This window comes from Entomobacter blattae, assembly GCF_014672835.1.
Taxonomy (GTDB): Bacteria; Pseudomonadota; Alphaproteobacteria; order Acetobacterales; family Acetobacteraceae; genus Entomobacter; species Entomobacter blattae.
The window spans coordinates 2225001-2452038 of the sequence record NZ_CP060244.1 but is presented as its reverse complement, the minus strand read 5'-3'; the positions used below and the strand labels follow the sequence as shown (position 1 = coordinate 2452038).

The 227038-nt window shown below is 44.4% G+C and carries 223 protein-coding genes, 5 tRNA genes, 5 pseudogenes and 1 riboswitch (1 of these 234 running past the window's edge); of the genes and pseudogenes, 134 read left to right on the top strand and 99 right to left on the bottom strand.

Going from position 1 to position 227038, the window contains the following annotated elements:
• Positions 1-131 precede the first annotated feature (131 nt).
• Positions 132-221: transfer RNA gene (locus tag JGUZn3_RS11040), tRNA-Ser, on the bottom strand.
• 155 nt (positions 222-376) lie between these two features.
• Positions 377-1345, bottom strand: coding sequence for a bile acid:sodium symporter family protein (locus JGUZn3_RS11035; RefSeq protein WP_203413560.1), 969 nt, complete (start codon positions 1343-1345; stop codon positions 377-379).
• A gap of 491 nt (positions 1346-1836) precedes the next feature.
• On the opposite strand from JGUZn3_RS11035, the gene JGUZn3_RS11030 reads away from it, so the two are divergent.
• The 6 genes from JGUZn3_RS11030 (at position 1837) to JGUZn3_RS11005 (ending at position 11423) form a co-directional block, all read left to right on the top strand.
• On the top strand, positions 1837-2754 hold the full coding sequence (locus tag JGUZn3_RS11030; RefSeq protein WP_203413559.1) for a hypothetical protein: 918 nt from the start codon (positions 1837-1839) through the stop codon (positions 2752-2754).
• A gap of 51 nt (positions 2755-2805) precedes the next feature.
• Positions 2806-3600, top strand: coding sequence for an SDR family NAD(P)-dependent oxidoreductase (locus tag JGUZn3_RS11025; RefSeq protein WP_203413558.1), 795 nt, complete (start codon positions 2806-2808; stop codon positions 3598-3600).
• 172 nt (positions 3601-3772) lie between these two features.
• Positions 3773-5131 carry a hypothetical protein gene (locus tag JGUZn3_RS11020; RefSeq protein WP_203413557.1) on the top strand — a complete coding sequence of 453 codons (1359 nt, stop codon included), beginning with the start codon at positions 3773-3775 and terminating at the stop codon, positions 5129-5131.
• A 55-nt stretch (positions 5132-5186) separates the two neighbouring features.
• Positions 5187-7277: a S46 family peptidase gene (locus JGUZn3_RS11015; RefSeq protein WP_203413556.1), complete on the top strand. Its 2091-nt coding sequence runs from the start codon at positions 5187-5189 to the stop codon at positions 7275-7277.
• Positions 7278-7608: 331 nt separating this feature from the next.
• Complete coding sequence (locus tag JGUZn3_RS11010) at positions 7609-10389, top strand: ribonucleoside-diphosphate reductase subunit alpha (RefSeq protein WP_203413555.1); 2781 nt, start codon at positions 7609-7611, stop codon at positions 10387-10389.
• On the top strand, positions 10380-11423 hold the full coding sequence (locus JGUZn3_RS11005) for a ribonucleotide-diphosphate reductase subunit beta (protein ID WP_203413554.1): 1044 nt from the start codon (positions 10380-10382) through the stop codon (positions 11421-11423). The genes JGUZn3_RS11010 and JGUZn3_RS11005 overlap by 10 nt, the downstream gene beginning before the upstream one ends.
• 89 nt (positions 11424-11512) lie before the next feature.
• Here JGUZn3_RS11005 and JGUZn3_RS11000 read toward each other — a convergent pair whose 3' ends face one another.
• Both JGUZn3_RS11000 and JGUZn3_RS10995 read right to left on the bottom strand, forming a co-directional pair.
• On the bottom strand, positions 11513-12112 hold the full coding sequence (locus JGUZn3_RS11000) for a histidine phosphatase family protein (RefSeq protein WP_203413553.1): 600 nt from the start codon (positions 12110-12112) through the stop codon (positions 11513-11515).
• 106 nt (positions 12113-12218) lie between these two features.
• Complete coding sequence (locus tag JGUZn3_RS10995) at positions 12219-12533, bottom strand: hypothetical protein (RefSeq protein WP_203413552.1); 315 nt, start codon at positions 12531-12533, stop codon at positions 12219-12221.
• Positions 12534-12734: 201 nt separating this feature from the next.
• Between JGUZn3_RS10995 and JGUZn3_RS10990 the strand changes: the two genes are divergently transcribed.
• Both JGUZn3_RS10990 and JGUZn3_RS10985 read left to right on the top strand, forming a co-directional pair.
• Positions 12735-13880, top strand: coding sequence for an alkene reductase (locus JGUZn3_RS10990; RefSeq protein WP_203413551.1), 1146 nt, complete (start codon positions 12735-12737; stop codon positions 13878-13880).
• Positions 13881-14074: 194 nt separating this feature from the next.
• The gene (locus JGUZn3_RS10985; RefSeq protein WP_203413550.1) at positions 14075-14389 is read left to right on the top strand and encodes an ArsR/SmtB family transcription factor; all 315 of its coding nucleotides are present in this window, start codon (positions 14075-14077) and stop codon (positions 14387-14389) included.
• Positions 14390-14626: 237 nt separating this feature from the next.
• Here the strand turns inward: JGUZn3_RS10985 and JGUZn3_RS10980 are convergent, their stop codons facing one another.
• From JGUZn3_RS10980 to JGUZn3_RS10970, 3 genes are all read right to left on the bottom strand, one after another.
• A complete protein-coding gene (locus tag JGUZn3_RS10980) occupies positions 14627-15088 on the bottom strand; it encodes a CBS domain-containing protein (RefSeq protein ID WP_203413549.1) in 462 nt (153 codons plus the stop codon).
• Between the two features lie 819 nt (positions 15089-15907).
• Positions 15908-16714 carry an exodeoxyribonuclease III gene (gene xth / locus JGUZn3_RS10975; protein ID WP_203413548.1) on the bottom strand — a complete coding sequence of 269 codons (807 nt, stop codon included), beginning with the start codon at positions 16712-16714 and terminating at the stop codon, positions 15908-15910.
• A gap of 159 nt (positions 16715-16873) precedes the next feature.
• The gene (locus tag JGUZn3_RS10970) at positions 16874-17242 is read right to left on the bottom strand and encodes a HesB/IscA family protein (protein WP_203413547.1); all 369 of its coding nucleotides are present in this window, start codon (positions 17240-17242) and stop codon (positions 16874-16876) included.
• A 111-nt stretch (positions 17243-17353) separates the two neighbouring features.
• On the opposite strand from JGUZn3_RS10970, the gene JGUZn3_RS10965 reads away from it, so the two are divergent.
• The 5 genes from JGUZn3_RS10965 to scpB all read left to right on the top strand — a co-directional run bounded on the left by JGUZn3_RS10965 (position 17354) and on the right by scpB (position 23368).
• Positions 17354-18541, top strand: a complete 1188-nt coding sequence (locus tag JGUZn3_RS10965) for a deoxyguanosinetriphosphate triphosphohydrolase (protein WP_203413546.1) — start codon at positions 17354-17356, stop codon at positions 18539-18541.
• A gap of 172 nt (positions 18542-18713) precedes the next feature.
• A complete protein-coding gene (gene argS / locus JGUZn3_RS10960) occupies positions 18714-20507 on the top strand; it encodes an arginine--tRNA ligase (protein ID WP_203413545.1) in 1794 nt (597 codons plus the stop codon).
• Positions 20508-20510: 3 nt separating this feature from the next.
• Positions 20511-21668 carry an SPOR domain-containing protein gene (locus tag JGUZn3_RS10955; RefSeq protein ID WP_203413544.1) on the top strand — a complete coding sequence of 386 codons (1158 nt, stop codon included), beginning with the start codon at positions 20511-20513 and terminating at the stop codon, positions 21666-21668.
• A 56-nt stretch (positions 21669-21724) separates the two neighbouring features.
• Positions 21725-22543, top strand: a complete 819-nt coding sequence (locus JGUZn3_RS10950; RefSeq protein WP_203413543.1) for a segregation and condensation protein A — start codon at positions 21725-21727, stop codon at positions 22541-22543.
• A 144-nt stretch (positions 22544-22687) separates the two neighbouring features.
• Complete coding sequence (gene scpB, locus JGUZn3_RS10945; protein WP_203413542.1) at positions 22688-23368, top strand: SMC-Scp complex subunit ScpB; 681 nt, start codon at positions 22688-22690, stop codon at positions 23366-23368.
• A 553-nt stretch (positions 23369-23921) separates the two neighbouring features.
• Here scpB and JGUZn3_RS10940 read toward each other — a convergent pair.
• Positions 23922-24248, bottom strand: a complete 327-nt coding sequence (locus JGUZn3_RS10940) for a uracil-DNA glycosylase family protein (RefSeq protein WP_203413541.1) — start codon at positions 24246-24248, stop codon at positions 23922-23924.
• A 42-nt stretch (positions 24249-24290) separates the two neighbouring features.
• Here JGUZn3_RS10940 and tatB point away from each other — a divergent pair, with 42 nt between their 5' ends.
• From tatB to JGUZn3_RS10920, 4 genes are read left to right on the top strand one after another with little or no spacing between them, the layout of a single operon-like run.
• Positions 24291-25109 carry a Sec-independent protein translocase protein TatB gene (gene tatB / locus JGUZn3_RS10935; protein ID WP_203413540.1) on the top strand — a complete coding sequence of 273 codons (819 nt, stop codon included), beginning with the start codon at positions 24291-24293 and terminating at the stop codon, positions 25107-25109.
• Between the two features lie 3 nt (positions 25110-25112).
• Positions 25113-25913, top strand: coding sequence for a twin-arginine translocase subunit TatC (gene tatC, locus JGUZn3_RS10930; RefSeq protein ID WP_203413539.1), 801 nt, complete (start codon positions 25113-25115; stop codon positions 25911-25913).
• Positions 25914-25945: 32 nt separating this feature from the next.
• Positions 25946-27217: a serine--tRNA ligase gene (serS, locus tag JGUZn3_RS10925; RefSeq protein WP_203413538.1), complete on the top strand. Its 1272-nt coding sequence runs from the start codon at positions 25946-25948 to the stop codon at positions 27215-27217.
• A 50-nt stretch (positions 27218-27267) separates the two neighbouring features.
• Positions 27268-27420 carry a 50S ribosomal protein L23 gene (locus JGUZn3_RS10920; protein WP_203413537.1) on the top strand — a complete coding sequence of 51 codons (153 nt, stop codon included), beginning with the start codon at positions 27268-27270 and terminating at the stop codon, positions 27418-27420.
• Between the two features lie 62 nt (positions 27421-27482).
• Here the strand turns inward: JGUZn3_RS10920 and JGUZn3_RS12705 are convergent, their stop codons facing one another.
• Together JGUZn3_RS12705 and JGUZn3_RS10915 are read right to left on the bottom strand one after the other, a co-directional pair.
• Positions 27483-27611: a hypothetical protein gene (locus JGUZn3_RS12705; protein ID WP_275402843.1), complete on the bottom strand. Its 129-nt coding sequence runs from the start codon at positions 27609-27611 to the stop codon at positions 27483-27485.
• 683 nt (positions 27612-28294) lie between these two features.
• Positions 28295-29170: an ATP-binding protein gene (locus tag JGUZn3_RS10915; RefSeq protein WP_203413536.1), complete on the bottom strand. Its 876-nt coding sequence runs from the start codon at positions 29168-29170 to the stop codon at positions 28295-28297.
• A 99-nt stretch (positions 29171-29269) separates the two neighbouring features.
• Between JGUZn3_RS10915 and yajC the strand changes: the two genes are divergently transcribed.
• Positions 29270-29647 (top strand): preprotein translocase subunit YajC, encoded by a 378-nt coding sequence (yajC, locus tag JGUZn3_RS10910; protein WP_238996815.1) that lies wholly within the window; start codon positions 29270-29272, stop codon positions 29645-29647.
• A gap of 88 nt (positions 29648-29735) precedes the next feature.
• On the opposite strand, the gene JGUZn3_RS10905 is transcribed toward yajC, so the two are convergent.
• On the bottom strand, positions 29736-31118 hold the full coding sequence (locus tag JGUZn3_RS10905) for an MFS transporter (RefSeq protein ID WP_203413534.1): 1383 nt from the start codon (positions 31116-31118) through the stop codon (positions 29736-29738).
• A 536-nt stretch (positions 31119-31654) separates the two neighbouring features.
• On the opposite strand from JGUZn3_RS10905, the gene JGUZn3_RS10900 reads away from it, so the two are divergent.
• The 3 genes from JGUZn3_RS10900 (at position 31655) to JGUZn3_RS10890 (ending at position 34484) form a co-directional block, all read left to right on the top strand.
• Complete coding sequence (locus tag JGUZn3_RS10900; protein ID WP_203413533.1) at positions 31655-32686, top strand: LacI family DNA-binding transcriptional regulator; 1032 nt, start codon at positions 31655-31657, stop codon at positions 32684-32686.
• Between the two features lie 25 nt (positions 32687-32711).
• Entirely contained in the window at positions 32712-33485 is a 774-nt protein-coding gene (locus JGUZn3_RS10895; RefSeq protein WP_203413532.1) for a 2-keto-4-pentenoate hydratase, read from the top strand.
• A 72-nt stretch (positions 33486-33557) separates the two neighbouring features.
• A complete protein-coding gene (locus tag JGUZn3_RS10890) occupies positions 33558-34484 on the top strand; it encodes a 2-hydroxyacid dehydrogenase (protein ID WP_203413531.1) in 927 nt (308 codons plus the stop codon).
• Between the two features lie 110 nt (positions 34485-34594).
• Here JGUZn3_RS10890 and pabB read toward each other — a convergent pair whose 3' ends face one another.
• From pabB to JGUZn3_RS10875, 3 genes are all read right to left on the bottom strand, one after another.
• Positions 34595-36475: an aminodeoxychorismate synthase component I gene (gene pabB / locus JGUZn3_RS10885; RefSeq protein ID WP_203413530.1), complete on the bottom strand. Its 1881-nt coding sequence runs from the start codon at positions 36473-36475 to the stop codon at positions 34595-34597.
• 30 nt (positions 36476-36505) lie between these two features.
• Complete coding sequence (gene rbsK, locus JGUZn3_RS10880) at positions 36506-37390, bottom strand: ribokinase (protein WP_203413529.1); 885 nt, start codon at positions 37388-37390, stop codon at positions 36506-36508.
• An 81-nt stretch (positions 37391-37471) separates the two neighbouring features.
• Positions 37472-38080: a superoxide dismutase gene (locus JGUZn3_RS10875; RefSeq protein WP_203413528.1), complete on the bottom strand. Its 609-nt coding sequence runs from the start codon at positions 38078-38080 to the stop codon at positions 37472-37474.
• A 157-nt stretch (positions 38081-38237) separates the two neighbouring features.
• Here JGUZn3_RS10875 and JGUZn3_RS12525 point away from each other — a divergent pair, with 157 nt between their 5' ends.
• Positions 38238-39131 carry a squalene/phytoene synthase family protein gene (locus JGUZn3_RS12525; protein ID WP_238996814.1) on the top strand — a complete coding sequence of 298 codons (894 nt, stop codon included), beginning with the start codon at positions 38238-38240 and terminating at the stop codon, positions 39129-39131.
• A 66-nt stretch (positions 39132-39197) separates the two neighbouring features.
• Here the strand turns inward: JGUZn3_RS12525 and JGUZn3_RS12520 are convergent.
• From JGUZn3_RS12520 to uvrA, 3 genes and pseudogenes are all read right to left on the bottom strand, one after another.
• Positions 39198-39341: pseudogene (locus tag JGUZn3_RS12520) on the bottom strand (sensor N-terminal transmembrane domain-containing protein); the annotation flags it as partial.
• A gap of 314 nt (positions 39342-39655) precedes the next feature.
• Positions 39656-40522, bottom strand: coding sequence for an NAD(P)-dependent oxidoreductase (locus JGUZn3_RS10865; RefSeq protein ID WP_203413527.1), 867 nt, complete (start codon positions 40520-40522; stop codon positions 39656-39658).
• A gap of 212 nt (positions 40523-40734) precedes the next feature.
• Positions 40735-43599: an excinuclease ABC subunit UvrA gene (gene uvrA / locus JGUZn3_RS10860; RefSeq protein ID WP_203413526.1), complete on the bottom strand. Its 2865-nt coding sequence runs from the start codon at positions 43597-43599 to the stop codon at positions 40735-40737.
• Between the two features lie 224 nt (positions 43600-43823).
• On the opposite strand from uvrA, the gene ssb reads away from it, so the two are divergent.
• From ssb to JGUZn3_RS10835, 5 genes are all read left to right on the top strand, one after another.
• Entirely contained in the window at positions 43824-44318 is a 495-nt protein-coding gene (ssb, locus tag JGUZn3_RS10855) for a single-stranded DNA-binding protein (RefSeq protein WP_203413525.1), read from the top strand.
• Between the two features lie 326 nt (positions 44319-44644).
• Positions 44645-47392: a DNA gyrase subunit A gene (gene gyrA / locus JGUZn3_RS10850; RefSeq protein WP_203414917.1), complete on the top strand. Its 2748-nt coding sequence runs from the start codon at positions 44645-44647 to the stop codon at positions 47390-47392.
• A 3-nt stretch (positions 47393-47395) separates the two neighbouring features.
• Positions 47396-47947, top strand: coding sequence for a pantetheine-phosphate adenylyltransferase (gene coaD / locus JGUZn3_RS10845; protein ID WP_238996813.1), 552 nt, complete (start codon positions 47396-47398; stop codon positions 47945-47947).
• Positions 47948-48053: 106 nt separating this feature from the next.
• The gene (locus JGUZn3_RS10840; protein ID WP_203413524.1) at positions 48054-48539 is read left to right on the top strand and encodes a peptidylprolyl isomerase; all 486 of its coding nucleotides are present in this window, start codon (positions 48054-48056) and stop codon (positions 48537-48539) included.
• 103 nt (positions 48540-48642) lie between these two features.
• Positions 48643-48718 (top strand) — tRNA-Lys (locus tag JGUZn3_RS10835).
• A gap of 996 nt (positions 48719-49714) precedes the next feature.
• On the opposite strand, the gene JGUZn3_RS10830 is transcribed toward JGUZn3_RS10835, so the two are convergent.
• From JGUZn3_RS10830 to JGUZn3_RS10820, 3 genes are all read right to left on the bottom strand, one after another.
• Positions 49715-50062 carry a hypothetical protein gene (locus tag JGUZn3_RS10830; protein WP_203413523.1) on the bottom strand — a complete coding sequence of 116 codons (348 nt, stop codon included), beginning with the start codon at positions 50060-50062 and terminating at the stop codon, positions 49715-49717.
• An 822-nt stretch (positions 50063-50884) separates the two neighbouring features.
• Positions 50885-51655, bottom strand: a complete 771-nt coding sequence (locus JGUZn3_RS10825) for a DUF1460 domain-containing protein (RefSeq protein WP_203413522.1) — start codon at positions 51653-51655, stop codon at positions 50885-50887.
• Between the two features lie 658 nt (positions 51656-52313).
• On the bottom strand, positions 52314-52520 hold the full coding sequence (locus tag JGUZn3_RS10820; RefSeq protein ID WP_203413521.1) for a helix-turn-helix domain-containing protein: 207 nt from the start codon (positions 52518-52520) through the stop codon (positions 52314-52316).
• Between the two features lie 1814 nt (positions 52521-54334).
• On the opposite strand from JGUZn3_RS10820, the gene JGUZn3_RS10815 reads away from it, so the two are divergent.
• Positions 54335-56953, top strand: coding sequence for a beta-glucosidase (locus JGUZn3_RS10815; RefSeq protein WP_203413520.1), 2619 nt, complete (start codon positions 54335-54337; stop codon positions 56951-56953).
• A 448-nt stretch (positions 56954-57401) separates the two neighbouring features.
• On the opposite strand, the gene JGUZn3_RS10810 is transcribed toward JGUZn3_RS10815, so the two are convergent.
• Positions 57402-58310 carry a LysR family transcriptional regulator gene (locus tag JGUZn3_RS10810; RefSeq protein WP_203413519.1) on the bottom strand — a complete coding sequence of 303 codons (909 nt, stop codon included), beginning with the start codon at positions 58308-58310 and terminating at the stop codon, positions 57402-57404.
• A gap of 189 nt (positions 58311-58499) precedes the next feature.
• On the opposite strand from JGUZn3_RS10810, the gene JGUZn3_RS10805 reads away from it, so the two are divergent.
• The 5 genes from JGUZn3_RS10805 to JGUZn3_RS10785 are packed head-to-tail and all read left to right on the top strand — an operon-like array spanning position 58500 to position 64794.
• On the top strand, positions 58500-59999 hold the full coding sequence (locus JGUZn3_RS10805; RefSeq protein ID WP_203413518.1) for a carbohydrate porin: 1500 nt from the start codon (positions 58500-58502) through the stop codon (positions 59997-59999).
• Positions 60000-60048: 49 nt separating this feature from the next.
• On the top strand, positions 60049-61137 hold the full coding sequence (locus tag JGUZn3_RS10800; protein ID WP_238996812.1) for a BMP family ABC transporter substrate-binding protein: 1089 nt from the start codon (positions 60049-60051) through the stop codon (positions 61135-61137).
• A gap of 17 nt (positions 61138-61154) precedes the next feature.
• Positions 61155-62771 (top strand): ABC transporter ATP-binding protein, encoded by a 1617-nt coding sequence (locus JGUZn3_RS10795; RefSeq protein WP_203413516.1) that lies wholly within the window; start codon positions 61155-61157, stop codon positions 62769-62771.
• Positions 62768-63859 carry an ABC transporter permease gene (locus JGUZn3_RS10790; protein WP_203413515.1) on the top strand — a complete coding sequence of 364 codons (1092 nt, stop codon included), beginning with the start codon at positions 62768-62770 and terminating at the stop codon, positions 63857-63859. The genes JGUZn3_RS10795 and JGUZn3_RS10790 overlap by 4 nt, the downstream gene beginning before the upstream one ends.
• Complete coding sequence (locus tag JGUZn3_RS10785; RefSeq protein ID WP_203413514.1) at positions 63856-64794, top strand: ABC transporter permease; 939 nt, start codon at positions 63856-63858, stop codon at positions 64792-64794. The genes JGUZn3_RS10790 and JGUZn3_RS10785 overlap by 4 nt, the downstream gene beginning before the upstream one ends.
• Positions 64795-64896: 102 nt before the next feature.
• On the opposite strand, the gene uraD is transcribed toward JGUZn3_RS10785, so the two are convergent.
• The 7 genes from uraD to JGUZn3_RS10750 are packed head-to-tail and all read right to left on the bottom strand — an operon-like array spanning position 64897 to position 72433.
• Positions 64897-65850, bottom strand: coding sequence for a 2-oxo-4-hydroxy-4-carboxy-5-ureidoimidazoline decarboxylase (gene uraD / locus JGUZn3_RS12760; protein ID WP_203413513.1), 954 nt, complete (start codon positions 65848-65850; stop codon positions 64897-64899).
• Positions 65775-66695: an allantoinase PuuE gene (gene puuE / locus JGUZn3_RS10775; protein WP_203413512.1), complete on the bottom strand. Its 921-nt coding sequence runs from the start codon at positions 66693-66695 to the stop codon at positions 65775-65777. Before puuE ends, uraD begins: the two co-directional genes overlap by 76 nt.
• A complete protein-coding gene (locus JGUZn3_RS10770; protein ID WP_203413511.1) occupies positions 66692-67930 on the bottom strand; it encodes a pyridoxal-phosphate-dependent aminotransferase family protein in 1239 nt (412 codons plus the stop codon). Before JGUZn3_RS10770 ends, puuE begins: the two co-directional genes overlap by 4 nt.
• 1 nt (position 67931) lies before the next feature.
• Positions 67932-69212, bottom strand: a complete 1281-nt coding sequence (locus tag JGUZn3_RS10765; protein WP_203413510.1) for an allantoate amidohydrolase — start codon at positions 69210-69212, stop codon at positions 67932-67934.
• A gap of 43 nt (positions 69213-69255) precedes the next feature.
• Positions 69256-70662 (bottom strand): AtzE family amidohydrolase, encoded by a 1407-nt coding sequence (locus JGUZn3_RS10760; RefSeq protein ID WP_203413509.1) that lies wholly within the window; start codon positions 70660-70662, stop codon positions 69256-69258.
• The gene (locus JGUZn3_RS10755; protein WP_203413508.1) at positions 70662-70919 is read right to left on the bottom strand and encodes a hypothetical protein; all 258 of its coding nucleotides are present in this window, start codon (positions 70917-70919) and stop codon (positions 70662-70664) included. The genes JGUZn3_RS10760 and JGUZn3_RS10755 overlap by 1 nt, the downstream gene beginning before the upstream one ends.
• Positions 70920-70948: 29 nt before the next feature.
• Complete coding sequence (locus tag JGUZn3_RS10750) at positions 70949-72433, bottom strand: NAD(P)-binding domain-containing protein (RefSeq protein WP_203413507.1); 1485 nt, start codon at positions 72431-72433, stop codon at positions 70949-70951.
• Between the two features lie 366 nt (positions 72434-72799).
• Here JGUZn3_RS10750 and xdhA point away from each other — a divergent pair, with 366 nt between their 5' ends.
• The 3 genes from xdhA to xdhC all read left to right on the top strand — a co-directional run bounded on the left by xdhA (position 72800) and on the right by xdhC (position 77545).
• Positions 72800-74254, top strand: coding sequence for a xanthine dehydrogenase small subunit (gene xdhA, locus JGUZn3_RS10745; protein WP_203413506.1), 1455 nt, complete (start codon positions 72800-72802; stop codon positions 74252-74254).
• A 94-nt stretch (positions 74255-74348) separates the two neighbouring features.
• The gene (gene xdhB, locus JGUZn3_RS10740) at positions 74349-76700 is read left to right on the top strand and encodes a xanthine dehydrogenase molybdopterin binding subunit (RefSeq protein ID WP_203413505.1); all 2352 of its coding nucleotides are present in this window, start codon (positions 74349-74351) and stop codon (positions 76698-76700) included.
• A gap of 5 nt (positions 76701-76705) precedes the next feature.
• Positions 76706-77545 (top strand): xanthine dehydrogenase accessory protein XdhC, encoded by an 840-nt coding sequence (gene xdhC, locus JGUZn3_RS10735; protein WP_203413504.1) that lies wholly within the window; start codon positions 76706-76708, stop codon positions 77543-77545.
• A gap of 1894 nt (positions 77546-79439) precedes the next feature.
• Here xdhC and JGUZn3_RS10730 read toward each other — a convergent pair.
• The 3 genes from JGUZn3_RS10730 to JGUZn3_RS10720 form a co-directional block, all read right to left on the bottom strand.
• A complete protein-coding gene (locus tag JGUZn3_RS10730) occupies positions 79440-79802 on the bottom strand; it encodes a hypothetical protein (RefSeq protein ID WP_203413503.1) in 363 nt (120 codons plus the stop codon).
• A gap of 180 nt (positions 79803-79982) precedes the next feature.
• Positions 79983-80291, bottom strand: a complete 309-nt coding sequence (locus JGUZn3_RS12505) for a hypothetical protein (protein ID WP_238996811.1) — start codon at positions 80289-80291, stop codon at positions 79983-79985.
• Positions 80292-81023: 732 nt separating this feature from the next.
• On the bottom strand, positions 81024-81212 hold the full coding sequence (locus tag JGUZn3_RS10720; protein ID WP_203413502.1) for a hypothetical protein: 189 nt from the start codon (positions 81210-81212) through the stop codon (positions 81024-81026).
• Between the two features lie 1291 nt (positions 81213-82503).
• Between JGUZn3_RS10720 and cas3 the strand changes: the two genes are divergently transcribed.
• The 8 genes from cas3 (at position 82504) to cas2e (ending at position 91681) form a co-directional block, all read left to right on the top strand.
• Positions 82504-85266, top strand: a complete 2763-nt coding sequence (gene cas3 / locus JGUZn3_RS10715) for a CRISPR-associated helicase Cas3' (RefSeq protein WP_203413501.1) — start codon at positions 82504-82506, stop codon at positions 85264-85266.
• A 139-nt stretch (positions 85267-85405) separates the two neighbouring features.
• Positions 85406-87061, top strand: a complete 1656-nt coding sequence (gene casA, locus JGUZn3_RS10710) for a type I-E CRISPR-associated protein Cse1/CasA (protein WP_203413500.1) — start codon at positions 85406-85408, stop codon at positions 87059-87061.
• Positions 87062-87067: 6 nt separating this feature from the next.
• Positions 87068-87724 carry a type I-E CRISPR-associated protein Cse2/CasB gene (casB, locus tag JGUZn3_RS10705; protein ID WP_203413499.1) on the top strand — a complete coding sequence of 219 codons (657 nt, stop codon included), beginning with the start codon at positions 87068-87070 and terminating at the stop codon, positions 87722-87724.
• Positions 87725-87728: 4 nt separating this feature from the next.
• On the top strand, positions 87729-88793 hold the full coding sequence (gene cas7e, locus JGUZn3_RS10700; RefSeq protein WP_203413498.1) for a type I-E CRISPR-associated protein Cas7/Cse4/CasC: 1065 nt from the start codon (positions 87729-87731) through the stop codon (positions 88791-88793).
• Positions 88794-88801: 8 nt separating this feature from the next.
• Positions 88802-89686 (top strand): type I-E CRISPR-associated protein Cas5/CasD, encoded by an 885-nt coding sequence (gene cas5e, locus JGUZn3_RS10695; protein ID WP_203413497.1) that lies wholly within the window; start codon positions 88802-88804, stop codon positions 89684-89686.
• Complete coding sequence (gene cas6e / locus JGUZn3_RS10690) at positions 89683-90366, top strand: type I-E CRISPR-associated protein Cas6/Cse3/CasE (protein ID WP_203413496.1); 684 nt, start codon at positions 89683-89685, stop codon at positions 90364-90366. The genes cas5e and cas6e overlap by 4 nt, the downstream gene beginning before the upstream one ends.
• Before the next feature lie 9 nt (positions 90367-90375).
• The gene (cas1e, locus tag JGUZn3_RS10685; RefSeq protein ID WP_203413495.1) at positions 90376-91335 is read left to right on the top strand and encodes a type I-E CRISPR-associated endonuclease Cas1e; all 960 of its coding nucleotides are present in this window, start codon (positions 90376-90378) and stop codon (positions 91333-91335) included.
• Positions 91316-91681 carry a type I-E CRISPR-associated endoribonuclease Cas2e gene (gene cas2e, locus JGUZn3_RS10680; RefSeq protein ID WP_203413494.1) on the top strand — a complete coding sequence of 122 codons (366 nt, stop codon included), beginning with the start codon at positions 91316-91318 and terminating at the stop codon, positions 91679-91681. Before cas1e ends, cas2e begins: the two co-directional genes overlap by 20 nt.
• A gap of 682 nt (positions 91682-92363) precedes the next feature.
• On the opposite strand, the gene JGUZn3_RS10675 is transcribed toward cas2e, so the two are convergent.
• The 3 genes from JGUZn3_RS10675 to JGUZn3_RS10665 form a co-directional block, all read right to left on the bottom strand.
• Positions 92364-92666, bottom strand: coding sequence for a hypothetical protein (locus JGUZn3_RS10675; protein ID WP_203413493.1), 303 nt, complete (start codon positions 92664-92666; stop codon positions 92364-92366).
• 140 nt (positions 92667-92806) lie between these two features.
• On the bottom strand, positions 92807-93643 hold the full coding sequence (locus JGUZn3_RS10670) for a sulfite exporter TauE/SafE family protein (RefSeq protein ID WP_203413492.1): 837 nt from the start codon (positions 93641-93643) through the stop codon (positions 92807-92809).
• Positions 93644-94154: 511 nt separating this feature from the next.
• Positions 94155-95666, bottom strand: a complete 1512-nt coding sequence (locus JGUZn3_RS10665) for an amidase (protein WP_203413491.1) — start codon at positions 95664-95666, stop codon at positions 94155-94157.
• A gap of 162 nt (positions 95667-95828) precedes the next feature.
• On the opposite strand from JGUZn3_RS10665, the gene JGUZn3_RS12700 reads away from it, so the two are divergent.
• The 5 genes from JGUZn3_RS12700 to JGUZn3_RS10645 all read left to right on the top strand — a co-directional run bounded on the left by JGUZn3_RS12700 (position 95829) and on the right by JGUZn3_RS10645 (position 98392).
• Positions 95829-95963: a hypothetical protein gene (locus tag JGUZn3_RS12700; RefSeq protein ID WP_275402841.1), complete on the top strand. Its 135-nt coding sequence runs from the start codon at positions 95829-95831 to the stop codon at positions 95961-95963.
• A 543-nt stretch (positions 95964-96506) separates the two neighbouring features.
• On the top strand, positions 96507-96962 hold the full coding sequence (locus JGUZn3_RS10660) for a DUF4054 domain-containing protein (RefSeq protein WP_203413490.1): 456 nt from the start codon (positions 96507-96509) through the stop codon (positions 96960-96962).
• Positions 96959-97486 (top strand): hypothetical protein, encoded by a 528-nt coding sequence (locus JGUZn3_RS10655; protein ID WP_203413489.1) that lies wholly within the window; start codon positions 96959-96961, stop codon positions 97484-97486. Before JGUZn3_RS10660 ends, JGUZn3_RS10655 begins: the two co-directional genes overlap by 4 nt.
• Positions 97476-97904, top strand: coding sequence for a phage collar protein (locus JGUZn3_RS10650; protein WP_203413488.1), 429 nt, complete (start codon positions 97476-97478; stop codon positions 97902-97904). The genes JGUZn3_RS10655 and JGUZn3_RS10650 overlap by 11 nt, the downstream gene beginning before the upstream one ends.
• Positions 97811-98392 (top strand): phage neck terminator protein, encoded by a 582-nt coding sequence (locus JGUZn3_RS10645; protein ID WP_203413487.1) that lies wholly within the window; start codon positions 97811-97813, stop codon positions 98390-98392. The genes JGUZn3_RS10650 and JGUZn3_RS10645 overlap by 94 nt, the downstream gene beginning before the upstream one ends.
• Positions 98393-98431: 39 nt before the next feature.
• Here the strand turns inward: JGUZn3_RS10645 and JGUZn3_RS10640 are convergent, their stop codons facing one another.
• Positions 98432-98818, bottom strand: a complete 387-nt coding sequence (locus JGUZn3_RS10640; protein ID WP_203413486.1) for an Arc family DNA-binding protein — start codon at positions 98816-98818, stop codon at positions 98432-98434.
• A gap of 102 nt (positions 98819-98920) precedes the next feature.
• Between JGUZn3_RS10640 and JGUZn3_RS12970 the strand changes: the two genes are divergently transcribed.
• From JGUZn3_RS12970 to JGUZn3_RS10555, 17 genes are all read left to right on the top strand, one after another.
• Complete coding sequence (locus tag JGUZn3_RS12970; protein WP_203413485.1) at positions 98921-99121, top strand: Arc family DNA-binding protein; 201 nt, start codon at positions 98921-98923, stop codon at positions 99119-99121.
• A gap of 12 nt (positions 99122-99133) precedes the next feature.
• Positions 99134-99994: an antA/AntB antirepressor family protein gene (locus JGUZn3_RS10630; protein WP_203413484.1), complete on the top strand. Its 861-nt coding sequence runs from the start codon at positions 99134-99136 to the stop codon at positions 99992-99994.
• A gap of 42 nt (positions 99995-100036) precedes the next feature.
• Positions 100037-101533 carry a DUF3383 family protein gene (locus JGUZn3_RS10625; protein ID WP_203413483.1) on the top strand — a complete coding sequence of 499 codons (1497 nt, stop codon included), beginning with the start codon at positions 100037-100039 and terminating at the stop codon, positions 101531-101533.
• A 1-nt stretch (position 101534) separates the two neighbouring features.
• Positions 101535-102032, top strand: coding sequence for a phage tail fiber protein (locus JGUZn3_RS10620; protein ID WP_203413482.1), 498 nt, complete (start codon positions 101535-101537; stop codon positions 102030-102032).
• 7 nt (positions 102033-102039) lie between these two features.
• Positions 102040-102648, top strand: coding sequence for a hypothetical protein (locus JGUZn3_RS10615; protein ID WP_203413481.1), 609 nt, complete (start codon positions 102040-102042; stop codon positions 102646-102648).
• 11 nt (positions 102649-102659) lie between these two features.
• Positions 102660-102806: a hypothetical protein gene (locus tag JGUZn3_RS10610; RefSeq protein ID WP_203413480.1), complete on the top strand. Its 147-nt coding sequence runs from the start codon at positions 102660-102662 to the stop codon at positions 102804-102806.
• A complete protein-coding gene (locus tag JGUZn3_RS10605; RefSeq protein WP_203413479.1) occupies positions 102796-105036 on the top strand; it encodes a phage tail tip lysozyme in 2241 nt (746 codons plus the stop codon). Before JGUZn3_RS10610 ends, JGUZn3_RS10605 begins: the two co-directional genes overlap by 11 nt.
• A complete protein-coding gene (locus tag JGUZn3_RS10600) occupies positions 105036-105764 on the top strand; it encodes a phage baseplate protein (RefSeq protein WP_203413478.1) in 729 nt (242 codons plus the stop codon). Before JGUZn3_RS10605 ends, JGUZn3_RS10600 begins: the two co-directional genes overlap by 1 nt.
• Entirely contained in the window at positions 105757-106068 is a 312-nt protein-coding gene (locus tag JGUZn3_RS10595; RefSeq protein WP_203413477.1) for a phage baseplate plug family protein, read from the top strand. The genes JGUZn3_RS10600 and JGUZn3_RS10595 overlap by 8 nt, the downstream gene beginning before the upstream one ends.
• Positions 106065-107195 carry a hypothetical protein gene (locus JGUZn3_RS10590; RefSeq protein ID WP_203413476.1) on the top strand — a complete coding sequence of 377 codons (1131 nt, stop codon included), beginning with the start codon at positions 106065-106067 and terminating at the stop codon, positions 107193-107195. Before JGUZn3_RS10595 ends, JGUZn3_RS10590 begins: the two co-directional genes overlap by 4 nt.
• Before the next feature lie 3 nt (positions 107196-107198).
• Positions 107199-107822, top strand: a complete 624-nt coding sequence (locus tag JGUZn3_RS10585) for a Gp138 family membrane-puncturing spike protein (RefSeq protein ID WP_203413475.1) — start codon at positions 107199-107201, stop codon at positions 107820-107822.
• A gap of 116 nt (positions 107823-107938) precedes the next feature.
• Positions 107939-108835, top strand: a complete 897-nt coding sequence (locus tag JGUZn3_RS10580) for a hypothetical protein (protein ID WP_203413474.1) — start codon at positions 107939-107941, stop codon at positions 108833-108835.
• 9 nt (positions 108836-108844) lie between these two features.
• Positions 108845-109153, top strand: a complete 309-nt coding sequence (locus JGUZn3_RS10575; RefSeq protein ID WP_203413473.1) for an STAS-like domain-containing protein — start codon at positions 108845-108847, stop codon at positions 109151-109153.
• Between the two features lie 74 nt (positions 109154-109227).
• Complete coding sequence (locus tag JGUZn3_RS10570; RefSeq protein ID WP_203413472.1) at positions 109228-109581, top strand: hypothetical protein; 354 nt, start codon at positions 109228-109230, stop codon at positions 109579-109581.
• A complete protein-coding gene (locus tag JGUZn3_RS10565; RefSeq protein WP_203413471.1) occupies positions 109568-110848 on the top strand; it encodes a baseplate J/gp47 family protein in 1281 nt (426 codons plus the stop codon). Before JGUZn3_RS10570 ends, JGUZn3_RS10565 begins: the two co-directional genes overlap by 14 nt.
• The gene (locus tag JGUZn3_RS10560) at positions 110845-111429 is read left to right on the top strand and encodes a DUF2612 domain-containing protein (RefSeq protein ID WP_203413470.1); all 585 of its coding nucleotides are present in this window, start codon (positions 110845-110847) and stop codon (positions 111427-111429) included. Before JGUZn3_RS10565 ends, JGUZn3_RS10560 begins: the two co-directional genes overlap by 4 nt.
• Before the next feature lie 11 nt (positions 111430-111440).
• Complete coding sequence (locus JGUZn3_RS10555; protein WP_203413469.1) at positions 111441-111722, top strand: hypothetical protein; 282 nt, start codon at positions 111441-111443, stop codon at positions 111720-111722.
• Here JGUZn3_RS10555 and JGUZn3_RS10550 read toward each other — a convergent pair.
• The 3 genes from JGUZn3_RS10550 to JGUZn3_RS10540 form a co-directional block, all read right to left on the bottom strand.
• Positions 111667-111978, bottom strand: a complete 312-nt coding sequence (locus JGUZn3_RS10550; RefSeq protein ID WP_203413468.1) for a hypothetical protein — start codon at positions 111976-111978, stop codon at positions 111667-111669. The genes JGUZn3_RS10555 and JGUZn3_RS10550 overlap by 56 nt on opposite strands.
• A gap of 58 nt (positions 111979-112036) precedes the next feature.
• Positions 112037-113710, bottom strand: coding sequence for a restriction endonuclease (locus JGUZn3_RS10545; protein WP_203413467.1), 1674 nt, complete (start codon positions 113708-113710; stop codon positions 112037-112039).
• A gap of 121 nt (positions 113711-113831) precedes the next feature.
• On the bottom strand, positions 113832-113993 hold the full coding sequence (locus tag JGUZn3_RS10540) for a hypothetical protein (protein ID WP_203413466.1): 162 nt from the start codon (positions 113991-113993) through the stop codon (positions 113832-113834).
• 134 nt (positions 113994-114127) lie between these two features.
• On the opposite strand from JGUZn3_RS10540, the gene JGUZn3_RS10535 reads away from it, so the two are divergent.
• From JGUZn3_RS10535 to JGUZn3_RS10510, 6 genes are all read left to right on the top strand, one after another.
• Positions 114128-115003, top strand: a complete 876-nt coding sequence (locus JGUZn3_RS10535; protein ID WP_203413465.1) for a phage antirepressor N-terminal domain-containing protein — start codon at positions 114128-114130, stop codon at positions 115001-115003.
• Positions 115004-115046: 43 nt separating this feature from the next.
• Positions 115047-116435 carry a hypothetical protein gene (locus tag JGUZn3_RS10530; protein WP_203413464.1) on the top strand — a complete coding sequence of 463 codons (1389 nt, stop codon included), beginning with the start codon at positions 115047-115049 and terminating at the stop codon, positions 116433-116435.
• 63 nt (positions 116436-116498) lie between these two features.
• Complete coding sequence (locus JGUZn3_RS10525; protein WP_203413463.1) at positions 116499-117428, top strand: phage fiber-tail adaptor protein; 930 nt, start codon at positions 116499-116501, stop codon at positions 117426-117428.
• Position 117429: 1 nt separating this feature from the next.
• On the top strand, positions 117430-119187 hold the full coding sequence (locus JGUZn3_RS10520) for a hypothetical protein (protein ID WP_203413462.1): 1758 nt from the start codon (positions 117430-117432) through the stop codon (positions 119185-119187).
• Positions 119188-119239: 52 nt separating this feature from the next.
• A complete protein-coding gene (locus JGUZn3_RS10515) occupies positions 119240-119647 on the top strand; it encodes a hypothetical protein (protein WP_203413461.1) in 408 nt (135 codons plus the stop codon).
• Positions 119648-119812, top strand: coding sequence for a hypothetical protein (locus JGUZn3_RS10510; protein ID WP_203413460.1), 165 nt, complete (start codon positions 119648-119650; stop codon positions 119810-119812).
• A 6-nt stretch (positions 119813-119818) separates the two neighbouring features.
• Here the strand turns inward: JGUZn3_RS10510 and JGUZn3_RS10505 are convergent, their stop codons facing one another.
• The gene (locus JGUZn3_RS10505; RefSeq protein ID WP_203413459.1) at positions 119819-120388 is read right to left on the bottom strand and encodes a DUF2335 domain-containing protein; all 570 of its coding nucleotides are present in this window, start codon (positions 120386-120388) and stop codon (positions 119819-119821) included.
• Positions 120389-120908: 520 nt separating this feature from the next.
• Between JGUZn3_RS10505 and JGUZn3_RS10500 the strand changes: the two genes are divergently transcribed.
• Complete coding sequence (locus JGUZn3_RS10500) at positions 120909-121391, top strand: hypothetical protein (protein WP_203413458.1); 483 nt, start codon at positions 120909-120911, stop codon at positions 121389-121391.
• A gap of 63 nt (positions 121392-121454) precedes the next feature.
• The gene (locus tag JGUZn3_RS10495) at positions 121455-121712 is read left to right on the top strand and encodes a hypothetical protein (RefSeq protein WP_203413457.1); all 258 of its coding nucleotides are present in this window, start codon (positions 121455-121457) and stop codon (positions 121710-121712) included.
• Positions 121713-121765: 53 nt separating this feature from the next.
• On the opposite strand, the gene JGUZn3_RS10490 is transcribed toward JGUZn3_RS10495, so the two are convergent.
• Positions 121766-121841 (bottom strand) — tRNA-Asn (locus JGUZn3_RS10490).
• 342 nt (positions 121842-122183) lie between these two features.
• Here JGUZn3_RS10490 and JGUZn3_RS10485 point away from each other — a divergent pair.
• A complete protein-coding gene (locus tag JGUZn3_RS10485; protein ID WP_203413456.1) occupies positions 122184-123206 on the top strand; it encodes an ABC transporter substrate-binding protein in 1023 nt (340 codons plus the stop codon).
• Positions 123207-124613: 1407 nt separating this feature from the next.
• On the opposite strand, the pseudogene JGUZn3_RS12500 reads toward JGUZn3_RS10485, so the two are convergent.
• Together JGUZn3_RS12500 and JGUZn3_RS10475 are read right to left on the bottom strand one after the other, a co-directional pair.
• Positions 124614-125555: pseudogene (locus tag JGUZn3_RS12500) on the bottom strand (ferritin-like domain-containing protein); the annotation flags it as partial.
• A gap of 473 nt (positions 125556-126028) precedes the next feature.
• Positions 126029-126703, bottom strand: coding sequence for an ATP-dependent Clp protease proteolytic subunit (locus JGUZn3_RS10475; RefSeq protein ID WP_203413455.1), 675 nt, complete (start codon positions 126701-126703; stop codon positions 126029-126031).
• Positions 126704-127180: 477 nt separating this feature from the next.
• Between JGUZn3_RS10475 and JGUZn3_RS10470 the strand changes: the two genes are divergently transcribed.
• The 5 genes from JGUZn3_RS10470 (at position 127181) to JGUZn3_RS10450 (ending at position 133328) form a co-directional block, all read left to right on the top strand.
• Complete coding sequence (locus JGUZn3_RS10470) at positions 127181-128323, top strand: OmpA family protein (RefSeq protein WP_203413454.1); 1143 nt, start codon at positions 127181-127183, stop codon at positions 128321-128323.
• Positions 128324-128574: 251 nt separating this feature from the next.
• A complete protein-coding gene (locus JGUZn3_RS10465; protein ID WP_203413453.1) occupies positions 128575-129825 on the top strand; it encodes an LL-diaminopimelate aminotransferase in 1251 nt (416 codons plus the stop codon).
• 110 nt (positions 129826-129935) lie between these two features.
• Positions 129936-131297, top strand: coding sequence for a homoserine dehydrogenase (locus JGUZn3_RS10460; protein ID WP_238996810.1), 1362 nt, complete (start codon positions 129936-129938; stop codon positions 131295-131297).
• Between the two features lie 38 nt (positions 131298-131335).
• Entirely contained in the window at positions 131336-133201 is a 1866-nt protein-coding gene (gene recJ / locus JGUZn3_RS10455; RefSeq protein WP_338030746.1) for a single-stranded-DNA-specific exonuclease RecJ, read from the top strand.
• A 51-nt stretch (positions 133202-133252) separates the two neighbouring features.
• Positions 133253-133328, top strand: a tRNA-Glu gene (locus JGUZn3_RS10450).
• Between the two features lie 62 nt (positions 133329-133390).
• Here JGUZn3_RS10450 and JGUZn3_RS10445 read toward each other — a convergent pair.
• From JGUZn3_RS10445 to JGUZn3_RS10400, 11 genes and pseudogenes are all read right to left on the bottom strand, one after another.
• Positions 133391-134425: a tyrosine-type recombinase/integrase gene (locus JGUZn3_RS10445; protein ID WP_203413452.1), complete on the bottom strand. Its 1035-nt coding sequence runs from the start codon at positions 134423-134425 to the stop codon at positions 133391-133393.
• 17 nt (positions 134426-134442) lie between these two features.
• Positions 134443-134601: pseudogene (locus JGUZn3_RS12965) on the bottom strand (helix-turn-helix transcriptional regulator); the annotation flags it as partial.
• Positions 134594-134827, bottom strand: a complete 234-nt coding sequence (locus JGUZn3_RS10440; RefSeq protein WP_203413451.1) for a hypothetical protein — start codon at positions 134825-134827, stop codon at positions 134594-134596. The gene JGUZn3_RS10440 and the pseudogene JGUZn3_RS12965, both read right to left, overlap by 8 nt.
• Positions 134817-135041 (bottom strand): hypothetical protein, encoded by a 225-nt coding sequence (locus tag JGUZn3_RS10435; protein ID WP_203413450.1) that lies wholly within the window; start codon positions 135039-135041, stop codon positions 134817-134819. The genes JGUZn3_RS10440 and JGUZn3_RS10435 overlap by 11 nt, the downstream gene beginning before the upstream one ends.
• Positions 135016-135570, bottom strand: a complete 555-nt coding sequence (dut, locus tag JGUZn3_RS10430; RefSeq protein ID WP_203413449.1) for a dUTP diphosphatase — start codon at positions 135568-135570, stop codon at positions 135016-135018. Before dut (JGUZn3_RS10430) ends, JGUZn3_RS10435 begins: the two co-directional genes overlap by 26 nt.
• Positions 135563-135799 (bottom strand): hypothetical protein, encoded by a 237-nt coding sequence (locus JGUZn3_RS10425; RefSeq protein ID WP_203413448.1) that lies wholly within the window; start codon positions 135797-135799, stop codon positions 135563-135565. The genes dut (JGUZn3_RS10430) and JGUZn3_RS10425 overlap by 8 nt, the downstream gene beginning before the upstream one ends.
• 2 nt (positions 135800-135801) lie before the next feature.
• Positions 135802-136014, bottom strand: coding sequence for a hypothetical protein (locus tag JGUZn3_RS10420; protein ID WP_203413447.1), 213 nt, complete (start codon positions 136012-136014; stop codon positions 135802-135804).
• On the bottom strand, positions 136011-136874 hold the full coding sequence (locus JGUZn3_RS10415) for a DNA cytosine methyltransferase (RefSeq protein ID WP_203413446.1): 864 nt from the start codon (positions 136872-136874) through the stop codon (positions 136011-136013). The genes JGUZn3_RS10420 and JGUZn3_RS10415 overlap by 4 nt, the downstream gene beginning before the upstream one ends.
• A 121-nt stretch (positions 136875-136995) precedes the next feature.
• Positions 136996-137463, bottom strand: coding sequence for a hypothetical protein (locus tag JGUZn3_RS10410; protein WP_203413445.1), 468 nt, complete (start codon positions 137461-137463; stop codon positions 136996-136998).
• Positions 137464-137685: 222 nt separating this feature from the next.
• Positions 137686-138717, bottom strand: coding sequence for an AAA family ATPase (locus tag JGUZn3_RS10405; protein ID WP_203413444.1), 1032 nt, complete (start codon positions 138715-138717; stop codon positions 137686-137688).
• Entirely contained in the window at positions 138714-139268 is a 555-nt protein-coding gene (locus tag JGUZn3_RS10400; protein ID WP_275402877.1) for a PD-(D/E)XK nuclease-like domain-containing protein, read from the bottom strand. The genes JGUZn3_RS10405 and JGUZn3_RS10400 overlap by 4 nt, the downstream gene beginning before the upstream one ends.
• A gap of 240 nt (positions 139269-139508) precedes the next feature.
• Here JGUZn3_RS10400 and JGUZn3_RS10395 point away from each other — a divergent pair, with 240 nt between their 5' ends.
• Genes JGUZn3_RS10395 through JGUZn3_RS10375 form a run of 5 tightly spaced genes read left to right on the top strand, consistent with a single transcriptional unit; the run spans position 139509 to position 143187 of the window.
• Positions 139509-141056 carry a DUF2213 domain-containing protein gene (locus tag JGUZn3_RS10395; protein ID WP_203413443.1) on the top strand — a complete coding sequence of 516 codons (1548 nt, stop codon included), beginning with the start codon at positions 139509-139511 and terminating at the stop codon, positions 141054-141056.
• Positions 141056-141574: a structural cement protein Gp24 gene (locus tag JGUZn3_RS10390; protein ID WP_203413442.1), complete on the top strand. Its 519-nt coding sequence runs from the start codon at positions 141056-141058 to the stop codon at positions 141572-141574. Before JGUZn3_RS10395 ends, JGUZn3_RS10390 begins: the two co-directional genes overlap by 1 nt.
• Positions 141575-141588: 14 nt before the next feature.
• Entirely contained in the window at positions 141589-142635 is a 1047-nt protein-coding gene (locus JGUZn3_RS10385) for a DUF2184 domain-containing protein (protein ID WP_203413441.1), read from the top strand.
• Position 142636: 1 nt separating this feature from the next.
• On the top strand, positions 142637-142969 hold the full coding sequence (locus JGUZn3_RS10380) for a hypothetical protein (protein WP_203413440.1): 333 nt from the start codon (positions 142637-142639) through the stop codon (positions 142967-142969).
• Positions 142966-143187, top strand: a complete 222-nt coding sequence (locus JGUZn3_RS10375; protein WP_203413439.1) for a hypothetical protein — start codon at positions 142966-142968, stop codon at positions 143185-143187. The genes JGUZn3_RS10380 and JGUZn3_RS10375 overlap by 4 nt, the downstream gene beginning before the upstream one ends.
• An 18-nt stretch (positions 143188-143205) precedes the next feature.
• Here JGUZn3_RS10375 and mazF read toward each other — a convergent pair whose 3' ends face one another.
• Positions 143206-143532 carry an endoribonuclease MazF gene (mazF, locus tag JGUZn3_RS10370; protein ID WP_203413438.1) on the bottom strand — a complete coding sequence of 109 codons (327 nt, stop codon included), beginning with the start codon at positions 143530-143532 and terminating at the stop codon, positions 143206-143208.
• Positions 143526-143768 carry an AbrB/MazE/SpoVT family DNA-binding domain-containing protein gene (locus JGUZn3_RS10365; RefSeq protein ID WP_203413437.1) on the bottom strand — a complete coding sequence of 81 codons (243 nt, stop codon included), beginning with the start codon at positions 143766-143768 and terminating at the stop codon, positions 143526-143528. The genes mazF and JGUZn3_RS10365 overlap by 7 nt, the downstream gene beginning before the upstream one ends.
• Positions 143769-143840: 72 nt before the next feature.
• Between JGUZn3_RS10365 and JGUZn3_RS10360 the strand changes: the two genes are divergently transcribed.
• Complete coding sequence (locus JGUZn3_RS10360) at positions 143841-144275, top strand: DUF4054 domain-containing protein (RefSeq protein ID WP_203413436.1); 435 nt, start codon at positions 143841-143843, stop codon at positions 144273-144275.
• 32 nt (positions 144276-144307) lie between these two features.
• On the opposite strand, the gene JGUZn3_RS10355 is transcribed toward JGUZn3_RS10360, so the two are convergent.
• On the bottom strand, positions 144308-144640 hold the full coding sequence (locus JGUZn3_RS10355; RefSeq protein WP_203413435.1) for a HigA family addiction module antitoxin: 333 nt from the start codon (positions 144638-144640) through the stop codon (positions 144308-144310).
• A 10-nt stretch (positions 144641-144650) separates the two neighbouring features.
• On the bottom strand, positions 144651-144932 hold the full coding sequence (locus JGUZn3_RS10350; RefSeq protein WP_203413434.1) for a type II toxin-antitoxin system RelE/ParE family toxin: 282 nt from the start codon (positions 144930-144932) through the stop codon (positions 144651-144653).
• Positions 144933-145025: 93 nt separating this feature from the next.
• On the opposite strand from JGUZn3_RS10350, the gene JGUZn3_RS10345 reads away from it, so the two are divergent.
• The gene (locus JGUZn3_RS10345; RefSeq protein ID WP_203413433.1) at positions 145026-145580 is read left to right on the top strand and encodes a hypothetical protein; all 555 of its coding nucleotides are present in this window, start codon (positions 145026-145028) and stop codon (positions 145578-145580) included.
• Between the two features lies 1 nt (position 145581).
• Here JGUZn3_RS10345 and JGUZn3_RS10340 read toward each other — a convergent pair whose 3' ends face one another.
• Together JGUZn3_RS10340 and JGUZn3_RS10335 are read right to left on the bottom strand one after the other, a co-directional pair.
• Positions 145582-145908 (bottom strand): HigA family addiction module antitoxin, encoded by a 327-nt coding sequence (locus JGUZn3_RS10340; protein WP_203413432.1) that lies wholly within the window; start codon positions 145906-145908, stop codon positions 145582-145584.
• On the bottom strand, positions 145898-146182 hold the full coding sequence (locus tag JGUZn3_RS10335; RefSeq protein WP_203413431.1) for a type II toxin-antitoxin system RelE/ParE family toxin: 285 nt from the start codon (positions 146180-146182) through the stop codon (positions 145898-145900). Before JGUZn3_RS10335 ends, JGUZn3_RS10340 begins: the two co-directional genes overlap by 11 nt.
• Before the next feature lie 65 nt (positions 146183-146247).
• Here JGUZn3_RS10335 and JGUZn3_RS10330 point away from each other — a divergent pair, with 65 nt between their 5' ends.
• The 4 genes from JGUZn3_RS10330 to JGUZn3_RS10315 are packed head-to-tail and all read left to right on the top strand — an operon-like array spanning position 146248 to position 147766.
• Entirely contained in the window at positions 146248-146676 is a 429-nt protein-coding gene (locus tag JGUZn3_RS10330) for a hypothetical protein (RefSeq protein ID WP_203413430.1), read from the top strand.
• Positions 146660-147322 (top strand): phage neck terminator protein, encoded by a 663-nt coding sequence (locus JGUZn3_RS10325; protein ID WP_203413429.1) that lies wholly within the window; start codon positions 146660-146662, stop codon positions 147320-147322. Before JGUZn3_RS10330 ends, JGUZn3_RS10325 begins: the two co-directional genes overlap by 17 nt.
• Entirely contained in the window at positions 147273-147587 is a 315-nt protein-coding gene (locus tag JGUZn3_RS10320) for a DUF3383 family protein (RefSeq protein WP_203413428.1), read from the top strand. Before JGUZn3_RS10325 ends, JGUZn3_RS10320 begins: the two co-directional genes overlap by 50 nt.
• Positions 147588-147595: 8 nt before the next feature.
• A complete protein-coding gene (locus JGUZn3_RS10315; protein ID WP_203413427.1) occupies positions 147596-147766 on the top strand; it encodes a hypothetical protein in 171 nt (56 codons plus the stop codon).
• Positions 147767-149175: 1409 nt separating this feature from the next.
• On the opposite strand, the gene JGUZn3_RS10310 is transcribed toward JGUZn3_RS10315, so the two are convergent.
• Entirely contained in the window at positions 149176-150096 is a 921-nt protein-coding gene (locus JGUZn3_RS10310; RefSeq protein WP_203414911.1) for a LysR family transcriptional regulator, read from the bottom strand.
• Positions 150097-150197: 101 nt separating this feature from the next.
• Here JGUZn3_RS10310 and metE point away from each other — a divergent pair, with 101 nt between their 5' ends.
• Positions 150198-152486, top strand: coding sequence for a 5-methyltetrahydropteroyltriglutamate--homocysteine S-methyltransferase (gene metE / locus JGUZn3_RS10305; RefSeq protein WP_203413426.1), 2289 nt, complete (start codon positions 150198-150200; stop codon positions 152484-152486).
• A gap of 670 nt (positions 152487-153156) precedes the next feature.
• Positions 153157-153342 (top strand): hypothetical protein, encoded by a 186-nt coding sequence (locus JGUZn3_RS10300; protein WP_203413425.1) that lies wholly within the window; start codon positions 153157-153159, stop codon positions 153340-153342.
• Positions 153343-153781: 439 nt separating this feature from the next.
• Here the strand turns inward: JGUZn3_RS10300 and JGUZn3_RS10295 are convergent, their stop codons facing one another.
• A complete protein-coding gene (locus JGUZn3_RS10295) occupies positions 153782-155980 on the bottom strand; it encodes a TonB-dependent receptor family protein (protein ID WP_203413424.1) in 2199 nt (732 codons plus the stop codon).
• Positions 155981-156301: 321 nt separating this feature from the next.
• On the opposite strand from JGUZn3_RS10295, the gene JGUZn3_RS10290 reads away from it, so the two are divergent.
• The 7 genes from JGUZn3_RS10290 to JGUZn3_RS10260 all read left to right on the top strand — a co-directional run bounded on the left by JGUZn3_RS10290 (position 156302) and on the right by JGUZn3_RS10260 (position 164859).
• Positions 156302-157561 carry an ATP-grasp domain-containing protein gene (locus JGUZn3_RS10290; RefSeq protein ID WP_203413423.1) on the top strand — a complete coding sequence of 420 codons (1260 nt, stop codon included), beginning with the start codon at positions 156302-156304 and terminating at the stop codon, positions 157559-157561.
• On the top strand, positions 157558-159354 hold the full coding sequence (locus JGUZn3_RS10285; protein ID WP_203413422.1) for an IucA/IucC family protein: 1797 nt from the start codon (positions 157558-157560) through the stop codon (positions 159352-159354). The genes JGUZn3_RS10290 and JGUZn3_RS10285 overlap by 4 nt, the downstream gene beginning before the upstream one ends.
• 41 nt (positions 159355-159395) lie before the next feature.
• Positions 159396-159680 (top strand): hypothetical protein, encoded by a 285-nt coding sequence (locus tag JGUZn3_RS10280; protein ID WP_203413421.1) that lies wholly within the window; start codon positions 159396-159398, stop codon positions 159678-159680.
• The gene (locus tag JGUZn3_RS10275; RefSeq protein WP_203413420.1) at positions 159677-160855 is read left to right on the top strand and encodes an MFS transporter; all 1179 of its coding nucleotides are present in this window, start codon (positions 159677-159679) and stop codon (positions 160853-160855) included. Before JGUZn3_RS10280 ends, JGUZn3_RS10275 begins: the two co-directional genes overlap by 4 nt.
• Positions 160852-162678 (top strand): IucA/IucC family protein, encoded by a 1827-nt coding sequence (locus JGUZn3_RS10270; protein ID WP_203413419.1) that lies wholly within the window; start codon positions 160852-160854, stop codon positions 162676-162678. The genes JGUZn3_RS10275 and JGUZn3_RS10270 overlap by 4 nt, the downstream gene beginning before the upstream one ends.
• Positions 162678-163994, top strand: coding sequence for a type III PLP-dependent enzyme (locus JGUZn3_RS10265; protein ID WP_203413418.1), 1317 nt, complete (start codon positions 162678-162680; stop codon positions 163992-163994). Before JGUZn3_RS10270 ends, JGUZn3_RS10265 begins: the two co-directional genes overlap by 1 nt.
• A 94-nt stretch (positions 163995-164088) precedes the next feature.
• The gene (locus JGUZn3_RS10260; protein WP_203413417.1) at positions 164089-164859 is read left to right on the top strand and encodes an HpcH/HpaI aldolase family protein; all 771 of its coding nucleotides are present in this window, start codon (positions 164089-164091) and stop codon (positions 164857-164859) included.
• Positions 164860-165285: 426 nt separating this feature from the next.
• Here the strand turns inward: JGUZn3_RS10260 and JGUZn3_RS10255 are convergent, their stop codons facing one another.
• On the bottom strand, positions 165286-167001 hold the full coding sequence (locus JGUZn3_RS10255; RefSeq protein WP_203413416.1) for an FGGY-family carbohydrate kinase: 1716 nt from the start codon (positions 166999-167001) through the stop codon (positions 165286-165288).
• 885 nt (positions 167002-167886) lie between these two features.
• Here JGUZn3_RS10255 and JGUZn3_RS10250 point away from each other — a divergent pair.
• From JGUZn3_RS10250 to JGUZn3_RS10235, 4 genes are all read left to right on the top strand, one after another.
• Positions 167887-168408: an RrF2 family transcriptional regulator gene (locus tag JGUZn3_RS10250; protein WP_203413415.1), complete on the top strand. Its 522-nt coding sequence runs from the start codon at positions 167887-167889 to the stop codon at positions 168406-168408.
• A 95-nt stretch (positions 168409-168503) separates the two neighbouring features.
• Positions 168504-169142, top strand: coding sequence for an FMN-dependent NADH-azoreductase (locus JGUZn3_RS10245; protein ID WP_203413414.1), 639 nt, complete (start codon positions 168504-168506; stop codon positions 169140-169142).
• 30 nt (positions 169143-169172) lie between these two features.
• On the top strand, positions 169173-169634 hold the full coding sequence (locus JGUZn3_RS10240) for a cupin domain-containing protein (protein ID WP_203413413.1): 462 nt from the start codon (positions 169173-169175) through the stop codon (positions 169632-169634).
• 163 nt (positions 169635-169797) lie between these two features.
• Positions 169798-170493: an isochorismatase family protein gene (locus JGUZn3_RS10235; RefSeq protein WP_203413412.1), complete on the top strand. Its 696-nt coding sequence runs from the start codon at positions 169798-169800 to the stop codon at positions 170491-170493.
• A gap of 320 nt (positions 170494-170813) precedes the next feature.
• On the opposite strand, the gene rpiB is transcribed toward JGUZn3_RS10235, so the two are convergent.
• Positions 170814-171287: a ribose 5-phosphate isomerase B gene (gene rpiB / locus JGUZn3_RS10230; protein WP_238996809.1), complete on the bottom strand. Its 474-nt coding sequence runs from the start codon at positions 171285-171287 to the stop codon at positions 170814-170816.
• Between the two features lie 338 nt (positions 171288-171625).
• On the opposite strand from rpiB, the gene JGUZn3_RS10225 reads away from it, so the two are divergent.
• From JGUZn3_RS10225 to JGUZn3_RS10195, 7 genes are all read left to right on the top strand, one after another.
• A complete protein-coding gene (locus tag JGUZn3_RS10225; protein ID WP_203413411.1) occupies positions 171626-172750 on the top strand; it encodes an MDR/zinc-dependent alcohol dehydrogenase-like family protein in 1125 nt (374 codons plus the stop codon).
• Between the two features lie 26 nt (positions 172751-172776).
• Positions 172777-174069: an MFS transporter gene (locus JGUZn3_RS10220; protein ID WP_238996808.1), complete on the top strand. Its 1293-nt coding sequence runs from the start codon at positions 172777-172779 to the stop codon at positions 174067-174069.
• A 1-nt stretch (position 174070) separates the two neighbouring features.
• On the top strand, positions 174071-174826 hold the full coding sequence (locus tag JGUZn3_RS10215) for an SDR family oxidoreductase (protein WP_203413410.1): 756 nt from the start codon (positions 174071-174073) through the stop codon (positions 174824-174826).
• A 35-nt stretch (positions 174827-174861) separates the two neighbouring features.
• Positions 174862-175860, top strand: a complete 999-nt coding sequence (locus tag JGUZn3_RS10210) for a dihydroxyacetone kinase subunit DhaK (RefSeq protein ID WP_203413409.1) — start codon at positions 174862-174864, stop codon at positions 175858-175860.
• Positions 175861-175900: 40 nt separating this feature from the next.
• Positions 175901-176548, top strand: coding sequence for a dihydroxyacetone kinase subunit DhaL (dhaL, locus tag JGUZn3_RS10205; protein WP_203413408.1), 648 nt, complete (start codon positions 175901-175903; stop codon positions 176546-176548).
• 126 nt (positions 176549-176674) lie between these two features.
• Positions 176675-177628 (top strand): sugar-binding transcriptional regulator, encoded by a 954-nt coding sequence (locus tag JGUZn3_RS10200; RefSeq protein ID WP_203413407.1) that lies wholly within the window; start codon positions 176675-176677, stop codon positions 177626-177628.
• 556 nt (positions 177629-178184) lie between these two features.
• Positions 178185-178862, top strand: a complete 678-nt coding sequence (locus tag JGUZn3_RS10195) for an isochorismatase family protein (protein WP_203413406.1) — start codon at positions 178185-178187, stop codon at positions 178860-178862.
• 1265 nt (positions 178863-180127) lie between these two features.
• On the opposite strand, the gene JGUZn3_RS10190 is transcribed toward JGUZn3_RS10195, so the two are convergent.
• From JGUZn3_RS10190 to JGUZn3_RS10120, 15 genes are all read right to left on the bottom strand, one after another.
• Positions 180128-181414 carry an autotransporter outer membrane beta-barrel domain-containing protein gene (locus JGUZn3_RS10190; protein ID WP_203413405.1) on the bottom strand — a complete coding sequence of 429 codons (1287 nt, stop codon included), beginning with the start codon at positions 181412-181414 and terminating at the stop codon, positions 180128-180130.
• A gap of 300 nt (positions 181415-181714) precedes the next feature.
• Positions 181715-182224, bottom strand: a complete 510-nt coding sequence (locus JGUZn3_RS10185) for a DUF934 domain-containing protein (RefSeq protein ID WP_203413404.1) — start codon at positions 182222-182224, stop codon at positions 181715-181717.
• Positions 182211-183932 (bottom strand): nitrite/sulfite reductase, encoded by a 1722-nt coding sequence (locus JGUZn3_RS10180; RefSeq protein ID WP_203413403.1) that lies wholly within the window; start codon positions 183930-183932, stop codon positions 182211-182213. Before JGUZn3_RS10180 ends, JGUZn3_RS10185 begins: the two co-directional genes overlap by 14 nt.
• 6 nt (positions 183933-183938) lie before the next feature.
• On the bottom strand, positions 183939-184268 hold the full coding sequence (locus JGUZn3_RS10175) for a DUF2849 domain-containing protein (RefSeq protein ID WP_203413402.1): 330 nt from the start codon (positions 184266-184268) through the stop codon (positions 183939-183941).
• Between the two features lie 50 nt (positions 184269-184318).
• Positions 184319-185401: a sulfate/molybdate ABC transporter ATP-binding protein gene (locus JGUZn3_RS10170; protein WP_203413401.1), complete on the bottom strand. Its 1083-nt coding sequence runs from the start codon at positions 185399-185401 to the stop codon at positions 184319-184321.
• Positions 185398-186273 (bottom strand): sulfate ABC transporter permease, encoded by an 876-nt coding sequence (locus JGUZn3_RS10165; protein ID WP_203413400.1) that lies wholly within the window; start codon positions 186271-186273, stop codon positions 185398-185400. Before JGUZn3_RS10165 ends, JGUZn3_RS10170 begins: the two co-directional genes overlap by 4 nt.
• Positions 186263-187186: a sulfate ABC transporter permease subunit CysT gene (gene cysT, locus JGUZn3_RS10160; protein ID WP_203413399.1), complete on the bottom strand. Its 924-nt coding sequence runs from the start codon at positions 187184-187186 to the stop codon at positions 186263-186265. Before cysT ends, JGUZn3_RS10165 begins: the two co-directional genes overlap by 11 nt.
• Complete coding sequence (locus JGUZn3_RS10155) at positions 187183-188214, bottom strand: sulfate ABC transporter substrate-binding protein (protein WP_203413398.1); 1032 nt, start codon at positions 188212-188214, stop codon at positions 187183-187185. Before JGUZn3_RS10155 ends, cysT begins: the two co-directional genes overlap by 4 nt.
• Positions 188215-188252: 38 nt before the next feature.
• Positions 188253-190139, bottom strand: coding sequence for an adenylyl-sulfate kinase (gene cysC, locus JGUZn3_RS10150; protein WP_203413397.1), 1887 nt, complete (start codon positions 190137-190139; stop codon positions 188253-188255).
• A gap of 115 nt (positions 190140-190254) precedes the next feature.
• Positions 190255-191049: a sulfate adenylyltransferase subunit CysD gene (gene cysD / locus JGUZn3_RS10145; RefSeq protein WP_203413396.1), complete on the bottom strand. Its 795-nt coding sequence runs from the start codon at positions 191047-191049 to the stop codon at positions 190255-190257.
• Positions 191050-191116: 67 nt separating this feature from the next.
• Positions 191117-191800 carry a phosphoadenylyl-sulfate reductase gene (locus JGUZn3_RS10140; RefSeq protein WP_203413395.1) on the bottom strand — a complete coding sequence of 228 codons (684 nt, stop codon included), beginning with the start codon at positions 191798-191800 and terminating at the stop codon, positions 191117-191119.
• Between the two features lie 290 nt (positions 191801-192090).
• The gene (locus tag JGUZn3_RS10135) at positions 192091-193290 is read right to left on the bottom strand and encodes a trans-sulfuration enzyme family protein (protein ID WP_203413394.1); all 1200 of its coding nucleotides are present in this window, start codon (positions 193288-193290) and stop codon (positions 192091-192093) included.
• A gap of 85 nt (positions 193291-193375) precedes the next feature.
• A riboswitch (SAM riboswitch) is annotated at positions 193376-193454 on the bottom strand.
• A 311-nt stretch (positions 193455-193765) separates the two neighbouring features.
• On the bottom strand, positions 193766-193909 hold the full coding sequence (locus JGUZn3_RS10130) for a hypothetical protein (RefSeq protein WP_203413393.1): 144 nt from the start codon (positions 193907-193909) through the stop codon (positions 193766-193768).
• Positions 193910-194331: 422 nt separating this feature from the next.
• Entirely contained in the window at positions 194332-194517 is a 186-nt protein-coding gene (locus JGUZn3_RS10125) for a YqaE/Pmp3 family membrane protein (protein ID WP_203413392.1), read from the bottom strand.
• A 237-nt stretch (positions 194518-194754) separates the two neighbouring features.
• Positions 194755-195762 carry a glycosyltransferase family 2 protein gene (locus JGUZn3_RS10120; RefSeq protein ID WP_203413391.1) on the bottom strand — a complete coding sequence of 336 codons (1008 nt, stop codon included), beginning with the start codon at positions 195760-195762 and terminating at the stop codon, positions 194755-194757.
• A gap of 909 nt (positions 195763-196671) precedes the next feature.
• Here JGUZn3_RS10120 and proA point away from each other — a divergent pair.
• Positions 196672-196806: pseudogene (gene proA, locus JGUZn3_RS12495) on the top strand (glutamate-5-semialdehyde dehydrogenase); the annotation flags it as partial.
• Between the two features lie 193 nt (positions 196807-196999).
• Here the strand turns inward: proA and JGUZn3_RS12695 are convergent.
• Complete coding sequence (locus JGUZn3_RS12695; RefSeq protein WP_203414908.1) at positions 197000-197257, bottom strand: cell division topological specificity factor MinE; 258 nt, start codon at positions 197255-197257, stop codon at positions 197000-197002.
• Between the two features lie 504 nt (positions 197258-197761).
• Positions 197762-197980, bottom strand: coding sequence for a hypothetical protein (locus JGUZn3_RS10105; protein ID WP_203413389.1), 219 nt, complete (start codon positions 197978-197980; stop codon positions 197762-197764).
• A gap of 370 nt (positions 197981-198350) precedes the next feature.
• Here JGUZn3_RS10105 and JGUZn3_RS10100 point away from each other — a divergent pair, with 370 nt between their 5' ends.
• Positions 198351-198533: a hypothetical protein gene (locus JGUZn3_RS10100; protein ID WP_203413388.1), complete on the top strand. Its 183-nt coding sequence runs from the start codon at positions 198351-198353 to the stop codon at positions 198531-198533.
• 231 nt (positions 198534-198764) lie between these two features.
• On the opposite strand, the gene JGUZn3_RS10095 is transcribed toward JGUZn3_RS10100, so the two are convergent.
• The 13 genes and pseudogenes from JGUZn3_RS10095 to JGUZn3_RS10035 form a co-directional block, all read right to left on the bottom strand.
• A complete protein-coding gene (locus tag JGUZn3_RS10095) occupies positions 198765-199790 on the bottom strand; it encodes a tyrosine-type recombinase/integrase (protein WP_238996806.1) in 1026 nt (341 codons plus the stop codon).
• Positions 199791-199822: 32 nt separating this feature from the next.
• Positions 199823-199951, bottom strand: a pseudogene (locus tag JGUZn3_RS12960) (excisionase family DNA-binding protein); the annotation flags it as partial.
• 35 nt (positions 199952-199986) lie between these two features.
• Positions 199987-200244, bottom strand: a complete 258-nt coding sequence (locus JGUZn3_RS10085) for a hypothetical protein (RefSeq protein ID WP_203413385.1) — start codon at positions 200242-200244, stop codon at positions 199987-199989.
• On the bottom strand, positions 200234-200563 hold the full coding sequence (locus JGUZn3_RS10080) for a hypothetical protein (protein ID WP_203413384.1): 330 nt from the start codon (positions 200561-200563) through the stop codon (positions 200234-200236). Before JGUZn3_RS10080 ends, JGUZn3_RS10085 begins: the two co-directional genes overlap by 11 nt.
• The gene (dut, locus tag JGUZn3_RS10075; RefSeq protein ID WP_203413383.1) at positions 200538-201113 is read right to left on the bottom strand and encodes a dUTP diphosphatase; all 576 of its coding nucleotides are present in this window, start codon (positions 201111-201113) and stop codon (positions 200538-200540) included. The genes JGUZn3_RS10080 and dut (JGUZn3_RS10075) overlap by 26 nt, the downstream gene beginning before the upstream one ends.
• Before the next feature lie 3 nt (positions 201114-201116).
• Positions 201117-201332: a hypothetical protein gene (locus JGUZn3_RS10070; RefSeq protein ID WP_203413382.1), complete on the bottom strand. Its 216-nt coding sequence runs from the start codon at positions 201330-201332 to the stop codon at positions 201117-201119.
• Complete coding sequence (locus JGUZn3_RS10065; RefSeq protein WP_203413381.1) at positions 201326-202192, bottom strand: DNA cytosine methyltransferase; 867 nt, start codon at positions 202190-202192, stop codon at positions 201326-201328. Before JGUZn3_RS10065 ends, JGUZn3_RS10070 begins: the two co-directional genes overlap by 7 nt.
• Positions 202189-202479, bottom strand: coding sequence for a DUF6874 family protein (locus JGUZn3_RS10060; protein WP_203413380.1), 291 nt, complete (start codon positions 202477-202479; stop codon positions 202189-202191). Before JGUZn3_RS10060 ends, JGUZn3_RS10065 begins: the two co-directional genes overlap by 4 nt.
• Positions 202480-202543: 64 nt before the next feature.
• Positions 202544-202945, bottom strand: a complete 402-nt coding sequence (locus JGUZn3_RS10055; protein WP_203413379.1) for a hypothetical protein — start codon at positions 202943-202945, stop codon at positions 202544-202546.
• A gap of 222 nt (positions 202946-203167) precedes the next feature.
• A complete protein-coding gene (locus JGUZn3_RS10050; protein ID WP_203413378.1) occupies positions 203168-204148 on the bottom strand; it encodes a recombinase RecT in 981 nt (326 codons plus the stop codon).
• A complete protein-coding gene (locus JGUZn3_RS10045) occupies positions 204145-204987 on the bottom strand; it encodes a YqaJ viral recombinase family nuclease (RefSeq protein WP_203413377.1) in 843 nt (280 codons plus the stop codon). The genes JGUZn3_RS10050 and JGUZn3_RS10045 overlap by 4 nt, the downstream gene beginning before the upstream one ends.
• A gap of 117 nt (positions 204988-205104) precedes the next feature.
• The gene (locus tag JGUZn3_RS10040) at positions 205105-205386 is read right to left on the bottom strand and encodes a type II toxin-antitoxin system YafQ family toxin (protein ID WP_203413376.1); all 282 of its coding nucleotides are present in this window, start codon (positions 205384-205386) and stop codon (positions 205105-205107) included.
• Positions 205373-205636 carry a type II toxin-antitoxin system RelB/DinJ family antitoxin gene (locus tag JGUZn3_RS10035; RefSeq protein ID WP_203413375.1) on the bottom strand — a complete coding sequence of 88 codons (264 nt, stop codon included), beginning with the start codon at positions 205634-205636 and terminating at the stop codon, positions 205373-205375. The genes JGUZn3_RS10040 and JGUZn3_RS10035 overlap by 14 nt, the downstream gene beginning before the upstream one ends.
• A 124-nt stretch (positions 205637-205760) precedes the next feature.
• On the opposite strand from JGUZn3_RS10035, the gene JGUZn3_RS10030 reads away from it, so the two are divergent.
• Positions 205761-208046 (top strand): phage tail tip lysozyme, encoded by a 2286-nt coding sequence (locus JGUZn3_RS10030; RefSeq protein WP_203413374.1) that lies wholly within the window; start codon positions 205761-205763, stop codon positions 208044-208046.
• On the opposite strand, the gene JGUZn3_RS10025 is transcribed toward JGUZn3_RS10030, so the two are convergent.
• Together JGUZn3_RS10025 and JGUZn3_RS10020 are read right to left on the bottom strand one after the other, a co-directional pair.
• Entirely contained in the window at positions 208043-208381 is a 339-nt protein-coding gene (locus JGUZn3_RS10025; RefSeq protein WP_203413373.1) for a type II toxin-antitoxin system HicB family antitoxin, read from the bottom strand. The two genes, JGUZn3_RS10030 and JGUZn3_RS10025, sit on opposite strands and share 4 nt — an antisense overlap.
• Positions 208378-208632: a type II toxin-antitoxin system HicA family toxin gene (locus JGUZn3_RS10020; RefSeq protein WP_203413372.1), complete on the bottom strand. Its 255-nt coding sequence runs from the start codon at positions 208630-208632 to the stop codon at positions 208378-208380. Before JGUZn3_RS10020 ends, JGUZn3_RS10025 begins: the two co-directional genes overlap by 4 nt.
• Positions 208633-208707: 75 nt before the next feature.
• Here JGUZn3_RS10020 and JGUZn3_RS10015 point away from each other — a divergent pair, with 75 nt between their 5' ends.
• From JGUZn3_RS10015 to JGUZn3_RS10005, 3 genes are read left to right on the top strand one after another with little or no spacing between them, the layout of a single operon-like run.
• Complete coding sequence (locus tag JGUZn3_RS10015; RefSeq protein ID WP_203413371.1) at positions 208708-209349, top strand: phage baseplate protein; 642 nt, start codon at positions 208708-208710, stop codon at positions 209347-209349.
• Between the two features lies 1 nt (position 209350).
• Positions 209351-209665, top strand: coding sequence for a phage baseplate plug family protein (locus JGUZn3_RS10010; protein ID WP_203413370.1), 315 nt, complete (start codon positions 209351-209353; stop codon positions 209663-209665).
• Positions 209658-210662, top strand: a complete 1005-nt coding sequence (locus JGUZn3_RS10005; RefSeq protein WP_203413369.1) for a hypothetical protein — start codon at positions 209658-209660, stop codon at positions 210660-210662. The genes JGUZn3_RS10010 and JGUZn3_RS10005 overlap by 8 nt, the downstream gene beginning before the upstream one ends.
• Here the strand turns inward: JGUZn3_RS10005 and JGUZn3_RS10000 are convergent.
• Entirely contained in the window at positions 210659-211075 is a 417-nt protein-coding gene (locus JGUZn3_RS10000; RefSeq protein ID WP_203413368.1) for a type II toxin-antitoxin system death-on-curing family toxin, read from the bottom strand. The two genes, JGUZn3_RS10005 and JGUZn3_RS10000, sit on opposite strands and share 4 nt — an antisense overlap.
• A complete protein-coding gene (locus JGUZn3_RS09995) occupies positions 211072-211299 on the bottom strand; it encodes an AbrB/MazE/SpoVT family DNA-binding domain-containing protein (protein ID WP_203413367.1) in 228 nt (75 codons plus the stop codon). Before JGUZn3_RS09995 ends, JGUZn3_RS10000 begins: the two co-directional genes overlap by 4 nt.
• A gap of 62 nt (positions 211300-211361) precedes the next feature.
• Between JGUZn3_RS09995 and JGUZn3_RS09990 the strand changes: the two genes are divergently transcribed.
• The 13 genes from JGUZn3_RS09990 (at position 211362) to JGUZn3_RS09930 (ending at position 224414) form a co-directional block, all read left to right on the top strand.
• Complete coding sequence (locus JGUZn3_RS09990) at positions 211362-212030, top strand: Gp138 family membrane-puncturing spike protein (RefSeq protein ID WP_203413366.1); 669 nt, start codon at positions 211362-211364, stop codon at positions 212028-212030.
• A gap of 303 nt (positions 212031-212333) precedes the next feature.
• Positions 212334-212705 carry a hypothetical protein gene (locus JGUZn3_RS09985; RefSeq protein ID WP_203413365.1) on the top strand — a complete coding sequence of 124 codons (372 nt, stop codon included), beginning with the start codon at positions 212334-212336 and terminating at the stop codon, positions 212703-212705.
• On the top strand, positions 212695-213924 hold the full coding sequence (locus JGUZn3_RS09980; RefSeq protein ID WP_203413364.1) for a baseplate J/gp47 family protein: 1230 nt from the start codon (positions 212695-212697) through the stop codon (positions 213922-213924). Before JGUZn3_RS09985 ends, JGUZn3_RS09980 begins: the two co-directional genes overlap by 11 nt.
• A 185-nt stretch (positions 213925-214109) precedes the next feature.
• Positions 214110-217604 carry a hypothetical protein gene (locus tag JGUZn3_RS09975; protein ID WP_203413363.1) on the top strand — a complete coding sequence of 1165 codons (3495 nt, stop codon included), beginning with the start codon at positions 214110-214112 and terminating at the stop codon, positions 217602-217604.
• A gap of 8 nt (positions 217605-217612) precedes the next feature.
• Positions 217613-218137, top strand: a complete 525-nt coding sequence (locus JGUZn3_RS09970; protein ID WP_203413362.1) for a hypothetical protein — start codon at positions 217613-217615, stop codon at positions 218135-218137.
• A 63-nt stretch (positions 218138-218200) separates the two neighbouring features.
• Positions 218201-218797: a DUF2612 domain-containing protein gene (locus tag JGUZn3_RS09965; protein WP_203413361.1), complete on the top strand. Its 597-nt coding sequence runs from the start codon at positions 218201-218203 to the stop codon at positions 218795-218797.
• 106 nt (positions 218798-218903) lie between these two features.
• Positions 218904-220214 carry a hypothetical protein gene (locus JGUZn3_RS09960; RefSeq protein ID WP_203413360.1) on the top strand — a complete coding sequence of 437 codons (1311 nt, stop codon included), beginning with the start codon at positions 218904-218906 and terminating at the stop codon, positions 220212-220214.
• Positions 220215-220273: 59 nt separating this feature from the next.
• Positions 220274-221194 carry a phage fiber-tail adaptor protein gene (locus JGUZn3_RS09955; RefSeq protein ID WP_203413359.1) on the top strand — a complete coding sequence of 307 codons (921 nt, stop codon included), beginning with the start codon at positions 220274-220276 and terminating at the stop codon, positions 221192-221194.
• A 16-nt stretch (positions 221195-221210) separates the two neighbouring features.
• The gene (locus tag JGUZn3_RS09950; protein WP_203413358.1) at positions 221211-222959 is read left to right on the top strand and encodes a hypothetical protein; all 1749 of its coding nucleotides are present in this window, start codon (positions 221211-221213) and stop codon (positions 222957-222959) included.
• Between the two features lie 214 nt (positions 222960-223173).
• Positions 223174-223395, top strand: a complete 222-nt coding sequence (locus JGUZn3_RS09945) for a hypothetical protein (RefSeq protein ID WP_203413357.1) — start codon at positions 223174-223176, stop codon at positions 223393-223395.
• A 55-nt stretch (positions 223396-223450) separates the two neighbouring features.
• Positions 223451-223693 (top strand): Blp family class II bacteriocin, encoded by a 243-nt coding sequence (locus tag JGUZn3_RS09940; RefSeq protein ID WP_203413356.1) that lies wholly within the window; start codon positions 223451-223453, stop codon positions 223691-223693.
• A 136-nt stretch (positions 223694-223829) separates the two neighbouring features.
• On the top strand, positions 223830-224249 hold the full coding sequence (locus JGUZn3_RS09935; protein ID WP_203413355.1) for a hypothetical protein: 420 nt from the start codon (positions 223830-223832) through the stop codon (positions 224247-224249).
• A complete protein-coding gene (locus JGUZn3_RS09930; RefSeq protein ID WP_203413354.1) occupies positions 224250-224414 on the top strand; it encodes a hypothetical protein in 165 nt (54 codons plus the stop codon).
• 315 nt (positions 224415-224729) lie between these two features.
• Here JGUZn3_RS09930 and JGUZn3_RS09925 read toward each other — a convergent pair whose 3' ends face one another.
• Positions 224730-225080 carry a hypothetical protein gene (locus JGUZn3_RS09925; RefSeq protein WP_203413353.1) on the bottom strand — a complete coding sequence of 117 codons (351 nt, stop codon included), beginning with the start codon at positions 225078-225080 and terminating at the stop codon, positions 224730-224732.
• Positions 225081-225338: 258 nt separating this feature from the next.
• Between JGUZn3_RS09925 and JGUZn3_RS09920 the strand changes: the two genes are divergently transcribed.
• The 3 genes from JGUZn3_RS09920 to JGUZn3_RS09915 all read left to right on the top strand — a co-directional run bounded on the left by JGUZn3_RS09920 (position 225339) and on the right by JGUZn3_RS09915 (position 226143).
• Positions 225339-225707: a hypothetical protein gene (locus JGUZn3_RS09920; RefSeq protein ID WP_338030742.1), complete on the top strand. Its 369-nt coding sequence runs from the start codon at positions 225339-225341 to the stop codon at positions 225705-225707.
• Positions 225637-225822 (top strand): hypothetical protein, encoded by a 186-nt coding sequence (locus tag JGUZn3_RS12755; protein WP_338030741.1) that lies wholly within the window; start codon positions 225637-225639, stop codon positions 225820-225822. Before JGUZn3_RS09920 ends, JGUZn3_RS12755 begins: the two co-directional genes overlap by 71 nt.
• Before the next feature lie 63 nt (positions 225823-225885).
• Entirely contained in the window at positions 225886-226143 is a 258-nt protein-coding gene (locus JGUZn3_RS09915; RefSeq protein ID WP_203413352.1) for a hypothetical protein, read from the top strand.
• Positions 226144-226209: 66 nt separating this feature from the next.
• Here JGUZn3_RS09915 and JGUZn3_RS09910 read toward each other — a convergent pair.
• Positions 226210-226284: transfer RNA gene (locus tag JGUZn3_RS09910), tRNA-Thr, on the bottom strand.
• A 357-nt stretch (positions 226285-226641) separates the two neighbouring features.
• Here JGUZn3_RS09910 and JGUZn3_RS09905 point away from each other — a divergent pair.
• Positions 226642-227038: the 5' end (the start) of an efflux transporter outer membrane subunit gene (locus JGUZn3_RS09905; protein WP_238996805.1), read on the top strand. 1073 nt of this gene lie beyond the right edge of the window; 397 of the gene's 1470 nt are visible here — the first part of the coding sequence; its start codon is at positions 226642-226644; the stop codon falls past the right edge of the window.

Here is a 227038-nt window from a genome sequence, read left to right as displayed (position 1 = left end):
TACCCGCTTTTTTACCCGCTTTTTCATGCCATTGTTTGCAACAAGCTGCAACAACATGAAACATAAACTTAAGTAAAACTAGCGTATTTTATGGGGGTTGTCACTGTTTGAAACGATCTGCATCAGGGGTTTGGCGGATGGGGTGGGATTCGAACCCACGGAACCCTTGCAGGTTCGCCGGTTTTCAAGACCGGTTCCTTAAACCACTCGGACACCCATCCATTAAGCCAGAATATAGGCCAGTATTAGGCTTTGCTTTTGCGTTGTTTTGCTCTATAGCAAAAATAAATAGAAGAGCTGCCTAAAGGTTTCCCCTAGATAGCGGTATTTCTTTCCCTTTGGCAAGGGGGAAAAAGAAATATTTTCTCAAGATGCGCTATGGTTTATGGCCATTTTTGTTTTCAGTAAAGCTTTTGGCAAAATGCTGGGCAATAAGAGTGCAGACAAAAAGTTGTATTTGATGGAAAACCATCAGTGGAAGAACAATCATGCCCACGTGAGCAGGGGGAAAAAGAACGTTCGCCATAGGAATACCCGAGGCAAGGGTTTTTTTTGAACCACAGAAAATAATGGCGATTTCGTCTTCTTTTTCAAATTTCAGGATACGGCTTATAAAAGTTGTTATAACAATAACGCAAAGAAGCAGCACAAAATCGAGCAAGCTCATTTTGGCGAGTTCTCCCAAGGGCAATTTATGCCATAACCCGCCGGTAACAGCGTGGCTAAAGGCGGTATAGACGACAATAAGGATGGAGCCTCTATCTGTAAAAGAAAGAAGTTTGCGGTTTCGTCGTGCCCAATTTCCTATCCACGGTTGAAGGATTTGCCCTGCCATGAAGGGAACAAGAAGCTGAAAGATAATTGAGAGTACCTGATGGCTTGAAATAGCACTGGCCTTATTAATAACAAGACCTGTTAAAAGGGGAGTAATAAAAATACCTAAGATATTGGACAAGGTTGCCGCACATACCGCTGCGGGAATATTGCCTTTAGCGATAGAGGTGAAGGCAATGGAAGATTGCACCGTGGAGGGAAGGCAGCAAAGAAACATGATCCCCGTCCACAGCATGGGGCTCAGTAAGCCTGGGAGCGCTTGATAGAAGGCTAATCCAAGGAGGGGAAAGAGAATAAAGGTGCATATTAGTATGAGCAGGTGAAGCCGCCAATGGAGCATGCCTTTCCATATTGCTCCCGGGGAAAGGCGTGCTCCTTGTAAGAAGAACATGGCCGCAATAACAACAATGGCCAGGTTTTCAAAGACAACGCTTCCCATGCCTTCGCAAGGGAGAAAAGTTGCCAAGACTATAGCGCCGATAAGCCCGAGAAGAAAAGGATCAGGTTTCATAATGTCAAACTTAGTGGAACTCAATGATAAGAAAGGAAAGGATTTATAAACAGCCTCTATGTACCTGCCTTTATGTGCTTAGCCTCTTGGGGGTACCAGTTTTGAGGGGGCAGTCTTTGGGAGGTTCAGCCTTAAAAGTGTCATTTATAAAGGGCAGCCTATGGTATAAAGATAGAGATATGAAGGAATAGGCCTTGCTTTTAAGGGATGGCAAATGAAATGTTAGGGCTCCCTTGGTTTGACCAGTGAGAAAGGGTAACAGGAGTGGGCAAGATTGTTTATGTGTCGTGAAATTATGGGTAAAAGTTATGGTAATGGCAAGTGGCATTCTCGGATAAAGAATTTTGGTGAAGAAAATTTTGTAAAAAATTTATAAATGTTTAAGTTTGTACGTTTCAGTTTAAGGTATTTTTTGGATGAAGCAAGATTTTAAAAGATCATTCGTGTCTGCGTTTTGGAGAGGTCTACACTCAGGGGCTATAGGAAGTATTTTGTTGATTTCCCCCTTTTTCTTCTGGGAGAATCAAGCGCAGGGGCAATCCCTTCCAGCAGAATGTGCTACGGTCAAGCAGAATGCCCAATCTGGTAAGGCAGGATTGTTTAATGCTCAGGATTTAGCCATTAATCTCAACTCAACCAATCCCAAACCTGCAACATTTGCTGCAAAAACCATAAATGTTAAAACAGAAGGGGGGACTTTATCAAAAGACGTTTCTTTGGAAGGTTTGGCGCATTCTGTTTCGGTTGTGTTGTTATCTGCTGTTACCGGCCAACATAGTATGGGATGTAGCCCAGAACATTTTACAGCCACTTTTGAGCCGGTTGTTTCTTATTTGGCCAGTGGTGGAAAAATTCACCTGACATGGGGTGATGTAGCAATTCATTATAATGGTAACCAAACCACATTTGCTACCACCACTATGGTTATTACAGGCAGCAGTAAGAAAGCTCCTTATACTGTTTCCGTAAAGGCAGAGGATATTGTAAAAACACCCGTCGATCAGACAGCAGCCCTTCTTCCTTCAAATATCAACCTTAAATTTACAATCCAACCCTCCTCATTTCCTGCTCTTATGACCCTCATCAGTGGACGACCTCTCTCACCATCCACGCAGGTTGCACTAGGGAATGTGGGGCTTGAAGCTTCAAAGAAGCAGATTTATATAAACGGCAAGGGTAATGTCGTGTTATCGGCTAGCCAAGAGGGAAGCAAAGCCTCAGGAGAGGTTTCAATCCAACATTTTGAAGATTTTATAGCTTTGTTACAGCAGCAACATCTCACTAAGGCGAGTACTATTGCTATTCTTGCTCGTTTTGTTGCTCATCATAATAAAGATAATTATGCGTGGGATTTAAATTGGGAGGATGGGGTTTTGGTTGTCAACCACGTGCCTCTTCCTATTCAGTAGTATTTTAGGAAAAAGAGGTGGAAACCATCTGCCTTTAGAAGGGTATTTTTAATGAAAATTAGTAATACAGGCAAGCTTGCCATTGTTTCTGGCTCTACCCTTGGAATTGGTTTTGCCATAGCCCAAAAGCTCGCTGAAACTGGGGCTGAAGTTGTTGTCAATGGAAGAACAGAAGCAAAAACCAAGGAAGCTTGCAGTAAACTTTCTACCCTTGTTCCTCATGGGCAATTTCTTCCCGTTGCCGGGGATCTGGGGAGTGGTGCAGGCGTTGCAGAATTTGTAAAAAAAATTCCCAGGGCTGATATTTTAGTGAATAATCTGGGAATATTCGAAGAAAAAAACTTTGAAGACGTAACGGATGAAGACTGGCAGCGTTTTTTTGAGATTAATGTTATGAGTGGGGTACGCTTAACCCGGCATTATTTGCCGGAAATGGTTAAAAAAAGGTGGGGGCGTGTTGCTTTTATAGCCAGTGAATCGGCCCTTAATATTCCACCGAATATGATCCATTACGGATTTACCAAAACAGCACAAGTTGCCATTGCAAGAGGGCTTGCAGAATCAGTAGCAGGCAGTGGGGTTACTGTGAATAGTATACTGCCTGGCCCAACCCGTACAGAAGGGGTGATGGAAATGTTCAGAGCTCAGGCCCAAAAAACAGGCAAATCGGTAGAAGAAGTCGAAAAAAATTTTATTCCTGAACACCGTTCTTCATCGCTTATTCAGCGTTTGATAGAGCCTGAAGAGGTTGGGAACATGGTAGCATTTGTCTGTTCAGATTTAGCATCGGCTACGTCGGGGGCCTCATTACGTGTAGAAGGTGGGTTGCTTCGCCATTTAGGATAGTGTAGCAAGTAATGAGATAAAATTACAAAACCTGTATAATAATTATACAGGTTTTTATTTTATAAAAAAGAGTATTATATAGTATTCTAGATAAGATAGAGTTTTTTATAATTGCTTATAAAATAAAAAATTAACAAAAAATAAATAAATAAATGCTAACGAGGCTAAGCCAGTGATAATTTTTGATTCCGATGATATTATCGTGCAGTATGAACCTGGTAATACAGATTATGTACTGATTACCTTTATGGGAGTTGGGCATGAAGAAGAGGCCCGCGAAAGTTTTTTTTTGAAAGGGTATTGTTTAAAACATAATATAAGCTGCGTGGGGTTTACGAGCCTAAAGCGGAGCTGGTACCTTTCGGAACACACTGAGCATGCCCTCCAAGCTTGCCTTAGTGTTACAAGGAACTATAGAAAAGCTATTGGAATTGGCTCTTCAGCGGGCGGGTTTGCCGTTATTAAACATGCGCAGCGATTAAACTGCGAATTTGTATTTTCCTTGGCCCCAACCTTTCATTTTGAAATAGAGCAATATGTCGAACAATTTGGTTTTTCGCCAGAGTTTGTCTTAGACTATAAAAATGTTGCTCGTGGAAGGTTTGATCACGATGAAAAAATTACGTCCACGGTTGTAACTTTTTTTGACCCGGCTTATCCCATTGATGTTCTCTATCACATAGCTTTGAAGGATCTTCTTAAAGAGGAGTCTACAAGGGAAGAAAAATTGCTCACGATACCTCTTTTTTATGCTGGTCATGTGGTTTCTCATTCGTTAAGGCAAAGTACAGTTTATACCGATATGGTAGAGTTTGCCTTCGGAAAAATAACATTTGATGAGCTCAAAGGGCGGGTTTCACGTGTTAGGCGGCGGAATAGTACAAATATTTATTACCGTATTTGTGCAGGTTTTAGAAAGCATCCGCTTTTGGTCTATCGGATGTTGAAAAATAATATTTGGAAAAGGAAAGAGGCCACTAAATACGAGGATATTTTAAGAGATGATACGCTTATGGGGAGCATTATTTTTTCCCTTTATAACAGGGGGTACAAGGAGGAGGGAACAGATTTATATTGGTACGTATTTCAGTATTGTTGGTTCAGTAAATTTGATGATACCAAGCCAATTGCTTTTAAGGCTCAGACCATCTTGGTTGTTGGTTATCATGGGAATTTAATGGGATATTCGCCTCAAGAAAAAAGGCTAGTGGATTATCGACTGAATAGTGTGGGCGAAATGGTATTGCCTGTGCAATTATTACTGACTGCTTATGGGTATATTCCTGCTGTAAGGTTTCATGATTATCTGTTTGGGATGGAAATTATTAATGGGGATGGAGAGATAGCCCTTACAGAGCGGCCTATTTTTGATAAAACTGCTCGGGGGCTATGCGTTCAGAAATTAACAGAAAGTACCGTCTGTTTTAAGACCTCCTATGGTTATCTCGCCTCTATTCCTCAAGGGGACTATGCTATGAATAGAGAAATGGTCTTGGGGTGGGAGACATTTGCGCCCGTAATGTGCCCCTGATCACCCGGCAGTATAAAAATGGCATGATACTATAGTGTGTTTGAGGGAAAGTAGGATGATGAAGACGACACGTAACTATTCATATGGAATGGCTGCTTTTGCCCTTATCATGGGTTGGCCCATATTTTCTGCATGGGCAGAAGAAGGGATGTGGACGATGGACCATCTTCCCTTAGCCGAGTTAAAAAAGCAGTATAATTTTGTACCCAGTGCGGAATGGATTAATCGGGTTACAAAGGCTTCTGCCCGTTTGGCACGGGGATGCTCTGCTTCCTTCGTCTCTGAGAATGGGCTGGTTATGACCAACCATCATTGTGCGAATGAATGTCTTCAACAACTTTCAACCAAACAGGAGAACTATTTTACAAAGGGATTTTCGGCCGAAAGTCTCTCTGAGGAAAAACAGTGCCCTGCCATGGAGCTTGATCGCCTTGATAAAATTACCGATGTCACTCCACAGGTTAAAGAGGCAACCTCAGGAAAGAAGGGGCGTGAGTATACACAAAGCCTTAATAAGATAAAAAGCACGCTTGAAAAGGAATGTGTAACTGGAGACCCCATACAATGGCGTTGTGATGTTGTGACGTTGTATCATGGAGGGAAATTTTCCCTCTATCGTTATAAACGTTATCAGGATGTAAGGCTGGTTATGGCACCCGACCAGAATATTGCCTTTTTTGGGGGGGATGAAGACAATTTTAATTTCCCCCGTTATGATCTGGATGTAACCTTTTTACGGGCTTATGAAAATGGCAAGCCTGCTAAAACAGAATATCTTCCTTTTAACGCCAATGGGCCAAAGGCTGGAGATCTTGTCTTTACTTCTGGAAATCCTGGGCATACGTCTAGGCAGAACTTGTTAAGTGAGCTGTTATTTTCACGAAATACCCTTATTCCGTTTGTGTTGGACTATTATGCAACACTGGATGGCGCTTTATGGCAATATGCCCGCCAAGGGCAACCCCAGAAAGAGGAAGCTCAAGAAAAGATTTTTCTGGTGCAGAATAGCCTAAAAGTTTACAGAAATTTTCTGCAAACCCTCAACGATCCTTCTTTTATAGCCCGTAAACAGAAGGAAGAAGCAACCCTTCAATCATGGGCCCAAAATAATAAGACTCCAGACCTTGATGGAGATACCCTTTGGGCTGTGATGGATCGTTCTCTAGCGACAGAGAAAAACATTATTTTCCCTTATTTAATGTTTGAAAAAAATTTGGGCTTTGCAGGAAATCTATATCAATATGCGAATCTCATTGTCAGAGGGAAGCAAGAGCGTTTTAAGCCAGATTCTGAAAGATTGGTCGAATGGCATGAGGCCCGGATCCCAGAGATTAAGGCTTTGCTAGCGGCCCAGGCTCCGGTCTATAAAGCCTTAGAGAAAATGGAGCTTGCCCTTTCCCTTACCAAAATGCGGCAAGTTTTAGGGGTGGATCATAAAATGGTTAAAGTCATCCTTAAGGGGAAAACTCCGTCAGAACTGGCTGACCAGCTGGTGGAGGGAACCCATTTGGAAGACCCACAATACCGCTTGCGCTTGTGGGAGCAAGGGGAGAAGGCCCTTTCTTCCTCCTCAGACCCCATGATAGCCTTAGCCCTAAAGATAGAGCCTTATGCCCGTTCCTTACGGAAAGAGATGGATGATCAGGTCATGGCTCCTCAGCAGCAGGTTCATCAGCAGCTTTCTGGCCTTATCTTTGCCAGGGAAGGAGAAAACATATACCCCGATGCAACTTTTACCCAGCGTCTGTCTTACGGAACAGTAAAGGGGTGGAAAGAAAATGGCGCGGAGATCTCGCCGTTTACAAATTTTGCAGGGCTTTACGAACGAGCAGAAGAGCGCCCACCCTTTGAGCTTACTGCAGCCTGGAAGGCTGCTCGCTCCCGTTTAAACCTTGCTGTCCCTTTTGATTTTGTTTCTACGAATGATATTATTGGAGGCAACTCAGGTTCTCCCGTTATCGATCGGGAGGGGCAAGTGGTAGGGTTAATTTTTGATGGTAATCTGCATTCTATTGGCGGGGACTATTATTTTGACCTTCAAAATAATCGGGCTATTGCTGTTGATACGGCGGCCATCATGCAATCTTTGCAAAAGGTTTATAACACTCCAAAACTTGTCGATGAGTTACAGAAAGGTAAACGATAGAAAAGAATTCTTTCTTGATATACTTTTGTATCAAAAATTGTATGGCTTTTTCTTATTGTGATGAGAAACTCAGAATGCTCACCCTTTAGAATGAGTGAGTTTTCTTACATTTCGAGGAAATGGGGCCATGAATCCTCATTGGAGGTTGATCTAAATATTGATTATTATTTATATTTTTATCCTATATATTGTTTTCGTATAGAACGTTCTATAAAATGCTCCGAATATATTTAGAGGATTTTTTACATTATCTGGGTATATTAAGATAATCCATAAAGTTATAAATATCCTATCAAGTAACCGTAGAGAGTAACGTAAAGGGGAATGACTCGTGAGTGGTCTTAAAATGGAAGAGAAAATCAATGTTCTTCATGTGATTAAGCGGAATGGTGATCGAGTCTCCTATAATGAAGACAAAATCAAAATCGCTATGGGTAAGGCGTTTTCTGCTACTAAAAATATTGATGTCTTTCGCTCAGCCCAATATAAAACCGTTTTAAACGAGCTGACCTCTCAGGTTTATCAAGAAGTTCAGGGGTTTATTGCCTCTCATAAAGATATTACGGTTGAGCAGATTCAGGATATTGTTGAACGAGTCCTGATGAAGGTTGGCCATTTTGATGTTGCCAAGAACTATATTATTTACCGTAATAATCGTGCTGAGCTTCGCAAGCCCGAGAAAGATCAGGATTCGGTATCGGCCTTTTTTAGCCAATTTACGGTACAGAACAGGAATAATGAGAGCATCCATATTGAACCCGATGTTTTCAACCGTTTTGTAAGTTTGGTGGCAAAGGGTTTTCCAGAAGTTGACTTGGGGTTGATTAAATCAGAATCCATCAAAACCTTTTATAATAACATTCCTGAAGATGATATTATTGAGGGGCTTATTTTAACGACACGGGCATTTATTGAAAAAGATCCGGCCTATAATTTTGTGGCAGCGGGGTTTTTGTTGAATGCTCTATATCAGGAAATTCTTGGGTTTTTTGATCGTCCAGCCTTGAGCGTGTTGGAAAAAGTGTCTTTTCCTTATCAGGATATTTTCCCGCTTTATTTGCAAGCAGGCGTTGAGGCAGAATTAATTAGCCCAAAACTTCTGGAGTTTGATATCGAAAAGCTCCAACAAAGCCTTCACCCCGAACGGGATGCCCTGTTTGGGTATCTGGGGTTACAAACCTTGTATGACCGCTATTTGCTGAATACGGATGACAAACGCTTTGAAGCCCCTCAGCTGTTTTTAATGCGGGTTGCTATGGGCCTGGCTATTAATGAAGGAGCAAGTAAGACAGAAAAAGCCATAGAGTTTTATAACCTTCTCTCTTCTTTTGACTATATGGCCTCAACACCGACCTTGTTTAATTCAGGCACTCTCCATCAACAACTCTCGAGCTGCTATCTTACCACCGTACCCGATGATCTTTATGAGATTTTTGATTCTATCCGTGATAATGCCATGTTATCCAAATTTGCAGGAGGGTTGGGAAATGACTGGACACCTGTTCGGGCTTTAGGGGCCTTCATTAAAGGAACCAATGGCAAGTCTCAAGGGGTTATCCCTTTTATGAAGGTGGCCAATGATACTGCAGTTGCCGTCAATCAGGGAGGGAAACGCAAGGGGGCTGTTTGTGCATATTTAGAGACGTGGCATCTCGATATTGAGGAATTTCTTGAATTAAGAAAGAATACGGGAGACGAACGTCGCCGTACGCATGATATGAATATCGCCAACTGGATTCCTGATTTATTTATGAAACGGGTGGTTGAAGAAGGCAGCTGGACATTATTCTCCCCTTCTGATGTGCCAGACTTGCATGATTTATATGGAAGAAAATTTGAAGAGCGCTATGCTTATTATGAGCAGCAGGCGGCCGAAGGAAAAATAAGAAACTTTCGGGTGGTAGAAGCTGTGGGTCTGTGGCGGAAAATGCTCTCCATGGTGTTTGAAACAGGCCATCCTTGGGTTGTCTTTAAAGATCCTTGTAATATCCGTAACCCTCAACAGCATGTGGGTGTCGTTCATAGTTCTAACTTGTGTACAGAAATTACCCTTAACACCAGTAAGGATGAAATTGCGGTTTGTAATCTGGGTTCTATTAACCTGGCTAATCATATTATTGGGGGTGTTCTCGACAGAGAAAAGCTCAAATCAACTATTCGTACCGCAGTACGAATGCTCGATAACGTTATTGATATTAATTTCTACCCTGTAGAAAAGGCGCGGAACTCCAATATGCGTCACAGGCCAGTAGGGCTGGGGATAATGGGGTTTCATGATGCTCTATATTTACAGAATATCCCTTATGATTCTCCTGAGGCTATTGAGTTTTCAGATATGCTTATGGAGCAGATTAGTTATTATGCGATTGAAGCCTCTGCTGATTTGGCTGTTGAAAAAGGAAAATACCAAACTTACGAGGGATCTTTATGGTCAAAAGGCATTTTACCGATCGACTCTCTTGCCTTTCTCGTTGAAGAGCGCTCAGAAGAGTTTGTAAGGGTTAATTACGATACGCGTCTGAATTGGGATTTGTTGCGTCAAAAAATTAAAAAAACAGGCATGCGTAATTCCAATATTATGGCCATTGCTCCTACGGCAACCATTGCCAATATTGTTGGTGTTACCCAATCAATAGAGCCGATTTATCAAAATATTTATGTTAAATCTAACCTCTCAGGGGAATTTTATCTTATTAACACACATTTGGTAAATGCTTTAAAGAAGCTTGGCCTTTGGGATGAAACCATGATAAGCGATCTGAAATATTATGATGGGTCGGTTCAAAAAATTGAAAGAGTTCCCGCTGAACTTAAGCGTTTATATAAAACCGCCTTTGAGATTGATCCTGAAAAAATTATTGACACGGCTGCAAGGCGGCAAAAATGGATAGATCAGGCCCAATCCTTGAACATTTATCTCGATCACCCTTCGGGGAAAAAGCTGGATGCCATTTATAAACAGGCATGGATGTCGGGGTTAAAAAGCACTTATTATTTGCGTACAGTTGGGGCTTCTTCTGCTGAGAAGATTACCTCAGTGGTTGAAGAGACAACTTACGAGGAAGCCATAGTATGTTCTATGGATAATGGAGCGTGTGAGGTATGCCAGTGAGCAGTCATGAGAACGAAACTCCACGGGCTTTAAAGCCTGTGAAGGCTTCGGATAAGCGTATAGTCAATGGCCTTGCTGATATTAACCAGTTAGCGCCATTTAAATATAAATGGGCTTGGGAGTATTTTCTTAAAGCCAATAAAAATCATTGGACCCCGCTAGAAATTGGGATGGGCCAAGATCTTAACGACTATAAAAACAAGCTGACCCCTGCAGAAAAACATGTTTTTGAGAATGTTTTGGCTTATTTAACCACCTCTGATATTTTGGCGATGCGAAATATTGGTCTGGCGGTTATGGAGAAAATGGCTGCACCTGAACTGCAGATCTACCAGGCGAGACAGGTGTATGAGGAAGCCTTACATACCTGGACTTATCAACACTGTATTGAAGTGATAGGGCTGGACCAAGAAGAGATTTATAATCGTTACCGAGTGGTTCCAGAAATTCATGGGAAGATCGCTTTAGCCAATAAACGCTTGAACCGCATCTTATCTTCTGAGTTTGATTTGACAGACCGCTACAATTTGCAGGAATTTGTACTATCTTATCTGTTTTTTGCCGTTATTTTTGAAGGGACATGGTTTTATAATGGGTTTTCGCCCATTTTTTCGCTTCAGCGCCGTGGTTTGATGAAGGGTACGGCCGAGCAGCTTCAATATATTATGCGTGATGAGGTTTTGCATTGTGGCTTTGGGATCAGGGTGATTCGGGAGCTGATGAAGGAAGAAAATATCCAGCTTGATCCTAAAGAAGTTGCCTTATTATGGGAAGAATCAGAAGCTGCCGAACAGCGGTACGCCAACTATATTCTGCAAGAGCCTATTTTAGGCTATAATGCAGACCTCCACATGCAGCAATATCGCTTTATTGCTTCTCGTAGGGCGCGTCAGGTCGGGTTGGAAAATCCTTATCCTGAGAGTCAGAATGTTCTTCCGTGGTTAGATGAACAAGCGAATATTAAAAAAGAGAAGAACTTTTTTGAGACCAGGGTTACGGAATATCAAACCGGTGGTGGGCTATCCTGGGATTAAGGGGCTTATGCAAGCCCCGCTTAAGAGCGGGGTAGCAGCCTAAAGCCTCTTTTTTTAAGAGGCTTTAGAAGGGGTATTTTTTGAAAATTCTAAATATTTTCCAAATGCGAAGTCAGGTTCCATGTGGAGATCACCTGATTTTCTCGCTCATACCCTAATTTACAGATCGAAGCGGTGCTCAGGGCAAGATGAGCCCCAAAAGAGGCCTTCTTGGCTGACCAATAAGCGCCCAGAATACGCAGGATGTGGCCATGGGCAAAAAGGGCAATCTTTCCTTTATGGTCAAGGCAGCGTTGGATAAGGGCCGCAGCACGTTTTTCTACCATATCAAGGCTTTCCCCTTCTTTTATGGGGGTGGTCCAAATACTCCAATCAGGAATTGTCTTGCGGATATCGGCAGTTTTTTTGCCTTCATATTCGCCGTAATCCCATTCGTAAAGGTTGGTGTCTTCCTGGGCTTTATCCCCTAGACCTGCTAATTGGCATGTTTCTTTTGCGCGGGAAAGAGGGCTTGTTAGAACCAAGTCAAAGCTTTGTTTAGCAACAATAGGGCGCAAGGCCATGGCCTGCTTACGGCCATTTTCCGTTAGGGGAATGTCGGTTCGGCCGGTATGGGCTCCCGAGAGAGACCACTCTGTTTCTCCATGACGGAAAAGCCAGATTTCTGTACTGGAAGGGCTATGTGGCATAAAGCATCCTTTTTTGAATGATAACTAGAGAGGCTATGACGTACTATACGGTATACAGTTTAATAAAAAACCGTAGTGATGACGAGCCTTATTAAGAAAATAAAACCTAAGTTTTAAAATACTGCTGTGGGTGATAAACGTTTAACCAGGTTAAAGCCTGATCAAGCGGGTTAACAAACCCATATTCATTATGGACGTTTCCGTTTGAGAAGGTGTGAATCACCTGGGAAATCCATAATTTGTCTTCTTTTCCGATTAGAAAACCAAAATGTCCCATCATAAAGTGGATGTCACCAGGATGTTGAACAAGCCATACGTTATTTTGGATTTGGCAGGCTGTAAATTTATTTTTAAGCTCTACCAAGACGGTATGCAATTTTTCTTTATCCTGGATTTCGTAGGCGATGACCCAGATATTCATATTAAGTCCATGTCCTAAAAAAGGGTATATCATTCTTATAATCAATGAGTTTACCTTAATATGAGATTTTTCATTATTCAAATATTCTTGTGAGGTGAGTTTGAAGGAAAATCAATTTAATTTATATATTGAAATATATAAATATCTATCTATATAAAGATTATAAATGACTGTTAGACAAATATTTTATTGAGGAATTTTATGCTGAACTCTCCTGAAAAAACCACTCTGGATCTCTTATTCCAACCCGTAAAGCTTGGGTCTCAAGTGCTAAAGAACCGTATCTTTCTTCCTGCACTTACCCGTTCGCGGAGTACGCAGCCGGGAGACATTCCCAACGAGATGATGGCCACCTATTACGCCCAACGCACGCAAGCAGGTCTTATGGTCACAGAAGGGATTGTGATAGAGCCACGGGGCAGGGGGTTTGTGGCCACTCCTGGTCTTTATACACCTGAACAGGTCGAAGGATGGAAAAAAGTTGTTAAGGCGGTTCATCAACATAAAGGGGTTATTTTTGCCCAATTATGGCATGTGGGCAGGGTCTCTCATACTTCTCTTCAACCCGGTGGGTTACCCCCAATTACCCCTTCAGCCCTCCAGGCGAATAATGTTAAAACCTCCGTTCTTTCTCCTGAGGGCAACATTGTTCTGGCAACGCCTTCTATGCCTAGGGCCTTATCAACACAAGAGGTAGAAGAGCTCGTTGGGCTTTATCGGCAGGCTGCTCTGAATGCAAAAGAAGCCGGTTTTGATGGGGTAGAGTTACACGCTGCGAACGGGTATCTGGTTAATCAGTTTCTCTCGGAACATACCAACCAAAGAACAGACCAGTATGGCGGAAGCGTGCAAAACAGGCTGCGTTTTATGATCGAAGTCGTCGAACAGCTTGTTGATGTATTGGGAAAGGACAAGGTAGGGGTAAGGTTCTCACCATTATTTACGACCACAAACCAACCACGAGCCTATTTGGGTTTTGTTGAAAAGAATCCCCATGAATTTTATGTAACCGCCATTGCTGCCTTGCAAAAATTAGGCATTGCCTATGTTTCCCTTGCAGAAGCCGATTGGGATGATGCTGAAGAGCTTCCCGTTTCCTTTAGAGAGGGGATCAGAAAAGTGTTTACGGGGAAAGTCTTGTGTGCTGGACGCTATACGGCGGAGAAAGCCGCAAAGGCCGTAGGGAGCGGGTTGGTGGATATGGTGGGGTTTGGTCGCCTTTTTATTGCTAACCCTGACCTGGTTTCCCGTATTGAGCATGGCTATCCTTATAATAAGATTGATGATGATACAAAATATTTTGGCCATGAAAAGGGATATATTGACTACCCTATTTATAAGGAATGAGCTCAGGAAAAATAGCTTTCTTAAGGGCCTTTATTCCCCTCTTTTTCAAAAGAGGGGAATAAAAGAGAGGAGATCTTGTCAATAGAAGGAGAGAGGCTATTCATAATAACGGTTGAATGAGTACTCTTTTCTGAAGCTATATTTCTTTTTCATTGTATGTTAAAGGGCAGGTATAATGGGTGAAGGTCAAGCTTATGGAAAAACAGGCAAAAGAAATATTTAAAGCACTTAATAATCCTGTTCGCATGGAAATCCTTCATTGGCTGAAGACTCCTTATGAGCATTTTGAGCTTAAAGACCACAAGGTGGATCCAGAAAAGATTGGTGTGTGTGTCAGCTGTATTCAGGAAAGAGCTGGGCTTTCTCAATCAACGGTTTCGCTTTATCTGGCTAATCTTCAACGAGCAGGTCTTGTGACCTCTCAACGTATTGGCCCATGGACATATTATAAAAGAGATGAGGAAACTATTCAGAAATTTTATTCCTTTCTGAAGGAAATCCTTTTATAGGTCTAAATTTTTTGGTAAAATAATACCGTTTTTACAGATGTAGAGGTTTTTCAATTTTTTAGTGTAGGCTCATCTTATCATTATACCGTTCTTCAATGCTTATGCTTTCTGTTAAAAAATAAAGAACGAGAGAAAAAAGGCAAGCCCGTTAAAAAGGATCAATAGTTTCCTTGTATAACGGGTTGTTTTCAATGGCGATTGGAGAATATTGTAAAATGAGAACGTTATTAAATCATGTTATGAATGGCCGTGAGCATAGGAGCGGATGAGATCAGCACGGCTAACAATCCCCACCATAAGGCCGTTTTCAACAATGGGAACCCGCTTAATGTGATGTTCTTGGAGAAGTTGGGCAATTTGTGCCAAGGTCATATCAGCTCGTCCTACGATAACATCTTTTTTCATAAGGTCTTGGGCGGTGAGATTGTAGGCGTCGATATATTCTAGAAAATCCTTCGCAAGGGTTGTTCCTTCCGCCAGAATTGAAAGCCACCAATCGCGTTGCAATTTTCTTTTTTCGGTAAAAGGTGCCATTAAATCCCCTTCACTGATAATCCCAACAATGTGGCCATTATCACATACTGGCACAGCACTAATACCAGCTTTTACCATAACTTTGGCAATTTGGGAGACATTGTCAAAGGGATGAACATATTGCACATTGGGGGTCATAACGTCGCGAGCGAGTGTTGTAGACATAAAACTGAGGTCCTATTTTCGAAAAGGGATATGCCATAATTTCCAGTTATTTCATATCTGTAAAGAGGGAAAGTATAGATAAAAAAATTAAATAAAAAACTGTGGGAATATGAACAAGACGCCATTCATTTTATTCTCAATTGTAAATGTTATGAGGCCTTTAAGGGGTAAAAATCTGTTTTTCATAAATACTAAGAAAATATTAAAAAAATCATTTAAAATATTAGAATTTTATAGGGTATAAAATCGTTATTATTATAAAAACATACCTATCGAAAAGAATTTAAAATTACCAATTAAAAGTGCCAAAAAGATAAAAGTAAGGCAGAAAGAGAGCTTTTGCCCGTTAGGATATATCCAGAGGGGTAAGGCAATATCCTTTAGTGTTCAGGGATGGGCTCTGGATGATGGAATGAGGCAGGAATAGCCGCTAAAGCCTCCAGGCATTTAGGGGAAGGCAGCTTGGTTATTCATTTTCAATTGGGCGTTTTCAATCGGGCAGAAAAGGCACTCTCTTTCCTCCAAAGGCTATCAGGGTTCTCGTAAACAGGGTGCTAGCAAAACACAAGCGTAAGAAGCCAATGGCAATGGTTGCACTTTTGTTAGGGCTTGGTTTAGCCTTTCTTCAAGAAAGGCCCTACAGAAAACCCAGATACTTATTTTTGGGAGGGCAAAGAGGAGGCTTTTTTAAGCAAAATACCCTTATGATTTGTTAAAGGGTGCCTACGGAAATTTAAAGCTTATGAGCATTGAGGAAATGTTGGTTTACGGGATGGGGTGGGTAAGGGCAGAGGGAAAGTCAAAGAGGAAATGGCCTTTTCAACTTTCTTGAATTTCTAACATAACCGGGACATGGTCGGAGGGTTTTTCTTTCTCACGTTCCTCTTTATTGATCCAAGAGAACAAGGTATTTTCAGCCAGAGTAGGAGAGAGAAGGAAATGATCAATGCGCATTCCTATATTTCGTTCCCATGAAAGCTTTTGATAATCCCAAAATGTATAAATCCGCTCAGAAGGGTGCTGGGCTCTTAGAATGTCGGTTAAGCCAGACCAAATAAGCTTTTTATAAGCCTCTTGCACCAGGGGATGTCTTAAGGCATCGTTTTCTGAAAGGGCTTGAGGGGCATAGTCCAAGGGTGTGGGGCAAATATTATAATCGCCAGCAAAGAGGAAATGGCCATTTTTATTCATGAGGCTCTTTGTATATTGATACAGGCTTTCAAAGAAAGAGAGTTTGTGGGTTAACCCTTCCTCACCACCAGAATTCCCATTTGGGGCATAGAGATTGCCTATTTTAAGGGGAAAGTTCTTGAAGGGGCCGCAAGAAAAATCTTTAAGGGTGATTTCTATATAACGGGTTTGTTGGTGAGGGTTCTCCCAGTGAGGAAGATCATAAAGGCTGGCCTGAGCAGGCAGGCGGCTGATGATAGCCACACCATTATAAGATTTTTGCCCTAAAACGTAGCACTGATACCCAAGGGATTCGAAAACAGAATCGGGAAACAGATGGGTTTCACATTTAATTTCCTGCATTAAGAGGATATCTGGCTTTTTGTCCTTAAGCCATTCTTCTACTCGGGTTATACGTTGACGTATGGAATTAACATTCCATGTGGCAATTTTCATGGTCAGTTCCAAAATTAGGGTAGCCAAAAGGAGCCACATCTTACCACAGGCTATGGCTATGCACCAGAATGGAACCTCTCTCCCCGCGTCTCATTAAGATTTGTTTTTTGAGGATGATATTTAAAGGAACAAAAGAGAGAAGCTCTTTTTAGAAAAGGTCTAATCGACTGAAAAACTGCTTCCACACCCACAGGAAGAGGACGCATTCGGATTTCGGATAGAGAAATGGGCTCCCATGAGTTTGTCAGAAAAATCCAATTCAGCGCCCTCAAGAAAGGTCATGCTGGTAGGATCCGTCACAACGAGAAAATTGCCCGCTTGAATGGTAATATCTTCTTCATGAAGGGTAGAATCTATCTTAAAAGTGTATTGAAAACCATTACAGCCCCCAGAAAGAACCTCTACCCGAAGAAAAGGAACGTTTTCCGTCTCAGCTTTTTTGCCAGAGATAATCTGCTCAATTCGTAAGGCGGCTTTTTCTGTCACTGAAAAATTCACAATAGGGATCCTCTTTTGTGGGGGGAACATAAAGGATAGAAGTTATTTGTCAAAATAAAGCCCTTAATTTTTTCATTTTCAAGGGATATAGGTGTATATATTACTCTTAACAGAAATTTTAAAGAACAGGTAAAGTAAAATATGGCCGAAGCGCCTTATGCATCTAAAAAGGCTAGTAGTAAGGGGCGCCTTTACCCAGAAGAGGAAAGTGCAGCCCGTTCTTTATGGCAGCGTGATAGGGATAGGGTTATTCATTCTTCTGGCTTTCGTACTCTTCAGTATAAAACGCAGGTTTTTATTAATCATGAAGGGGATTTTTTTAGAACACGGCTAACCCATTCTCTTGAAGTGGCCCAGATTGCGCGTTCGGTGGCCCGTTATCTGGGCCTTAACCAGGATCTGACTGAAACCATAGCCCTTGCTCACGATTTAGGCCATCCTCCCTTTGGGCATGCCGGCGAGGAAGCCTTGCGAGAGGCTATGAAAATGTGGGGCAGCTTTGACCACAACACACAATCTCTTCGGTTGGTTACCAAGCTTGAGCGGCGCTATATTTTTTTCGATGGGTTAAACCTCACCTGGGAATCCCTTGAAGGGCTTGTCAAACATAATGGCCCCATAAAGAAACCAAACCTCTATATTCAGGAGATCGATCAGCGTTATCACTTGCTTTTGCAATCCTATGCCTCATTAGAGGCCCAGATTGCCTCTATTGCAGATGATATTGCCTATCATTGTCATGATATTGATGATGGGCTGCGTGCTGGTCTATTGAGCTTTAAGGATATGCAAACCCTGCCCCTTATAGGCGATGTCTATGGAGAGGTTATTGATCTTTTAAAGCAGCAGAGGACGCCTGATCTTAGCCGTTATGATACCGACCAGCGAATACGTCATGAAATGATCCGGCGTGTCATTAATATCCTTGTGCTTGATCTGACCGAGCAGACGAAAAGAAATATTGAAGAGTGGAATATCCGCTCGGTGGAAGATGTCCGAACAGCGCAAAAGCCTGTTGTTGGCTTTAGTGATCCTATTGCCAGGGCTAGCCGTTTGATTCGCCAGTTTTTAAAAGCCCGTATGTATAGGCATTGGCGGGTAATGCGTATGACAGCAAAGGCCAAAAAGATTATTTATGAACTGTTTGAAGTGCTCTCCTCTGATCCCAATCTTCTCCCCGATGGATGGAACGAACGGGCCAAGGCTGCCAATGCCCTTATGGGCAGGAATGGCGTTTGCCGTGTGGTTGCTGATTATATCGCCAGCATGAGTGATCGCTCAGCCATGGATGAACATCGTCGGTTGACAGATATGACCGTAATAGCCTAGCTCTTTCCCAAGAATGGGCTACTGGAATGGTTGGGTAGAAAAGTGTAAAAGGGCAGTCTGGTCTTTTGGGTTTTCTTCTCTCCAAAGGGTCTGTTGAGAAGGGGTTTACCTTTTTTTTTAGATAGCGACTTTTAGGGTTGTCGGGTTTTAGGATAAAAGAAAAATAGCGGTTATGTCAGAAAATATCTATGCCAGTTTTCATGAACACGTTCTTGACGTGTTAAAAAAAATTATACCCGATCTGCCTGAAAATATCCTTAAAAGGGTAGAGCTCGTGCCAACACGAGAACTCGCCCATGGGGATATGGCTACCAATGCCGCCATGGTGGCAGCAAAAGCAGCTGGTCGTAAGCCTCAAGAAATTGCTGGTGAATTGGCAGCAGGCCTGTGCTCGGTTCCAGCAATCAAAAGCGCAGAAGTAGCCGGGCCAGGTTTTGTGAATATAACCCTTGAAGCTTCTGTTTTTCTGCAACTTATTCCCACAATTTTGGCCAGAAAAGAGCAATTTGGCCATGCAGAAACTCCTAAAAACCTTGTAGTGAATGTTGAATATGTTTCAGCTAATCCAACCGGGCCAATGCATGTAGGCCATTGTCGGGGGGCAGTGGTAGGTGATGTTTTGGCAAATATTCTGCATAAGGCTGGTTATAAGGTCACCAAGGAATATTACATTAACGATGCTGGAACTCAGGTAAACGCTTTGGCCTGGGCTGCTTATTGGCGTTATCTTCAGGCCATTGGTCTTTCTATTTCTGATGAGGTATTCGAAAAAGATGTTCCTGGCGGGCTTCAATATAAGGGGGACTATCTTATTGAGGTAGGAGAGGCCCTTAAACAGAAATATGATCAAAGCCTTGCTCCAGAAGGCAAGATAGCTCCGGTCGATCTATGGTTTGCCCCTGTTAAGGAAATGGCCTTGGATTATATGATGGCCCGTATTCGCCAGGACCTCTCAAGCCTTGGTGTTTACCATGAGGTTTTTACAAGTGAAGCAGCTGTTCTTGCTGGTGGTGCGGTGGAGATTGCCATTAACAAGCTCCAGGCCAAAGGCTTGCTGTATACAGGAATATTGCCGCCGCCCAAAGGTAAACAGCTTGAGGAATGGGAAGAGCGCCCCCAGCTCTTGTTTAAAGCTACCCAGTTTGGGGATGATGTTGACCGGGCCTTACGCAAGGCAGATGGTTCTAATACATATTTTGCCAATGATATTGGTTACCATAATACCAAGATCCAGCAAGGGGCTGATATCGTTATTGATGTGCTTGGCGCTGACCATGGTGGGTATGTTGCCCGTATGCGGGCAGCTGTTAAGGCGCTTTCCCACGACAGGCCCGCTGATAAGCCTGTTGATTTTGAAGCTGTGATTTGCCAGATTGTTCGTGTGGTCAGGAATGGCCAGCCGGTTAAAATGTCCAAGCGGGCGGGCACTTTTGTAACTTTACACGATTTAATTGATGAAGTTGGAAAAGATGCCGTGCGTTTTACCATGCTGACCCGTAAGGCCGATGCGCAAATGGATTTTGATCTGGACCAGGTGGTGGCTCATACGCGTGATAACCCTGTTTTTTATGTGCAATATGCCCATGCGAGGTGTTGTTCTATTCTCAGGAGTGCTCAGGACGTTTGGCCCGATATTCTCTTGGTTGAAGACGCATCTCCAGCCAATCTGCTCCTTTTAAATGATGAGGCAGAAATGAACCTGATTAAGCATATTGCCCAGTGGCCGCGTTTGGTAGAGGCGGCCGCTGCAACCCGTGAACCACATCGTGTTGCCTTTTATCTTATGGATTTGGCGGCGTTTTTCCATGGTCTGTGGAACCGTGGAAAAGATAATACCCAGTTGCGTTTTATTCAGAGCGATGATTATACAGCGAGTTTGCCGCGTATCATGCTTGTTATGGCAACGGCTATAGTTTTGCGCTCTGGCTTTGCTGTGCTTGGTGTTGACCCAGTAGAGGAAATGTAACAGATGGCTCCTTCAAACTCTCCCTACCAGGATCCTAATTTAAGACCTCCCTCAAAAGAGGAAGGCGAAAGAGAGCCCCCGCCCTACTCTGGAAATGGAGAAGGCAGGCCTCTTCATCTTCCCCCAGAATCTTCGGGTTTTTCCCGTGAACGTATGGGAATCTCTTACGACGATGAAGAGAATGAAGTGGAATATGATCGTAGGCCCAGGGGTGGGTTTCTCTCTGATCTCTTGCCCGAAGGGATTTCAGCCAGCAAGGTTATTTACGGTCTGTTAGGGGTAATGGGCGTTGTCGTTGTAGCCTTTGGGGTCAGTTCTATTTTTGTAAGGCATAAAGGGGGTGTTCCTATTTTTGCCCCGCCAGCAATGCCTGTGAAGGTTAAGCCTGCCAACCCAGGGGGAATGCAGCCTTCTGGGATGATCGCTATTGGAGATACCAGTAGTGATAAGGTTATCCTTGCGCCGCCGCCAGAAACACCCCACCCAGAGCAACTCTCAAGCCAGTATAATAAACTCACTGGGGCAGATCAGAAAAAAACGGGTTCTGATTCTCCTACGGAAGATATTCCCCCCTCTGAAGGCAAGGAGATAGGCGCATCTGATAAAAAGGAGCCTGAGGAGAACACGGGGCATCCAGGGCAATCTTCAGAAAAAGGGGCTGAAGAGTCTTCAAATATTTCCGAAAAAACGGACTCAAAAGAGAAAGAGTCCTTTCTCACAAAAGATACGCCAAAAGAGGCTAGTCATAAAAGTGACACTCTGAACAAACAGTCTTCTTTGGAGGAGAGTTCCCAGAGTAAGGAAAAAATACAGAGTAAAGAGGAAACCCAAGGGAAAGAAAAAACCTCTTCTTCCGAGGCAGAAAAGAAACAGGCTGCTTCTGCTGAAGAAAAAGCCGAAAAGCCTGTTCATAAAGGCAAATATGCTGTGCAGCTTGGGGCTTTAAATTCCGCAGAGACAGCCCAAAAAACATGGGAGCAGCTGAAAAGCAAAGCCCCGGACCTGATGGAGGGGCGCATTCCTGTGATCCAGAAGATCTCCAGTAATGGAAAAACTTTTTACCGCCTACGCACTAAAGGGTTTCTGACCTCTGCTCAGGCTGCAGAATTTTGTCGTCAAATAAGCACTAAAGGGGCTTTTTGTACGGTAGCGAATTTTTAAAGTTTTATAGGCTATAGAAGTGCGCTTTGTTGGGTGAACAAGGGTGAAGAGGGGAAATGGACGGCTTGAGTGTTCCTGAATTGGTTCTGCAGACTCAAGAAACATCAGACCCTTCTGAGTTTTGTGTACGGCTGGAAGGGTTTGAGGGGCCCTTAGACCTTTTGCTGGAGCTTGCCCGCCAGCAAAAGGTTGACTTACGCCATATTTCCATCTTGCAAATGGTTGAACAATATTTGGCTATTATTGCCAATATGCAGGTTATTCGCCTTGAACTGGCAGCCGACTGGCTAGTGATGGCCGCCTGGTTGGCTTGGCTAAAGTCTCGGCTTTTATTACCCTCTAACGAGGAGGAGCAGCTTGAAGGGGAAGAGGCAGCTTCTCTCCTACAGGCTCAGGTCATTGAATATTCCCATATCAGCAAGGTGGCAAACTGGTTAGGTCATCGCCCGCAGCTGGGTCAGGAGGTATTTGTGGCGGGCTCAACGGAAGAGCACGTGGCTTATGCCTATGCAGGTCTGGCTGTTTCACTACCGCAATTATTAAAAGCCTATCTTTCGGTGATGCGTAAACGAGTTGCAAAACGTCCCTATAAACCCCGTCAGCTTTCTTTCTGGACAGTGCAGGAAGCGCTAGAATATCTGCATGTGTTTTTTGCAGGTGAGGAGCCTGTTCTTACCTGGCACAAGCTTGAGGAGTTTGTACCCAACGAGCCCACCCAAGATACCAGGCAAGATACCACGCAACGCCAGAAATATCGGGCAGCAATGGCAGGAACACTGCTAGCAAGCTTGGAAATGGCACGAAGTGGTGTTTTGGAGATTCATCAGGAAGAAGAGTTTGGCATGATTTTACTTCGTTCATTTAAAAAGAATTAGGGAATGTCTATACGGAAGAAATGTCTATACAAAAGAAATGGATTGGAGTTCGGAAAAAAACAAAAGGCCTTGGCAGTTTTCCTATGGAAGGCGTTTCTATGAAGCATAGCGCGTGGAAGAAGAGAATAGGGGAAGAGACCGTTAATGGAAGATAACAGGCAAGACTCCATTTTTTCTGTTCCTTTGCCCGATGATGCTTTGGCCCTTCAAGGAATAAGGGTAATGGAAGCAGCCTTGTTTTCTGCCTCAGAACCCATGACCAAGGCGGCCTTACTGGCCGTGTTTGAGAGACATGGCCTGCTCCCTGCTGAGGGGGGTGATCCCATGAGTTATGTGGAGCAGTTGCTAGAGGTTTTAAAGCAGAAATATCGAGAAGGGGGTATCACCCTTGTCCCTGTTGGAAAAGGTTGGCAGTTTCGCACCGCTCCGGATCTTGCTTCTTACCTCACTAAAGTGGTTGAAAAACCTCGTAGGCTTACCAAGCCGGCTTTGGAAACATTGGCAATTATTGCCTATCATCAGCCTTGTACTCGGGCTGATATTGAAGCGATAAGGGGGGTAAGTCTTAATACCCAAATTATGGATCTTTTATTGGAACTGTCGTTAATTGTTTCAAAAGGGCGTAAAGAGGTTCCTGGTCGGCCAGTTTTGTGGGGGACAACAGAAATATTCTTACAGCATTTTGGGCTAACAAGCTTGCAGGACCTTCCAAAACGCGAAGAACTTTTGGTGGATCAACCCGGAGATGAGCACCCCCTTGAAAGCCATGAAAATGAAAATAATGAAAATGAAGACCACGAAAATGAAAATCATGAAAAGGGGTGATGGCTGTTGGGGTTTATGCCCTAGGCCTTTGCAATAGTCTCTTAACCGAATGGGAAGAAGAAAATAAGAAGTAATGATTAAGTCCATATGAAGTGTTCAAAACTTTACCAAAATTGAGGGAAGGTGCCTTTTAGATAGGTTATAAAGATGGGCTTCTTGGTGGAAAAGACAGGCCTTTGAGTGAAATAGGGCATGAAAAGAAAATAAAAATAATAATTGTGGCTGCATCGTTTATAGTTTTAAATGATCAGATGAATGAAGAGTGGTCTTATGTGCGGAGCCCATAGAGAGAAGAGTCCGTATTTGTATTTGGCTTGATGCAGTAAGGTTAGGAAGTTTTTTAAACCCCATGAGGGGGGTATTCTTCTATAGAGAGATGTGGTTCAAGGCATTGGTATGTTGTTCGATGGGTAGAAAGTTGCGCAGCCTTGCCTTAAATAGCCTTGATTATCGTGGAAGGTATTATGGGTAAGGTGGATAATAAATTATAGGGAGAGTTTCCCAGTAAAAATAGGATTCTGGCTTGGTTTGGCAGGATGCTTAGCCAGGATGTTTAGCGTGGAAAGCTCTTATTTTGAGGTGGCGCGCACCGAACGGCATTCACAATACGGCAGTTTGTTAAGGTCAGTTCATCATCGGGGGAAGCAAGGTAATGACCTTTGGCAAAACCAAACTTTATTAAAGTAGAGTAGAGCAGTTCCCCAGCGTAATCTCCTGTAAAGGGACGACCTGTTCGATTGGCTCCTTTTAAACCTGGGGCCAACCCAACAATAAGAAAAGTGCTTTTTTCGTCTCCCCAGGGTTGGATAGGAGCGTTATAGTAATCCAACACGGGTTTAAAACCAGAAGGGTCTAGTGGGGGGATGGAATAAGGTGGCAAAGGGTATTCTTACCAAAATATGGGTAGGGGACACAGGAAGAAATGTTTGATTTTGTTGGCTCTGAGCTTGTGCTTATAGGGATTGTCAGCCTGATTTTAATTGGCCCGAAAGATATGCCTATAGCTATTCGTACTGTTACAGGCTTGATAAAAAAGGTGCGAAGAATGATGGCTGAATTTCAAGGTCATTTTGATGAAATGGTAAAAGAGGCAGACCTTGAAGAAGCTCGTGATCAATGGCGGGAATTGAGAAATATGAACGTTAAAAACAAAATCCTTAAAACCCTTGATGAAGATGGGAGTATTGAACAGTCTCTCAAGGATATCCCTACCGCTCATACCGCTTTTCATTCTCCTAACCTTGCTGAAGACCTTTCCCAAAAACAGGTTGAAACACATGGTACAGCAGAAAATACGATAGATTATAAACCTAAAGTGATCTCGAAGCCTATGGCCATTGGTCTGGCTGCCCAAAACCCGTTACCCGATAGCCTTGTCCCAGATCAGGCCCCAGATCAGGCAGAGAATCACATTTCGCATCATGGGCATAATAAAGGGAGACCTTCCATGCTTCCAGAGGATAACAGGTTGGTCACAGGGTTTGATGTTGATGAATATGGTGTTCTCAATGAGGGGGAAGGAAAGGTGCAAAATATATATGCTTCTGCCTATGGCGTAGAGGGAGAGCTGAGTAAGGAAGATATACAGTGCTTGCAGGAAGAGGATCCTGCACCGGTTTTTATCCCTCCTGAAGTGGCACTGGGTCTTCAGCGCCATCGGAAGGCGCCACCACCGCCTGTATTCATTCCGCCATCCCAGGCTGCCTTTATTGAAGACATGCGGCATTCTGGACGGGTATAGAAGATGAGCTTTTCACAAAGTCAGGATGATGCCATCCATGATACCCCCATGCCATTACTTGAGCACCTTATGGAACTCCGGCGGAGGTTGATATGGGCTTTGGTGACTTTTGTTATCTGTTTTGGGCTATGTTATTATTACTCTCAACACCTGTATCTTTTTCTTGCCCGACCATTAGCTGAGGTCATGCGGGCACAAGGAGAGCAACCGCACCTTATCTATACAGCCCTTTATGAAGCCTTTTTTACCTATATTAAGGTGGCCTTTTTTGGGGCGGCTTTTCTCTCATTTCCAATGGTTGCCATTCAGTTATGGATGTTTGTAGCTCCAGGCTTATATAAAAGTGAGAAAAAGGCTTTTGCGCCTTTTCTTATTGCAACACCAGTGCTTTTTGTAGCAGGTGCAGCGCTGGCCTATTATTTTGTTTTTCCTTTTGCCTGGCGGTTTTTCCTTTCCTTTCAAACCATGGGTGGGTCCCAAGCGGGAATGCAAATAGAACTGCAAGCTAAAGTTTCGGAGTATCTCTCTCTTGTTATGCGGTTGATTATGGCTTTTGGGGTTGCTTTTGAACTTCCAGTGGCCTTAACCCTTATGGCTCGGGTGGGGATTGTGACAGCTGATATGCTGAAACGTTTTCGTCGATATGCCTATGTCGGGGCTTTTGTTATTGCTGCCATTTTAACACCGCCGGATGTTATTACACAAACAGGATTGGCACTTCCTTTGATTGTGCTATATGAAATTTCCATTATTAGCGCCCGCCTTGTTTCTGCCCCCACAGACAAGCCAGGGGAAAATGCCTAACCAAAAGATGTTGAGAAAGAAAGAGGCCTTCCATGCATGATCTTCGTCAACTCCGCCTGGATCCATCAGGGTTTGATAACGCCTTGGCCAGAAGGGGCATGCCACCTATAGCAGAAGCAATCCTGGCATTGGATTCCCAGAGGAAAAGTGCCGTTACAGCCGTACAGGAAAAACAAACACGTCGTAAAGCCCTGGCCAAGGAAATTGGTATTCTTAAACGAGGCAAGCTTGATAGTTCTACCTTAGAGACTGAGGCGGTGCAGTTGCGCAATGATATGGAGGCCTTGGAACAAAACGCAGCTGAGCTGGATGCCAAGATTCACACTATTCTTTCAGAACTGCCGAACCAGTTGGACCCTTCTGTGCCCGATGGGAAAGATGAGGCTGATAATCTGGAAATCCATCAGGTTGGTGAGCGGCGAGATTTTTCATTTATCCCCCTGCAACATTTTGAACTGGGTGAAGCACTCGATGAAATGGATTTTGCGGTAGCAGGAAAAATTTCCGGGGCTCGTTTTGTGGTATTAAGGAGTCACCTTGCTCGTATAGAAAGGGCTTTGGGCCAGTTTATGCTAGATCTTCATACCAGGGAGTTTGGCTATACGGAAGTTTCAGTTCCGGTATTGGTGAATGCCAACTCGATGTATGGAACTGATAAATTGCCTAAATTTGCAGACCAGTCCTTTAGAACGGAGCAAGGCATGTGGCTTATCCCTACGGCGGAGGTCTCTCTTACAGCTATGGCGGGCGGCGAGATTTTTGCGGTTGATAGGCTTCCCCAACGCCTTACGGCCCTTTCTGTTTGTTTTAGAAGTGAAGCTGGAGCGGCCGGTAAGGATACCCGTGGCATGCTGCGTCAACACCAGTTTCAAAAGGTTGAGTTGGTTTCCATAACAACGCCAGAGCATAGTGAAGAAGAGCATGAGCGAATGACCCGTTGCGCAGAAACAGTGCTGGAACGCTTGGGTATTCCTTACCGTAGGATGCTTCTCTGTTCGGGGGATACAGGGTTTGGTGCAGTCAAAACCTATGACCTTGAAGCCTGGTTACCGGGGCAAAAAGCGTGGCGGGAAATTTCATCCTGTTCCAATACCAGAGCTTTTCAGGCGCGCCGCATGAATGCCCGTTATCGTAAGGCAGATGGAAGTGTTGATTTTGTTCATACCCTTAATGGGTCTGGGCTAGCAGTGGGCCGTACCCTTATTGCTGTCATGGAAAATTACCAGAATAATGATGGGAGCATTACCATACCAGAGGTTTTGCGACCTTATATGGGCGATGAGAGTGTTATCGGGCGAGAATAGGCGCTCTTTACAATAAGGGATATATTCCTTTAAGGAACGATGAATAGCAGATGTTTGATATGATCCATGCATCTTTGATTACTGAAAAGGCTACTGTCTTTTCGGAAAAGAGCCAGGTTGTATTTCGTATTGCGCTCTATGCGGCCAAACCACACATTAACGTTGCTGTTAAGGCTTTGTTGACCGTCAAAAAAAGACCATGACCTATTCTGTTCTGCCTCGATCAGAGTTTTGGGGAATAGCGAGCTTAGCGGGAATCTCATTTTTACTGTTCTCTGGCCGAAAGCTCATGCGCGGTAGAAGAGGGGGCAATAAATTCGTGAAAAATAAAAATAGCCGAGGTTGGAAAATCAGGCAGTATAGCCCAAGCTGATGACCAGTAACAGCGACGCATAAAGGTTCATCGAGTTTTAAGGCAATCCCGTTTTAGGGCAACTTCATGGAAAACAATTCTGAGAAAACAATTCTGGGAAAATAATGCCGGGGTCTTTTTAAAAAGGTTCCACAATGATAGGCAATATCGCCTGCATTCTTAGTGCTTCGCCTGAAAAAGCTGATGATGAACGTCAATCCACAAGCTAAAGGGATCGGAAAGCAAGAGATTCTTCGCTCTTTGCAGAAGGAGGGTGTCGTAGAACGTTCATGATTCATTAGAACGCTCATTTCTAATCATATCACGCAGTATAAGGGACTTGTGGTTATTGATGGTATAAAACTATTTTTATAATTTTTTATGATTTTATCGGCGATTTCCTTACCCGATAAAGAGAAATAGCCTGTGTTTGGTTATAGGCTATTCACTTTTTACCATCTCAAGACCTTTTTTGATCAGGAGCGATACTGCTTTATTAAACGAGGATATTTTCTCCTATGAGGAATGATAGGTTTTGATTTCTGTCTTTAATTCTTTAGCTCGCACGGTATTAACCCTCTATTCGATTAACATAGGGTAGCACATTAGTTCATTGAGCCAAGTTAATATTCTTTCTGGTTAATAAAGGCTTGACCGTTTTCGTTTTATTGCTTCCTTTATCTTGCTATAAGCACGCGAGGAAAAGATCTTGATGAGAGGGAAATTTATAGGTGTTTTTCGTGGAGGCGTGCGGTGAGATCTTCTATAAACTGATAGGCGACCCGCCCAGAACGAGCCCCTCTGGTTACAGCCCAGCTATTGGCCTTTTGAAATAGAGTGGTCTGGTCTATATTAAGCGATCGAGCCTTAGCATAGGTGCTGACCATTTCCAGATATGTCTCTTGGCTGCAGTTATGAAAGCCAATCCATAAACCAAACCTGTCAGAGAGTGAGACCTTTTCTTCAATAGTTTCAGAAGGGGAAATAGCTGTAGAGCGCTCATTTTCAATCATATCACGTGGCATAAGGTGCCTGCGGTTACTGGTTGCATAAAAAAGCACATTGGCAGGTTTGCCGGCAATCCCTCCATCCAATACGGATTTAAGAGCTTTATAGTCAGCATCTTCCTTCTCAAAGGAGAGGTCATCACAAAAGAGGATAAAACGCCTTTGGCTTTGCCGTAGTAAGGAGAGGAGCAAGGGCAAGGTGGCCAGGTCATCGCGCTCAATTTCAATAAGTACAATCTGGTTGCTCTCTTCGTGAATTTGGCTATTGACCCAAGCATGGCAGGCTTTTACCAAGGATGATTTACCCATGCCACGGGCCCCCCATAGCATGGTGTTGTTAGCTGGAAGCCCTTGTGAGAAATGAAAGGTGTTTTCCATAACAAGCTGCTTTTGTTGGTCTATTCCTTGGAGTTTATCAAGCTCTACATAGGCAACATGCTCTATCCGCTGAAGCTGGGAAAGTTCTGGCTGCCAGAGAAAGGCTGTCCCTGTGTGGAGGGTTTCGGCTTGGGGGGGAGGGGGAGCAAGGCGTTCCAAGCTGCTGGCAATGCGTTGTAAAAATGGAATGATTGACGATAAAGTCTTATTGTCCATCGGTTTTTTCTTTTCCTTACTTGACGGAAGAATTTGGGCCATTATGGTTCAACTCACAAGAGATACTGTATTTTAGTAATGTTGGAGATGGATGCAATAATGGAACTATTGAATTTTTTTGTTTCACCAGCCTATGCCCAAAGCGCAGAAGGAGGCTTTAATAGCTCAACCCTTTTAGCCATTGTCCCATATTTGGGTGTTTTTGCTATTGTATATTTTATTATGATCCGCCCGCAGCAAAAAAAAGCCAGGGAACATAAGGAGCAGCTTAATAAAATTCGCAGGGGCGATAAAATCGTTACTGCCGGTGGAATTGTTGGGGTTGTACAAAAAAGTTTAGAAGATTCTGATGAAATTGAAGTTGAAATCTCTCCAGGGGTAAAAGTAAAGGTGATTAAAAGCACCATTACAACTGTGGTCAGTAGCGCCGCGGCCCCTGCCCCTGCAAATGATTCCGCTAGCCAAAAAAAGAAATAACCTGAATAAACCCTAAAAACAGTCTTAGGGTTATAAAAACTTAGAATTATAAAAAGCTCCCTTTTATGGGAGCTTTTTATATGAGTGTTTAGATTTTTATCAGGCTATCTGGTGCGTCGATCGCATCTCTGGGATCACTAAGATCCCTTTGGGCAACTTCTGGAATTTGAAATGTTGTGTAGATGGTAAAGGCGCCCAAGATCATGAGATAAAGGGCAATTGGAACCCAAGCCAATATTGGGTGGCCTGTCATTTGGCCTGTATAGTGGATAATAAGGCTTCCAACGAGGGGGGCTATCCCACCGGCGATAACGGCTGAAGCTTCTCGGGCAACTGAAACGCCAGTATACCGGGCGCGGCTTCCAAACATTTCTGGAATAAAGGCCCCTTGAGCGCCAAACATTCCCCATGTTGCACAGCCAAGCACAAAGCTTAGGGTCATAAAGGTAATAATATGGTTGTTAAGGGTAAATAGCCACCAAGCGGGCAGGGCAGTAATAAATTGCATGATCGCAAACGCCCGATAGACTTTTACACGCCCAAATTTATCTGTCAGTGTTCCAGCAATGGGAACGATACAGGCTCCCACGATAGCTGCTAGAACCAAGGATAGAGCCCCGGTATCTTTGGAAGTGTGGACTTGTTCCACAATGAAGGAAAGGGCAAGAACCTGATAGATAGAAGATCCACCATTTTCGGCAAGGCGCAACCCAATACCCCGGAGCAAGGTTCTTTTGGATGTAACCAGAAGCTGGCTTAGGGAAAGCGGTTCTTTTTTACTGATTTGGGCTTTCTCGAAGACAGGGGATTCTTTCATGGTGAGACGTAGGTAAAGTGCAACAACCAGGATAAGCAAGCTTCCTACAAAAGGGATACGCCAATAACCACCAGAAACCACAACTTCGGCAGAATAGTTATTAAAAAGAAAGTGAAATAGAAGAGAAGCTGCTACAGTACCAATCTGGATTCCCATAAAGGGAAGAGAAGCATAAAAGCCACGTTTTGATTTTGGTGAGAGCTCAGTCATCAAAATAGCAGCCCCTGCTTGATCTGCTCCTGCACCAAGACCATTCAGGATACGCAGGAAAATGAGTAAGGCAGGTGCCCATAATCCAATTTGTTGCGAGGTAGGAATTATGCCAATGCAAGCGGTAGAAAGCCCCATAAGGGTAATGGTAGAAACCAGAACCGTTTTTCGGCCCACTCTGTCTCCGATATAGCCGAAGATAATCCCACCAAGCGGGCGAACAACAAAGCCCAGGGCATAAGTTGCCATGGTAAAGACAATACCCCATTTTGGAAAATTAAAATAAAGAGGCTTAAAAACAAGGGCAGCTGCTAGGCTAAAAAGAGCAAAGTCGTAATATTCCAACGCACTGCCAAAGGAACTGCTTAAGGCAGTTTTCCTAATGGCAGATAAAGATACCTCGGCAGGTGCCTGTTGGTGAAGCTGTGGAGATGGGTCGTTCATCTAAAAACTCTTTAAGTTTTGAGAATTAAAACAATGCGGAACAAGATTTTGAATAAAGTAGTTAAGGAAAATACCTACTAAAATTAAAGGATCTTACTAATGGCGTGTTTTAGTTCTGGCTTTGTTAGATTCTCAGTTTGTGTAAAATTAATAATCGATTTCTTATTACTCAAATACGGATCGATCCAATATACAAGAAAAAAGTGCTCACATTTTAGCGAGTTTTGGAGAAAGCATCATTTTTCAACAGAGATAATAAAAAGAAACGAAGAATAACCATAATGGTAAAACCATTAGATATTTAAGGGTATTTTGTGCCTTATGGAAAAAGAGGTAAAGCCTAAAAACAAAAAAGAGTGTTTTTAATAAAAACTGTTGGATCGGTACAAAATTAGGAGTAAGAGCATTATAAGGGCCCTCTGCCGAGGGTGGAGGAATTTTTATCTCTATCTCTCCACGGCAGAAGGGAGAAAAGCGTAAAAGGCAGAGCTTAAGAAGGAGACAGCACCTATAATTAAAAGCTGTTTTTTTTATCAATGGATATAATCAATAATAACTCTTCTCGTAAAGGCAAAGTTAACCTTTTGCAGGTGGCCCAAAAAGCGGGCGTTTCGCGGTCAACAGCTTCTTTGGTGTTGCGTAAAAGCCCATTGGTTGCTTTTAACACCCGTAAAAAAGTTGAGGCAGCCATGGAAGAGTTAGGGTACGTCTATAACCGCAGTGCTGCCATATTGCGTGAGGGTAAAACCCAGATTATTGGTCTTTTGGTATGTGATATTGCCAATCCAAGCATCTCTGAGGTGATGGTAGGGTTGGATTGTTTCTTACAAAAACAGAATTATTTTTCGTTTCTGGCTAATAGCCAAGACTCTGTTGAGCGTCAGAGTTACCTTTTGCAGAGATTTAAAGAGCATAATATGGATGGTCTGATTTTTTGCCCCGCGATCAACACACCCTTAACCCTTTTATATGAGCTAGAACGGCTGAATATGCCCTATGTGCAGGTGCTACGCAGAATAAACGAGAAAAAAGGGGATTATGTGGGAGCAGATTATGCCCAAGGGATAGAACTGGCTATTTTGCATCTTATCCGCCTTAATCATCGCCATATCGCTTTTATAGGAGGGTCCTCGAAAACATCTGCAGGACAGGAGAGGTTGGAGAGTTTTATTCGGATCATGAAAAGAGAACATCTTTCTACGGACTATATTATTCCCACTGCTCTGAATGTTTATGAAGGTGCAAAAGGGCTGGATATGCTTTTAGAACGTGCCCCTTCTGTCACAGCGGCAATCTGCTTTAACGATCTTATTGCACTCGGTGTTATGAATGCCCTGCATGCAAAGGGATATATTCCAGGACAAGATTTTAGTGTGATCGGAGTGGACGATTTCCCTATTGCGGATTCTATCTGGCCAGCCTTGACGACAGTTTCTACCCGTTCCCAAGAGGTTGGAGAGGTCGCAGGAAGGCTCTTGTTGCGCCGTATTGCCAACCGGGCCTTACCCCTCGAACGTGTTACACTTCCTACCAGGTTAGTCATTCGGCAATCTTGTGGGGCAATATAACTATATTAAACAAGGTCATTTTACGATGTCATTTAACCCTGAAATTTCTATAAAAGCCTTATTGCAAGCTAGAAAAACCCATACCCAGTTGGCTTCTCTTCCTGAGGGGGGAATTCCTGAGAGCTGGGAAGAGATGTTTGCCATACAAAATGGGGTTGCCCATGCGTTGCTAGGTAGTGGGTATGGTCCGATTGTTGCCTGGAAGGTGGGTGCCCCCAAACCTGATGGCCAGCCTTTCGGGGCCGCCATATGGAATCAGACTTTTTTTGAAAATGTAGAAAGTGTGAATGTCCGGGATTATTATAAAGTGGGGGTTGAGGCCGAGATTGTCTACCGTTTTGGAAAAACCTTTCTCAGAAGGGAAAATCCTTACACTGCTGAAGATATTCTTGCAGCCATAGCCACTGTTCATCCCGCTATTGAGCTGGTTGATACCCGTTTTGTCGATATGGGAAAGCAGACCTTTTTTATAAACCAGGCCGATCAGGGAAGCCACGGGGCCTTGATTATTGGAAAGCCCATGGAGAATTGGAAAACGTTGGTTCCGGTAGAAGAGCCCATTACGTTGACTATTAACGGTGAGATTCGAGCCCAGCATAAGGGGGGAAATTCTGCAGGCGATACAATCAGGGGCCTCACTTGGATTGTTAATCATGCCTTGGAAAGTGAAGAGTGTGTTCCTGCAGGCACAGCCGTTACGACAGGCTCTACCACAGGGACGATTTTTGTGGAAAAAGGGTCAAAAATTACAGCGCAGTTTGAGCATGTCGGCACGTTGTCACTTTCTCTTCCAGGATAGGTGAAAGCGGTTAATTTTTTGGTTTTGTTATGGTATCTTTTAAACTAAGTATTACAAAAAAGGATTTTTAGAATGAAGCCTGTGATTCTTCAGATAGAACGTATGATGCCTGAAATTGAAAAGCGCTTGAATGAGGCTTTTGAGGTTCATCATTATACAGGTGATCTTCCTGATACAGCCCTGGCAGAACGGATAAAGGGCGTTGCGACTGGTGGTGGGAGTGGTTTGGCACCGAAAATTTTTGATGCCCTTCCCAATCTGGAAATTATTGCTATCAATGGCGTGGGAACAGATGCTGTTGATTTAGAGAAAGCAAAGGCCAGGGGGGTACGGGTCACCACAACACCAGGGGTATTAACCAATGATGTTGCAGATATGGCCATTGGCTTAATGATTTCGCTCTTAAGAAACCTTGCACTTGGTGATCGTTTTATACGGGCTGAAAAATGGGGAAAAGAGACCATGCCACTGGGGAGAACCGTCAGTGGGAAACCGTTCGGTATTATGGGATTAGGCCATATTGGGCGCAATATTGCCAAACGTCTGGTGCCTTTTGAAGGGAGTATCTATTATTTTGATCCCCGTTCGCATGATGACGTTCCTTATGTCTATGTTCCCAATCTGGTTGACCTTGCTAAAAAGGTTAAGGTTTTATTTATTGCTGCCAGTGGTGGCCCAAAATCCCTGCATACCATTAACCAGGAAGTATTGGAGGCCCTTGGCCCAGAGGGAGTGATTATTAACGTAGCCCGTGGAAGTGTGGTGGATGAAAAAGCCCTTGTGAAGGCTTTGCAGGAAAAAACCATAGCGGGTGCTGCACTTGATGTTTTTGAGCATGAACCCAATGTGCCAGCAGAGTTAAAATCTATGGACAATGTGGTGATTTCTCCCCATCAGGCTAGCGCAACCCGTGAAACACGCCTTGCCATGGGTGATTTGGTTTTTAGAAATCTGGAAGACCATTTTGCAGGTAAGCCATTATTAACAGCTGTCGTTTAAATGAACAGCTATTATTTAAGTCAGCTGGTTTATTCCTAAGCTTGTTAAAACCCCATAGGAGTCTTTTGAAAAAAAGCCTCTTTATGGGGTTAAAACTTGGGGTATTTGATTCAAGCTGTTACTTTTTTATAGCCCAGTTGAGTGAGCTCAAAAAGGGTTTGTGGGCATAGTTTTACCTTAACCATCCCTCTTACCGCATTGGTCAGATAAAGCTCATCTGCATTGAGGATATCCTGACAAGTAAGGTTTTTTTCCCGGTAAATATTTTGCTTCTGCTCGAGGAGAAGCCTTCTGGTGATACCATCCAGTAGGCCTGAGGAGAGAGGAGAGGTGTAAAAGATGTCCCCCTGTTTTATAAAAAAATTGTGCCGGGTTGATTCCGTAATGATATGATGCTGGTTTATAAACAGGCAATCATAAAGGCCTTGTTTTTGGCATAGGTCCCAATATTTTGTATAAAGTGGGCGGTGGGTGGTTTTATGGTAAAGGAAAATATCCGTAGATGAAACCTTTTCCTCCAGCTCTATACGAATGAGTTGAACACCTACGGGCTCTTCAGCAACCGAGGCTGTGAGGGTAAAATGCCCTGTTTGATCCAGTGTTAACCGAATTTTCTGAGCCGCAGAAGAAAGAGTTTGGCAGAAATCCAGAAGGGCATTTTTTATAGGCTCCTCTGGCATGGTAAAGCCAAAAACCTGGGCCGAATTTTTAAGACGTTCTAAATGCCGCAATAAGTGATTTGGCACTCTTTGAAAAGTGGATTTTGTAAAAGAAGGCAAGTAGAGAGCTTCGATAAGCTGAAAGCTGTTATTGGTTTTTTTTAGAAAATCTGCTTTTAGAAAACATTCTTTCCATTCGCTCTGCACATCAGAATCCATAACAATGCCGCTTCCTATCCCCATAGTGCCATGACCGGACTGTTTAATAAATAAGGTGCGAATGGGAACGTTAAAGCACATGTCATTATCAGGCGTAATATAGCCAATAGCGCCTGTATAAACTTCTCTGGAGGCTGCTTCTAAATGGTTGATCAGTTTCATGGCGGCGTATTTAGGCGCACCTGTTACTGACCCACAGGGGAAAAGCGCTTTTAATATTTCCTGTAAAGAGAGGGTAGGGGAGATGTGTGCTGTGATGGAAGAAACCAGCTGATGAAGGGTTTCGTAAGTTTCTATTTTAAAAAGCTGTTCAACTTTCACCGAATGGTTTTGAGCGATACGTGAGAGATCATTCCGTAATAAGTCAACGATCATCAGGTTTTCAGCCTGGGTTTTGCTATCGGCAAGCATGGTGTGTTGAAGATGCAAATCTTCAGCCTGATCTTTGCCCCTTTGTATGGTTCCTTTCATGGGACGTGTTTGAATGAGGTGGTGTTGTTTTTTAAAAAATAACTCTGGTGAGAGAGAAATAATGGAATAATCAGGTAATGAAAGCCAAGCACTATAAGCTGTTTTTTGGGTTTTTCGTAATTTTTGATACAGGGTCGAGAAAGCCCCCTGAAATTGAAAATGCAGGGGAAAGGTATAATTGATCTGGTAAATTTCTCCATTAAGAAGGGCCTGGGTAATTTTTTGAAAATTTTGCTGGTAAGTTTCAAACGTTACCCCAGCATGGATATTGGTGATAACAGGAGGAGAGGCTAATTTTGAAGCATGTGATGAGCTTTGCTGAAGAAGAAAGGTTTCTACTTCAGAAGACGTAAGAAATTGTGGAGCCTTGAAGGCATAAAATTCCAAAATAGGTGTGCTGGCAGTTCGTGTAGGATGAAGCGTTTTGGGAAATTCCATAAGGGTGTAACCCGCTTCGTAAGAGAGATAGCCGGCCAAAAACCACCCTTTCTGGCGTAGAGAGTCCATTTTTTGTAGACAGCCAACAAGCTCTTCCGGACGCTGGCAGGAGATTTTTACAAGGGGGTTAGAAAAAAGCTGGCTTGTTCCCTTTATTTGATCATCAAAAAGGAGAAAAACATCAGAAGAGTGGGGATGATGCATCGGTATAGGACAGCTTTAGGAGGAGATTTTTTAATCGAAGGAGAGCTCATCTAGATACGGCATGGCTGATTGCGCACCAGGTTTGGTCACTGCCAGGGCAGAAGCCTTTATCGCTCGTTCAATGGCTTGGTTTAGGGGATAGGTTTTCTGGAAAACACTAAAGGCTCCGCAAAAACAATCTCCGGCCCCAGTAGTGTCGATAGTATTAACCTTCGGAGCGGGTAGTTGTTCTACCTGTTTTTGGTCTAGACTGTAAAGAACGCCTTTCTCCCCGTACGTCATAATCATACGTGCAGGGCAAGAGAGAATGATCTCTTCTGGTGTTTGGGTATGATATTGGGCCAGGGAGAAAATTTCGTGCTCATTAGGAATAAAATATGAAACCTGCTGGCGGATGTCTTGGGGGAGGGAGAGCATAGGAGCAGGATTGACAATGACAGTTTTATTGTAATGATGGCCGAGCTTGATGGCTTTTATGATCACCTCTTTTGGCAATTCATATTGAATTAACAAAACATCGACCTGCTCAATTAACACACTAGCGGCATCAAGATCATGCTCTGTTATGCTGTGGTTTGCTCCAGGGATAACCATGATCGTATTTTGTCCGCGGCTACGGGTAATAATCGCTTTTCCAGAAGAATGATCTTTCTGTGTTTTTACAAGGGTATGGTCAATGTTGTTACGGGCAAGGTTGGTAAGAATCTGTGTGCCGTATTCATCATCGCCCACGGCACCAAGCATACTGACTTTTCCACCGAGTCGTGCGGCTGCAACAGCCTGATTGGCTCCTTTTCCACCAAAGGACATAGAAAAATTACGGCTGATAATGGTTTCCCCTGGTTGTGGGAAACGTTCAACATCTACTTCCATATCCATATTCAGGCTACCGATAACCAAAATATGCGTAACCATATCCGTATCCTGTTTTTGGGGGCAAAGGGTATGTTAATCAGTAAGCCTGGTTTTTGAAAAAACCAGGCTTTGGTAAAAATTTTAGGCTGCCAAGAGCTGGGCTTCAGCAAATTCGTAGTTAGCCAGCTGATTCAGGAAGTTAAGAATATAATCAGGTCTACGGTTACGGAAGTCCAGATAATAGGAATGTTCCCACACATCTAGCCCCAGAAGAACTTTCCCATGGCCTTCAGCAAGGGGATTTGAGCCATTGGCAGTTTTTGTAACCTTCAGCTTCCCAGAGGGATCAAGCACCAACCAAGCCCAGCCTGAACCAAACTGTGTGGCTGCAGCATTGCGGAAAGCATCTTTAAAGCTATCTTCGGAGCCAAAGTCAGCCTTGATTTTTTCTGCCAGTTTGCTAGGGATGGTTCCCCCTTGGGGAGAAAGGGACTGCCAGAAGATAATATGGTTCCAATGCTGGCCTGAGTTATTAAAAATGCCAGCCATATCTGGCTTGTTATAAGAAAGCTTTACAATATCTTCCAATGTTTTACCCTGCAAGGAGGCGTTTTGTTCCACAAACCCGTTAAGAGCGGTAACATAGGCCTGATGGTGCTTATCATGATGGAGCTCTAGAGTTTCCTGGCACATATTGCGTGCAGCAAGGGCGTTGGCTGCATAGGGAAGGTTTGGAAGTTCAAAAGTCATACTATTAAATCTCCTAAAAGCTTTTAAAACAAGAAAACCTGGTACAGCCCCTTTGCCCCAACTTTGTGGGATGAGGCATGATGAGAGGCAAGAATGTCAGGTAATTTTTATAGAGCAAAGAAATAAATCGTTTTCCTTTACAGAAGTCTAACATGATATGAGTGATAACGCAGCTAAAAACAAATTATTTTTTTCGCAAAATCTTTCACCTTGTGGTCAATTGGTTCGCAACGCAGACCCAGATCTATTCTTTTGTATAGTGTGTGCTCCCCAGGAAAAAAGGGAAGAGTGTTTTGTTTTGGTTGCTTTTTATCATGAAATGTTAAAAGCAACCTATATCCGCCATTCTTATGAACGGAATGGAGCGATGGCGGGTTTTATACGGCTACAATGGTGGTATGAAACTCTTGAGGGGCAGGGCGAATATCATGAAGTGGCCAAGCCATTGCTTGAGATGCTCGCTATGGAAAAAGTGCATCGTTCTTCTCTTCTGGCCATGATCGAAGCGGTGGAGCAAGAGTTACAAGGGGTTAATAGCTGGGACGATTGGCAGAATACCCTTCAGGCCAGTGCGGGGCTTCTCCACGCCTTGCTGGCAGAAATTTTAGGGGTAAAGGAAAAGTCTGCCCTTGAGCAGGCCAGCCATGCTGGAACAATTTTTGAAATGGCTCGACAGAGACGTTTCTTATTTTCGTTATTAAAAGCTGGGCGTTTTTTTTTGCCAGAGGTTTTTTTGCAAGAATGGCATTCTGATCGAGTGAAGGCCACAGAAAAAGGAATTCCTGAAGAAATGGCAACCGCTTACGAAATGATCGTGAAAAAGCGCGCATTGGACCTGCTGAAGAAGCAACCTTCCTATGCTCTTTCTCGGAAGGAGATAATGCCGTGGCTGCCTTTAGCCCTTGCCAGGAGAGATTTAAACCGCTCAATGAACCCTCCCGGTCATCCTCTTGGTCATCAGAGGGGGAAGAGAAGTGGAGGTTGGCAAAAAAGACGGAATGTAGGAGATTGGCTGGCGGTTCTTGCAGCCTATGTGAGCAAAAACCCTTAAGCTGCTTATAGACTGCCTACATGTGGGCAGCGAGAGAAGGGGTATCGTGGAGGGAGGAATTCTTGAGGCCTGCTCCCTTAAAGCTGTAACTTCTGCGGTAATCAGGCTGCTTTGAAATTGGTTAAGATAAAGCAGGGTAACAACTAAAACAGCAAGAGGGATAATATTAACAAGCAGAATACGTCGAAGAAGAGGAGAAAAAACCTTAATTCTACGACGCTTCCAAAAAGAGTATTCTTACTAGAAGTGTAGGCAAAGCGAGAAGTGTAGGTAAAGCGGGTAGGGATTAGAAGAACTGGACTCCGCCTATGAAGAAATAATGCTGATTGCAGGCCAGAAGCCTGTTAAAACTTTGGCTCAAAAGACTATTTATTGCAGAGCTGAAGATTAGCGAGAGGCTTTGAGGGTAGAAAATTCAATAGGTTAAATAGGACAGAGAATGATTAAATAGGATAGAGAATGTAAGAGAGATAAAGAAAATGGCCCCCTTAACCCACAGAGCACCGTCTTATAGGGCTTGTTTTTTATTCTTCTTTTTCCACAAGCCCTAAAAGGGCAGAATAATCTTGTGTGGGATAAGCTTTGGTTGAACGGGTCAGTTGTTGTGTTGCTACTGCCATAGTGGGGAGGGCTGCCTTAACGGCGAGGGCTGCATTCATCAGAAGGCCCATATCTTTAAGCATTAATGAGCCAGGAAATGTGGGAGAAAAGTCTTTTTTCTGTGCGAGACCAAGTTTACGTTTGTGATGGGGGGAAATCACAGCAAGCTCTGAGAGGGCATGATAGAGCGTATCCCTTTCAATACCGGAGGCTTCACCATAGGCTACGCCCTCTGCGATAACCGCAAGGGTTGCCCCCATTATACCATTAACCACCAGTTTCAACCGTGCACCATGTCCGGCAGGGCCTGCATGAAGAGCAATGCGTCCAATGTGGTTAAAAATAGGTTGGGCTTTTTCAAAAGCCTGGTTTTCACCACCAGCCAGAATAATTAACTGTGCTGCTTCTGCCTCTGGCGTACTGCCTGAAACAGGAGCATCTAAAACATCAATCCCACGGTCTTTACCGTAATGGTAAAGGGTTTCCGATGCTTCTGGGGAAACGGTACTGGTGTTAATCACCAAGCTACCCTTTTTTAGTCCGGCAAAAACGCCTTCTGGTCCATAGGTGGAAGTTGCCAGATCGCAATCCTTAGGAACACAAATAATAACACAGTTTGTTTTTTCCGCTACCGCTTTGGGGCTGGAGAAAAATGGAATAGTGGTATCTGTTCCTCCCTTGCCAGAAGGTGTGTAGGCCACAATGGAATACCCCGCTTTTTTAAGGTTAGCCCCCATGCGAGAGGCCATGGCACCGTAGCCGATAAAGCCTATTGTTTCAAAAGCATCCATGATGTGACCCTCCAGCAAATGTTATAACCATTCATATGGGGTCTATAAAAAAGGGGACAAGAGCACAACCAGGGGAAGGCACTGGGAGAAGAAAGAAAAGGTTGCTTTACATAAAAAGGTCTTTTTACATAACAAGAACGGCCTATACCATTAAAACATTTTATAATAAAACGTCTTATAAGGTGTGCTTTTTGGTTTTAAGGGATTACTTGCTAATACCCTCTTGCCAATATGGGTTTAAGGAACTGGCCCGTATAGCTTTGGCTATGGGTGGCAATTATTTCAGGAGTGCCTTCAGCAACAATTTCTCCTCCCGCATTTCCTCCTTCGGGGCCAATATCTAAAATCCAATCAGCCGTTTTAATCACATCCAGGTTGTGTTCAATGACAATAATGGTATTTCCCTGGTCAACTAGGGCGTGAAGAACCTCGAGAAGATGTTTGACGTCCTCACTATGGAGGCCTGTAGTGGGTTCGTCGAGAATATAAACGGTTCTTCCAGTTGCTTTTCTGGCCAACTCCTTAGAAAGCTTAATACGCTGGGCTTCACCGCCGGAAAGGGTGGTGGCTTGCTGGCCAAGAGTAATATAGCCTAGGCCTACTTTTTGGAGAATCTCTAGCCTATCACGAATACGGGGCACAGCTGAAAAGATGGGAACAGCCTCATCAATAGTCATGGCCAAAACATCAGCGATGGATTTGCCCTTAAAACGAATTTCAAGGGTTTCACGATTATAGCGTTGTCCCTTGCAGGTATCGCAGGTCACATAAACATCAGGCAGGAAGTGCATTTCAATTTTTAATACGCCATCCCCTTGGCAAGATTCACATCGGCCCCCTTTAACATTAAAGGAAAAACGACCGGCCTTATAGCCTCGGGCCTTACTTTCTGGCAGTTCAGCAAACCAGTTGCGGATAGGGGTAAACAGATCTGTATAGGTTGCAGGGTTAGAGCGGGGGGTACGGCCAATGGGGGATTGGTCGATATCAATAATCTTATCCAGTTTGTCTAATCCCTTAATGCCATCATAGGGAGCAGGGGTTTGGTTAGCACCCATGAACTGGCGGGAAAGGGCTTTATAGAGGGTATCAATAACAAGGGTTGATTTACCGCTTCCTGAAACACCTGTTACACAAGTAAAGGTGCCTAACGGGAAGCGAGCAGTGATGTTTTTAAGGTTATTGCCCCTGGCACCCGTAAGGGTAAGCATGTTTTTTTTGTTGATTGGCCGACGTTTGGCGGGGATCTCAATACGTTTTTTTCCAGAAAGATAGGCCCCTGTTATACTGGCTGGGTTTTGTGCAACCTCTTCAGGGGTTCCATGAGCGACGACAGTGCCCCCATTAATGCCGGCTCCTGGGCCCATATCCACCAGGTAATCTGCGCTGCGGATAGCCTCTTCATCGTGTTCTACCACAATAAGGGTGTTATCAAGTTTTTTTAGTCTTTCTAACGTGGCAAGCAATCTATCGTTGTCACGTTGGTGCAGGCCAATAGAGGGTTCGTCAAGAACATATAACACACCAGTCAAGCCAGAGCCTATCTGGCTGGCAAGGCGTATACGCTGGCTTTCCCCCCCTGAAAGGGTCGCAGACCCGCGTGATAAGGTAAGGTAATTCAGCCCAACATTGTTGAGAAATTGCAGGCGTTCAAGGATTTCCCGCAAGATACGTTGAGCGATTTCAGCCTTTTGCGGGCTCAGGGTGGCTTCTACGTTTGCAAACCATTCGTGTGAATCCTGAATGGAAAGATTTGTGGCCTCAGCAATCGTCTTGCCAGCTATTTTTACGCTTAATGCCTCTGGTTTTAGACGGGCTCCCTGACAGACATGACAGGGCTTTTCTGCCTGATAGTGGGAAAGCTCATCTTTCACCCATGCGCTCTCTGTCTGCTTAAGCCGTTTGCTGAGAGTAGTCACCACGCCATCGAATTTCTTTCGAACGGTATAATTTTTCCCGTCATCATTATAGGTAAAATCAATCTCCTCATTATTGCCGAAAAGAATGGTCTTACGTGCCTCCTCAGGCAGTTTCTCCCAAGGGGTCTGCATGTCTGTGCCATAATGGCGGACGATACTGGATAGGGTTTGTAGGTAAAGGGGGTTTTGGTCTTTCCAAGGAGCAATAGCGCCTTGGGCAAGGGTGCGTGTTATATCAGGCACAATTAGGGTGGGGTCAAAAAAATACTCTACCCCCAACCCATCACATTCAGGACATGCCCCTTGTGGGGCATTGAAAGAGAAAAGCCGGGGTTCTATTTCTTCTAACGTAAAGCCACTGACAGGACAGGAAAAATGGGCTGAGAAAACAATACGCTCAAAAACGGCCTCTTCTCCCTCACGGGGAACTTCTTCAACATAGACAATGCCATTGGTAAGAGAAAGAGCGGTTTCTATACTATCAGCTACGCGTGTTTCGATGCCAGGTTTAATAACAAGCCTATCAATAACAGCTTCAACAGTATGGCGCAGCTTGCGGTTAAGGTTTGGGGCCTCTTCTATAGCGTAAAGGGTATTATCAATTTTAACCCGGGTAAAACCCTTGCGTTGGAGTTCTGCCAGCTCCTTACGATATTCTCCTTTTCGATCGCGGATGATGGGGGCTAGGATCATCACCCGGCTATTGTCGGGAAGGGCCATAATCCTGTCAACCATTTGGCTAACGGTTTGGGCCTCAATGGGCAGGCCTGTCGCAGGGGAATAGGGGGTACCTACCCGCGCCCATAACAGGCGCATATAATCGTAAATCTCGGTAATGGTGCCAACCGTAGAGCGTGGATTGCGTGACGTGGTCTTCTGCTCAATGGAGATAGCGGGGGAAAGCCCCTCAATTAAGTCCACATCTGGCTTGCCCATCAGCTCCAGAAACTGGCGAGCATAAGCGGAGAGACTTTCCACATAGCGCCGTTGGCCTTCAGCATAAATGGTATCAAACGCCAAGGAAGATTTCCCAGAGCCTGAAAGCCCAGTAATAACGGTTAGGGCATTGCGGGGAATATCAACATTGATGTTCTTGAGGTTATGGGTTCTGGCCCCACGAATACGTAGCGTTTTGCTGTAAGAAGATTCTTGTCCCATGGCCGTTGAATATGGTGGTAAATCCTACAAGAATCAACGATTAATATGTGATTGTGAAAGATCATTTTCTAAGCCCCTGTTTTGAACGGGCCCTTTTTAGGGGGCTAGAGTAGGTAAAGGTTATTAACTCTCCTTGAAGGTCTGTTCAGGAGGGGATATTTCTGGCAGAATAACTGCCTTATTGAAGTTATGATGGTAAGATTAAAATTAAGATAGGAAGCACAATGGCCGGTAGTGTGAACAAGGTAATTCTGGTAGGGAACCTGGGGCGAGACCCAGAGGTAAGAACAGGTCAGAGTGGCGCAAGGATTGTGACCTTTTCTGTGGCCACCAGCGATACTTGGAATGATCGTTCATCGGGCGAGCGCAGGGAGCGCACAGAGTGGCACAAGGTTGTTATTTTTAATGAACGTCTAGGCGATGTCGCTGAGAAATATCTTAAAAAAGGGCGCAAGGTTTATATAGAAGGTAGCTTACAGACCAGGAAATGGGCAGACCAAAGCGGGGTAGAGCGTTATACTACTGAGATCATTATCGATCGTTTCCGTGGCGAGCTGGTTCTTATTGATAGCCAACGAGGAGGGGAGGCCGATATGGAGGAGGGTTATAATCCTCCCCGCCAGATTGAAAGTTCTTCATCAACGCGGAACCAGGGTGGTTCTGGCTGGGAGCCAGCTCCCATGGGGGGACAGGATCTTGACGATGAGATCCCCTTTTAATCCCAGAGAGTTTAACAGGGAATGCTGGTCTCTATTTTGTTTGGGCCTTTATGGTGAGTTCTTCTGGTAAACGGGCTAGAATAGCCAGCGCACCTGTTGTAAAGTGGCTGACTGTGATAGGGAATAAATAGTCCTCTCCTCCTGCAGATCTGGCTAAGGCTTACTCCTTGAATATGCTCACTCTTTGAACATGCCCAGAAATTATTCTTTCTGCTCAGTTTTATTCACAACGTGTTGGAAAAATCTTGAACGATACAGTTAACACCCAAAACCCACCTCCCGAAGAGCCTTCTCAAAACATACAGCCTGTTAATATTGTACAGGAGATGCAGTCTTCTTATTTGGCTTATGCCATGTCGGTTATTGTCAGCAGGGCTCTGCCTGACGTGCGCGATGGTCTTAAGCCTGTTCATAGGCGTATTTTGTATTCCATGCAGGAAAGCGGCTTTACGCCCGATAAACCCTATCGTAAATCAGCTCGTGCGGTGGGGGATGTTATGGGTAAATACCACCCGCATGGTGATTCTTCCATTTACGAGGCGATGGTGCGGATGGCACAGCCTTGGTCAATGCGGGTAAAGCTTATTGATGGGCAAGGCAACTTTGGCTCGGTTGATGGGGATTCTCCGGCGGCCATGCGTTATACAGAAGCCCGCTTGGCCAAGGCTGCGACTTTTCTGCTGAATGATATTGACCGTGATACGGTGGACTTCCAGCCCAACTATGATGAAAGTGAGGAAGAGCCGGTTGTTCTGCCGGCCGCTTACCCGAACTTACTGGTTAACGGTACTTCAGGAATAGCCGTGGGGATGGCGACAAATATCCCCCCTCATAACCCTGGTGAAATTATTGACGCGGCTCTGGCATTGCTTACAAACCCGGACTTGGATTTGGCAGAGCTCATGAAGATTGTACCAGGCCCTGATTTTCCAACAGGTGGGATCATTCTGGGACGCTCAGGGATTAGAAGCGGTTTTGAGACGGGCCGTGGCTCTGTTCTGGTGCGCGGGAAAGCCTCAGTTGAAGAAATCCGCAAGGATAGAAACGCCATTGTGATTACGGAAATCCCCTATCAGGTTAACAAGGCTACCATGCTTGAACGTATTGCAGATCTGGTGCGTAGTAAGCAGCTGGAAGGCATTTCAGATATCCGCGATGAAAGTGATCGTTCAGGAATGCGGGTGGTGATAGAGGTTAAACGCGATGCCACACCCGATGTTGTCTTAAACCATCTATATCGTTACACCCAGCTGCAAACCTCCTTTGGGGTTAATATGCTGGCACTGGATAATGGACGACCTCGCCTGATGGGGCTGAAAGATGCACTTCAGGCATTTATTACCTTTCGCGAAGAGGTTATCTTGCGTAGGGCAAGGTTTGACCTGGGCAAGGCTCGAGTAAGGGGGCATTTGCTGGTGGGGCTGGTTATTGCCGTATCCAATATTGATGACGTGATCGCTCTCATCCGCTCCTCTTCTGATACGGTTCAGGCTCGTAATGCCTTAATGGAGCGGGCATGGCCTGCAAAGGATATAGAACCATTACTTTCTCTTATTGATGATGAGGGAAATATTGTTCAAGATGGTCAAGTACATCTTACAGAGGCCCAGGCCCGGGGTATATTGGAGTTACGCCTTCAGCGTATTACGGGCCTGGAACGCAGCAAGATCCAGCAGGAACTTCAGGAAGTGGCTGAAAAGATTGATGCCCTGTTGTTGATTATTTCCAGTCGGATCCGTCGTATAGAGGTGATGCAGGAAGAACTTTTGGCCGTACGGGCTGAGATTGCCACCCCTCGTGCAACCGAAATTGTGGATTATGAGGGAGATCAGACTGATGAAAGTTTAATAGAGCCAGGGCAGATGGTGGTGACCATCACGCGTGATGGCTTTATTAAACGCACCCCGTTAGATGTTTTCCGTTCTCAGAATCGAGGCGGGAGAGGAAGGAAAGCTGCAGGAAGAAGGGGGGACGATATCGTTACGCGCTCCTTTAATGCCCATACCCATCAGTGGGTTCTGTTTTTCTCCTCTGGGGGGAAGGCTTATCGAGAGAAGGTATGGAGGCTTCCAGAAGCCAGCCCAACCTCACGTGGACGCGCGTTAATAAACCTTTTACCCGACTTGGGCGAGGATGGGATTACCACAGTACTGCCCTTGCCCCAGGATGAGGCATTATGGGAAAATCTGCATTTGGTGTTTGCTACGGCCAGTGGAAATGTAAGGCGTAACCGCTTGAGTGATTTTAGGAATGTTCGTTCTTCAGGCCTTATCGCCATGAAACTGGATGAGCAGGATCGCCTTATCGGTGTTGCCACTTGTCGTGAAGGACAGGATGTATTTTTGGCAACGCGTAAGGCCCGGAGTATTCGTTTCCAGATTACTGATGAGACTTTGCGCGTTTTCTCTGGCCGCGGTAGTACAGGGGTTCGGGGAATACGCCTGGCTCCAGATGACGAGGTGATAAGCTTATGTATCCTTAATCACGTGGATGCTGATGTTTCTGAACGTGCTGTCTACCTTAAAATGGCAAGAGCCCTTTTGCGGCAGGATACGGGTGATGAGCCAGAGAATGATGCCCCAGAGGATTCAGATATGTCAGATGAAGACAATGAGGCGTTCAAAGAGAATGAGCTCTCGCCTGAGCGTTTTGCTGAAATGCGAGACAATGAGGAAATTCTTCTGACAGTCACTGATGGTGGGTTTGGTAGGCGGTCTTCCGCTTACGAATATCGGGTCAGTGGGCGCGGCGGAATTGGCATTGCCAATATGACGCTAAGCCCCCGGACTGGAAAAACCGTTGTAGCGACTTTCCCCGTTCTGGCTGGAACCGATATTATGCTGGTGACAGATGCTGGGCGCTTAATTCGTGTTCCAGTCGATCAGATCAGGGTCACCGCTCGGCAAGGGATGGGGGTAACCTTGTTTCGGTTAGATGAAGAAGAACATGTTACAAGTGTTTTCTCTGTAATGGACGATGGGGGAGATGATGAAGACCCTATTACAGATGACGATAGTGATCCCCTCTCAAACGATGTTTCAGACGATGTTTCAGACGATGGTTCGGAAGAATAAAATATGATGAATAAAGATGCAGACCAGCCAGCCCCGTCAACAAGGCGGTTTATCCGTGGGTTTTATCCAGGAACTTTCGACCCAGTAACCAATGGGCATATCAATATTATTGTTAGGGCAGCACGTTTGGTTGATCACCTTTATGTTGGGGTAGCCAGCAATACCCAAAAACGCCCCCTTCTTTCTCTTCATACTCGAATGGAATGTATTCGCCATGAGCTTGCAGATGTTATGGCCATTACCAAAACACCCGTTGAAGTGATAGGATTTGGGAACCTTTTGGTGGATTGTGCCCGTGAACATGATGCTCATATTATTTTTCGTGGCTTAAGAGGGCATAGTGATTTCGATTATGAAGATCAGATGTTTGGCATGAATCAGTGGATGGCGCCCGATATTGAAACAGTCTATTTATTTGCTGCGCAGGAGCATCGTCATATTTCGTCGCGCCTGGTCAAAGAGGTTGCGGCGTTGAAAGGAGATATTGCGGGAATGGTTCCTGAGTTTACCTATAAACGAATATATGAGGCCTTAGATAAAGGTTCAGAACCCTAAGAGGCCCCCTTAAGAGAGCCAAAAGAACAAAAAATGCTATTGGTTTTGATTTTTCAATAATATCCTCTTAATAAAAAGAGGTGAATGTTTAACAAAAGGTTTTTTTATGAATGAGATACACGAATTTCCCTTGTTGGAAATGACCCTTTCTACAGGAAAGGTTGTTATTCAGCTGCGCCCAGATCTGGCTCCTTTAGCAGCTGAAAGGCTTCAGGTTCTTTCCGAGCAAGGGTTTTATGACAATACACCCTTTCATAGAGTTATTGAAGGGTTTATGGCCCAAGGGGGAGACCCAACAGGTACTGGTACAGGGGGGAGTGAGCTAGCAGACTTGAAGGCTGAATTTAGTAAAACAGCCAAGTTTGAAAGAGGGACAGTGGGTATGGCCCGCAGCATGAACCCTGATAGTGCCAATAGCCAGTTTTTTATTATGTTTGAGCCTGCTCCTCATCTGAATGGGGAATATACAATTGTTGGGCAGGTTATAAAGGGCATGGAGCATATTGATACGATCAAGAGAGGAAAAGGCAGTAGTGGGGTTGTCGATAATCCAGACCGGATTATAAAACTGTCTGTTGTTAAAGAAAATTAAGCCTACAAGAATATTTTTGAAAAATAAGCAGAAAAGTGCTGTGGTGAGGTTGACTTGAAAGCTTATACAAGTTATTTCCTCCCTCAGCACTAAGCTGAAATGTGAGCCGGTAGCTCAGTCGGTAGAGCATTCGACTTTTAATCGAATGGTCGTGGGTTCGATTCCCACCCGGCTCACCATCCCTAAAAAATACCCCTTATATTCCAATAGGTTATAAAAGGTTAGCCAGTTTTCGGTGTCGTAGGTTAGCCACTTTTTATTTTTTAGTCCATTTTAATTATCGCTTTTTTTGCCAAAATGCTCTGGTTTACTGCCCGCGTATATCTCTCTACTTCTGCTAGTGTTTTGTGCCCTGTGATAGCTGCTATCTCATGAGCAGAGCACCCGCTTCAGCAAGCCTTCTTGCTGCTGCTTCCCAAACTCGTGAGGCGATAGATTGGCTGGTAAGTCAGTCTTCTCTTAGTGAATTTCCAGGTTCAGGATCAATCTGATAAGGCCATTACTGTAATCAATGAGGTCCAAAAACACGAGTATCCACGTTGATGTCAGGATGGTTATTGACGAAATAGAGCACGCTCCCTCTCGCCGCATTGTTAAAGACGTTTATAGAGCCCCTCCTAACCTTATCTTTAGCCTTCTTTGAAGAGTTTTTTATTGGGGGATGTGGTCAGCTAAGGATGCAAGCTTACCAATTAGTAGCAGCAAAAAAATAAGTTCCTCTCCTTAAAAAGCACCTGGAGGCTTTTTAAGTAAAAAGAGAAAGAGAACTTAGTCTGCTTTTCTTGGTCATGAATTAGCCTTAGTAACCAACTTAACCCATTTAACAAGGGTAGCCTGCACAATTCTTGCTATCGAGCGCGCATTGAATAAGGGTTGGGCTCTTTTTGTTTGCTTCTGTAAAATTGTTTGCTTTTGTAAAAAGGATCGACCACTTATTGACTATTTGAGGTGCTGGGCCAATCCTGCTATGGGCTACTATCCTTGTTCGCCCTCATTACCCCTGCTGGAGAAGAGAGGGGCTTGGGGGATGGTTTGCGGTTATTGGAGAAATCAGGAGTAATGAAGGCCGTAAACCCGGTTCTGGCGCATCTGATCTGATGTATCTTGAGGAATTCGGCACCAGAGCCTTAACACCAATCTTGAAGGAGCGGTGTCATAGCTACGCTCGTTGTTTTCTAATGACATGGCTGGTTAGAGAAGTTCTGATGACCTCGATTAGGCCTGCATTGTTGCGTTTGTATCCTATTCATTATTTGCCATTTACCGTCCCGGTAATTCATTGTAAAAACGGTTTTTTCTGCAGCAACAGAATCATCTAGTAATTCTGATTCTTCAATTGTAACCACTGCTTTATCGGGCGACTCTCCCTTATTGACATGCTGGGTTACGTTTAAGTGCGTTACACTGTCTTGGAAAGACTTTCCCATTGCGTCTAAAGCAATCTGGAGTGGATAATTTTTTCTGAATTCATGGCTCGTTTGTTCTGCAGCCGCGTTGGTATACCCGATGGGGAGCGAAGCCATAGAACAGGCCATTAGTACAGGAATTAATTTCTTATGTGATATCAATATATTACCTCTAATGATAAGGGAGTTTTCTCTGTTTAGAACAGTCCTAATAATCATGGTGTTTTACAATTCTGCAACCAATAAATCCTTGTTAAGGTGATATTCCTATATTGGCGCTACACAATCATGATATACCTCCCTCTTCGGAGGGCTTTTTATTGGGGGAATCGTGATGTTACCTGAAAGCCTATCAGCCAAACCTGTTTCGCAAGGAAGGCTGGTATGGGGAGTTCTGAAGGGGGGCATGATTCTGGTGGGGTTATGTTGTTTGCGCGTTGTTTGATGTGCCAAACTCAGCCTTTGAATGGCCACCGGATTTAGATTTTACCCCTATTCTGCCTGATCTGTGGTGTGGCAAATTCTGATCATGGGCAAAATACGGGCACGATGTTTTACAGCTGGCCTCACTGGGCATCAACAGCCGAGTATTACGTGGAGTATGCGCGTTTGCGGCGGGCTGGTTGTATGGGCTTGCATTACGCTGAATATCTAACAGACTGCATCCTGGTCTTTCCCTCGGTATGGCGTGGATAATAGGGTGAATGCGTTTGTAGTTTCGTGTTGTGTAGCAGGGTTAAAATGAATGGAATGGAACCCCCAGTTGGTTAGGTAGGCGCTGCTATCCCTGTGACATACTGCTTCTTGCCCTCGGCACTGTTGTTATGGCGACCCTTCACAGCACCATTTACCTCGATGAAGATTTTAAACGCAGCAAGTGAGAGTTTGAGAGGGAGAGAGGAAAGAGAAATATTTACCAAAATTGTAAAATTTTGTCACTTAATCAGCGCGAAGAACAATGATTCCTGGCTTTGAATGTACATAACTCATAAATGGTGAATCAACGACCTTTTTGTTTATAGCTAAAGAGGAAGCATTCCTAAACCAGGTTTTGTTATCATGTCGAACAATAATTCCCACATGAGAAACATCCAGCCCTTCAAGTGGGGAATAGATGCCGACATAATCCCCTATCTTTAAGTTATTCACGACCTGTTCGTTAATGAACTGTTGAGGAATATAGTTTATTTTACGCGGAATAACGCCTAGGCCAGGAATATATTCACCACCTTTTGAGGTACGATTCAGGTGTTTTTCTGTAACGATATAGTTGGGACTAATTTCTGGCGTAACATCACGGGCAATCCGTGGAGTAGAGGCAAACCAGTCAGAGAAAAAATGCCTGCGACTGAGATAGTCAACCTTGTTGTTAACATATCGGATTTTAACAAGATTATACAGAAATGTTTTCTGATCATGACTTCTGGACAATGCTTCAACATAATCAGCTAAAACAAAGCAATCAACCCCATTAAAGTTGACGACAAGAGCTTCAGGTGTGTTAAGGTTGCCAGTTAGTGTTCCTGCCTGATAGGGGGTTCCAAGAAAAGATGAAGATACACTACTGACAATGCTCCCATGACTTTTACCTGCTAGTGGGATAACCTCTGATAGGATAATTTTATTTATTTTTTCCTTTGAGGTTTCGTCTATTACAGTGCGGTAATTTTGTACGTCTAGTGGAGCACTAGATATTAGGAACACCGACATTAGTAGAAGTATCCATGGTTTCATAATTTATTGTCATTTTATAAAAATATAAATTTTCTCTTTAAGAGTTTATCAAAAATATTTTCTTTGGTCACCTAAAATGCAGAATTTGACCTTTTATAGGGAAAAATTACGTAGCACATATCACCTGTTAAGAGGCTTTTTTATTGGAACTTCCTATATTTATATAAACGACTATGGTTTTGATGTGGGCTAGCTTAAACATGCCATCATTTACCCTGGTGACCAGGCATGATCTGGCCGCAAGCCACGCCTGTACATGAAACAGATTAATGGCCCAGCCCTGGGCTTGTGGCCAATGGAGCCGCTACACATAATGATAGTCAGCAGATAGTGGTATCTGGCAGAATTATTTGCACGATAAGATTATCTACACAATAAGTCTGATCTGGCGGCTAAACTTACCTTCATCATGAAAACAGGGGATAGGGAAGGGTAACTTAGGCATAATCTTGGCCTATGGGGCGGTATTGTGTCGTACCCTCTATTTACGAGCTAAGACACGCTTTCTGATGGCAGGGAGGGCATGGGGTTAAGTTTGTTGTACCATATAGGTTTTTACAACATTCCATTGGGTACAAGGCTCATCCAGAGGAAAATGTGCCCCACTTTGCAGCAACTATAGCGGCTTAGCTATTCATTTGGCATCCCATCCTTCAGGGAGGGGCTTTTCAACTGTGTGGTGATACCACCAGGTAAGCCACTTTTCAACATTGTGAGGGATGCGCTGTTGACTGCTAGCCCATCGTCTGACTATTGTTGGGTGGATGTTTAGGATGGTGGCAAGTCCCCGCTGTGTCCAGTGGAGGGCTTCCAGATACTGTCTAAAGGTTTCTGGCGTCATGAGCCGATAATCCATTTACAAGAGCAAAATTCCTCCACTGTAATAAGGCCTGTACCAGCTGTAAAAGCCATTGTTAGTGCAGAAACCAGAAACTCCCAAGGAAAAAGAGTTTTTTGGAATTGTTTGAACTGACTATTAACCCTCAAGTTAACGATTTTCAGGATTTTCTTGGCCTAATCTAGATCAATATTTTCTGCGGTGGTGCTCATTGTGAATCTCTTTCATCAAAACCTGCGTTTCGTTGCGCTCAGTATGTGTTCAATATCAATACAGCTCTTTCTTCAGTCATGCTTGTTTTGAGAGAAAATCATGAGTTTTATTCTCCCGCTTTTACCAAGACTGATCAAGATTTTTGTAACTATAGCGCTGACACAGGCAGCATGTTTCTTTAGGCGTTCATCAGGTAAGCAGCCATGCAAACACAAGATGCAACCAAAGCAGTCAAAACAGATGCCGCCATGGCCAAGTCTACCACCGTGCAACCAGCTGAGAAACAGGCCATTATTAATATGTTGGAGAAAGGAGAATATTAAGTATTAAGTATAGTTAAATATTTACATTGAAGATAATAAAAACGCATTGTCTTATATAAAAAACATAAGACAATGCGTATAATTTTACATTATAATGAAGTATAATTATCTAAAACATATTTAATTAATTTATGTATGAATACTTTCAATATATAAATTATAGTATTCTCATCCGGCTCGTCACTCCCTAAAAAATCCCCTTATTTCAATCTGCAGATAACAGAAATTAGCCGTTTTTGTTATCAGAATGAGGTTTTTTTATTTTTATTTCTCATCGTAAAATATTTTATATAAGTAGGCAATTCAGCTTTAGCATTCTTGATTTTTAACTACCATAGACCTTACCAGTATGAGATATGTGTGTTGTGTATTATGTTTGCAAACTCCCCTGAGGAATTTGGGGATTGAAAATCAACGTTTCTAAAAAACTAAAATGATCAGGAATGATGAGCACAGCTCAAGAGTTTGGAAATCTTTTATAGACTTATTAGCTTAAAAGCAGTTTGACCGTAAAGATAATAGTTCAAAACAGGTATTTTTTTAGTCATTACCAATCCAGGTAAAAGCAATATAGAATAAATGATGAATATATTACTGTCTTTATTATGGTTACATCCTAATATAGAGTGTTGTGAAAGACTATTATGGAGCAAGATCTACATAGAAATATATGTATTATAATACCACATATTTCTAACTTCCATCAAAATACAATAGATTTATACATAAATACTAAGAGTATAAAAATTTATATTAAAATATAAGATATCTGTTTGGATGTCAAAGTTCAATTTATTAACCAGCATGTTGACCGTTTTTATGGATTAGAGAATTAGAAAGACGATAAGCTGGAGTGGCTGCATTTTATGAAAGTTTAGTACCATATAGAAGAATAAAAAATAAATTATAGTTTAATTTTTTGTTTTTGTTATTCTATAAAACTATTTTGCGGTAACAGGTTAAAAATTTTATCACTTTTATTTTATTTTTTATAGCTAAAATAAGAAATTTTGTTAAAGAACGACCGATAAAAATAAATAATAATTACAGTTATTTAAGTATTGATTTTCTATATATAAAACAATGTAATATAGGAAAATTTTGGTAAATGAATGAATGAATTTTAATAAATAAATTACACGAATATTTGTTTTTATGTTGTTTAAATTTAATAAAATGAAGAAATCGTATCTTTCTAATAACAGATAATTTACTATATGTTTTGTTCTGTGTTGTTATGATGTTTTTATCAAATATTATGAGTAATTAAGGAACAACCGTATGACTTCAAGCATTACTAGTAATGATATTTCTCTATCTGCACCAGTCGATACTCCGCTATTAGCTAATAATATTAAAGGTTCTTATCCTTTAGATCTATATAACTCTGAAAACATCCCCACTTTAAAGTCTGGAACCAGTCAATCATTGTTGGTTAATAATGTGGTTGATAAGCTGATGGCTCAGCAGATCGAGCCAAGTGTATTGGGTGATAATGCTATATCAACAGCAGTGCAGCAGCGTGTTGATAGTCTTTTATCACAGATGACTGAAACTGAAAAAGAGCGTCTTCTTTATGCGCACTGGGCTGCACCAAAAATAAACTTGCCAATCTTTATCGAGGAGATGCCTGAAGGTGCTATAGGTTCTGCTGGTTATATTGCCGGGGTTGCACGCCTTGGCATTCCTGCGATACAAATGACAGATGCTGGTTTGGGTGTAACGAATCCTGGTGATGTAAGAGGTTCTAGTAGTGAAGCCACACCTATTCCATCTGCATTGGGTATTTCTGCTAGTTGGGATAAGAACATAGCCTATACAGCTGGAAACCTTATTGGCAAAGAGGCTAAGGAAGAAGGCTTTAATATGCTATTAGCCGGAGGAGCCAACCTAGTCAGAGACCCCAGAGGGGGTAGAGTATTTGAATATATGGGAGAGGACCCTTTACTGACAGGAATATTGGATGGAAACCTGATTAAAGGGGTACAAGATAATGGTATTATCTCAACAATAAAACATTTTGCTGTTAATGCTCAAGAAACTGACAGATTTTCTAATAATGCCATAATTTCTGATAAAGCAGCACATGAAAGCGATTTACTAGCCTTTAAAATTGCCATTGATACGGGTAATCCAGGGGCGGTTATGAGTGCTTATAACCAGTATAATGGTGAATATGCAGCTAATAATAAGTACTTACTAACAGACATCTTAAAAGGGGAGTTTGCATATAAAGGGTTTGTAATCTCCGATTGGGGTTCAGTACATGGTTTAGATGCAGCTAATGCTGGTTTGGATGTTGAAGCAGGTGCCTATGCTGGAATCACATATGGTGAGCCCTTTTTTAGTTCAAAATTTGGAACAGAAGGGTTCCATCCCCTTTTAGACTATTTGTCAAAGCAGCCATCAGATTTACATAAAGCTGTAGAAAGCGGTGTTATTCCACAGTCTAGAATTGATGATATGGCACGTCGTATTTTAACTTCAATGGTTGTTAATGGGGTAATGGACAACGTGTATACACCAGTACCTATTAATGTAGAAGAAGATGCACAGATTGCCCAAATGTTGGAAGAGAATAGTATTACCCTTTTAAAGAATGAAGGTAATATTTTACCACTTGAGGGTGTAAAAAATGTTATGGTACTGGGTGGAAATGCTAAAAACGGTGTTTTAATGGGGGATGGCTCATCCTCTGTTAATCCAACTGGGGGGTTAGCAACACCTCCAGCTGGTACAACGGCCTTTGGGAATCCCACATCATGGATTAAATCATCTATTGTTGATTCATTGCAGAAGGGTTTGCCAGATGCAGAAGTGAACTGGTCTGATGGGGAAAATATTTCAGCTATTCAGGATAAAGTGGCACAGGCTGATGCTGTAGTTGTTGTTGTTACTCAATGGTCAGCTGAGGGGATAGACCAGAAATCTTTGGATCTTGATGCTGATCAAAATAAACTGGTTACAGATGCATTAAAATTAAATAAAAAAGTTATTGTTGTTTTAGAAAATTCTGGCCCTGTTGCTATGCCTTGGGCAGGAGAAGTGAAGGGAATAGTAGAAACTTGGTACCCAGGAAGAAATGGTGGGGAGGCTATTGCGAATGTTCTTACAGGTAAAGTCAATCCATCTGGGCATTTACCTGTATCATTTCCAAATTCTGAGCAAGAGTTGCCAAGAGAAAAAATTCCTGGAAATAATGAATACCCAATTTTAACAGCACTTTTAGGTGGTAACCGGGGAGACGCAAAAGTAGCAATTGATGCTGCAAAAGCAACAGTTTACACTGGCTTGCATTATGTAGCTACGGGTGTAGAAGATGTAGCAAATTTTGTGGAAAATAAATTTCCGGTTAAGTTGCCAATTATCAATGATTTGATTGCCGGAGTATTAAAAGGTGTATCAGGGTTGGTTGAGGGTGTAGCAAAAAAATTCATTACTGATACCAACTATAATATTGAAGGTGCTAATGTAGGATATAAATATTATGCACAAACTCAACAGGAACCACTTTTTTCTTTTGGTTATGGGTTAAGCTATACAACATTTGAACTAAACCACGCGGCTGTAGCAAGTGATGGAAATAACTTCAGTGTTACTTTCAGTGTTTCTAACACAGGCCAGCGTGAAGGTGCTGCTGTTCCTCAGATTTATGTCAAGAAGATCAATGATGATTCTTATCCAATACGCCTTGCTGGTTGGGATAAGGTTTCCCTTGGTAGTGGTGAAGTTAGATTAGATACTGTTATGCTAGATAATAGGGCTTTAAGCGTTTGGGATGAAGGTAAAAAACAATATGTTGTAGAGCCCGGTGAATATGAAGTCTTTTTGGGACAATCATCAGATAAGTTAACAAAAGTTGGATCTTTTGTACAAAATGCATCGAATTATATCAGTTAATATAATTTGCATAAAGATACTAATAGCCCATCTGAAAAGATGGGCTATTTATTGGAATATTGTATGTGATAGTGCTTGGAATTATGGTTTTGTAACCTAAGCATTTCTACAAAACGGGCTTGCACTTTCTTTTTTACATAAGTCGCCTCTGGACTTTATGAGGTGGAACACGAAACTGGCAAATCTTAACCCGTTAAACTCCTTAGTTTTCAGAAATTGAGTATTTTCATCTATAAATCTTATAAATCTATAGAGTGAATACTCTCTTTACTTGTAACGATGTTTGTCGTTGTCTTTTCATGGCTTCATTATTTGTATCATTTATCTTGCCTGCTTCTGTTGTTGGTTTAAAGGCTATGGGTCTGTATTTTGCTGAAAGTTCTTTACGGTACGAATGACAGGCTTGTTTAGTTGTGAGCTTGTTTCGTTGTAAAGAGAAGCCTTCTTCTTAAGGGGATAGGATTTGGGCAAAACGGTTTTCAAAACGTGCAAGAAGGAGCAAGGCTGCTTTTGAAAGTTGGCGTGAGCGTAAAACACATAATCCTACGGTCATGGGTTTTAAGAATTTTTCAGCAAGAGGAATAAAGCACAAGGTTTTGTTTTCTATTTCTTCCATCACATCCATAGTACTGAGGAGACTGATCCCAATGCCGCTGTTAATGAGTGACTTAATAATGCGTATATGATTAGATGTTGCAACACTATTGGCTTGTGTACCCGAGGCATTTTCAAGAATAGAAATATATTCTGCAGCAAATAAAGGGGCTTTTGGCAAGATCATGGGGTAATCAGCTGCATCGGAAAAGCGTATTTTCTTACGTTCAGCCAATGGGTGATCGGGTCTGGTTACAATACCGTGTGGTGTTTCAAAAAAAGAATGAACGATAATATCACGTGAAGAGTGAGGGTTGAGCATGATGCCCATATCCAGTTCACCATCAATGATTTTGCGGGCAATATCAGCATTTCCAAGAACATTTACACTAATGGCAATGCCAGGATACTCTTCATGCATTTTATGTATGATGGAGGTGCTAAATTGGTAGCTTAGGGCATCAATAACACCAAAGGCAGCATGTCCACGTTGCAGACCTTTTAGATCCTGAATTTGTGACTGAAGAAGGTCATATTCCTTGTTCCAGCTTCTTGCACGCTCCAGCAGCATTTCTCCTGCTGATGTCAGGCGTAATCCAGTAGGCAAGCGTTCAAATAAAGGTAAGCCTAATATATCTTCAACATTAAGAATATGCCTGTTGATGGCTGATGCCGCAACATTAAGGGTTTCAGAAGCCTTGCGGATAGAACCTACTCGGGCCACCTCAATAAAATACAGTAAAAATCTCGAGAAAACGATCATAGCACCATCATGTACTCTTTTTGCGAACAGGGGAAGCACATCTAAGCAATTGACTTGGTCATTAAGGCTCTGTTTATCTGAAGAAAGGAAAGAATAATAATAGTAATGGAGATAAAATATTATAAAAATTACTAAAATGTAAATTTTTTCAGTGGTTTGTTTCGATACTAGATCAGAAGTGGATAAAAAATGCCCAAGCATGAAAAATTCATAAAATATAGACATGCTTTAGGGGCTTTATCGTGCCTATATTTTGGTTTTATTTATCCTGTAGTAGGATACGCACAGTCAAAGGAGCAGGGAATAAAAACCCCCACAAATGCTGAGACTATAACCGGTATAAGTGGTAAGATGGAAATACACCCTAAAAGTGAGGAAAAAACACTTCTCGGTTCAGTCTATGACTATCTTCATACACAGGGTCAAAATCTTATTGATACCGGTATTTATCCTAAGGCATTTTTTGCAAGTACATATTATGGCAATGCCGTAGGGGGCATTACCCGTCAGGATATTGGTTATAACGAAGCCTTTTACGGTGCTGATTTTGATATGGAAAAGCTGGCTGGTTGGGATGGGGGCATTATACGTATTGCCCTTGATTCCCGCTTTGGGGGGCAGCCTTCAGGGGTTAATAATCTTACGGGCTCAACGGTTACTTTTTTTCATGGTTCTGGGCCCAATAATACAACACGTTTGAATCAGCTTGTTATTGAACAACACTTGCTTGATGATCGTCTGCGTTTTACGGTGGGGCGTACCCAGTTGGCCTCATTTTTTGCAACGTCGCAGCTTTATTGTATGTTTATGATTGGAATGTGTTCCAATCTGAATCCCATTACCTGGTCTTCTAACAGTAATTCGCCGTTTTGGCCTATTTCGGTTTGGGGGGGAGAAGTTACTTTTATTCCAACTGAAAATACCTATGTGCGCATCGGTGCAGAAGAATCAAATGTGGCCCAATATACAAAAGGTGGTTTTCCATGGCATAATGGCTGGGGTATAGATACAGCAACGGGGGCTTATACCGCAGCAGAGGTAGGATATGAGTACCCAGGCTGGGAAGAAGGCTATAATGGGCGTTATGATATAGGGTTTTATAACGATACATCTGATGTGGATGATTTCCAATATACGGCCAATGGTCAGAAACTGGCCTTTACCCATGGCACGCCACGCCGCTATTCCCTGCAAAATGGTCTATATTTGCAGTTTGAACAAAAAATATGGGCGCCTAAAAAAAATGGTCCCCAGGGAACAACCCTTTTTGGAGGTATGGTTTTCGATACTTCAGGGCATTCTTTACAGCAGAACTATTTTTTATTGGGGGCTGTTCAGTATGGTACTTTTCCAGGGCGTGACGATGATTATTTTGCCATGAAGGTTGCCAGCCATACGTTTAATGGCAGGGCCATTGGATATTTAAATGATTCCTTGATTGTTAATAAGCAGGGGGGACAAATTTCACGCACAGAACAGGTTATGGAAGTTGATTACAGTGTTGAATGTATGGATGGGGTTAGGCTACAGCCCTTTGTCGCCATGGTCTTCCATCCAGATCAACTGGTCTATAATCTTCCTTCTCCTAAACGCGATGTGACATTTAGTTTTTCAGGTGGGGTGCAGTTGTCTATTGTCTTAGCCCAGGCTATTGGTTTGCCAGGGTTTGGTTTGGGGCGGCCTTATTGATAAGTTGTGCTGGGTACGGAAACAAAGTTTTATGGGAAGGAAGAGCTTTATGAAACGCAGGGAACTTTTAACGGCGGTCTTGGGCAGCCCGTTACTGATCGCTGCCTCTAAGATAGAGCAGAGTACAACTTTACCTCCCCTTCTTGAACATGAGCTTATTGTGGCAGGGTGTTACTCAGGCCCTATTACAGATGGGGGGTGGAGTATGATACATTACAAGGGGTTGATGGCTGCAAAAAAAGCTTACCCTGCCATGAAGCTGATTACTGTTGAGTCGGTTCCCTATTCTACCAATGCCACGCGTATTTTTAGACATTTGGTGGCAGAAGGAGCGCAAATGGTTTTTGCGGCCTCCATGTTTGGCGATTTTTTAAAAAATGTCAGCCTTCGTTCTCCAGAGGTGGCATTTATAGAGTGTGATGGGCAGACTGTTTTACCTAATTTGGGTTGGTTTTATATTAAACATTGGGATGTGGGCTATATATTAGGGCAGGCAGCGGGTTTGATGTCTAAAACAAAAAAGCTGGGATTTGTTGGCTCTTTTCCTGTCCCTTCTGTAATTGGTCATGCAAATTCTGTTTTATTAGGAGCACGCTCTGTTGCACCAGATATCACAGTGCAGGTTATTAATATCAATGCCTGGTTTGATCCACAGGCCGCCACACAGGCCGCGACTGCCTTATGCGATAGCGGCTGTGATATTTTGTTTGGTATGATGAACGAGGCTTCTTATCTGCGGGTCGCTGAACAACGCGGATTAATGGCTGTGATGTGGAATACAGATATGCGCAGTTTTGGGCCAAAAGCTTATATAAGCTCTACTTCATGTGATTTTTCAGGTTTCTACATTAACCAAATTGGTCAGCGCTTGCAGGGTGTTTGGTCCTCACATCCTGTTTTTCTTTCATTGGCGCAAGGTGTTGATCGTGATGCATGGGGGGAAAATGTGCCTTCGTCAGTAGCAAGACAGGCAGATGCAACACGTGAGCGTATTTTGAAAGGATATAATCCGTTTATAGGGCCACTTTACGATATCAATGGTAAAATGCGCATACCAAAAGACCATCAGATGACGGCAATGGAGCTGTATAAATGGGACTGGCCGCTTAAGGGTGTTATGGGGATAGATCTTAATTGAAAAAGGGATATCAGGATATGAAGAAAGAGCTGGATTTTATCCCTCCCAAATCATGGGTGCCAGGCACACCTCCCCTAGTGAAACTTATGGGTATTTCTAAATATTTTCCAGGTGTCATTGCTAATGAAGCGATTGAAATTGATATTTGGCCAGGAGAAATCCATGCCCTTGTGGGTGAGAATGGGGCTGGTAAATCAACATTGATGAATATCCTTACGGGGCTTTACCAGCCTGATCGAGGAGAAATTATCATTGATGGATATGGGCAAGTTTTTACTTCCCCGCAGGATGCCATCCATCATGGTATTGGTATGGTACATCAGCATTTTAAACTTGTAGAGGCCTTTTCTGTTGCTGATAATATCCATCTGGCCTGGGAGCAGACACCTTTTTTTCTGTCTCGTAAGGCCATGATAAAACGAACAGCACAATTAGCTGAGAAATACAAATTTCCGGTTAATCCCACAGCCCAGGTCAAGAATCTTTCTGCAGGTGAGCAGCAACGTGTGGAAATTCTGCGGGTTCTTTCTCGCAACGCGCGGGTTCTTATTCTTGATGAGCCAACAGCTGTTCTGACCGCACAAGAAACGGAGGATTTGTTTTTTGCTTTGCGAACCTTACGTGAGCAAGGGAAAGCTGTGGTGGTGATCAGTCATAAACTGAATGAGGTCATGACCCTGTGTGATAGGGTTAGTGTTTTACGAAATGGTCGTAAGATAGCAACGCACCTTACAGAAGATTGTAATGAAAAAATGCTGGCAACCCTTATGGTTGGTCATGAAGTAGCACGTCCTGTTCGGCAAGAGATTACTGCCGTGGAAATAAAGTCGAATAATCCAGTTTTATCATTCAAAAATGTTAGTGTGGGTGGGCAAGTCCCATTAGATGCCTGCTCGTTTGATATTTATGCCGGTGAAATTTTGGGTATCGCAGGGGTCATTGGGAATGGTCAGAAAGAATTAAGCGAACTGGCCAGTGGTATGATAGCTCCTTGCTCAGGTGAAGTTGAAATTGAAGGAAGACGCATTACACAATTTACCCCTGATGGGTTTGCCGCGGCAGGTATTGGACATATTCCTGAAGATAGATTGCACACAGCCCTTGCTCTCGAACTGAGTGTTGTCGATAATTTAATGGTAAGAAAATACCGATTATCACCCATAGGTTATGGTATTGTCTATAATCCTAAAGAGGCATTCAAGCAGGCACAGGCTTTTATTAAAGCGGCTCACGTCGCGTTAAAAGACAGTTTTACCCGTATTGGCAATTTGTCAGGGGGCAATCAACAGCGTTTGATTGCACAACGTGAAATCGCCCAGGCACGCAAACTTCTGGTTGCAGCCTATCCTAATAGGGGGCTTGATATCAAGGCGATTGAAGATATGCAGCATCTGATCCGTGGGTTGCGTGATCAGGGGGTGGCTATTCTTCTTTTTTCTGAGGATATTGATGAGTTGCTTGCATTGAGTGACCGGGTGGGTGTACTTTTTCATGGCAAATTAATGGGTATTCAACCCGCATCACAGCTCAGTCGTGAGGCATTGGGTTTGATGATGGGAGGGCAGGCAATGTCTGATGCGGAACATGTAAAGGTATCAAGCGTGCACACGACTGTCATGGAGGCGCATTTATGACCGCTTTCAGGCAACGTGTTCCCAAGGCTCCTTTCGTCAATATATTATTCTACCGGTTTGTTGCGTTTGTTTTTACCCTTTTGATCGTGGCGTGTATTGTTGCACTGGCTGGCCAAAGTCCATTTGAGCTGGTCACTGTTATTGTCAGGTCTACCTTTCTTTCACGCCTGGGTTGGGAGGATTGGTTCCTTTATGCCTCACCCCTCTTTTTGACTTCAGCGGCCTTTGCAGTGGGTGCCAAGCTCAATATTTGGAATATTGGAATGGAAGGTCAGTTTATGGCAGGCGCTTTGGCATCAGCCATTGTGGGATTGTATTTTCCCTATGATTCTTTTTGGGTGTTAGTAGCGATGCTCGGTGCAGGGTGTGTTGGGGGGGTATTATGGATGGCGATCCCAGCTTTTGCACGGGTTTTTGGTGGAACAAATGAAATCATCACGACGCTTTTGCTGAATTTTGTAGCAGCACTTCTGGTTTCATATGTTGTGACAGGTCCTCTGCGAGATACGGTTACATCGGCGTTGGCTTCCAGTGAATATATTCTGCCCTCACTTCCTCTTGTGTGGGGAGATGTCCATATGGGCGTTATCATAGCGTTTGTGATTGTGGGTGTTTTGGCACTTTATATGCATTTTACCCGACAAGGATATGAAATGCGTGTTATTGGTGCCAACCCAAGGCTTGCGTTTTATGCGGGGTTACCCGTTAAAAAATTAACATTGGTCATGATGTTGCTCTCAGGTGGGTTGGCGGGTTTGGCTGGCATGTTTGAAGTGGCGGGCAGTGTGCACAGATTGCAAGTGGGTCTATCCAATAATTTTGGGTATCTGGGCATTATTGTTGCCATACTCGCACGTGGATCTTTTTTGGGGCTGATACCAGCCAGCCTGTTTATTGCTTTTTTGCTGAATGCCGGCATTATCTTACAAACTATGCAATTGAGTAGCACGCTGGTTATGGCAATGACAGGCCTGCTCTTGCTGTTTATTACGATTGCAGATGAATTGGCCCATTATATTACCCTTAAGCCAGAAGCAGAGGCCAAAACTCCAAAAATAGCAAACGACATACAGGAAGAGACGATATGAGTGACCAATTAACCAATCTTCTCATGGCGGCTGTTTTGGCTGGTAGTATATTGTCATTGGCAGCTTTAGGGGAGTTGATCAGTGAACTGGTTGGCGTGATTAATCTTGGTGTGGAAGGGATTATGTCCCTTGGGGCGGTTATGGCCATTATTGTGGTTTTTGCCATTCCATCGCCTTGGCTTGGCTTGGGGGTTGCTTTGTTAACGGGTATGGTGTGTGGTATAATCTTTGTTGTGGCAACTGTGATTATTCGCGCCAATCAGATTTTAATAGGCCTGGCCATGACCATGCTGGGGGTGGGGCTTGCTTCTTTTATTGGGCATGATTATGCAGGGATGCCTGCCCCTGCAACCTTTCATTCCGTTCATGTGCCTATTCTTTATCATATTCCATTTATAGGGCCTGCATTTTTTGGACAGGATATGGTGATCTATTTTGCCTATTTTCTTATTCCCTTGGCGATATGGATTGTATTTTTCAAAACCCGTCATGGTTTGAATATTCGGGCTGTTGGTGAAGCACCAGCAGCAGCGGATTCTGTGGGTGTCAGGGTAAAGGCAGTACGGTGCTGTTATGTTATTGCCGGTTCTGGCCTTGCAGGTATGGCAGGGGGCTATTTGACCTTGTCATTGGTGCCTTCCTGGTCAGAGGGGATGATTGCTGGACGCGGCTGGATTGCTGTTGCCTTGGTTATTCTCGGCCATCATCGTCCGTTTTTAAGTGTATTGGCCAGCCTGTTTTTTGGTCTGGTAACAGTTCTTTCATTTGTCGGACAAGCAAAAGGCTGGCCTATCTCTTCATTTTTCCTTGATATGCTGCCTTATCTTCTGACTGTGTTTCTGGTGATTGTCTCACGTGTCTTCAGGCGTAAAAATCGCCATGATTATGCGCCGCCAGCAGCATTGGGTCAGCCCTTTATGCGTGAAATGCGCTGAAGGGTTTTTATACTATAACCACCAGATATAACATAATATGGTTTAACCGCCGCGGTAGGGATAATAACCGCATGCGGCGAGCTGGAAAATGATCATAGCAACTTAGCTGCCGCGATAGGTGGAATATCCATAAGGAGAAACCAGTAGCGGTACATGATAATGAGGGGTTTTGGACGTTTCAATGAGACTGGCTGATGTATCAAACTCGATAGTAATACGGTTCAGAAAAGGCGGTGTAGCACTCTTATGGCCTTCTGTGATGAAATAGTCCCCCACATAAAATACAAGCTGATAGACACCGAAGGCCAAAGACCCCGTTTGCAGAGCAAGGTCTGGGCAACGACCATCTTCATTGGTTACGCCTTCAAATATTTTCTTCTGGTCTTGCCAAAGTGCAAGAATAACGCCTTTGGCCGGTTTGCCATCGGCTGTGTTAAGAACATGGGTTGAAAGGGTAAACCCATGTTCTGGCAGGTTTTTTGGTACTGAAACGTGCAATGCGTTCAGATGTAAGGCAAGGCGATGGGCTGCAATCATGCTTATTTCTTCTAGTGCCTTTATGGTTTCTGTTTCCTTGTTGTTTAACAGGCGTTGATTTAAGGCGTGTATAATGCCATCGCGATTATGGTTGCGTACACATATAATAAAGGGTATGGTAAAACGTTCGCGGTACTGTGTATTGAGATCATGAAATATTTTATAGTCATGATCACTCATCTGGTCGAGGCCAGCAGATTCTTGCTCTGCCAGAGAGGCATGAGTAAGGGGGATATGTTTAATTTTCTCTCCCAATTCAGGGTGTGCTAGAATAAGAGCCTGACGTTTATCTTCAGGGGCATTGATCATAGCCTGAACTAGGGCATCAAGCATGTCCTGGGCTGAGGTAAAATGGCGAAAAGGAGCAATGGATTCAACAACCCAGGGAGAATGTTCAAACAAATGGGCATAAGCGGTTATAAAGGCTGATGCATCAGCTTTGTTTAGTGCGTGGAGGCTGGGTTGTACGGAAAGGTTTTTAGCCAGTGTCTGGCGATAGAAAGTCGGGTTGTAATCCATACTCTGTCCTTTTGGTGAACATAATCCAGAAATTGTGCAACAGCTCGCGCTCTTGCCGGGCGACCGGCTATTCTGCAATGAAGGCCGATGGACATCATTTTGGGGGCATAGAGGCCTTCTTCATAAAGCTGGTCAAAATTATCGCGTAGATAGCTATAAAATTGTTGGGCTTCTGTAAAACCATTCAATGCAACAAAGCGCATATCGTTTACATCTAAAGTGTAAGGCACAATCAATTGTGGCTTTCCATATCGGAGATCATAATAAGGCAGATCATCGGCATAGGAATCAGCATTATAAACAAATCCGCCTTCCTCAACCACAAGCTCGGCTGTATGGGGGCTGGTGCGCCCTTGATACCATCCCAAAGGGCGGCTGCCTGTTATGCGGGTATGAATATCAATACAGTCCTGAATATGTTTTTTTTCCACTTCACGGGGAATAGACTGGTAATCAATCCAGCGAAGGCCATGGGTTGCAATGTCCCACCCAGCATCGAGCATGGCGTGTACAGCTGTAGGATTACGCTGCATAGCCATGGCCACAGCAAAAACGGTTACGGGTGTATTGCGTTGAGTAAAAATACGATGCAAACGCCAAAACCCTGCGCGCGAGCCATATTCATAAAGACTTTCCATGGCCATGTTGCGGGCATTCATAATAGGTTGGGTACCAATCATTTCTGACAAGAATGACTCGGCATGTCCATCGCCGTGTAATACAGAATTTTCAGCTCCCTCTTCGTAATTGATAACAAACTGGACGGCTATGCGGGCTTGATTTGGCCAGTTTGGATTGGGGGGGAGGGGCCCATATCCAATCATATCGCGTTTGTAGTCTGTCATTGAGGAACACCTTTTTCATAAACTTGTAAAGCAGCTTTCAGGGCTTTGCCTTCAGAGGGGGAAAAGGAGGTTGCATGGCGCAACACGGCTTCCAAGGCGAGCAATGTATGCAATATTTTATGTTTTTGGGCATTATAACCCATGGTTCCTATGCGCCATATTTTTCCTTTCAGGGGGCCAAAAGCCGCCCCTATTTCAATTTCAAACAGGTTGCGCATGGCTGTGCGAACAGTTTGGTCATCTACAGCTTCGGGGATGATAATGCCTGTTACATTATCCATTGTGTGCTCTTCCTGGCCAAACAGTTTTAACCCCATGGCCTTTAATCCTGCCCGTAAAGCCGATGATGCCAACTTATGACGCCTATAGACGTGTTCAAGCCCTTCCTCCAGCAGAATAAGGGCAGCTTCTCGGGCGGCATAGAGCATGGAGGTTGCTTCTGTATGATGATTAAGACGCTGTTCAGACCAGTAAGACATGATCATGGCCAGATCAAAATAATTGGATCTGATACGGCTACGCGTGCCTTGATGGTCAGTGGCGTTGGCAATACCTTTTTCGGTATGACTGCGTGAGGCAATATAATGAGCAGCCCGTTCAGAAATGGTCATGGGGGCAGAGCCCGGTGGTCCACTCATGCTTTTTTGTAAGCCTGCTGAAATAATATCGATACCCCATTTATCTGTGCAAATGGGCATACCGCCTAAGGTGGCTGTTGCATCTACATAAGAAATTATATTTAGACGTTGGCATATGGCGCCAATTCCTTCAAGGGGCTGGAGCATGGTGGTAGAGGTATCCCCATGAACGCAGGCAAACACCTTTGGACGAAAAGAGAGCATGGCGGCTTCAATCTGTTCAAGTGAGGCAATTTCTCCCCAGGGTAAATCAATGGCCTGGATGGTTGCATTCAGGCGTTCGGCAATTTCAATCAGCAGTAATCCAAATCGCCCATTATTGAGGATAAGAATTTTATCACCCTCTTCTAAAAGGGATGTTAGTGCAGCTTCAATCCCTGCCCTAGCTGAGCCATCGATAAGAAAGGTCCACTGATTTTTTGTTTCAAAAAGCCTGCGATATAATTCCATGGTCTGGTTCATATAGTCAGTCATTTCAGGGTCGAATTGCCCAAGCATGTCAGCGGCCATGGCCCGTAAAATACGGGGGTGCGTATTTGTGGGCCCAGGGCCCATGAGCAAGCGTTGAGGTGGAGACAAAGGAGAGAAGATGGACATTTCAGGCATAGCTTTCAGCAAAAAGTTTAATAAAGGTTAGGGTGATTTGTACTGCTTTTTCTACATCATCAATAGATACATCTTCCAATGGGTTATGGCTTATGCCATCAAGGCAACGTGTAAACAACATAGCAGATGGGGTGATGCGTGCCATGTTCATGGCATCATGTCCGGCACCACTCATAAGATAAAATGGGGGAACGTTGCATGCCTTGCTGGCTGTTTCTAGCAGAGCTTTCAGTGTTACATCACACTGAACGGCAGGCAAATCGTGTTTTAGGTTGGCTTGGAATTCTATTCCTCTTCTTTGGGCAATGCTTTGGCATTGTTCTAATATATCGGTGCATAAAAGGTCACGCTCCTCCGTTGTGGGTGCGCGGATGTCAAGTGTAAACATGACCGTGCCTGCAATGACATTGGCTGCATTCGGTGCGACATTGATCATTCCGGTTGTGGCTACGGCATGTGAGGAAGAGGCGCGTGCCTCTTCCTCGATCTGAAGAATCATGGCCGCTGCACAGCTTAAGGCATCTTTGCGCAATGACATGGGAACGGTTCCGGCATGCCCTGCAAGGCCTTGCAAGCTTATTTCATAGCGCCTTTGAGCTGCAATAGCTTGAACAATGCCGGTGGGAAGATTTTGATTTTGCAAAACTGGGCCTTGCTCGATATGAACTTCCAGGTAGCCAAGCAGCCCTTCGGACGAGCGAATGGATTTATGGGCTTCTGAAAAACACAAACCTGTTTCTGTAAAGGCTTGTTCCAAAGTTATCCCGTCATGGTCGGCAAGATGTGCGGGCAAAGTGTTGATATGGCCGCTGAGCAGGCGAGATGTAAGCATTCCCAAAGGAAAGCGTGACCCTTCCTCATCACCAAAACCGATCACTTCTAATGCAAAAGGTAAGGATAGGGCACTGCGTTTGCAAAAGGCAAGAAGTTCAAGACCGAGCATGACCCCTAGCATGCCATCAAAAGCCCCACCATTTTTTACGCTGTCTATATGGGAGCCAATCAGTAAAGTGTTTTTCTGATTGGGTTGACTATCATATCGGGCTGTTAGATTGCCTATTTTATCAAGGGAACATGCAATACCATCTTCTTTCATCCATTCACTGATTTGGGTAATGGATTGGCGGTAACCAACCCCCAGATAAGGACGATAGAGCTCTTCTTTTAGATCGCTGAAGGGGTAATGGGCCAAGATGTTGCAGCGTTGGACAATACGTTCTGCAAGCTCATATGTGTTTTGAGGGAAAATGGCTTTTTGCGTTACGATGTCCATTTTTTTATCTCATTTACTGGTTATCTATATTTTGACTGATTGTCTATATTTTTTGAAAACTGTGGAGAAAACCAATTTTCTGAAGTTGGTCTGCAACAGCAAAAAGATGGTTTTCCTTGTGTGGTTGGGCTATTAGCTGAATCCCTAAAGGAAGAGGCGGGGTATTTTGGCCTGTCGGTATATGAAGGGGAGCAGCCAGAATGGGCATACCACCTAAGCTTAAAGGTTGTGTATAACGCCCTAGATGAGCGCGTGCCGGCATGGCTTTTCCCCGTAATGTTACAAAAGGGGTATCTAATCGTGGGGCAATATCGCTACATGTGGGAGCAATGAGAACATCTGCCTTTGCAAATAGGTTTGCAAAAGTATGACGAAACCATGTGCGAATATTTTGTGCCATAAGATAAGTGCTTGAAGGTTGCAGACACCCTGCAGCCAGTCGTTCACGAAGGGCTGGGTCGTACATATCTGCATGAGTTTTCAGAGTATCGTGATGTAGGGTGCCTCCTTCTGCAGCTGTTATTAAAAAGGCAGCAGCACGTATTTCGTCAGTATAAGGGAGTTCTATGGAGGAGGGGCCTTTGAACAGGCTGCTCATGTCTTCAATTCTTTGTAAAAGAAAAGGGTGCACATCTTCTGTAAACCATCCGCCTAACTGTGAAACCCGAATATCTTCAGTAGAGAGCGTCTGGCTTAGGTCCTTAAGCTTGGAAGGGTGTGTATCACTCATGATCTGGTAAAGAGTGTACAAATCAGAAAGTGAGTTACAGAGAGGGCCGATGGTATCAAGGCTTTTTGCAAATGGGTAGACACCTTTCAAAGAAAGATGACCAAAAGTAGGACGTAATCCCCAAATTCCACATAATGCTGCTGGTACTCTGATAGATCCGTTTGTATCAGACCCTAGGCTGAACGGTAAAAGCCCTGCGGCAACAACAGCTGCCGACCCGCCAGATGAGCCACCAGCATAATGATGAATATTATGGGGGTTACGTGTTGTACCGTAATGAGTGTTTTCGGTTATAAAACCATAGGCAAATTCATCCATGTTCAGGGTTGCAACGGGAATGGCCCCAGCCTTAACAAGCAGCTGAACACAATGAGCGTGTTCTACTGCGGGAGGATTGTTGGCTAACAACCGAGAGCCGGCGGTTGTGGTTTTGCCTGCTATATCAAAAAGGTCTTTTACCCCGAAAGGAACTCCAGCCAACGGCCCAGGATCACGGCCATGAGCAAGGTCTGCTGCAATTTTTGCTGCTTGTTGTTGAGCTGTTTCAGTAAGAATAGACGTAACAGCACCAAATGTTTTTTCCAGTTTTCTTGAAGACAAACTTTCCAGCACATGTTCGATAAAATCCTGAACATGTAAGGTTCCATTCTTGATGTTGCATGCGATTTCAACGGCTGGTGTTAACGAAGGAGTGACAGGATGTGATAAAAGGGCTGACATTATGGTGTGTCTCCCTCTGTCTTCAGATTTAAAAAAGCATGAAATTGGTAGATTTTTTGACCATAATCAGCAAGTAACTGCATATTTGTATGCAATTTTTGTGTATCAAATAGGTCTGGTGAGAGTCCGACTTCTTTTAGTCGAAGAGCATATGAAAGAGAGTAACTCTCTTTTGAGGGGTTGTGTTGTTTGACAGCAAGTTTTTGATCAGCTGCGTCATGAGTTTGATGAAAGGGAGGTGTATCAGGTTTATTCATATGTTTACACTCCTGAATGGCAGATGGCTTCAGGCGACCTCTTCTTGCGGTGGTGGGCCCATATCGAGCAGTTCTACAGTGTTAAATTGGCGAAGGGAATTCAGATAAAGGGCACTATCCTCATTGAAAAGATTTTGCCCAATGCTATTGGCCATATGTGTGGCTCCAAACTGCAAACCGCTAATAAAAGCACCCCATAACCCCATACTGACCAAAGTGCCGAATGTGAAATCATAAATATGGGGTAATAGGCTTGCGATAGGGTCTTGGCTGTTTTTTGCCTGAAATTGAAAATTGCGACTAAGGTAGGGGAATGATCCTAGCGCTTCATTCTCTTCTCCTTTGGCTGGGGTAAAACGATCTTTCCACAGCGCAATAGAAGATGAAAAGGGCGCAAGTTCTGGTCTTTGGCTTAAATCAATTGCAAGACCTGTGCCCACTATCAGAAAATCAAAGCGCATTTCTCCTTGGGGGGTGCTGACAATAATCTCTTCATTGTCCATACGGCATTCATCCCATGTACTGCCTGTATGAAAACTGAAGTTTTTATGCTTGGAGCACCGATAAAACGTATCTTGAGGGGGGGGTTGGTTCATACTGACAATGGTATCCATGAACTGCCAGCGCATTTCATCAGGAAGAGTTGAATAAAACCCTAGAAATCCTGTTTGTTCCATCCAGCGATAGGGGTTAACAGTGGGAATGTTTTTACGCCTGACGCACAAGGTTACCTGAGCAGCTCCCTCTTCAAGGGCTGTTGCTGCATTATCAAAGGCGGAGGCTCCAGCGCCTAAAACACCAACGCGTTTGCCTTTCAGTTTGGAAAAGTCAATAGTCTCAGACGTATGAGCATAAAATTGTGGTGGAATGGATTTTTTAATATTTTCAGGTGTAAACCAGCTTCCATTGCCATCAATCCCGGTTGCCATTACAATTTTTCGAGCGTAAATGGTCTCAAGAGTATTGTCACTCTTGCAAAAGGTTAGGGCGATAATTCCATCTTTCCATTCTATGTTTTTACACATGTAGTTGTTTTTGACGGGTAAGTTTAAAACCTTGCGGTACCATTGTAAGTATTCTTGCCAGATTTCACGCGGAATACGCACCAGATTCTGCCAGGCTTCCTTGCCATATTTAGCTTCGTACCATGCCTGTGGAGTGAGATTGGGGTAGCCTAAATCTGGTCCTTTGACATGTTTAGGTGTACGCAAGGTGATCATGCGGGCATAGGTTGTCCAAGGGCCTTCTTCACCTTGGGAGGCCTTGTCAAAAATGCAGATGTTATTGATTTGTAAGCGCTGCAGGGCAAACGCAATCGTTAACCCAGATTGTCCCCCTCCTAAAATGGCTACATCCAAGACATTCTGGTCTTTGTAATTTTTGGGCAGAACCCATTCACGTGAAGGGTAATTGGTTAGAGCTAGGTCACGTGCAATTAATTTCTCCAGCTCATCAAGAGAGGCAGGCAGGTGCGGGTGGGCAGAAGGTGATAAGGTGTAGGATGGAGTGTTCATGACTGTTTCCTCATCTTCATTCTCTTTACTTTTGATAATCTGCTTTTTTTCTTAAAATAAACCTGCAGAAATCTTATAAAACTATTTCAATTTATAGCTGACCATATTTTGGCTCTCCTTACTAAGCACAATAAAAGCATGGAGACGTTGCCAATAAAGCAACGGGTTAGCTTTTTTTTTCAATTGAATAGTACACCTTTTTGGTGTTTGTTTAATGAAACAGGCTTGCCGTCAATAAAATGCGGGTATGACTTTTCTTTCATGTGTCTCTGATTTTTCCCTGCCTATCATGCCCCGCTTATCATATTGAAAGCCAACCTATCGAAAAGCCAGCATATTTATTAGATGTAATGGATAAGGAATATTATGGTGGAACGTAACATTATCCGCTTTTATGTGGGGAAACAGTTATGTGAACTTAGGGAGTTTACACCGCATCTCACTTTGCTGGAATGGTTGCGTGTTCATTATGGCCGCACGGGCTGTAAGGAAGGTTGCAATGAAGGTGATTGTGGCGCCTGCACAGTGTGTATCATTCATAAAACGGATGCAGGTGACTTGCAGTGGAAAGCGGTTAATGCCTGTATTGCCCTTGTGGGGAGTTTGGATAGCGTACAAATTTTTACTATTGAAGATGTCAAGAAGACTGATGGCAGTCTGCACATTATACAGCAGGCCATGATTGACCATCATGGGTCGCAATGTGGGTTTTGTACCCCTGGGTTTATCATGTCCATGTTGGTGTATATTGCCACAGAAAAAAAATATGATGTTGAACGTTTGTCTCAGGCTTTGTCAGGCAATTTATGTCGGTGTACCGGCTACAGCCCCATGAAAAAGGCCATGGCAGAAATTTATGAACAGAAGCTGACGCAAGAATATCTCTCTTCTTTCCAAGCGATGGAAGAGACTGTAAAAAAACGTCTCCAACAGCTTGAGGACAAACAAAATATAGAAATTTTAGGAGTGGAGGGGCGTTTTAGTGCTCCTTATCACAGTGATTTTTTTGCTCATTTATATCAGACACACCCTGATGCCCTGCTGGTTGCAGGAGGCAGCGATGTTGGATTGTGGATTACAAAAAAACTACAGAAATATGTCCATATCATAGTCCTTAATAGGGTGGCTGATTTTAAAGTGATTTCGTTAACAAAGGATCAGTCCCTTTTTATGGGTGCGGGGGTAACCTTTAAGCAGGCTTTGCCGGTTTTAAGTGACTATTTCCCTGCATTACGTGATTTTTTTTATCAAATTGCAGGGGAGCAGGTGAGAAGTGTGGCAACCTTATGCGGCAATATTGCCAATGCATCGCCTATAGGTGATGGGCCTCCTGTTTTTATAGCGCTTGGTGCTAAACTACATTTAAGGTGTGGTCAGGAAAAACGCACTCTTCTCTTAGAAGAGTATTTTATTGATTATGGTCAACAGGATCGAAAGCCTGGGGAATTTATTGAAGGGCTTTCCATTCCTTTGTCTGCAAGTCATTCGAAAATGGCCGCCTATAAAATTTCCAAACGCATGCAACAAGATATTTCAACGCTTGCCGGTGTGTTTACTCTTCATAGGGACAAGACAGGACGTATTAAAGATATTCGTCTTGCTTTTGGAGGGATGGCAGCTGTGCCCAAGCGCGCGCTTCATGCCGAAAGCGCTTTACGCGGTCAGGTGTGGGGCAAGCAACAGCTTTTTGCAGCACAGCAAGCCTTGCATAAGGATTTCAAACCATTGAGTGATGTGCGGGCTAGCAGTTGGTATCGGTTGGAGGTAGCTAAAAACCTTCTCGCGCAATTTTATATGGAAGATACAGGCGTGATCCTGTAAGGGGCTGTGATGGAGCCGTGATACCTCTCTGACATATCATGTCTTATTCAATCGCAATGTTACAAAGTGTAATGTTAAAAAGGTAGGGATTGGGATGGATCAATCAGTGGCTTCTTTTACTGCATCAAACAGTCAATCTGATCATGCACAGCCTCATGAAAGCGCAGCCCTGCATGTTAAAGGGGAAGCTTCCTATATTGATGATCTCGCTGAAATAGTGGGCACTTTGCATATGGCTATTGGTCTTTCCAAGTGTGCCCATGGCTATATTCGCTCTATGGATCTGTCACAGGTCAAAGAAGCAGAAGGGGTTGTTTGTGTTTTAACAGCGCAAGATATACCAGCAGCTAATGAAATAAGTGCAACAGGCCAGGATCATGAACCTTTGCTGGCAGAAAGCAAGGTGATGTATCATGGACAGGCTATATTTGCGGTTGTTGCGCATACCCATAACCAGGCCCGTAGGGCAGTGCAATATGCACAGATAGACTATGAGCCGCTTGATAGTGTCATAACCATTGAAGATGCCCAAAAACAGGCACTGTTAACAAAAGCCGATTATGTGTGCCGAACCATGCGGATGCAAAAGGGAGATAGTGCAAAGGCAATTGCACACTCTCCTCGTAGATTGACAGGAAAAATTGCCATTGGTGGGCAAGAGCATTTTTATCTGGAAGGGCAGATTGCTTATGCTCATATATCTGAAGATGAAAGGGTAAAGGTTTTTTCTTCTACCCAACACCCCACTGAAACCCAACATGCTATTGCCCATATATTAGGAATATATTCACATAATATTGTTGTGGAAGTTCGTCGCATGGGGGGCGCTTTCGGTGGGAAGGAAAGTCAGGCAGTTATTACGGCTTGTTTAGCCACGTTGGGGGCGATGAAAACAGGTTATGCGGTTAAGCTGCGTCTTGATCGTGATGATGATATGAAAATGACGGGAAAGCGACATGATTTTCACGTGAATTATCAAGCTGGTTTTGATGAGACGGGGAAAATTCATGGTGTTGATATGGATTTTTCGGCGCGATGTGGGTGGTCTGCTGATTTATCTGCTGCTGTTGTGGATCGTGCCCTTTTTCATGCCGATAATGCTTATCATTACCCGCATGTGAGTTTGCGTTCACACCCCTTCAGAACCAATACACCGTCTAACACAGCTTTTCGTGGGTTTGGTGCACCGCAAGGTATTGTTGCTGCTGAGCGAATGATAGAAGCTATTGCCTATGCTACGGGTCTTGATCCTCTTGATGTGCGTAAAAGAAATTTTTACGATACCAGCCAAAAACAGCTTACACCTTATCATATGACTGTAGAAGATTCGATTATAGCCATGCTTGTCGAACAGTTGGAGATTTCTTGCCAATACAGAGAACGGCGCCAGAAAATTCATGCTGAAAATACACATGGATTTATGCGCAGAGGTATTGCCTTAACGCCTGTTAAATTTGGCATTTCATTTACGGCAACCCATCTCAATCAGGCCGGGGCGTTGGCACATCTATATACCGATGGATCGGTATTGATTAATCATGGTGGTACCGAAATGGGACAAGGTTTGCATACCAAAATGCTGCAGGTTGCTGCGAGAGTTTTGGGTATTGAAAGTGACCAGGTAAAAATTTCTGCAACCGTGACAGATAAGGTGCCCAATACATCAGCTACCGCTGCGTCGAGTGGGGCGGATATGAATGGCATGGCTGTGATGGATGCAGTCAGTAAAATTAAAAAACGACTTACAGATTTTATTGCTTCCCAGTGGAAGGTCAGTGCTGAAACAATATCATTTTCTGAGGGTGTTGTTTCTTGTGAGCACCATCATATTTTGTTTAAAGAGCTGGTGAAACAAGCTTATATGGCCCGTATTTCCCTTTCTTCATCTGGGTTTTACAAAACACCAAAAATTTCATGGGATATAACAACGGGCCGCGGCAGACCTTTTTACTATTTTGCCTATGGTGCGGCATGTGCAGAAGTGGAGGTTAATATTCTTACGGGGCAAAGTAAGGTTAAACAGGTTGATATCTTGCATGATGCTGGGCTTTCTCTTAATCCTGCATTAGATATTGGTCAAATTGAAGGTGGTTTTATTCAAGGTATGGGATGGTTGACCACTGAAGAGTTGGTCTATGCTCCTTCGGGGCAGTTGCTGACCCATGCGCCAAGTACGTATAAGATCCCAGCTTTCGGAGATTGTCCAGAGATCATGAATGTAACCTTGTTGGAAAACAGCCCCAATCAGGAACATACTATTTTTCATTCAAAAGCTGTTGGAGAACCCCCTTTGGTGCATGGTGTAGCGGTTTTTCAGGCTATTTCAGATGCTATAGCGAGTCTTGATCATTACAAAACCCTTCCGGATTTGAACGCACCGGCAACAGCAGAGGAAATTTTAAAGGCTGTTTATCATCTCAAAGCACTGCAGACCGAAAGAAGGTGACGATTATGGTGATGCACTCTTTGTCAGAATATGCAGGTCATATTTTAAAAACGGATGAGAGTTGTCTTGTCATTATTGTTGAAAATGTGAAAGGCTCTGCCCCGTGTGAGGTTGGTGCCACCATGTTGGTAACGGCTTCAAGATCATACGGGACAATAGGCGGCGGTAGCCTGGAATGGGATGCTATACAGTTTGCGCGTAACCAATTAAAGCTTTTCCCGTTTTTGGGTAATAGTCGTTTCTCTATGAAAACAAATACCTATAATGTGGTTTTAGGCAAAGGAAATATTCAATGTTGTGGCGGGAGTGTTCAGCTTGGATTGTATAGTCTCGATGAGAGTGTAGTCAAAAAATTGGAAGAAGCTGAACAAAAAACCAATGGAAATATGCCGTATATTTTACTTTTTGGTATGGGTCATATTGGTCAAGCGGTTGTTTCCATGTTGGGTTTTCTTCCTGTTAAAGTGTTATGGTTCGATCAGATTGCCAGCAAATTGCCGAAGAATTATATTCTTCCATCGAATTGTGAAATGATTATTACTGATGATCAGGAGGCCTACATAGGCTCTTATCACACAAAAACGGCTTTATTGGTTATGACCCACAGCCATCAACTCGATAGTCTTTTAATAGAAAAGGCACTCTTAACACCAGATTTGGATTTTATTGGGATGATTGGCTCAGACTATAAGCGCAGGCGTTTTGTTGATGCTTATCTGAAAAATGGTCTGAATATAGAGCAAACTAACAGATTAGTGTGCCCTATTGGTCAAAAGACTGTGGATAAAAGGCCAGCGATTATCGCAGCACAAATAACAGGCACGCTTGCATGTTGCCTTTTTTAGTTTTTTGACGCTGTACACCATCTTTGAGGCTTTCTCTCTTACGAACACTAAGCTGTCTTGAAGAGATACAACCCATAGAAATCCCTCATAAAATATGAAATTATGTGATGTATCATCATATTTGAAGGTGTTTAAAATTCATGTCGCTATTTAAGAAATATATAGTATTTTATACAGCCTTACACATCAGAATACATAGAGTCGGTGGAAATCCCTTTCGCCAGTTTGTGGTATTTTGAGCGTTCTATTTTGTTCAAATCCTTAAAAAATATGGTGGTTTCCAAAGGTTTATTAGTCCAGATTCTCTTTATATTTAGATAAGTATGGTGCAATCGTAGAAGTACTACGGATTGTTTACCTGCTAGATAGCCATTATGGCGGTAATGGGGGAGAAAGGGGCCAGTATTAAGTTTGGAGCGGGGCACTATTATTTTGCCAAACTTTGACTCAGTGTTTTTTGCACGCGTGGGGATGAAAAGCTTGCAATAGACCGGAAAAAACTATCCATGAAAGTGCGCCCTGCACGCACGGGGATGAACTAGGCTGCTATCAAATACATTATTATTCCAATGGGTAGTGTTTCTCGCACGTGGGGAGATCTCAACTGCTGGGTTAGGGCTTATAGAGAGAGGGACATTATCAATAGGGAGAGTTAAAGAATCATGCCTTATCTTTAAATAAGTCTCTGTATTTTAGGGCCCATGGATATTTCTCTAAAAGGGGCACCATCAGTGCCAGCAAGAATGGTATTGATGCTAGCGAGTTCTTCGGCATGATCTTCTCAGAAGAGTGAGCTTAAAGGCGGTTCATCATATTCATTCCAATTGTCTAAGGGGGGGGATAATAATGGGAACTCTTGGTAAGAGACAATCCTGTATTTTTCCTGGCAAAGATAAGGAGGCCTTACAAAAAGGCCCCTTAATTGCTGTTTGGGATTCCATTGATAAGTGATAACAGAGTCTGGCCTGTCTTTTAGGGAGTGCCACTTCATGCCGTAGTAAACTCATCGATCTCGATGCTGGAAAATTTTTATTAAAATCTCGTTATAAATCTCTCTTCTTTTTTTCTTTTCGACAAAACCTGGTCGCTAAACCCAACTTTCCAATTTTTCAACTGCAACAAGGACAAAAATTGAAGGCGAAGGTCCCACTCTTGCAATAAAGAAATATCTCTATACTGCTATTAAGTTCTCTGTAGGCCTAGACGGCAAAAAGATTTTGCTCCACATACCGGGTATAGAAAACTATTAGGTACATTCAAGAAAGTAGGGCAAGAGAGTAGGGTTTCTGTAAGTCATGAAAAATAGCCTGGCATCTTTTTCATAGTTTTTTAGTGATTGTAGGCCCAAAAACTGTACCGCTCAACGGTAAAACTCTCATGAAATGGGCCTTTAGAAAAGGTCTATCTTCAGTAGGTTGACTGGCTTTGTGGTTTACGGAGGAGCTATCTCTTATGGTCAAGATATAATCGCCCAGGAAAGGTTATCTTCCTACTGTTTCTCGGAGAGGTTCAAATGGTAGGAGATTTTTCCTGGGCACTGTAGGGTTGGTTATAAGGTTGTCTTGGTAAGCATTTCCTTTTATTTTCCTATGAACAGAGGGGGCAGCCTTACTTTTTACTTATGATAGGAATGGCTTTGGTGTTAGGGGCAGCTACAGATAGGGGAGATTATGCTCAAAAAACTCCTACCAGACTTAGCTTTATAGGGAAACAATATGGCTTTGTCTTTATAGTCTGAGCTTTTCTATTTTCCTTTTGTAATCCCTTTCATAATCTTTCTGAAAGAGAGTGTTATTTTTGGTTTTTAATCATTATCTCAATCACTTTTACGGTTGCTTTGCCATAAATTTTGTTAATGTTTTGAGGGTTGCCAATCAGGGGTAAAATATACTCCTTATCTCTTTTGCATCTGCGCTTCGTTCGACAAAAAAGAACTATCCGGTTTCCAATCTTTTCCAGTTTCCTGTTTCATGTGGGCTTGCCAATCGTGGTCGATGGTCCGAATGGTCATATCTTCCAAAATACATTTTTGGGTTAGGGTGCTATCGGTTTTGCTATGGTCGTAGCATTCCTTGACTTTTTGCGACGTTAATATCATACCACCTTCTTGCATATGAGCAGAAATCTCATTTCCCGCTTCCTGGATTACACTTTCTGAAATAGGAGTGTCAGCGGCTTTGAGGGATGTTAAGGGCAAAGAGGTAAGGAGAGATAGAGAGAGTATTTGTAAGTAGGGTAGTTTTTTGAAAAAAAACATAAAGGATTTCTTTTACATTGGGTTTGGATTTTTAAAGAAAGATCTGACTGTTAGAACATTAGGGTAAATCCTCTAAATTGCTAACAGATGTTGCTTTTAAATAAGACTGTCTTGTAAAAAATTTTAAATTGCTCTGAGCTATATAAGGAAAAACTTCTATATTACACGATGGAGGCCCTATCATGGAAAAAGGCAGATGTTGAGAAACCTATCTGTTACTATTCCATGATACAAACCAAATTTTTGGTAGGGATAGGCCGCATAGCGCAGAAGAACAGGATTTCTCTCTTTGATAACCCCAATAGAGGTACTGCTGACATAGAATTCTGCATTGAGTTTATGTCCCGTAGGCAGAAGGGTTAATAACAGAGTTTCCCATAGAAATTTGCTGACCAACATACCCTCGGAGAGAATAGGGGACTCAGATGGGATGTTTATTTCTTCAATAAAACGTCGGTTTTTCAATAAACGGTTATGGTCTAATTTCATAAATGGTTTATATAGAATAGTTTTTCTAGCGATAACCCAATTTTTGGCCTGCATTCCTTTTTAGGTTAAGAATTTTCTGGCTGGTTCTTTCGCTCATGTTTTAGCTACGTATTAATGATGAAATGAGAGCAAGACTATGCTGACCCTGGTGAGCAGTTTTTCATCAGATATTGAGGGAGAAGGCTTTTTGGGCCATTATTTTCTCCAGAGGAGGGCAGCCTGCCGCATTACAGCAAGATTATCGTGACGGGCGATGTTAATAACCAATTTTGTCTAAGAGATTAACCTTTTAAGAGATTCTCCCCTTTGAGTGGGTGGATAATGGCTTAAAAGGATAGATCATTGCGGCCAGCGCCTTATTGGACAGGGGAATGGAAAATGACCACTCCCATGGGTTCAGGTAAAAAATCTGGGGGCTGGCTGGGGATGGAACGATAGATTATCAAAGATGATCAGTGAGTTATACTTTTATTGATCTTCCTAAAACCCTAGATACCAAAAAAGCTCTTGAGAGTGCCCCGATACGGGGTTCTGCTCTCAATGTAGGGCAATGATCCATCTAGCAGTTCCTGGCATTTACGAAAGCTGGACAGACGATCATTCACCAGCCTTTTCGTTATTCTGTGCCTAAAGATTAAGGGTTATCTTCATGTTTTGTTGAGGGGGGGCTTCATGGGTGTTTAAAAATCCATTCATTACGGCAGCGCCCAGTCAGTTTGTGTTATAGCTTCTCTAGTATGGGAGGCTATTTTTCATAAAAAAATGTTTTCCTTCAATAAGGGGGGAAGTACGTTGGGCGAGCATTTCATCAAACCACCGGTTTGACTTACCAGTAGGGATACGCTTGTTCCATATCTCTCTTTCTAACAGCCGGTAGAAAATTTTTATCCCAGTACCCGTTAAAGCCGAAAAAGCTATCATAAGGAGGCCTCGCATTGGGGTAAGAGAGTTTTTACCCGATTGAGAATTTTTTAGAATGTTTTATTATTCGTCAAGAGAGGACAGGTCTAATAGCAAAGCAGATGCTTGCTTATATTCTGTCATGAATTGACTTTGTTGTTCTCTCTCTATGGTCTTGTTCTTTCTCGGGTCTTGCTGTGCATTGTATTATTATTATCCTCAAATACGCTCAATTCCTCCTTTGAAGAAGACAAGCAATGAACTTTGAAACCTATGTACTATGACTTAATTGATAACAAGATTTTGTCTCGTCGAGCTTTGGATTTTTGTATTCAATTTCTTGTCTAAAACGTCGAAGCACTGGGAATAAACCTGCAAGGAAAAGTGTAGCACACCCTTCCTTGCATATCATAAAAAAAGGGCTCTTATGGTATTGCCCCTAAGTGCTGCTTGCAAGGCAAGGCTATGGGTGGGGCTGCTCTTATGCAATTCTGTTAGTGATGATGTTGAGGAAAAATAAAACGGTTGGCTTAAGAGTAGAAACGCTAGATATACATGTGCCCAAAATAAAACCCCTTATGAAAAGGGCATTTGTCCCGTTCGATACCGGCTCATGAGGAGTTCAATGTCTAAAAAGCCTGATTTGGGTTTTGTGCTGATCTTATTCTTGGCGAGTTTTAGCAAATCCGGAGTTTTAGCAAGATTAACAATTTAAACGCTCATCCTCATATCCAGTAAGTAAACTTTCTCAAGCCCATATGATGATAAACCTGTTATGGTGAGCGTTTTTGGAAGTTATGCAGATATAAGGATTACAGATAGGATCATTTTCGGTGATCAGACAGACTACACATTTTTTGCTCAAAACGCACTTTTAAAGGCTGAAGCATACAACTTGCTCACCTAATAAAAATTATTTTCCCTTTCTGTTTGCGGCTTTTTGGGTGTAAACTACGATGATACATCAAAACCGTAAGTGGCTAGAGTTATCAGTGACTGGATTATAAGGGATTGGGGAGCGAAAGAACAATAAACTTCCCCAAGAAAAATATTTCAGAAGGGGAATAAAATCTAGAATCTTGTCAATAAAAGACGCAAGCGATGTGGGGATATTCTTTAAGCTCGAATCCTTGCTCTCCTTTGCAGATTTCATAAGGGACGGTGAAAGGCGTTATAGACGAAAGGCAGGAATAGGGGGGAAGAGTTTATTCCTGACTATGGGGATTTCTCCTTATGTATAAGGAGTTATCGGCCTCTGTGTTTGATACATCGTTTGCATAATCGGATTTTCCCTATGTAATAAGGGGTTATCATGGAGCACACTCTTGGCGGTATAGAATGGTTTTGGGGTAAAGCCAGGCCTGCGGATAAGGAAGAAGGGGAAGAAAAGGCTGTTATGCATCCCCTTATGGCGCATGTTTTAGATGTTGCTGCCGTAGCTGTTTTGTTGGCGGAAGAGAAAAGCAGCCTTTTAGAGCCTTCTCAACTTGGTTTTCTTGTAGCCCTGCACGATATTGGGAAATTATCACCCCATTTTCAGGCAAAGGTGCCAGAATGCTGGCCTGGCACTATTTTAGGGCCGTTATCTCCTTCCCAAGACATACCCGGTGCGGTTATGGCGGGTGGGCGTGTTATGATCACCTCTTGCCGTCATGATGAGGTGAGTAAGGCAATTTTAAACTCGCTCTGTCATGGGCCAACCCTTGCTGGATTTTTTGTTGAAAATGCCCAAGGGAAGTCCTGGAAGATTACTGAAAAGCAGAAAGTTTTAAGCGGCATAGCGGGGCACCATGGGAAACCTGTTTCTGACGATAAGGTTATCGTTGAGAAAAATATTCTGGCTCACGCAGAAATATTTATATCCCAGTTATGGGCTGTATTCCAGCCATCCCCCTTACCTTTACCACTGAAGAAAGAATTTCGGCAAATGCAATGGCAGCTTGCAGCCATTACGGTGCTGGCCGATTGGATTGGCTCTCGTCAGGAGTGGTTCTCCTATGTTACTCCTCAAGATGTCATCACTCCAAAAACATATTATCAAAACCATGCTCTTCCCCAGGCCCGGATCGCTATCCAGAAAGCCGGTTTAGCCCCTTGTGATATTGCTCCTTTTCACGGTGTTAAAGGGTTGTTTAGTCATATTTCTCATCTTTCTCCCGTGCAGAAAGTGCTTGAGACGGTGGAACTTCCTAAAAGCCCAACATTGATAATTGTAGAAGATATGACAGGCAGTGGAAAAACCGAGGCTGCCCTTACAGCCACTCATAGGCTTATGGCTATGGGGCGGGGTGAAGGTGTGTTTGTAGCCTTGCCAACAATGGCTACTGCCAACGCCATGTACGATCGACTTGCTGGGGCTTATCGGCGTTTATTTTCTTCTTCTGCCCAGCCGTCGATTGCCCTTGCCCATGGCCGTGCCAAACTTGATGACCGTTTTATCGCTGCCATTGAGCCGGAAAAAAGAGATAATCTGCCAGTTTATGATGAAGGTGATGAGGATAGTGTCGGAACCGCAGAGGCTTTGTGCGCCGAATGGTTAGGAAGTGAAAACAGGCGCGCGCTTTTAGCTCAGGTGGGTGTTGGCACGATAGACCAGGCCTTATTGGCGGTTCTGCCCGTACGGTTTGCCACAATCCGGCAAGGGGGGCTTGCCAGGAAAATTCTTATCGTCGATGAATGCCACGCTTTTGATCCTTATATGGGAGAAGAAATGGCGGCTTTGTTGCATTTTCATGCGGCAATGGGGGGGTCTGCCATTTTGTTGTCAGCAACACTCACCCAAAAAACCAGGCAAGATCTGGTTAAGGCCTTTTGTCGCGGGCTGGGGTTAGACGGAGGAGGGGTGGTTTCCTCCCATGCTTATCCGTTAGTGACTATAGCCAGCTCTTCGGGCATTGAAGAAGTGCCTTGCACCCCGCGCGCGGGGCTTTCGCGCACAATTGCAGTGCAGCGGATGGATAGTCCTGAAAGTGCTGAAGAAAAACTCGGAACTCTGGCCAAAACGGGGGCGGCTATTGGGTGGATCCGTAATACGGTTGATGATGTGATCAGCACAGCCCGGCGTTTTAATGAACAAGGGGTCAAGGTTTTGGTCTTTCATGCCCGCTTCGCCATGAAAGACAGGCTTGCCATTGAGCGTACTATTCTGGCGCACTTTGGAAAAGAGAGCACAGGTGAGGAACGGGCGGGCGTGTTAATTGCTTCACAGGTTATTGAGCAAAGCCTGGACCTGGATTTTGATGTATTATGCACCGATCTGGCACCCATGGATTTAATCATCCAGCGTGCTGGCCGATTACGCAGGCATGACCGCCGCAACCGCCCCATTGATAGGGAGGAGTTGTTTGTAGTTTCTCCTCCCCCTGTGGCGGATCCAGATAAAAATTGGGTGAGAAAGGTGTTGCCAGGTACCGCTGCGGTTTATGCCGATACGGCCATGCTATGGCGTACGGCCCGTGCTCTTTTTCACCATCATCGATTGACTGTTCCTGAAGATATCAGAGAGTTGATTGAACAAGTAGGAGATAGCCAATCCGAAGGCGCTATTCCGAATGGTCTTAAAGAAGAAAGCTTTCGAGCCGAAGGAAGGGCTAAGGCAAAGCAACATGTGGGTCGCAGCAATGTCTTAACGTTTGAGAGTGGTTACGAGCTTGATACGGCATCATGGGGTCATGAGATCCGCACGCCAACCCGGCTACAGGATGAGGAATACGTGACCCTGCGGTTAGCTTTTGTTCAAGAAGGGCGTGTTATGCCGTGGGCAGTGCGGGAAGAAACTTCCTTTCATGGCCATCATAAGCAGGATTGGTGGCAGGCCTGGGCCTTATCAGAGGTTTCTATTCGGCAGCGCTGGCTTGCAAAAACGCTTCCACCACCGGGAATGGAAAGGGCTGTAGAAGAGGCTCGCCAAAGTTGGACTCGTTGGGAGCGGAAGGCAGAAGGCAAAATTCTGCTCCTGGTTTTATTGCAAGATAGTGCTGGATGGTACGGTTTTGGACAGGATAGCAAAGGCAGAGATGTCAGAATTGGGTATGATCCGCTCCTCTTTGGGTTGGAGTTCTCCTCCGTAAATTAGAAAGTGAATTTAATACATTACGGATTTGTAAAAAATGGATTGTGTAAAGGTTAAACGTGGCCTATTCTTCACAAAAAAGCCTGCTTATAAAGAGAACATGTTAGAGAAAATAGCCTGGTCATAAGGTGGCGATGTAGAAATGCAAGACTCTTGGTTTAATCTCATCCATCAGGCATGGTTGCCCGTTCGGCGAAAATCTGGAATATTGTCTACGATCAGGCCCGCCGAGGTGGTAGAGGCCTATTCTGATGACCCTATTATGGATGTTGAATGGCCCAGAGCAGATTTTCAAATTGCCTCTTATGAGTTCCTGATTGGTTTATTGGCAACGGCATTTTCTCCAGACGATCATGATGAGTGGTTAGATTTATGGGAAGAGCCTCCCAGCGTAGCAAGATTGGACGAGGCCTATGATCCTATAGCCAAAGCCTTTTTTCTGGATGGGCCAGGCCCACGGTTTTTACAGGATTATTCAGAGCTTGAGGCTGATCTTCAGCCGATAGAGAGGCTGCTGATTAATGCGCCAGGGGAAAGCACGATCAAGCAGAATAAGGATCTTTTCGTACACAGGGATCAAGTTGCTCAATTAGGGCGTCCTGCGGCAGCGATGGCGCTTTTTGCCTTACAGTCCTGGGCACCTTCCGGTGGGCAGGGCAATAAGACGGGCCTGAGAGGAGGAGGGCCTTTAGTAACTTTGGTTCTTCCTCAGGAGAATGCGTCTTTATGGCAGATTTTATGGGCCAATACGCCTTGTGGTAAACGCGTTACTGAGAAAAATATGGAAACTGTTTTCCCCTGGCTGGCGCCAACTCTTCTCTCAGGAAAAGAGAAAGACAAGGTTCGCCCTGGTGAGAATGCGGATACTCTACAATGTTGGTGGGGAATGCCTCGGCGGATCAGGCTGGAATTTACCGCTGTAGAGGAAGGCTATTGCGATCTCACAGAGCAAAAAGAGAATGTTTTGGTGACAGGGTGGAGGCAAAGGCCGCACGGGCCTGATTACGCAGGCTGGATTGGTGAGGAGTATAGCCCTGGCGTTGTGGTCCATCCCTTAACACCAGCCTATAGGCAAAAAGATGGTGCTGAATGGTTAAGTCTTCATCCTCAGCCGGGGGGTATTCATTACCGCCATTGGGTTGGGTTGGTAGTCAGTACCAGAGATGGCAATCGTTTACCTGCCAGTATGGTTGCCCAATGGCATAGTACGCGTGCCGTGGATTGTGGGCTTACGCGGAAGGGGCGCTTATTAGCTGCGGGTTATGACATGGATAGTATGAAAGCACGCAGTTTTGTAGAAAGTGAAATGCCCTTGCCAGGTGCTGCTGATGAGGAACTGCGAGAACGGATAGATCATTTTGCACGCTGTTGCATTGATGGGGTAAATCAAGTGTGGAGGAAGCTAACAGACGCCGTAAAAAATGCCTTGTTTGATAAAAAAAACGTATCGTTGTTTGATAAAAAAAACGTATTGTTTGATAAAAGCGTGTTTTCAAATTTACAGCATTTCTTCATTTCCAATACAGAAGGTCAGTTTTTTGAACTTCTTAATAAGGTTGGTGAAGCAGAGGATGATGTTTTCTTTAGGATGGCATGGCTTAAAACTCTAAAAAATGCCGTGATAAGTGGTTTTGATAGAACCGTCCTCCTTGGACCAGAAACGAGTATTGGGCATGCTGAGCGTATTGCAAGATGTCGCCGTCAGCTCTTGGCGTTTTTGGCGTGTTCTGGGAAAGAAGGTCGTGCCCTTGCTCAGGCTTTGGAGCTCCCCTTACGAGAGCGTTCTGAAAGGAAGTAAACTCCAGTGAACGGACAGTCTAAAAAACATAGCCCCGATAAAAAACATAGCGCTGATATAGTCAAGCTGGCTCAGTCATGGTGGCAAGTGCTTCAACCTGACCCAGAGCGAGGGAAAAAGGGGAATAAGGGGGCACTGGCTCAATTAAGGCGATGTCATTCTATTCCTGAACTTTTGCTTGAACCTTTCGTGCAGAATTTAATCCAGTCTTATTGTCAGGACTCTGCCGTTGATAACACGATTTTAAAAAATCAAATCCTTCGCTTGGCATTGGTTTGTGGGGTTTTGGCCCTTGTCCGAGAAAAGGATACAGAGAAGTCTGTAGCAAGGCGTATAGGCCCAGAAAAAGGGGGAGATGAGAGTACAGCGCTCTGTAAGCCGATACGTTTCAGCCGATTGTTGAGGGCAGAAAGCCTTGAGGAGTGTCTGCGCGGCTTCCGACGGCTGGTAAAATTAATGGGTAATAAAGTAAATATTGCAGACTTGATTGAAGGTGTTTTCTATTGGCCGAAAAGTGATGAGTGTAGCCAATCTCAACGGGAATATTATAACAAGCGGGCAGAAGATATACGCATTAAGTGGGTGTTTCAATACTGGGATGCTGGGAAGTTAGGCGAGGATGATGAGCCAGAAGGACCCACTAACGAAATTGAAAAGGAATAAAAGAGTGAGTCGTTTTTTACAATTGCATCTGTTAACTTTTTATCCACCATCTAATGTAAACCGTGATGATGCGGGAAATCCTAAAACAGCCGTGGTGGGGGGTGTAACCCGCCAGCGTATTTCTTCTCAATCTCTTAAGCGGGCCTGGCGGAGTTCAGATATTTTTAAAAATGCGCTGGAAGACCATATGGGTGTTCGTACCCAACGGTTTGGGAGGGAAATTCAACAACATCTCCTTCAAAAAGGGGTGGAAGAGACCAAAGCTATTGAAATTGCCCGAAAAATAGCGAGCGTCTATGGAAAAGTCAAAGCAGAAAAAGATAAAGATCCAACCGCTATAGATCAGCTGGCCTTTATTTCTCCTAAAGAGCGTGAAGCAGCCTTCGCATTCGCTGAGCGTATGCTTTCAGATGCAAAGATTGACCCCATGAAGGAAAAGGAAACCCTGCTTTGCAAAGCCGATACGGCGGCAGATATTGGTTTATTTGGTCGTATGTTTGCAAGCGATCCTAGTTGGAATCGTGAAGCCGCAGCACAAGTGGCCCATGCTATTACTACACACCGTGTGACTCCAGAGGATGACTTTTATACAGCTATTGACGATCTTAAAAAGACAGAAGAGGATACCGGCGCTGGCTTTATAGGAGACGCAGGTTTCGGATCAGGAGTTTTTTACCTTTATCTTTGCGTTAATCGCCATCTTTTTAAGGAAAATCTTGGAAGCCAAGAGGAAGGTGAAAGTGGCATTATGTCAGCAGCTCTTGGGGCTTTGGTGGAAGCTGCTGCTACGGTTTCTCCCTCTGGTAAGCAAAATAGCTTTGCCGCTTTGGCACGGGCTGGCTATATCCTCGCAGAAAAAGGTGATCAGCAGCCAAGAACACTGGCGGGCTCTTTTGTGAAACCAGTCATTGGGGAAGACTTAATGAAGGATTCGATTACAGCCTTGAAAAAGTTTCGTAGTGAGCTTACCCGTGTTTACGGGCCAGGGTATACTGAGGACTGTGAACTTGAATTGGGGAACAAAGAGAGTAAGACATTGGCTGAAATTGTTAAATTTTGTTGTGCTTGAGTTGGCCCATGGAGCAATTTCTTACATTTGCGATGGTGGCCCCTATAGCCTCGTTTGGTGATCTTTCCATAGGAGAACGGCGCGAGGGAAGGGATCGGCCTGCTCTCTCTGCCGTATTGGGCCTTGTTGCAGCAAGCCTTGGCATTATCAGAGAGGATGAAGAAGCTCATACCCATCTGGCTCGTGAGTATGGTGTTGGGGTCTTATGTTATGCATCAGGCTCTATGATAATTGATTACCATACCGCACAGGCTGTCCCAACTTCTAAAAAACAAAAATTTGCTACCCGTAGAGAAGAGCTTTTGTCGTCTGCTAAGGAGCCAGTTACAGTTCTTTCTGAACGTGATTATCGTATGGGGGTCTGGCATATAGGTGCTTTGTGGTTGCGTAATCCTTCAGCGCGTTGGTCTTTGGATCGTCTAAAACAGGCCATGCTTCAGCCCGTTTTTATGCTTTCACTTGGGCGGCGATCGTGTCCACTGGCATTACCATTAGCCCCGCAGATTCAGGAAGCCTCAACGGTTACAGAAGCTCTTATAAAACGCCATGAAGAAGGCCCCGAAGCTTATTTAGGCACAAAAAAATCTTCTGTGAGTCTACCGGTAGAGGAGAGCAAAGCTAACCAACGAGAAAAGCATCTGACGGATGAAAATAAGCCGCAAGCAGGGAGTCAGCAGAAAAGAAAATCATTTCGAGACCTATTTTCTAAAGTTGCACATAATAAGGAATTGCTCATTACTATGGATGCAGCCGATGTAGCCACTCAAGGGGGAGAGGGTTATCTTCTTCGTCGAGAAAAGCGTCGTGACTTTCCCCTTTCCAGAAGTCGTTGGCAGTTTGGGGTGCGCGAAGAAGCGCTGTTAGCGGTTCGCACGAAAGGTCATTCGCAATGAGTCACGCTTTTTTGTCCCGTATTATTCTTCGTAAAGAGGCATCTGTTAGGGCCTTGGCTTGCCTGTTATTACCAAACGGCAAAAGCGGGCAACATCGAGCAGCTCATCATCTCTTGTGGACGCTGTTTGGTGATGATCCTGAGCGTGAGCGTGATTTTTTATGGAGGCAAGTTGAAAAGGGGGAATTTATTGTATTGTCAGCCCGTGAGCCGGTGGATCAGCATAATCTTTTTAGAATTCAAACCAAGCCTTTCTCACCGGCCGTACAAAAAGACGACCGTTTGAATTTTCTGCTTCGTGTGAATGCTACAATAGATCGAAAAACGCCTGATCATAAAAGAAGCCGGCGCCATGATGTTGTTATGGATGCTTTATATCATATTTCTAAATCGGAACGAACAGAGAAACGCCCAGGCCTTCTTTGTAAGGCTGCTGAAGAGTGGCTGCAACGGCGAGGAAGCACGTCTGGCTTTTTATTTCAAAACTTAAAGGTAAAAGCATATGATGTTTTGCGTGTGCTCCGCCCTGATGTAGGAAATTATGCAACGTTTGGGGTTATGGATTTGAATGGTGAACTTACTGTGACTGATCCAGAAATTTTTGTACCTTCTTTGCTAAAAGGTTTTGGGCGTGCTCGGGCCTTTGGGTGTGGGCTTATGTTGATTCGCCGTGCAATTTAAGGTTTTGCAGTGTCTAGTTCTCTTCCTGGTCTGCCCCCTCCACGGCCCATACCTTTAAAGGAACGTTCCTCTATCCTTTTTGTTGAAAAAGGCCAGCTTGATGTGCTTGATGGTGCGTTTGTTCTTGTTGATCAAAACGGGGTACGCATGCATATTCCCATAGGGGGATTGGCCTGTTTAATGCTTGAGCCTGGCACACGGGTCAGCCATATGGCTGTGGCGTTGGCTGCCCGGGCGGGTACTTTACTGATCTGGGTGGGGGAGGCTGGTGTAAGGTTATATGCAACGGGCCAGCCTGGAGGGGCCCGTTCTGATCGTCTATTGTATCAGGCACGTTTGGCTTTGGATGATACGGCACGGTTGAATGTTGTTCGTAAAATGTATGCGCTCCGTTTTGGAGAGGATGCACCAGAACGCCGCTCTGTTGAGCAGTTGCGTGGAATAGAAGGGGCACGCGTGCGCGAAACATATCGGATAATGGCCCAAACCTATGGGGTAAAATGGGATGGACGCAATTATGATCCTCATCAGTGGGAAACGGCTGATTTGGTTAATCGTTGCTTGTCTGCGGCAACGGCAGCGTTATATGGCATTACAGAAGCCGCTATTCTTGCAGCTGGGTATGCGCCGGCTATTGGTTTTTTACACACAGGTAAACCACAAAGCTTTGTCTACGATATTGCTGATATTGTAAAATTTGAAACGGTAGTGCCAGAGGCCTTCCGTGTTGCGGGCTGTGTGCAGAGGGGTCAACTGCTTAATGGAGCGCCTATTACAGATGCGGTCTCAGCTGTTCGCCGCCAGTGTCGAGATGCTTTTCGGCGATCAAATATTTTATCTCGTCTTATTCCATTGATTGGTGAGGTTCTGGCTGCTGGGGGAGGTGAGATGCCAGAAGTGCCCGATGAAGCGATGCCAATTGCCTTTGAGGATCCAAAAGGGTTGGGTGATGTTGGTCATCGTGGTTGAAAATGCCCCCCCGCGTTTAAGGGGGCGCTTAGCCGTATGGCTTTTAGAGGTACGTGCGGGGGTTTACATTGGGGCGTATGGACAACGGGTCAGGGAGATGATCTGGCAGCAAGTTTGTTCCTACATTGAAGAGGGAAATGCCGTTATGGCCTGGACTGCCGCTAATGATGCGGGTTTTGAGTTTGATACATGCGGCCAAAATCGCAGGGTTCCTGTTGATTTTGATCATTTTCGTCTTGTGGCTTTTGGGAAGGAGGCAGCTCTTCCAGCGGAGCCTGGGCCGATGATGAAGCAGTCCTCTCGACAGCCTGCTAGACAGTCTGGTAAAGCTAATCCTATTCGGTAGATTCTTTGACAGTAAAATAATGATGCTTAATCAATAATTTACACTAAGAGTATTCCCCGCACGCGCGGGGTATTCCCGAACACTATTCTAGACCTAAATACAGAACTGAAGTATTCCCCGCACGCGCGGGGTATTCCCAGGTGGATTATCGGATCTTCAATGGGGCAGACCGTATTCCCCGCACGCGCGGGGTATTCCCGGCAAACTCCTGCCCCCTGAACATAGCATTCAGGTATTCCCCGCACGCGCGGGGTATTCCCGGTGCCCCCCACCGCCAATTGGGACCAAGCCGTGTATTCCCCGCACGCGCGGCGATGAACCGGGCGCATTATTTGTATAGTATAGTACATAATTGTATTCCCCGCACGCGCGGGGATGAACCGTAAAACTGCGTATAAACGATAGCGTCTGGTGCGTATTCCCCGCACGCGCGGGGATTTTAGTAGAGGGGTAGAGATTTTTGTTATTATTTTTCAATAGGAAAGTTAAAGAGGGAACTGATCCTTCCTCTGCTAAGAACGCTGGGTATGTTGTCGCTACCACTACGTTTTTCTCAGAAAAGGGACGAATTTTTTGATCTCGTGTTCTAGAACTGTTGTTCCGTTTTCTCTGTCGTAGGGCGTTCAGAAGGAAAAGGTGTTCTTTATCGAGAAGTCCGTTTTTAATAATAGAAGAAGGTTTTTTACCAGTTTCTTTTTCCGCTATAAAGCCAGTCAAAAACCTTTTCTCTATGGTTTCCTTCAATTTTAACATTATTATGCGAGCTTGTGAGTGGAATAATAATAATATTTCCGCCATACTGGGTCGATTTTTTAAGAAAATCCTCAACTTCCTGGGCACTCAGGTGGGTATCTAGAAAGAAAGTTGAGCTTAAGGCCCTAATGAGCCCATTATGCGGAATTTTCTTTAAGGCATTTTCCAGCATATGGTATTTTTCTTGGCCTTCAGAGTCGTGTAAGTCATAGCAGATGGTATAGACTGTCATGGTATATCTCTTCTCATGGACAAATAAAACGTGGCTTTTGTTTCAGAGTCGAATGCTTTATTCTTTTCTAGTTTAATCCCAATAGGCCATAGGGGCAATGGTTCTAGCAATAGTGGGTAGTTATGTTTGGTTGAAAACCTTTATGTAAAATCCACTATGGGAATGATATGGTTCTTCCAAAAAAGGTTAAGCTTTTTTTTTTGCCAGGAATATTCAATCTTAAGAGAAATTTTGTTTTGCTGCATAATGTTATGAGTTGCGGTCATAAACATAAAAATTCCGGCAGCTACGGTCATACCATAGCCAATTTTTTTAAAGAGCCTTTCATTAAGAAAGGGGAGGATATATTTTACCAAGTAGGAAGAGAGGACAGCTGCCAAGGCAACCGTAAAGCCAGCCACAGCAGAGTGAGAGGAGAGAAGGCCAAAGAAGAAGTAGAGGAAGATTTTTAAAGCATGAATAAGGATATCGTTGGCTGCACGTGTTGCTACGATCTGCTCTTTGGTAATTCCCATTCGATAATAAAAATGATTAAAGACTAACCCCGTGGCCCCCGTAAACCCAGAGATAAGTCCAGAAGCTGCTCCAATGGCGTAAAGCCAATTTTTACTAAGGGCACGGGGTGTAGAGGTTTTTTTGGAAAACAAGAAAATCACATTCCCAATCAGGAACAGGCTTAGCAGGAGCTGAAGGTAAACAGGGCTGGTAATGCTTAAAAGCCAAACCCCTAAAACCGCAAATGGCAGGGCAACGGGAACAAAGCGTGCAACAATGCCCCAATGAATATTTTTGAAAAAAAGGGTAATGCGTGAAAGAGCGCTACATGCAGTGCCGATGGATAACGCAGCGGGAATCTCGGCTGCTGGTATGCTCATTCCCAATACGGGCATAAGAACAAGGCCGGCACCCCCACCAGAAATGGCGCTAATACCAAAACAGAGGATGGAGATAACAAATAACGCAAGAGATGAGAACATAAATTTATAATAAAAAAGGATGTAAAACGAAAATAGGCTGTACCATACCTGCCATACAGGTAGTAATAACAGGACTGTTACAAACCTTATAAATAAAGAAAATTGTGTTTACTTTAAGGAGATACGCCCTCTTTTTTACCCCTAAAAATTCTGAGCGTCTTGGGGGTATTTAGCAAGAAGATAGTTAAAGCTTATATCACTTTTTTATGAAAAACCAACAAATTGAAAGTTTTTATAATGCAAAACACCAAGTTTGCTGATTGTTCAAGAGCTTGTCGGACCTATATTGGTTGAATGATAGAGCTTCTCTACCCCTGCTGAAGGTTTAACACTCTTTGTGGTTATAACTGTTTTGCTCTTCTGGTTCCTCTGGGGGGGCATGTTGAATTTCCCTTTTTAAAAAAAGATTGTCCTGATGCAGTTAACTGGGGCAAAACTCTAAATCACTCGACTTTAAACAACCCGTAGTAACCTTTAGCCATAATCCTTGTTACGCATACCAAAGGGAGGTTTAGGGAAAAAGTTTCTCTGTAAAAAGAGGGGGTGCTTTTTGGGCGTATGAAGAAGCGATCTGAAAAGCTTTGATATCTTCAAATGTATTGGTAATAATCTGCATGCCGAGGGGCATATTTTGGGGGCCAATACAGATGGGTGCCGAAATAACAGGGTAACGCCCCAGAAGGTTCCATGGCCAGGTTAGGACAAAGCTAATGCCTTTAACCTTCTGGCCGTTAAGGGTTACTGTGTCTATGGTGGGGTGAAGGCCATGTTCAGCAGGGATAAAGGGCGTGCCTAAAGTGGGTATGATAATTGCTTGGAAGCCTTGATTAAAGATTTTATCCTGCACGAGGGTGTGATATTGGTTGAGCAGGTTTTCTGCAGCAGTTGCAGCTTCTGGCCCAACTTTTCCTTTGAGACGTGCTATCATGAATTGTAGGTAAGGAGTGAGCTGGCCGCGAGACGAAGAAGAGGCTGCTTCGGTTAAAAGGCTTCCCATACTGGTGGAGAAGAGGCCCTGTAGGTAAACATCCATATCCTTGGCTTGAAAGCCGATATCTACAGTCTCAACCGTAACTCCGAGTGCCTGGAAGGTTGAAATGGCTTTTGCCATGGCCTTTTGAACGGCTGGGTCGAGGGGGGTTAGTCCTTTCCCGGCATCGTAGGCAATTTTCCAACCCTTAATGGATTCGTACTGGGAAGGGAATTCAAGCTTTGGTCGTAATGAGGAATGAATAGCGGGATGGGGCCCTGCAATAGCCTGGGTGAGCAGGGTAAGATCAGCAAAATTTCGGGCCATGGGGCCATCAGATTCGTAAGGCACTTCACTGGTCGGTACACGGCCAAAAGGCGGTTTAAAGCCATATAGGCCGCATTGTGCGCAGGGAATGCGTATGGATCCGCCCATGTCTGACCCCAGGGCAAGGGTTGTGAACCCTGCAGCCAAAGCCACACCAGACCCCCCCGAAGAGCCGCCAGGAGTGTAGAAGAGATTCCACGGGTTGTGAGTTGTTCCCCAAAGGTGGCTGGCTGTTGTAATCCAGCTATAAAGTTCCGGAACGGTGGTTTGGATTGGGAAAATGGCTCCTGCCTGTCTAAGCCGTTCAATAACAGGATGGTCATTTTTATCTGGTGGTGCGTTTTTATGCAGGAGAGAGCCCATGGTTGTGCGCCATCCCTTTACAGCATATTCATCCTTTACGGCAATGGTCAGGCCTTCTAGTGGGCGAGGATTTCCCGCCTTGTAGCGTTTTTCTGCTTCTTGTGCTGCTGCTCTTGCTTCTTCAAAATGGCGGTAAGTAATGCAGTTAAAGGTTTTGTTCAGTCTTTCAATGCGAGCTATTTGGGCTTCTAGGGCATCCATGGGGGAAAGCTGCCCGTTTTTAAAAAGTTTGAGCAGTTTTTGAGTAGGCAGATAAGCTGTTCTCTCAGAAGAAGGGAGGGCGTGTTCTCCCCCAGCGCTCCCCAGAAGGGTGAGAGCCGGTAGATAGCTAGAAGCTTTAAGAAGTTCACGCCGGTTTAACATTTTATATCCCCGTCATCGTTCAGGGCCCCACAAGGGGCCGCCAAGTTTCATTAAACGATGTTTATTAAGCAGCCTTAACCATAACAGGAGAAAACCATCATCCGTAAGTTTTCAGAATAAAGACGAATTGTATTTCTAACGTTTTGATAGGGAAAAAGGTTTATGGCTGACAGGGGAGAGAGCTTTAAGCTTCTCTTTGTGAATACTCAAGGTAAATGGAGTGTAGAAAGGACTATGCGGGCTCTGGTTCTGGTTCTTCAAGGTCTGGTCAGGCTTTACTGGATGAGCGATAATTGAGGGAAGAGGTAAAAATTCGGCAATGATGATGCCGATACCAAAACTAACCAGAGATATTTGAAGAGGGGAAATACACCAAAAGCAAAAAATGAGGCATACAGGTTTTTTAGCTTCTTGATGAGGGATGGCTCCCGAAGTAGGAATTCCCTCCCTATAAAAATGGCCTGATCTTTGCTCAGGACAAACCCAAGGAAGCCCTGGCAGAGGCGAAGGACAAGGAAAGCCTGAAAACAGGGCTTGAGCGACTGGAGAAGCCTAAAGAGCCGGTTGTTGACGGAAAGAAGTAACAGTTTAAGTCAGTTATTAGATAGACGAGAATAGCAAAACCCCGCCAGTGCGACCAACACGGCGGGGTTTCTGATTCATGCCCTAAGGACGTAGAGCAGGATTTATGAAAGATATTACCACAGTCTTGAATCCCGTACAAGGAGTTTTGATAATGCTTGATCATATGGAGGCGTGGCGATTTGTTGCTGTTTGTTTCATCGCTGTCGTGTGGGCTATTGCCTACGTCATGAAGGCTTATTTTTTAGGGAAGTGAATATGAGCGAGAACTGGGTAGCGTTCGTTTTCTCTGATTGGGGACAGGTCTACCCTGAACTGGTGCCTGCCGTAACGGAAGTTGTGGCTGAAAATCTGTTTGCCCAGGCTGAAATATTGCTCGATAACATGGGCTGTTCCGAGGTTGTTGATCTCACACAGCGCAGGGTTTTGTTGTGGTTGTTAGTTGCCCATCTGGCGGTGCTGAAACTCAACGCTGTTTCTCCTGGAGTAGATGGAGAGGGGAAAACGAGTGTTACCCCTGGCGTAGTCGGGCGCATTGCTTCAGCGACCGAGGGGAGTGTTTCGGTTTCCAGTGATGGGCTGGGCGCTACCAGTCCAAATGCCGCTTGGTATCAGCAAACCCAGTATGGGGCAACGTTCTGGCAGATGATTCAGAGCCTATTTCATTTTGAGTATATCCCACCACCCTCTAACGCATTCCGGAGGCTGCCATGAAAAATGGGTTTGGTTTTAAGGGGAGACAACTTAAGGATTTGCAGGCCCTCCTCAACCAGTTTGCCAAAACACCAGAACGACTCACGTTGAGGGTTGGAATTGGGGCAGAGCCGGGCAGCGAGCCAGATTATCCAGACGGCACGCCTATTGCGCTCGTGGCGCGCGCTAACGAGTTTGGCACAGCGCGGACGAATGCAGAAGGTGATAGCGTGCAGCATATCCCCCCACGACCCTTTATGCGCCAGACGATTGAGGCTAACGAGGGGAAATGGGGTAATGATTTGAAAAGCAATTTTGCTACCAGGCCCGATAAAGCCCAGTCGATACTAGAGGATTTGGGGGATGCTATGGCTAAAGATATTAAAAACACGATCGACGCGTTTAAACATCCAGGGAATGCACTCTCAACAATTGCCCGCAAGGGGTTTGACAATCCTCTCATTGGGGCAAGCAAAGGAGGTTCCCAGGGTGGCACTATGCGTGATTCTATTACCTCATGGGTAGGGGAAACCGATGAATCTTAGAGGTCTGGCCAATAGTTTAACGCGCCGTATCAGCCCTAACGAGCCTATTGTGTGGAAACAGTTTATCAAAACCTATCGAGACGTTTTAGGCAACACAACACCCCAATATAGAGACGTTGCTATAACTGGCAATATCCAACCCCTAGCCTCTGACGATTTGCAGCATTTGGATAATATCAATCAGCAGGGCACGTTTATGGCTGTTTATACAAACTCTGCTATTGAGGGCATGCGTAGGGGTGAACAAAAAGCACAGGATATGTTGGTGTTCCGTGGGCAAACGTGGATGGTTGTTCAGGTATTAGAGGATTGGAGACAGGACGGGTGGAGCAAAATCATTGTCAAACGCCAGGAGGTTGCGGATGTGTACGAACCTCCCCAGAGGCCGAGGGGGCCGGCACAGATACGGGGCCTGTAGATGCCCGTATTTCTGGGGTTATTGTAGCGCTCAGGGCCTATCTGATCGATCTATTCCCAGGGTTACAGGTTGAGTACGGGCAGACGAATTATAATGTAACCCCTGGTCAGCCCTTTGCGTTGATTACCCCTATTACCCAGGTGAGGCTATCGACCAATCGCAGCAGCTATTCAGCGACCGGAAAGCTCTCAGTCCAGCCGATCAAACTACGCTATCAGATCGATTTTTTCAGAGACGGTTCACAGGATAGAGCCACAATTCTAGCCCAGTTATTTCGTGACGTTGATGCCGCCACCTGGTTTGCCCGGTATACGGCCCACACCAGCCCGCTCTATGCAGATGAGGTGCACCAAACCGCCCTGATCAACGAGAGTGACCTCTACGAGGAGCGGTGGACGGTCGATGTGCTGCTGCAATATAACAACGTTATTCTCCAGTCCCAGAAAAGCACCGATCGAGACCCGTCTGTTATTGAGGTGGGGGTTTAGAAAGTCTCAGGTTTAAGAGACAAATCCATTTAACGTAAATTAGCTTTTTAATTTTTCTAAAAGCAATAAAATGCTTGGAATAAATTCTAAGGTTTTTTTTCTAAAAGGCTCATTTCGATTGTAAGCAGTTAAGTATTTATCAAATAAAGATTTTATTTCTTTGATATCTTTTTTAGTTATATCTTCTTTACTTTTCCAGCTTGAAACTTTTTCATGTGACAATTTATCTATTGATACTAAAACTTCCCCTTCTTCTCGCAAAGAAGAAAGGATGGGAGATTCATTAGCAATTTTTGAATAATACTCTACCAAGGCATACAAGATTTCAGCATTAATAGAACGATTGTTTGCTTTTGCTGATACCTCTACCTCTTTTTTTAGGTCTTGAGGAATTCTTAATCTGAAATGTGCGGTTTCTTCTGTCATAACGCATTTATGCCTCATTTTGGAATTGACTTCAATAACGCATGTTGGTATATATTTGGAACATGACCCATAAGGGTGTCATAATGGATAGGAAATTAAACAATGAGTCAATCGACACATTATAGATTGCGGATACCTGATGATTTGAAGAAATGGGTAAGAGAGCAATCTATAGAGAATAAACGCTCGATAAACGGCCAGATTTTATTTTGTATTGAGAGAATGAAATTGGCAGAAAACAAAAAAACAGCAGACGCACCCTCGACAAGTTCATCTGCTGCTTCTCTCGAAACATCTAGCTAGAAAGCTAAATACATGAACAATGTAACACAAGTTACCCAAAATTCCAACAATTCTATTCCTGAGCAGTTTCAGGCAGTTGCAACTTTCTGCACAGCGACAGAGGTTGTTATTGGCGGGAGGAAAGTTTTAGGGATTGCTGATGCCAGGGATTTGCATAAGGGATTAGGAGTTGGAAGAGATTATTCAACTTGGATTGATGAAAGAATAACTAAATATGGATTTATAGAGAAAGAAGATTACAATATTTTGTTCCCCAAAATGGGGGAGCAAAAAGGTTCAGGTGGTCATAATAAAAAACAGTATGTAATCTCCCTCGACATGGCCAAAGAGCTTGCGATGGTAGAAAATAACGAGCAGGGTAAGCTTATTCGCCGTTATTTTATCTGGGCTGAAAACCAGTTAAGAGATCAGCAACATAAAGTTGTCTCTACTGACCAGCTTTCGGATGTATTAGCTAAAGTCGCGTTGATTGAAGCGAGTGTTCAGGCATCGACGAGAGCAACCGTTCAGCTGGCAAGTGGTGCGATCAACATCGAGAAAGAGCTTATTCATTTACAGGATAGCCAAATATTTGAGCGCTATCTACCGATGAAGAACTTCCTTGATGATATGGGTTATGGCTCATTCCGGCGTGGCAATCTTGTAACGCTAGCCTCTGGCTGGTGCAGGGAATTTGCTTTCAACACAAGGGCTGTTTATCGTCTTCAACGTAGCAGGGAAACGGGTCGGTGGTTGTTTCATCATGAGCTATTGCGCCTGTGGTTCAATTTCTCTGGCAAGCGTCGCATTCAAGATTACATGCAGCACCGTATAGATCAGCTTGTTTTCCTCAACTTGCAGGAACGCAAGAAGAAGAGAAAGAAAATAGCTTAACCAACCAGCCCCCGTTTTGGGGGCTTTTTTATTGGAGTTCCCATGTCCATTGAACTGAACGATATTGTCCAGATTGATCCCAAGGTTTTGCCAGTGGGGCAGAGCCAGAACACGCTTGTCGGGTTAATGCTTAGCCAGAATGCAGCCATTCCTAACGGGGTTGTATTATCATTTACAACAGCTGAGGATATCGGCCACAAACTGGGCTACGATAGCCTGGAATACCGCCAGGCCCAGGTTTACTTTCGAGGTTTTACGGGCTCAACAAACCTGCCTAACGAGTTGTTGGTTGCGTTTTTCCCTACAACCTCAACCTCTGCCTATCTGGAGGGGGGCGATTTATCAGGTATGACATTGACTGAGTTGCAGTCTCTATCTGGGAGTCTGGCCATTATTGTTGATGGTATAAACTATACAGCTGATAATCTGGTATTTTCTTCAGTGAGAAGTTTTTCAGATGCGGCTGATTATATTTCAGCCAATATGCAGCATGCCGGTGGCGATCCATTAATTGTTAATTTCAGCTCTGGCAATAATGGCTTTGTTATCAGCAGTGCAAAAACAGGATCAGAGTCCAGTGTGGGGTTTGCTGCAACCGGAACAACACTGGCCGCACCTCTACGTCTAACATCCCTCACTGGGGCGGTGCAGTCTCTGGCGGCAGATAATCCAAGCCCTGATAGCATTATGACAGCTATAAGGCATAAAAACCAGAAATGGGCAACGTTCTTTTGTGCGTTTGATCCTGCTGATCTTAAAACACCACTGGCGCAATGGACGGACGCTCAAAATCGTGCTGTGATGGCAATTTTACACGACACATCCGAGGCTATTACCAGCCAGCCAGTGGGGCAGACCTGGGCAGAGCGCATTAAAACCCTGCAATTTAACGGAATATTCCCTATCTATCACGATCCACTCCATGCAGCGTTTGTTGCCTCTATTCCTGCCTGTCTGGATTTTACAGCGACAGACGGGCGTTATACATTTGCATTCCGTAGACAAACTGGATTAGCCGCCTCTGTTAATGACATGCGTGTGGCGAATATTTTGGAGAGTAAGGGCTATAATTTTTATGGGGATTACGCTTCTAGCACACAGGCGTTTAATTTCCTCTACCCTGGTTCTGTTACGGGTGAATGGCTATGGGCGGATAGCTATATCGACCAGATATGGCTCAATAGGGCGTTCAGGGCCGCCCTTGTTAATTTGCTGATCAATAAAGGCAACATTCCCTATAATACGACGGGGTCAGCGTTTATTGAAAACGCCATGCAGTCCACAATTAATCAGGCGTTGGCATTTGGGGCGATCCGGCCAAACATTACCCTCTCAGACGAGCAAAAGCAGAATATTTCAGCCAAATACGGGCAGGCTGCCGTCAATGCGCTGCAAACACGGGGTTGGTTCCTCTCAGTGCGGGCAGAGGCCGTCGCCCCACAGGCTCGCGTATTGAGGGCCTCTCCGCCGTGCGAATTCTATTACGTTGATGGTCAGTCCGTTCAGCGTATCCACCTAGCCAGTATTGAGGTGCAGTAATATGGTTAATCGTTCCATTACATCGGCCAATTCCGTTCTGGTTGTAACGGCTACCTCTCGTGGAGTAGCTAATTCTCTTTCTGGCATTACGGGTATAGACCTTAGCCAGTTTTCTTCCATCCTCGGCGTGCCATATGAGTTAGAGGGATGGGCGGCAGACCGCGCCTTTGCTGTAGCAGCCCAAACAACGTCTGAGGTTGTTTTAGGTGTTGATGGCAAGGCCCATTTTGGCTGGGTGCCCAACCTGGTGCAGTTTGATTTTTCCATTATGCCCGATAGCGACACGGCAGAGTTTATGGAAACCATCTACAGTATCCAGCAAACCTTGCGCGAAACACTGGAAATGAATGCGACCTTGAAAATTCCAGCCTTGCAAAGGGGTTACGCGCTTATTAACGGGGCTCTAACCAACTATACCCCTCTACCAGCCCATGAGCGTGTGCAGGCCGCCCAAACCTTCCAGATGACCTTTACAAAATCATTACCAGCTCCTTATTGAGGTATCTATGTCCAGAAGAGAAAAAACCATCACCATCAAACAGGGTCGAGATAAAGGGAAAACCTTCCTCATTCGTGAAATGAGTGCTTATGATTGTGAGGAATGGGGCAGGGAGTTGATCAGCACGGTTTATCGATGCGCCCTGCAATCAGAAAACGGTCTAATGATGATGCTCTCTGATAGTATCAGGGAGGCATTTACTGAGCCAGTTGTGCCAGAGATCAAACCGCCCTCAGGTATGAGTAAAGAGCACCCCGCTATCAAACGGGCCCAGGCAGAGGCGGAACAGCAGGCGGTTGAGGCCGCTGAAACACAACGTGAAGCCACGCCTGCCCAACTTGTTTCTGTGCTGGGCTTGCGTATTTTTATGCAATTGCCGTTTGAGGAGCAGGAACGCGTATTGGCTCCGCTCATGGCCTGTATCTCTATGGGGAAATCCGGCGAGGAACAGCCATTTGACAGGGATAGTATAGAGGATTCCTCAACGATTGTTACCTTACGGGCAGAGGCGTTCAGGCTGCATACCGATTTTTTTATGCCCGCCGTCCCCTCAATTTACCGCAGGCTGAGAACGGTAGGGGCGGCTATGTCACACGAAACGTCCCCAACACTGTAAGTCTGGCTATTATGGCTGGGCTTGCCTCGTTGCGGGAATTGCAGAGTTTTTACGGGGTGAAAGACCTCTACGACCTGCTGGAAATTATGGCGGTGCAAGGCACTAATCAGTCTGAAGCGATGAAAGAAGCGCAAGTGGAGCCACAAAATGGCAGATAAAGATTACTTTTTTGGCGTAACCCTCGACATGGATGCCTCAGGGTTTATTGGCGGCAGTGCAGATGCACAGGATGCAGCTAAGGCGTTATTGGCGGGGCTTACCAATACAGATCGTAAAGCTCGTGCTGCGATTAAAACGTTGGGGCAAGCGCTTGGGGCTACTCCTACAGAAATAAAACGCTCTTTCGATAAATTAAAATCTATTAGAGATGAAGATTTAACGGAACAGCAGAGATACGGAAAAGAAACTTTAGCTTCAGTGATAGCTCTATATGAGGGGACTACCGAGTATAAGAATCGTCAAGTTCGTGAAGAAAAGAAAATAACAGATCAGGGTGTAGTGAATGCCAAGCGATCATTAACAACACAACGCCAACAGGCGGCTGAGGAGGCGCGTATCATGCGCTATCGGCGTGACAACGTGGCTTCCCTGCGTGATACGCTTCTCTCACTCGCAGCTGTTGCTGCAGGTGGAGCCTCACTTTCGGCTATTGCCAAAACTGTAACGTCTGTTGCTCAACAAGGCGCTGATATTGCCAGGGTAGCTGAGCGTATCCAGGTTGATCCTAAAAACCTCTACAAATGGCGTGTAGCTGGTTTGCTTGGTGGTGCTAGCCAAGAGGAAGGTCAACAGGCATTAGAGGCGATTAGAGAAGAGCAAACCGATGTCCTTCAGAGGAATGGCACGGGTGGAAGGATTTTGCATTTTGCAAGAGATGTTTTAGGTATTGGAGATGCAGCCAATTTAGACCCCATTGAATTAGTTCGCCGAATGGATGAGATAGAGCGTGCTCGTGATAGAAACCAAGGGGTGAGGTCAACAGATTATAAAGAAACAGCTGGCTTTAGTGGTAATGTTGCCAACTGGTTTGCTAATTTTGGGAATTTTCAGCAGTCAATGTCACGTGCTGGAGACTTGACCAAAAACTATGATGTTGAGGCTGATAAGCGGCTGGATAAAAACGTGCGTGAGATACAGGCGCAATGGGGGAGGTTTCAGTATGCTATTGCTCATGATATTGAGCCTTCACTTGAAGCCATTTCAAAAATTATTTCTGAAGCAGCTGAATTTGCTGAACGACATCCAGATGCCGCCAATAGGATTGCAGAGTCCGTAGCTTTATTTACTGCAGCTACAGGCATTGTTCTGGCTATTGGTGGGGTATTTGTTCCCATACGGGCAGCATTAGGTATAGCGCGCTCAACTATTGCTATGGCGAAGGTGGTAGAAACAGAAGCAGCCGCTGCAACGGTAACGTCAAAATTGGGGAACCTGGCAAGGTTTACGGCAGCTATTGGTATTGTTGGCACGGCCATTCAGGTGATAATAACAGCCCTTGATCTGCTTTCCAAATTTGATGGCACCAAAAAAGCATTAGATGGTATAACAGGAAAACAGATTGCTGATGCCCAAGTATCCGGTTCGGGCAGTTTGGCTTCCATAGCAAAAACATCGAATAAAACAGATGCTGTTATTCCTGGCCCTTTGGGGCCTTTATCTTACCTGAACCCCATTTCACCAGCAAGAGGCGCTGAAATCCCTTATAGGCCTTATATGGGCGGTATGGGAAATATTGGCGGTGTTGGCTCTTCTGGCAGAACAGATGCTTTGGTTGAGTTGTTCCAAAAGGAGGGTGGATATACGCGAGATCAGTCAATAGGGATTGTTGCCAATCTTGTAAAAGAGAGCAGTTTAAATGAAAAATCTGACAAGGGAGATGGTGGCCTTGCTTATGGTCTCGGCCAATGGCACCCTGACAGACAGGCGTTATTTAAAAAATGGTCTGGTAAGGATATTCACAGTTCATCTTTCATCGACCAAGCTCGTTTTATAATCCATGAACTCAATACAACAGAAAAAAGAGCCAATGCAAAATTAAAAGCTGCCAGAAATGCTTATGAAGCGGCTGGAGCATTTGTTGATTATGAGCGGCCTAGAGATCGGGTAGGTGAGCAAAGGTCGCGAGGTCAAATAGCAGATAATCTTATCAAGAACTTACATCAGACCCAGGCTTTCGTTCGTAATGGCTTGGCAGCAGGTGGAAACACCATGTTAGCAGCCCAACGGGCAGCAGGGCCTATCAATACCAACACCTCAACGGATAATAGCACGTCCATCAATATTCATGGGCCAATCAACGTTAATGCGAATAGCGCTAAAGAGTTTTCCAGGAGCGTTCAGATGGCCGCCTTACCCAATGCCTGGCAGGCGAATACAGGAACGCAATAATGGCTAAGCCTCCCATTGAAAAACCTCTTTATCCCAACGTTCCGAATGATGCGGGTGTGCCTGCGTTAAAGCGGCCGCCTGAAGGGGTAAATGTTGTGGTTGGGGGATTGCTCGCCACTACGGGGAGTGGTTTTCTCTCCAGTGTGGCGTTTGATTACCTGGACGATTTTATTAACACCAGATGGGTTTTGTATAATCAGAATAGCCTCAAGGATGCTTTTGGGGATGTTGGCACAGATAGGAATGCCCTTGTGTATTACCAGGTGCAGTTTTCTGGCCAGAGCAATATTGCCAATGCGCCACTGGAGGGTGGGGATTTTATTTCCTATAACAAAACCCTTAGTCCAAACACTTATCAAGTTGGCATAAGCTGCGGCAGCACGGAGGCTGTGCGTAAGGTTTTTATGAGGCTATTAGAGGATATGCGGGTTGATACACAGCTTTACGCCTTACAAACCCCTGACTCCTGGTATATCAACCTGAATGTGACCAGCATCAATTATCAACGCACATCGCAAGGGGGTGTACAGCTGGTGAATGCCCTGCTCACCCTTCAGGAGGTGCGGCTTTATGCCACCACCACATGGAAAAACACCAAAACCGGTGTGGTCACCAGTTCAGAGGATCAGGGCTACACGACAACAGCGGAAATGAACAGCCTGCAAACAGCCCGCGTGCAGTATTTTGATGCGTTAACCAATACATTCGGTGAGGTTCCCCGTGGTTAAACAGCTCATTCCCCTCAATCCGGTCTCCAACCAGAATGTTCGTGTTGGGTTGGGTGGGCAGAATGTGCAGTTGAGGATTGATACCAAACTCAATATTGGCACGTTTATAGACGTGTATCTGGCTGGTGAACCGGTTATTCTGGGCATGCAGTGCCGCAATAACGTGCCGATGATCCAGCTGGCCTATCTGGGTTTCAGGGGGGATTTAACATTCTACGATATGCAGGGCAATTCAGATCCGTTTTTTACAGGCTTTGGCAGCCGGTATATTCTGGTGTGGGACAGTGAGGCCAAATTACAATGAGTGAAACACTCAATAGCCCAATTAATCAGAGCCCGTTTAACCACCGCTATTTAACGGTCACGGTGGAAATCCCAGAAGGGCAGAAAAAGCTCAATTACCACACCTATAGTTATGAGGATGTTTCTCTGAGGTCTCAAGGGCAGCGTAAATCTGGGCTCCCTTTCAGGAACTACCGGATCAATTGCTCTATCGTCGTATTTGGCGGGCAAACCCAGCCCCAGGCCCAGATACAGATTTACAATATGAGCCGGGAGAATATGGCAGCGCTCAGCCAGTTTGGGAACCCTGCCACATTTAAATTCAACGATGGCACCAAAAATATTCAGGTGAGCATTTATGCAGGCGATGGGCCAGACAGGCTTAGCCGTGTGTTTAATGGCTTTCTGATCCAGAGCTATGCCGATTTTACCTCTGCTCCAGACCCGTTCATGTTTATTCAGGCGGCTTCATTGGGTAACGTTTACCTAACACCTCATACAGTAACCAGCTACGAGGGCGAGATCGAGGCCGCCCAGATTATCAAACAGCTCGCTGATGAAAACGATATGGTTTTCGAGAATAATGGCGTGACCACTGTGTTGCGCAATCCGTATCTCTCAGGCGATGTCCGGGCCCAGATTGAAAAATGCTCCTTATTGGGGAATTTCAACTATATTATCGAAAATGGGGTTATTGCCATCTGGCCAGAGGGCGGCCATAGGCAGACTTATAGTGGCAAACCGGTAGAGCAGGTTTCCGGCTATTACCGACAAGATTTGCAGGGTAAGGAGGCGGTGACCAGAGCGGGCTATGTGCTGGTAAACAAGCAGACCGGCCTTATTGGCTATCCCAGTTTCAACGGGGCGATTATTGGCCTGAGAACATTGTTCAGAAATGATATCCGCAATGGGGATTTGATCAAGGTCGAGAGCGATTTTTTTGGTGCTGCGGGTTATTACACCGTGCACGGGATAACACACCAGCTCTCCAGTGAAATTAATGGTGGGCCATGGTTTACCGATCTCAACGCAACCGTTGTCGGGTATCTGCCCAACAGCCAGGAACATTCAGATTTTTCGGCACCAAATGGGGCTGATGCTAATGACAGCGACGATGACGATGATGATAGTTTTCCATTTGTAGGGTAGATTATGGCACAGGAAAAACGCTATTTTGGGTTTGCAACGCCAGCTCAGGTGCAGGAGCCGTATAATGCTCAGACATTCCATATCGACCGCCACATCAAACAGAACGTGAACACGTCTATTCCTGCCCGTGTGGTGAAGGTGGATAGAGCCAAAAGGCGCCTCACCTGCACGCCCATGGTGCACCAGATAACACCAACAGGTGAGGCTATTCCCCATGGGAAGATATTTGACGTGCCCTATGGGTATGTTCAGGGCGGCAATTGTCTCATCCAGGTTGATCCGGTGGAAGGAGATATTGGTTTTGTCTGCTTTTCTCAACGTGATATCTCCAGGGTAAAAGACGGGTTCAAGGACGATGCCCCCGAAACATTACGCACCCACGCCTGGGAAGATGCTGTTTTTATCCAGAATCTCCATTCTGATAAATCCGCTGAACATATTATTCGGTTTGATCCTGACGGTGGCATAGAGTTGATCTCCAATAAACCGATTAAAATCACGGGGGACTTGGAGGTAACAGGCTCTATCACAGCCCAGGGTGACGTAAAATCCGGCTCCATCAGCCTGCAAAACCACGTTCATGGCGGAGTTGAGACAGGAAGTGGAACAACGGGGAAGGCAGAGTAGGATAAAGTAAAGAAAAAATAAACGTTGATAATTTGTAATTAGTGATCGTATAAGCTGTTTAACATGCTATCGGATTATGGTGATATTAGATGACGCGTCTGTGCACAGTCAAAAATGTGTCAATTCCAAAATATTTAAAAAGAAGTCAAATAGATTATCTTTTAAAAGAAATTTTGCCAGCTGATAGGTCTTTATCTGAATTATATAGATTTGATTTTTCGAATTTATCTTTCGCTGAACCTTCTGGGATTGCCTTGTTTGCAAGTATAGTTCAGTACTTAATTAGTAAGCGGTGTGGTATAGTAATTTATGGATTAGATGAAGAGAATGAGGCTATTCGTTATTTAAACAGGTGTGGGTTATCTGATTTTTTTAATAATAAAGACAATATAAAAAATCATACAGTTGATTCATCAACATTGCTGTGGAAGGATTTAGCAAACTCAGAGAGTCACGTGTGGTTAGAAAATAACTTAGTAAGTTGGCTTTCTTGTCATTTAAAATATAATACAGAGCAGCTAAGAACTTTGGAAAGCAATATTCAAGAGTTATTTAGAAACGTTGATGATCACTCAACACAAAAAATTGGATATCTTTTTTCTCAATTTTATCCTTATGCAAGAAATCCGGATTTCAGCAAAATTGTTATTTGCGTTAGTGATATTGGGGTTGGTATTCCCACTACAACAAGGAAAAAAATACCAGAATTAAATGATGGAGCGGCTCTTGAATGGGCGGTAGGAGATGGGCATTCTTCAGCTTCTAAACCTAATAATCGTGGCGTAGGCCTATTTGAGTTGACAAAAAATATTGTGGACAATTGCAAAAGTTGTGTCCATATAATATCTGGTAAAGCAATGCTTTCGTTGAATGGGACAACAGATAAAGGAAAAGTGGCAACATTAACTTCATTGAACGGAACTTATCCAGGAACGTTAGTAGAGATAGAACTATATGTTCGTTCGTTCAGGCCTGATCCAATAGATGAGGACGTTATTAACTTTGAATTTTAGTAGGTAAAAATGACAGTTCTAAAAGTCTTAGATTACACAAAGCACTGCCATACATCAGACGATGGCGATAAAATCTTGCATGCTGTTTTGCCATATTTACAGCGCGGTCAAGACGTGTGTCTAGATTTTCAGGGAGTTGTATCTGGAGTTCCATCTTCGTTTGTTAATGGTGCCTTTGTTTCCCTTTTGGATCATGGGATTACTTATGATGTTATCAAAAAACATTTAAAGTTAGTGAATTCTCATTCCCAACTTAATAGGTTGGCAAAGGAAAGAGTGCAGAAGGCGGCTGGCATCCTTGAGTTTGAAAAAGCCTAAATTAAGTCAAAATATATTTTTTCACTTTTCGTTCCCCTCCCATGTGGAGGGTTTTTTATTGGGATTTTCTCAAAATGTCCGACCTTCTTTTAGACCGCTCTACGTGGGATTTGATGGCTGATGCCTATGGGAACATCGCCACATGTGCAGAACCCTATGCCATTGCTCAGGCTGTGGCTAATGAGGTGAAATTGTTTCTGGGCGAGGGGTGGTATGACACAACCCAGGGCGTGCCGCATTTTACTGATGTGTTGGGCGTTGTGCCCCATATGGGGTTGATTAGGCAGCGTATTGAGGAGGCAGCCCGTAATGTGCCAGAGGTCACGCAAGCCTTGGCACAAATTGGCCTGAACAGGGAAACGCGCACCCTCACAGGGGTAATATTGGTGACAACAACAAATGGGGAGCAGCTCAATGTCAGTCTCTGATGAACAGAAAAAAGCCCTGGCAGCCGTTACACCGACGACCTCTGTGCCTGTTCCCCTATTTACCGATCGTGGGTTGCAAACGCCGGATGAGGTGGATGTTCTCACAGGTGTTATTACCGATATTAACGGCGCATTTGGGAATGTTCTGGCGTTTTTTAACGCTGATAACCGGTTTTTGCTCGCACGCCCCCAAGGCCAGCTTGCGACAACGCAAACAGCCATTCTGAACGACTGTTTTGGTCTGCTGCAATATTACGTCAATGGGGTAGACCCAACCGTTGCTGATGGCAAGATGCAGGATGGTATCGGGAAAATCTACTTCCTTTACCGCAAGGCCGCCCAATCGACTGTAGTAAAGTGCCTGTGCCGTGGGGCAGGGGGCACGGTTATTCAGCAAGGCTCACGGGCCAAGGATGTGGCGGGGAACATTTACGCTGCTACTGAAACAAGAACAATATCGCCCGCGACCTCAACGGTAGAGATCGAGTTTGCTGCTGAACAGACGGGCCCTATTGAATGTCCCGCAGACACGCTTACCCAGATATTCCAGATTATCCCTGGCTGGGATAGCATTACCAACGAGCAGGATGGCATTACCGGCCAGAATGTAGAGAGTCGAGATCAGTTTGAGGCCAGGCGTAGAGAGGCAACAGCCCATAACGCTGTTAACTCCCTTTCCGCCATCACTGGCACGTTACGGCAAATGGACGGCGTGTTAGATGCCTATGTAACAGATAACCCCTCAGGCGCAGCAGTTACCAAGGGTGGCGTGGAGCTTAAGCCCCACAGCCTGTATGTGTGCGTGGCGGGTGGCGACGATACAGCAATTGCCCGTGCGATCTGGAACAAGAAGCCCCCTGGTTGTGATATGACCGGCGATACCACCATTACGATTGAGGATACTCAGAATGGGTATGCTGAGCCGCTGCCCACCTATGATATTACATTCCAGAAAGCCAAGCCCGTGAGCATTTCTGTGCGTGTAGACATGGCCCGTTCCCCAGGTCAGCCGGTTGATGCCGAAGCGCGGGTAAAACAGGCTGTGCTGGCCAATTTTAATGGTGAGGATGGTTCAGCACGGTTGCGTATTGGTTCTGTGGTATATGCCTCGCGTTTTTATGCGGGTATTCAGGCATTAGGGGCGTGGTCTAACCCCACATTAATTACGGTTTCACGGGATGGAACGAATTTTGCAATCAGCGTTGGTGTGGGTATTGATGAAATCCCAACATTAACAGACGCTCATATTCTGGTGAATTTTCAGTGATAAACTATCGTGACACGATTATTGCCCAATATGCCAATAGCCCAACCCTGCAACGGCTGCTGGAGGATTTTAACGATAACGTGGATCCACGTCGTTTTTGGGAGGAGTTTATAGAAAAAGTCTGGGATATTGATACGGCAGGAAGCTATGGGCTGAATATCTGGGGGCAGATTGTTGGTGTTGATCGGGTCATCAAAAGCCTGAACACCACCTGGTTCGGCTTTCGTGAGGAAACGTTGTTACTGGCACGACCGTTTAGTCAGACACCAGGCAATGGGGCGTTCTGGGATGGGGTTACGCCCCTTTACGGGCAACTCTCTCTGGATGATACCACCTACCGGCAAGCTATTCTGGCCAAGGCGGCGGCCAACATTTCGGACGGTTCTATTGCATCACTCAACAAGGTGTTGATGATGTTATTTGCAGGAAAGGGGAAAATCTACGTTCGGGATAACCGTAATATGAGCTTCACCATCGTGAGTAGTTGGCTTCCCACCACACAGGATGCCTCACTGCTCATCTACCTTGCTCAGGTTATCCGACCCGCAGGTGTAGAAATGGGATTCGAGTGGGAACATTGAAAGGAAATACTATGATTGAAGTAAAATATCTTGATAACGGTATGGAAGTCACGCGCAGGCTTTGGGTAAAAAAGCGTGAATATACTGTTGTAAGTTATGAAATGATAGAAGATGAGGTAAGGGAAAAGCGGAACAAATCAGGAGATAAATATTCAGACTGGAGCGGTGTAACCCATTTGGCATTTGAAACAAGAGACGAGGCCGAAAGAGTGAAAACCGCTCTTACCAATGACCTTCTTACGACCAAGGAGCAGGCCGTCCTTTTATCTTCCATTCCCGATCCATGTGTCTAAACCACTCTCTGGCAAGTTGATGTAATTTAGGTTTGTAAGGGCATTCAGTAATAACAAGCTCAAAATTGCCCAGAGTAACCTCATCGGTAATTTTATTATAAATATGGTCTTGAGTGTGTTCTGTTTCAACAAACCATAATCCATCGTAAACCATATGGTGTTCAGGAAATGTTTGTATAACTTTACATATTTTCAGATCATCACGATTGATAAGGTTGAGCTTCATTACGTTAAAAGCAATCATGTAAACAGCCATTCCACACCTTCCTTGTTACGGGTGAGCATGACATAACGCTTTGGAGTCCAGCAATAACTTAAGCTTCTACCGCCTCAAAGTCCTTCAGCTGGTCGTGGTGGAGGAGGAGAATATTGTCAGATTTTGCTAATTGTCTTGCAGAAGATGTATATTCTTGATTCGAAACCACAGCACCATATTGAGCATTATAAAATTTTTTTGCAGAAATAGCCTCTTGAACGGCCTTGTTTCCAATAGGTTTTGAATAAAGTTTACATTGAACAATAAGCGTCTCGCTGTTTTTCGTAGCAATAATATCTGCTCCCTGATCATTACTAAGTGGGGTGAGTTCTGTTTTCCACCCGGATTCTTCCAGAAGTTGATTACAATATTTTTCATAAGTTGTGGGTTTCATAGTTGGAGAAAAACGTAATCCTTGCTTGGTTATTGTGCCTTCATTTTCTTCTCTGGAGGCTTTGATAACTGCTTTAATTTCCTTTCGAACAACATACTCAGCAGGCTTAAAATAATGTCCAACTCTTTCATCTAATAGATATGGAAGAATTATTTTGTTAATAAAATAGTTAACGTGTGTTTCCCATTTTGATAAATCCGGTATTCCATAATCGTCATATTTAACTAGTGTTGAATATTTTCTTTGTAGAGTTGGAAGGTGTTCATGAAGTTTTTTTCGTGCTAATTCAATAGCCTTATTTTTGTTAATTTCTACGGTTTTCTTTACCTGTTTAAGATAATCACTAATTTCTTCATCTTTATTTTTAGTGCTAGTTTTTTCCGAAAAAAAGTTATTTTTTATTATGTTGGTTAAGTAGCTTTGAGATGAAGAATTTTTGTTCTTTTCTTCATAAATCGTTTTCGGATATGAAGGTGTTTTTTCTTGTTGATATTTGTTCTTAAGCTCTATGAATGTAGAAGTGTTATTATCGTTAATTGTATTAGTGTTTTCTATAGGCGTTACATAAGATGAGGGGACGCTTCTATTCTTTGATTCTTTGTCTTTATTGTTTTGTATAGCTTTTTTTATTTTTGAATAAATTTTAAATAAAATAGAAACAAACAGAATAACCGTTATAAAAACAATAAATATAACAATATAATTCAAATTTCCTTTATGTGACCTTTTCTCTAACTCAAGTTTATTTTGATCAATAATTTTTGTTTCGCTATACTGAGGTTTATCCTCGTCAATATTCCTGTTTTGTTTAATTTCAATTTTTGGTTGAACTGTAAATGGAGCCGGAAAACTGGTTACATTATGATCAGTTAAATATTTCAGTATTGCATTAACGACTGGGGTTGTTCCTGAAAGGGATATAGGGACAGCCTGCTCACCAATAGTAAGGGTAGCGGTTTTCATAGCAGTTATTCCATGGATAAAGTCTTTAAGTTTATCAATGGGAATATCTGCTTTATAAAAAGATGTCAGGCTATTGGTAGCGTCCATATCCTTACTAAGGATAGTTCTGAAGTCACCAGCCTCCAATTCCAATGTTACTACATTTTCAGTATTGTAAATGGAATTTGTTAAAATAGCCGTAAGTAAAGGCGTTGAATGATCATCAATGTAAAAGGTTAAGAGGGCGTTATGATCATGATTTTGTATATAAAAAACATTTTGTTCGCTGTTAAGGTTTGTTTCCCAGTTGCCGGATTTTTCTAAAACTGATGAAAAAGCAATGTGTGGATAAACAAGAAATAGACCACAAATTAAAATATTAACCAGCCTTCCCATCCCACGCTCCCATTATTATTTTGTTAAACGATATGGTTACGGATAGAGATTCGGAATAGGGAAATGTTATTGCTCAAGCAGTTGTGTTTGGGTGTGGCTTGAAGCGCACACTTAAAAGCAGCTAAGAGGAAGGCTTTTCTTTTTTTTCCTCTATTTTTTTAACATATTCGAGTACTGCGATCTCAATTACGGATGTAATAGAGCGTCTTTCTTTCTCTGCTATTTTTGTAGCAGCCCTTAGAACTTCTTCGTCAAGTCGTGTAGTAAAGGGTTTTTTAGCCATGTATGTTCATTGCACTTGCAATCCTCTTTTTATATTGGCATAGTATTTCAATTGCACGTGCAATACAAGCGGCTAAATGAAGAAGGTTGTAGCTCTTCACTTAGCCTAACCACACTCATAATAGGAGTATGAACATGGCTAACGTTATTATTACCACAATAAATTTCCATGGGGCAGATCTTGTTGCTATTGAAGGGAAATCTCCACAGGAAACTTTGGTCGCACTAAAGCCCATTGTTGAGGCTATCGGTTTGGACTGGGGCGCGCAGCATAAAAAAGTTACTAAACATCCTGTTCTTTCAGGGGGCATCTCCTTAAAGGAGATACCCTCAATCAGTGGTGACCAAGACACTGTTTTGATCTCCCTCGACATGCTTAACTTTTGGCTTGCGACCATCCACCCTGACAGGATTAAGAACGAAACGACACGCGCTCGGATCATTGAATACCAGACTGAATGCGCTCGTGTCCTATTCAACCACTTTTTCGGGAAGGTGCAGGGCAGAAGCGTTTCTGTTCCTTCGAAGGATATAACGGTTTCTCACCTCAAGAAATTGGAAAATCAACAAGCGAACGTTCTGGCGGCGTTTACCTTGTTGAATGAGAAAATTAACGCTGTTGAACAGACACAAAACAGCATGGTTATTGTAAACAGCTCTTTAACGGCAAGAATATCGGAGACCCTGAAGGAAATTAACGGGATGAACGAAGGGCAGATATTTGAGCAGTATCTCCCTATGAAGAGAAAACTTGAAAATGAAGGGGTTCCATCTTTTAAACGGGGAAGGTTAGTTGCTATAGCCTCTAAGAGATGCCTGAACTTTGCTCTTGAATCTGGCACAACATTTTTCCTTCAACGTAGCAGGGAAACGGGCCGGTGGTTGTTTCACCAAACCCTGTTGAATAACTGGATGAAATATGAGGGAAGATTGATGATTGTAGATCACATGACGATGCTCAGGCGGCAATATAATCTGGAACTGCCTAAACCAAAGAAGAAAATAGCTTAACTAACCAGCCCCCACCTAGGGGGCTTTTTTATTGGAGTGGAGAATGGTTTCGAGACCGAGGAGAACGGGTATTGCTTTTGGGGGTATGGCAGACCCTGCGACGATACGGGATTTGCCAGATCAGCCTGTAGGAGATGAGACTTCGCAGGCGAGCTATGCAGCAGGGTTCCCGCGCAAAACGATGACACCAGTGGAGAATGGCGGCGAACCCCCTCAGGGGCCGGATATGAACGGGATATTGCGGGATGTTTCCAAACACGCACAGTGGCAGGATGCGGGGGGAATGGCGGCGTTTGATGCGGGGTTTGCTGCCCAGATAGGGGGCTATCCCCTGGGGGCAATCCTGCACGGGAATGCGGCTCCTTATGCGTTTTACTGTAACATGGTGGAGGGCAATACGAACAACCCTGAGGCTGGGGAGAACTGGGTAAGTTCTGAATTACCTGGCAATAACTGGCTGCGGGTTGTTGTTGGCCTCTCTCCAAACTCTGATAATATTGCGTTTTTTGATAGTAACGGCCTGCTGATGGTCAAAGTGGCGGGCGCGCGTTCTGCGTTGTTTGTCTCGACCAGCCTTGGCAACGACGATACGGGGGATGGCACACAGGAAAAACCGTATTTCTCGGTGGGCAAAGCCCTCAGCCAGATCCCAGATGGGGGGTCTGCCACAATATTTCTCCATGCCTCAGAGAGCTATTACCTGACTATGGATAACACGCCCAATTTCTCAGAGGGGAATGCCCACGGATGGGATATTGGCCGGCGTTCCATCATTATCAATTTATGGGGGTCTGCCTATCTCGATCAGGCGAAAATTGATTTTGAAAACGCCAAATCACCCTCTAGTCACTATGTTATTGCTGAGGATAGTGAGGCCCATAATTTTCGGGTAAATATCGTGATTCCTTCCTTTATTGATAGCAAGGGCTCGCTGATTACGGCCTTTATTGGCGGCGCATCCGGCGGCCACATCTCGATCAACGGCTGCAATTTCAACCCTATGAACGCCTATTCAGCCGATCAGGCGACCAACGGCACGGTTTTTGCGCCCAACATTTCCTATCAGTTTACGGGGTGCCGGTTCAACGCGCTGCATTCCTACCCGTATATGCTGGGTGGCTGGGGGAATTCTGCCACGACCGCGCAGTTTTCCATGTGCCTGTTTGGAGCCACGGGGCAGGGACGGTTTTTCAATGCAGGCTCCGGGGCGATTACGATCAGCACCGAGGGAAACGTTACGCCTAACACGGTTTACGATCTCCTTCCTCAATATAGGCTACTGGGCAATAATACGCGCAGTTTCAACGGCACCAAATCCGCCTATTACGACTGGAGCCTGAAGATCGTTGGCTGGGTTGGAGAGGGAACTACGGGCGACGCAGTCTACGGGTTCAAATCAATTAACCCAGATTTCAGTATTAGCCTGAGCTGACAGAGTATTGATGATTGATGTGAATGTGCCCCCACCTAGGGGGCTTTTTTATTGGGGGAATGAATGGCAAATCCGCTCGCGCCGTTGAGGCAAAATAAACAGCCCATTGATTATTATGAAGAGCAGGCAAACGCTGTTATCTGTCCTCCTCTGCGTCCTCCTATGCCCAAACCGCCTGTGGATGTAGCGCCTGGGGACTGGTTTGTTGTACCTTCTGGGCCGTTGTGTCATCAGGTGATGCTGCTGAATTGTAAGGGGCCGGGAGAGAGCAGGCGCTATTGGATCGACTTTCATAACCAGCTGGCCAAAGACGATGAGATTGTAGCGATTGGTGCCGAGGCTGGCGATCCTAAGTTGGTGCTCTCGGAGTTTGTGGCTGATCCTGATAACAGGGGCGCATTTTACGTCACCATTTCCGGCGGCACGCTGAATATGCGCTCTGGTATCCGTTTCCGGCTTACTCTGGAAACAGGCGAGGTGCGTGAGGTCGTGCTGCAAAGCCTGGTGATGGATCAGGGTTTGATCAGTGGGCCCAACTGCCCGCCTGTATCATTGGGGCGTGGGATACGGGGAACGCAGATCTGGATAGTAGACAAAGACCCCGATGCTTCCTACGTGCCGCCCAGTGGGTTTGCGCCCCTGATCTACGACATGGTGATTAACGAGACCACGAACGGGCTGTGGCAATACCAGCCTGTTGCGGGCAGCCGTCAAAATATATGGAAGTTCATCATTCCGCTTGGCGGCCCACGAGGAGAGCCTGGTAAATCGGCCTATCAAAGCTGGCTTGATACTGGCCATACGGGGAGCGAGGCCGAGTTTGTAGCCTCTCTCAAGGGGGAGAAGGGCGATTCTGTGGACAGTACCTTATTCAAGAAAATGTTTGAGGATTTTATGGCAGGGCTACCCCTTACTGACCCGGGAGATGGTGTTTCCCTGTGGAACAACGGGAATATTCCAACAATCAGTGTCAGACAGGATGAGGAACAGTGATATGAGATATGGTATTCTGAGTAGCATTACAGCAACATGGGCTGCTTTTTTTATGTCTACGGCCTATGGAAAGTCGCCGGCCCCATTTGTTCCCCCTGGCGGTTTTGTCTCTGGAGAGATGACTGTTCAGAACGGGGCGGGGGAAAGCATTATTAAAATGACCAATGGTGCACCTGATGAGCTGGCAGGCCTCGACCTTTCATTTATTGGCGGGTTTAAAGACAGTGCAGGCAACAAACTCTCGCGAGGCCTCTATATTTCAACCCAGCCCTATGGCTCGTTTGGCGCAGGGTGCGGCTTATGCCTGATTATGACCGCAGACGGTATCACTGAGGCTGGAGGCAGGCCTGCGATATCAGGGGTGGATTACCGCAACGGGGCGGCCTCTGTGGTGAACTCTATTAATTTTGACCAGGTCGGGTTTTACGAGTTTGCCGATAATACCACGGCCAGAATGGTTCTGGATGTGAGCGCCTATACAGCAGACGGTGTCACCCTCAAAACCCCTATGACAACCGCCCAAATGGCCCAACTCCACCCCAATATGTATATTCAAACCAACTCCATTGACTCGTCCCTCCCTGAAACAGGCACAGCTCAGGGGCTGTTGCCAACCCTGCGCAGTTATTTCGGGTTTATCAAATCGTGGGATGCTACCCATATTTACGTTACAGGATGGGCCGTTCCCGGTATTGGCTCAACGGCTGCAGGGCAGGTGCCCTCAACCAGCTATGACAGCTGGTATTCTGACTACAAAAAGCCCGTTGTGTTCGTAGGCGCGCCCAACAAGACCTTTGGGCGTAACCTGTTTCTCTCCTACGATGGGGCCAGGGCGGGATCACTGGCCAGTTCAACCATTCACCAGTTGGAAGGCGAGGAATTAGATATGTTTGTCAGGCGTGAAACACGCCCTCATAGTGTGTCTCTGCACGGCCTGACTATTACGCCCCTGTTTGAAAACCGGAATCCGGAGGTATTGACAACCGATAGCTACGACTTGCAGCTGGCGGGCGATATTGCGGATCATCTCGTTATCAACGAGGCGGCCAAAAATAATGTTATTCGTGCCAATTCCTTTTACGTTCACGGGAACGAGGGGGTTGGCCTGGCTCAGAACGGGGCCATACAAAAACGTATTGGTCTCGAATACGATGCATGGAGCGATAGTGGGCATAATTTTCGTCTCGCCAGTTATCTCTCAAAGGATGGCAATACTGTGGCCTGGCAGGATACGAGCCTGCATTTAGGGTTATTGATTGATGGGGTTCAGGGCCAGTTTACCGGATCAAGCCCTGAGGGAGACATTGTCTGGAATGGGCAGGGTAATACCGGTGGGTTGGCCCTCTGTGGCGGGTCTGGCCAATGCGGTGTGATCCAGCACTATGATGGGAGCGTTACCCTCGGCCCTGCCATTGTTAACGGTTCGTTCTCGTTTATGCCTGACTCAGGTGATAGCCAGGGCCACCCCTATATCCAGGCAGAAAGTGCGAACACGGTTAAATTCGCTACGTCATCCGGTGCTGGGGTGCTCGTCAAAACGGCCCAGCTGGATACAACGGGTGATATTAACGTTGGTAACAATCTGGTTTTTACACCAGCTCCCTATAGCAATCTGGGCTCTGCAAATCGCCCAGGCACGCAACGTTACTGCTCTGATTGCTATTCCACCCTAAGCGCAGATCACACGCCAGGTATCCCCGTCTGGGCCAATGGAACACTCTGGACAGATGCCCTCGGCAATGAGGCCGGGCACCCGTAAAAGCACTCTAACCAGCCCTCTCCGGAGGGCTTTTTTATTGGGGGAAACCTGTATGTTATCTTACTTCAAAACATACCAACAAAACCTGTTTCGCAAGGAGCACTGGTATGCCGAGTTCTGGGGGGCGCTGACTTTAATTCTCTATGGTCTGTCTGCTTTTGGCGATACGCCCAATCCGAATTTTGAGTGGCCGCCAGATTTAGGGTTTACCCATGTGTTGCCCGATACAGTATGGAAAGTTCTTATTTTTGCTACAGGGATATTGCAGCTGGCCTCGCTTGGCACGAACAGCCGACTATTCCGTGGGTTCTGTGCGTTTATGGCAGGCTGGCTGTATGGCTGGATTACACTCAATATCTACATCTATGGCTATGGTTTGCACCCTGGGCTTTCGCTTGGCATTGGTTTTATTGGCGTTAACGCCTTTGCGGTTTCACGCTGTGTAGCAGGGTTGAAATGAATGGAACTGGAACTTTCATGGCTTGAAGCCCATCATCCCTGGGTCGTCATGCTGATTGCCCTCGGTCCCGTTGTTATGGCAACCCTGCACGGGGCTATCAGGCTGTATTTCGACTACAAGAAACAAAAGCTGGAATTTGAGAGGGAGAGAGAAAAGAAGGAGTAGAGGGTTTTATTTTTCTTCAGGGTCTTCTTTAGAAGAAGTATTTTTGGGCTGTTTAAGGAATTGAGGCTCATTATTATCTCTATTAAGCATATGAATAGCCCACGCACCTCCCCCAAGAGAAGTAATTGTTCCTATTATTGCCGCTGCTGCTTCATGATTGAAAATAACAAGAATGACTACAGCAGCAATAGCTACCAGGATAATGAAAGTAAACGCTATTACGCGAAGATTATTGGCAAAGTAGTGCTTCTCTAGATCTTTTTTGTAAAGTTCAATCCTGTCTTCTCTGTTTCTCTCAGCCATTTTCATTATACGGTCGGGGAAAGACTTATTAATTTTTCCATAACCGGCCATGATTTCAGGTGGGGGTATAGGACCCCTTGAAATCGAAATTTCCTGAGAAATAAAAGATGCAAGACGCTGTTTTGTACTATCAGAGTCGTTATTTTTCGAATTTTCTAATTCTTCTAAAGAAACATTTTTTAAAGCATCATCAAGTGCTTTTTTTATACTTTCTTGAACAGTATCATTTTGTGATATTATGCTATTTTTATTATTTGCTTCTGGTTCGTTCATTAGCGAATTCATCCAGTGCATTTTGTATGTTTAACCCTGTATCAGCCCATGCTTCTGAGGTGATGCGACTAGATGAAGGCATTTTATAATGAGGTGTAGAAAATAACAAAGTCGTGAAAGCACCGAAGCAACTAAACAGATTTGTTAAAATAGTAGAAGAAAAAGTCATCATTGCCTCCTTTCAGTTTAAGGCTTTAGCTTTCAGTTTAAGGCTTTAGTAAGTATCTATCTTTATATAATAACTATACAAGTTACCTTAAAGAGTCACTAACATAGTCAAACAGTGTCATAGCAGTTCATACAGTGTCATATAACGCTATATAACGTCATAACGAACCAAAGTTGCTTCTGTCAACAGGAATGAGTTGTCTGATACTTTATCACTCATATTTCCCTTAAAATGTTCCACAAACGGGTTTGTTGCACATAATGTTCGACAAAACTTCCTCATAAAATAAGCCAGAAATTTAGAATCAACCAACACAGCCCTCTCCGGAGGGCTTTTTTATTGGAAATACCCATGAAAATAGCAAACGATTACGGCCTTGACGTGGGCCAGCTTAAACACGTCATCATTACACCAGCCTTAAAATCCCTTGGGCTAGACGGAGAGGCGGCTGTTAACCTGGTGACAGGAACAGCCTTGGCCGAAAGCCATGCCCGATACGTGCAGCAGATCAACGGGCCCGCTCTGGGTTTGTGGCAGATGGAGCCAGCAACCCATAAGGACATCTGGCAGAATTACCTGCACTACAAGCCTGATCTGGTTGCCAAGCTTACCTTCATTATGAACGGGCAGGAGAGGGAGAGCCAGCTTATGCATAACCTGGCCTATGGGGCAGCTCTATGCCGTATCCTGTATCTACGCTCTAAGGAGCCACTTCCGGATGCCAAGGATGCCGTAGCCCTCAGCGCTTATCACAAGCAGGTTTACAATACACAATTGGGCAAAGCCAATCCTCAAACAAACATTCCCCACTTCGCAGCGGCTATTGCGGCTTAACTAACATATTCCCCGATTTTTGTTAGTTCACGATATCAAACTCACACCTATGAAAGTTAAACTATGAAACCCTCTAAAACTGCTACAACCTACCTGGTGGCAATTCTTGCTGCTCTGGTGAGCGGAGATATGAACCTCATTCCTGCTGATATCTCGCTCTACGCTGCCTTGGTTGTAATCCTGTGCAACTTCATAGCAAGCCACACCAAACCACCCAAGGAAGGCTCCTGGCTCGTGTGGCCATACCGAATCGTAAACTGGCTCGCCGGTAACTTTGGTTGGGCACAGAATAGGGTAGGGAGTAGTGTAACGAAAAAGTGATTACACCAAATTACACCAAACTATATCATAAACTATTGAAATATAAGTGATTATGGCTCCCGAAGTAGGACTCGAACCTACGACCCAGCGATTAACAGTCGCTTGCTCTACCAACTGAGCTATTCGGGAATATCGAAATCTGTATACGTATATTCTTTGTTTTCGTAAAGCCCTTTTTTTTCAAAAAAAGAACCAAAATATAAAAAACCGTTGCAGAGAAAAAGTTTCTGATTGGCCTTATTTGTTTTTGTGTAAAAATAGCCTGACAAATATGGTTGAATCATGTGCTCTTATGATAAAAGATGGCAAGAGCGAAAGATTTTGTATGATGATGGGTATGGGGTTATCCCTTTGGAGCGTATAATTGATGCGTCTCTTACCAAAATTTGCCCGTGATTGTAGAGTTTTGATCCCTTCTCATGTGAATTAAAGGGTGAGGGGGGGATTAAAATATGAAAGGAAAATAAAGAGGTGATAACCCGTAGGCAGTTATGGATTGGGGGTGCCCTGACAACCACCCTTGCTGGAACGGGTTTTGCTTTGTACGAAAGGAAAGGCCCGCATATACCCACCCTTTCTAAAGAGCAGCCTCACCGGGTAATTCGGCTGGCATGGCCTCGTTATGAAGAAGATGCTTTGTGGGTCGTTGCTATGCAAAAAGGGTATTTTTCAAGACATAACCTGGAAGTGCAGATTGTGCCTGGCCTTGATGAGGAAGAAGAGGTGATTGGCGCTTTAAAAGAAAGGCAGGCGGATGCTGCCATTGCCTCTATTTTAAGGTGGGTGCCCGCCCTTTACACGCATAGTCTTTCAGCCAAGCTGGTTACGGGCTTATATGCAGGAACTTTTCGGATTTTTGTTGCAAGGGGAAGTAAAATAGATCGCATTTCTGACCTGCAAAACAAGGTGATCGGTGTTGGGGATTCTTCTCCCAATGGGCTTGACCGGCTTTTTGTCTCGTTAATGCTTCGGCGTAAGGGAATGAACCCCTATAAGGATATAACCTGGCGGCAACTTGATGAAGATGATGTTTTGCCATTGCTGGAAGAAAGAGGGATAGACGCTTACGCTGCCCATGATCCAGATGCCTGGTATTTTATGCAGGAAAATGTTGGGGATATTCAGCAATTATTTAGCTCTATCACGGGGCAGTATGAGGGGCGTGTTAATCGGGTTTTAGGGGTTGATGAAGGCTTTCTGGAGCAGGACCTAACAGGGGTGCAGCTTTTAGTGGCAGCCTTGCAGCAGAGCGTAAAATGGATAAGGGACCACCTAAAAGAAACAAGCGCTTTACTGGAGGGAGTGTTGAAGGAAATGAGCCAAAGAGAGATCTTGCGCATGTTGTATCATGAAAGCCAGGGGATAGCCCCTATTGGGAAAACCCTTATTGTGCAAACGGCGCAGTATATTGATGAATTTAAATTATTAGGCTTGCTGCCCGATACAACAAACTCCTATCGGCTTGCCAAGGATATGTGCCAGAAGATTTTTTAAAATCTTGGGCTTTAGAGGAAGGTGGAGATAGATCAGAATTCTTGACTCGCTAATTTTCAAGAAATTTTTTCAATGTTTGATTTTCTATCCTTAATTGACAGGCATGAATTTTGGGGCATTAATCTCTAATCTCTAATCTCTAATCTCTAATCTCTAATCTCTAATCTCTAATCTCTAATCTCTAATCTCTAATCTCTAATCTCTAATCTCTAATGCTGTGAATGTCTGGAATATGCAGGCAGAAAGCCTTTTAATCCCATAGCTCTTATATAATGCCGTACTAAGTTAAGTCGTTTTCATTTATGAGGAAGAGGGCCTTGGGAGAGTGTTCTTTGGGGGAAATTACATTGAGGGTAAAAAAAATCCATGCCTGAATAGCCCAGCATGGATTAATCTGAAAAGAAGCTTTTACTTAATAAGGGAGAATGGGTTAATTTTTATTTAACAATTCTGATAGCGTGGAAAATTAACATTTCCCAAAGTTTAGGCTGCTTTTTTACGTAAATCTTCATTGCCTTTCCTTAAATGGGGGCGTGCGCGGTCCCATAGCTGTAGGCCGTGCACGGCGAGGTCGGCAATGGCGGGAAGTAGGCGGGGCTGCATGAGGTCTGGATCAAATTCTTTCATGCGGCGAGCATTTTCCCGATAGCAATCCTCAACGAATTGTGCAAAGGAAAAGCCATCCAAAAACACATTCGCCTGGGTCACAGCAAAGTCCCGCCCATCATTGGGGTTCTGGCCCCGTCTGACCATACCGAACAGCCGTTTGCCGGCTCTTCCGTAAAAGCGGAGGGATTTTAGGCTCCGTCTAATGGGGCCAAGGCCTTTCTGGCGCTCTCTCCATGCCATGTAGTTAATGAAGAAAACAATATGGCGCGTTTCTTCAAACATCAACAGGTCAAAAATTTCAAACAAAGGTTCCGGCAAAAATTGGGATTGCCTGGCAGATTTGAATGCCCCAAACCCCAAGAAGGCATCCAGACATTCTCCAAAACCAAAATCAATAAAAGCAGTTTCTAGATCGTCTGGAAGCTTTTCAATGGGCTCTGGGTGGGCATCTAGGCCATATTTCTTAATCATAACAGAAATCAGCTTGGCATGGCGGGCTTCTTCTATGCCCTGGATAGCAAGGGCTTCATGAACATCCTTATCTTGAATTTGTGGCAGGAATTTCTCAATAATAACGCCGGCGCGGCGTTCAGTGTGGTAGACTTCCTGCCAGAAAGGAATACTTCTGAGTTTTTTTAAATCGACCTCTGAAAGCTCTGGCCAGGGGAGGGTTTCGGGGTCAAATTTTTGGTGGGTTTCAACAAATTGCTTGCAAAAGAATTTTTTATGCGCTTCGGAACCGGCCTCTAAATGAGGGCTGGTCTTTTTTTTTCTGAAGAGGGGAAGCACAGCTTTTAAAACAGTGTTGGCGGTTTTTACTGCAAAAGGGGTGGTGATAGGCCGCAATAGCCTTTTATCATACCCTTTGAAGCGGTCTTCATTTTGTTGAAGGCAAATATCGAGAAGCTCTGTAACCTTAACAGGGGCACTAGTCATCTCTTTGGCCCCATTCATGGTAAATTTTGTATCTTCATAAACAGCGTTGCCTTGGGCATCGGTCTCTTTAATAAGGCCGACCCTTTCGTAGAAAAGAAAAAGCCACACCGCCCATACCTTGATTTCAAACAGCACGCGTTCAGCAATGGGTAAGTTCGCTCTATGCCAGGCCAACCAGTTGGCAAAAAGAAGGATGTGGCGGGCTTCTTCCTGCATGACAGGCTCAAACGTATCTGTGAGCTCTTTTGGGAAAAAACCCGATTGACGGGCGAGTTCAAAGAGGCCGAAACCAAAAAAACTATCTACACACTCGCTAAAGCCCGTTACAAGATAGGCCCATTCCGGGTGTTTGGGGTCTTCGTAAACACCTGGGGCCACATCAATACCATAAAATTTTACCATCTCATCTAGCACAACCTTATGGCGTTCTTCTTCCCAGGCATTTTGGGCAATGGCATCGCGCATTTCAGGGTCTTGGATCGTGCGGGCGTAGGAGGCCATGCGAAGATGGGCTTTTCCTTCTGTATGAACGGCAATATTCCATACCGGAAGCGAAGTGACCCGTTTGAATGCCTCATCATCAAGTTTAGGCCATTTAATGACAGAGGGGCGATACGGGTTAAAGGTTTCTTTGAACATGGCGCAGGTTGCATGTTTATGGTCTTGAGAGCCGATCACAAGTGGGCCCGTAATAGGGCTGCTCCAATGGCGGGCATTATAGTCAATTTCTGCCATTGTTTCAGAATTGGGGTTCTCAGGGTAGTCATCAAGGTGTGGAATATTGGCATAAATGCCAGTTTTCATATTTCGTAGGGTTTCCATAGACATGCTAATTTCTCCTTGAAACAATTCATTATATTGGAAATAATTGTAAAATTAAAAATGCTTTAGGGTCTAACATCATATACTCTGCCGGACCAACCAATGAGAAAGGTCAATCCTGGAAGGAGATTTGGATAGGAGAGAGAATAAAAACGTAGGTGTTATATAATGTTTTTTAAAAGTTTTGCCAGATCTTTAACAGGAAAGATCAATCAAAGGTTGTGTCTTAATAAAGCTTGTTTTGTCAAGTTCTGGCAAAATCTGGAAAAAAGACCTTTCTGTGTAGGAAGTTTTATCACCCTTGGTAGAGAAGTTTTTACCTTTGGTGGTCATGCCCCTCAGCAGAAAGCCTCAAGGTTAGGTTTATTCCGGTTCACTGTGTGCCCACCTTGTAACCTTTTGAATGCACATTCAGTGAACCTTCTGTTGACTAACCATATATTTTCGAGCCTGGATTAAACCTCGGTTATCGACTTGATGACCTTGCTAACCAGACCATATTCTATAGCCTCTTTTGCATTCATCCAGTAGTTTCTGTCTGTGTCTTTAACAATTCTCTCAAATGTTTGTCCGGTTTCTTTTGCAAAAAGCTGGTTAAGGCGTTCTTTCATTTTAATGATTTCACGTGCTTCAATATCGATATCTGTTGCAGGGCCACGCACACCACCCATGGGCTGATGAAGGAGAAAGCGGGTATTGGGAAGGCAAAACCGCCTTTTTTTATGACCGGCCACATAAATAAGGGCACCTGCTGAAGCCACCCAACCTGTTCCAATGAGGTTTACCGGGGCTGCAGCATCAACAAAGCGAATCATATCATGGATCGTATCACCACTTTCAACATGCCCACCAGGAGAATTGATATAAACATCAATCGGTTTGTCGGAAGCGCCGGCCAAAGCGAGAAGCTTGCCTGTAACCGCCTTGGCGACCTTATCGTTAATTTCCCCAAAAATCAGGACTTTTCTTTGTTCAAACAGGCGTTTTTCCAGATCACTTCCTGTTGGTTCAGCATTTGGTTCTGGTTGTTGGGCTTTAGAAGGGGTTTCTTCTTCATCCAGTTTATGTTTTTGGCCTGCATCTTGTGGGATGAGGTTTGCCGGTGTGGCATAAGAAATATTGCTTTGCATAATATACCTTGAACGATGGAGTCTGTTTCTTAGAAAATATGTCCTTAAGCTGTAAAAATAAAGAGACAGAACATAATTGGCCTAAAAGTGGTTATGGTTCTATTTTGCTTGTATTTTGATTGTGTGCCAAGAGCCAATTCGTATTTTTAATAAAGCGTTTAGTGTTTAAGGTCTGTTTTTGGGGCCTGTAAGCTTAGGGTGTAACGGTATGAAGGGGGATAAGGGTTGCATTTAATTTTTTTTGGTCCCGTTCTATAGCGGAAAGTGATAAAAGAAACACAGTTACAAAAAAGTAACAGATGATGGATTATTAGCGGGTTTTAAAGGGGATTTGTGGGGGTGTCGCAAAAGGAAGGGCGTTTAGGCATTGAAAAATACCGTGGGAAGATTTAGGCATTCAACATCAGGGGTATAAAGATTAGGAACATACCACTGCCTTGACGGCCAGCGTAAACAAGAGAAGGTGGAAACGAGTAAATGGTGTTACAACGGGATTTAGGGGTTGGGCGTCGTTTGCTGTTGGTCTTTGTTGGGGCTGGCCTTATGGGAGGTTGTAGCGGGGGAGGCGATGAGTCTGGCCCCGTGAGCTGGTGGCACCAGCAAGAAGGGGGGGTGATTGCACAGAATCGTCCACCACCACCTGGTATTAATGATCCCTATCCCTATGTCGGCAATACACCGACCACGATCCCACCGGTTCCTTCTATGGATTATCGTAATAGCCTGACCCAAAGGCTTATTCAGCAGAGAAACCTGCAGGAAAGGTTAAATGCATCTTCTTCCATTGCTGAGGCTGTAGCACAAATCAAGCCTGTGGCTGAAGTGTCTACCCCAGCTTCGAGCCCTTCTGCTATAGCACCAAAGGCTGGAGCTAACAAAACAGCTCCATCAGGAGCGGGATCTTCTTCCGTTTCTATTCAGCCATCACCAGCTTCTTCTGCATCAGGACCTTCTTCTGAGCAGAAAGATACATCATCCGGTGCGGCTACGGTTGTGCCCGCTTCTGGCACTCCAGGTATTGTGTTTGATGCTGCTGATAGGGATAATTCTGAAGAAGATCATGCGCAGGCCGATGAGGGTCATGAAGGCTTAAAAGGTGGAAAAAACCATGGAGCAGCGGAGAAAGAGACAGAACAAGAAATAGCCTTGCCTGATTTCGATCCTTCAATGGCTGGACAAGATGATAAGGGGGTTGCGTTAGCCCAAACATCTGGCCCATTACCTGAAGTGCCGGTTATTCCTCCTGCACCCCCGCGTTTTCCGAATTTTGATATCCCAGCAGATTCTCACTTGCCTGATAGGGCCCTGCCAGCCTACGCCTTAGCAGATCCGCCAGGCCAGTTGGTGCGCTTTCCTGTTGATTCCGATGTGCCTGTCCCGGGGCAGGAGGCCAGTATGACTTCCTTTATTCTCAAGAATACTGGCTATCATATTTTGGTTAATGGCTATGGTGATGCCCGCTCAACAGCCCCGGCAGTGCAGGCCCAAGCCTTGCATGTAGCACTTATGCGGGCCAATGCCGTAGCCAAAATCCTTCAAGAGAAGGGGGTTCCCGCCGAATATATTATGGTGAGTGGTTTTGCATTTGGCCATGGGGTGCGTCTTGTAAGGGGTGGGTGAGGTTCTTGTGATTCCTTAACCCTATTGAAATGCCTTCCCGAAGAGTAATGAATAGGTTGCTAAAATCTCTTCCCCCGATGAGTAAGTCAATTAAAGAGGTAAAATATCCTTTACCAGAAAGACGTTGATTTTATTTAAAAGACGTTGATTTTCCTTAAAGGAGTGAGTTTAATATAACCCGCTTTAAGTAAGAGCCTTATGGGAAAAGCAGTGGGTTGCTTTTTTCTCTTCCTTTCTTGTTTGAGGGTTATATGACTGAAGAATTTCACCGTATTCGCCGCTTGCCGCCCTATGTTTTTGCAGAAGTAAACAAGGCTAAAGCAGCAGCCCGAGCTAGGGGGGAGGATATTATAGATCTGGGGATGGGAAACCCTGATAGCAGCCCGCCAGCCCATGTTGTACAAAAACTGGTGGAAACCCTTAATAACCCCCGTGTGCATGGCTATTCAGTCAGTAAGGGGATTCCAGGGTTACGCAAGGCCTTGGTAGCCTATTATGAACGCCGCTTTGGAGTGGGGCTTAATCCAGAAACTGAGGCGATTGTAACGTTAGGCTCCAAGGAAGGGTTGGCCAATCTGGCCATGGCCATTACCAGCCCTGGAGATACGATTTTGGTTCCCAATCCTTCTTATCCTATTCACCAGTTTGGTTTTATTATTGCGGGGGCTTCGGTGCGTTCAATTCCTGCCACTCCGGATGAGGATATGTTGCGGGCCTTAGAAAGGGCTGTGCGGCACTCCGTTCCTAAACCAACAGCCTTGATTGTGAATTTCCCTTCCAATCCTACAGCCTTTTTGGCTGATCTGGATTTTTATAAAGAGTTGGTCAGCTTTGCCAAGCGCGAAGATATTTGGATCCTTTCAGATTTAGCCTATTCTGAAATTTATTTTGGAGATCGTATTCCTCCCTCTATCCTTCAAATTCCAGGGGCTAAGGATGTGGCTGTGGAGTTTACCTCTTTGTCAAAAACTTATTCCATGGCTGGTTGGCGCATTGGGTTTGCAGCTGGTAACCCACGTTTGATTGGAGCTTTGACCCGCATAAAGTCCTATTTGGATTATGGGGCCTTTACCCCTGTACAGGTTGCTGCAACCGCTGCATTAAATGGCCCACAAGATTATGTTGAAAACTTGCGGGGCATGTATAAGGAGCGGCGTGATGTGTTAATTCGCGGGTTACATAATGCGGGTTGGATGGTTCCCTCTCCAGAGGGGTCCATGTTTGCCTGGGCTCCTCTGCCTGAAAAATTCTCTACCATGGGAAGTGTGGGGTTTGCCAAGCTTTTAATGGAAGAAGCAAAGGTTGCCGTAGCTCCTGGATTGGGGTTTGGGGAATATGGAGAGGGTTTCGTACGAATTGGCCTGGTTGAAAATGTGCAACGTCTCCGCCAGGCTACCAGAGCGATCAAGGCTTTTATGACCGCTCATGGAATAGGCCCTGCCAAAGAGGCCAAGGCGTCTAAAAAATTGGCTCCAAGCCCTGGTATGGTTCAAAACCTCTAGAGTTAAGAGCCCTATTGTCAAGAATCCTATAGTTAAGACCTCTAGAGTTCAGCAGTTTTCTTTACCCCGTTACTGTGGATGCCCACTCCTCTGAAGATTCGCTATTTTGAATGAAAGAAAAAACCATGCCTTTATATGCCCCTCCCAAACGTTCAGCAGAGTCCTCACCTTTGCGTCTCGGCATTGTCGGTTTGGGAACAGTCGGCGTAGGTGTGTTACGCCTGTTGGAGAAAAATGCGGCTGTTATTGCTGCCCGGGCGGGGTGTGCGTTAAAAGTGGTGGCCGTTTCCTCCCGGGATCGCCATCGCAATAGGGGGGTCGATCTTTCGGGTTATCGCTGGTATGAGCAGCCTGAGGCTCTGGTCGATGACCCAGAAGTAGACGTTGTCATAGAGCTGATTGGCGGGGCAGAGGGGGCTGCACGGTCTGTGGTCAAAAAAGCTTTGCAGGCGGTAAAACCTGTTGTTACGGCCAATAAGGCTCTCATTGCCGTACATGGGGTAGAACTGGCCGATATAGCCCAGAAAAACTCTGTGCCGCTCATGTTTGAGGCCGCTGTGGCGGGGGGAATTCCCGTTATTAAGGCCATACGCGAGGGATTGGCTGCAGACCATCTTTACTGGGTAGGCGGGATTTTAAATGGAACGTGCAATTATATTCTTAGTACAATGCGTAAAACAGGGCGAGATTTTGCAGAAATCTTGAAAGAAGCTCAGGCATTGGGCTATGCTGAAGCTGACCCCTCTACCGATATTGATGGGATAGATACAGCTCATAAGCTTTGTATTCTTGCGGCCCTATCCTTTGGAATGCCGGTTGATTTTTCTTCAATCTATATTGAAGGAATTCGCCATATCGGTGCAGATGATCTGCATTTTGCTGAAAAAATGGGGTATAGATTAAAGCTTTTGGGTATTTCCTGCTTGACCCGCAATGGCGAGCTTGAAGCAAGGGTGCATCCGTGTTTGGTGGCAGGTGGCCACCCATTGGGGTATGTGGATGGGGTGTTTAATGCCATTGTGGCAAAAGGGGATTTTATAGGTCAACTCACACTAGAGGGCCCCGGGGCAGGGGCGGGTCCAACGGCTACGGCTGTTGTTGCTGATTTAATAGATGTGGCAAGGGGGAGTACTGTGCCCGTTTGGGGGGCCTATCATTCTGGTGGATCTCCTATTAGAAGTGTCTCGCGCGATATGTTTGAAGGCCCATATTATATTCGGGTAGATGTTAATGATAGGCCTGGCGTTGTTGCCGATATTACGGCATGCCTGCGTGATTGTGGTGTTTCCCTTAAAAGCATGCTGCAGGAGGAAGAGCGTTACGAAACGGAGGGTACTTTTAAGAATGTTCCTCTTGTTTTTATTACCCATTCTACACTGGAAGCTTCGGTGATGCGGGCGATAAGCCTTATTTCTGCATTGCCCCAGGTTGTAGGCCAGCCCGTTATGATCCGGATGATTGGGCATACCTAAATACGTTTTAGCAGCTTATCAATGGTGGGAGAAAGCCGGTGTCGACAAAAATGCTAGGGTGCACCCAATCTCAACAGCAAGAAGGGGGCGGTTCTCGATATGTATTAAATGTTGGTTCCAGTGCTAGTCATCGGCGCTGGCTTTGGCGAAGCTCCTTGCAGGGGGATCATTCAGAGAGTGAGCAGGAAATTGCCCAAAAAGAGCGCTTATCGGCCCGACTTTCCCAGCAATTACAAATTTCTGATTTTTTGGCAGGCCTCATTAGTAGCCGTGGCATTCCCTTTGATGAGGTGGAGGATTATCTTTCCCCTACTTTAAGGAAAACACTGGTCAATCCATTTTTGATGCAGGAAATGGAAAAAGCGGCTAGCCGGCTTGTGCAAGCTATTAAAAATTCTGAGACTGTCGGCATTTTTGCTGATTATGATGTAGATGGCGCTTGTGCAGGAGCTCTTTTGCAGCTTGTTCTTATGGAGTTGGGATGCATGGTTCATATTCATGTCCCCGATCGCATTCAAGAAGGTTATGGTCCCAATAAGGAGGCTATTGAGAACTTGCGGCAAAAGGGTGCCACCCTGATTGTGTGTGTTGATTGTGGGACTGTTGCCGGCCCAATCCTTAATCCCTTATTACAGGGGGGAGATATTGTGGTTTTTGACCATCATAAATCAGAGGAATTGCCGAAGGTTACAGCGGTGGTTAATCCCAACCGCCCTGGTGGTGATAAGCCCATTTTTTCTAATTTATGTGCTGCCGGCGTTGTCTTTATGGGGTGTATAGCCAGCTTTAAACTCTTGAGGGAGGGAGGCTTTTTTAACGCACGAAAAGAGCCAGATCTTAAACACTATCTGGATTTGGTTGCCTTGGCGACTGTATGCGATGTTATGCCCCTTACACACATGAACCGAGCCTTGGTAGCCCAAGGCCTTAAGGTTATCACTGCCCAGGAGAGGGTTGGGTTAAGAATGTTGGGAAAGGTTGCAGGGGTTAAACACCCTTATACGGTAACATCTCTTGGCTTTGCTTTGGGGCCACGTATTAATGCTGGCGGCCGTATAGGGGATTCCTCTTTAGGGGTTAAGCTTTTGACAAGCCGAGATGAAGAAGAGGCCCTTCAGATAGCCTATAAGCTTGACGAGGTTAACAAAAACCGACAGGTAATAGAAGGCGATATTCTCAAATATGCCATGGAACAGGCAGAAAAGCAGGTTAAAAGCGGGTGTGCAACTATTTTGCTTTCTGGCCGGGAGTGGCATCAAGGGGTCGTTGGCATTATTGCTGGCCGTATTAAAGAGGCGTTTAACCGACCTGCTTTGGTTGGGGTTCATTTGGAGGAAGAGGGCCTTATAAAAGGTTCTGCCCGTTCTGTCGTTGGGTTAGATATTGCCTTTCCCATTATGCAGGCTGTTCAAGCGGGTTTACTTAAGGGCGGTGGAGGGCATGCCATGGCTGCTGGCTTTGCCCTTGATGTTGAAAAACAAGAAGTTTTTCATAGTTTTTTAGAAAAAAGCCTGAAAGATGCAGTGGATTTACCCCCCAAACCTGACCTGATTATTGACCGTATCGTTTCCGCACCAGCTCTTACCCTAAATTTGGCAGAAGACTTGGCCGTGATGGCCCCTTTTGGAAATGGGAATGAGGAACCTGTTCTGGCCGTTCCTTATTTGCGGGTGGTCAGGAAAGATAGAATAGGGGATAAAGGAAATACTTTACGGGTTATTTTTTCATCAGAAGGAGGGATCAGGCTTAAGGGGATTTTATTTCAGGCCAGTCATTCTCCTGTGGCGCAGGCTTTAGAAGAGAATTATGAGGGATGGTGGCATGTTGTTGGTCAATTGCGGGCTGAGCATTGGAATGGCCAAAAAAACTTATCTTTTTTTATAAAAGATGCCACAAAAGTATAAAACGCCCCTTGACCATATAAGAAGAGTCATATATCTACCATTTCACCTCTTGTCCCGTTCGTCTAGAGGCCTAGGACATCGCCCTTTCACGGCGGCAACACGGGTTCGAATCCCGTACGGGACGCCATTGATTTATAAGGATATTTTTGGTTATCCACAATGGCGTTTTGGTTCAATTGAACCAGCAGCTTAAATATCCAACGCTTTTGTAAATTTTCTTAGGTATGTTGGGTCGAATTTCCTGTATACTTTTCTAAGTGTTTTTGGGTCGGTTGCTAACCAATCGGCAGCCTGGTCTATTGGTACACCGTCCATAGCCATCCATGAAGCTACGCTGTGTTTAATGTGGTGAGGGGTTGGTATCCAGTCCAATTCTGCTTTTTTACATAACTTCTGGAATGGCCAACGAATCCCACTGCTAACTTTCCTTGAATTATATTCCACAACATAATTACATGTTGAGTATTGATAGGCTTCCTTGAGAATGATCAGTAGGTTTTCATGTATGGGAACGATCGCCCTACGCTTTGCGGTGAGTTGCCTGCCAGGCTCTTGAAAGTCCAGCATGCCATTTTTAAAATCAACCCTATCCCAGGTTAGGGCAAGGATTGCCCCCTTTCTTGATCCGGTATAAAATGCCAGGGAAAGAAAAACCTTTATATGATGTGTTGTGCAGGCATCAAGAAGTTTGCGAGCCTCCTCTTTTGTCAGGTATCGGTTTCTTGGTGCAGTTTCAGAAGGGGGCTGTAGGGGAGGGAGTTTTTGTAAGAAATTTTCTTTTACAGCGAGGTTTAGCGCGGCTTTCAATACATTGAATTCACGCCTCAATGTGCCGCTTGAAACAGGTATTTGTATATCGGCTTTATTTCCCTTTATCCTACCAGGCCTTACAAATCGTTTTGACGAATAATAATCCCACGTATTTTGGTTGATTTGATCAATGCGTAGGTCCCCTATAATTTCAATGATCCTGATTGAGGCTTCCTGAATTCTAGACAATGCCATAACCTTGCCTTTTCTGGCATTAATATAACGTTCTAGAGCGTGAGATACAGTAAACTCGGTAGGTTTATCATTATAGTTTTTAACAAAATCAGTTAATGCCTGGAATGCAGTTTTCTTATCTGGCGTTCCTGTTGAAAGCCTCTTACGGCTGTTGTTTTCATACCATGTGATATACCATTTTCCACGGTAGAGCTTGAGTTCTGGCTGTTTGTCTGACATATATAGTTTTGCATAAAAATGTTCAGGTCATGAGGCGAAACACGGATAAACTTTGGCCCAAGCCTATGCGCTTTCAGTTTGCCATCTCGTATTGCCTTGCGCACGGTTTCAGGAGTGCAGTTAAGGCGTTCTGCAACCATTTTAGGAGTAAGGTAGCGTTCTATCGTTTCACTCATCGCTTTCTCCCTCTTCCAGCCAGTAGGTGAGGTGTTTTATGTGGTTATTTAGGTTGTTTTTGGCTTCTTCCAGACGATCAACGGGGTATTTATACCAACTCGGTTTTTCTTCTTGATCCGGCTTTTCGGGTCTTGGGGCGTATACATTTAAATGCGCCTTGACATATAGCCCAAGGTGATTATTTAAATCTTCATTCCACCGCTTCATTGCTGATTTACTGATCATCTCTACCCTCCTTCATGCGGCGTAGGATTTCTTGTCTGAAAATTCTGCGCTGTGCTCTTACCCCGCCAGCTATGGATTTATATTTTTTCTTTAAATCAGCATTACAATTCTGCATAAACACCGAAACAAGTAAATCATCATCAAAATAAGCGCATTGCTCTCGTGCTGTATTTTTATAACTTTTAATACTATAATCCCGTGCTACCGAACCCATTTTGTCCTCTCTGTGTTTCTGTTAGAGTCGTGGTTTGTTCCCATTCAGCACGATAAACGGGTGCGAGAATGGCCTGGGCTATACACGCTCCCCTCCTTATCACCCGTGTTGTCAGGTTCATGTTTCTGAGTCCTATCAGAATTTCTCCCCTGTAGTCGCTATCAATAGTCCCTGTGCCGTGGGCGATTACCAAACTTCCGAACATACCCATTCCTGAGCGTGACCGTATCTGTAATTCGCAACCCTGCGGTATTTCAATGCAAATTCCTGTAGGGATAATTCCAACAAAACCCGATGGAATGTTAAGTTTTGTAGCGTTTTTATCCCCCTTGGTTTTGGTTTTAATTATGGAATATCCGTTTGCGTTTGATTTTTCGAATAACTCCCGTAACGCTTCTTTTTGGCCTGTATGTAAAGCCGCCCGTAAATCAAACCCTGCCGCGCCCTCTGAGCCGTAAGACGGTAGACCCCAATTATCTAGATCATAGTGTGGGAGTGTTTGTATTTTGAGTTTCATTTTATTATTCATAATTAAAAAAAGCTAACCTTGGTGATAGTTTGGTTTTAGAAAGGTGCTTACTTAAAGCTTTTTTATCTTTCTTCCGTAAAGAAAAGCAAAAATATCGTTCCATTAGTTCTATAACTAAAGGTATGGGAGCATCAAAAGAACCATCATCTTCTCTGCAACGCGCTATATTTTCTAATTCTTTTATGTACTGTTTTTCCAGCCAGTCCACATGTTCTTGTGTGAGTTTCATTTTTAAATACACCTTCTTAGTTGCAGCACTTCTTCATCCGTTAAGTCTGTAACTTCTATAATATTTTCTATAAGGGCTGATGGCACATGCATTTTTCCCCACTCCATTCTGGAAAGCTCTGAGGCGGTTAGTTTTAATGACTTAGCTTGATCGTAAAGAAATATTCTCCTCTTTTTTCGTATGTTTTTCATAATCATTCCGAAATGAGTTCTCATCTCAAACTCTCCATAAATGCCCGTATAACCTGCGCTGCTAGCGGCGGGACGATTGCATTGCCGTAACCCCGCATGAGTGCCACGCGTCCGGAAAGCCCATCAACCAGCAAAGGAATTGTGGGTTCGGCGCGCCTTGTTTTTCCGTCGAGTTTACTTGTGACTGGTACCCAGTTATCCCAGAAGCTGTCATATGTTGTGGCAAATACTTTCCCGTATCCTGCGTCCTGCATGTCCCTTTTCCCCTCTTGCTGTCCGATGCTGTTGCTGTCGGCCATGTCATCAAGGTTGGGAGTGCGTAGCTGTTCCTGCCCATTTGGCTTTTCCCTGAAACATTCTTTGAGTCGTTGACTGTCGGTGTTGGCCATGGCGATCCAGTAGAGGCGGTTTCTGATGTGTGGGGCGTTGACGGCGCAAGACGGAATATCGACCGCCCGGCAGGTGTAGCCTTCTCCCTCCAGATCAGCACAAACTCCGTCGAACCAAGCATAGCCAAGTTTTCCTGCAACCTGCTCACCCATAACGACAGGGGGCCGGTTGGCTTTGATGAGCCTAAATAGGTCTGGCCATAGATGCCTTGTATCATTGTCCCCCTGTTTTTTGCCTGCAACCGAGTAGGGTTGACAGGGGCATGATCCTGTCCAGATTGGCATGTCTTCTGGCCATCCTGCGAGTTGCAGGGCGTATGGCCATCCCCCGATACCGGAGAAGAAATGACATTGTGTGTATCCCGACACCTCGTCAGGGGTAATTTCTGAAATAGATCCCTCATTAATATCTCCGTCTGGCAGTAGATGGTTTTTAATAATCTCTGCCAACCACGCATTGGCGTTCCTGTCCGTATCGTTGTAGAGGTGGGTCATTTCCAACCTTCTCTGAAAACAATTATGATGAGGACGCAGAATACAAAGAAGTCAATAAATGTAATAAAATTTCTAAGAGCAATGGCCTCTCTAGAATTGAAAATTGTGATGATATCCTCCATCATTCCTCCTCCTCATAGCCATCGTAGGGGAGAACGAGACCGGCGCGAATGTCCGCGTGCATTAGGGCCTTAAGTGCGCCTACATCGAAATAACCAAATCCATTTTCAATTTTGTAATTCGTGTGCACAGGGTATTTTTTGTTTTTTAGACGGGCAGCAATACCAAACCCAGCATAAACAAATCTGTGAAGCATATATATTTCTCCTGGCGTAGCATTGTGCATCTCCATATCAAATTTTTCGCTAATATTAATATCGCCAAAACTGCTATCTATTGAGTAGCTATAGAGCCAATTCTCAAACCCTCTACGTTCTATCTCCCCCTGTGTTATTGGCCTGCTATTGGCCTCTAGCTTGTCCAGTATCTGATTTTTAATGGCTTGAATTTTAATCGTGTCGTTAGCCATAATTGCGTAGTGGTATTGGACTAGGAGTTCACCGTGTGACGGCTGGTGTGTGGTGTTCATTTCGTTTCTCTATTTCTTCTGTGACCTCGGCTAGTGCATCTTCACAATTTGGAATATCTGTGAAAAAACGCTGTAGCTGGTCGAGGTCGTCGTTGGTGTAATTACCGTAGTTCCAGGGCATTTATTTTCGGCTCACAAGAGCAATGACCGCGAACATGAGCGCGATCAGCGCGCCTTGGGCTATGAGGCCGTAGAGGAGTTCTGAAGCAAGCAGGTGAGGGGTCATGATGCGGCCTCATCCATTGCCCACTCTGGCTCTTGTGGTTCGGGTTGATAAAGCTGGTTGTGGCGTTCATCAATAAGGGCCTGCACCTGATCAGCTACAGTGTCCGCAATTGGCCGCCCTGCCTGTTCAGCTTTTGTTTTGGTTGCTTCCCATTGGGTAAAAACGCGGTTTACTTCATCGGTATTTCGTGCGTTTTTGAGCCTGCCTTCCATGAGGGAAACATAATCAACCTGCTTGGCTGGCCCGCTATTCTCTTGAACTGGCTTATTCTGGTTTACCCCATTTGACCACTCAAGGAGTGTATTCCCCATATTTTCATCAATGGCGGTTTTGTTGCGGAAAATGGGTTGAAGCTCGTTGGAGAGCTTTTTTGTCAGCTCATAATTTATAACCCCAGGGTTAGCGTCACTGAGGGTGACCGAACCCGTCATTTCATACATGAAGTTTTTTTCACAAATTGGTGTCCATCCGGCGTTTTCGACTAGCGTTTTACCGGTATTCGGGTCTTTGACAATCTTGATTTTTTCCTCTGCACGAAGGCAGAAAATGAGATGTGCTCTTTTTTGTAAAAGCCTGCTCATCATTCTCTTATGCCTTACTTTGGCTTCTGCCCAGGCGACGGTAGAAACGTTGGCCAGCTTGCGCTCATCAAGAACATTTTTATAGATTGCCATTCTCCTGGCCGTTTCGTCATGGATATCAGAACAGCCCCCTTCACCAGCCCATTCATGGGTCATGCTATCGATAACAATAACGTCCGCCCCCGCTTTTTCTGCGGCTTCTATGGCTTCAAGGTAGCGCTCTGGGGTAAAGGGTGGCTCAAGCAGGCCGTGCAGGAACTTGAAATACTGGGCATAATGCGATGCCCTGCCTGCCTCTGTATCGATAACGGCAATCGTTCCACCGTTAGCGAGACCGGTGGCAAGCCGAAGGGCGGAATAGGTTTTTCCCGACCCACTGGAGCCTGCAAGGGCAAACAATAAGGGAATTCTCCCCCTAACCGCGGGTTTAAATGTGATAACACTCATGCGGCAAATCCTTCTTTGTATATAAACCGCTTCTCTTCAGCTTCAGCCATCATCCAGGGCGTTGCCTCAACAGAGCAGACCGTATTGGGATAGGAGGGTAATTTGTTGGTTTTGATGGCTTTCCTCCACCGTTGGATGCCTTCCTCAATCAGGGCATCGGCATATTCCATAAGCGAGGGAGCACACTCAAACACCGAGGTGCAGTAGGGGGCGTAGGTTTCTGTAACGATGAACCTGAAGCCTTTAGGCTTTTCTCCCAAAGCTCGTAATCCCCTTAGATAAAAAGCTGCCTGTGTGGCGTATTCCTTCTGGATTGTTCTTGAGAAGGCAAGGGGGGCGGCGGAAAGAGATGTAAATTTCAAATCTATTGGGATGCCTTTAGGGCTTTCCGGAAGGAAATCCACTCGTGCCCGACAATAGATATCCTTCTCTTTCCAGATCACCGTTGCCTCGGAATGACCATTTTCGAGCGCATCTTTCATATTGAAATGTTCAAGGTTGTTCTTGAAAGCTTCCGCACATTCAACCAGATTTTCATAATCTTTGGCCAGTATTGGAATAAGCCCTGCCTCAATGATTTTGTCACGCTCATTTTGGGCGATTTATGTTTTGTAGTTTTCATGGCGCAAGACATGGGCGGGAAGCGGTGTTCCCAGGCAAAGGGCGATGGATGGGGTGGTGTGTGAGTATACCAAGCCGCCTGTTGTTGAGGGCGAACCGCTGTTGCCTGGACAGATTTATAATTGCCGGTGCTGGCACGAACCTATCCTGAAAAGGAGCCACTATGAAAGATGAATAATATAACCGCTCCTGTAGAAGATGCAGGAATACGCACCTTTGTTTCTGATGAAAAAACAGAAGCGGGTACGTTTTTTATCGCCTATTCCCTGAGCGATCATCGTAAAGTCCTACCTGATGGCTCACTGCTGTGTCTGGGTGTTCCTATTGCGTCACTTGAGCCTATGACATACCGAGGGGTAGAAGTTGTTCCCCTGATGCAGAAATATGGCCTTGCCCCCATGCAGCAAATTACTGCTGTCAGGGAAGAGGGGGATTTGTTTAATGAGGTAACCATCGCCTCGTTAAACACTGCCCCCATTACCCTGGGCCATCCTGCGACTGATGATGTAATCCCTGCCAATTATCAGCAAAACTCTCGTGGTTCTGCAACGAATATCCGCCGTGGCGAGGGAGAGAAATCCTCGTTCCTGATGGCTGACTTGGTGGTGCGTGATGCTGAAGCTATTGCTGCCATAGCAGATGGTAAGGCCGGTTATATCTCCATTGGCTACAGTGCCCAATGGGTGCCTGTAAACGAAACAACATTCAGGCAGGTGGATATTATCGGCAACCATATCGCCCTGGTGGATAATCCACGGGGCGGGCCTTCCCTTAAAATTGGAGACAGAAAACCAATGACACCAACATTAACCAGAAAGGATCGGCGCAGAGGGTTTGTTGAACGCGCTCTATCCTATCTCAAAAGCAATAACAGTACTGCTGGCATGCAGGAATTGCAGAAACTCCAGGACGAGCTAGATGGTGATGATGCACCAGCTTCTGTAACTGTTAATATCAATGGGGCTGAACGCGCAGCAGAGCCGATCCCTCCTGTTATTCCCCAACAGGATGAGGCTTCTCCTGAAGCTGTTGCCCGACAGGCCGGCGAGGCAGCTGCTGCCAAAACCGAAATGAAAGCCGAGCAGTTTGAACAAATCATTTCCCTGCTCCAGGCTTTGGTAGGAAAGCAGGGCGCATCTGCCCCTGCAATCGACGAGTCTGCCCCTTTGGAGCTAACCGAAGCGCCAGAAATCACCTCATCTGATGACGATATGCCGGATGACGTGGATATGTCTGATATTGCTGATGAAGCGGTTGAAGAGGGGGTGGTTGAGGAAAAAGACAGGGATAAGATCAGCACGAAAGATAGTGCTTTAACGACTGTGGGGGGAATTATTCGTCACACAGCGGCGAGTGCTGTCCTTATTGACAACAAAATTAACCTCTCCAGCATTACGGATTCAGCAGGCACGATTAAAAGCGCACTCCGTAACCTGCACATGTTGCGGTGCCGGGTGATTGATGCTGCCAAATTACGGCCGTATTTATCCTCTGTATTCAGGGATAATGGGTACCGCAGTTTTACCACTAACAAGCTGGGGTTCAGGGAGGCAGGCAGATTGGCCCGTATGGCGATTTCTGCACAGATCGCCCTCAATAACAAATCCGCCGTGCATGATTCCATTTCTGGTCACGTTCTGGTGGATAACCAGACCAAAACCCCATCACAACTCAATAAACTGTTTCGTGAACATTATAGCAGAGGAGGGCAGGCCTGATGGTTGCGCTCGTATCCCAAATTCCCTACGGCCGCCCGGGCCAGCTTGCCCGTGGCGTTCATGACCAGACCACATTGCCTTATACGTTGGATTTAACTGATCGCTCAGTATGGCTTGCCTATGAAATGGGTATGCCCGTTAAGCGGTCTACGGTTGATGCCCAAAAAATTGTTCCCTTTTCAGGTGGAGAAACAGAGGCTGATCTTCTTGGTTTTCTGGTCAGTGCCTATCCTGGTGATGCTGTGGATGTTAACGCCCAAGCAGGCGATGCTGTAAGCCTGCGTTCGCTTGTAAAAGACGTACTTAGGCGTGGGTTTATTCTCGTAGAAACTCAAGGCTCTGGCACTCCAGCAGGGGGTGGGCAGGTGTTTGTTCGCATTGCGGGGGCAACATCAGCGCTCAAAATTGGTGGCATTGAAGCCGCAGCGGATGGCAGCAATACCATTGCGCTCTCAAAGGCATTTTTCTCAGGCAGCCCCGATGCCAACGGCATTGCCTGCATCGAATATAATATTTAAGGGAAGGGTATAGAATGACCAGTTTATTTTTAGGGCAGAACAGCTCTCCCCTTCGCACCCGTCAGGATGCTATAAGAGATGCAGCGGGCAATTTTTTCATTAGCCAGCTAGAGCGGTTAGACCAGAAACTGTATATGCCACTCATGGCGACCAGTTGGCAGAGAGATATTGACTTGCGCGAGGACGTTTCTCTGGGTAATGACGTAAGTTCGTTTATCCAGACCAATATTGGCTCTCTTTCCAGTGCCATGCAGCCTGGTATCAGCTGGATCAAGGATGAAACCACCTCCATTGGTGCGGTGAATCTTGATCAGAACAAGGTTGAAAATCCTCTTCATTTCTGGGGTCAGACCTTGCAATATACGGTGCGGGAACTGGAAAAATCTCTGACTACGGGCCAGCCTATTGATGAAGCCAAGTTTGAGGCGATCCGTCTGAAATATAATATGGATATGGACAGGCTGGTTTATATTGGTGATCCATCGGTTAATACCAAAGGTTTGCTGACTAACGGAAATATTTCTACTGGCAACGCGACGGTATCGTTTACGGATGGAACAGTGCCGGTGGAGAGTATCCTTTCAGACTTCAATAGCTTGCTGAACCGGGCCTGGAAAAACAGTGGTTATGCGGCCATTCCTACCAAGGTGCTGATGTCCCCGAGTGATTTTTCAGCCCTGTCGGGTCGGCTGAACTCACAGGCTGGCAACTCCAACGTTCTGGAATATATTTCACGGAATTGCATTACGGCTACAGAAACAGGCCGACCACTCGAAATCCGTTCTGTGAAATGGTTGGAGAATGCAGGCCCTGCTGTTAATGGGCAACGTAAGAAACGTATGGTGGCCTATACGCAGCGTCCTGATATTGTGCGTATTCCTGTTGTGCCTTTGCAGCGTAGCCCCATGCTGCAGGATCTGGTCTGGTTCAGGGCTGCTTATTATGGGTTAATGGGGGGTGTTGAGTTTGTCTACCCTGAAACCATGGCCTATATGGACACGGTTGATACTGGTTCACTTGGGGCGTTTACCGATTATAACGGTGTCATGAAGGGGACCTGATATGCGTGTTTACATGAGAAGCCCTGTTACCCTCACAAGGGGTAATGGGGAACGGGTGCATTATGCCCAGGGCTGGTGTGAAATTGCTAGAGAGGATGAGAAAAACAGCTATCTCATGGCGTTTGTCGATAAGGTAGAAGTTCCTGTTCCTCAACGAAAAAAACTTGATCCGGCCCCTGACAATAATCCGCCAAACCTTGACAGTGGAGACCCTCCACCGCTTTCTGAAGACCCACCTCAGCCTGATGGTGACGATGGTGGTACAGAAGGAGAGGCGGGAGATAATCAAGAACCTCCATTGGGGAATAAGGGCCAAAGGGGGGGTAAAAAATGAGCATTCTCATGCAACTTGAAACCGCCACTCTGGTTACCCGCCCTGACGGAACCACCAAATCCTACAGGGTGGGGCTGGTGCATATGGAGGAAAGCGATGTTCCCCTTTATCTCAACCAACAGCTTGAGGCGCGGAGCAAAAAACAACAATCTCCATCATCAGCTCAGACACTAAAGACCATTACTTCCGAACCAAAAGCTGAGAAGAAAGAAGCCTGAGAAGATCAAGGCAAAATATTAGGATAAGAGCGTAAGGAGTTTTTCTTTGGTCTCATCAATACTATTCATTGGGGCTTTAGCCTTAAACTCTGCATTGCGTGCTTTCCAATCAAAGCTTTTTACCTGATCAGCGAGAATGGCATTTTGTTTGTCTAGTAATACTTCAAAAGGGTATCCTTTGATTCTACTGGTAATAGGACAGCAGAGCAAAAGATTGGTTTTCTGGTTATAGCGCTTAGGGCTAAGTACAAGAGCTGGTCTTCGCTTTTGTTGTTCATGTCCTTTACTGGGATCAAAGGAAATCCAGATAATATCTCCACATTCTGGGATATAGGATTTTACCATTCTTCATTTCCAACTGGGCCAAAGCTTTCAACTTCATTGTGGCGATTATCTTCTGTTATACCACTTAGAAGGCTATCAAGAGCATATTTTTGCTTCTTAATGGGTTTGATGATGATGGTATCGTCTTTGACTTGCACATCCACAGCTTGGTCAATCTTCATCCCGCTTTCTTTAATAAGAGCAGAGGGGATACGAATAGCAGTGCTGTTTCCCCATTTTTTAATACTGGTTTCCATTTTTTACTCCTTTTTTGTATCTACAATGTAGAAACATTAATAAAAATTATCAAGCCTCTTACTGGAGTTTTTATGACTCAATCCTTAGAAGAAGCTACTTTAACGGAGCCAGAATTCAGGGATCTGTTCCCAGAATTTGAGGATAGTAAGGCTTATCCTGCTAAAATCATTGTAGCGCGGCTAAAGATTATCAATTTACGAATTAATGGCTTTCGGTGGCGTAACCTCTCTGATTATGGGAGGGGGCTGATGCTGGCCCATTATCTGGCTCTGTGGAAATACACCCAGTTGCAGAACAGGGTCGGGGCAGACGGAAAAACGCAGGTCAGTTCCGTGCCGGGCATGGCGGTTGGGGCTGTTAACTCCAAATCGGTTGGCGCCCTGTCTGTGGGTTATGACACGTCCCTGTCTAAACTTGATGATGCGGGGTTCTGGAACCTCACCACCTATGGGCAGGAATTCTGGCAGCTGGTTGGCCTCATCGGTATGCCAGGCCAGCAGTTTTAGGGAGAATAAGCACGAATAAGAGCCGCCAATCATCAAACGCTCTGTTTAACAATTGAGCGTTTTTCTAGAATAGTCTGAAGGGGAGTAATTTGGTTACGTATTGCCTTTTCATGCTGAAGGCGCTCAGTTCTCAGATCATAGATTTTTTGCAGATTAAGCCAGAATTCAGGTGTTGTTTTAAAGAAAATACTCAGCCTTATAGCTGTATCAGCAGTAATGCTACGCCTATTGGATAAAATGGAGGTAATCCTGTTTGTAGGTACACTTAAAGCCTCTGCCAGAGCATTGGCACTTAAGTTATAGGGCTGCATAAATTCTTCCTTGAGAAGAACCCCTGGTGTTACATCATACAGAAGAGAGTTCATGGTTTTTTCCTTAATGATAGTCAACAATTTCAACGTTTTCAGCACCTTTAGCTGTCCAGATAAAGCAGAGGCGGAATTGGTCGTTAATACGAATGGAATACCGTCCTTCGCGGTCTCCTGAAAGTTTTTCAAGTCTATTACCAGGTGGAGCTCGTAAATCATCAACCTGCTCAGCAGCATCAAGCATATAGAGCTTACGAAACGCTACTTTAGCCAGGCTGTTCCATTTGCGGCTTTTGTCGGTTTCATAAAGTGCCTGGGTTTCTTTATCGGCGAAGGACTGTATTGTCATAAGTTATGATATATTACATATTACGTAATATGTAATATATCATACCCCTCTCCGGAGGGCTTTTTTATTGGGGCAGCTAAAGTGAAAAACCCAATGGATTTACTTGAAAAACTAACCCAAAAGCGTATTTTGGTGGGTATTCCTGCTGAAAAGGCTGATCGGCAACATAAGGAAGGATCCCCCCTTAACAATGCCAGTATTGCCTATCTTGTCAATAATGGGAGCCCAGCCAATAATATTCCACCGCGCCCGTTTATGGAAAAGGGGATAAAGGCTGCCAACAAACGCAATGCCAGTTTAGTTGCTGCCATGATGAAGGCTGTTTTTGCCGGGGACGAGGCTGAGGCTGAACAGATTAAGGAGCGAATAGGGCTGAACACCCAAAACGCTATTAAAAGTGAGATTGCTAACGGTTCCTACACCCCTCTTGCTCTCTCAACGATCAGGAACAGGATCAGACGTACACGCAATAAAAACAATACCCCACTTACCCGCCAGCAACGTTCTGAAATCATGAAACAGGAGGCAGCACAAAGATCCGTAGGGGATTTTAGTGGCGTCAAGAATAGCGCAGGAAACCAACTCTACAAACCCCTCCTCGATACCGGAGAAATGGCTGGCAAGATTACCTATGTCATTGAGGAATAGCCTAGGCTGCGGTCAAAGTTTCAATGGTCAAAGTTTCAATATGGGAAACATCAACATTCTGGTCTGCCTTCCAGATATCGTATTCAGCCTGCATTCTAATCCAAAATCCTGTTCCGTTGCCAAACAGTTTACCCAAACGTGCTGCCAGATCTGGACTGACAGCATTCTTTTTGTTCAATACATCGTAAAGCGTTTGTCTGGAAACACCGAGGCGTTTTGCAATTTCTGTTTTACTGCATCCAGAGGCAGGAATAACAATTTCTGTTAGTAATGTTGCTGGCGGAGTGGGTTCTATATTTTTTGCTCTCAGGCTTTGCCTATTTACCATGATAATCCTCCAAATCTAAATCAATGGCATCTGAGTTATGCCATCCAAATGTAATGCGCCAATTTCTTGAGACTGTAATGGCATAACGTCCATTCTTGTCTCCCGTTAACGCATGAAAGCCAAAGCCAATAATATCAAGCTCTTCTGGGGAATGGGCAACTTCAATGGCATCTAAAATAATCTTGATACGAAGCCGCCAGTCAGCACGAAGGCCCTTTTCATCGCCTTTAGTCCAGTAGCGTTTGAGTGCTTTGTTTCTGAAACTTTCGATCATAGTTTATATGTAAATAATAGACTTACAATTGTCAACTATATATTTACAAAAATAAGAGAATAAAAATGGGCCTTTTGGACGTAACAGAATTGCTGTGTGATCCCCTGTTTATAGAGGATTTCACGATTGAACGGCGTATTGTGGAGAATGATGATGAAGGGTTTCAGGATGAAAAGAGCATAATATTTTCTGCCTCTGGCTCTATCCAGGCTGATAGTGGTTTTACGCTCTCCAGGCATCCAGAGCTGGCCCGTATTGAGGGGCAGATGACGGTTTATACAACTTGGGCTCTCACCAATGGTAACGGGTTGATTGATGCGGATATTCTCATTGATAGTAGAGGGCGTAGATTTACTCTGACTGACGTTAAAGATTGGGGGAATTACGGTGCTGGGTATATCCAGGCCACATTAGAGGTGCTAGACGTTGGCAATAACGGGGCAGGAGGCGATGAGAGCTTGCCAGAGGAGGCAGGTGATGACCCGTTCAGCTGATCCCCCTCATGAGCCCATGCCGGAAGATTTCGGATTTAGGGCCCAATCAGGCCAGCAAAATGCGGAGTATGGCCAGTATCTCAACAGGCTTGGTCAATGCATTGTAGCCGGCATTACCGGCCTGCCATTGCGGTATGTACGCCCTCTCTGGTTGCCAAGGCCAGGGCGGCAGCCGGCCTTAACAACCAACTGGTGCGGCGTTGGCTACGGTCTGGTTGAGAACGAGCTGAATCCTGTGCGGTTACACATGTCTTGCAAACCCTATGAGACAGTCGCCCGCCACGAGATACTCCGTTTCAGCACAGTATTTTATGGGTCTGACGCCATGGGCAACGCCAGTAAATTACGGGATGAGCTGGTAGCGGATGTCAATCTTCTGGCCCTTAAACGCATGGGGTTTACCTATCGTGATAGCAGCCCCGTTACGCCTGCCCCTGACCTTGTAAACCAGGTCTGGGTGGAGCGGGCGGATTTCAGCTTTACTGTCAGGCGTCATACCAGGCGGGCCTACACACAAGATGACTATAAGGGTGCAAAAATCGCCCTTTTCTCTCAGACAATATCTCTACAAGAGTGCGCTTCAGAAAGGACTGATTATGGCTCTTCTTCCCCTCAGCGATGTGGTAAATGTCACGGTTCGATTTGAACAGACCGCATCAGTTACTGTTGATTTTCACGCCCTTCTGGTGATTGGAACTACACAGAACGTTATCCCTCCAGAGGAGCAAATGCGCCTTTATACCTCCATGGAGGCGGTTGGGAACGACTACGGCACAACAGACCCGGAGTATCAGGCAGCCTTGGCGTATTTTAGCCAGCAACCTCAACCAACAGTTTTGTATATCGCCCCCATACTGGCCAATGAACCGGCTCTGACGGCCCTGCAAAGACTAATGGAGGCTGGGAACTGAAACGTTGCTTGAGTGCCTTATTGGGGGGTGTTCCTATAGCGTTGGAGCTAATCGATAAGCTTGCCACGGAGGCCAATACAAAAATGTTTAGTGAGGATGTTGATCGGGATGTTGTCAGCACAGCCCTTCGTCAAGTCTCCTTTTTAACTTCTACCGTCTTTCTTTTGGGGGAAGAATGAAATTAACAATAGCGTTTAGTTAAAACGATAACCAATTAATTTTACCAATGTTTTCCATTGGACCGAGGGACAGTCCATAGTGATTGAACAAAGGCAGTATATGAGGAAACAGCATGATAAAAGAAGATTTACTCACTTGGGACAGCTTAATATCGCCTCTATTTTGTCCATGAAATACCAGGAAAATAGTCTCCACCTGTAAAGAGCGGTCATAAAGGCCGTAAGAACACCAAAGCCCAACCATAGATCCCCATTGAGGTAAGGACTCATTTGGGCTGCTTCAAGAAAGAAATAAAAGATGGACTTATATGTTTTAAAGTGGGGGAAAAATGGTATTTGAAGAAAATATAGATGAGTGATTACAAATTAATTATATTTTTTTTGAGATCATTTTGGTCGGATAGCTGTGGAAGATGATCCGTAGGAACCTTTAATTTATTAGAAATTTATTATCTAGTTTGGTATGAAAATTAACCATTAACTATTTTTAATATTCTGTTTGTTGCTGTATTTGATTTGTCTCAAGGAAAAGTAGAAGGGAATTCAATAAAGTAAAAACAGTGATGACTTACACTATTTTAGCCTTATTAAACTCCTGTGCTTTTTTAGTTTAGCAAGAAAATAAACAAGGTCACCCTTAACGGGGTGGCTTTTTTATTAAGTGCTATTTTAGTAAAATGTGCCATCAATGATTGAGTGTTTTCTGCTATTTTGAAAATATGACAGTAAAGTTTCTAGATTATAACGATTATTCTAATTTTTTAGAGGGGATAAGCTGGACAGAGTGAAGAGTGCGATAGGTGATGGTCTCTAGGAAATGGGTAAGGTTTTTTTAGAACTTCAGAAATCCATCCCTTGAAGTAATCCTAGCACGGATCTGCTGAGCGACCGAACAGAAAAATACCAATCTCCGCAGGGTAGGACAGCACCGCAGCGTGGTAGACGAATAACCCCGTACATCATGGTAGAAATATTTGCTGCTCAATGACACCCTAATGTCAAATTGGTGGGTCAGGGCCAGAATTGAGGCTTCCAGTTCTCTATTACGAATGACGCAACCCCAGGCAGAGTAAGAAAGAAAAGAGGAGGGAGGTTAAGTCGTGAAGGGAAATAAGGAGTATAATAGGAAGAAAAAATATAATAGAACAATTTCTCTCTTTTAAGGAAGAATTCTCTAAGTTAAACGGTGTAATAAAAAGAGATAGGGGAGAAAAAGAAGGTATTTAATTTGGATTTATACTTGTCTTACGAGAAAAATATCTACAATTCTTGTTAAAATCCCGAGTGGCAAGCCCTGGTGATAAGAAAGGGTGTTACTTGTTATTAATGGAGTTTTAAAAATTACAGTTCAATAAAGAAAGCCCGTAAATACTCTGTGAATTTTAGAAAAACAAAACCATTGAATATGCTCATCTTGATCTCTTTGGAAACAGAGAATCCGTATTGGTGGTTTTAGCAATTTCTATAAAGGCATTAAGGTAGGGTATTGTTAAGTCGTCTTTACGGGTGCCGAGATAAATACTTTTAAAAATACCATTTTTCCCCAGACGAACAGGTGTAACGGCATATTTGTAGGAATACTCTTGGACTAGCCATAAGGGCATGGCCGAAATACCCCGTTGGTTTTCAACCATTTGGAAAATGATTTCAGTGGTTTCTAGTGTCTTGTGTTCTTTCGGTATAATACCAGCAGGGGTAAGAAAAAGGCTAAAAATATCGAGCCTTTCTTTTTCTACCGGGTAAGTAATAAGTGTTTCTTGGGAAAGTTGTTTTGGAGAAACAGTATTAAATGACGCTAATGGGTGAGAAGATCCCACAACAAGGACTTGCTCATAATCAAATACCGGAAGAAAACTGAGGCGGCTCTTCCATAAGGGGTCGGGAGTTACAAGAAGGTCAATTTCGTAGTTAAGAAGAGCTCCTATACCGCCAAAATTAAATTTCTGTTTGATGTCGATATCAACATCTGACCAGCTTTTCAAATAGGGATTGACCACCTTTTGCAACCATTGATAGCAGGGGTGACATTCTACACCAATTCGTAATATTCCCCGTTTTCCTTGGGCATATTGCTGCATTTGTTCTTCAGCTAACTCCATTTGGGGAACAATTCTTTTCGCCAGGTCACGTAAATATAGGCCTGTCTGGGTTAGGCGTAAACTCCGTCCTTCACGGGTCCAAATGATTGTGCCAGTTAATTGCTCAAGCTTTTTTATGGTGTGGCTTAGAGCAGATTGAGTAAGGCAGAGTTTTTCTGCCGCTGCGGTGAGAGAACCACATTGCTCAATGGCATAGATAATTTCCAGATGAATTCGTTCAAGCATACCAATACATGAATAAAATTAATGATTTTATGATATAATATCATTTTATTTCATAATAAAAAAGGGAATATCCTGCCGATCATCTATCATTACGGCAGGATCTAGAAATGGTCACTACACATAGTTTGGGATTTCCTCGTATTGGGTTAAAGCGTGAATTGAAATTCGCCCTGGAAGCGTACTGGAAGGGGCAGTTATCCCAGTCCGCTTTGGAAGAAATGGGGATACTTCTACGGCAGAGCAATTGGTCATTACAAAATGGGATGGCGTATATTCCATGTGGGGATTTCTCCTATTACGACCATGTTTTGGATATGAGCTTGCTGTTAGGAAATATCCCGCAAAGGATAGTCCAAAAAGGGGGAAGTGATCTTGATAAGTATTTTCTTTTAGCGAGAGGAAAAACAGCAGAAAAAAATGGTCAAACCCAAGAGAGCATTGCCGGTGAGATGACGAAATGGTTTGATACCAACTATCATTATATCGTTCCAGAATTCACCAAAGATTCTTCCTTCCATTTAAACCCTTCTCGCCTCTTGGACCAAATAGAAGAGGCAAAGGTGAGGGGAATATCCGCCAAGCCTGTGATTATTGGCCCTGTTACTTATCTTTGGCTTGGAAAGTCTTGGGATCATAGCGATAAGCTCATTCACTTGGAATCTTTGCTTAAGGTTTATGAAGAGCTGTTTGCCTTATTGGCAGAAAAGGGTCTTGAGTGGGTTCAGGTTGATGAACCAGCGCTCGTCACCCAGCTTTCTAGCGAATGGCAGGAGGCTTATGAAAGGGCTTATCAGTTTTTACAAAACAGCCCGCTGAAAATTATGATAACGACCTATTTCGGGGCCTTACGAGATAATCTTACTTTGGCTTGCCGCTTGCCTGTACAGGGTTTACATGTGGATGCCCTCAACGCTCGGCACGAGATTGACAGTCTGATACAAAATCTTTCTGAGGAGAAAGTGCTTTCGTTAGGGGTCGTAAATGGGCGGAATATCTGGAAGGATAATTTAACCGAAACGCTAGAATGGCTTGAACCCATTTATGCAAAATTGCAAAAAAGATTATGGATTGCGCCATCCTGCTCATTACTGCACGTGCCGTTGGATATTGCGTTTGAAACCGCCATGGATCCTGAAATTGTCACCTGGCTTGCTTTTGCTGTCCAAAAGATTGAAGAAGTTGCCATTTTAGCTCAAGCTTTGAAAAAAGGGCGAAAGGCAGTTTATGCTCAGCTTGAAGACAATAAAAAGGCTATGAATAGCCGTAAAACTTCACAACGTGTTTATAATGCAGCGATAAGAGAAGAAATGGCCAGCGTAACCCCTGAATGGGGAAAAAGGCTTTCGCATTATAAACAGCGTGCTGCTTTGCAGAATACGGTTTTACATTTACCACTTTTTCCAACAACAACCATTGGTTCATTCCCTCAAACTTCTGAAATTCGTCAGGTGCGTATGCGCTATCGTAAAGGAGAAATCCAAAAAGAGGCGTATGATCGTCGTATTCGCCAGGAGATTGCCACCTGTATCACACAGCAAGAATCGCTGGGCCTGGATGTTTTGGTGCATGGTGAAGCAGAACGTAATGATATGGTGGAGTATTTTGGGGAACATTTGCAAGGATATGCGTTAAGCCGTAACGGGTGGGTTCAATCTTATGGGTCTCGTTGTGTAAAACCTCCCATTCTCTACGGGGATGTAGAGCGCTTGGCCCCCATAACGTTAGAATGGGCTATTTATGCCCAAAGTCTTACAGATAGGCCGGTCAAAGGTATGCTAACAGGGCCTGTCACAATGCTGAATTGGTCATTTGTCAGAGATGATCAGCCCCGCTCGCAAACATGCCTAAATTTGGCCATGGCAATCCGTAAAGAGGTTTGTGACCTGGAAACTTCAGGGATTACGATAATACAGATTGACGAACCTGCCTTGCGTGAGGGGCTCCCCCTCCATCAGTCTGAGTGGGATACCTATCTGTCTTGGGCTGTAAACGCCTTTAGGATTGCTGCCAACGGTGTAAAAGATACCACACAGATTCATACCCATATGTGCTATTCAGAATTTAATGATATCCTCGAAGCCATTGCTGGAATGGATGCTGATGTTATAACGATAGAGACATCGCGCTCTAATATGGAGTTGTTACGGGCATTTGAACGCTTTAAATATCCTAATGCTATTGGCCCAGGGGTTTATGATATTCATTCGCCCGCTATTCCCTCTCAGGCACAAATGGTACGGCTGATGGAAAAGGCGATGGAAACCTTACCTATCGACCGGCTTTGGGTTAACCCAGATTGTGGGCTTAAAACAAGGCGGTGGGAAGAGGTTATCCCCTCCTTGCATCATATGGTTCAGGCAGCCATTCAATTGCGCGAGAAGGTTAAGATGCGCTAATTGGCTGACTAAATGCTGAATAGTTAGCTTCATACAATTATCATAAAAATCCGTTCTTAAAAAAGTGCTCCTCATACCTCTTCTTAATAAGGAAGGATTTTGAAGAGCACCTTTTTGCCTTTTGATCTGGTGTTTGGTCGATTTCTCGTTTATCTATCCCTATCCCTATCCCTATCCCTATCCCTATCCCTATCCCTATCCCTATCCCTATAGAAAGGTGGTTCCTTTGTTGGTATGCTCTTTTTTAACTCAGGGGAGTTTTGCCCATAAAAAGAATGGATAAATTTTATAGGGGCTGTGAAGGTCGGTACAATTTTTCTGATATCTCTATTTCTGAGTGTCGGGAGAATATGTGAAGTGTTCTACCTCTATAAGGTCATTGAGGGAGGGGTAACGTAGTGGTAAAAAAGGGGTTCAACTTAGGCGTTTTTCTCATCCAAGAGTTTCGTTTCATGGAAAACGTGATAACGGGTTCGCTCTACGCCTTGTTTAATTTCACTGTTCAATTCTATTTGCCGCATTAACAGCTTTTTTGTAAAAATTGGGGGTGAGGATGTTCAGGTAGACCTAGCGACCCTGATCCATATTGGTATTATTTTATGTGGTATTTCCTGTATTGTCTTTTTTTTCCAAAAAACAATGGCAGCCCCTTAAAGATTTTACTCTAAAAATGGTTACCTTTTTCGTTTTGTCAGGGATGATAACGGGAGCATCGTGGCTATGTTATTTCAGGGCTTTAAAACTTGGCGATGCGGGCCGTGTTTTCTCTATGGATAAGTTGAGTGTCGTTGATGGTTTCTGTATGGGGGGTCGTTTTTCTGCACGAAAATTATTGGCTACAAACTGGGTTGGCTAATCTTAATAGCTCTAGGAGCCTTACTGGTGGTCTATAAATAACATAACAGTAGAAAGCGCCCTATTTTAAACGATTTTAGAGGCCAAATGATATGCCATAAGAGAAGGGTGTCTTCAATTCTGATGAGCGCAGTAGGGATATTTTTAAGATATTCATTATGGATGGAGATTTTCATTGTGCTCTCCGTGAGGGAGAGCACATAGTAAGGGTTGTATCCTCTGTTGTGAAGAAAGGGTAATGAAAGACTTAGCTCTGTTGCAGAATTTATAGAGGTTTTTTATTTTACCTCATTTATTGATCGCCTACACGTCTTTTTGAGCTTTTATGTGTAGCAGGTCTTAAGAAGGGTGGTTTTAGGCATAAAGTTTCTTGTCATGAAAAATGTCTTCCATTGAAGTGTTTTGTGCAAAAATTGTTTCTGGTAAGTTATGTGAAGGGGTTATAGTGTAGCCTGTACCCCCATAATAAAGGTTCTGCCGGGTGCTGTCTCTCTTCCCCATGGACTGGTATCAATGCCACGAAAATAGTAATGCTCGTTGGCAAAATTCAGAATGGAGAAAGATCCCCTAACAGTAGCGCCGTTATTTTGCTCGTAGAAAACATGGCTAGCTTGGGCATTAAAAACAACATAGCTTGGGAGCCGTCCAACAGAGGCAATAGCATTCTCTTGTCTGGTGTTAGCTGCATCCGAATAGGCATTGGAGAAATAATAACCATTAATGTCAAACTCTGTAGAGCGGTCTAACTTATAGCGGATATCTCCCGTGATTTGGTGTTTAGAGGTATAGGGCGTACGTTTACCACTATATTGGCCGTTGAGCTGCTTGGCATCCAGAAAAGCATATGTAGCTTTGAAGGAAAGGTCTGGCACAGCAGGCAGCTGCCATTCTGCACTCAGTTCAATGCCCTGGTTGCGGGTGGAACCTAGGTTAACGTAAGTTCGGCTCGTGTTATCTAGTGTAATTTGGTTGTTAAAGTCAATTCGGTAGAAAGTAAGCCCCAATGTGGTGTTTTTATCGGGGAAATAACGTCCACCAGTCTCGTAGTTCCAGGCCAGTTCTGAGTTGAGGTTGTTACCGTAAATAATCTGGGTCACCTGAGGAGCTCTAAGCGAGCGTTGGGCATCGAAAAAAACCATCCCCGTTTTTCCAATCTTATAGGAAGCCGTTACACCTGGGAGAATATTCCTAATCCCATTTCCTGTTTTTTGGCCATTCATACGATCGTAAAATGAAGAATCAAGATGTTCAAAGCGAAAGCCCGGTGTCAGGGTAAGTGTTTCATCCAGCAGGCCTATTTTATCGCTAATAAAGGTTGCCCAGGCCTTATCGGTAAAATGCCTGTTCTGGATAAGGCTGACAACGTTGGTTTGAAGCTGGGTTCTATTCACAATAAACCCAATATCTTCAAATGTTGCGCGAGCCCCCATGGTAATTTCATGGCTGACATCACCGCTATGGGCCCGTAATGTAAGCTGCGGTTGGGCGCCAAAAACCTGATAGTCTCGTGGGGCCTGCTGCAAGAGTTCTGGGGGAAGATTAGAAAGCCAGGTTTCATTGGCATTAGTGCGCATGCCAACCTTATAGTTTCTATAAGTTGTACTGGCAAACCCTGTCCAGGTGAACTGGCCACCTTCAAAGGGCCCAAGTTCACCAAAGTCATGTTGGACCACAAGATTGCCTCGTACGGTATGGCCTACCACATTATCTAGTGGGCGAGTAGTTTGGTATGGGTCTTGTTTATAGTCATTAGGGGTAAGGGAGCCGGGAAGGTCAATATTAAGGGTATAGTGCTGTATTTCTGCACGGATTCTGGTGTCATCATCGATATCGTATTGTCCACGCAGTCGAAAATTCTTGGTATCAACCTTGTTATGACCATTACGAAATGTGTCGCCGTTTTGAAAATTCGTATCCAGCTGAAGGGCAAAATCATCGGTGACATGCCCGCCAGTGCTTACAAAATTATTAAAAATAACGTTCCCGTTTTGGGCAACCTGGAGTCTGTCTCCAAAGGTGGTTTCCCATTTTTTTGGTATGGGGCGGCTCACAAGGTTTATAACACCACCAACGTTATTGGGCCCATATTGCACAGCTGCCCCCCCTCTGACAATGTCGATCCGGTCAATCATGTCAAGGGTTACAGGAAAGAGGGAAACACTGGTTTGGCCATAGGGGGCCAGAGAGAGGGGAATTCCATCTTGTAAAAGCTGAACTCGCCCACTTCGGCTTTCATAAAGACCCCGTACCATAATTTGGGGCAGGGCGCCGGTGCCGGTTTCATCAAATATCTTTACGCTGGGGACATGCTGAAGGGCATCATCAAGGGACCTGATTCCACCATTTCTCAGCGTATCAGAGGAAATGACACTTCGGCTACCAGCATAATACCGTAAGGCTTTTTTGCTGTTTTCTCCTAGAATGTCTCCCTGAATAACAATTTGTTCATCGGCTGGTTTATCTTGTGGTTTATCTTGTTTTTTTGGAGGTGTTTTTGGTTTATTGCCAGCGGGAGAGTTAGGCTTTAACTCTTGTGAAAAAACTACATTTAATGGGAATATACTCCCAATAAAAACGATTGAAGCCCAAGCAACAGTGGTCTGTAATGCTGAAGAACTAAAGAGTGAATAATGTTTCATGATGAAGAAAGCAGACTTTGTTTTTAATGCAGTGGTTAAGGGGAAGATAAGTTACTTGAGTGTCATAATTTAATATGCAAATAAGAGTCAATATTAATAAAATAGAAAAAATTCACCTTTTTATAAAATTAATTACTGAGCCGTTTCCTTTAAGAAATCTTTATAGTTTGGATTAAGCAAGAGAGCTCCTAAGGAAAAACTTATTATGATTTCGATATAAAAAGGAAATCATTAATTGATAATAATTATTAATATCAAATATAAGAATAAGGCCAACGCCATAATCCCCTCCTCCAGTCTTTCTTGTTGAAGGAAGTGCTCATGCAGAATTTTTCTCCCCTATCTAAGCCCTTTGTCGTGATAAGCCATATAGCGCATAATGCTGTTATTGAAGGGTTTTTGCCATCATTAATCCATAAGGGTCATGCTGTAGTTATTGTAACGGATTACGCACAAGACCATGAAATGCGGCTTACGCATTTGGACAATAAGCCGCAAATTATAGAATGCGATGTTTTTAATCCTCTTTCTGTTTTGTCGGCATTAATAAAAAATAGAATTTCACCTGCAGCTGTGTTTTCTAATAGTGATCATTTACAGGTGGTAACCTCTCTGGTCGCTGAGTATTTTCGATGCCCCTCTAAGAAATGGGAGATCTGCTTTGCTGCCAAAAACAAGGCAGCCTTCAGGGCTCGACAGCAGCAATTAGGGCTTCCCATGCCTTGGTCATTCGTAGTAGGGGCGGGGGCAGAGCTGCCCAGTGCTATTCCTTACCCGGTAGTGGCTAAACCTGTAGAGGGGGTAGCGAGTATGGATGTGCAATTATGTCGAAATGCGGCAGAGCTTAAAGCTTTTTTGCAGAATTTTATGCCCAAACATCAAAAGGGAATAGCCCTTGAAGCCTACCTAGAAGGCACGCTTTTTACGCTAGAAACATTAGGTGATGGCGTAAATATTGCAGCCATAGGAGGTTTTGATGTTTCGCTTTCTCCTCCTCCCTACTTTATTGAGAAAAGTGCGCTGTGGAATGGCCCGGTAGGGATAAAATATCGTACACAAGCTTTAGCTCAGATAGCAGCTTTTGGCGTAGGGTTTGGGGTATGCCATAGTGAATTTATTGCAACTGAAGCAGGCCCCGTTCTGGTTGAAATTAATTATCGAAGTATTGGGGATGGGCGCGAGTTTTTACTTGATCGTCTCTTGGGGCGAAAATGGTTTTCGACCATTCTCAAATTATATCAGGGTGTATCTCTGCCAGAAGCTATGGATGAAGGTATCTTGTTGTATGAAAGCGGTATTGAGGGGGCTGCCCTTCCTGTTGCAGGAATTTTTTATGGTGTTGCAGACCATGGCGGCATCCTGACTGAGGTATCTCCTTCCATAACGCAGGAGGATGATGATGGGTGGTGGATGTATCGTGCACTTCGTAAGGTGGGCGATAGAATTGTCGTAACCCATTCAAACAAGGATTATATAGGCATTTTGCAAATTATCGCCCCTACTCAGGAAGATTTGTGGGTCCAAAAACAGGTGCTTGAGAAAAAGTTTGGATTTACTGTAAAAGAAGAGGTGAGCGCATGAATAATTATAGTGCACTTAAGGCAGATTATGCCCCCATATCATCAGCAGAACGCTATATTCTCCTGCGTATTATGGATACGGTTTTAAGAGAAGATCTATTTGGAATATCGTCCCAAGGGATACTGGATCAGGAGATGCTGGATACGGAGCGTTCTCTTCTCCCTCATCAACAATGGCTTAAAGCTGTATTGAAAGATGGAAGTGTCCTTTGGCTTGCTGTTGAGCCGGCCAAAATCTTGCAGCGTTATAAGGCTGCCTCTGCTACTTGGTATTATCAGGCTTTAGGGCAGGAACGAACGCAGGCAAGTGGAATTGAAAATTTTCTACGATGTTTGGCAAGTGGGCAGGATGGCGCCATTCGTAGACTATTTCACCTCTTTCAGGAGGAAGCCCTTCTTGCGCTCAACCATACAGAAATATGCAGGGCAGAATATGAAGCCCAAAAACACAAATTCCAGCAAGTTATGAGCCTTTCTTCTTGGCATGAAAGATTGCTGGGGATGGATTGGATTGCCAGTTTTTCTGATCATCCATTTTATCCGACTGCCAGAGCCAAAGTGGGGTTTGATCATAAAAGCCTACAGGCCTACGCTCCCGAATTTTCTCCCCATTTTAAATTGAGGTGGATAGCTCTACCCACCGAACTTCTTATTCAACCCTTTCTTCCGCCAGAAGATATTTGGCCCACAATGAAGCAGCTTGGTTTGCCACAAGAATTGGAGAAAACCCATCAGGTTATTCCCGTCCACCCTTTAACGTGGCCCCATATTCTCTCAGAACTGCCGGTGGGTGCTGTTGCGGCCCCTATGGCATTTTGTACTGTTAGGCCCACCCTTTCTGTCAGAACTGTCGCTTGTGTTGAAAATTTACGGTTTCATATAAAATTACCGCTCTATATGCGTACATTAGGGAATAGAAACTTAAGGTTAATAAAGCCGAGTACTGTTCATGACGGTTATTCTTTCCAGAAAATTCTTGAAAATATTGCTGCTAGTGACCCCATGCTGGGATCAAAAATTGTGCATGTCGATGAACGGCGTGGCGGTTACGTTCAGGAAAGAGCAGACCTAGCTTATATTTTGCGGGAATATCCATTAGGGAGTGAAGGAGAACTCGCCGTACCTGTTGCAGCTTTGGTAACCCTTATGGGAGATGGGCGCCCCCTGATGCTGCACCTTGCAGACCACTTCTATGAAGGAGATATTTTAGCATGGGCTAAGGCCCATCTGGATGTTTTTTTAGGGGTGCATCTGCGGCTTTGGTTACAATATGGCATTGCCTTGGAAGCAAATCAGCAGAATGCCATCCTTCTTTATCAAAAAGAGAATGTACGATTGTTAATGAAGGATAATGATTCTGCAAGGCTGTACGAACCATTATTGCTTGCGGCCAAACCGGAACTGGCAGAGATTGTCAATGCAATACAGGATGGGCGTATTAAGGCTAAACGGCCAGAGGAACTCATGGAAATGCTGTGCACTATCACTTTGCAGCTTTGTATTATGGCGCCCTTCGAAGAGCTTGTTGCTTTGAGGGTTGTAAAAAGAAAAGCCTTGTATGGGCTCTTACGGGAAGTTTTTCTCAATATATTGAACGTTCTTTCCAATGAGGGAATAGAAACAGCGCCTGCCCGGTTTTTTATGGCTGATGCTACTATGCCCGTAAAATACTTGCTTACAGCCGGTACTCTTTTACCAAAAGATTATACCGATGCGGCCGATATTAATAAATATTACGGGTGGACATCTCCCAATATCTTTATGGATGAAAATGAGCCCATTACTGTGGAATAAACCTGAAAGATAGAGAGAGTTAGCAAAAGGAATACGGTATTATGATAGTTAACCTTCTTTCAAAAGGGTATTGTCGACGCTATCTTTACTCTCTTTTTTACAAAACTCATAAACAGCAGCCTGCTGAGCCAAGAAGGGAAAATTCTGATGGCCAGCTTCTTATGGAAGAATATATGTGGCCACTTTTAACACCGGGAATGTTATTGAACATTCTGACAACCTATGGGGAGGTGCCAGGATATCATGAATTATCAGCTCTGATGTTGGCCTATCAGGATGATAGGCTACCAGGTGGCCAGTTAACAGAAAGGCAAGACTCTCCATGAGGCCCGTATCAGTGCGGACGATTGTCGGTATTGTTTTGATGGGGCATTATTTGTCTGCCTTTACAGTGCTGGGGTTGCCGTTATTTCTTCCATTGTTTTTATCGTCTTTGATTACGGCTGTACCCGCATGGATGTATGGGGTTTTCTATATCATCCCAACCTTGCTCACAGCTGTTTTTACACCTTGGTGGGGGCGTATGGCAGATCGATATGGATATCGCCTCTCCTTGCAAAGAGCGTATGGAGGGTTAGCTATAGGTTTTTTTCTGGCAGGGGTAAGCCAATCGATAGGGTTGTTTTTGTTGGCCCTTTTCATTCAAGGGATATGCGGGGGTGCCATGGGGGCCTCTAACGCCTATTTAGGAAGTTTTCTTGATAGGGCTCAATTAAGGGTTGCCCTCAACTGGACACAGTTTTCCGCACGGCTGGCTATGGTGACAGCCCCTTGGGTGATTGGTTTGGTAATGGATTACAAACCTGGGCTTTATATTTATAGCCTATTATCTCTTTTCCCATTATCGGCCTTTTTTTTAAGCTTTCTTTTGCCCATTACCGATAAAAAACCTGAGAGCAACGCCTCGATTACAGGAAAAAATGGCTTGATGCCCTTAGATGCTGAAAGTATGCCACCCATTAAGTTACCCTTACTTCTTGGGTTGCAGGCGGTCTATAGCTTTTCCATGGTTGTAACATTTCCCTATTTTGTTTTATACGCCCATAAGTTGGGTTTAAAATCAAATGGGGTGATTGGGTTTTTCTATGGTTTCCCTCATCTTGTCTATCTTATGGGTATGCCTGCATTAAAAAAATATAGGCCCCCTAACGCCCTCTTTAATGGGTTATTCTTGTTTGCCGTTTCGGTTTTATTCCAAGGCTATAGTCCTACGATTGGCTCCCTTGTTCTGTTTCGTCTGCTGATGGGAGTAGGTATTATATTAACGTATTGTGGCTTACATGATGTTTTAAGCCATTGGGCAAAGGCAGCCAATTCGGGGGCTATTTTTGGTCAGTTTGATTCTGCTGGAAAGTTTTCAGGGGCATTTGCGGGCCTTGCTGCTGGCTTTCTTGTGCAGAATGGGAATGTTTTTTCTCCGTTTTATGTTGCTGCCGTGGCAAGTTTTGCGGCAGCTTTTTTTATTTTACCGTATATGAAAGCGGTTGAAGGATCAGCATGAGTTATATCCATCAGAATTTACAAGCTCACCAGTCCGTGATTGAGAAGAAAAGTGAAATGTTTTCGATAGAGTGTTTGTTGAATTGTTATATACGAGAACAGGCCCTTTTGACCGGTGATGTGGATTTTAATTATGGGGGAGATCACCCCTTTGGTACCTTGCTTACTACCATAGATCCTCCTGCATATATTGTTAGTGTGTGGGTTGGCTCAGTTCAGATCATTATTGCAGCGAGCAGTGTCAGTGCATTACGGCGCTGCCATTTTACAAGTTGGCCATTTATAAAAACAAAAGAAGGCTGGACTCCTCTGGGAATAACAAGTTTGGCAGAATTATTATTTGCCTCTTACCCAGAGGCTGGTTATGGCGCTTCCCTTATAGGGCAGATCCATAACAGTATTGAGAATATCCAGACATTTCTTGGTGCCCAATTTGAAAAAATCACTACAGCAAAGGCAGTATCTCAGGATCGGCTGGCTCCTAATACGGATACGCTTCTGGCTTCAGAGCAAAATCTTGTGTGGGGGCATGCCCTTCACCCTGCGCCTAAAAGCAGGGAAGGGGTGAGCAGAGATCTATTGATTCAATGTTCGCCTGAAGTAGGGGCTTCGTTTCAGCTATTTTGGTTTGAAGTGAACCCAGAGGTAATTCGCTGCCTTGGCGCTCCTAAGATGGAGTTATTAGAGCAGATCTCAGGAGAAAAAAACCTTTATCCATGCCATCCGTGGGAGGTTGACTATATTCATAATTTACCTCTCTTCCAAAAGGCTGTACAAAATGAGGTTATTCAACCTGTTGGGTTTAAGGGGGAGCGTTTATATCCAACTTCATCTGTTCGAACTTTATACCACCCCGAGCTTGAAAGTTTTCTTAAATTTTCCATTCATACTAGACTTACAAATTGCGTGCGTAAAAATGCCTGGTATGAGCTTGAAAGTGCTGTCGCTTTAACGGAATTATTGCAACCAACGATTAAGGTTCTTTCTCAAATATGCCCTGGTTTTGCCTTTATGCCAGAACCGGCAGCCACAACAGTGAGTCTGGCAACCCTTGGCACAGAGGAAGAGAATATTCCCATGACGGAAAGCTTTGGCCTTCTCTATCGAGATACGATCAGCCGAGAAGAGCGTGCTTATTTACGGCCTGAAGTGGCTATGTCTCTTTTTACCTGGGGTGTTGGCCTAAAGGAAAAATCAAACTGTACCGTAATGTTAGAAGAGCTGGCTTATCTGCATAATCAAGGGTTTGAGCAGGTTGCTTGTGAATGGATGCGCCGTTACGCGGCTATTCTTTGTGAGGGTGTGTTACGGTGCCATTTAGAATATGGGATCGTGTTAGAGCCGCATCTGCAGAACACCATAATAGGTTTTGATCAACAAGGTTGGCCGGTTCGTGTATGGGTGCGTGATTTGGAAGGCACAAAACTTTTAATGTCTCATTGGCCAGAAGAACAGCTAAAGGGAATGCAGCCATTAACGCGCCATTCTGTATGGTATTCAGCTGATAAAGGCTGGAAACGTACGGTTTATTGTTTAATTGTCAATAACCTTTCTGAAGCCATTTTTCATTTTTCGCTTCATTCTAGCAAGTTAGAAAAACAGTTATGGCAAGAAGTTCAGACTATTTTAGAAGATATTGCCAGCCGGGTGACTGATACACAAGGTGATGGAAACGACCGTTTGCATCGCTTGGTTACAGGGGTAGGGTTACCAGCAAAATCGAACCTGATGACCCGTTTAAGGAAGCTTCCCGATCGTGATGCCGGGTATGTTACGTTAAAGAGTCCCTTCTCACCCTACTTTTTTTCAGGAGAGCGCGCGTAATGTCTCTGTCACCAGTTCCAGAAAATCAGGCGATCCAGGCACAATTTGGTAAGATAACCCCAGCGATGGAAAAAGGCATAGCGTATTTACGTTCGTTACAGTCGGAAGACAATCAGGCGATCGAAGACCCACTTTGTGCTTTTCTGTATGATTTGACAGCCCTGGAAGCGCACGCCAAAGCTATGCAGGAAGGCCTGCCAGAAAATTGCAGTATCTTTTTTGCCGTCAAAGCCAATAACGAAATCCCTATTCTTAAAACGTTGTCCCGTCATGTGGATGGGTTTGAAGTGGCTTCTATCGGCGAGCTGGTATGGATACAAAACCATGTTCCTCATCATCGTATCCTTTTTGGTGGGCCAGGAAAAACACCAACTGAGCTCCGTGCTGCCCTGGAGGCTAATGTAGAAGCGCTGCATGTTGAAAGCCTGTTAGAACTTCAACGCTTGGCAAAAATATCGCAAAATCTGGGGCGTGTTGCGCCGGTTATGTTGCGGTTGAACCTGCAGATGGAGGGAGAGATAAAGAGTTCCCTTATGATGAGTGGAAAACCCAGCCAGTTCGGTATGGATAATGAAATGGTCGAGCTGGCCCTGCTTTATATTGTCCAAACCCCTAGCCTAAAGCTTGTGGGGCTGCATGCTCATACACTTTCCCATCATACCGATACAATGGCCCATCTAGAGTTGGTTCACCAGCATATCCGCTCTTTTCACCGTCTTCGTGAGAAATTTAATCTTCAAATTGATCTTATGAATTGTGGGGGTGGGATGGGGATTAACTATCAGGATGCCCAAAACTCGTTTAATTGGTCTTTCTTTTGCGAGGGTTTGCAGAAGATTCTTAAAGAGGAAGGCAAAGGAATCAAGTTGCGTTTTGAAATAGGCCGTTATCTGACTGCTGGTTGCGGTATTTATATTATGGAGGTTATGGATATTAAAAAAAGCCATGGGAAATGGTTTGCTATAGGCAGGGGGGGAACACATCATTTCCGGCTCCCCTCAGCACTTGGCCATGATCATCCCATCATAATTTCTTCCGGGGGAGAAAGTCCAGTGGTAACCAATGCGCCTGTTAGTATGGTAGGCCAGCTTTGTACCCCGAAAGATATCTTGGCACGAGATGTTCCTGTCAAGCAGTTAGCTATTGGTGATTTTGTGATTTATCCGCTGGCGGGTGCTTATGGATGGGGGATATCCCATCATGATTTTTTAATGCATCCTCCACCACTGGTTTATTTTTTAACGCCTGCGGGAATAATGGAAAAGGGTTCTCTCTTAACAGAGACCAATAAGAAGGTTTTTGAGCCTTCCCTGTAATTTATTTCCCTGTAATTTATGAGGTTTCTGTAAGCTGTAATTTTTCTTAATTAAAAAGTATAGTAATACCGTTTGGTATTATGAAAGGAATACGGTGTTTTCATCCCTCTCTGTGCTGAGTAAAAGCAGGGAAGGAAAAGAGGTGGTGGGTTTTCTCAACTCTCTTCCTTCTTCCCTTTTATGTGAAATGGCAGGAAAAGCAGGCTATGACTTTGTGATTCTGGATATGGAGCATCTCCTGAGAGAAGAAAGGGATGTTTTGGACTGTATTCGCAGCTGTGAGCTAGCAGGTGTTGAGCCTTGGGTGCGAGTGCCCGGGGTTGATCCAAAGCGTATTGGGCGACTGTTGGATAATGGGGCTCGTGCCATTGTCCTCCCTAAGGTAGAAAGTCGTGAAGAGGTTCGTAAAGCTGTAGAGGCAGCATGGTTTCCCCCACAGGGGCAGCGTACCATAACGGGGGGACGAATAACCGGGTTTGGTACTTTGCCTATAGCAGAATATGTAAAGCAAGTGAATAAAAGTGCATTTATTGTGCCTATGATAGAAAGCAAGAAGGGGGCAGCGCTTTTTTCAGATATTCTCTCTCAAAATGGGATTCTGGCTGCTATGGATGGCGCATTAGACCTTGCTGTAGATATAGGCGTGGGAGCAGACCCAACCGATGAAGCTGTTCAGGATGTGGTTAAATCGATAGCTCTTTATTGTATAAAAAAGAACATTCCATTTTGTGCTAATCCTCGAACCCCACAGCAAAAGGAATTGTTAGAAAAATTGGGGATTAAATGTTTCCTAGCTGGAGAAGATAGGGGGATTATTCTTTCAGCATTGAAAGAAAGGCGTGCACAATTTACCCTCCTCCCTTAGGGGTTAGGGGTTAGGGGTTAGGGGTTAGGGGTTACACTTATCAAATTTTAGGAGTATGGAGGGCTGTAAGGAGAAGTTGTTTTGCATTTATATGTCTCTTATTCATCTGCCTTAAGGGAAAGGTTTAAAGCGGGCAAAGTTCTCTTTGCTTAAATATTTCTTCACGTTTGTCGATCAGTATTTCCCCACCTATAAAAACCTGTTTTATAGGCTGTGCCGTCTTTTGGATGCATCCTTTGAACTATTGAACCGTTATAGTCTTCAGCTTTATAGTGATCGGTTTGAAGCAGAATGTATTGATCTACGATGCCAACAGTAGAAAATCTTTTTGGAGGAAAAAGATAATCTTCTTGGGCTTGGCAGTGCAACCACCGCGTAGAACGTTGTGGATGATCGGAATATAAGGGATCATTCTTAAATAATGCCCTATAGAGTTTTACTGCTCATAAGGGTGTTATACTCATATTGGTTCTTTTGCATTTGAAGAAAAACAGAATATTTTCTTGTATGATATTGGAGGAGGGAAGCCTCACCGGGTTCAATCACATGCCCTATATGGCTCATGGCGGCCATTGCTGCGGGAATAGACGGGTATACCCCTCCTGCAACAGCCCCTAATATAGCCGATCCCAGCAGAACAGCGTCCTGCTCTTTGGGGAGAACAATGCGGCATTGTGTGGCATTGGCGTGCTCTTGTAAAAAAAGAGGATTCTTTGTCTGCCCACCGGAAACCATAACTGTATCGATATGATAGCCTTTTTTATTCAGGGTTTCAATAATTTGGCGGGTACCATAAGCCAACCCTTGTAGGGTTGCGAGATAGAGGAGTGTAAGCTCATCAAGTCCAGAATGAAGCGTGAGGCCAGAGATCATTCCACGGACTTCCGGATCGGCCAATGGTGATCGGTTACCATGAAAATCTGGCATAATATGGAGTTTTTTCGTAAGATAGCTATAGCTGGGTAGAGAAGAAGATAAATGCTCAATTTGGGTGTTGAGGTAATCGTAGGGGGTTATTCCTTGTTGGATGGCCTTTTCTTTTAGGAGTGAATAGGCATGGTGGGTCGTGATAATATGGTCAATCAGGCTACCCGTTGCAGACTGACCTCCCTCGTTGAGCCACATGTTGGGGAGCATGGCCCCATAATAGGGGCCCCATATTCCTGAAACAAAATGGGGTTGGGGAGATATGGCCATATGGCAGCTTGAGGTACCGGCAATAAGGGCAATACGGCGAGAGAAAATATCAGGTACCGCCATAGGGGCTTGCAGGGAAGTTTTGGCAGGGTTGCTTGAACCAGCCATGGCTCCAATAGTGCCAATACCGCCAGCATGGGCATCGATTGCTGAGGCACTTACCGGAATATTGGCTGGTAAACCTAACTCCCTTGCTGCCTCTGCCGAGAGGAGCCCTACTGGGGCACCAGGAGGGAGGATATGTTGGCCAATACGCTGGAATTTTTCTTCAACAATATCGCTCAAGCCGATTGCTTGAAAATATGCGGCATCCCACATTTTCTTATGGCCAAGATAGGTCCATTTGCAGGTGGTAGAACATAATGAGCGTGTGGTCTTACCGGTGGCTTTCCATGTAAGGAAGTCTGGAAGATCAAAAAAATGGGCGGCTTTCTGCCAGGTGTCGGTCCTGTGTCTACGAAGCCAAAGAAGCTTGGGAGTTTGCATTTCAAGAGACATGCGCCCGCCAATATAGTCAAGAACAGAGAATTGCTGGGCATTAATTTCTTCTGTTTCTGCCTGGGCACGGTGGTCCATCCAAACAATAACGTTGGGAATTTCTTCAGGGATTTCTAGCGATGTGCTGTGGGAGTATTGAGAGGCAACAAGAGGGCTTACAGAAAGGGGATCGCCCTTGGCGTTTACCACCACGAGAGAACAGGTGGCATCAAAACCAATACCTGCAATGGGTTGGGGAGGAATAGCGGCATAGGCTGTTTTTGTGGCCTGGCATACAGCATGCCATATATTGGTAGAGGATTGCTCAACGAAAGAGTCTTGAGGGTACCATATTTTTATGGGACAGCTACTTTGAGCGAGGAGAAGCCCATCAACGCTGAAAAAACCAGCACGAGCACTTCCTGTTCCAACATCAATACCTAAGAAGATGGGGGCATCTGTATTCATAACGTTGAATGCTTAAAAAGAATGACAAAAAAGAAATACCAGATATTTTAACGAATAAAGGTGTCTGTTCTATGAGGTATTTATCACCCGGCAAGTATAGCAAATATGACTTGAACAGCATAAAGAGAAATGCATTTCTTATCATGTAAGGGTGGTAAATTTTATTTGTTCATACTTATATTTTTATTTTGTCATTTTAATATTTTGCCTTTTAATAAGGGATGATCCTATTTCCATGGAGAATTTTATGATTGTGAGTGGTTTTTCAACGATCTATTGAATATTCGTAAGCATGATATGCTCTCTAACGATAGAGCTATGATCTATGATAGGATTGTTAACGTATAGAGATTTTATGGGTCTGAATTCACTGTACCGTTTTTGGAAAAGTTATTCAGATGAAAAAATGATTTTGGCGGCTTTTTTATGTTTGTGTCTACAGCCCTACTTTGGCTGCACTACAAACAGATTTGATGGAGACTGCTCGCTATGGATCAGAAAGTGCGACATCCATTGGAAAAACAGCATACTATTTCCAAGGGTTTAATGTTGTCCTGTTCAACCTTGGAAAGAAAAAGTTGATCTCTCAAAAAGGTGTTTTAAAGAGTTTGATCCGGCAGGACACGAATATAAAACCGATATAATAGATACAGCGCTTTCTACAGATATAGCAGAGCCGAAAGGGACAAAAAAGGAATAATAGAGTTTGCCAGTGATCGTGCGGGTGTATATGGCATAAAGCTAGTTCGTTTTCAGGAAAATTGTCATTATAGAGTCAAAGAGAAAAGCTGGTATAGGGTTTTGGATAATAAAAGCCTATACTCCTAAGGTTTAGAGGTAAGGCGTAGAGGATTTTTGAAGTGGTTTATTGGTGGAAAGAGCTGAATGGCCTATATTAGCAATGCGGTTGAATATGGGTTGCACTGTTTATTATATCTCTCTGAGAGTCCCACGGGAAGGGAAGGGTACACCGTTCGTTCTTTGGCGGCTTTTCAAGGAGTGCCGAAAGATTATTTGGCCAAGATCTTTACAAAGCTCCATAAGGCAGGGCTTGTTATTGCCACAGAAGGGGTAACTGGGGGGTTTGTTCTGGCACGACCTGCAGAAGAAATTTCTGTGCTTGATGTTATAGAAGCCATTGATGCTCATAAGCCTTTTTTTGAGTGCCGAGATATAAGAGAAAAATGTGCTTTGTTTGAAGAAGGGGCCTCTCCTCAATGGGCTACTGATGGTGTGTGTGCCATTCATGCGGTTATGCTTGAAGTAGAGAAAAAAATGAAGCAGGAGTTAGACCGTTATACCCTTTCAAGTTTAAAAAAAGCCTTTGTTAAAAAAGCACCAGATGAGTTTTTAGACCAAATGGACAAATGGTTTCATATGTTTTCTCCTCAGGGAAAGATGAGATAAGAAACGCAGGAATTGATAAAGACTGTGTTTAAGGAATTGACACTTTCTTAACTTAGATACATTAAGTCTAAGTTATCATTTTTAAAGAGAATCCCATGAAAATTTTCCATATCGATGCCAGTTCAAAATTTCATCAATGGTCTAATTCCCGATTGTTAGGAAAGTATTTTTTGGAAAGGCTCCATGAAAAACAGCCGCAGATCATCATAGACTATATTGATGTTACAGAAGATGTACAACCCCATGTTACTGCCGAATATGCGCAAGCCATCTATACCCTAGAGGCAGAACGGACAGAACAAATGCGTCAAGTATTAAAGCATTCTGATGCAATGTGTAAAAGAGTTCTGCAAGCAGATGCCCTGGTGTGTGCTATGCCTATGTATAATTGGACCATTCCTTCTACCTTTAAAACATTTATTGACTGTATTACCCGAATGGGCATGACTTACGATGCAAAGCCAGGGGAGAGAAGCCAAGGTAAACTTAGTGATAAGAAAGTTTTGTTTATTACAACCAGAGGGGCAGATTTACGCCCAGGTGGTTTGTATGAGGGGATGGATGCGATGACACCCGTTTTAAAGAATTCTTTCTTGTTTCTAGGGATTGAAGAGCAGAAATTTGTTAATGCCCAGCCCTTGCAATTTGCTGATCAGGCCGCAAGGGTGGCAGCGCTTTTGCGCGCTAAGAAAGAGCTTGATCAGGTGGCCATAGAATGGTCGCTATCTACTTAATTTTCGAAGTTTATTAAAGGGAGTTTTAAAATGAGTTTTCATCAAAAAATGTTTCTGCCATCTGCGGTAGCTTTGAGTGTATTTTTTGCAGGAAGTAGCGTTTTTTCTACGGCCTATTCTCAAGAGAGAAAAGCTGCTGCGGAAAAACAGACCATAGAACAGGTTTTTCAATATAGTATTCCGCAGGTTTCGGCCCAACAAGTCACAGCATTAGAGGTGACATACCCACCAGGTGGTTTTACCGCACCGCATCTTCACGGGAAAAACTTTGTTGTGGCTTATGTCATGGAAGGTGAAATTCGAAGCCAGCTGGATGATGGCAAGGTGCAGATCTATAAGGCTGGTCAAAGTTGGAGCGAACAACCTGGAACGCATCATCGTATAAGCGCCAATAATAGTGCAACAAAACCAGCGCGCCTCCTGGCTATTTTTATTGGGCCAAAGAACGATTCCCACCTGGTTGTTTTTGAAAAAAATCCTCCAAAAGAATAGTCTTTTGTTGGTTTTACAAAATTATTTTCACTACTTGTTCTATTTATGTTCCAATTTTTTATAAAATAGAGTATATCACAGTATATAATGGGGAGTTTTATATTTTCCTGTTATGGAATTGGCCCTTTCTTTGGAAAGGGCTTTTTTATTTGAAAGGATTATAATGTCTATTACAACATATTCACGCCTAGATATTGATAAAGCAGCTGTGCTTTTTGTAGACCATCAGTCTGGTTTACTATCTCTTGTGAATGATATTGCTCCAGATGAGTTTCGTAATAATGTATCAGCTCTTGTGAGCATCACCAATTTTTTTAAATTGCCTACTGTATTAACAAGTAGCATGGAATCAGGGCCTAATGGACCAATTCTTCCCTATATAAAAGATAACCTCTCACCTTATGCTTATGTTCAGCGCGATGGGGAAATCAATGCGTGGGATAATGAAAAGTTCCGGAATGCCATTTATGATTTGGTTAAAAAAGAGAAGAGAACACAGTTTATTCTCGCTGGTGTGGTCACAGAAGTCTGCGTAGGTTTTGTAGCCCTTTCTCTATTGCATGAGAAACAATATAATCCACTCATGAAGGATATTGAAGTTTTTGTAGCTGTTGATGCTTCTGGAACAAGTAGCACCCTCGTAAGGGATGCTGTGTGGAATAGAATAACAAAAGCTGGCGCTCAAGGTGCCGAACTTATGACATGGTTTGGTATTGCTTGTGAATTACGCCGCAATTGGCATCCAGAAGAAGATAATCATAATGTTGCCATGGCAGGCTTTGCACAGTTGGTTGCAGACCATTCTACACAATACACGAATGTTATGAGCAGTTATAATGCGGCCAAAAATATTGGCTGACTTCTCCGGAAGAGGCTTGCCATTTTTGATGGTCGAAAAGTCTGTGGTAAAGCTCTATTTCTACAAGCCTCTATTTTAAAAATGAGGGTTTGGAGGCGTTTATTTTCCAACCTTCAACGATATTATTCAAAGCATAGAGGTGATGTAAAAACTATAAAGGTAGGACTTAGCGTAAGTCTTATTTATAATCGTCTTAAAGAGGTAGGTATATATACCGTTAAAAAGCTTCTGCCTTGATAACCCTTAAGAGGGGCCATAAGGGGGAAAAATGAAAACAAGATAGAGGAAATAGGCATTTTCTCTATCTTGTTTAACCTTCCTTAAGAGGCTTGTTGTTCATAATAGGAAATTTTGTTGACTTTTGGGGTAGAGCTCCCCTCTTGGAAGTCTGAATCGAGCCAAGTACCAAGAATGGATTTGGCCAACTCTATTCCGATTATCCGTGCTCCTATGGTAATAATTTGTGCATTATTACTTTTTCGTGCCCGCTCGGCTGAATAGGAGTCATGGCATTGAGCCGCCCTTATTCCTGGCACTTTATTGGCCACTATGCACATTCCAATCCCCGTTCCACATAAAAGTATGCCTCTTTCATGTTTCCCCGCTTTAATGGCTTGGGCAACAGTCCATGCGACATCGGGGTAACTTTCTAGGTTACTGTTCTTGTCCATGCTGTAGTCGATATAGGGAATTCCCTTTTTGGCTAACCATCTAATAATTTCATCTTTAAGAGTGAAAGCGGCATCGTCTGCGCCAATAGCGATAGGAAGAGTCATATCTGGATCCTTTTTCATGTGTTTGCTCCTCATCAGAGGTGTGAAGGAGAGGGAGATAGCCTTGTTTTTCAAAAATTTTCGACATTTGATAAAGACGTTATAACATTTGTTTATTACAATATCAAAAGATCAAAAAAAATGAAATTCCTTTTTAAAATAGAGAGAAACACAAAAATGTGTAAAATCTTTATAAATAAAAAAATGAGACAATAAACCGTTATTTCTCATGGTTTTTAAGAGGATAGAAGAAAAAGCAAGAGTAATCCCCTATCAATATTCACGTAAATGTTATTGTTCAATTGTAAATTTATTGAACTAATGTTCTATTACGCAAGATTGTTTCAAAAGGTGCTCTTATGAATATTGATGTTGATGTCGTAGACAGAAAAAATAAAAATTTTACAATTCCTAGCATGATGAAAGCTGTTGTAGCTTACGCCCCTGGTGATTACAGGTTGGAGGAGGTTCCAGTTCCTACTATTACGGCCGATGAAATTCTCATGAAGGTAGAAGCCTGTGGAATTTGTGCCGGAGATATCAAGTCGTTTGATGGTGCTCCCAGTTTCTGGGGGGATGAAACACAGCCTGCTTATATTAAGGCCCCCATGATTCCTGGCCACGAATTTATTGGTCATGCTGTTGCTGTGGGAGAAAATGTTAAAGGCTTTAAAGTGGGGGATAGAATGACCTCTGAGCAGATTGTACCCTGCTGGGAGTGTCGTTTTTGCAAACGTGGCCAATACTGGATGTGTGAGAAACACGACCTTTATGGTTTTCAAAACAACGTCAATGGCGCCATGGCCGAATATATTAAAATTCCCAAAGAGGGGATAAACCATCATGTGCCAGACGATATTCCCATGAAGAAGGCAGTTTTGATAGAGCCTTATGCTTGTTCTCTTCATGCGGTTCAGCGTGCGAGTATCCAGTTGGGAGATATCGTGGTTCTTGCAGGGGCAGGTACTTTGGGCTTGGGTATGATTGGGCCCATTAAAAAATCTGGGCCAGGAAAGCTTGTGGTGCTAGATATGAGTGATGACAGGTTGGCTTTGGCAAAAAAATTTGGTGCTGATTTGGTAATCAATCCTGGAAAAGACGATGCTATAAAGATTATCAAAGACATGACAGAAGGATATGGCTGTGATGTTTACATTGAAGCCACAGGGGCTGCAAAATCAGTGCAGCAGGGGCTGTCAATGATTCGTAAACTGGGGCGTTTTGTAGAGTTTTCGGTTTTTAAAGACCCAGTCACAGTGGATTGGAGCATTATAAGCGATAGAAAAGAGCTCGATGTTTTGGGTTCTCACCTAGGTCCTTATTGTTATCCATTGGTGATAGAAGGGGTTCAGAATGGTGATTTTCCCACAGAGGGTGTCGTAACACATATCCTTCCCTTGGAAAAATTTTCTGAAGGATTTGCCATGATGAAAAAAGGTGTGGGCTCCCTGAAGATAGTTCTTGATCCAAATATGAAAGCTTAAAAATCCTATTTGGTAGAGGAGATACCGTGGTGGAAAATTTTATCAATAAAATCTTCATTTCCCCTAAACTAATGCTTGGCTATGCTGGGGTTATGGTATTTATGATGGGTGAAGGGCTGGAGCAGGGGTGGCTTTCACCTTATCTGATTAAAAATGGGCTTACCATTCAGGATGCAGCGCTGCTTTTTAGCATTTACGGCCTTATGGCAGCGATAGCATCGTGGTTTTCTGGTGTGTTAGCAGAAGTATTTGGGGCCAGGCCCGTGATGCTGGTGGGGTTATCTCTTTTTTTAGTGGGGTCAGCGTTATTTCTTTCTATAGGTTTACCCACAAATAATTTGTCCATGATGTTACCCACCTATGCTTTAAGAGGCTTGGGGTACCCGTTATTTGCCTATGGTTTCTTGGTTTGGGTGGCTTATGAAGCCCCTACCGAACGGCTTGGTTCGGCAGTGGGTATGTTCTGGTTTGTCTATAGTGGTGGCTTAAGCGTTCTGGGTGTTTTATATTCCAGTATTGCGTTACCGTTTTTGGGCGAAATTGCCACATTATGGAGCGCTCTCGTTTTTGTCGCTCTGGGCGCTGTCATAGCCTTATATCTGAACCGTGGGGGGAAAAAGACAGATCAGGAAGAGAAAAAGGCCTCATTCTCCTATTTGTTTAAAGGGATTACCATTGCTTTTGAATATCCAAAGGTGGGGCTTGGAGGAATTGTCAGAACAATCAATACCTCTGCAGCTTATGGTTTTGTGGTGTTTATGCCTACGGTTATGATGAATATCGGTTATAGCCGAACAGACTGGCTACATATGTATGCCACCTTATGGTTTGTTAATATCGTTTTTAACCTGTTGTTTGGCATTATAAGCGATAAAGTAGGTTGGCGTAATATTGTTATGTGGTTTGGGTGTGTGGGGTGTGCCATTACGACTGTTTTATTCTATTATGTCCCGCAATATTTTCCTCAAAGCCATATTCCTGCTCTTATAGCTTCTGGTGCTTATGGCGCTTGCCTTGCTGCTTTTGTTCCCCTTTCTGCCATTATGCCCTCTTTGGCACCAGACAATAAAGGGGCAGCTATGTCTATCCTTAACCTGGGGGCAGGGCTGAGTACATTTGTAGGGCCTGCTATCGTCGGTATCTTTATTGCCTCCCTTGGGGCCACCGGGGTGATCTGGATTTATACGGGCATGTATCTTTTTGCTGCAGTTCTTATGATATTTATAACAGTGCCTGCCACCTTACAACGGTCTCCTTCTTTTGGGCAATCTTCTGTTATGCCCACGTCAGGTCGTAATACGGAAATGTTAAGAGGATAATATGAGTGAAAATACTTTTTGTGACCTTTCTGGGCGTGTTGCGGTGATCACTGGCGGAGGGGCCGGAATAGGGTTTGAGATTGCCAAAACATTTTTGCAGCAGAATGCAAAGGTCGTTTTGGTAGATGTCTTGGACGATATTGATCAAATTGCAAAGAACCTAAGCCCAGAAAATGCCTTTGGAATAAGGTTAGATGTAACAAGTTCAGTTTCTGTTAACGCTGTGATTGGTAAAATTGCTGCGCAATGGGGTAAAATAGATATCGCTGTGAATTGTGCAGGAGTGGCCCTGTTATCGAAAGCTGAAGAAATGTCGGAAGATTTGTGGGATAAAACACTCACTATCAATTTAAAAGGTACATTTCTTGTTTCCCAGGCTGTAGGCCGTATTATGCTGAAGCATAAATATGGGCGCATTATTAACATGGCCTCTCAGGCTGCTGTGATCGCGCTTCCACAGCATTTGGCTTATTGTGCCAGCAAGGCTGGTGTGATTGGTTTAACCCAGGTGCTTGCCCTGGAGTGGGGTCCCGTAGGCATTACAGTCAATGCCATTTCTCCAACAATTGTGATGACTGAGTTAGGGAAAAAGGTGTGGTCTGGAACGAAAGGCGATGAGATGAAGCAGCAAATTCCCGTAAGGAAATTTGCTGAGCCCCATCATATTGCTGCAGCAGCTTTGTATTTGGCAAGCGAAGAGGCTGCCATGGTGAATGGGTCTAATCTGGTTGTGGATGGCGGGTATTCTATCCAGTAAATTATAAAAGAATAAAATTCAGGAGTGATGGTAAAGTGAAGCGGATAGTAAATGATCCCGATAGATTGGTAGAAGATGGTATTGAAGGGTATTTGGCAGCTTATCCTCAGTTTTATGAAAAAACAGAAAACCCACGAACCCTTAAACGGCCTCAAGCGCCTGTAAAAGGTAAGGTTGGTGTTGTAACTGGTGGAGGCTCTGGTCATGAGCCAGCCTTCTTGGGTTATGTGGGGGAAGGGCTTTTGGACGCGGTAGCGATAGGAGAAGTGTTTTCTTCGCCCACGGCAGGGGCTTTTCTTGATGCGATTAAAGCCGCAGAGAGTGGTGCCGGTGTTGTGTGTTTATACGGGAATTATGCTGGCGATAACATGAATGTAAAGATGGCCATTAAAAAGGCCAAGGCTGCCAATATTGCCGTTAAGACTGTTATGGCTAATGACGACGTAGCATCTGCCCCTAAAACAGAGCGAGAAAAGCGCCGTGGTGTTGCTGGCGAAATCTTGATGTGGAAGGTTGGAGGTGCAGCAGCTGCTATGGGCTATGATTTGGATGGGGTCGCTCAAATCTCCCAGAAGGCTATAGATATGTGCCGTTCAATAGGTGTGGGGCTCAGTGCGTGCACAATTCCTGCTGTTGGCAAGCCGAACTTTACCATTGCAGACGGAAAGATGGAAATTGGTATTGGCCATCACGGTGAACCAGGCGTTGATATAACAGACTGGAAGCCAGCCCATGAAACAGCAAAAATCATGCTGGAGCATGTTGTGGAAGATAAGCCCTTTGAAAGGGGAGAAGAGGTTGTTGTTCTGGTTTCTGGATTGGGATCAACCCCAGTCATTGAACTGTATGTTTACTATGCCGAAATTGCAAAACTCCTCAAAGAGAAGGGGATTATTGTCCATAAATGCTATGTGGGAAATTATTTTACCTCTTTAGACATGATGGGTGTTACCCTAACCATTATGGGGTTAGATGAAGAACTGAAAAAAATGGTGGATTATCCCGTAAATTCCTTAGCTTTAGTGCAAAAATAGGGCGTGGAGAACGGTAGAAGGAAAAGAGGAGAAGCTTGGTATGACACAATATTTTTCAAGTCAAAGTGGCGTTACGATTGTGCAGGACATGGCAGATATCATTATTGCAAATCGTAACTATCTTAGCGAGATTGACGGGGCTATTGGAGATGGTGACCATGGTATCAATATGGCCAAGGGGTTTTCCATCTGTAAGGAAAAAATAGCAGGTCAGGAGATGACTTTAGATAAAGCGTTGGACCAATTATCCGATACCCTTATGGAGGGGATTGGGGGCTCTATGGGGCCCTTATATGGAAGCCTGTTTTTTGGATGGGCTGAAGGGATAAAGGGTAAAGAGAAAATTACAGCACAAGATTTTGCTCGTATGCTACAAAAAGGCCTTGATGAGCTAAGAGAGATCAGCGATGCCCAGCAAGGCGATAAATGCCTTATGGATGCGCTGATACCAGCTGTAGAAACATTTAGTCATGCGGTAACGCAGGGAAAAACTTTTCAGAAAGCTTTGGAAGAGATGAAAAAGGCTGCAGAGTCTGGCAGAGATTCCACCAAAGATATGGTCGCAAAGATTGGCCGTGCCAGCCGTTTGGGAGAACGCTCCCGGGGTGTTTTAGATGCAGGTGCAGCCTCGTGCTGTCTGTTATTAGGACAGCTTGCCGAAAGTATAGATAGGCAATTGCACTTATAAAAAGTTTTTTGGAAAAACAGCTTTACCAATTTTATCATTCATGTGGGAAGATACACTTGGCAATCTAGCTTTGTCAGGTGTATTTTTATAAAGAGAAAGAAGCGTTTTGTTAGTAAGGCATGGTTTATGAGTGGATGGGAGAAAAGACTTCTTACGGAAATGGCGGTTGATTACTATCTTAACGAAATTACACAAGAAGAAATTGCCAAAAAATTCGGAATATCGCGTATTAAAGTAGGAAGGCTTTTAAAGCAAGCGCGTCAGGAGGGAATAGTTGAAATATCTATTCCTAATCATTCCATTTTGAATGTTGAGCTCGAGCAGAAAATGCTAGAGCTTTTTTCCATTCAGCGCGTGCTGATTGCCCAGGACCACCCTGATGAAGATGAACAACGCAAAAGGGTGGCCTCTTTAGTTTCAAAATGGCTTTCGCAGCATATAAAAGATCAAATGGTTATTGCTGTGGGTCAGGGGCGCAATATTTCCGCGGTAGCAGATCATGCCAGTGTAACAGTAGAGCGAGAATGCCATTTTATAAGCTGTATTGGTGGCAGCCATAGAACCGGGGATTTTTTAAATGCCGATCATATTTGTAGGCGTCTGGCCAAAAAATATGGCGGTACTAGCGAAACATTATATGCTCCAGCCTATGTAGAAAAGCGCAGCCTTAAAGAAGCACTCATGAAAAACCAGACTGTTAAGGCCACTTTTGATAGGGCCTGTCGTGCCGACATTGCTCTTGTAGGAATAGGCGATATTAATGATGGAAACTATATGGTGAAGCTAGGGTGGTTTACCCGGCAAGAGCTGAAAGATGCTAGCCAACAGCAAGGTGTTATTGGGGATATTGCAGGCTATGACTTTTTTAATACGCACGGAAAGCATGTGGATACTGTGATGAATGACAGAGTCATAGGAATTGGCATGGAAGAGCTTCGGCATATCCCTTATGTTATTGGTATTGCAGCTGAGCATACCAAAAGCCTGGCGATATTGGGGGCCTTAAGGAGTGGGGTCATTGATGTTATTGCAACGAGTGCTCTTAATATTCGTAATATTCTAAATTTGGTTTCCCAGTAATTTCTATTAAAAATCCTTTATCACTCCAGGACTATCTTAGTTATTCACGTCACGCATACACGTTATGCATAGAAGCTATGAAAGAAATGGTTTTTTTTAATATAACGATAATATATATTTTAAAGACAAAATAGAAACCTTTAATAGGTTTTCAAGTTTTTACATTGGACTTTATAGTAGATTTTACTAGAGTTTCCACTCATAATAAATGAATAAAAAAAAACAAAAATTTTTTAAGGTTAAGAGTTGGAGGTAACAAAAAATGTTAGAGAAAGTGGCTGCTGGCCTTATCACCATGTGGTTTGCCATGGCGTACGTGGCGTTTCATCTTCCCTAAGGTTCTCAGTTCATTTAGGCCTGAGAGCAAAGGTTTGATGGCATTCCCTTTTCTATTTCATTTCATCTCATTTTCTTACATTACATAATATTAAGAGATTTGCAAAAATTTCTTAATAGGGTTACCTATTTATCCAGCATCTTGTATGAATGATAGGTTTAAAAGCCAAAGTGTAATGATATAAGGGTGCTTATTTGGAATATAGAAAAGGGAATATTTATGATATCTTCAACCTATAAAAGATTAGATATTAACAAGGCCGCCACTTTATTTATTGATCATCAGTCAGGCCTTATGGCACTTGCCACAGATATTGCTCCAGATGAATACGCTAATAATATTTCCGCCTTGGTGGGAATAACAAATTTATTTGGTCTTCCTTGCGTTTTAACCAGCAGCATGGAAAAAGGCCCTAATGGTCCAATTGTTCCCTGTGTAAAGGATAATATCAAACCTGATGCCTATATCCAGCGTGATGGCCAGATTAATGCTTGGGATAATGAAGAGTTCAGACAAGCGGTCTATGATCTGGTTAAAAAGGGACGGACTCAGTTTATTCTTTCAGGTATCGTCACAGATGTGTGTGTGGCTTTTGTAGCATTGTCCTTACTTCATGAAAAAGCCCATAACCCACAAATGAAAGACATCCAGGTCTTTATAGCAACAGATTCTTCGGGGACTAATTCACAGTTTATCCGTGAGGCTTCCTGGGATAGAATGTCTAAAGCTGGGGCAGAGCTGATGACATGGTTTGCCATAGCCTGTGAACTTCGTATTAACTGGCACCCACTGCCTGAGAATAAGCAAATTCCGATGGATGATTTTGCTCAGCTGGTCATTGCCCACTCCCGTCCTTATGCTTCTGTCTGGACAAGCTATCAGGCCAACAAAAAATAACAAGAGTACTGTAAAGGCAATTTTAAATTTTATAGGGCGAGCCCAATTTTACAAAAGAGCATCTTTGATGCTCTTTTTTTTACTCTTTTCAAAAGCTTTCATACAACTTGTTCAAAATTTGGAGGTTGATCTCTTTTTAAGAGGAGCACTAGCCTAGTTTTGGGCTGTATCTTATCAGGTTCTTATAAGGGAGTTGACAAAAAAAACTCCTGTAAAACACAGGAGCTAAAGTTTAAGGTTAATAGTGGCGTGATATAAGGAGAAGGCTCCTTATTCCTCACTTATAAACTAAAAAAAATTTTAAGTTAAGAAGAAAATGAAATATTATATAAAATTATTGAAGTATTAACTTTTTTAATAACTTTAAATTCTTATAATATAACTTATGAATAATAATAAGTTTTATAATTAAGAAAGTTTTATTCTATTTATTAAAAATTATTTCTTTCCTATTAACCAATAAGAGTACTATTTTAGTATTGATTTTTGAAAAAAAATAGGATATCTCATCAGTCAACTCACAAGTCATTCCCTTTTAATGTGGAGCTTGAGTTTAAGGTTTTTAGTAAAAAAACTTAAAAAAATAATGTGGCGAAAAAAGATGAAAACCCAGTTTTCTGGTGTTTTCGTCTTTTTTAATAAAGCTAGCTTTATTGTCTTTCATAGTTCTTACGGTTATTGAGAGCAGCCTCTGTGAAGGTATTTTGAAAAGAAAAAGGGCAAGGTTTTTACAACTGAGAGCCGCTTAACATGCGGTACAATATGAATATTAAGGGTACATTTTTACCAGGACTTTTCCAAATGAGGATCATAGAGGTGCATATTTGATAAAAACGGCCTTAAAAGAGCTGAAAATCATTCTCTTATTTTTTCGATTTTAACAAATTTACGTATGAGTTTTAATAGTTCTGAGTCAAGATAGCTTTGTTTTAAATCATAATTTTATGAGCAATAATGAGGTATTTTACGTACCTTACCCTAAAAAATAATTGCCTTAACAATTGAATTGAGAGCAATAAAATATTCCTTATAACCTTCGTTGCTTTAAATCTTCCAAACGATATGGGGATATAAGGCAAAAAATATTTATTTACTTATGAAACATTGTCGCAAAAGAAGTGCAGCTGTGATTCTAAAAAGGTGAGGCAGAAAGAATAAAGAATGAAAAGAGACCTGCTAAAGAGCATGAAGGATAAAAAATAGCCCTTTAAAAGGGCTATTTCGAGTTATTTGAAAAATAAAAAAATCCAAAAAAAGAGAAAATCCTAAGAAAAAGGATTTTGCCCCTGAAGATCTACCCCCAAGAAGGTAATATTATTGCCAGAACTAAGGGAGTAAGTAGAATTCCCGCCAGAAAAATCAGAACCGGTAATACTCTGTCCACTGCCGAGATAGATATGGCGATTGGTAATGGAGAGGTCAATGCCGGCAGAAGTTGTAAAACCTCTAATAATCTCATTCCCTAACCCTGTGGTAATGCTATAACCGTTCTGAAGAGGGGCAACATTAATGTCAGCCTTTCCTTGCCCGAGTGTAGCACTCAGATAGCCAGAAAGGGAAGAGGCTGTAAAGTTTTCTAGTTCCTGGGTATAGGTTGTCGTTCCATTGGTGTTATCTACCCCATTAACCACAACTGAACCTCCATATCCCCCTGTATCTCCATGAATGTTCAGTTCACCATTTCCAGAAAGAGTAATAGTATTGTTGCCAGAGCGAATAGTCGCGTTGGTGTTCCCATCACCAGATAATACAGTATCATTGCCCCGTAAGGTCAGGTTGGCCGAGGTATGACTGTTATAACCATTAAGAACGATTGTGGCGTTATATCCCTCATATTGGAGCGAGCCTGATCTTTGGGAAATATTGGAGGTTCCATTCTCATCCGTGCTTACAGTATAAGCAGGGTTTGCATTAGCCTCCACGTAATCAACGATATCAAGAATCAAATTAACATGGTTATGGGTGCCTTTATCTCCCCTAATGTCAAAAAAGCCTGAGCTGTCGGAGGCATAAACACGTGAGGTGGAATCAGAGGACTGGTCATTACTGTTGGCAAGGGTAAGGGTTACTTTACTACTTCCTGCCCAAATGTCATTTCCTCCTCGATCATAAATCACGCTAGAGCTCGTTTCGACGGTGGGGTTTAATATGGCGAGGGTATTTTTAATACTGGCATCCATGCCCACATAAGGTGAGGCTTGGGAGATATTATCAGCAAATAGTTTAACCTGGTTTGTCGGTGATGCGCCATTAACAGTGAGTGGATTAAGGCGCGCCTCTACGAAGGATGAAGTTCCAAGATTATTGACATATAATTGGTTGAAGGCAATGATTCCGTTATCTATACCAATTTTGTCATTCGAGTTGCCATTAATGGTCAGCGTTCCGCCTACAGGCAGGCTCTGTCCGGCTTGTACAAGCTGTTGTTGCTCAGGAGTAATGGAAGAGAGTATGCTTCCTTCAGAGCCTGTTGGAATATTAACAACAACATCCTGTCTTTCCCCAGGAATAATATTGGCTACCGGGGGGGTAAAGGTAATGTATTCTGTCATTTTGCTTCTTTCTTCCTTTATTTACAAACGGGGAACTCACCCTTCAAACCTGAAGGCTAGGAGATCAAATTTATTTTCATAAGAGATGTGATCATTATAGTTTAAAATGAATCCTATTACAGAGAAATAATTTAGAAAAAATCATAGAGGAAAAAACGCAAAAGATGCTACGGAATAAAGTCAATACCAAGAAAGAAAATCTTGTTCTTAACGTTCAGTCTATAATAGGAGTTTTATGGGAGCATAAAACAAAAATATTTTAAAATCCTCTTATGGAGAATTGAAAATCAATCCGAAAAATTAAGGGTCAGAGGGGTTTCTAAAAGAGATTTTTCTGCGCATTCCCCATTCGTGGGGCTCTTTCAATATGGATTTCTGGTAGGCAATTTTGTAGCGTTCATAAGCGGCTTTCCAAGAGGGTAGGTCTCTATCGTCGGAAATAACAACACTATCGATCCCGCATCGAAGCATAAAATCGTAGTGGTCGGGTAGGGTGCGCCCTGTTAGGAGAATCTTTCCATTGTAACGCAGATGCTCTTTCAGGGCGCGGGCCTGTGTAAAGGCTCTTCCATCTTTAAAGTTAGGGATATTGAGTGCAATAACGGGCAGATGTTCTAAAAAAGGCTCCAAAACCTTCACGTCTGTATCAGGGGATATATAAACCCCTACCTTGCCAGAGTTCCGACTAAGGAGTTCAGGTGTAAGTCTTTCAGGCGTCACCAAGATCCTGTCATTCTCAGGCAAAGGGGCATCGTCTTCCACGATATGCCATTTTTCATCGACCGGAATCCCATGCTCAAGCTGTAGCATAGACAGCCTCCTTAAAGGGGTTGGCCCCTATGCGTTTATAGGTATCAATAAATTTTTCGTTGGTTTTTCGATGAGAAAGATAGGTATCGATAATACGGCTAATCGCTGTTACGGCTTCATCTTCAGGAAGAGAGGCCCCAAGGATTTGGCCAACAGCAGCATCATTATCGGCAGCACCTCCTAGGGTTAGCTGAAAATATTCAACGCCCTTTTTATCAACTCCTAAAATACCAATATTTCCAGCATGGTGGTGTCCACAGGCGTTGATACAGCCCGAGATATTCACACTGATCGGGCCGATTGTCTTTTGAAGCTCCACATTACTGAAATGTTGGCTGATCTTTTTGGCAATAGGAATAGAACGAGCGTTCGCCAGAACACAATAATCCAAACCAGGGCAGCAAATAATATCTCCAATAAGACCAATATTGGGGGTATCAAGCTTATACTGGGCAAGGGTTTTCCAAACGGTATAGAGCTGATCTTGGCGAACATGGCCGAGTACAACATTTTGCATATGGGTGACTCGAAGCTCACCAAACGAATAAGTCTCAGCCAGATCAGCCAGTATATCGGCTTGCTCACTGGTCACATCGCCAGGAATTCCATTGGTGGGTTTAAGAGAAATAACAGCAGAAATACGCCCAGGTGCATGATGGGGGTGGGTGTTGGTTTCTACCCATAAAGCAAAGGCGGGATCTTTTGCCATATCCTTTTTAAGCTGTTGGGGAGCTTCTTCTGGTGCTGTAAGGTCAGGTGTGCCGAAACGAGAGCGAATGGCTTCAACAATTTCAACCGGGAGAACGTATTCATCAAGAGCCATTTGTGAGAATTCCTGATGAACGGCTTCCCTGAATTTTTCAGCACCCAATGCTTGAACCAGTATTTTTAGGCGGGCCTTAAAGGCATTATCGCGCCTGCCATAGGCATTGTAGACACGAACAATAGCTTCCAGATAGGCGAGAAGATGGGCTTCCGGAAGGTCATCGCGCATTTTAATGCCCAGCAAGGGTGTGCGGCCCATGCCACCGCCAGCATGAATGGAGAAAATGGGCCTGCCCCCATTTGGATTTGGGCGAGCAACAATGCCGATATCATGAAAACGAGCAGCGACCCGGTCGTTAGGGCTACCTGAGATGGCAATTTTAAATTTGCGAGGTAGAAACGAAAACTCAGGATGCAGGGTAGACCATTGGCGCAGGATTTCGGCATGAACACGAGGATCAATGAGTTCATCAGCCGCAGCCCCAGCGAATTCATCACTTGTTACATTACGAATGCAGTTTCCACTTGTTTGAATGGTATGAAGATTGGTTTCTGCCAGTTTTTCCAAAATTTCAGGGATATCGTCTAGGCTGATCCAGTTGAATTGAACATTCTGGCGGGTTGTAAAGTGAAAATAGTCGCGATCATAATGGCGGGCAATGTAAGCCAGAACCCGGAGCTGGTCGCTATCCATCACCCCATAGGGCACTCCAATACGAAGCATATAGGCGTGAAGCTGTAGGTAAACCCCGTTCATCTGACGCAGAAGCTTGAACTCATCCTCGTTAACGGTACCAGAAAAACGCCGCTGTACTAAATCCCGAAACTGGTTAATTCTCTCATAAAGGAAGGCTCTGTCCACAGTATCATACTGGTAGTGGCCAACTTTTAAAGGGCCGACAGGCTGGGGAGAATGGGGCGAAGGAGAGGGTGTTGTAGACATGGTATATTAAAGGCTTTCTGCTGCTTTGGTCGCAAATTCTGGGTGAATGGTAGGGCCAAAAGCCCTTATACGCTCACGTATGGTGCGCGGTGTAGGCTGTGAGGTCCCTTCTTGAAGTTCCACTCCATATACATAGGCAACAATATGTTTTTTTTCATCCTCTTTTACGGCTTCAATGGCAAAAACAACCTCCGAATTTGTAAAAATTTTTGCAGACCTGAAATTCTCAGCCCACGTATTTTCTGCAGTGAACCAAACAATTCTTCCATCGTGCAAGCGCGTTGCCGTAATAACGCTATGCCCATTTTCCTCACGGCGGTTGTTTCTGGCATCCATATTCTCACGGCCTCCTTTCTGAGTGTCGCGTATAAGAAATAGTAACAATTTTAAATACTGTAAACAAGCGTGTTCCCTGTTTGCGAAGTTTCTTCTAGATAGTGGCCATTTCGAAAAAGTCTGGCAGAGGAAATATCAATGCCAATGGGGCCAGAAGGCAAGGTTTGAGCGGTATAGGGAATACGGATGGAAAGAGGATCTTTTTCCGTTTCTATTTCCAGATAAAGATGCTCCCCCCGGTGCTCATAACGGGAAATTCTAGCTTGCCCTTCTCCAGGGACTAGGGCAATTTCATAAGGGCGTATCATCGCTTCGGCAGGGCCTTCAGGTACGGCAGCAGCAAAGGGAAGAAGGCTGGGATTATTGGGAACAACCAGGTTGTGCTTAATGGAGCAGGGAAAAGTTAAGGTCTCCCCCATAAACTCCATTATAAAGGTGGTGGCGGGTTTTGTATCCAAAAGATGAGGATGGCCTGTTTGGGTGATTTTACCATTTTGCATCACCACAAGCCGATCGGCTATCTCAATCGCTTCACTCTGGTCATGGGTTACCAAGATAGTAGTAAGCCCGAGTTCTGTATGCAAGTTACGCAGCCATCGGCGGATATTTTTTCTCACCAGAGGGTCTAGGGCTGCAAACGGCTCATCGAGGAGTAAAACTTTAGGTTGGGTAGCTAATGCCCTAGCTAAGGCAACCCGTTGTTTTTGGCCGCCTGATAACCTGTGGGGGTAGCTATCAGCAATATGCGGCAAATGCATCAGTTCTAGCAACTTCAGAACTTTTTGATTGATTTCCTTTTTACTGGGTCGGCTTCGGGCTGGGAGGAGGCGCAGCCCAAATGAGATGTTATCTGCAACATTCATATGAGGAAATAAGGCATAGTTTTGGAATACAAAGCCAATATTGCGTTCCTGGGGGGGCAGCGCTTCAACATGCTGCCCATCAAAACTAATCTCTCCTTTCTCAATTTGGTCAAGGCCCGCAATAACCCTGAGCAGCGATGTTTTCCCTGCTCCCGAGGGCCCAATCAGGGCAACAAACTCTCCTTCCTCCACTGTGAGGGAGATAGCATCGAGAATGTGTTTATGCCCACTCTGGTCAAGGCGGGTAATGTGGCTGATGTGAATACTCATGGTAAATTCCCCTGATAAGACTGACCTTGTTGGGAAAAGCGGCGAAGAAGCACAATGCCTAACGAAAGAACGACCAAAACAATGGCTAATGAAAATGCGGCAGTGGTCTCGTAGCTATTATAAAGTGTTTCTATTTGTAAGGGCACTGTTTCAGTAAAGCCAGGAATATGGCCTGAAACGACAACAACTGCACCGAACTCTCCCAAGGCCCGAGCTGTGGTAAGGAGCACACCAGAGAGCAATGCAGAACCAGCCTGGGGGAGGGTGACTTTAAACAGGATAGTCGTAAAGCCTGCACCTAACAGCAGGGCAGATTCTTCCATATCTCTTTGGGTAGTCTGCATAATCGGCAGCAAAGTTCGGGCCACAAAGGGAAAAGTCACAAAAAGGGTCGCTAGCAATACTCCATAAGGGGTATAGATAATATGCACCCCTATCTGGGCCAGTGCTTTTCCAAACCAACCTTTTTCTCCAAAGACCAGTAGCCAGACCATGCCAGCAATAACAGGCGATGTTGCTAAGGGAATATCAATAAGGGCAATGAGGATTTTTTTGCCAAAAAATTCAAATTTGGTGAGGCACCATGCGCCCATAATCCCGAAAAAACTATTGATCAGGATAGAGATCATCGTAACGGCCAAGGTGAGCTGGATGGCTGAAACGGCCTCTGGTTGGGAGATGTTTGAAAAAAATGCCCCTATTCCATCGCCAAAAGCTTGCAGACAGACAAATAAAGCCGGCAGGAAGAGGAGGATTAGGGCAATGGCATAGGCACCCAAGGCTAGGCTTACGGAATATTTTTTGTTTCGGGAGATTCTGTTCTGGGAGGAAGACAATATAGGGGGGGGTAAAGCATCGGTTTTAGTGTTCATGGGCATGCTCACTTTCAGGCTTTACGATTTTCCATGCTGCTGGTTCATTGGAGGTAATAAAGCGCTGGCGGTAAATGGCGATAAGCAGAAAACAAGTAAATGAGAATCCCAAGGTGATAACACCAATGGCGGCGGCACCTGTATAGTCAAACCGTTCAAGATGGATGACAATTAATAAGGAAAGAACCTCTGTATAATGGGGCAGGTTTCCCGCAATGAAGATAACAGAGCCGTATTCTCCCACCCCGCGGGCAAAGGCCAAGCTAAACGCGGTAATAAAGGACGGCATAAGGCTGGGAAGGATTACGTGGCGAATAATCTGGCCATGGGAGGCTCCTAAGGTGGCAGCTGTTTCTTCAATTTCAACAGGCAGACTTTTGAGAGCTGGTTCCATGGTTCTCACTACAAAGGGCAGACCAACAAAAACCAGGGCCAGAATAATCCCTATAGGTGTAAAAATGACATGAATGTGAAACTTAGACAGGATATGCCCAATCCACCCATGAGGGCCATAAAGGGTTGCCATGGTAATACCCGCAATGGCTGTAGGAAGGGCAAAGGGGAGGTCTACAATCACATCAAGAATATGAAGCCCAGGCATATGCTGGTTTCGTGCCAGGGCCCAGGCAAGGATTGTTCCTAAAAGCACACAAATCCAGGCGGCACAAAAGGCCGTGCCAAAACTTAGGGCTAAGGCTGATAAGATCCGAGAGCTGGTAAAAAGAGTATAAAAGGTTGAAAACCCGTTATGGAATGAAGCCATAATCAAGGCGGTAATAGGAAGGATGACCAAAACACCCACCCATAACAACGTCAGGATGAGGCTCGTTCGGAAGCCAGGAAGAATAAAACGTTTATGCCGTTTGGTACAAAAAATAGGGCGGTCTATACCAGAAAAGACAGATTGGTTCATGTTCGCCCCCCTGCCTGGATTTGGTCAAAAAGGGCGTTTGGTGCAAAATGCTCTTTGGTGAGCTCGGCCATGCTGCCTAAATCAGAAAGGGAAAAGAGTGATATATCGGCAAATATTTTCTGGATAAGAGGCTTCATGGCGGGGTCAGAGGGGCGAAAAAAATTATGGGCACTAATCGTTTGCCCTTCCGGGGTATAAAGGAATTCCAGATAATGGCGGCCAGCCTTGGTAAGACCATGGCGTTGAGTATAATGCTCAACAATGGCCACAGAGGGTTGGGCCAATATGCTGCGAGAGGGAATGACGATATCAAAGAGGCCTTTTCCCGTTTCCTGAGTGCTCAGCATGGCATCTGTCTCCCAGGCCAGGAGCACATCGCCAATTTCACGCCGTACAAAGGTGTTGGTAGAGCTGCGGGCAGAAGTGTCGAAAACAGGTACGTGCGAAAAAACATTTTTCATATAGTTTCGGGCTTGTTCGGGGGCATGGGGCCATTGGTGAATAGCCCACCCCCATGCGGCCAGATAATTCCATTTAGCTCCGCTGGAGGTTTTGGGGTTAGGAGTTATAATCTCAATATCGGATCGGGCTAGGTCTGACCAATCGTAGATATGTTTTGGATTTCCCTTTCTGACCAGAAAGACAATGGTGCTATGGTAAGGAGAAGACTGAAAGGGAAAGTGAGAGCGCCACTCTTTATCAATAAGGCCATTTTTAGCCAGAAAATCAAAATCCGAAACATCTCCCAAAGTAGCAATTGAAGCAGGTTCTCCATTGACAATGGAGAGTGCCTGGCTGCGAGACCCCCCGTTTGAAACCAGGAGCTTAAATGGAAAATCCGGGTTTTGGTTTAGAAAGGCAGTGTTAATGATCTGATACAGCTTACGGGTAGAATCGTATGATACATTCAGAAGGATTTTGTTGGCATGAGAAGTCCGGCTAAGAGAAGCCACAGACAAAACACCAGCCGCACAGGCCAAGCCCGTTATAAGGGCTTCCCTTCGTCTAAACAGGGGAGAGCTTGTCATGCCTGTACACTCCTTTGTCTCATCAGAAAAAAGGGGGATTAACCAACCCCTTCCTGTTTTTTGGTAAGGATTTGGCCTATAATATAGTCAGTCAGTGTTTGGGCGTTCTCTTCTGCGGAATGCCCATCAGTGGAAAGGGTCAAGCTTGGAGAGGTTGGGGCCTCATAAGGAGAATCAATACCTGTAAAGCTCTTAAGCTTTCCACTTCTTGCCTGGGCATATAACCCTTTAGGGTCTCGTTGCTCGCAAACGGAAAGGGGCGTGCTGATATAGATATCTTGGAAGAATTCTCCCCCGATCTGTTTAGCTTTGGCCCGCTCCACTGCTAACGGAGAGATAAGGCTTACAATAACCACCAAGCCAGACTCTGCTGCTAGGCGGGCGACATAAGCGGCCCTGCGGATATTTTCTGCCCGATCTTGCTCAGAAAATCCAAGGTCGGAACATAAGCCAGAACGTAAAGTATCGCCATCAATCAGCAGGGTGTTGATCCCCTCTTGAAATAAACGTGCTTCAGTTGCTCGCGCAATCGTGCTTTTGCCAGACCCGGAAAGACCTGTCAGCCAGAAAATTCCCGCTTTGTAACCATTGCGGCTCGCTCGGTCATGGGGGGAGACGATACTGCTTGCAGGATGAATAGCCTGTTCGCCCTTTTGTAACTCTGCCGGGCCGATGAGGGGGGCTCCGCCAACAATGCGCTGGAAGCTGTCAACGAGAACACCTCTCCCATCGGTTGTACCAGGGCTAAAGGCATCAAACAGAATATTTTCCGAAGCCGCAAGAGTAATCTCGGCAACACCTTCTGGTGGAACTTCGGTTGAGGAAGCTGAGGTCAGGGTTTCTAGATCATAGACGGAGTCAATTGAGGCCACGGTCACATGGTGCTCAGCAGTGGCAAGGCGAAGCAGAAAGCTCTCTCCTACTTTTAATGGCTCTTGGCGTAACCAGAATAAGCGGCTTTTAATACGGGCAGCTTTAAGAGGCGGATTTTGAGGAGGAAAGAGAAAATCCCCTCGTTCAGGGATGACATCCGGCTCAAGTACGACAGCAATGGATTGTCCTGCTACAGCAGAAATTTGTGGGGCCGTATGCCAGCTCTCGATAGAGGCAATACGAGCTTTTGCCCCTTGTACCCCGATAATGACTTCATCTCCCACTTTAATGCGTCCGCGCTCCAGGCGGCCAGCCACAATGCGTTTTGTTCCATCAAAACGATATACATCTTGGACAGGAAACCTAAAAGGCAATTCCGCCTGGGAGCTCGGAGAAGGGACTTTCTCCAGGGCTTCTACCAGAGTTGGGCCTTGGTACCACGCCATGTTGGGAGATGGAACAGTAATATTGTCCCCATCGCGGGCAGAAACCGGGACAAAAAGCGAAGGAGTAATTTCCATACGCTTCAGAAGGGAGTGAATATCTTTCTCAGCTTGACGAATTTTCCCTTCATCAAATGCTAACAAGTCAATTTTATTCAGGAGGACAATAACATGGCGGATACCCATAAGATGCAGCAGCATGGCATGGCGGCGCGTTTGTTCTTTGGCCCCTTCTGAAGCATCCACCACCAATATTGCAGCATCAGCGTCAGCAGCCCCTGTAATCATGTTGCGAAGGAATTGCCGGTGGCCCGGAGCATCGACAATCACAAACTCCCGCCCATTTTTCAGATGGAAGGGGATACGGGTAGAATCTACAGTAACCCCTTGGTCTCGCTCAATCTGCAAGCTATCTAGAAGAAAGCTCCACTCAATTTTTAAGCCACGCTTCTCGCTAGAAGCCTTGATCTGGGCAATTTTTTCGGCAGGTAGGCTCCCAGTATCATAAAGCAGTCGGCCAATAAAGGTTGATTTTCCATGGTCTACATGCCCCACAATAACAATGGGGGTAGCCGGCAGAAGATAAGGGACGATAGAAGGTGAAGACATAAAGAAAGTTCCTGGTGTCTGCAAAAATAGGCGGGAACGTCCCATTCAGTGCATAAAGGTTCAGAATGGGGGGTTATGAGCAGGTCGATTGTATTAAGAAAGATGACAAAAGGCTTTAGAGATAGCCACTGACCCTAAGGCGTTCAAACGCATCTTCAGATTCATGGTCCATAGCCCGGCCGGCACGTTCGGAGGTTTGTGAGGTCTCTAGCTCGTGAATAATTTCTTCAATGGTAGAGGCATTGCTTTCAATGGGAAAGGTAATGTCCTGATCACCGAGGGAGCGATATCTTTTGCCATTCTTTGAAAAGTAAAGATCGACAACGGGAATATTCTCCCGTTGGATATAACGCCAAATATCAATTTCACGCCAGGCCAGTAGGGGATGAACGCGCACATGCACCCCAGGGGCATGGATTGTGGCGTATTGGTCCCAAAATTCTGGTGGCTGGTTTCTTACATCCCATTTATGGCTGCTTCCCCTGGGGCTAAAAACCCGTTCTTTTGCCCGAGTAGCCTGTTCATCCCTGCGGATGCCGGCAATAACCCCTGCCAATTTATGCTGCTCAATCATTGCCGCCAGACCGGCTGTTTTTCTAGCCGCAGATCGGGCTGCTGGGGGAAGTGAGGGATCAATCTCCTCAATAGAAGGGCAAAAACCATGCAGAAAGTTGAGGTTCCATTTCTTGATATACTCATCGCGGAAAGCATACATTTCAGGGAATTTTTTTTCTGTATCAACATGCATGACAGGAAAAGGAACATGCCCTAAAAAGGCCTTACGTGCCAGCCACACCATAACGTTAGAATCTTTGCCTAGTGACCACAGCAGGGCCAAGGGCTTGAGCTTTCTGTAGGCTTCACGAAGAATGTAAACACTTTGTGCTTCGAGCTGGTCAAGTGAATCCATGGAAGCAATCCTTATCAATCGGGCTTATAAAATGAGAAGAGAGGAAGAGGTTACTATTAAAAATTTTTTAGTGGGCTAAGTGAATACCGCATTCAACCTTACCCTTACCTGCCCACCGTCCAGAGCGAGGGTCTTCTCCTTCGGCTACGGCTGTGGTGCAGGGAGCACAGCCGATAGAAGGATACCCCATTGTGCTTAATGGGTGACGAGGGAGATGATGGTGTTCTATATAGCTTTCCAGCATATCATGGTTCCATTGCGCCAACGGATTAATGCGAAAACGATTATTGGGCTGTGGCTCTACCATAGGCATACTCGCCCGTGTACTCGCCTGGTTACGTTTTCTCCCAGTAATCCACCCCTGGTAGGGAATTAAGGCCTTATCCAGAGGTTCAACCTTACGTAGGGCACAGCAGGCATCCACATCAAAATAGCAAAGCTGCCCTTCGGGGTCACGGGCCTGGATCTCAGACGGTGCAGGGGTAATATCCTGAACATTCCTTAACCCTAAATGGTCTGCCAGGGTATGGCGATAGTCCAGCGTTTCCTCAAAATGTTTACCCGTTTGCAAGAAGAGAACAGGAACATCTCGATCAATCTGCGAAACCAGCGAAAGAAGAACAGCAGAATCCGCCCCAAAGGAGGAAATGATAGCAACCTTATTTTTCAATGCTCCCAGAAGGGCCTCTTGAAGGAGGCTCTCTGTAGAGTGGCTGGCCTGGTGTAAAGCATTAAAAACGGAGGAAGGCATGAAGGTTTGTTCCTATTAAACACTATTTTTTATCGTAAAATAGTCAATTAAGCTTTATATAGTATGAAAATAGGTGTTTGAAAAGATACATTTTACAACATGGGTGCAATAAATTTTTAAAAAACACAAAAAAATTGTATTAATAATTTAATTTTACATTTTAAAATGTATAAATCTCTTGCCTTCACCTTTTGCCTTCATTACTTTCTTGGGCACATATCCTTTTGAGCAGTCCTTTTCGTTAGGGGCCACACAGTATAAGGTAATGAGGGAGGGGAGAAAGCTTTCCTTCAAAGAGCCAAAAAGGCGTTGAGGATATCGGCTTTCAGGTCTTCCCGATGTTCTGTGCCCACAGAAAGACGTAAAAGGGAATCCGTAATGCCAAGATGGCCCCGTTCTTCAGCGCCAATTTTCATATGGGTGGTGGTTGCAGGGTGGGTAATGAGGGATCTTGTATCTCCGAGATTATTGGAAATGAGGATGACCTTGAGGGCATTCATGAAGGCAAAGGCACTCTTCTTGCCCCCTTTCACCTCAAAGGCAACCATTGTCCCTCCGTTTTCCATTTGGCTTTTAGCCAAATCATATTGGGGGTGAGAAGGGTGGCCAGGGTAGAATACCCGTTCTATTTGGGGGGAGTTCAATAAAAGTTCTGTAATGAATTGGGCGTTGTCTGTCATCGCTTTTAGACGAAGGGTGAGGGTTTCCATTCCCTTGAGAATGGCCCAGGCGTTAAAAGGAGAAAGGGTTGTACCCGTGTTGCGGGTATAGGGGAGGAGGGTTTCCTCTGTCCATGTTTTAGAGGCCAGAACAGCCCCGCCAATAGTCTGACCATGCCCATCCATATGTTTGGTTGTAGAATAGACCACGACATCGGCCCCAAGTTTTAATGGCTTCTGAATCAGGGGAGCAAAGGCATTATCCATAATCACAATGGCTCCAGCCTTATGGGCAAGTTGGCTAATCGCTTTTATATCTAAGATATCGAGCCTGGGGTTGGAAGGGGTTTCCAAAAGAACAGCAGCAGTTGGTTGAGAAAGAGCCTGCTCCCATTGCTCAAGATTATCTCCATCAACAAAAATACTTTCAATGCCATAGCGGGGCAGCAGAGTAGAAACAATCCAGTAGCATGAGCCAAAAAGAGCGCGAGAGGCCACAACCCTTTCACCCGCCTTGACATGGGCTAGAAGCGCAGAAGAGACTGCCCCCATGCCAGAGGCGGTGCAAGTACACATTTCTGCCCCTTCTACAGCTGCTAGCCGCTCTTCAAGAGCTTTAAGGGTTGGATTGCTATAACGGGTATATTGATAACGTTCTACATCCCCGGTAAAGGTGGCTTCTGCTTGTTCTGCTGAATCGTAGGCAAATCCCGAAGTCATGAAGATTGCTGGGCTAACCTCACCATAAGGGGTGCGCTCTGTTTGAAGCACTTGTGTTTCGGTATGGAGGGAAGAAGGAGGCTTTGGGGAGGAAGAAGCAGCATCATGCATAATAAGGTTTCTCCTAAAATCAAAAATACGAGCAGACAATGTTGATTTTGGTCGTAGAAACCGTAATGCGCCTTACATTATCAATGCAACTGGCATTATGGCCCCTTTAGCGCATTTGTTTTACCTCGCTGCAAGCCGGCCATCAAATCACGAGGGTATAGAATGCCAAATGGCAAATAAGATTACGTGTGAATATTATATAAAAATTTTTATAACACTGTAAATAGTAAGGATAGGAGTCTTCATCCCTTAAACGGTTTAGATATGCAAAAATGTGGGAACAGGTGCAATCTTGTACTCACGATAGATAGTGATGATCTACAATGGGCAGGCAATAGTGCCGATCACCTCGTTATTGATGAGGCGGCAACAAATAATGTCATGTGTTCCAACGCATTCCATGCACTTCTAAAGGATGGCGCTTCTGAATGATGAGGATCAGAAGGATAAACCAGAGACCAGGGGGGAGGATAATTTAGGAGGGAACGTCTTGTGTTACAAAAAACTTTTCTGAAGAGTGGTTCAGATGTCCTTTGGCAATAAGGGGTTCTACCTCATCTACGATTCTAGCACTCATCACTATACGAGGCTTGCCTATAAGTTTTTCCAAGCTTGACATGCTCTAGGCCCTTAACAGTGATGGCAAGACCCTTCGCCTGAAGGGTTTTAAACAGTTCTGCCGTATGAGGAAGGTTATCAATAGTGTCTTACATGTTTAGAGTCTTTACGAAGAATACGGACTAAATATCCCCCATCTTCACCATTACACCTGTTACACAAAGAATCGTACTCTATTACGTTTCAAGACTCTGTTATATAAAGAGAAGTAAGGCTTTTCTTCCTTACTGGGTTCATCCCTCTTTAAGGTCTCTCAGAGCGGAGGCCTTAAGAATTGGTATACTCTTACCTAAATGCTCTCACTTAATAGATAAGGGAATCCGAAGGGTGGAAATAATGGACATCATTTCCTGTCGAGGGGTTATCCACAGTGTCTATGGTGTTTTTGAAAGGGCGATCTCATCTTGGAAAGAGTCATGAGCCTTAACGTTTTAAGGCTTTAATTTTTTGGTCTGTTTTATATTGGCTTAAGGCGTAAACCGACCAGATGGCTGCGGGAATCCAGCCAATAATTGTAATTTGAAGAAAAAAGCATATCAAACCGGCAAAAGGGCGGCCAATTGTAAAAAACTGAAGCCATGGGAGGAGAAGGGCAAGAATAAGTCTCATAAAATACTCCAATTTACAGGATTTTGCCAATGAAAAGCCAGAAACGAAAAACCAGATATGATAGGTTTTAGGGTCTTCGTTATGATGGTGCAAGGTATTTTCTACCGTAGTAGAATGAGGGGAATATCAGTCTTTCTAATAGAGGGATAAACTTCCAATTTTACGGTATTACTAGGCTAATTGTCTCGTAGGCTGATTGTGCTGATTGTCTTGACATTATCGGGGGTAGGAAAGGGCTTATGACCCCAATGATGGGAGGTTTTCTTCAGGAATATTGTCTTGGTGAGTGGGCTGGGCCTGGTGGAGATGTTCGATAAAATAAAGGGGGCGGTGTTTTGTTTCATTAAAGATTCTTCCCAGATACTCTCCTACAATCCCAATTGCGGCGATCTGAATTCCCCCAATAAAGAGGATAGTGGTGATCAGGCTTGGATATCCTGAGACAGGGTTATTAAAAAGCAGGGTTTTGGTAATGATAAAACAGCCATAGAGAATAGCCACACAGGCGGTAAAGAAACCAATATAAGTTGTTATCCGTAATGGGACAGTTGTATAAGAGGTAATACCCTCTAGAGCAAAGTTCCAGAGCTTCCAGTAATTGAAGCTGGTAGTTCCCCCGTGCCTGGGGGCTCGATCGTAGAGGATGGCCTTTGAAGGGAAACCAATCCAAGCGAAAAGACCTTTCATAAATCTGTGATGTTCGCGCATTTCCAGCAGAGCATTCAGGGCCCGTCTGCTAATCAATCTAAAATCGCCCGTATCAGGGGGAATGGTAATTTTATCGCCAAGTCTTTCCATAAGGCGATAAAAAAGATGCGCAGTAAATTTCTTTGCAAAAGTATCTGTCTCACGGGATCTGCGCTGGGCATAAACAGTATCCACATTTTCTTTCGCAGCAATAAGATCGGTAATGACTTCAGGAGGATCTTGAAGGTCAGCGTCAATAATAATAATGGCATCAGTGGCCTGTGCGTGGTCTAAGCCCGCTGTAAGGGCAATTTCTTTGCCAAAATTACGTGAGAGGTTAATGTAGCTTACATGGGTATCTTCTAGAGAGAGAACGCTGACAATTTCCAGGGTTTTATCTTTTGAGCCATCGTTTACGTAAACAACTTCCCAGGATTCTCCCGTTTTGTTCATAACGTCTGATATTCTTTTGTGGAATTCCAGAATATTTTCTTCTTCATTGTAGCAAGGTACAACAACACTATAGGTGGGAGCTTGGCTTTTTATAGAAGCTGGCATTGGGTTTCTATCGTGCATAATTGAGTCGTATATAAAAAGGGAAGAAGGGATATTTCCTTTTTAATAGGAAAAGATTTTCTCAAAACGGTCTGCTAATCAATACAATACTGTGTGAGAAAGGAATAGACCTTAAAAAAGAAAAAAACTCCTGCTAAGCAGGAGTTGGAGTTTAAGGTTTAAAGGTGGCGTGTAGTAAGAAAAAGTTTCTTACACAATTAGAATTGTTACATGATTTTGCCATGATTGCAAAGAAATAAATGCAACAAAATTAAAAAAACAAATAAAACTGTTAATATTTATTAACATTTATTTAATAAATTGACAAAAATTTAATTTTTATAAGAAAAAATCATAAATATTTATTTTACATTTCCTTTTTCTTTTCAAAAAGAACTATTAATAAATAATAAAATTTTGATTATTATAGATTACTGATATATTTCTTATTAAAGATTGCTATATAGCTGATATTTTTTATAAATGCTTTAAGAAAAATAAAATAGTTAAAAAATAACTCTAAGAGAGAGTGAGGATGATTCGCAATTTCTGGCTCTTCCTCCTGAATGAAGTGGGTCAGGGGGATAAATAGTTCTGCAGGAAGAAAAAATTATTGGCCATTCCTCATTTCTTTTTCATGAAGAAGACGTTTCGGCAGTTTATGGAGCGTATTGGAGAGTAGCCGCTTGGTAGGCGGGCTTGGGTCTTGATGAAGGCTTGCAGGAAGAGGGTTTGCAGAGTTTTGGTGATGCAAGATATCGTTTGTGCATAAGGATTGAGCAACAGGATATAATAAGACTCTCCTGATCTTGTCTCGACCTTTTTGGCGTTATGAGTCGCTCGTCTTGCCGGGGGGCATGAGCTGCTTTTACTAGTGGATCTTTCTCTTCAGGAATGGTTTTGGCGATAAGGGCAGAATTGGAGATGACTCGTAAGATTTTGCTGAATGCCAAAATGCGCCGGGTAGGGATTTGCGGAGCAACAGAAACGTTATTGATTGATGAAGTCGTTGCACCGTCTTTTTTGCCTGTATTGGTGGAAGATGTACAGCTTCCCCCAAATTTTATTTTTCCCCCCGTACGACCAAAGCAGAGAAAATGCTCATACGTAACAAGGCCGCAATACGGGTTTTGCGAATATCTCCCCCAAAGCTGCAACCCGTTCTTCACTCGACCCTAAAACTACATCCCTTTTCCAGGCGTAAAATGGTCAGCTTCCAAGCTGCTTTCAAAGACAGGGTTCAAAGATGGTGTTCAAAGATGGGGGAAGAATCAGAAAAAGCTCCCACAAAACGACCAATACCCACTCTAGGAAAGAAGAGGCTTTCCTGAATTTTTTCCTGATCTATGGAAATATGTTTTTTAATAACTTCCAGAATTTCACGGTTAAGTTTTGCCAAAAGATCAGAAGGAAGGAGAGTTTCTTCCTCATTAGGAGAAGAGAGAGAAGCCTCTTTTTTGGAGAAGGCAGATTGTTTTTTCTCATTTTTCTTTTGCAGTTGTCAGGATAGGTGTTTCTTCATGTGTTCTTCTGCATGTTTTTTGAGCTTTTTTCGTAGGGGTGATCCTATCATTTAAATCAGCGGAAAACCCTTAAAGGGTTTGAATAGGGGGCGGGGGGTAATAAGAAATATGGCCAAAATATCAGCCGTTAAAACAAATGCAAAACGGTTATGTTTGTCTAAGAGAGATTAGGAAAAATGCGTGTCTCTAAAAATATAGTTATGGATTGCAGTTTTCCGGTGGAAGGGTGGTTTGAGGCGTCTTTAAAGCTGGTCTTCGGATTTTCTTAAGACTGTTCTTGCAGGTCATTGAGGTTGGTATTAGCCAGGTGCCTGATCAGAGCGGTAATTTTGCTGTGAGAGGAGCAGAGCTCAGCGCTCACCTTCGATGGCTGCAATCAATTGCTTCATGAGAAGGTTGCAGTTCTTCTGTTGGGTAAAAAATGAGGTTGGAGAGCATTCGAAAGGTTCCGCTTTGCTGGCGTATGCTGGAGTATAAAGTCAGAGAGATAGCGTATTTTCGTGCTTTTCTTTTGGAGGAGGTTTTTTTTCATGGGCACTTGCCAAAGCCTCAAGCCAGGTTGCAACAGCTTTCGGGATATCAACATCTCCAGCCCCCCATCTGCGAACTAGGCGCTCATTACAATTGAGTAGGCACGCTAACCCGCGCCCTGTCCAGTTCAGAGCAGAAAGACATTCATGAAATCTGTTGGGGGGCATTCCCCCAACATCTTTACGGCTACGCTGATAAGCCCTGCAATCAGGCCACCAATAATGCCCGATGCAATAACGATAGGGGCTAACTTGCGGTCACGTTCCAGTTTGGCGGTCTCAGCAATAAGCCTGTGCTGCTCGGCAACGAATTCACGAGTTTCTTCTTGCGCCCTATCAATGCAAGCGATTTGCTCTTGAAGATCCAGGTCTGAAACTTGTTGTACTCATTTGGATCATTCCACTCAAAAAGAAGGGGCTATCCTTACTTTCTGGTTTGGTTGTTCCTCATATAGGGGAATAATTAAACAACTCAATTCGCTAAAAAAATAATGTATGTATCCCTCTAAAACCGCAATCTTCTTCTTTGGTTGCTGTTATGACAGTCTTGGTGAGTGGAAATATGGATTTTATTTCCACTGATATTTTGCTCTATGCGGCTTTGGTAGGGGTTATTTTATGGCCAGCCTACCAAAACTTCCCCAAGCAGGGTCTTGGCTTGTTTGGCCCTATTGTTTGTAAACTAGCTAGTGCAGAGAATTTGGGGTGGATCAATAAGTAGGTGAAGAAGGAAGGGTAAAAAAGCTCTATAGACTCTAAAAACTAATGCTTTATTATAAAGATAGATTTAAAAACCCGAGCAAAAATGCTGGTGCTGCTGGACAGGATTGAACTGTCGACCTCTCCCTTACCAAAGAAGGTAAGATGTAAAAACCCTAATGTTTTCTAGGTTTTATTTTAGCTACTTTATATATAAAAGCTGTATTTATCCACACAAAACTATGCCACTGGCCTAGTATTCATCTGATAACGCTTTCGCAGCTTGTTTAAGCCATTCTGGGCTATGATGGCCGTAAACTTTTTCAATCATTTCAACGCTATTCCCCAGATATTGTGCGATCATAGGAAAGGGTACTCCTGCTATAACCATCCAAGTAGCTGCTGTATGGCGAAGTGTATGTGGCGTTGCGCCTTTTATTCCTGTTTTAATAGATAGGTCTCGAAAAGAATGTCGTATGGACTTTATGGGCTTCCCATTAAATTCTATTACAAATTCTGATAATCTAATGTTTACAGCATCAGTAAGATAAGGGATTAGTTTTTCTGGAATAGGAATGATAGCTCTTCTTTTATTACCGAGGCCATTGCCGAAATTAATTAATTTGTTTTTAAAATCTACTTGCTCCCACTTTAAAGATAGGATTGCACCAGAGCGTGCGGCCGTGTAGATTCCTAATAAAATAAAGAACTTTAGGTGATATGATGGGGCATGTTCAATAAGAATATCCACCTCACTTCTCGTAAGCCACCTGTCTCGTGGTGGTGGGGTAGGTGGAATTTCAATATATGGAACATCTCGCAACCATTTTTCTATTTTGGCAAAATTTAATGCAGCACGCAATGTTGTTAGTTCTTTTATAATTGTTCCATTACTGAGAGGTTTATTTCTTCCCCCAGTTGCTCCTCTCCTCCCTTGCTCTCTTCTTTGGTTTGCATAGGTTAAACAGGTTTTTCTTGATATATGATTTGGTTGTAAAAAACCTAAATGTTCTGATATAGAGGCACAGGCATATTTTAATCCTTCAAAGCCCGATACTTTTCCTTTTCTGTTTTCTAGATATTTCTGTAATATATTATTAACTGTTATAGTTTGTGGCATGGTGTTGCTATCAATACCCGCCAGAAATTGTTTTAAAAGTTTTCTCGCTTCTGTTTTATCTTCTGTCCCAAGAGATATGCGTTTTGCCTTCCCGTTTTCCCACCATCTAACATAGAATCGGTTCCCTCTTTTAATGAGGGTATATTTTGGTTCTGACAATCTTCTTCGTTCCATATTCTTTCTTCATAGTTAGCTAAATCAGACTTTCTTATCCTGTATTGCGATCCAATTTTAATAGCTTTTAAATCGCCATTTTTAATTATTTTACATACGAAGCTCTTTGAACATTGCCACCTCTCAGCTACATGAGATGTCTTCATGAGCTTTGGTGGTAAGGCGTCGTTGTTAGTTTCACTCATCTTTTTCTCCCTCTTCCATCCAGTAGGTTAATCGCTCTTTGAAGTATGGATTGAGGCTTTTGCATTCTTCTTAGAATTATTGCTGCTAAATAGGCTGCCATTTCCTCTACTTCGTCCGTAGAGAGGTCACGCCCTTCTTCATTGTTAGTTACCGTATATCCAGAGCCAGGAGCGCAGGCGAGAATTAATTTTATAAAACCTCGTAATACCTCTTTATCTGGTGTTTTCGGGTCTAATAAATTTTCAATCCCCATCTCTGCCCTCCTTCATGCGGCTGAGGATTTCTTTCTCATTTTTTGCCATCCCAGCCGCAGTAGACCGTATTATGCGTTGCATTTTTTCTATGCGCTCACCGTTATTGTGATTAGAAAAAAACTCATCCACGAAATTTAGAAAATTATCTTGCAGGCCATTTGTTTTAATAAAATCGCTCATAAAAACAAAAAGGCTTAACGTTGACAATGTAAATTGTGAGCGGTCTCCGTAATTTTCCAGAAGTGAACCATTGTATTCTCCAAACCTCTTAATGAGATTTGAGATAGTATCGTCATATCCCCGTACTTCCGAACCCATTTTGTCCTCTCTGTGTTTCCGTTAAAGTCGTGGTTTGTTCCCATTCAGCACGATAAATAGGTGCGAGAATGGCCTGGGCTATTTTCTCTCCGTAAAAAATATTGCGCGTCTTGTTTGATATGTTTCTTATCGCGATCATAATTTCACCACGGTAGTCACTATCAATTGTTCCTACCCCATGGGTAATAATAAGGCCGTCATTGATGCCCTTGCCGCTGCGTGAACGTATTTGTAGCTCGTATCCAGTTGGAACCTCTATACAAATTCCTGAACCAAAAACAGTAGTGCAATCTGCAAAAATATTTAAATATGCATCCTTTAGCAGGGCTTTTGATTGCCTCTTGTCATTCCCATATAATACAGACATCAGATCAGGGTCTGATACATGTAGATATTGCTTTTTGATATCAAAAGCTGCCCGTAAATCGAACCCTGCTGCTCCATCTGAACCGTATGAGGGCAACCCCCATGTCCTCAGATCATAGTGAGGGAGTGTTTGGATTTTAAGTTTCATTGAATATCCTCCAGCATGTTCCTGTGTGAGTTTCATTTTTTATTGCCTTAAAATAGTGGAAGTTCTTCGTGCTAAATATTGATGCAAACAGGCTTTTTCGGCTTCTGATAAGACAAGATTGAATTCTTCAGTCATGGACGTAATGGCCTCCTGAATGGGGTTATAATCAGACCTCCCGTCCCGATTTGGATTTTCCAGATTTTCTTTGTATATTTCTATAAGTCGATCAATTCGTTGCCCAAATCGTATTACCATTCCAAACTCTCCATAAATGCCCGTATAACCTGCGCTGCTAGCGGCGGGACGATTGCATTGCCGTAACCCCGCATGAGTGCCACGCGTCCGGAAAGCCCATCAACCAGCAAAGGAATTGTGGGTTCGGCGCGCCTTGTTTTTCCGTCGAGTTTACTTGTGACTGGTACCCAGTTATCCCAGAAGCTGTCATATGTTGTGGCAAATACTTTCCCGTATCCTGCGTCCTGCATGTCCCTTTTCCCCTCTTGCTGTCCGATGCTGTTGCTGTCGGCCATGTCATCAAGGTTGGGAGTGCGTAGCTGTTCCTGCCCATTTGGCTTTTCCCTGAAACATTCTTTGAGTCGTTGACTGTCGGTGTTGGCCATGGCGATCCAGTAGAGGCGGTTTCTGATGTGTGGGGCGTTGACGGCGCAAGACGGAATATCGACCGCCCGGCAGGTGTAGCCTTCTCCCTCCAGATCAGCACAAACTCCGTCGAACCAAGCATAGCCAAGTTTTCCTGCAACCTGCTCACCCATAACGACAGGGGGCCGGTTGGCTTTGATGAGCCTAAATAGGTCTGGCCATAGATGCCTTGTATCATTGTCCCCCTGTTTTTTGCCTGCAACCGAGTAGGGTTGACAGGGGCATGATCCTGTCCAGATTGGCATGTCTTCTGGCCATCCTGCGAGTTGCAGGGCGTATGGCCATCCCCCGATACCGGAGAAGAAATGACATTGTGTGTATCCCGACACCTCGTCAGGGGTAATTTCTGAAATAGATCCCTCATTAATATCTCCGTCTGGCAGTAGATGGTTTTTAATAATCTCTGCCAACCACGCATTGGCGTTCCTGTCTATATCGTTGTAGAAGTGGGTCATAGAGCACAGCGGGGGCGAAAATGGTTAGTCATCTTCCCTGTATACCGATCTATTCCTAGAATATCATGAGCCAGAGAAAAATCCTCAAAACTTAGCAAACGATCAAAATCCAGTGGAATACTATTGTAGTGGCAGACCATGAGAGAGGTGAAAACCTGATCAAACCTATTCCCCAGATGCTTACACTCCTTTTCATATTTTATCAGACAAGCATGAGCTTTTTCTTCAATTTCTGGCTCTCTTTCATCTAAAGAGAGCCCTTTTATAATAACAACCCGTTCCATCATTCCCCCTCCTCATAGCCAACGTAGGGGAGAACGAGACCGGCACGAATGTCGGTATCCATCTTGCTCACAAGAGACTCTCCGGAAAAAATTCATGCCACCCTTCAGTTGCGTAATTTATATAATATTTGTAATTTTCTCCTACCGTGTTTTTTAAGCGGGCCGTAATACCACACCCCACGTAAACAAAACGATAGAGGGTATATGTTTTTCCTGGTTTTGCGTGGCTCATGATTTCGTCAATATCACTAGCAATAAACCTCTCCTCAAATTTATCGTCTATTGAATAGAATTTTGACAATTCTCCGTGCTGATCTAGCTCCCCCTGTGTTATTGGCCCGTTGTTGATCTCTAACCTGCTCAGGATTTGGTTTTTAATTTCCTGAATTTTTAGCGTGTCCTCTGCCATGATTGCGTAGTGGTATTGGACTAGGAGTTCACCGTGTGACGGCTGGTGTGTGGTGTTCATTTCGTTTCTCTATTTCTTCTGTGACCTCGGCTAGTGCATCTTCACAATTTGGAATATCTGTGAAAAAACGCTGTAGCTGGTCGAGGTCGTCGTTGGTGTAATTACCGTAGTTCCAGGGCATTTATTTTCGGCTCACAAGAGCAATGACCGCGAACATGAGCAGGATCAGCGCGCCCTGTGCTATGAGGCCGTAGAGGAGTTCTGAGGCGAGCAGGTGTGGGGTCATACCAGTGCCCCTTCCTGATTTGTGTTCTGATGAAGTTCACGCTCTTTATGCTGGAACATTTCCTCTGTGATGGCCCGCTCCTCAGGCGTAAGATTTTCAGACTGGATAATCTGAAATGTCTTGTTGAGGGCATCCAGTGTTTTAGCCTGTGCAATAAGGGATTTAGACCGAACCAGAGCGTCGCTTTCAGCATCGATAATTTCAGCCTCCAACGCATCCATTTTTGAGGGTGGGGCCTGTTGTTCTATCTGTGTATTAGCCTGTGCAGGTGCTGGCTGTGATACGGTGTTGAGGTCGTAAAGATCGTTGTCACGTTGTACAACGTCGTCAATTTCGGCATCAATGGGCAGCCATTTGGCCAGCCTGCGGAATACGGTTTTACGGGCCATTTCCTCATACCATTGTACCCATGGCCCCTTATCTTTCCCTGCAGAACTTTCCTTAACCTTTTCAATTTCATCGAGCGACATGACTTCAAATTGTGGGGAAGAGCCGTCCTTGAAGTGGGCAATGGCATAGGCTCCCACCATATTGCCACGATCGCCAGGGAATTTCGGTTTATGGGAGAGCTTGCTCTCCGTGCCCTGTTCCCATAGGAAGTCATCATTTTCATAGATGACCCGCGCTTCGATAGAGGCGATTTCACCGCTGTTTCTGATGCGTTTTTGAATGCCCGCAAACATGGGCATATAAACGGCATCACCGCCGAATTTGACAAAAGCGGCTTCTCTGCCATCTGGTAGCAGTCCATCAGCCGCACATTTAATAGCAGCGTTCTTCAGGCTCTCTCTATTGAGGTTGAGCAGCGATTTATCAATATTGATTGCCATCATAACCGTACGCATAAAGCGTTGTGGTGTTATGTGACTAGGTAGCACGCTGACAAGCTGTTTTTGCATACCCGCCAGTTCACTCTGAAACAAATCTACGGGTGTTGACTGCTTCTGATTTTGTTTTACTGGTGCTTGTGTGCTCATTGTACAAATTCCCTGATGTTAAGGCGTGTGCTGCCTTTGCGGCCCTTGATGATTTCCCCTGGTAGGGCTTCCCTGTCTGGCGTGTCTTTTGTCTGGACAGCCTTAATGGAAAAACCGTTACAAATTGCCCCTGAATGACCTTGGAGAAGCGCTTTAATCTGGTTAGTAATCTCGGCTTCTTGCTCTTCTCTTGCTTTACGCTCATGGGCCAGCTTCAACTTTTCAGCGCAAAGTTCAGGAAGTTCATTATTTCCAGTGAGATCTAAGGTGTCGTCGACCCGTTCGTAGAGGGTTTCGATGATTCCTGCCGTTGTCTCCAACCCATCAATGGGTGGGGGTCTGTTCTCCCGTATGGACTGCCAGAATTCGGCGATACGTTTACGGATTTCTGCCATTGTTCTAGGGCGAGCGTCATAGTGGTAAACGTGTCGCTGATTGCCGCCAACCAACGCTCCGATAATTCCCCACCCAAGGCCCGTGCAAGCCAGTTGGTGCTGGAGTTGAAGCATGATGTGCAACGGCGGTTCGCCGGAGGCTTTCCATTTGTCACGGAATACTTGGTAATCGACGTTTTTGATTTCGAGAACGCCCGGGCCGCTGCTCTCTGCCATTCCGCCCGTGATGAGATAGTCCGGTGTGCAACCCATGCCCTGCACGTGGGCATCCTCATAATAGAGTGCTTTTTCAATGGTAAACCCGTTTTCTTCAGCAATGTATTTGGCTATTCCCTCTTCAAGGAAGTTTCCCCATTTCACCCGCTCATTGTCCACAACTGGAGCTGGGGCGTTACCCGCTTTCACCTGCCATAGCCCATAAGGGGAAAGCATGTAGTTGGGCATGTCGCCAACCTTCAGGAATATTATGCCAGTAAAAGGGAGGGGTAGAATGGCTTTTGCTTCCCCTGATTTGGAGAATCAAACACCTAAAACTCTGTGTAGGGTTGGTGGATAGGCAAGTTACGAAAACAGCTCGCTATGTGAACCAAGACGGGCAAGCGAAAGAGTATTCTCATCGGGGAGCTGATAAATAAGCAGCAGGTCAGGCTTGATATGGCATTCCCTGTAATTTCCCCAATTTCCAATGAGAATGTGGTCTTTGTATTTTGTGGGTAGGGGAGTGTCAGAGAGAAGAAGGGAAAGAACAGCCTCAAGATCAGCATCCAGTGTCTTTCTGTATTGGCCTTTACTTTCCCGCTTGTAATCCTTCTTAAAGCGTGTGGAATACTCAATCGTTCTCATGCAGGTCAGCCATAAGCTTACTTAGGGAAGATACTTTTTTGCCTTTGCCTGCATTAAGTTCATTCATGGCCTGCTGCGTTGCTGCATTGGGAACCTTAACTTCAAAGGGAAGCTTCTTTTCTTCTGCTATTCTGGTCATCAGCAGGCGTATGGCATCAGAAGCTGTAATGCCCATTTCCTTTAAGGCATGCATGGCCTTTTCCTTTGTTTCAGCATTAATACGCGTTCTGATGATGGAATCTGTTTTCATGGCTAACTCCTTGAGTTTGTAATTACAATGTAGCTACAGCATACCAGAAATTCAAGAAGATTAATTAAACTATTTTAAAACAATACAGTCCCCACATGGGGGCCTTTTTATTGAGATCAATGAAATGCCCACTATTCTCGATTCATTCCTTTATGCGGTGGATATTCAGATTGATAAATCGAAGTCTGAGTATTTTCGCAAGTTTCTGATTGATGTAGCCCTCCTGACTGGAACAGCTAAGGAAAGCCTTCAAAATCTTGGTATATCCTTTGAAGAAGTGGCAAAAGAGGCGGACGACCTCAACGGCCATATCGAGAATTTGGGCGAGCAGGCCAAGGCGACAGAAGGGGAAGTCAATAAATTAGAAAAATCCACCCAAGGGTTTGGCCAAAGTGCCAAATCTCATGCTGTAGAGGGGGCGAGAAGTCTCCATGCAGGGTTGGTGAATCTGCGTTATGGTGCTCTTGCGTTGGTAGGGGCCATGACAGGGGTTGGTGCTGCTGTAGCTTTGACGGAAAGCCGCTACGAAAAATTGGCCTACACCGCACAGCGTGCCAACAGCTCGGTCACAGGCCTGCAGTCCCTGGCCTATGGGGTAAGCCAACAAGGGGGCACGCGTGAAGGAGCTCTGTCTTCAGCAGAAGGGCTGGCCAACTTTTTACGTAATCCTGGCGGGGCATCGTTTTTGCAATCCCTTGGGGTTCATGCGACTGATACATCAGGCAGGCTACGCGATACAACGGCCCTTTTGCGTGATTTGGGCACAACGTTTCGGGGTGAGCAATCTCGTGGTGTTAACTACGCCACCATTAAAGGGCAGGCTTCGGTTTTAGGGATTGATGAGAACACCCTTCAGGCTCTTATGCGTGGAGTTGGCCAGTTCTCAACGCAGTTGGAGGGGCTTTATAAAAAGGTCGGCTTTAATGCCGATGATGCTTCTAAGCGTGCCGTTGAATTCATGCGGACATTCCGTGAATTTGGCCAAACCCTTTCTACGCTAAAAGACAGCGTTGTTACGGAAATGGGCCCAGAGATTGCAGCCCAGATCAAAACCATCCGTGAGGCGATTGTTTCTCATTTTGGTCAGATCAAGGGCACGATCAAAAGCGTGGTCAAAGGATTGCTTACGGCGGGTCGGGTTATCCTGTTTGTGTTTACGGGGGGCATTGAGATTGTTGGGGATTTGCTGGAATGGTTTGGTAAACTCCCTGGCGGTATTCAGGCGGTTATTGGCGCTGCTGCGGGGATAGGCACAGCCTTTGCCATTCTTGGTGGGCCCATAACTCTCGTGCTCGGCCTGGCCGGGGCTCTCTCAACCCTTTACCTCGACTACAAAACCTGGCGGAAAGGTGGTAAATCCTTCATCGACTGGAGTAAGTGGAAAGGTGACATTGATAATGTTATGGCTGGCCTCAAGGAGTTCAAGGAGGGGTTTGTAGAGCTTTTTAAAACATTCGAACCTGTCGCCAAACGCTATTTAGAGCCTGTTATTGATTTTCTGAAAAATTACGTTATTGAGACCCTGCACAGGATAACGAAAAATATCTTTGGATTGGGAAAAACCTTCAACGAGATTGCCCACGGCCAGTATACGGATGCCTGGAATACATTTAAAGGGCTTGCCTTTGATAGCTGGCAGGATACTAAAACCATGGCAGGGCAAGGCTGGGAGCTGATTAAACATCAAGCGTCAACACTAGCAACAGATGTGGGAGACCTAGGCGTTAAGGCTATTGCTGGTGATCACGGAGCAACACTTAAATCTATTGGCAGTACGCTTAGGAATGTGCTTGGGACGGACAATAATCACATTGCCGGCATTTTAGGGAATAGCCTTCGTGAGAGCGGTCTTAATCCAGCAGCGAACAACAATATTGCTGGCGGTCATTACGGGCTTTTTCAATGGAGTAAAGAACGGGCTGATGCTATATTTAAAGGGACAGGTATTGATATCATGCACCCAACAGGGAATTATCAGCAGGATGTTAATAATCAGATCCAGGCGTTTCTGTGGGAAGTTTCCAAAGGAGGAGAAAGGGGAGAATTTTCTGCATTTCTGAAACAGCGCTTTTCCTCTCCATCGGAAGCGGCGGTTGGTTTTAATAATAGTTTTGAACGGCCTGAAGCAGCAGAACGGGATCTATTGAATTCAGGCAATATCAAGCGCAGGAAATTTTCTGAAGCTGTTCTTCCACTTCTCAACCCCCAAAGCCTTGTGCAGCGGAACTATGCCAATTACGGCCGGCAGGATCAGCCAGTGACCCACAATTACACCAGTAATATTACCATTAATGCGCCAAATGGCGATGCCCAAGCTATTGCCAAGGCAACGGGGGAGGTTGTTGACGGCAAGCTGAATGCTTTCAGGCAGGCCCAACAAATCCGCCACTCCAAAAGAAAGCTGGGTTAGGCTTTATGGGTTGCCTCTGTTACGGCCTGAACAATAAATTCATTCAGGCTTATTCCCTGGGCAGAGGCTAAGGTAGACGCTGCTGCGTGTATCCTTTCTGGGAAGCGAACTTGTAGTTTCCCGGAATAGCTTTTGGTAGGGGGAATGCCCTTTTCCTTACAGAGAGCAAGGAATTCTTTTAGCGATAATTCGCCTTCCTTGCGTAGCCCCTCAACGGTGTCTGCATAAAAATCAGCCCCACCATTCAGTTCCATAAACTCACCACGGAACATGTTGATATCGGGGTCAAAGGCTATAACAGCACGGTAACCATTAATGTCCATCATGTTTTTCATGGGGTCACTCCATTATCTTCCAGCCATTTCCTGACTGAGGCAACCGCCCCCTTATCTGTTTTAGGAGAAGGGTGAGGGCGATGAAAAACCCTTACTTCGTTAAAAAGAAAAACACCAATGCGCGATCCTGCACGTTCTGAAATTTCTCCACCCAAAGCCATGAACAAAGATTCAATGTCAGCCCATGCAATATTGCCTGAAGCAGGGCGCTTGAAAACACGCTCAAGGGTGCGGTGGTGTTTTGCTTTCATCTCTATTTAGTATCATATTGTAGTATTAACAACAAGAAAATTAACTAAAATATAGTATCATTTTCAGGAAAAAAAATGACTGATCTATTTGGAGATGTTGCAACGATCCTGTTCAATAACGGGCGGAGCATAGGAGGTGTAATTCCTGATGTGCCATTATCGGAAAAACACAGCGATACGATTAGTATTACATCGCATCCAGTTGAGCGTGGGGCGGCTATCACAGATCACGCCTTTGTAAATCCAGCCCAATTGAATATGGAGATTGGCTTTTCAGATTGTTCCTTGCGGGCCTTAACAGAGGCGGTGGAGAATTTCGACCCCACTTCATGGACAAATGAGAATGATGATTTTTTTGCCTCCATTCTTAACGGCACATGGGGGGAAACCTACAGCATCACTATGTATAAACAGCTGATAGCCCTGCAGCGCTCTCGTGAACCATTGCGGATTGTGACCCGCAAACGGGTTTATGAGAATATGCTACTTCAGAGTGTAACAACTGGCACAGATCCAGCCCACGAATATTCTGCTGTTATTCTGATTGTGGCTCAGGAAATATTGCTGGTTTCCACGCAAACCTCAATTCTGCCCGCCATGAATCGCCAGGCCAGCCCTGTAACGGCACCTATTCAGGATTTTGGGGTAAAATCCGTGCAGCCGCTTTCTAATCGTAGCCCGTTATTGCCAGGGGCTGTTAGTCTGCCAGGAGGTTAGTGTGAGTATCACCTATTATGAAATTCCCTTGGCTGCTACCCCACAGCTGTTTACGCTGTCGCTGAACGGTATTGCCTACCGATTTCAGTTTATCTGGCGAGATGGCTGTTTTGCCAACTGGTTTTTTGATGTTTCCACAGCCAATAATTCACCTGTTTTACACGGGGTTCCCCTGATTGAGGGGGCTGATTTACTAGCTCAATACGGGTATTTGAATTTTGGGGTGCAGCTTTACTGTGTTTTTTCTGAACAGAAGGTGGAGTTTGCGGGGCTTGGCTCTGTTCAGCGGCTCTATGTGGGGGTTGAGAATGGTTGATGATTATGTTCAATATCGGCGCAGCCTGAAATTGGTTGCGGGCGATGCTACAGGCAATGGGCTGGACCTCTCTAATTTACGGATTGTCTTTACCGTGACCCACGCCATTGTAGGACAAATGCCCAAATCGTTGGAGGCGCGCATTTATAACCCAGCTCCCCAAACAGTATCACGCCTGCAGAGAGAATTCAGTCAGGTTTCACTGGAGGCGGGCTATAGTGGGCATGTTGCAGAGCTGTTCAGAGGCAGTATTGTCCAGAGCCGCTATGTGCGTGATAACCCGACAGATACTTATTTGGCCATTCTCGCAACCGAGGCTGACAAAACCTATAGCGAGGCTACGATCAATACGGTTATCGGCGCAGGGTGGAGCCATGAGGACGCGGCCAATAGCTACTTGCAGGCTGTTGATGATGCGCAGTTAAAGAATGTTATTCTCCCCAAAACCGATACAACAGGCTGCAGGCCAAAAATTTGTTACGGCATGGTGCGTGAACATACCCGCATTTTGGGGCACAGCACCAATACCAATTGGGCGGTGAATGGCAACAACCTGGCATTTTATCCTCTGGGCGGAGCTTCTGCCCCATTGCAAGGCGAGAATGATGAAGTGGTGGCGCTGACCCCTGCGACAGGGCTTATTGGCATGCCTCAGCAAATTACAGGAGGCGTTTCAGCACAATGCCTGCTGAATCCAAGACTTCAGGCCGGCAAAAGGGTCATGATCAATCTGTCTGATATTATTGCTGCACGGGCTGATGTGTCCTACACAGCAGGCGCTAACCCTAACCTGGTGAGTGGAGATAGTCCTAATGCCATTAACAACCCGAACGTTTCTGGGAGCCAGTTTGCGGGGTTAAGCCAAAGCGGGAATTATCGTATCCAATTTGTCGATCACTCTGGCGATACCAGGGGCAATGATTGGTCGAGTTCTATCACCTGTACAGCGTTGGATGCCACCTCTGTGTTGCCAACCTCACTATTAAGGGCAGGTTAGGGATGAAGTTCTGCTTTTTTAGAATATTCCTTTAAAAACAGAAAATAGGTCTTTTCTCCTTCTGTGCTCCGTTGCGAGGATGCAGCAAGGGAAAGGACAGCCCGGGTTGCTATTTCTTCTGGCGCAAAAAAATCAAAACCATTGAGCTCAAGAAAGAGAATGCCTGTTATAAAACCTGTTCTCTTATTACCATCAATGAAGGGATGGTTGCCAATTATGCCAGCTGTATATAGGTTGGCCATGTGTAGAATGGCGTCTTTTGCCGTGTGGTTATAATGCCACCAGTTTTTAGGTCGTGTCAGGGCAGATTGCAAAAGACCAGTATCTCTTATTCCTTCTGCTCCTCCATTAAGGGCAAGCAGCTTCTCATGAAGGGGTAGAATGTCACTTTCCTCAAGCCAGAGAGGCGTCATTCTGAAAGAACCTTCAGGGCATTGCGATAGCGACTTATAATGTTATCGGCCTTGTTCATCTTTTCCTTAAAGGTGGGGTTGTATGGGCCAATGCGATAACTGCCATCGGGTGTTTCGGTCAGGTAGAGCTTTTCGCCTTCCTGCAGTTTCATATGCTCCAATACTTCTTTTGGCAGAACTAGGCCGACAGAATTGCCAAATTTTCTAAGTTTCAGTTCAATCACTTCATTCTCCGTTACTACAAAAGTAATAACATATATAACACGATAATATAAGAGAAAGTTTTATGCCAGACCCACGCGAGTTATTTCACAATCCAGAGGAAGCCATACATAGTTGGCTCGATGGGTTGAAATCTGGCCTATGGACGGCCGTTCCCGCCATAGTAACCCATTATGATGCCCAGAAAAACACGGTTGCTGTTTCCCCAGGTGTTTCGGGTTATACGGTTGACGAGCTAGGGAACAGGACACATCAGGCGTTGCCAGACCTGCCGGAATGCCCTGTTGTGTTTCCCAGGGACGGTGGATTTGTCATCACATTTCCCATCCAGAAGGGTGACGAATGTTTGGTTGTGTTTTCCACCCGCTCTATTGACGAGTTTTGGCAAACCGGTAAAGCCCAAGCCCATCATGACCACAGGACGCATGATTTATCTGATGGAATGGCCATTTTTGGCCTTGCGAGCTTGGCGCACCCTGTTAAAGGGGTTTCAGGCTCCGGAATGCAGTTAAAAGCTGAGGACGGGTCAGCAATTATCACCCTTGAAAAGGGCAAGGTCAGCATTAAAGCGGCTCATGTAAAGATAGAGGGGGAAACCCACATCAGGGGGGATATCACTGTTGAAGGAAAGGTTACCGCTTCAGGCGATGTAAAAGCCGGTTCCATCAGCCTGCAAAACCACGTTCATGGTGGGGTCGAGACAGGAAGCGGGACAACGGCCCAACCTGAATAACTATACAATATTACAAACCCGAGAATAGCGAACCCCCGCCGTGTTGGAAGCACTGGCGGGGGTTCTGATTCAGACCTTGAATGAAGCAAGGAAGAACTTATGAAGAAGTATACAACCTTACTTGTGATCGTACAAGGAGTTTTTCAAGCTATGAATAGTTTATCAGCCTGGAAGTTTTTTGCGATTTGGTTGGCTGTTATGGCGTGGGTTCTCAACCTTGGTTCCGTAATTCAGCACTTTATTACAAAATAGGAGCTTCAAAATGGCAGACCTTCTTTTAGACCGTGATACATGGGGTTGAATATGAGAATTCGCAAGGAAGGTGCAGAAGGTGATATGTGTTTTGGCAATAGCGAGGGGGATTTCTGGCGCGATCAGCGCGAGGGAGTTGGTCAGCTGGTTAAAAACCGTCTGAACCTATGGCTGGGGGAGTGGTTTCTTGATACGCAGGAGGGCACACCGTGGCAGCTCAATGTTTTGGGTAAAGGCAGGCAAACCCTGTATGAACCAGCCTTACGTGCCCGCGTGCTGCCAACTCCAGGCGTTAGGGCCATTACGGCCTTTCAGGCCGACACCTCACAAATACGAGACATTAGCGTAAACCTCACCATCAACACGGCTTATGGCGTAACGCCTCTAGCTGTAGTTTTGTCAGGGCAGAATAATGGCGGATAACACAACATTAGGTGTAGGGTTTGTCCTGCCCGACACAACCGATATTGCCCTGAATGTGGATATAACAGGTATTCACGCCCCAACGTTTGAAATGGTTCTGGCCTGGTATCAGAGCCGCTACAGGGAAATTTACGGCACTGATATTGTGCTGGATAACGCAACCAAAGATGGGCAGTGGATTGCCGTTCAAGCCAGGGCATATTACGATGTGGTCTCTGCTGCTGTTGGGGTTTACAATGCGTTTTCTCCATCAACGGCCCAAGGGGTAGGGCTTTCCTCTGTGGTCAAAATCAATGGCATTGCCAGAGCAGTTGCTACGCGCTCAACATGCGACGTTACCATTACGGGCGATGCTGGCGTCGTAATTACGAACGGCGCAATCCGCCATAATGTGACCAATATGGTGTGGAGTTTGCCCGCTCAGGTTACTATTCCCCTGGAAGGATTCATTGTCGTTACGGCGACCTGCAGTGAGGAGGGTGCCATTACAGCGACCCCAGGCAGCCTTACTGTCATTAACACTCCTACACGGGGTTGGGCTGGGGTGATCAATGCTACGGCAGCCACTCTGGGCAAGCCGATAGAGACAGATGGCCAGTTGCGGCAACGCCAGGCGCAAAGCACGATGATTGCCTCTAAAAGCATTCTTCAGGGTATGGTTGGTGCACTTGAGAGCATAACAGGAGTGGCGGAGGTTTCAGTCTACGAGAATGACACTGCAACCCGGGCTCTGAATGGCGTACCCTCTCACAGTGTGGCTTTGGTTATTGATGGAGGTGATGCTCAGGCTATTGCAGAAACGATTGCGAATACCAAAGGCATGGGGGTTGGCACTTATGGCGATGTTACGGAACCTGTAACGGATAGTGCAGGCCAAACCCGCATCGTTCATTTTTCACGGCCAGAACGCGTTGCTATTTACGTGGCAATTGCTATTACAATTAACCAGAAATGGAACAGCACCATTGGGCTATCAATCCAGAATGCTGTAGCTGAGGCAATCAGCGCATACCCTGCTGGCACCACGCTTTATGCCTCACGCCTCTATCCGGTAGCAAGTTTATCTGCCGATAAAGGGGGGGAAGCTTATGTGATTAACTCTATTCTGTTAGGCACATCAGAAAACGCCATAACCCAACAACAAATCGCCCTAACCTATAAACAAAAACCTGCTATTGATATCTCTCAGGTCAGTATCACAACAGAGATCGGGTTTTGAGCTGTATCAGGATGATTTGTTGGCTGATAATATTTATTTCAAATAGCTAATAATAACGATTTTTTGAATTAATATCTCAGATAATGATATGGACTGAAATTTAATAGAAAGCTAATGAGATGCATTATTAATTTATGGCCTGTGAAGGCTGGCCCGATGTATTTTTTATAAGAAGGTTATTTCTCATGAGTGGTTCTGTAGAGTCTCTTTCTGGCTTGATTGATAGATTTTCCCGTAACGATAGTGATATTGTCAATAACAGGCAGTTTTATGGTGGCCTTGTCTCTGCGGTAGAAGATTTTGTAACTCACGGAACCTCTCTGGGTGAAAGTGCTGTTTTGCAGCATGCCTCGCAAGCTCAGCACGTAAGTGTGCAAAAAGTTGTGGAAGGGGCTTTCCTCCACCTGGCAACGGATATTATGGGTTCAACCACCCTTACTTCTGATTTTCAGGCATTAAAGCCTTTACAGGATGCTTTTACAGCTCTTTCCAGTGAGCATTTAAGCCACGCTGAGCAGGTAGAGCAGACATTGAGAGTTTTTGCCAATGAACCAGGTTCAATCAAACTGGAATTTGTAGCTGCAAATTATATTAACTCTGTTACCGGGAGTGGTTCTGGAGATCTGATTATTTCTACAACAACTACATCAGTTTATGATTCAGGCATTAATGTAAATTACAGTGGTGGTTCAATTACGAGTAACTGGATTGGTGGTTTTGGACCGCCGCCTATTGGCTCCAATGGTTATCCCGCTCAAGGTCTTTTGGGGCATGGAGAGAGTTATTACCGTTCTCAGCAGTTCCAGAATGACTTTGCCACAAAAGCTGACAATTTTGGGCGACAGTTTTTTGGTCATGCCATGACAAAAGACGAGAAGTCGTTTTTTAATGACAAGGTCCATCATTATGTCCGTAAGGAGCATGATCCCAATGATGTTGTGATGAAGAACCTCTTACAGGACATGGTGTCTCCCATATGGAAAAATGGCAAGGTGAATACGACAATTGTTTCTGATCCTGCAGGGGATATGATTAAAAATGTTTTTCGTGATGTTTTTGGCCGTGATCCCACAGGTGCAGAGATGGGCCTGCCTTTTGATTATGATAAGAACCAGTCTGTAACGGGTTTAAGGGAAGCCCTGATGAATGCCGGGTCTTTATCTGAGTTCAGGAAGGTTCTTGCTCATAGCCAACCTGTTAAAGATATCATAGAGCAGATGAAGCGGGATTTTTCTGGTGTTAATCCCTCAGATCAAGCCCAACAGCAAGATATCAAGAATCTTCAGGATCTTTTAGGCAATAACAGTGATGGTTACAAAACTATTAACGATATTCGCCATCAGGTTGTTTATTCAGCCTATACGTCAGACACATTGAACAGAACAGAAGATCGTGTACAAGGAACTGGTTCTTCAGGAAGAAACTCTGGCTGGAATCAGTCAGTGAAAGATTTCATGTGGAATAACCCATCCATTACCATGCGTGCACTGCAGAATTCCATTATTGATAACGACCAGACAAGCCGTGCCATCAATAACCAATTCCTTGCTGTTACAGGTACAGCAGCCAGTGATGGCCAGAATGGGTCATGGATTGATAATATGAAAAATAACATGAAGGGTGATGACAGCTACGGCCTGACAAACAGTCTGCGTGATTTGGCAAATGTTGCCTATAACAATGGTGTTTATGACAAGATCATAGAAGATGTGCATGGTCATGCGGCTAATGCGGGAGATAGGGTTACAGAACGTGGCTGGGCGGATCGTATTGGAAGTGGGCAGAGTACCTATGCTGGGGAGCAGGCTGATCTAGCCAACTGGAGCTATAACAATGGTGTTTATGATGATATTGTGAAGGTGGTGCAGGGTCGGGCGGCCACTGATGGGGACAAGGTGAGTGAACGGAACTGGGCAAACGCTATTGGTGCGGGGAATAGTACTTACGCTACAGAGCGTGCCAACCTTGCAAACTGGAGTTACGATCACGGTGTTTATGATGAGATTGTGAAGGTGGTACAGGGGCGGGTGGCCAATGCAGGGGATAAAGTTACAGAACGGGATTGGGCAAACCAAATTGGGGCTGGCTCTTCCAGTTATGATCATGAGTTTAACAAGCTGATTGATTATAGTTATAATCAGGGTGTTTATGCCGATATCATTAAGCTGAAAGGCGGTTCTTACGATGGGTCAGCCAATAGCTACGATTCAGAATTTAATAGAAAACTGGCCGATGATATCAAAGCTCGGGAGAAAACCTATGCTAGCGGTGTTTCGGATTATCTTGGTTCTTCAGAGTTGCGCGGACGTGTGGAGAATTTTGTCAAGGCTTATCAGGGTACAACCGGTGCATTGTCTTCTAACCAATCATCTTTGGTCAATGAGAGTATCGATAAGTTAAGGCCTGATAATGCGGCCTTTAGAGAGGCTTATGTTAACATTGCGGCTAGTGCTCAAACCAGACAGGCCATGCATGGTCTTTTTTCGAAGGTTCTTGGGTATTCTTCTGGTGGAGATGACAATAAGGACTGGATCAATGCCAGGGTTGATGAGTTTAAAGGAGGCAATATTTCTGCCTATAACTATTCTACGGCCCGAGAAAATTTGGTTGTGATTGGTGTAAATAATGGCGTTTATGATACCCAGTGGTATAACAAAACAGGTGTTGCCCTTGATCATACCTCAGGGAGTTATAATCAGCAGTTTGCATCTGATATGATAATTAATCTGCAAAATGGCAATTATGACTATAACTACTATAGCAATATTGAAGCCCATAGCGCTGAAGCACGAAACTCTATTGAAGGATATTTGACAAAGTATCAGGATATTTCGAAGGTGCAGCTTCAGTCACAGATGTGGCAGGACTTTATTAAACAGAACCAGGATTTTATTGGCCAATACGACCAGGCTACGATGAAGGATTTTGAAGAGCAGATCAATGTTTCTGCAGATACACGTAAAGTACGTGGCAACGCTTATATGGATGTCTGGGGTACTAACCCCAGCCCAGAACTTCAGCAAAGATGGATCAATGAACATAAATCCGTAACAGATCTCAGAAAAGAAGAGGTTGCCTATAAAATTACCTATAGTGGATCTAATGCAGCTATTCCATTGCTTGATAAGGATGGAAACCCTCTATATGGCGCAAGTGTAAATAAAAAGGGGGAGCATAAACTGCTGCAGTATCCTAATGGGTATCCCCCTCAGATGTTTATAGAGGCTGGGCAGAAAATTGCCCAAAATAATAAAATTTTAGAACAGGTCAAGTCTACAGCAAGTCTGTCTGGAATCTCAACGATAGATATTTTTAAAATAGGAAATACATTTCTTAATCTTGCCAATTTTGTTACGGGCGGCCCATGGGATTTTCAGAGGATTGATAGCCGAGACAGCCAAACCTTCCCTGCTCTGGCACCATTAGTACGTTTGTGGGGTGGGTTGGAACCATCAAATCCTGAGTTTCTTGATATTTCAACGGTATATATAGGTTTATATTCTGCAGCTATGGGGCTATCAGAAAGTGAGATATTAAGCATGCAGGATGTTTATGCTGCTAAACTTTCTAATTTTGGAGAAGGTAAAGCCTTAGATAGCACATATACCCACCTTCCAAAAACTAATGTAGAAAATACCCTAATGGGTTTTAAACTCTATCATGATCTCACTGGAAAGTAGTAGCGTATATGTCTGAAAAGAAGTCATCCTGTATGAGAAAACTGGTATTTATTTTATCCTGTTTATTTTGTTTCTGGCTAGGGAAACTCTCTCCATGGTTAGATCATATTGACTACTTATCTTCTGTGGACTTGACTTCTGCTCTATATGAGAATTTTTCACCTGATAAAAAATATAAAGTATCTTATTACGGATTATTCGGAGAAGGAGATAGTTTTTATTATTTTATATTATCTCCTGCTCGTGAAAAAGTATCACCAGGAACGGTTGGGGCACTTATTGACAATACAATTATGATGAGTGACTATAATATCATTCCAGCAAATAATGGTCCTTTAACAAATAAGAGAATTGGCCATCTTCTTGATGAAAATCAGACTGTACAATGGGTAGACAATAACACAGTACATGTAAAGCTTCCCTGCGGACAGTGGGGGGATTTAAGAAATACTTATAGGAGTCAAGGCCATAAAATAATGATAAAATATGTTATACCGAAGGAATGTTTTAACGAAAGTTTTATAGTTGAGTGATTATTTGGATTTTTTGTTAAATATCAGCCCCTTTTATAGGGGCTTTTTTGTTGTGGTGTTAAGATGAAGCATCTTGAGGATTACACGTCTCTTGTTACCTCCCAGCATTTATCTGCAAACCGGTTTATGGGCACTGTTACACTCTCTGTAGCGCCATTTGTAGATCTGTTTAATACGCTCTGCTCGCTGCCTCAACTGTTTGATATTGATAATGCAGAGGGTAATCAGCTTGACGTTGTTGGCCAATGGGTTGGGGTAAGCCGTCATATTGTTGTGCAGGTTTCGAAGTATTTTTCACATGATATTACGGGTTTGGGTTGGGATGAAGCCCCGTGGTGGAAGCCAGGCGATCCCCTGGTGTTGACTACGGGATTGAATGATGCCTATTACCGCGGGCTACTCAAGGCAAAAATCATTGCCAACTCATGGCGGGGTGACCTGCCAACAGTGGTAATGATTATCCAGACGTTGCTTGCTCCCGTAGCAGCGGAGCAGGGTGGGGCTTACACGGTCAAAATGGATGAGGGGGATATGGCAGTTGATATTCATATTGCAGGCCCTCCTATTCCAACAGCGCTCCAGTATGTGCTGATCGGTGAATACCTGCCGTTAAAACCGGCTGGTGTTACCGTAAACTGGCATTTCCCTAAAAATAACTAACTTAAATAGGATTATTTTATGGCCAAGAATGGGTTTTTACCGTTTGCCTCTGGAGCAGGAGCGAACGTGGTGAGTGATGAAACATGGGCACAGCTCTTAGGGCGAGGTGGCGCACTTGAGAAGGGGGTTTATCGAGGGAATTGCCTATTCTCATCAGGAGAACAAGGCGCTTCGCCAGGCAACACTTTCATCCTCCGCATTGGGAAAAATCGTAACCGATCACCTTAACGAGGATATCACCGATAGCATGTCGGTGGATACGGTTGCCGATAAAATCTACAGGGCATTTTTCTCGTCAATGCCTGCAAATATTCTCACATCATCCAGCTATTCAGGGCTCGGTGTTACAGATGCCGGCCAGCCCTATCTGGTGAGTAGGGAGGATGGCAGTAAAATTCCATTCCCCGTAACGACCTCTAATACAGACTACCCCGATATCGGAATTGTTCATATTTCTATTATCCAAAAAGAGGGCGAATTTGGGAACCAGGAGAAATTTGTTCGAGTTATTACGCCCGATGGAGGTCTGGTTGATCTGGTAGAGGATGGTTGGGTGTATAAACACTACCTGACCTCTGTTAGCCTGCAGAGAATTGATATAGCCAGCACAACAGGAGGAGAGGCCATTTACTCAGGCCGTAGGGACGACCTTGATGAAAACAATGCCGTAGAACACCCCTTTTATTTTCCAACTTCCTATGGGTTGGGGAGTGGTGATACCCCCTATATCCAAACGGGGTGGAGTGCAGGCGGGAATGCGCCCTTTCTGAAACGCCTCAACGGAACAATAGATTTTCTTGCGACACAGGATTATGCAAATACACATATCCAGTCAGCGGTTTCAGATTTGCATACCCAGGTTCAGTCTGAGATATCGGATTTACGCAATACGGTGCAAAATCATTACGTAGACGGGCAGGGGGGTGGAGGGAATGTTGGTATCAAAAACATTCAGATGGTCAATGCTCCAGAAGCGGATAACTCCGGTGCTTATCTACAGGTATTATCAGCCAATAATCACCTGTTTGCTATTCCCACCAACGGAAATGTGGCGCATCAAATTAGTGAATATGTAACTAAAAATTCTCAGCCCCCAGGGAATTATGTGACGGCAGAAACGTATAAGAAGGATTTTGATAGCGGGGACAATAGGGTTAATATAGGGGCCTATAATCAGCAGATTGTATTTGAGGCACTCTCATTTCCCTATACTAATAACAATACCTATACGTTTGCCAGGCCGTTTTCTAGTCCACCGGTAGTAACACTAACAGCGTTTGACGACGTGCGTGGCTGCCACCCACAGTTGATTGAGGTTACGGCCGATCACGTTAAATTTGGCCTCTACGATAACAACCACAACTATTATCCAGATACACACATCATGGTACACATAATCGCCGTCGGTAAACATTAAATACAATGATAATTAACATTTCCAAGCTCCCTCATGGGGGCTTTTTTTGTGAGGAAAATATGAGCCGAATTGTTCCCTATCAAAATAGCAAACAGGAGATTGTCACAATAGACGAAACCTGTTTACCACCCGACAGCCACTGCCTTAAGCCAAAACCACCTACGGACGTATCCCCTTGGGACTGGTTTGTGGTGCCGCCTGGGAAATTGTGCCACCAGGTGATGCTGCTGAATTGTAAGGGGCCGGGGGAGAGCAGGCGGTATTGGATCGACTTTCATAACCAGCTTGCCAGAGACGATGAGCTTACAGCCATCAGTGCAGAAGCTGGTGATCCTAAATTGGTGCTCTCGGAGTTTGTGGCTGATCCTGAAAACAGGGGCGCATTTTACGTTACTATTTCCGGCGGCACGCTGAATATGCGCTCTGGTATCCGTTTCCGGCTCATTTTGGATACCGGTGAGGTGCGTGAGGTCGTGCTGCAAAGCCTGGTGATGGATCAGGGGCTGATCAGTGGGCCCAATTGTCCGCCTGTATCATTGGGGCGTGGGATACGGGGAACGCAGATCTGGATAGCAGACAAAGACCCCGATGCTTCCTACGTTCCCCCTAACGGGTTTGCGCCCCTGGTCTACGACCTGGTGATTAACGAGACCACGAACGGGTTGTGGCAGTATCAACCCGTTACTCCAGGCAGCCGTAGTAACGCATGGAAATTTATTATCGTATTGGGCGGCCCACGTGGTGAGCCTGGTAAATCGGCCTATCAGAGCTGGCTTGATACTGGCCATACGGGGAGCGAGGACGAGTTTGTAGCCTCTCTCAAGGGGGAGAAGGGCGATTCGTTGAATAGTGCTCTATTCAAGCAGATGTTTGAGGATTTTATGGCAGAGCTACCCCTTACTGACCCGGGAGATGGTGTTTCCCTGTGGAACAACGGGAATATTCCAACAATAAGCGTGGCTAAGGAAGAAAATTTTTGAGGTTAGGAAGAGTGGCGTGAAACAGAATTACATTATAGCAGCCTTGGCTGCTTTTTTTATGTCTACGGCCTATGGAAAGTCGCCGGCCCCATTTGTTCCCCCTGGCGGTTTTGTCTCTGGAGAGATGACTGTTCAGAACGGGGCGGGGGAAAGCATTATTAAAATGACCAATGGTGCACCTGATGAGCTGGCAGGCCTCGACCTTTCATTTATTGGCGGGTTTAAAGACAGTGCAGGCAACAAACTCTCGCGAGGGCTTTATGTCTCATCTCAGCCCTATGGGGCGTTTGGCGCAGGGTGCGGCTTATGCCTGATTATGACCGCAGACGGTATCACCGAGGCCGGGGGCAGGCCTGCCATATCAGGGGTGGATTACCGCAACGGGGCGGCCTCTGTGGTGAACTCTATTAACTTTGACCAGGTCGGGTTTTACGAGTTTGCCGATAATACCACGGCCAGAATGGTTCTGGATGTGAGCGCCTATACAGCAGACGGTGTCACCCTCAAAACCCCTATGACAACCGCCCAAATGGCCCAACTCCACCCCAATATGTATATTCAAACCAACTCCATTGACTCGTCCCTCCCTGAAACAGGCACAGCTCAGGGGCTGTTGCCAACCCTGCGCAGTTATTTCGGGTTTATCAAATCGTGGGATGCTACCCATATTTACGTTACAGGATGGGCCGTTCCCGGTATTGGCTCAACGGCTGCAGGGCAGGTGCCCTCAACCAGCTATGACAGCTGGTATTCTGATTATAAAAGGCCAGTGGTTTTTGTTGGTGCGCCCAACAAGACCTTTGGGCGTAACCTGTTCCTCGCCTATGATGGGGCCAAGGCGGGATCACTGGCGATCTCGACCATTCACCAGCTTGAGGGAGAAGAGCTGGACATGTTTATCAAGCATGAAGTGCGTCCCCATAGTGTGTCCCTGCACGGTCTGACTATTACGCCCCTGTTTGAAAACCATAATCCGGAGGTGCTCACCACAGACAGCTACGACTTGCAGCTGGCGGGCGATATTGCGGATCACCTCGTTATCAACGAGGCGGCCAAAAATAATGTCATTCGTGCCAATTCCTTTTACGTCCACGGGAACGAGGGGGTTGGCCTGGCCCAGAACGGGGCCATACAAAAACGTATTGGCCTCGAATATTCAGCATGGAGCGATAGCGGGCATAATTTTCGTCTGGCCAGTTATCTCTCCAAGGATGGAACCACCACTGCCTGGCAGGATACGAGCCTGCATTTGGGTCTATTGATTGATGGGGTTCAGGGCCAGTTTACCGGATCAAGCCCTGAGGGAGACATTGTCTGGAATGGGCAGGGTAATACAGGCGGGTTAGCCCTCTGTGGTGGGTCTGGCCAATGCGGTGTGATCCAGCACTATGATGGCAGTGTTACCCTCGGCTCTGCCATTGTTAACGGCTCGTTCTCGTTTATGCCTGACTCAGGTGATAGCCAGGGCCACCCCTATATCCAGGCAGAAAGTGCGAACACGGTTAAATTCGCTACGTCATCCGGTGCTGGGGTGCTCGTCAAAACGGCCCAGCTGGATACAACGGGTGATATTAACGTTGGCAACAATCTGGTTTTGTCACCAACGCCCTATAACAATCTGGGCTCGGCAAATCGTCCAGGCACACAACGTTACTGCTCAGATTGCTATTCCACCCTAAACGCAGATCACACGCCAGGTATCCCCGTCTGGGCCAATGGAACACTCTGGACAGATGCGCTCGGCAATGAGGCCGGGCACCCGTAACGCATACAACCGCACTTTAATCAGCAGCTGAATTGAGGGTGGAGAGAAAGCTTACAGGTTTGAGATTAAAAACGGGAGAATATTAATAAAGTGTTACTATAACACATAAAAAATGAAATTATATATTTCAATCTTTTCTATATTAAAATATAATCCAATAAGATATACCTAAATACAGAAAAGATGATATAACATCGTTTCAAGGAGAATTATTATGAGAGAGCTTTTACAAACCGAAGTTATTCTTGTTTCTGGGGGAAAACGTAGTGTTGGCGGTTATCTAAAAGATTTAGGTATTGGTGTGGCTGGGTCCGCAGCTACCTTTGGGCTTGCTGGGGCAGTTGGTGGACCAGCTGCGGCTGCTGGTGGTGCATTTGTTGGTGCGCATTTTGGCGCAATTGGCGCCAGCATCAAATGGATTATAAAGGGCGACTGAGGTTTGCCTTACTTTGTTTTTATTTATAATTCGTAACTCTAGGGAGTATTAAATAATGTCATTATCATCCATGAGAGAATTATCTACTGAAGAGCTTTTTTTTGTTTCAGGGAGGAAAAATTTTTCTTGGCAAACCATCGTAGGTGGTGCAGTTGGGGGCGCCATTACAGGGGCCGGTAAGGGAGCTTACTCTGGCTTGGTTGGTGGTCCAGGTACCATTGCCGGCGGCGCTATTGGTGGTGCACTTATTGGCGGCGTTTTAGGTGCTGCAGGCGCTGCTTGGAAATATTATCATTAGTTTTGAGTATAAATTTTTTACGTTTAGTAAGGCACCTATTCAGGTGCCTTATTTATTGAAGATTTTTCCGTGAAGACACCACAAAAAACAGCCCCTACACAGGGGCTTTTTTATTAGGGGAAAGAAAATATTCACCTTGATTGATAGTTGCAGGGCATGGCTAATTGGCTACCGTCATAACCTGTTTAGTAAAGACCACTGGTTTGCAGAATTATGGGGTGGTTCTGTTTTGATGATCTTTCCTATCCTGGCCCATTACGGCCCCTCGAAACCAGAGGCTGAATGGCCGCCCGATTTGGGCTTTACCCATGTCCTGCCTGACCATATGTGGCAAACCTTAATGCTCATTGTTGGCTTGTTGCAGATTATTTCCCTGGGCACAAAAAGCCTGTTATTTCGGGGAACATGTGCGTTTATTGCCGGCTGGCTCGCCTGCTGGGCAACGCTGAACATCTATATCTATGGGGCTGGTGTACATCCTGGTATTGCATTAGGGACGGGTTGGGTTGGGATTAATATGTTTGCGGTTTCTCGTTGTGTTGCGGGGTTACGATGAATGGAACTGGAATTGTCTTGGTTGGAAGCCCATCATCCCATCATCGTCATGCTGATTGCCCTCGGCCCCGTGGTTATGGCCACCCTTCACGGTGCTATCCGATTGTATTTCGACTACAAGCGCCAGAAGCTGGATTACGAGCGGGAGAGGGAGAAGAAGGAGTAGTGTTGTTATAATACTTACATTAGAGAAACATAAATAGGAATGGAATAATCAATATTAGATATAGCCGTGATACAAAAACAGCATAACAAAGTAATAGGCTTGTTAATAACAGAGGAATAAAAATGGGGATGTTTGACTTTTCTTGTAAAGAAAATGCATTAAAAAAAATAATAAATATGGAGAGAAATCCTAATAGCATATCGTATTTGTAGTCCCTACATATTGTAATAGCTTTTCTCATTTTTTTTCTTTTAATTGTTGTATGCTGAGAACTTCATATGCGAAATTAAAATTCTCAGCATTAAAAGTTAAGACTTAGTGAAATATCTCTTTAAAGAGATCTTGAGAAAACGGTATACCATGGCTAACAGAGAAAACATATCTTTCAGCAGGTGAAAAACTGTTATAGCCAACTGGAAGCCCATAAGAGCCTGTGGCAGCGTTGGCCGCTCCTATATTGTATCCATAATAACCAGCGGCTCCTCCAATAGCAGCGCCTGCCGCTGCTCCGACAACAGCTCCGGGCAATCCATCTATTCTTGCGCCAATAGTTGCTCCTGTTGTCATCCCTGCAATAGCTCCTTGTGCTGTAGCCGTTCCTCTAGGTTGGTTTTCTGCGCCGCAAACGAGGAGTGTTTCATCGTGAGAGAGAAGGATGCATACCATCTAATAGTCTCCATCCTTTAGGTTATTGATAACAATTATTATTAGCAATATTAATAAAGATAAATCCAATAGGATAAGGTTTATTTTTATTACGATTTAATAACTTATTATCTAATAACGCAGATTTTTATTAAATTAGTGTAATAGCTACAGGCCGTATTACGTAATAGATCGAAATCAGCCTGCTACTGTAAAAGTGTATCTTTATCAGGCAAAACAACCAGCCCCCACACGGGGGCTTTTTTATTGGAAACACCTATGAAAATAGCAAACGACTATGGCCTTGATGTGGGCCAGCTTAAACACGCCATCATTACACCGGCTCTAGCGACGCTTGGTTTAGCCAGTGAGGCAGCCATAAACCTAGTCACCGGCACAGCTTTGGCCGAAAGCCATGCCCGTTATGTGAAACAGATTAACGACCCAGCTCTGGGTTTGTGGCAGATGGAGCCAGCAACCCATAAGGATATCTGGCAGAATTACCTGCACTACAAGCCTGATCTGGTCGCCAAACTTACCTTCATTATGAATGGGCAGGAGAGGGGAGAGCCAACTTATGCACAACCTGGCCTATGGGGCTGCCCTGTGTCGTATCCTCTATTTACGCGCCAAGGCCCAACTTCCTGATGCCAGAGATGCCGCAGCCCTCAGCATCTATCACAAGCAGGTCTACAACACAGCACTCGGTAAGGCCAATCCACAAATCAACATTCCCCACTTCGCAGCGGCCATTGTGGCTTAACTAACATATTCTCTGATTTTTGTTAGTTCACGATATCAAACTCACACCTATGAAAGTTAAACTATGAAACCCTCTAAAACTGCCACGACCTATCTGGTTGCTATTATGGCCGCTCTGGTGAGTGGGAACATGGACTTAATCCCCACCGATATCTCGCTCTACGCTGCTTTGGTTGTGATTGTGTGTAACTTCATTGCCAGCCATACCAAACCACCCAAGGAAGGCTCCTGGCTCGTGTGGCCATACCGAGTCGTAAACTGGTTCGCCGGTGACTTTGGCTGGGCAGAGAATAGGGTGGGGAGTGAGGTAACAAAAAACTAGGCCAGCTGGCATAGTTTTCGAAGAAATTATTGTGAACGTGAAACCAAAAAACTCTAGATTTTATGCTGGTGCTGCTGGACAGGATTGAACTGTCGACCTCTCCCTTACCAAGGGAGTGCTCTACCACTGAGCTACAGCAGCGTTGATCTCAATACGATTATTTCTGCTGGTGGTACATTTTCTTGGTGAAAAGTGCAAGAGGAAAAATAACATTTTAATAAAATACGATTATCTTCGAAATGGACAGGGTGGGCGCTTTGCAGAAAGTTGGAGTATTGGTTCAAAAGGCAGTATTGGTAATTATTGGTGATTACTTTACAACCAAGGCAATTTCCTGAGAATGAGTAGGGGAAGAAAAAAATATTGTTTTTTATTTTGCCGGGTTTTACGGTTTTTACTCCATAGATTATGCGTATGGGCTATCAAGTTGGAAGCGTTGGGATGAAAGAAAAACGGAGATCTCTACCAAGAGAGGTGAGATCAGCACTAGGTATTTGTGTGATTTTTGTTGCGGGGTGCGCTGTGGGGCCAGACTATAAAAGCCCTGTTGTGTGGTCTCCCAAGGAATGGTCAAGTCAACAAGTTCAGTCCACTACGCTATTTTCTGGAAGTCTTGCTGAGAAAAGCAATCTTACTGCTGCGCATTTGGATGTGGAATGGTGGAAGGCTTTTAATGATCCACTATTAAATAGTTTGGTGGAACGGGTTGCATCTCAGAACCTTGATGTGCAAGCAGCGTCTGCTCGTATAGAAGAAAGCAGGGCCTCCTTAGGCATCACGGGTGCAGCTCAGTATCCAACTCTTTCAGGCAATGGGCTTTACTCTCGCACCCAATCGTCTAGTATGTTTGCAGAAAGGGCTTCCCGCTCAATATCGGGAGAAGATGTGATGGGCG

Excerpts from the sequence above, each read along its gene's own strand:
- JGUZn3_RS11035 (WP_203413560.1), bottom strand. The coding sequence starts at position 1,345 with ATGAAACCTGATCCTTTTCTTCTCGGGCTTATCGGCGCTATAGTCTTG.
- JGUZn3_RS11025 (WP_203413558.1), top strand. The coding sequence starts at position 2,806 with ATGAAAATTAGTAATACAGGCAAGCTTGCCATTGTTTCTGGCTCTACC.
- JGUZn3_RS11015 (WP_203413556.1), top strand. The coding sequence starts at position 5,187 with ATGATGAAGACGACACGTAACTATTCATATGGAATGGCTGCTTTTGCC.
- JGUZn3_RS11005 (WP_203413554.1), top strand. The coding sequence starts at position 10,380 with ATGCCAGTGAGCAGTCATGAGAACGAAACTCCACGGGCTTTAAAGCCT.
- JGUZn3_RS11000 (WP_203413553.1), bottom strand. The coding sequence starts at position 12,112 with ATGCCACATAGCCCTTCCAGTACAGAAATCTGGCTTTTCCGTCATGGA.
- JGUZn3_RS10995 (WP_203413552.1), bottom strand. The coding sequence starts at position 12,533 with ATGAATATCTGGGTCATCGCCTACGAAATCCAGGATAAAGAAAAATTG.
- JGUZn3_RS10990 (WP_203413551.1), top strand. The coding sequence starts at position 12,735 with ATGCTGAACTCTCCTGAAAAAACCACTCTGGATCTCTTATTCCAACCC.
- JGUZn3_RS10985 (WP_203413550.1), top strand. The coding sequence starts at position 14,075 with ATGGAAAAACAGGCAAAAGAAATATTTAAAGCACTTAATAATCCTGTT.
- JGUZn3_RS10980 (WP_203413549.1), bottom strand. The coding sequence starts at position 15,088 with ATGTCTACAACACTCGCTCGCGACGTTATGACCCCCAATGTGCAATAT.
- xth (WP_203413548.1), bottom strand. The coding sequence starts at position 16,714 with ATGAAAATTGCCACATGGAATGTTAATTCCATACGTCAACGTATAACC.
- JGUZn3_RS10970 (WP_203413547.1), bottom strand. The coding sequence starts at position 17,242 with ATGTTCCCCCCACAAAAGAGGATCCCTATTGTGAATTTTTCAGTGACA.
- JGUZn3_RS10965 (WP_203413546.1), top strand. The coding sequence starts at position 17,354 with ATGGCCGAAGCGCCTTATGCATCTAAAAAGGCTAGTAGTAAGGGGCGC.
- argS (WP_203413545.1), top strand. The coding sequence starts at position 18,714 with ATGTCAGAAAATATCTATGCCAGTTTTCATGAACACGTTCTTGACGTG.
- JGUZn3_RS10955 (WP_203413544.1), top strand. The coding sequence starts at position 20,511 with ATGGCTCCTTCAAACTCTCCCTACCAGGATCCTAATTTAAGACCTCCC.
- JGUZn3_RS10950 (WP_203413543.1), top strand. The coding sequence starts at position 21,725 with ATGGACGGCTTGAGTGTTCCTGAATTGGTTCTGCAGACTCAAGAAACA.
- scpB (WP_203413542.1), top strand. The coding sequence starts at position 22,688 with ATGGAAGATAACAGGCAAGACTCCATTTTTTCTGTTCCTTTGCCCGAT.
- tatB (WP_203413540.1), top strand. The coding sequence starts at position 24,291 with ATGTTTGATTTTGTTGGCTCTGAGCTTGTGCTTATAGGGATTGTCAGC.
- tatC (WP_203413539.1), top strand. The coding sequence starts at position 25,113 with ATGAGCTTTTCACAAAGTCAGGATGATGCCATCCATGATACCCCCATG.
- serS (WP_203413538.1), top strand. The coding sequence starts at position 25,946 with ATGCATGATCTTCGTCAACTCCGCCTGGATCCATCAGGGTTTGATAAC.
- JGUZn3_RS10920 (WP_203413537.1), top strand. The coding sequence starts at position 27,268 with ATGTTTGATATGATCCATGCATCTTTGATTACTGAAAAGGCTACTGTC.
- JGUZn3_RS12705 (WP_275402843.1), bottom strand. The coding sequence starts at position 27,611 with ATGCGTCGCTGTTACTGGTCATCAGCTTGGGCTATACTGCCTGATTTT.
- JGUZn3_RS10915 (WP_203413536.1), bottom strand. The coding sequence starts at position 29,170 with ATGGACAATAAGACTTTATCGTCAATCATTCCATTTTTACAACGCATT.
- yajC (WP_238996815.1), top strand. The coding sequence starts at position 29,270 with ATGGAACTATTGAATTTTTTTGTTTCACCAGCCTATGCCCAAAGCGCA.
- JGUZn3_RS10905 (WP_203413534.1), bottom strand. The coding sequence starts at position 31,118 with ATGAACGACCCATCTCCACAGCTTCACCAACAGGCACCTGCCGAGGTA.
- JGUZn3_RS10900 (WP_203413533.1), top strand. The coding sequence starts at position 31,655 with ATGGATATAATCAATAATAACTCTTCTCGTAAAGGCAAAGTTAACCTT.
- JGUZn3_RS10895 (WP_203413532.1), top strand. The coding sequence starts at position 32,712 with ATGTCATTTAACCCTGAAATTTCTATAAAAGCCTTATTGCAAGCTAGA.
- JGUZn3_RS10890 (WP_203413531.1), top strand. The coding sequence starts at position 33,558 with ATGAAGCCTGTGATTCTTCAGATAGAACGTATGATGCCTGAAATTGAA.
- pabB (WP_203413530.1), bottom strand. The coding sequence starts at position 36,475 with ATGCATCATCCCCACTCTTCTGATGTTTTTCTCCTTTTTGATGATCAA.
- rbsK (WP_203413529.1), bottom strand. The coding sequence starts at position 37,390 with ATGGTTACGCATATTTTGGTTATCGGTAGCCTGAATATGGATATGGAA.
- JGUZn3_RS10875 (WP_203413528.1), bottom strand. The coding sequence starts at position 38,080 with ATGACTTTTGAACTTCCAAACCTTCCCTATGCAGCCAACGCCCTTGCT.
- JGUZn3_RS12525 (WP_238996814.1), top strand. The coding sequence starts at position 38,238 with ATGAGTGATAACGCAGCTAAAAACAAATTATTTTTTTCGCAAAATCTT.
- JGUZn3_RS10865 (WP_203413527.1), bottom strand. The coding sequence starts at position 40,522 with ATGGATGCTTTTGAAACAATAGGCTTTATCGGCTACGGTGCCATGGCC.
- uvrA (WP_203413526.1), bottom strand. The coding sequence starts at position 43,599 with ATGGGACAAGAATCTTCTTACAGCAAAACGCTACGTATTCGTGGGGCC.
- ssb (WP_203413525.1), top strand. The coding sequence starts at position 43,824 with ATGGCCGGTAGTGTGAACAAGGTAATTCTGGTAGGGAACCTGGGGCGA.
- gyrA (WP_203414917.1), top strand. The coding sequence starts at position 44,645 with ATGCAGTCTTCTTATTTGGCTTATGCCATGTCGGTTATTGTCAGCAGG.
- coaD (WP_238996813.1), top strand. The coding sequence starts at position 47,396 with ATGATGAATAAAGATGCAGACCAGCCAGCCCCGTCAACAAGGCGGTTT.
- JGUZn3_RS10840 (WP_203413524.1), top strand. The coding sequence starts at position 48,054 with ATGAATGAGATACACGAATTTCCCTTGTTGGAAATGACCCTTTCTACA.
- JGUZn3_RS10830 (WP_203413523.1), bottom strand. The coding sequence starts at position 50,062 with ATGGCTTCGCTCCCCATCGGGTATACCAACGCGGCTGCAGAACAAACG.
- JGUZn3_RS10825 (WP_203413522.1), bottom strand. The coding sequence starts at position 51,655 with ATGTCGGTGTTCCTAATATCTAGTGCTCCACTAGACGTACAAAATTAC.
- JGUZn3_RS10820 (WP_203413521.1), bottom strand. The coding sequence starts at position 52,520 with ATGACGCCAGAAACCTTTAGACAGTATCTGGAAGCCCTCCACTGGACA.
- JGUZn3_RS10815 (WP_203413520.1), top strand. The coding sequence starts at position 54,335 with ATGACTTCAAGCATTACTAGTAATGATATTTCTCTATCTGCACCAGTC.
- JGUZn3_RS10810 (WP_203413519.1), bottom strand. The coding sequence starts at position 58,310 with ATGATCGTTTTCTCGAGATTTTTACTGTATTTTATTGAGGTGGCCCGA.
- JGUZn3_RS10805 (WP_203413518.1), top strand. The coding sequence starts at position 58,500 with ATGCCCAAGCATGAAAAATTCATAAAATATAGACATGCTTTAGGGGCT.
- JGUZn3_RS10800 (WP_238996812.1), top strand. The coding sequence starts at position 60,049 with ATGAAACGCAGGGAACTTTTAACGGCGGTCTTGGGCAGCCCGTTACTG.
- JGUZn3_RS10795 (WP_203413516.1), top strand. The coding sequence starts at position 61,155 with ATGAAGAAAGAGCTGGATTTTATCCCTCCCAAATCATGGGTGCCAGGC.
- JGUZn3_RS10790 (WP_203413515.1), top strand. The coding sequence starts at position 62,768 with ATGACCGCTTTCAGGCAACGTGTTCCCAAGGCTCCTTTCGTCAATATA.
- JGUZn3_RS10785 (WP_203413514.1), top strand. The coding sequence starts at position 63,856 with ATGAGTGACCAATTAACCAATCTTCTCATGGCGGCTGTTTTGGCTGGT.
- uraD (WP_203413513.1), bottom strand. The coding sequence starts at position 65,850 with ATGGATTACAACCCGACTTTCTATCGCCAGACACTGGCTAAAAACCTT.
- puuE (WP_203413512.1), bottom strand. The coding sequence starts at position 66,695 with ATGACAGACTACAAACGCGATATGATTGGATATGGGCCCCTCCCCCCC.
- JGUZn3_RS10770 (WP_203413511.1), bottom strand. The coding sequence starts at position 67,930 with ATGTCCATCTTCTCTCCTTTGTCTCCACCTCAACGCTTGCTCATGGGC.
- JGUZn3_RS10765 (WP_203413510.1), bottom strand. The coding sequence starts at position 69,212 with ATGGACATCGTAACGCAAAAAGCCATTTTCCCTCAAAACACATATGAG.
- JGUZn3_RS10760 (WP_203413509.1), bottom strand. The coding sequence starts at position 70,662 with ATGTCAGCCCTTTTATCACATCCTGTCACTCCTTCGTTAACACCAGCC.
- JGUZn3_RS10755 (WP_203413508.1), bottom strand. The coding sequence starts at position 70,919 with ATGAATAAACCTGATACACCTCCCTTTCATCAAACTCATGACGCAGCT.
- JGUZn3_RS10750 (WP_203413507.1), bottom strand. The coding sequence starts at position 72,433 with ATGAACACTCCATCCTACACCTTATCACCTTCTGCCCACCCGCACCTG.
- xdhA (WP_203413506.1), top strand. The coding sequence starts at position 72,800 with ATGGTGGAACGTAACATTATCCGCTTTTATGTGGGGAAACAGTTATGT.
- xdhB (WP_203413505.1), top strand. The coding sequence starts at position 74,349 with ATGGATCAATCAGTGGCTTCTTTTACTGCATCAAACAGTCAATCTGAT.
- xdhC (WP_203413504.1), top strand. The coding sequence starts at position 76,706 with ATGGTGATGCACTCTTTGTCAGAATATGCAGGTCATATTTTAAAAACG.
- JGUZn3_RS10730 (WP_203413503.1), bottom strand. The coding sequence starts at position 79,802 with ATGTTTTTTTTCAAAAAACTACCCTACTTACAAATACTCTCTCTATCT.
- JGUZn3_RS12505 (WP_238996811.1), bottom strand. The coding sequence starts at position 80,291 with ATGAAATTAGACCATAACCGTTTATTGAAAAACCGACGTTTTATTGAA.
- JGUZn3_RS10720 (WP_203413502.1), bottom strand. The coding sequence starts at position 81,212 with ATGATAGCTTTTTCGGCTTTAACGGGTACTGGGATAAAAATTTTCTAC.
- cas3 (WP_203413501.1), top strand. The coding sequence starts at position 82,504 with ATGGAGCACACTCTTGGCGGTATAGAATGGTTTTGGGGTAAAGCCAGG.
- casA (WP_203413500.1), top strand. The coding sequence starts at position 85,406 with ATGCAAGACTCTTGGTTTAATCTCATCCATCAGGCATGGTTGCCCGTT.
- cas5e (WP_203413497.1), top strand. The coding sequence starts at position 88,802 with ATGGAGCAATTTCTTACATTTGCGATGGTGGCCCCTATAGCCTCGTTT.
- cas6e (WP_203413496.1), top strand. The coding sequence starts at position 89,683 with ATGAGTCACGCTTTTTTGTCCCGTATTATTCTTCGTAAAGAGGCATCT.
- cas2e (WP_203413494.1), top strand. The coding sequence starts at position 91,316 with ATGTTGGTCATCGTGGTTGAAAATGCCCCCCCGCGTTTAAGGGGGCGC.
- JGUZn3_RS10675 (WP_203413493.1), bottom strand. The coding sequence starts at position 92,666 with ATGACAGTCTATACCATCTGCTATGACTTACACGACTCTGAAGGCCAA.
- JGUZn3_RS10670 (WP_203413492.1), bottom strand. The coding sequence starts at position 93,643 with ATGTTCTCATCTCTTGCGTTATTTGTTATCTCCATCCTCTGTTTTGGT.
- JGUZn3_RS10665 (WP_203413491.1), bottom strand. The coding sequence starts at position 95,666 with ATGTTAAACCGGCGTGAACTTCTTAAAGCTTCTAGCTATCTACCGGCT.
- JGUZn3_RS12700 (WP_275402841.1), top strand. The coding sequence starts at position 95,829 with ATGGCTGACAGGGGAGAGAGCTTTAAGCTTCTCTTTGTGAATACTCAA.
- JGUZn3_RS10660 (WP_203413490.1), top strand. The coding sequence starts at position 96,507 with ATGAGCGAGAACTGGGTAGCGTTCGTTTTCTCTGATTGGGGACAGGTC.
- JGUZn3_RS10655 (WP_203413489.1), top strand. The coding sequence starts at position 96,959 with ATGAAAAATGGGTTTGGTTTTAAGGGGAGACAACTTAAGGATTTGCAG.
- JGUZn3_RS10650 (WP_203413488.1), top strand. The coding sequence starts at position 97,476 with ATGAATCTTAGAGGTCTGGCCAATAGTTTAACGCGCCGTATCAGCCCT.
- JGUZn3_RS10640 (WP_203413486.1), bottom strand. The coding sequence starts at position 98,818 with ATGACAGAAGAAACCGCACATTTCAGATTAAGAATTCCTCAAGACCTA.
- JGUZn3_RS12970 (WP_203413485.1), top strand. The coding sequence starts at position 98,921 with ATGAGTCAATCGACACATTATAGATTGCGGATACCTGATGATTTGAAG.
- JGUZn3_RS10630 (WP_203413484.1), top strand. The coding sequence starts at position 99,134 with ATGAACAATGTAACACAAGTTACCCAAAATTCCAACAATTCTATTCCT.
- JGUZn3_RS10625 (WP_203413483.1), top strand. The coding sequence starts at position 100,037 with ATGTCCATTGAACTGAACGATATTGTCCAGATTGATCCCAAGGTTTTG.
- JGUZn3_RS10620 (WP_203413482.1), top strand. The coding sequence starts at position 101,535 with ATGGTTAATCGTTCCATTACATCGGCCAATTCCGTTCTGGTTGTAACG.
- JGUZn3_RS10615 (WP_203413481.1), top strand. The coding sequence starts at position 102,040 with ATGTCCAGAAGAGAAAAAACCATCACCATCAAACAGGGTCGAGATAAA.
- JGUZn3_RS10610 (WP_203413480.1), top strand. The coding sequence starts at position 102,660 with ATGGCTGGGCTTGCCTCGTTGCGGGAATTGCAGAGTTTTTACGGGGTG.
- JGUZn3_RS10605 (WP_203413479.1), top strand. The coding sequence starts at position 102,796 with ATGGCAGATAAAGATTACTTTTTTGGCGTAACCCTCGACATGGATGCC.
- JGUZn3_RS10600 (WP_203413478.1), top strand. The coding sequence starts at position 105,036 with ATGGCTAAGCCTCCCATTGAAAAACCTCTTTATCCCAACGTTCCGAAT.
- JGUZn3_RS10590 (WP_203413476.1), top strand. The coding sequence starts at position 106,065 with ATGAGTGAAACACTCAATAGCCCAATTAATCAGAGCCCGTTTAACCAC.
- JGUZn3_RS10585 (WP_203413475.1), top strand. The coding sequence starts at position 107,199 with ATGGCACAGGAAAAACGCTATTTTGGGTTTGCAACGCCAGCTCAGGTG.
- JGUZn3_RS10575 (WP_203413473.1), top strand. The coding sequence starts at position 108,845 with ATGACAGTTCTAAAAGTCTTAGATTACACAAAGCACTGCCATACATCA.
- JGUZn3_RS10570 (WP_203413472.1), top strand. The coding sequence starts at position 109,228 with ATGTCCGACCTTCTTTTAGACCGCTCTACGTGGGATTTGATGGCTGAT.
- JGUZn3_RS10565 (WP_203413471.1), top strand. The coding sequence starts at position 109,568 with ATGTCAGTCTCTGATGAACAGAAAAAAGCCCTGGCAGCCGTTACACCG.
- JGUZn3_RS10555 (WP_203413469.1), top strand. The coding sequence starts at position 111,441 with ATGATTGAAGTAAAATATCTTGATAACGGTATGGAAGTCACGCGCAGG.
- JGUZn3_RS10550 (WP_203413468.1), bottom strand. The coding sequence starts at position 111,978 with ATGGCTGTTTACATGATTGCTTTTAACGTAATGAAGCTCAACCTTATC.
- JGUZn3_RS10545 (WP_203413467.1), bottom strand. The coding sequence starts at position 113,710 with ATGGGAAGGCTGGTTAATATTTTAATTTGTGGTCTATTTCTTGTTTAT.
- JGUZn3_RS10540 (WP_203413466.1), bottom strand. The coding sequence starts at position 113,993 with ATGGCTAAAAAACCCTTTACTACACGACTTGACGAAGAAGTTCTAAGG.
- JGUZn3_RS10535 (WP_203413465.1), top strand. The coding sequence starts at position 114,128 with ATGGCTAACGTTATTATTACCACAATAAATTTCCATGGGGCAGATCTT.
- JGUZn3_RS10530 (WP_203413464.1), top strand. The coding sequence starts at position 115,047 with ATGGTTTCGAGACCGAGGAGAACGGGTATTGCTTTTGGGGGTATGGCA.
- JGUZn3_RS10525 (WP_203413463.1), top strand. The coding sequence starts at position 116,499 with ATGGCAAATCCGCTCGCGCCGTTGAGGCAAAATAAACAGCCCATTGAT.
- JGUZn3_RS10520 (WP_203413462.1), top strand. The coding sequence starts at position 117,430 with ATGAGATATGGTATTCTGAGTAGCATTACAGCAACATGGGCTGCTTTT.
- JGUZn3_RS10515 (WP_203413461.1), top strand. The coding sequence starts at position 119,240 with ATGTTATCTTACTTCAAAACATACCAACAAAACCTGTTTCGCAAGGAG.
- JGUZn3_RS10510 (WP_203413460.1), top strand. The coding sequence starts at position 119,648 with ATGGAACTGGAACTTTCATGGCTTGAAGCCCATCATCCCTGGGTCGTC.
- JGUZn3_RS10505 (WP_203413459.1), bottom strand. The coding sequence starts at position 120,388 with ATGAACGAACCAGAAGCAAATAATAAAAATAGCATAATATCACAAAAT.
- JGUZn3_RS10500 (WP_203413458.1), top strand. The coding sequence starts at position 120,909 with ATGAAAATAGCAAACGATTACGGCCTTGACGTGGGCCAGCTTAAACAC.
- JGUZn3_RS10495 (WP_203413457.1), top strand. The coding sequence starts at position 121,455 with ATGAAACCCTCTAAAACTGCTACAACCTACCTGGTGGCAATTCTTGCT.
- JGUZn3_RS10475 (WP_203413455.1), bottom strand. The coding sequence starts at position 126,703 with ATGCAAAGCAATATTTCTTATGCCACACCGGCAAACCTCATCCCACAA.
- JGUZn3_RS10470 (WP_203413454.1), top strand. The coding sequence starts at position 127,181 with ATGGTGTTACAACGGGATTTAGGGGTTGGGCGTCGTTTGCTGTTGGTC.
- JGUZn3_RS10465 (WP_203413453.1), top strand. The coding sequence starts at position 128,575 with ATGACTGAAGAATTTCACCGTATTCGCCGCTTGCCGCCCTATGTTTTT.
- JGUZn3_RS10460 (WP_238996810.1), top strand. The coding sequence starts at position 129,936 with ATGAAAGAAAAAACCATGCCTTTATATGCCCCTCCCAAACGTTCAGCA.
- JGUZn3_RS10445 (WP_203413452.1), bottom strand. The coding sequence starts at position 134,425 with ATGTCAGACAAACAGCCAGAACTCAAGCTCTACCGTGGAAAATGGTAT.
- JGUZn3_RS10440 (WP_203413451.1), bottom strand. The coding sequence starts at position 134,827 with ATGATCAGTAAATCAGCAATGAAGCGGTGGAATGAAGATTTAAATAAT.
- JGUZn3_RS10435 (WP_203413450.1), bottom strand. The coding sequence starts at position 135,041 with ATGGGTTCGGTAGCACGGGATTATAGTATTAAAAGTTATAAAAATACA.
- dut (WP_203413449.1), bottom strand. The coding sequence starts at position 135,570 with ATGAATAATAAAATGAAACTCAAAATACAAACACTCCCACACTATGAT.
- JGUZn3_RS10425 (WP_203413448.1), bottom strand. The coding sequence starts at position 135,799 with ATGAAACTCACACAAGAACATGTGGACTGGCTGGAAAAACAGTACATA.
- JGUZn3_RS10420 (WP_203413447.1), bottom strand. The coding sequence starts at position 136,014 with ATGAGAACTCATTTCGGAATGATTATGAAAAACATACGAAAAAAGAGG.
- JGUZn3_RS10415 (WP_203413446.1), bottom strand. The coding sequence starts at position 136,874 with ATGACCCACCTCTACAACGATACGGACAGGAACGCCAATGCGTGGTTG.
- JGUZn3_RS10410 (WP_203413445.1), bottom strand. The coding sequence starts at position 137,463 with ATGAACACCACACACCAGCCGTCACACGGTGAACTCCTAGTCCAATAC.
- JGUZn3_RS10405 (WP_203413444.1), bottom strand. The coding sequence starts at position 138,717 with ATGAGTGTTATCACATTTAAACCCGCGGTTAGGGGGAGAATTCCCTTA.
- JGUZn3_RS10395 (WP_203413443.1), top strand. The coding sequence starts at position 139,509 with ATGAATAATATAACCGCTCCTGTAGAAGATGCAGGAATACGCACCTTT.
- JGUZn3_RS10390 (WP_203413442.1), top strand. The coding sequence starts at position 141,056 with ATGGTTGCGCTCGTATCCCAAATTCCCTACGGCCGCCCGGGCCAGCTT.
- JGUZn3_RS10385 (WP_203413441.1), top strand. The coding sequence starts at position 141,589 with ATGACCAGTTTATTTTTAGGGCAGAACAGCTCTCCCCTTCGCACCCGT.
- JGUZn3_RS10380 (WP_203413440.1), top strand. The coding sequence starts at position 142,637 with ATGCGTGTTTACATGAGAAGCCCTGTTACCCTCACAAGGGGTAATGGG.
- JGUZn3_RS10375 (WP_203413439.1), top strand. The coding sequence starts at position 142,966 with ATGAGCATTCTCATGCAACTTGAAACCGCCACTCTGGTTACCCGCCCT.
- mazF (WP_203413438.1), bottom strand. The coding sequence starts at position 143,532 with ATGGTAAAATCCTATATCCCAGAATGTGGAGATATTATCTGGATTTCC.
- JGUZn3_RS10365 (WP_203413437.1), bottom strand. The coding sequence starts at position 143,768 with ATGGAAACCAGTATTAAAAAATGGGGAAACAGCACTGCTATTCGTATC.
- JGUZn3_RS10360 (WP_203413436.1), top strand. The coding sequence starts at position 143,841 with ATGACTCAATCCTTAGAAGAAGCTACTTTAACGGAGCCAGAATTCAGG.
- JGUZn3_RS10355 (WP_203413435.1), bottom strand. The coding sequence starts at position 144,640 with ATGAACTCTCTTCTGTATGATGTAACACCAGGGGTTCTTCTCAAGGAA.
- JGUZn3_RS10350 (WP_203413434.1), bottom strand. The coding sequence starts at position 144,932 with ATGACAATACAGTCCTTCGCCGATAAAGAAACCCAGGCACTTTATGAA.
- JGUZn3_RS10345 (WP_203413433.1), top strand. The coding sequence starts at position 145,026 with ATGGATTTACTTGAAAAACTAACCCAAAAGCGTATTTTGGTGGGTATT.
- JGUZn3_RS10340 (WP_203413432.1), bottom strand. The coding sequence starts at position 145,908 with ATGGTAAATAGGCAAAGCCTGAGAGCAAAAAATATAGAACCCACTCCG.
- JGUZn3_RS10335 (WP_203413431.1), bottom strand. The coding sequence starts at position 146,182 with ATGATCGAAAGTTTCAGAAACAAAGCACTCAAACGCTACTGGACTAAA.
- JGUZn3_RS10330 (WP_203413430.1), top strand. The coding sequence starts at position 146,248 with ATGGGCCTTTTGGACGTAACAGAATTGCTGTGTGATCCCCTGTTTATA.
- JGUZn3_RS10325 (WP_203413429.1), top strand. The coding sequence starts at position 146,660 with ATGACCCGTTCAGCTGATCCCCCTCATGAGCCCATGCCGGAAGATTTC.
- JGUZn3_RS10320 (WP_203413428.1), top strand. The coding sequence starts at position 147,273 with ATGGCTCTTCTTCCCCTCAGCGATGTGGTAAATGTCACGGTTCGATTT.
- metE (WP_203413426.1), top strand. The coding sequence starts at position 150,198 with ATGGTCACTACACATAGTTTGGGATTTCCTCGTATTGGGTTAAAGCGT.
- JGUZn3_RS10300 (WP_203413425.1), top strand. The coding sequence starts at position 153,157 with ATGGTTACCTTTTTCGTTTTGTCAGGGATGATAACGGGAGCATCGTGG.
- JGUZn3_RS10295 (WP_203413424.1), bottom strand. The coding sequence starts at position 155,980 with ATGAAACATTATTCACTCTTTAGTTCTTCAGCATTACAGACCACTGTT.
- JGUZn3_RS10290 (WP_203413423.1), top strand. The coding sequence starts at position 156,302 with ATGCAGAATTTTTCTCCCCTATCTAAGCCCTTTGTCGTGATAAGCCAT.
- JGUZn3_RS10285 (WP_203413422.1), top strand. The coding sequence starts at position 157,558 with ATGAATAATTATAGTGCACTTAAGGCAGATTATGCCCCCATATCATCA.
- JGUZn3_RS10280 (WP_203413421.1), top strand. The coding sequence starts at position 159,396 with ATGATAGTTAACCTTCTTTCAAAAGGGTATTGTCGACGCTATCTTTAC.
- JGUZn3_RS10275 (WP_203413420.1), top strand. The coding sequence starts at position 159,677 with ATGAGGCCCGTATCAGTGCGGACGATTGTCGGTATTGTTTTGATGGGG.
- JGUZn3_RS10270 (WP_203413419.1), top strand. The coding sequence starts at position 160,852 with ATGAGTTATATCCATCAGAATTTACAAGCTCACCAGTCCGTGATTGAG.
- JGUZn3_RS10265 (WP_203413418.1), top strand. The coding sequence starts at position 162,678 with ATGTCTCTGTCACCAGTTCCAGAAAATCAGGCGATCCAGGCACAATTT.
- JGUZn3_RS10255 (WP_203413416.1), bottom strand. The coding sequence starts at position 167,001 with ATGAATACAGATGCCCCCATCTTCTTAGGTATTGATGTTGGAACAGGA.
- JGUZn3_RS10250 (WP_203413415.1), top strand. The coding sequence starts at position 167,887 with ATGGCCTATATTAGCAATGCGGTTGAATATGGGTTGCACTGTTTATTA.
- JGUZn3_RS10245 (WP_203413414.1), top strand. The coding sequence starts at position 168,504 with ATGAAAATTTTCCATATCGATGCCAGTTCAAAATTTCATCAATGGTCT.
- JGUZn3_RS10240 (WP_203413413.1), top strand. The coding sequence starts at position 169,173 with ATGAGTTTTCATCAAAAAATGTTTCTGCCATCTGCGGTAGCTTTGAGT.
- JGUZn3_RS10235 (WP_203413412.1), top strand. The coding sequence starts at position 169,798 with ATGTCTATTACAACATATTCACGCCTAGATATTGATAAAGCAGCTGTG.
- rpiB (WP_238996809.1), bottom strand. The coding sequence starts at position 171,287 with ATGAAAAAGGATCCAGATATGACTCTTCCTATCGCTATTGGCGCAGAC.
- JGUZn3_RS10225 (WP_203413411.1), top strand. The coding sequence starts at position 171,626 with ATGAATATTGATGTTGATGTCGTAGACAGAAAAAATAAAAATTTTACA.
- JGUZn3_RS10215 (WP_203413410.1), top strand. The coding sequence starts at position 174,071 with ATGAGTGAAAATACTTTTTGTGACCTTTCTGGGCGTGTTGCGGTGATC.
- dhaL (WP_203413408.1), top strand. The coding sequence starts at position 175,901 with ATGACACAATATTTTTCAAGTCAAAGTGGCGTTACGATTGTGCAGGAC.
- JGUZn3_RS10200 (WP_203413407.1), top strand. The coding sequence starts at position 176,675 with ATGAGTGGATGGGAGAAAAGACTTCTTACGGAAATGGCGGTTGATTAC.
- JGUZn3_RS10195 (WP_203413406.1), top strand. The coding sequence starts at position 178,185 with ATGATATCTTCAACCTATAAAAGATTAGATATTAACAAGGCCGCCACT.
- JGUZn3_RS10190 (WP_203413405.1), bottom strand. The coding sequence starts at position 181,414 with ATGACAGAATACATTACCTTTACCCCCCCGGTAGCCAATATTATTCCT.
- JGUZn3_RS10185 (WP_203413404.1), bottom strand. The coding sequence starts at position 182,224 with ATGCTACAGCTTGAGCATGGGATTCCGGTCGATGAAAAATGGCATATC.
- JGUZn3_RS10180 (WP_203413403.1), bottom strand. The coding sequence starts at position 183,932 with ATGTCTACAACACCCTCTCCTTCGCCCCATTCTCCCCAGCCTGTCGGC.
- JGUZn3_RS10175 (WP_203413402.1), bottom strand. The coding sequence starts at position 184,268 with ATGGATGCCAGAAACAACCGCCGTGAGGAAAATGGGCATAGCGTTATT.
- JGUZn3_RS10170 (WP_203413401.1), bottom strand. The coding sequence starts at position 185,401 with ATGAGTATTCACATCAGCCACATTACCCGCCTTGACCAGAGTGGGCAT.
- JGUZn3_RS10165 (WP_203413400.1), bottom strand. The coding sequence starts at position 186,273 with ATGAACACTAAAACCGATGCTTTACCCCCCCCTATATTGTCTTCCTCC.
- cysT (WP_203413399.1), bottom strand. The coding sequence starts at position 187,186 with ATGAACCAATCTGTCTTTTCTGGTATAGACCGCCCTATTTTTTGTACC.
- JGUZn3_RS10155 (WP_203413398.1), bottom strand. The coding sequence starts at position 188,214 with ATGACAAGCTCTCCCCTGTTTAGACGAAGGGAAGCCCTTATAACGGGC.
- cysC (WP_203413397.1), bottom strand. The coding sequence starts at position 190,139 with ATGTCTTCACCTTCTATCGTCCCTTATCTTCTGCCGGCTACCCCCATT.
- cysD (WP_203413396.1), bottom strand. The coding sequence starts at position 191,049 with ATGGATTCACTTGACCAGCTCGAAGCACAAAGTGTTTACATTCTTCGT.
- JGUZn3_RS10140 (WP_203413395.1), bottom strand. The coding sequence starts at position 191,800 with ATGCCTTCCTCCGTTTTTAATGCTTTACACCAGGCCAGCCACTCTACA.
- JGUZn3_RS10135 (WP_203413394.1), bottom strand. The coding sequence starts at position 193,290 with ATGCATGATGCTGCTTCTTCCTCCCCAAAGCCTCCTTCTTCCCTCCAT.
- JGUZn3_RS10130 (WP_203413393.1), bottom strand. The coding sequence starts at position 193,909 with ATGTCAAGCTTGGAAAAACTTATAGGCAAGCCTCGTATAGTGATGAGT.
- JGUZn3_RS10125 (WP_203413392.1), bottom strand. The coding sequence starts at position 194,517 with ATGAGACTTATTCTTGCCCTTCTCCTCCCATGGCTTCAGTTTTTTACA.
- JGUZn3_RS10120 (WP_203413391.1), bottom strand. The coding sequence starts at position 195,762 with ATGCCAGCTTCTATAAAAAGCCAAGCTCCCACCTATAGTGTTGTTGTA.
- JGUZn3_RS10105 (WP_203413389.1), bottom strand. The coding sequence starts at position 197,980 with ATGCCCCCCAACAGATTTCATGAATGTCTTTCTGCTCTGAACTGGACA.
- JGUZn3_RS10100 (WP_203413388.1), top strand. The coding sequence starts at position 198,351 with ATGACAGTCTTGGTGAGTGGAAATATGGATTTTATTTCCACTGATATT.
- JGUZn3_RS10085 (WP_203413385.1), bottom strand. The coding sequence starts at position 200,244 with ATGGGGATTGAAAATTTATTAGACCCGAAAACACCAGATAAAGAGGTA.
- JGUZn3_RS10080 (WP_203413384.1), bottom strand. The coding sequence starts at position 200,563 with ATGGGTTCGGAAGTACGGGGATATGACGATACTATCTCAAATCTCATT.
- dut (WP_203413383.1), bottom strand. The coding sequence starts at position 201,113 with ATGAAACTCACACAGGAACATGCTGGAGGATATTCAATGAAACTTAAA.
- JGUZn3_RS10070 (WP_203413382.1), bottom strand. The coding sequence starts at position 201,332 with ATGGTAATACGATTTGGGCAACGAATTGATCGACTTATAGAAATATAC.
- JGUZn3_RS10065 (WP_203413381.1), bottom strand. The coding sequence starts at position 202,192 with ATGACCCACTTCTACAACGATATAGACAGGAACGCCAATGCGTGGTTG.
- JGUZn3_RS10060 (WP_203413380.1), bottom strand. The coding sequence starts at position 202,479 with ATGATGGAACGGGTTGTTATTATAAAAGGGCTCTCTTTAGATGAAAGA.
- JGUZn3_RS10055 (WP_203413379.1), bottom strand. The coding sequence starts at position 202,945 with ATGAACACCACACACCAGCCGTCACACGGTGAACTCCTAGTCCAATAC.
- JGUZn3_RS10050 (WP_203413378.1), bottom strand. The coding sequence starts at position 204,148 with ATGAGCACACAAGCACCAGTAAAACAAAATCAGAAGCAGTCAACACCC.
- JGUZn3_RS10045 (WP_203413377.1), bottom strand. The coding sequence starts at position 204,987 with ATGCCCAACTACATGCTTTCCCCTTATGGGCTATGGCAGGTGAAAGCG.
- JGUZn3_RS10040 (WP_203413376.1), bottom strand. The coding sequence starts at position 205,386 with ATGAGAACGATTGAGTATTCCACACGCTTTAAGAAGGATTACAAGCGG.
- JGUZn3_RS10035 (WP_203413375.1), bottom strand. The coding sequence starts at position 205,636 with ATGAAAACAGATTCCATCATCAGAACGCGTATTAATGCTGAAACAAAG.
- JGUZn3_RS10030 (WP_203413374.1), top strand. The coding sequence starts at position 205,761 with ATGCCCACTATTCTCGATTCATTCCTTTATGCGGTGGATATTCAGATT.
- JGUZn3_RS10025 (WP_203413373.1), bottom strand. The coding sequence starts at position 208,381 with ATGAAAAACATGATGGACATTAATGGTTACCGTGCTGTTATAGCCTTT.
- JGUZn3_RS10020 (WP_203413372.1), bottom strand. The coding sequence starts at position 208,632 with ATGAAAGCAAAACACCACCGCACCCTTGAGCGTGTTTTCAAGCGCCCT.
- JGUZn3_RS10015 (WP_203413371.1), top strand. The coding sequence starts at position 208,708 with ATGACTGATCTATTTGGAGATGTTGCAACGATCCTGTTCAATAACGGG.
- JGUZn3_RS10005 (WP_203413369.1), top strand. The coding sequence starts at position 209,658 with ATGGTTGATGATTATGTTCAATATCGGCGCAGCCTGAAATTGGTTGCG.
- JGUZn3_RS10000 (WP_203413368.1), bottom strand. The coding sequence starts at position 211,075 with ATGACGCCTCTCTGGCTTGAGGAAAGTGACATTCTACCCCTTCATGAG.
- JGUZn3_RS09990 (WP_203413366.1), top strand. The coding sequence starts at position 211,362 with ATGCCAGACCCACGCGAGTTATTTCACAATCCAGAGGAAGCCATACAT.
- JGUZn3_RS09985 (WP_203413365.1), top strand. The coding sequence starts at position 212,334 with ATGAGAATTCGCAAGGAAGGTGCAGAAGGTGATATGTGTTTTGGCAAT.
- JGUZn3_RS09980 (WP_203413364.1), top strand. The coding sequence starts at position 212,695 with ATGGCGGATAACACAACATTAGGTGTAGGGTTTGTCCTGCCCGACACA.
- JGUZn3_RS09975 (WP_203413363.1), top strand. The coding sequence starts at position 214,110 with ATGAGTGGTTCTGTAGAGTCTCTTTCTGGCTTGATTGATAGATTTTCC.
- JGUZn3_RS09970 (WP_203413362.1), top strand. The coding sequence starts at position 217,613 with ATGTCTGAAAAGAAGTCATCCTGTATGAGAAAACTGGTATTTATTTTA.
- JGUZn3_RS09965 (WP_203413361.1), top strand. The coding sequence starts at position 218,201 with ATGAAGCATCTTGAGGATTACACGTCTCTTGTTACCTCCCAGCATTTA.
- JGUZn3_RS09955 (WP_203413359.1), top strand. The coding sequence starts at position 220,274 with ATGAGCCGAATTGTTCCCTATCAAAATAGCAAACAGGAGATTGTCACA.
- JGUZn3_RS09945 (WP_203413357.1), top strand. The coding sequence starts at position 223,174 with ATGAGAGAGCTTTTACAAACCGAAGTTATTCTTGTTTCTGGGGGAAAA.
- JGUZn3_RS09940 (WP_203413356.1), top strand. The coding sequence starts at position 223,451 with ATGTCATTATCATCCATGAGAGAATTATCTACTGAAGAGCTTTTTTTT.
- JGUZn3_RS09930 (WP_203413354.1), top strand. The coding sequence starts at position 224,250 with ATGGAACTGGAATTGTCTTGGTTGGAAGCCCATCATCCCATCATCGTC.
- JGUZn3_RS09925 (WP_203413353.1), bottom strand. The coding sequence starts at position 225,080 with ATGGTATGCATCCTTCTCTCTCACGATGAAACACTCCTCGTTTGCGGC.
- JGUZn3_RS09920 (WP_338030742.1), top strand. The coding sequence starts at position 225,339 with ATGAAAATAGCAAACGACTATGGCCTTGATGTGGGCCAGCTTAAACAC.
- JGUZn3_RS12755 (WP_338030741.1), top strand. The coding sequence starts at position 225,637 with ATGCACAACCTGGCCTATGGGGCTGCCCTGTGTCGTATCCTCTATTTA.
- JGUZn3_RS09915 (WP_203413352.1), top strand. The coding sequence starts at position 225,886 with ATGAAACCCTCTAAAACTGCCACGACCTATCTGGTTGCTATTATGGCC.